Origin of the sequence: Collinsella intestinalis, assembly GCF_902501455.1 — a bacterium.
GTDB classification, from domain to species: domain Bacteria; phylum Actinomycetota; class Coriobacteriia; order Coriobacteriales; family Coriobacteriaceae; genus Collinsella; species Collinsella intestinalis.
Genome location: NZ_CABWIC010000011.1, coordinates 57,672 through 288,357 on the forward strand (window position 1 = coordinate 57,672; position 230,686 = coordinate 288,357).

Annotated in this window: 167 protein-coding genes, 5 tRNA genes and 1 riboswitch (1 of these 173 running past the window's edge); of the genes, 125 read left to right on the forward strand and 47 right to left on the reverse strand. The window is 63.1% G+C overall.

The window, feature by feature from the left end:
• Positions 1 to 502: 502 nt before the first annotated feature.
• The 6 genes from dnaB (at position 503) to AOBCEHNH_RS05395 (ending at position 8,333) form a co-directional block, all read left to right on the forward strand.
• Positions 503 to 1,900 (forward strand): replicative DNA helicase, encoded by a 1,398-nt coding sequence (gene dnaB / locus AOBCEHNH_RS05370; protein ID WP_006723455.1) that lies wholly within the window; start codon positions 503 to 505, stop codon positions 1,898 to 1,900.
• A gap of 129 nt (positions 1,901 to 2,029) precedes the next feature.
• Positions 2,030 to 3,322, forward strand: coding sequence for an adenylosuccinate synthase (locus tag AOBCEHNH_RS05375; protein WP_152063468.1), 1,293 nt, complete (start codon positions 2,030 to 2,032; stop codon positions 3,320 to 3,322).
• A gap of 57 nt (positions 3,323 to 3,379) precedes the next feature.
• Entirely contained in the window at positions 3,380 to 4,687 is a 1,308-nt protein-coding gene (gene purD / locus AOBCEHNH_RS05380) for a phosphoribosylamine--glycine ligase (protein ID WP_152063469.1), read from the forward strand.
• A 169-nt stretch (positions 4,688 to 4,856) separates the two neighbouring features.
• Complete coding sequence (locus tag AOBCEHNH_RS05385; protein ID WP_152063470.1) at positions 4,857 to 5,531, forward strand: NUDIX domain-containing protein; 675 nt, start codon at positions 4,857 to 4,859, stop codon at positions 5,529 to 5,531.
• A gap of 144 nt (positions 5,532 to 5,675) precedes the next feature.
• A complete protein-coding gene (locus tag AOBCEHNH_RS05390; RefSeq protein ID WP_152063471.1) occupies positions 5,676 to 7,448 on the forward strand; it encodes an ABC transporter ATP-binding protein in 1,773 nt (590 codons plus the stop codon).
• 21 nt (positions 7,449 to 7,469) lie between these two features.
• On the forward strand, positions 7,470 to 8,333 hold the full coding sequence (locus AOBCEHNH_RS05395; protein WP_226803305.1) for a hypothetical protein: 864 nt from the start codon (positions 7,470 to 7,472) through the stop codon (positions 8,331 to 8,333).
• 96 nt (positions 8,334 to 8,429) lie between these two features.
• Here AOBCEHNH_RS05395 and AOBCEHNH_RS05400 read toward each other — a convergent pair whose 3' ends face one another.
• Positions 8,430 to 9,296 (reverse strand): PfkB family carbohydrate kinase, encoded by an 867-nt coding sequence (locus AOBCEHNH_RS05400; RefSeq protein ID WP_152063473.1) that lies wholly within the window; start codon positions 9,294 to 9,296, stop codon positions 8,430 to 8,432.
• A gap of 335 nt (positions 9,297 to 9,631) precedes the next feature.
• On the opposite strand from AOBCEHNH_RS05400, the gene AOBCEHNH_RS05405 reads away from it, so the two are divergent.
• Positions 9,632 to 11,326: a phospho-sugar mutase gene (locus AOBCEHNH_RS05405; protein WP_152063474.1), complete on the forward strand. Its 1,695-nt coding sequence runs from the start codon at positions 9,632 to 9,634 to the stop codon at positions 11,324 to 11,326.
• Positions 11,327 to 11,778: 452 nt separating this feature from the next.
• On the opposite strand, the gene AOBCEHNH_RS05410 is transcribed toward AOBCEHNH_RS05405, so the two are convergent.
• On the reverse strand, positions 11,779 to 13,014 hold the full coding sequence (locus AOBCEHNH_RS05410; protein ID WP_152063475.1) for a cysteine desulfurase family protein: 1,236 nt from the start codon (positions 13,012 to 13,014) through the stop codon (positions 11,779 to 11,781).
• 18 nt (positions 13,015 to 13,032) lie between these two features.
• Complete coding sequence (locus AOBCEHNH_RS05415) at positions 13,033 to 13,458, reverse strand: hypothetical protein (protein WP_152063476.1); 426 nt, start codon at positions 13,456 to 13,458, stop codon at positions 13,033 to 13,035.
• A 336-nt stretch (positions 13,459 to 13,794) separates the two neighbouring features.
• Between AOBCEHNH_RS05415 and AOBCEHNH_RS05420 the strand changes: the two genes are divergently transcribed.
• The 10 genes from AOBCEHNH_RS05420 to AOBCEHNH_RS05465 all read left to right on the forward strand — a co-directional run bounded on the left by AOBCEHNH_RS05420 (position 13,795) and on the right by AOBCEHNH_RS05465 (position 27,957).
• Complete coding sequence (locus AOBCEHNH_RS05420; RefSeq protein WP_152063477.1) at positions 13,795 to 15,444, forward strand: amidophosphoribosyltransferase; 1,650 nt, start codon at positions 13,795 to 13,797, stop codon at positions 15,442 to 15,444.
• A gap of 176 nt (positions 15,445 to 15,620) precedes the next feature.
• Complete coding sequence (purM, locus tag AOBCEHNH_RS05425) at positions 15,621 to 16,727, forward strand: phosphoribosylformylglycinamidine cyclo-ligase (protein WP_152063478.1); 1,107 nt, start codon at positions 15,621 to 15,623, stop codon at positions 16,725 to 16,727.
• Entirely contained in the window at positions 16,717 to 17,463 is a 747-nt protein-coding gene (purN, locus tag AOBCEHNH_RS05430; protein WP_152063479.1) for a phosphoribosylglycinamide formyltransferase, read from the forward strand. The genes purM and purN overlap by 11 nt, the downstream gene beginning before the upstream one ends.
• Before the next feature lie 461 nt (positions 17,464 to 17,924).
• Positions 17,925 to 22,616: a discoidin domain-containing protein gene (locus AOBCEHNH_RS05435; protein WP_226803307.1), complete on the forward strand. Its 4,692-nt coding sequence runs from the start codon at positions 17,925 to 17,927 to the stop codon at positions 22,614 to 22,616.
• Between the two features lie 261 nt (positions 22,617 to 22,877).
• Positions 22,878 to 24,083: a peptidylprolyl isomerase gene (locus tag AOBCEHNH_RS05440; protein ID WP_152063481.1), complete on the forward strand. Its 1,206-nt coding sequence runs from the start codon at positions 22,878 to 22,880 to the stop codon at positions 24,081 to 24,083.
• A gap of 21 nt (positions 24,084 to 24,104) precedes the next feature.
• Complete coding sequence (locus AOBCEHNH_RS05445; protein WP_152063482.1) at positions 24,105 to 24,551, forward strand: GatB/YqeY domain-containing protein; 447 nt, start codon at positions 24,105 to 24,107, stop codon at positions 24,549 to 24,551.
• A gap of 274 nt (positions 24,552 to 24,825) precedes the next feature.
• Positions 24,826 to 25,203 carry a GntR family transcriptional regulator gene (locus AOBCEHNH_RS05450; protein WP_118272173.1) on the forward strand — a complete coding sequence of 126 codons (378 nt, stop codon included), beginning with the start codon at positions 24,826 to 24,828 and terminating at the stop codon, positions 25,201 to 25,203.
• Positions 25,204 to 25,205: 2 nt separating this feature from the next.
• Positions 25,206 to 26,162, forward strand: coding sequence for an ABC transporter ATP-binding protein (locus tag AOBCEHNH_RS05455; RefSeq protein ID WP_152063483.1), 957 nt, complete (start codon positions 25,206 to 25,208; stop codon positions 26,160 to 26,162).
• A 5-nt stretch (positions 26,163 to 26,167) separates the two neighbouring features.
• Positions 26,168 to 26,869: an ABC-2 transporter permease gene (locus AOBCEHNH_RS05460; protein WP_193221194.1), complete on the forward strand. Its 702-nt coding sequence runs from the start codon at positions 26,168 to 26,170 to the stop codon at positions 26,867 to 26,869.
• Positions 26,870 to 27,156: 287 nt separating this feature from the next.
• Positions 27,157 to 27,957: a tyrosine-protein phosphatase gene (locus AOBCEHNH_RS05465; protein ID WP_152063485.1), complete on the forward strand. Its 801-nt coding sequence runs from the start codon at positions 27,157 to 27,159 to the stop codon at positions 27,955 to 27,957.
• A 294-nt stretch (positions 27,958 to 28,251) separates the two neighbouring features.
• Here the strand turns inward: AOBCEHNH_RS05465 and AOBCEHNH_RS05470 are convergent, their stop codons facing one another.
• The 3 genes from AOBCEHNH_RS05470 to AOBCEHNH_RS05480 form a co-directional block, all read right to left on the reverse strand.
• On the reverse strand, positions 28,252 to 30,609 hold the full coding sequence (locus AOBCEHNH_RS05470; protein ID WP_152063486.1) for an LTA synthase family protein: 2,358 nt from the start codon (positions 30,607 to 30,609) through the stop codon (positions 28,252 to 28,254).
• Positions 30,610 to 30,912: 303 nt separating this feature from the next.
• Entirely contained in the window at positions 30,913 to 32,949 is a 2,037-nt protein-coding gene (locus AOBCEHNH_RS05475) for a KUP/HAK/KT family potassium transporter (protein WP_226803308.1), read from the reverse strand.
• A gap of 125 nt (positions 32,950 to 33,074) precedes the next feature.
• Positions 33,075 to 35,765: a THUMP domain-containing protein gene (locus tag AOBCEHNH_RS05480; RefSeq protein WP_226803309.1), complete on the reverse strand. Its 2,691-nt coding sequence runs from the start codon at positions 35,763 to 35,765 to the stop codon at positions 33,075 to 33,077.
• 235 nt (positions 35,766 to 36,000) lie between these two features.
• Between AOBCEHNH_RS05480 and AOBCEHNH_RS05485 the strand changes: the two genes are divergently transcribed.
• A tRNA-Met gene (locus tag AOBCEHNH_RS05485) sits at positions 36,001 to 36,077 on the forward strand.
• 294 nt (positions 36,078 to 36,371) lie between these two features.
• Here the strand turns inward: AOBCEHNH_RS05485 and AOBCEHNH_RS05490 are convergent.
• Entirely contained in the window at positions 36,372 to 38,039 is a 1,668-nt protein-coding gene (locus tag AOBCEHNH_RS05490; RefSeq protein WP_152063487.1) for an RNA-binding domain-containing protein, read from the reverse strand.
• A gap of 1,099 nt (positions 38,040 to 39,138) precedes the next feature.
• Here AOBCEHNH_RS05490 and AOBCEHNH_RS05495 point away from each other — a divergent pair.
• The 3 genes from AOBCEHNH_RS05495 (at position 39,139) to AOBCEHNH_RS05505 (ending at position 55,316) form a co-directional block, all read left to right on the forward strand.
• Positions 39,139 to 39,750 (forward strand): ATP-binding protein, encoded by a 612-nt coding sequence (locus AOBCEHNH_RS05495; RefSeq protein WP_226803310.1) that lies wholly within the window; start codon positions 39,139 to 39,141, stop codon positions 39,748 to 39,750.
• A 235-nt stretch (positions 39,751 to 39,985) separates the two neighbouring features.
• Entirely contained in the window at positions 39,986 to 41,935 is a 1,950-nt protein-coding gene (locus AOBCEHNH_RS05500) for an NAD(P)/FAD-dependent oxidoreductase (RefSeq protein ID WP_152063489.1), read from the forward strand.
• 412 nt (positions 41,936 to 42,347) lie between these two features.
• Positions 42,348 to 55,316 carry a Spy0128 family protein gene (locus AOBCEHNH_RS05505; protein ID WP_152063490.1) on the forward strand — a complete coding sequence of 4,323 codons (12,969 nt, stop codon included), beginning with the start codon at positions 42,348 to 42,350 and terminating at the stop codon, positions 55,314 to 55,316.
• Between the two features lie 196 nt (positions 55,317 to 55,512).
• On the opposite strand, the gene larE is transcribed toward AOBCEHNH_RS05505, so the two are convergent.
• Positions 55,513 to 56,388 (reverse strand): ATP-dependent sacrificial sulfur transferase LarE, encoded by an 876-nt coding sequence (gene larE, locus AOBCEHNH_RS05510; protein ID WP_226803311.1) that lies wholly within the window; start codon positions 56,386 to 56,388, stop codon positions 55,513 to 55,515.
• A gap of 144 nt (positions 56,389 to 56,532) precedes the next feature.
• Here larE and AOBCEHNH_RS05515 point away from each other — a divergent pair, with 144 nt between their 5' ends.
• The gene (locus AOBCEHNH_RS05515) at positions 56,533 to 57,216 is read left to right on the forward strand and encodes an HAD family hydrolase (protein ID WP_152063492.1); all 684 of its coding nucleotides are present in this window, start codon (positions 56,533 to 56,535) and stop codon (positions 57,214 to 57,216) included.
• A gap of 304 nt (positions 57,217 to 57,520) precedes the next feature.
• Positions 57,521 to 58,633: an ATP-binding protein gene (locus AOBCEHNH_RS05520; protein WP_118102376.1), complete on the forward strand. Its 1,113-nt coding sequence runs from the start codon at positions 57,521 to 57,523 to the stop codon at positions 58,631 to 58,633.
• A gap of 216 nt (positions 58,634 to 58,849) precedes the next feature.
• Here the strand turns inward: AOBCEHNH_RS05520 and AOBCEHNH_RS05525 are convergent, their stop codons facing one another.
• Positions 58,850 to 59,917 carry a LacI family DNA-binding transcriptional regulator gene (locus AOBCEHNH_RS05525; protein WP_226803312.1) on the reverse strand — a complete coding sequence of 356 codons (1,068 nt, stop codon included), beginning with the start codon at positions 59,915 to 59,917 and terminating at the stop codon, positions 58,850 to 58,852.
• Positions 59,918 to 60,070: 153 nt separating this feature from the next.
• Between AOBCEHNH_RS05525 and glmS the strand changes: the two genes are divergently transcribed.
• The gene (glmS, locus tag AOBCEHNH_RS05530; RefSeq protein WP_152063494.1) at positions 60,071 to 62,011 is read left to right on the forward strand and encodes a glutamine--fructose-6-phosphate transaminase (isomerizing); all 1,941 of its coding nucleotides are present in this window, start codon (positions 60,071 to 60,073) and stop codon (positions 62,009 to 62,011) included.
• A gap of 81 nt (positions 62,012 to 62,092) precedes the next feature.
• On the opposite strand, the gene AOBCEHNH_RS05535 is transcribed toward glmS, so the two are convergent.
• Positions 62,093 to 63,031, reverse strand: coding sequence for a LysR family transcriptional regulator (locus AOBCEHNH_RS05535; protein WP_152063495.1), 939 nt, complete (start codon positions 63,029 to 63,031; stop codon positions 62,093 to 62,095).
• 261 nt (positions 63,032 to 63,292) lie between these two features.
• Between AOBCEHNH_RS05535 and AOBCEHNH_RS05540 the strand changes: the two genes are divergently transcribed.
• The 9 genes from AOBCEHNH_RS05540 to AOBCEHNH_RS05580 all read left to right on the forward strand — a co-directional run bounded on the left by AOBCEHNH_RS05540 (position 63,293) and on the right by AOBCEHNH_RS05580 (position 73,242).
• Positions 63,293 to 64,351, forward strand: coding sequence for a YeiH family protein (locus AOBCEHNH_RS05540; protein WP_152063496.1), 1,059 nt, complete (start codon positions 63,293 to 63,295; stop codon positions 64,349 to 64,351).
• A 465-nt stretch (positions 64,352 to 64,816) separates the two neighbouring features.
• Positions 64,817 to 65,191, forward strand: coding sequence for a CDP-alcohol phosphatidyltransferase (locus tag AOBCEHNH_RS05545; RefSeq protein ID WP_152063497.1), 375 nt, complete (start codon positions 64,817 to 64,819; stop codon positions 65,189 to 65,191).
• A gap of 439 nt (positions 65,192 to 65,630) precedes the next feature.
• Positions 65,631 to 67,412 carry an ABC transporter ATP-binding protein gene (locus AOBCEHNH_RS05550; RefSeq protein WP_193221195.1) on the forward strand — a complete coding sequence of 594 codons (1,782 nt, stop codon included), beginning with the start codon at positions 65,631 to 65,633 and terminating at the stop codon, positions 67,410 to 67,412.
• A 1-nt stretch (position 67,413) separates the two neighbouring features.
• A complete protein-coding gene (locus tag AOBCEHNH_RS05555) occupies positions 67,414 to 69,339 on the forward strand; it encodes an ABC transporter ATP-binding protein (RefSeq protein ID WP_152063499.1) in 1,926 nt (641 codons plus the stop codon).
• A gap of 407 nt (positions 69,340 to 69,746) precedes the next feature.
• Positions 69,747 to 70,739, forward strand: a complete 993-nt coding sequence (locus tag AOBCEHNH_RS05560; RefSeq protein ID WP_152063500.1) for a PTS sugar transporter subunit IIB — start codon at positions 69,747 to 69,749, stop codon at positions 70,737 to 70,739.
• 10 nt (positions 70,740 to 70,749) lie between these two features.
• Complete coding sequence (locus AOBCEHNH_RS05565) at positions 70,750 to 71,565, forward strand: PTS mannose/fructose/sorbose transporter subunit IIC (RefSeq protein WP_118272399.1); 816 nt, start codon at positions 70,750 to 70,752, stop codon at positions 71,563 to 71,565.
• A gap of 19 nt (positions 71,566 to 71,584) precedes the next feature.
• Positions 71,585 to 72,505, forward strand: a complete 921-nt coding sequence (locus AOBCEHNH_RS05570; RefSeq protein WP_118272398.1) for a PTS system mannose/fructose/sorbose family transporter subunit IID — start codon at positions 71,585 to 71,587, stop codon at positions 72,503 to 72,505.
• Between the two features lie 204 nt (positions 72,506 to 72,709).
• Entirely contained in the window at positions 72,710 to 73,090 is a 381-nt protein-coding gene (locus tag AOBCEHNH_RS05575) for a DUF956 family protein (RefSeq protein ID WP_152063501.1), read from the forward strand.
• 76 nt (positions 73,091 to 73,166) lie between these two features.
• Positions 73,167 to 73,242, forward strand: a tRNA-Arg gene (locus tag AOBCEHNH_RS05580).
• 58 nt (positions 73,243 to 73,300) lie between these two features.
• On the opposite strand, the gene pknB is transcribed toward AOBCEHNH_RS05580, so the two are convergent.
• The 6 genes from pknB to AOBCEHNH_RS05610 all read right to left on the reverse strand — a co-directional run bounded on the left by pknB (position 73,301) and on the right by AOBCEHNH_RS05610 (position 83,198).
• A complete protein-coding gene (gene pknB, locus AOBCEHNH_RS05585) occupies positions 73,301 to 75,232 on the reverse strand; it encodes a Stk1 family PASTA domain-containing Ser/Thr kinase (protein ID WP_152063502.1) in 1,932 nt (643 codons plus the stop codon).
• Positions 75,233 to 75,295: 63 nt separating this feature from the next.
• Complete coding sequence (locus AOBCEHNH_RS05590; protein WP_152063503.1) at positions 75,296 to 78,112, reverse strand: FtsW/RodA/SpoVE family cell cycle protein; 2,817 nt, start codon at positions 78,110 to 78,112, stop codon at positions 75,296 to 75,298.
• Positions 78,113 to 79,783: a Stp1/IreP family PP2C-type Ser/Thr phosphatase gene (locus tag AOBCEHNH_RS05595; protein WP_152063504.1), complete on the reverse strand. Its 1,671-nt coding sequence runs from the start codon at positions 79,781 to 79,783 to the stop codon at positions 78,113 to 78,115. It lies immediately after the preceding gene.
• A complete protein-coding gene (locus AOBCEHNH_RS05600; RefSeq protein ID WP_006723393.1) occupies positions 79,780 to 80,193 on the reverse strand; it encodes an FHA domain-containing protein in 414 nt (137 codons plus the stop codon). Before AOBCEHNH_RS05600 ends, AOBCEHNH_RS05595 begins: the two co-directional genes overlap by 4 nt.
• A gap of 3 nt (positions 80,194 to 80,196) precedes the next feature.
• A complete protein-coding gene (locus AOBCEHNH_RS05605) occupies positions 80,197 to 81,186 on the reverse strand; it encodes an FHA domain-containing protein (protein WP_152063505.1) in 990 nt (329 codons plus the stop codon).
• Positions 81,183 to 83,198, reverse strand: a complete 2,016-nt coding sequence (locus AOBCEHNH_RS05610) for a serine/threonine-protein kinase (protein ID WP_193221196.1) — start codon at positions 83,196 to 83,198, stop codon at positions 81,183 to 81,185. Before AOBCEHNH_RS05610 ends, AOBCEHNH_RS05605 begins: the two co-directional genes overlap by 4 nt.
• A 239-nt stretch (positions 83,199 to 83,437) precedes the next feature.
• Between AOBCEHNH_RS05610 and AOBCEHNH_RS05615 the strand changes: the two genes are divergently transcribed.
• The 7 genes from AOBCEHNH_RS05615 (at position 83,438) to AOBCEHNH_RS05645 (ending at position 91,172) form a co-directional block, all read left to right on the forward strand.
• Entirely contained in the window at positions 83,438 to 83,632 is a 195-nt protein-coding gene (locus AOBCEHNH_RS05615) for a hypothetical protein (RefSeq protein ID WP_152063507.1), read from the forward strand.
• 12 nt (positions 83,633 to 83,644) lie between these two features.
• On the forward strand, positions 83,645 to 86,119 hold the full coding sequence (gene dnaX, locus AOBCEHNH_RS08050) for a DNA polymerase III subunit gamma/tau (RefSeq protein WP_226803313.1): 2,475 nt from the start codon (positions 83,645 to 83,647) through the stop codon (positions 86,117 to 86,119).
• Positions 86,120 to 86,314: 195 nt separating this feature from the next.
• The gene (locus tag AOBCEHNH_RS05625) at positions 86,315 to 86,641 is read left to right on the forward strand and encodes a YbaB/EbfC family nucleoid-associated protein (RefSeq protein WP_006723383.1); all 327 of its coding nucleotides are present in this window, start codon (positions 86,315 to 86,317) and stop codon (positions 86,639 to 86,641) included.
• 111 nt (positions 86,642 to 86,752) lie between these two features.
• Positions 86,753 to 87,349, forward strand: a complete 597-nt coding sequence (gene recR / locus AOBCEHNH_RS05630) for a recombination mediator RecR (protein WP_152063508.1) — start codon at positions 86,753 to 86,755, stop codon at positions 87,347 to 87,349.
• Positions 87,350 to 87,377: 28 nt separating this feature from the next.
• Positions 87,378 to 88,322, forward strand: a complete 945-nt coding sequence (locus tag AOBCEHNH_RS05635; protein WP_152063509.1) for a hypothetical protein — start codon at positions 87,378 to 87,380, stop codon at positions 88,320 to 88,322.
• The gene (locus tag AOBCEHNH_RS05640; RefSeq protein WP_193221197.1) at positions 88,319 to 90,220 is read left to right on the forward strand and encodes a serine/threonine protein kinase; all 1,902 of its coding nucleotides are present in this window, start codon (positions 88,319 to 88,321) and stop codon (positions 90,218 to 90,220) included. Before AOBCEHNH_RS05635 ends, AOBCEHNH_RS05640 begins: the two co-directional genes overlap by 4 nt.
• Positions 90,198 to 91,172, forward strand: a complete 975-nt coding sequence (locus tag AOBCEHNH_RS05645) for an FHA domain-containing protein (RefSeq protein WP_226803314.1) — start codon at positions 90,198 to 90,200, stop codon at positions 91,170 to 91,172. The genes AOBCEHNH_RS05640 and AOBCEHNH_RS05645 overlap by 23 nt, the downstream gene beginning before the upstream one ends.
• 37 nt (positions 91,173 to 91,209) lie before the next feature.
• Here the strand turns inward: AOBCEHNH_RS05645 and AOBCEHNH_RS05650 are convergent, their stop codons facing one another.
• Entirely contained in the window at positions 91,210 to 92,145 is a 936-nt protein-coding gene (locus AOBCEHNH_RS05650) for a hypothetical protein (RefSeq protein ID WP_152063511.1), read from the reverse strand.
• Between the two features lie 389 nt (positions 92,146 to 92,534).
• Between AOBCEHNH_RS05650 and nifJ the strand changes: the two genes are divergently transcribed.
• Together nifJ and arcC are read left to right on the forward strand one after the other, a co-directional pair.
• Positions 92,535 to 96,080 carry a pyruvate:ferredoxin (flavodoxin) oxidoreductase gene (gene nifJ, locus AOBCEHNH_RS05655; RefSeq protein WP_152063512.1) on the forward strand — a complete coding sequence of 1,182 codons (3,546 nt, stop codon included), beginning with the start codon at positions 92,535 to 92,537 and terminating at the stop codon, positions 96,078 to 96,080.
• A 618-nt stretch (positions 96,081 to 96,698) separates the two neighbouring features.
• On the forward strand, positions 96,699 to 97,661 hold the full coding sequence (gene arcC / locus AOBCEHNH_RS05660) for a carbamate kinase (protein WP_006723372.1): 963 nt from the start codon (positions 96,699 to 96,701) through the stop codon (positions 97,659 to 97,661).
• Positions 97,662 to 97,822: 161 nt separating this feature from the next.
• Here the strand turns inward: arcC and AOBCEHNH_RS05665 are convergent, their stop codons facing one another.
• Positions 97,823 to 98,584, reverse strand: a complete 762-nt coding sequence (locus AOBCEHNH_RS05665) for a C39 family peptidase (RefSeq protein ID WP_226803315.1) — start codon at positions 98,582 to 98,584, stop codon at positions 97,823 to 97,825.
• Positions 98,585 to 99,528: 944 nt separating this feature from the next.
• Between AOBCEHNH_RS05665 and AOBCEHNH_RS05670 the strand changes: the two genes are divergently transcribed.
• From AOBCEHNH_RS05670 to AOBCEHNH_RS05735, 14 genes are all read left to right on the forward strand, one after another.
• Entirely contained in the window at positions 99,529 to 100,977 is a 1,449-nt protein-coding gene (locus AOBCEHNH_RS05670; RefSeq protein WP_152063514.1) for an APC family permease, read from the forward strand.
• A 244-nt stretch (positions 100,978 to 101,221) separates the two neighbouring features.
• Entirely contained in the window at positions 101,222 to 102,499 is a 1,278-nt protein-coding gene (locus AOBCEHNH_RS05675; RefSeq protein WP_152063515.1) for a metal-dependent hydrolase family protein, read from the forward strand.
• A 209-nt stretch (positions 102,500 to 102,708) separates the two neighbouring features.
• Complete coding sequence (locus AOBCEHNH_RS05680) at positions 102,709 to 104,196, forward strand: sensor histidine kinase (RefSeq protein WP_152063516.1); 1,488 nt, start codon at positions 102,709 to 102,711, stop codon at positions 104,194 to 104,196.
• Positions 104,197 to 104,366: 170 nt separating this feature from the next.
• Positions 104,367 to 105,104 (forward strand): LytR/AlgR family response regulator transcription factor, encoded by a 738-nt coding sequence (locus tag AOBCEHNH_RS05685; protein WP_152063517.1) that lies wholly within the window; start codon positions 104,367 to 104,369, stop codon positions 105,102 to 105,104.
• Positions 105,105 to 105,245: 141 nt separating this feature from the next.
• The gene (trhA, locus tag AOBCEHNH_RS05690) at positions 105,246 to 106,070 is read left to right on the forward strand and encodes a PAQR family membrane homeostasis protein TrhA (protein ID WP_226803316.1); all 825 of its coding nucleotides are present in this window, start codon (positions 105,246 to 105,248) and stop codon (positions 106,068 to 106,070) included.
• 151 nt (positions 106,071 to 106,221) lie between these two features.
• Positions 106,222 to 107,679 carry a hemolysin family protein gene (locus tag AOBCEHNH_RS05695; RefSeq protein WP_152063518.1) on the forward strand — a complete coding sequence of 486 codons (1,458 nt, stop codon included), beginning with the start codon at positions 106,222 to 106,224 and terminating at the stop codon, positions 107,677 to 107,679.
• Positions 107,680 to 107,832: 153 nt separating this feature from the next.
• Positions 107,833 to 108,471: a hypothetical protein gene (locus tag AOBCEHNH_RS05700; RefSeq protein WP_152063519.1), complete on the forward strand. Its 639-nt coding sequence runs from the start codon at positions 107,833 to 107,835 to the stop codon at positions 108,469 to 108,471.
• Positions 108,472 to 109,090: 619 nt separating this feature from the next.
• Positions 109,091 to 109,645 (forward strand): PTS sugar transporter subunit IIA, encoded by a 555-nt coding sequence (locus AOBCEHNH_RS05705; protein ID WP_193221198.1) that lies wholly within the window; start codon positions 109,091 to 109,093, stop codon positions 109,643 to 109,645.
• Positions 109,646 to 109,672: 27 nt separating this feature from the next.
• On the forward strand, positions 109,673 to 110,560 hold the full coding sequence (locus AOBCEHNH_RS05710; protein ID WP_152063521.1) for a PRD domain-containing protein: 888 nt from the start codon (positions 109,673 to 109,675) through the stop codon (positions 110,558 to 110,560).
• A gap of 4 nt (positions 110,561 to 110,564) precedes the next feature.
• Positions 110,565 to 112,166, forward strand: coding sequence for a PTS transporter subunit EIIC (locus AOBCEHNH_RS05715; protein WP_152063522.1), 1,602 nt, complete (start codon positions 110,565 to 110,567; stop codon positions 112,164 to 112,166).
• Positions 112,167 to 112,383: 217 nt separating this feature from the next.
• Positions 112,384 to 113,760: a 6-phospho-alpha-glucosidase gene (locus AOBCEHNH_RS05720; RefSeq protein ID WP_039910625.1), complete on the forward strand. Its 1,377-nt coding sequence runs from the start codon at positions 112,384 to 112,386 to the stop codon at positions 113,758 to 113,760.
• Between the two features lie 413 nt (positions 113,761 to 114,173).
• Positions 114,174 to 114,935 (forward strand): response regulator transcription factor, encoded by a 762-nt coding sequence (locus AOBCEHNH_RS05725; RefSeq protein WP_226803317.1) that lies wholly within the window; start codon positions 114,174 to 114,176, stop codon positions 114,933 to 114,935.
• 47 nt (positions 114,936 to 114,982) lie between these two features.
• Entirely contained in the window at positions 114,983 to 116,860 is a 1,878-nt protein-coding gene (locus AOBCEHNH_RS05730; RefSeq protein WP_226803318.1) for a sensor histidine kinase, read from the forward strand.
• 296 nt (positions 116,861 to 117,156) lie between these two features.
• Positions 117,157 to 118,056, forward strand: coding sequence for a TVP38/TMEM64 family protein (locus tag AOBCEHNH_RS05735; protein WP_226803319.1), 900 nt, complete (start codon positions 117,157 to 117,159; stop codon positions 118,054 to 118,056).
• Between the two features lie 131 nt (positions 118,057 to 118,187).
• Here AOBCEHNH_RS05735 and AOBCEHNH_RS05740 read toward each other — a convergent pair whose 3' ends face one another.
• From AOBCEHNH_RS05740 to AOBCEHNH_RS05765, 6 genes are all read right to left on the reverse strand, one after another.
• The gene (locus AOBCEHNH_RS05740) at positions 118,188 to 119,255 is read right to left on the reverse strand and encodes a polyprenyl synthetase family protein (protein ID WP_152063524.1); all 1,068 of its coding nucleotides are present in this window, start codon (positions 119,253 to 119,255) and stop codon (positions 118,188 to 118,190) included.
• A 153-nt stretch (positions 119,256 to 119,408) separates the two neighbouring features.
• Positions 119,409 to 120,464: a UDP-glucose 4-epimerase GalE gene (gene galE, locus AOBCEHNH_RS05745; protein ID WP_152063525.1), complete on the reverse strand. Its 1,056-nt coding sequence runs from the start codon at positions 120,462 to 120,464 to the stop codon at positions 119,409 to 119,411.
• Between the two features lie 59 nt (positions 120,465 to 120,523).
• Positions 120,524 to 121,717, reverse strand: coding sequence for a coiled-coil domain-containing protein (locus AOBCEHNH_RS05750; protein ID WP_226803320.1), 1,194 nt, complete (start codon positions 121,715 to 121,717; stop codon positions 120,524 to 120,526).
• A 140-nt stretch (positions 121,718 to 121,857) separates the two neighbouring features.
• Positions 121,858 to 122,658, reverse strand: a complete 801-nt coding sequence (locus AOBCEHNH_RS05755; RefSeq protein ID WP_152063527.1) for an energy-coupling factor transporter transmembrane component T family protein — start codon at positions 122,656 to 122,658, stop codon at positions 121,858 to 121,860.
• Positions 122,642 to 124,327: an ABC transporter ATP-binding protein gene (locus AOBCEHNH_RS05760; RefSeq protein ID WP_152063528.1), complete on the reverse strand. Its 1,686-nt coding sequence runs from the start codon at positions 124,325 to 124,327 to the stop codon at positions 122,642 to 122,644. The genes AOBCEHNH_RS05755 and AOBCEHNH_RS05760 overlap by 17 nt, the downstream gene beginning before the upstream one ends.
• Positions 124,328 to 124,329: 2 nt before the next feature.
• Positions 124,330 to 124,869 carry an ECF transporter S component gene (locus AOBCEHNH_RS05765; protein ID WP_118102418.1) on the reverse strand — a complete coding sequence of 180 codons (540 nt, stop codon included), beginning with the start codon at positions 124,867 to 124,869 and terminating at the stop codon, positions 124,330 to 124,332.
• Between the two features lie 8 nt (positions 124,870 to 124,877).
• Positions 124,878 to 125,027, reverse strand: a riboswitch (FMN riboswitch).
• A gap of 86 nt (positions 125,028 to 125,113) precedes the next feature.
• On the opposite strand from AOBCEHNH_RS05765, the gene murB reads away from it, so the two are divergent.
• A complete protein-coding gene (gene murB, locus AOBCEHNH_RS05770; protein WP_152063529.1) occupies positions 125,114 to 126,064 on the forward strand; it encodes a UDP-N-acetylmuramate dehydrogenase in 951 nt (316 codons plus the stop codon).
• Here murB and AOBCEHNH_RS05775 read toward each other — a convergent pair.
• Both AOBCEHNH_RS05775 and AOBCEHNH_RS05780 read right to left on the reverse strand, forming a co-directional pair.
• Positions 126,061 to 127,113 carry an FAD:protein FMN transferase gene (locus AOBCEHNH_RS05775; protein WP_152063530.1) on the reverse strand — a complete coding sequence of 351 codons (1,053 nt, stop codon included), beginning with the start codon at positions 127,111 to 127,113 and terminating at the stop codon, positions 126,061 to 126,063. The genes murB and AOBCEHNH_RS05775 overlap by 4 nt on opposite strands.
• A complete protein-coding gene (locus AOBCEHNH_RS05780) occupies positions 127,106 to 127,666 on the reverse strand; it encodes a Gx transporter family protein (protein WP_226803321.1) in 561 nt (186 codons plus the stop codon). The genes AOBCEHNH_RS05775 and AOBCEHNH_RS05780 overlap by 8 nt, the downstream gene beginning before the upstream one ends.
• Before the next feature lie 66 nt (positions 127,667 to 127,732).
• Here AOBCEHNH_RS05780 and AOBCEHNH_RS05785 point away from each other — a divergent pair, with 66 nt between their 5' ends.
• From AOBCEHNH_RS05785 to mazG, 5 genes are all read left to right on the forward strand, one after another.
• Positions 127,733 to 128,092, forward strand: a complete 360-nt coding sequence (locus AOBCEHNH_RS05785; protein ID WP_118272059.1) for an arsenate reductase family protein — start codon at positions 127,733 to 127,735, stop codon at positions 128,090 to 128,092.
• Between the two features lie 171 nt (positions 128,093 to 128,263).
• Positions 128,264 to 129,028, forward strand: coding sequence for a nickel pincer cofactor biosynthesis protein LarB (gene larB, locus AOBCEHNH_RS05790; protein ID WP_152063531.1), 765 nt, complete (start codon positions 128,264 to 128,266; stop codon positions 129,026 to 129,028).
• Between the two features lie 5 nt (positions 129,029 to 129,033).
• Positions 129,034 to 130,575: a nickel pincer cofactor biosynthesis protein LarC gene (gene larC, locus AOBCEHNH_RS05795; RefSeq protein ID WP_193221199.1), complete on the forward strand. Its 1,542-nt coding sequence runs from the start codon at positions 129,034 to 129,036 to the stop codon at positions 130,573 to 130,575.
• Between the two features lie 98 nt (positions 130,576 to 130,673).
• Positions 130,674 to 131,237, forward strand: a complete 564-nt coding sequence (gene yfcE, locus AOBCEHNH_RS05800) for a phosphodiesterase (RefSeq protein ID WP_152063532.1) — start codon at positions 130,674 to 130,676, stop codon at positions 131,235 to 131,237.
• Positions 131,238 to 131,332: 95 nt separating this feature from the next.
• Complete coding sequence (mazG, locus tag AOBCEHNH_RS05805) at positions 131,333 to 132,199, forward strand: nucleoside triphosphate pyrophosphohydrolase (RefSeq protein WP_152063533.1); 867 nt, start codon at positions 131,333 to 131,335, stop codon at positions 132,197 to 132,199.
• On the opposite strand, the gene AOBCEHNH_RS05810 is transcribed toward mazG, so the two are convergent.
• Positions 132,186 to 132,620 carry a hypothetical protein gene (locus AOBCEHNH_RS05810; protein WP_152063534.1) on the reverse strand — a complete coding sequence of 145 codons (435 nt, stop codon included), beginning with the start codon at positions 132,618 to 132,620 and terminating at the stop codon, positions 132,186 to 132,188. The two genes, mazG and AOBCEHNH_RS05810, sit on opposite strands and share 14 nt — an antisense overlap.
• Positions 132,621 to 132,671: 51 nt before the next feature.
• Positions 132,672 to 133,163, reverse strand: coding sequence for an HsmA family protein (locus AOBCEHNH_RS05815; protein ID WP_152063535.1), 492 nt, complete (start codon positions 133,161 to 133,163; stop codon positions 132,672 to 132,674).
• A 226-nt stretch (positions 133,164 to 133,389) separates the two neighbouring features.
• On the opposite strand from AOBCEHNH_RS05815, the gene AOBCEHNH_RS05820 reads away from it, so the two are divergent.
• From AOBCEHNH_RS05820 to AOBCEHNH_RS05830, 3 genes are all read left to right on the forward strand, one after another.
• The gene (locus AOBCEHNH_RS05820; protein ID WP_152063536.1) at positions 133,390 to 133,956 is read left to right on the forward strand and encodes a TetR family transcriptional regulator; all 567 of its coding nucleotides are present in this window, start codon (positions 133,390 to 133,392) and stop codon (positions 133,954 to 133,956) included.
• Positions 133,957 to 134,204: 248 nt separating this feature from the next.
• The gene (locus AOBCEHNH_RS05825) at positions 134,205 to 135,140 is read left to right on the forward strand and encodes an FtsB family cell division protein (protein ID WP_226803322.1); all 936 of its coding nucleotides are present in this window, start codon (positions 134,205 to 134,207) and stop codon (positions 135,138 to 135,140) included.
• On the forward strand, positions 135,137 to 136,114 hold the full coding sequence (locus AOBCEHNH_RS05830) for a Ppx/GppA phosphatase family protein (RefSeq protein ID WP_152063537.1): 978 nt from the start codon (positions 135,137 to 135,139) through the stop codon (positions 136,112 to 136,114). The genes AOBCEHNH_RS05825 and AOBCEHNH_RS05830 overlap by 4 nt, the downstream gene beginning before the upstream one ends.
• 58 nt (positions 136,115 to 136,172) lie before the next feature.
• On the opposite strand, the gene AOBCEHNH_RS05835 is transcribed toward AOBCEHNH_RS05830, so the two are convergent.
• Positions 136,173 to 136,257: transfer RNA gene (locus AOBCEHNH_RS05835), tRNA-Leu, on the reverse strand.
• A gap of 208 nt (positions 136,258 to 136,465) precedes the next feature.
• Here AOBCEHNH_RS05835 and AOBCEHNH_RS05840 point away from each other — a divergent pair.
• Positions 136,466 to 136,552: transfer RNA gene (locus AOBCEHNH_RS05840), tRNA-Leu, on the forward strand.
• 452 nt (positions 136,553 to 137,004) lie between these two features.
• Here AOBCEHNH_RS05840 and AOBCEHNH_RS05845 read toward each other — a convergent pair.
• The gene (locus tag AOBCEHNH_RS05845; RefSeq protein ID WP_193221200.1) at positions 137,005 to 137,154 is read right to left on the reverse strand and encodes a hypothetical protein; all 150 of its coding nucleotides are present in this window, start codon (positions 137,152 to 137,154) and stop codon (positions 137,005 to 137,007) included.
• A 166-nt stretch (positions 137,155 to 137,320) separates the two neighbouring features.
• Between AOBCEHNH_RS05845 and AOBCEHNH_RS05850 the strand changes: the two genes are divergently transcribed.
• The 17 genes from AOBCEHNH_RS05850 to mfd all read left to right on the forward strand — a co-directional run bounded on the left by AOBCEHNH_RS05850 (position 137,321) and on the right by mfd (position 159,902).
• On the forward strand, positions 137,321 to 139,090 hold the full coding sequence (locus AOBCEHNH_RS05850) for an ABC transporter ATP-binding protein (RefSeq protein ID WP_193221201.1): 1,770 nt from the start codon (positions 137,321 to 137,323) through the stop codon (positions 139,088 to 139,090).
• On the forward strand, positions 139,083 to 140,975 hold the full coding sequence (locus AOBCEHNH_RS05855) for an ABC transporter ATP-binding protein (RefSeq protein ID WP_152063539.1): 1,893 nt from the start codon (positions 139,083 to 139,085) through the stop codon (positions 140,973 to 140,975). Before AOBCEHNH_RS05850 ends, AOBCEHNH_RS05855 begins: the two co-directional genes overlap by 8 nt.
• Before the next feature lie 172 nt (positions 140,976 to 141,147).
• Complete coding sequence (locus AOBCEHNH_RS05860; protein ID WP_152063540.1) at positions 141,148 to 142,410, forward strand: MFS transporter; 1,263 nt, start codon at positions 141,148 to 141,150, stop codon at positions 142,408 to 142,410.
• Between the two features lie 145 nt (positions 142,411 to 142,555).
• Positions 142,556 to 143,161: a QueT transporter family protein gene (locus AOBCEHNH_RS05865; protein ID WP_152063710.1), complete on the forward strand. Its 606-nt coding sequence runs from the start codon at positions 142,556 to 142,558 to the stop codon at positions 143,159 to 143,161.
• 90 nt (positions 143,162 to 143,251) lie between these two features.
• Entirely contained in the window at positions 143,252 to 144,436 is a 1,185-nt protein-coding gene (locus AOBCEHNH_RS05870) for a glycosyltransferase (RefSeq protein WP_152063541.1), read from the forward strand.
• Positions 144,436 to 145,815, forward strand: coding sequence for a histidine kinase (locus tag AOBCEHNH_RS05875; protein WP_152063542.1), 1,380 nt, complete (start codon positions 144,436 to 144,438; stop codon positions 145,813 to 145,815). Before AOBCEHNH_RS05870 ends, AOBCEHNH_RS05875 begins: the two co-directional genes overlap by 1 nt.
• Before the next feature lie 72 nt (positions 145,816 to 145,887).
• Positions 145,888 to 146,616, forward strand: coding sequence for a LytR/AlgR family response regulator transcription factor (locus AOBCEHNH_RS05880; RefSeq protein WP_006723319.1), 729 nt, complete (start codon positions 145,888 to 145,890; stop codon positions 146,614 to 146,616).
• Positions 146,616 to 147,071: a metallophosphoesterase gene (locus AOBCEHNH_RS05885; RefSeq protein WP_152063543.1), complete on the forward strand. Its 456-nt coding sequence runs from the start codon at positions 146,616 to 146,618 to the stop codon at positions 147,069 to 147,071. Before AOBCEHNH_RS05880 ends, AOBCEHNH_RS05885 begins: the two co-directional genes overlap by 1 nt.
• A 237-nt stretch (positions 147,072 to 147,308) precedes the next feature.
• A tRNA-Asp gene (locus tag AOBCEHNH_RS05890) sits at positions 147,309 to 147,386 on the forward strand.
• A 219-nt stretch (positions 147,387 to 147,605) separates the two neighbouring features.
• On the forward strand, positions 147,606 to 148,088 hold the full coding sequence (locus AOBCEHNH_RS05895) for an RrF2 family transcriptional regulator (RefSeq protein ID WP_152063544.1): 483 nt from the start codon (positions 147,606 to 147,608) through the stop codon (positions 148,086 to 148,088).
• Between the two features lie 24 nt (positions 148,089 to 148,112).
• A complete protein-coding gene (locus AOBCEHNH_RS05900) occupies positions 148,113 to 149,036 on the forward strand; it encodes an HhH-GPD family protein (RefSeq protein WP_152063545.1) in 924 nt (307 codons plus the stop codon).
• Positions 149,037 to 149,169: 133 nt separating this feature from the next.
• Positions 149,170 to 149,709 (forward strand): rubrerythrin, encoded by a 540-nt coding sequence (rbr, locus tag AOBCEHNH_RS05905; protein WP_006723314.1) that lies wholly within the window; start codon positions 149,170 to 149,172, stop codon positions 149,707 to 149,709.
• A 165-nt stretch (positions 149,710 to 149,874) separates the two neighbouring features.
• Positions 149,875 to 153,762, forward strand: coding sequence for a discoidin domain-containing protein (locus AOBCEHNH_RS05910; protein WP_152063546.1), 3,888 nt, complete (start codon positions 149,875 to 149,877; stop codon positions 153,760 to 153,762).
• Positions 153,763 to 153,902: 140 nt separating this feature from the next.
• Positions 153,903 to 154,250, forward strand: coding sequence for a hypothetical protein (locus AOBCEHNH_RS05915; RefSeq protein WP_152063547.1), 348 nt, complete (start codon positions 153,903 to 153,905; stop codon positions 154,248 to 154,250).
• Between the two features lie 10 nt (positions 154,251 to 154,260).
• Positions 154,261 to 155,610 carry a DNA recombination protein RmuC gene (locus AOBCEHNH_RS05920; RefSeq protein WP_152063548.1) on the forward strand — a complete coding sequence of 450 codons (1,350 nt, stop codon included), beginning with the start codon at positions 154,261 to 154,263 and terminating at the stop codon, positions 155,608 to 155,610.
• A gap of 20 nt (positions 155,611 to 155,630) precedes the next feature.
• Positions 155,631 to 156,293: an endonuclease III gene (gene nth, locus AOBCEHNH_RS05925; RefSeq protein WP_006723310.1), complete on the forward strand. Its 663-nt coding sequence runs from the start codon at positions 155,631 to 155,633 to the stop codon at positions 156,291 to 156,293.
• A 30-nt stretch (positions 156,294 to 156,323) separates the two neighbouring features.
• On the forward strand, positions 156,324 to 159,902 hold the full coding sequence (mfd, locus tag AOBCEHNH_RS05930) for a transcription-repair coupling factor (RefSeq protein WP_152063549.1): 3,579 nt from the start codon (positions 156,324 to 156,326) through the stop codon (positions 159,900 to 159,902).
• A 207-nt stretch (positions 159,903 to 160,109) separates the two neighbouring features.
• Here mfd and AOBCEHNH_RS05935 read toward each other — a convergent pair whose 3' ends face one another.
• A complete protein-coding gene (locus tag AOBCEHNH_RS05935; protein ID WP_006723308.1) occupies positions 160,110 to 161,117 on the reverse strand; it encodes a YitT family protein in 1,008 nt (335 codons plus the stop codon).
• 130 nt (positions 161,118 to 161,247) lie between these two features.
• A complete protein-coding gene (locus tag AOBCEHNH_RS05940; RefSeq protein ID WP_193221202.1) occupies positions 161,248 to 162,357 on the reverse strand; it encodes a DUF8612 domain-containing protein in 1,110 nt (369 codons plus the stop codon).
• Between the two features lie 498 nt (positions 162,358 to 162,855).
• Between AOBCEHNH_RS05940 and AOBCEHNH_RS05945 the strand changes: the two genes are divergently transcribed.
• From AOBCEHNH_RS05945 to AOBCEHNH_RS05995, 10 genes are all read left to right on the forward strand, one after another.
• Positions 162,856 to 163,257 (forward strand): PTS sugar transporter subunit IIA, encoded by a 402-nt coding sequence (locus AOBCEHNH_RS05945; protein WP_118272036.1) that lies wholly within the window; start codon positions 162,856 to 162,858, stop codon positions 163,255 to 163,257.
• Between the two features lie 84 nt (positions 163,258 to 163,341).
• Complete coding sequence (locus AOBCEHNH_RS05950; protein ID WP_118272035.1) at positions 163,342 to 163,833, forward strand: PTS sugar transporter subunit IIB; 492 nt, start codon at positions 163,342 to 163,344, stop codon at positions 163,831 to 163,833.
• A gap of 45 nt (positions 163,834 to 163,878) precedes the next feature.
• Positions 163,879 to 165,477 carry a PTS system mannose/fructose/sorbose family transporter subunit IID gene (locus tag AOBCEHNH_RS08055; protein ID WP_226803323.1) on the forward strand — a complete coding sequence of 533 codons (1,599 nt, stop codon included), beginning with the start codon at positions 163,879 to 163,881 and terminating at the stop codon, positions 165,475 to 165,477.
• A gap of 179 nt (positions 165,478 to 165,656) precedes the next feature.
• Positions 165,657 to 166,145, forward strand: coding sequence for an L-2-amino-thiazoline-4-carboxylic acid hydrolase (locus AOBCEHNH_RS05965; RefSeq protein ID WP_118272034.1), 489 nt, complete (start codon positions 165,657 to 165,659; stop codon positions 166,143 to 166,145).
• 2 nt (positions 166,146 to 166,147) lie between these two features.
• The gene (locus tag AOBCEHNH_RS05970; protein ID WP_152063551.1) at positions 166,148 to 167,545 is read left to right on the forward strand and encodes a Sapep family Mn(2+)-dependent dipeptidase; all 1,398 of its coding nucleotides are present in this window, start codon (positions 166,148 to 166,150) and stop codon (positions 167,543 to 167,545) included.
• A gap of 5 nt (positions 167,546 to 167,550) precedes the next feature.
• Positions 167,551 to 168,831: an L-cysteine desulfidase family protein gene (locus AOBCEHNH_RS05975; protein WP_152063552.1), complete on the forward strand. Its 1,281-nt coding sequence runs from the start codon at positions 167,551 to 167,553 to the stop codon at positions 168,829 to 168,831.
• Positions 168,832 to 168,927: 96 nt separating this feature from the next.
• Positions 168,928 to 169,260, forward strand: a complete 333-nt coding sequence (locus tag AOBCEHNH_RS05980) for a RidA family protein (protein WP_152063553.1) — start codon at positions 168,928 to 168,930, stop codon at positions 169,258 to 169,260.
• A gap of 149 nt (positions 169,261 to 169,409) precedes the next feature.
• Positions 169,410 to 170,042, forward strand: a complete 633-nt coding sequence (locus tag AOBCEHNH_RS05985) for an HAD family hydrolase (protein WP_152063554.1) — start codon at positions 169,410 to 169,412, stop codon at positions 170,040 to 170,042.
• Between the two features lie 60 nt (positions 170,043 to 170,102).
• A complete protein-coding gene (locus AOBCEHNH_RS05990) occupies positions 170,103 to 172,052 on the forward strand; it encodes a RecQ family ATP-dependent DNA helicase (RefSeq protein ID WP_152063555.1) in 1,950 nt (649 codons plus the stop codon).
• Positions 172,053 to 172,121: 69 nt separating this feature from the next.
• Positions 172,122 to 173,033 carry a DMT family transporter gene (locus AOBCEHNH_RS05995; RefSeq protein ID WP_152063556.1) on the forward strand — a complete coding sequence of 304 codons (912 nt, stop codon included), beginning with the start codon at positions 172,122 to 172,124 and terminating at the stop codon, positions 173,031 to 173,033.
• A 14-nt stretch (positions 173,034 to 173,047) separates the two neighbouring features.
• Here AOBCEHNH_RS05995 and AOBCEHNH_RS06000 read toward each other — a convergent pair whose 3' ends face one another.
• Positions 173,048 to 174,121: an L-lactate dehydrogenase gene (locus AOBCEHNH_RS06000; RefSeq protein WP_152063557.1), complete on the reverse strand. Its 1,074-nt coding sequence runs from the start codon at positions 174,119 to 174,121 to the stop codon at positions 173,048 to 173,050.
• 204 nt (positions 174,122 to 174,325) lie between these two features.
• Here AOBCEHNH_RS06000 and metA point away from each other — a divergent pair, with 204 nt between their 5' ends.
• From metA to AOBCEHNH_RS06020, 4 genes are all read left to right on the forward strand, one after another.
• Entirely contained in the window at positions 174,326 to 175,246 is a 921-nt protein-coding gene (gene metA, locus AOBCEHNH_RS06005; protein ID WP_152063558.1) for a homoserine O-acetyltransferase MetA, read from the forward strand.
• A gap of 407 nt (positions 175,247 to 175,653) precedes the next feature.
• Complete coding sequence (locus AOBCEHNH_RS06010) at positions 175,654 to 178,530, forward strand: ATP-dependent helicase (protein WP_152063559.1); 2,877 nt, start codon at positions 175,654 to 175,656, stop codon at positions 178,528 to 178,530.
• A gap of 67 nt (positions 178,531 to 178,597) precedes the next feature.
• A complete protein-coding gene (brnQ, locus tag AOBCEHNH_RS06015; RefSeq protein WP_152063560.1) occupies positions 178,598 to 179,911 on the forward strand; it encodes a branched-chain amino acid transport system II carrier protein in 1,314 nt (437 codons plus the stop codon).
• A 115-nt stretch (positions 179,912 to 180,026) separates the two neighbouring features.
• Entirely contained in the window at positions 180,027 to 180,989 is a 963-nt protein-coding gene (locus AOBCEHNH_RS06020; RefSeq protein ID WP_152063561.1) for an ROK family protein, read from the forward strand.
• A gap of 422 nt (positions 180,990 to 181,411) precedes the next feature.
• On the opposite strand, the gene AOBCEHNH_RS06025 is transcribed toward AOBCEHNH_RS06020, so the two are convergent.
• Positions 181,412 to 182,260, reverse strand: a complete 849-nt coding sequence (locus AOBCEHNH_RS06025; RefSeq protein WP_152063562.1) for a histidinol-phosphatase HisJ family protein — start codon at positions 182,258 to 182,260, stop codon at positions 181,412 to 181,414.
• A 257-nt stretch (positions 182,261 to 182,517) separates the two neighbouring features.
• On the opposite strand from AOBCEHNH_RS06025, the gene AOBCEHNH_RS06030 reads away from it, so the two are divergent.
• The 12 genes from AOBCEHNH_RS06030 (at position 182,518) to nhaA (ending at position 197,146) form a co-directional block, all read left to right on the forward strand.
• Positions 182,518 to 183,459 (forward strand): DHH family phosphoesterase, encoded by a 942-nt coding sequence (locus tag AOBCEHNH_RS06030; RefSeq protein WP_152063563.1) that lies wholly within the window; start codon positions 182,518 to 182,520, stop codon positions 183,457 to 183,459.
• A gap of 244 nt (positions 183,460 to 183,703) precedes the next feature.
• The gene (locus tag AOBCEHNH_RS06035) at positions 183,704 to 185,191 is read left to right on the forward strand and encodes a rhamnulokinase (protein WP_152063564.1); all 1,488 of its coding nucleotides are present in this window, start codon (positions 183,704 to 183,706) and stop codon (positions 185,189 to 185,191) included.
• Positions 185,185 to 185,619, forward strand: coding sequence for an L-fucose mutarotase (gene fucU / locus AOBCEHNH_RS06040; RefSeq protein WP_152063565.1), 435 nt, complete (start codon positions 185,185 to 185,187; stop codon positions 185,617 to 185,619). Before AOBCEHNH_RS06035 ends, fucU begins: the two co-directional genes overlap by 7 nt.
• 19 nt (positions 185,620 to 185,638) lie before the next feature.
• Entirely contained in the window at positions 185,639 to 187,423 is a 1,785-nt protein-coding gene (locus AOBCEHNH_RS06045) for an L-fucose isomerase (RefSeq protein WP_152063566.1), read from the forward strand.
• A 13-nt stretch (positions 187,424 to 187,436) separates the two neighbouring features.
• The gene (locus tag AOBCEHNH_RS06050; RefSeq protein ID WP_152063567.1) at positions 187,437 to 188,102 is read left to right on the forward strand and encodes an L-fuculose-phosphate aldolase; all 666 of its coding nucleotides are present in this window, start codon (positions 187,437 to 187,439) and stop codon (positions 188,100 to 188,102) included.
• A complete protein-coding gene (locus AOBCEHNH_RS06055; protein ID WP_152063568.1) occupies positions 188,093 to 188,575 on the forward strand; it encodes a PTS sugar transporter subunit IIB in 483 nt (160 codons plus the stop codon). The genes AOBCEHNH_RS06050 and AOBCEHNH_RS06055 overlap by 10 nt, the downstream gene beginning before the upstream one ends.
• The gene (locus tag AOBCEHNH_RS06060; protein ID WP_152063569.1) at positions 188,575 to 189,366 is read left to right on the forward strand and encodes a PTS mannose/fructose/sorbose/N-acetylgalactosamine transporter subunit IIC; all 792 of its coding nucleotides are present in this window, start codon (positions 188,575 to 188,577) and stop codon (positions 189,364 to 189,366) included. Before AOBCEHNH_RS06055 ends, AOBCEHNH_RS06060 begins: the two co-directional genes overlap by 1 nt.
• On the forward strand, positions 189,363 to 190,193 hold the full coding sequence (locus AOBCEHNH_RS06065; protein WP_226803324.1) for a PTS system mannose/fructose/sorbose family transporter subunit IID: 831 nt from the start codon (positions 189,363 to 189,365) through the stop codon (positions 190,191 to 190,193). The genes AOBCEHNH_RS06060 and AOBCEHNH_RS06065 overlap by 4 nt, the downstream gene beginning before the upstream one ends.
• Before the next feature lie 92 nt (positions 190,194 to 190,285).
• Complete coding sequence (locus tag AOBCEHNH_RS06070) at positions 190,286 to 192,607, forward strand: glycoside hydrolase family 95 protein (RefSeq protein ID WP_152063570.1); 2,322 nt, start codon at positions 190,286 to 190,288, stop codon at positions 192,605 to 192,607.
• A gap of 36 nt (positions 192,608 to 192,643) precedes the next feature.
• On the forward strand, positions 192,644 to 194,455 hold the full coding sequence (locus tag AOBCEHNH_RS06075; RefSeq protein WP_152063571.1) for a glycoside hydrolase family 98 domain-containing protein: 1,812 nt from the start codon (positions 192,644 to 192,646) through the stop codon (positions 194,453 to 194,455).
• Between the two features lie 61 nt (positions 194,456 to 194,516).
• Entirely contained in the window at positions 194,517 to 195,542 is a 1,026-nt protein-coding gene (locus AOBCEHNH_RS06080; protein ID WP_152063572.1) for a LacI family DNA-binding transcriptional regulator, read from the forward strand.
• A gap of 239 nt (positions 195,543 to 195,781) precedes the next feature.
• Complete coding sequence (nhaA, locus tag AOBCEHNH_RS06085) at positions 195,782 to 197,146, forward strand: Na+/H+ antiporter NhaA (protein WP_152063573.1); 1,365 nt, start codon at positions 195,782 to 195,784, stop codon at positions 197,144 to 197,146.
• 55 nt (positions 197,147 to 197,201) lie between these two features.
• Here nhaA and AOBCEHNH_RS06090 read toward each other — a convergent pair whose 3' ends face one another.
• Both AOBCEHNH_RS06090 and vsr read right to left on the reverse strand, forming a co-directional pair.
• Entirely contained in the window at positions 197,202 to 197,456 is a 255-nt protein-coding gene (locus tag AOBCEHNH_RS06090; RefSeq protein WP_006723288.1) for a hypothetical protein, read from the reverse strand.
• A gap of 70 nt (positions 197,457 to 197,526) precedes the next feature.
• On the reverse strand, positions 197,527 to 198,357 hold the full coding sequence (gene vsr / locus AOBCEHNH_RS06095) for a DNA mismatch endonuclease Vsr (RefSeq protein WP_152063574.1): 831 nt from the start codon (positions 198,355 to 198,357) through the stop codon (positions 197,527 to 197,529).
• A 161-nt stretch (positions 198,358 to 198,518) separates the two neighbouring features.
• On the opposite strand from vsr, the gene AOBCEHNH_RS06100 reads away from it, so the two are divergent.
• The 3 genes from AOBCEHNH_RS06100 to AOBCEHNH_RS06110 are packed head-to-tail and all read left to right on the forward strand — an operon-like array spanning position 198,519 to position 201,745.
• Positions 198,519 to 198,677, forward strand: coding sequence for a hypothetical protein (locus tag AOBCEHNH_RS06100; RefSeq protein ID WP_169302870.1), 159 nt, complete (start codon positions 198,519 to 198,521; stop codon positions 198,675 to 198,677).
• Positions 198,678 to 198,708: 31 nt separating this feature from the next.
• Entirely contained in the window at positions 198,709 to 199,569 is an 861-nt protein-coding gene (locus tag AOBCEHNH_RS06105; RefSeq protein WP_006723285.1) for an ABC transporter ATP-binding protein, read from the forward strand.
• Positions 199,559 to 201,745, forward strand: a complete 2,187-nt coding sequence (locus AOBCEHNH_RS06110) for an FtsX-like permease family protein (protein ID WP_152063575.1) — start codon at positions 199,559 to 199,561, stop codon at positions 201,743 to 201,745. The genes AOBCEHNH_RS06105 and AOBCEHNH_RS06110 overlap by 11 nt, the downstream gene beginning before the upstream one ends.
• 573 nt (positions 201,746 to 202,318) lie before the next feature.
• Here the strand turns inward: AOBCEHNH_RS06110 and AOBCEHNH_RS06115 are convergent.
• From AOBCEHNH_RS06115 to AOBCEHNH_RS06130, 4 genes are all read right to left on the reverse strand, one after another.
• On the reverse strand, positions 202,319 to 203,500 hold the full coding sequence (locus AOBCEHNH_RS06115; protein ID WP_152063576.1) for a PDDEXK family nuclease: 1,182 nt from the start codon (positions 203,498 to 203,500) through the stop codon (positions 202,319 to 202,321).
• Between the two features lie 127 nt (positions 203,501 to 203,627).
• Positions 203,628 to 204,401 carry a 5-formyltetrahydrofolate cyclo-ligase gene (locus AOBCEHNH_RS06120; RefSeq protein WP_152063577.1) on the reverse strand — a complete coding sequence of 258 codons (774 nt, stop codon included), beginning with the start codon at positions 204,399 to 204,401 and terminating at the stop codon, positions 203,628 to 203,630.
• 93 nt (positions 204,402 to 204,494) lie between these two features.
• Positions 204,495 to 205,052, reverse strand: coding sequence for a DNA-deoxyinosine glycosylase (locus AOBCEHNH_RS06125; RefSeq protein ID WP_152063578.1), 558 nt, complete (start codon positions 205,050 to 205,052; stop codon positions 204,495 to 204,497).
• Complete coding sequence (locus AOBCEHNH_RS06130) at positions 205,045 to 208,119, reverse strand: insulinase family protein (protein WP_152063579.1); 3,075 nt, start codon at positions 208,117 to 208,119, stop codon at positions 205,045 to 205,047. The genes AOBCEHNH_RS06125 and AOBCEHNH_RS06130 overlap by 8 nt, the downstream gene beginning before the upstream one ends.
• A 117-nt stretch (positions 208,120 to 208,236) precedes the next feature.
• On the opposite strand from AOBCEHNH_RS06130, the gene AOBCEHNH_RS06135 reads away from it, so the two are divergent.
• Positions 208,237 to 209,253: a DMT family transporter gene (locus tag AOBCEHNH_RS06135; protein WP_306437545.1), complete on the forward strand. Its 1,017-nt coding sequence runs from the start codon at positions 208,237 to 208,239 to the stop codon at positions 209,251 to 209,253.
• Between the two features lie 154 nt (positions 209,254 to 209,407).
• Here the strand turns inward: AOBCEHNH_RS06135 and AOBCEHNH_RS06140 are convergent, their stop codons facing one another.
• Positions 209,408 to 210,931: a carboxypeptidase M32 gene (locus AOBCEHNH_RS06140; RefSeq protein WP_152063580.1), complete on the reverse strand. Its 1,524-nt coding sequence runs from the start codon at positions 210,929 to 210,931 to the stop codon at positions 209,408 to 209,410.
• A 270-nt stretch (positions 210,932 to 211,201) separates the two neighbouring features.
• Here AOBCEHNH_RS06140 and AOBCEHNH_RS06145 point away from each other — a divergent pair, with 270 nt between their 5' ends.
• From AOBCEHNH_RS06145 to AOBCEHNH_RS06160, 4 genes are all read left to right on the forward strand, one after another.
• The gene (locus tag AOBCEHNH_RS06145) at positions 211,202 to 212,341 is read left to right on the forward strand and encodes a C45 family autoproteolytic acyltransferase/hydrolase (protein ID WP_152063581.1); all 1,140 of its coding nucleotides are present in this window, start codon (positions 211,202 to 211,204) and stop codon (positions 212,339 to 212,341) included.
• Between the two features lie 396 nt (positions 212,342 to 212,737).
• The gene (pheS, locus tag AOBCEHNH_RS06150) at positions 212,738 to 213,814 is read left to right on the forward strand and encodes a phenylalanine--tRNA ligase subunit alpha (RefSeq protein ID WP_006723270.1); all 1,077 of its coding nucleotides are present in this window, start codon (positions 212,738 to 212,740) and stop codon (positions 213,812 to 213,814) included.
• Positions 213,815 to 213,878: 64 nt separating this feature from the next.
• Positions 213,879 to 216,353, forward strand: a complete 2,475-nt coding sequence (gene pheT / locus AOBCEHNH_RS06155) for a phenylalanine--tRNA ligase subunit beta (protein ID WP_152063582.1) — start codon at positions 213,879 to 213,881, stop codon at positions 216,351 to 216,353.
• Entirely contained in the window at positions 216,353 to 217,333 is a 981-nt protein-coding gene (locus AOBCEHNH_RS06160) for a hypothetical protein (RefSeq protein ID WP_152063583.1), read from the forward strand. The genes pheT and AOBCEHNH_RS06160 overlap by 1 nt, the downstream gene beginning before the upstream one ends.
• A gap of 4 nt (positions 217,334 to 217,337) precedes the next feature.
• On the opposite strand, the gene AOBCEHNH_RS06165 is transcribed toward AOBCEHNH_RS06160, so the two are convergent.
• On the reverse strand, positions 217,338 to 218,399 hold the full coding sequence (locus tag AOBCEHNH_RS06165; RefSeq protein WP_152063584.1) for a hypothetical protein: 1,062 nt from the start codon (positions 218,397 to 218,399) through the stop codon (positions 217,338 to 217,340).
• Between the two features lie 532 nt (positions 218,400 to 218,931).
• Entirely contained in the window at positions 218,932 to 220,335 is a 1,404-nt protein-coding gene (locus tag AOBCEHNH_RS06170) for an FAD-dependent oxidoreductase (RefSeq protein WP_152063585.1), read from the reverse strand.
• Between the two features lie 179 nt (positions 220,336 to 220,514).
• Here AOBCEHNH_RS06170 and AOBCEHNH_RS06175 point away from each other — a divergent pair, with 179 nt between their 5' ends.
• Positions 220,515 to 221,948 carry a M18 family aminopeptidase gene (locus AOBCEHNH_RS06175; RefSeq protein ID WP_152063586.1) on the forward strand — a complete coding sequence of 478 codons (1,434 nt, stop codon included), beginning with the start codon at positions 220,515 to 220,517 and terminating at the stop codon, positions 221,946 to 221,948.
• Between the two features lie 81 nt (positions 221,949 to 222,029).
• Here AOBCEHNH_RS06175 and AOBCEHNH_RS06180 read toward each other — a convergent pair whose 3' ends face one another.
• Positions 222,030 to 222,665 carry a flavodoxin family protein gene (locus tag AOBCEHNH_RS06180; protein WP_152063587.1) on the reverse strand — a complete coding sequence of 212 codons (636 nt, stop codon included), beginning with the start codon at positions 222,663 to 222,665 and terminating at the stop codon, positions 222,030 to 222,032.
• A gap of 175 nt (positions 222,666 to 222,840) precedes the next feature.
• Between AOBCEHNH_RS06180 and AOBCEHNH_RS06185 the strand changes: the two genes are divergently transcribed.
• Positions 222,841 to 223,260, forward strand: a complete 420-nt coding sequence (locus AOBCEHNH_RS06185; protein WP_118102479.1) for a peptide deformylase — start codon at positions 222,841 to 222,843, stop codon at positions 223,258 to 223,260.
• A 229-nt stretch (positions 223,261 to 223,489) separates the two neighbouring features.
• On the opposite strand, the gene AOBCEHNH_RS06190 is transcribed toward AOBCEHNH_RS06185, so the two are convergent.
• Positions 223,490 to 223,813, reverse strand: a complete 324-nt coding sequence (locus tag AOBCEHNH_RS06190; RefSeq protein WP_152063588.1) for a YbjQ family protein — start codon at positions 223,811 to 223,813, stop codon at positions 223,490 to 223,492.
• Positions 223,814 to 224,120: 307 nt separating this feature from the next.
• Here AOBCEHNH_RS06190 and AOBCEHNH_RS06195 point away from each other — a divergent pair, with 307 nt between their 5' ends.
• Positions 224,121 to 224,936, forward strand: coding sequence for a ZIP family metal transporter (locus AOBCEHNH_RS06195; RefSeq protein WP_152063589.1), 816 nt, complete (start codon positions 224,121 to 224,123; stop codon positions 224,934 to 224,936).
• A gap of 109 nt (positions 224,937 to 225,045) precedes the next feature.
• Here AOBCEHNH_RS06195 and AOBCEHNH_RS06200 read toward each other — a convergent pair whose 3' ends face one another.
• The gene (locus AOBCEHNH_RS06200; RefSeq protein WP_152063590.1) at positions 225,046 to 226,503 is read right to left on the reverse strand and encodes a M20 family metallopeptidase; all 1,458 of its coding nucleotides are present in this window, start codon (positions 226,501 to 226,503) and stop codon (positions 225,046 to 225,048) included.
• A 201-nt stretch (positions 226,504 to 226,704) separates the two neighbouring features.
• The gene (locus tag AOBCEHNH_RS06205; protein ID WP_152063591.1) at positions 226,705 to 227,394 is read right to left on the reverse strand and encodes a flavodoxin domain-containing protein; all 690 of its coding nucleotides are present in this window, start codon (positions 227,392 to 227,394) and stop codon (positions 226,705 to 226,707) included.
• A 464-nt stretch (positions 227,395 to 227,858) separates the two neighbouring features.
• On the opposite strand from AOBCEHNH_RS06205, the gene AOBCEHNH_RS06210 reads away from it, so the two are divergent.
• From AOBCEHNH_RS06210 to AOBCEHNH_RS06230, 5 genes are all read left to right on the forward strand, one after another.
• Positions 227,859 to 228,302 carry a PTS sugar transporter subunit IIA gene (locus AOBCEHNH_RS06210; protein ID WP_006723255.1) on the forward strand — a complete coding sequence of 148 codons (444 nt, stop codon included), beginning with the start codon at positions 227,859 to 227,861 and terminating at the stop codon, positions 228,300 to 228,302.
• On the forward strand, positions 228,302 to 228,586 hold the full coding sequence (yajC, locus tag AOBCEHNH_RS06215) for a preprotein translocase subunit YajC (protein WP_006723254.1): 285 nt from the start codon (positions 228,302 to 228,304) through the stop codon (positions 228,584 to 228,586). The genes AOBCEHNH_RS06210 and yajC overlap by 1 nt, the downstream gene beginning before the upstream one ends.
• Before the next feature lie 85 nt (positions 228,587 to 228,671).
• Positions 228,672 to 229,154, forward strand: a complete 483-nt coding sequence (gene agaB / locus AOBCEHNH_RS06220) for a PTS galactosamine transporter subunit IIB (protein WP_006723253.1) — start codon at positions 228,672 to 228,674, stop codon at positions 229,152 to 229,154.
• 98 nt (positions 229,155 to 229,252) lie between these two features.
• Positions 229,253 to 230,050 (forward strand): PTS mannose/fructose/sorbose/N-acetylgalactosamine transporter subunit IIC, encoded by a 798-nt coding sequence (locus tag AOBCEHNH_RS06225; protein WP_006723252.1) that lies wholly within the window; start codon positions 229,253 to 229,255, stop codon positions 230,048 to 230,050.
• Positions 230,040 to 230,686, forward strand: partial view of a PTS system mannose/fructose/sorbose family transporter subunit IID gene (locus AOBCEHNH_RS06230; RefSeq protein ID WP_152063592.1) — the 5' portion only. The gene runs 448 nt beyond the window's last position; the window shows 647 of its 1,095 coding nt (coding positions 1-647); it begins with the start codon at positions 230,040 to 230,042; its stop codon lies beyond the right edge, outside the window. The genes AOBCEHNH_RS06225 and AOBCEHNH_RS06230 overlap by 11 nt, the downstream gene beginning before the upstream one ends.

The window sequence follows — 230,686 nt, forward strand, 5'->3', positions numbered from 1 at the left end:
GATGGTGCTGGGTGCATGTTGGTAAATTCCGAGAAATCCACAGGTTGCGGCCGTGGTGGTGACTGAAGTGCCAGGTAAACGGGCTTTCCCAGACTGAGAAACGGGTTCCTTTTGCCCTGGGGCATGTTCACCAAAGGCATGACATTCGATCTATATATAGGCATCTACCTGCGAAAATGCTAAACATGCAGGTAAACACTGTATTAAGGGAAAGTAAGCGCTGGACGTTCACTGCAAACCCGCAGGTCATGCCCATTTCTGTGGATAACTTCGGCCTCACGAGTCATCCACATTGTTGAAAACGTTGATAACCGTATTGTCCCCAGCTCAAGACGGTGAGTTATCAACAGCTGGAACGGGTTGGGCCTCTCGTCGATAAAACGGTCTACCTGGGGTCGTGACGCTGGGAACTCGGTCTCAGATGCCCTACCATTGTGTGTCCCAGGACCCGGTGAACGCGCCATGCAGCGCGCGTGTGCCATGAGGCTAGGAAAGGAGTGCGATGAGCGGAGCTGACGATTTTGGGTGGGAGCCCTCTGCCTCGATTGACCGCGGTGCCCTGAAGGGGCTGCCCAACAACATCGATGCCGAGGCAAAGGTTCTGTCTGCCATGCTGCTCTCGGGCGAGGTTGTCGAGGAGGCCCTCGTCGAGCTCATGCCCGATGACTTCTATCGCCCGTCACACAAGACGATTTTCGTCGCCATGAGCGCGATGTACGAAAGCTCGATTCCGATCGACTCCATCTCCCTCATCGACTATCTGAACTCCATCGACAAGCTCGAGGCCGTGGGCGGGGAGGCGTATGTCCTCGAGCTCATGGGGAATACGCTCGCGCTCGCCAACTGGCAGCATCATGCCGGCATCGTCCGTCGTGACGCCATGCTGCGTGAGATCATCGGGGCGACCAATCAGATCAGCGCTTTGGCCTACGACGCCCCGATCGACACGAAAGAGGTCATTGAGCGCGCCGAGTCCATGTTGCTTTCCGTCACGGCGCGAGAGGTGAAGAGCTCGTATCGCGAGCTCGGTGACTTTATGGCCGAGGCGTATCAGGAGGCTGAGGAGGTTGCGCGGGCTGGCGGCGACGTCCATGGTGCGCCCACGGGCTATCCGACGCTCGACCGCATGCTCATGGGTCTGCGCGAGGGCCAGCTTGTCGTTATTGGCGCTCGTCCTGCCGTCGGTAAGACCTCGTTCGCTTTGAACCTGGCCCTCAACGCCGCCGCGGACGGGTACACGGTGGGCTTCTTCTCCCTGGAGATGTCCGGCAAGGAAATCGCGCAGCGCTTCATCTGCGCCCAGGCCATGGTGAACATGTCCAACTTCCGCACGGGCCGCATCTCGCCCGAGGAGTGGGCCAACATCAACGAGGCCATCAACGAGCTGGGGCGTCTGGATATCTTGATCGACGACACCCCGGGCACGACGGTCACCGAGATCCGCGCCAAGGCGCGCCGCATGCTCCACAACAAGGAGAAGGCCGTCATCATTCTCGACTACCTGCAGCTCGTGAACCCGCCTGCGGGCAAGAACTACAACGGCAACCGCGCCGTCGAGGTTTCTGAGATGAGCCGTGGCCTCAAGATCATGGCCAAGGAGCTCGGCGTGCCGGTCATCATGCTCTCCCAGTTGAACCGTTCGCTCGAGGGCCGTACCGGCAAGCGCCCGCAGATGAGCGACCTGCGTGAATCGGGCTCCATCGAGCAGGACGCCGACATCATCATGCTGCTCGACCGTTCGAGCACCGAGTCGGAGGCCGAGCGCGATGACCGACCGGACTTTGGCATCACGCGCGTGATCCTCGCCAAGAACCGTTCGGGCCCGGTTGGTGACGTGGACCTGATGTTCCTGCCCGCCTCGACCAAGTTCTATGAGATTGACGAACACGCGGTTGAGTAATGCGAGGTAGGCGCTTCGCGCCTATAATGTGAGGGCTGGGCCGTTTGACCCCGCGGTCGGACGCTCGTCCGATATGTTCGAAGACCTGTCCGGGTCGATGTACCCGGGCGATTGAATTGAGGAGTGGCCATGCCGTCAACAGTGTTGGTGGGTACCCAGTGGGGCGACGAGGGCAAGGGCAAGATCTGCGACCTGATCGCACCCGAGTTTGACTGCGTCGTCCGCTACCAGGGCGGTAACAACGCCGGGCATACCATCGTGGTGGGCGATAAGAAGTACGGCCTGCACCAGGTTCCCTCGGGCATCATGTACCCCGACTGCGTGTCGGTGATCGGCAACGGCTGCGTGGTCAATCCCGCCGTCCTGCTTGAGGAGATCGACATGTTCGAGGGCGACGGCATCTCCACCGCCAACCTCAAGGTCTCCGGCAACGCTCATGTGATCATGCCCTACCACGTCGATCTCGACGGCGCGTACGAGGAGCTGCTCGGCAAGAACAACATCGGCACCACTAAGCGCGGCATCGGCCCTTGCTACCAGGACAAGATGGCCCGTATCGGCATCCGCATGCAGGACCTCATGGATGAGGCGACCTTCCGCGAGAAGCTCGAGATCGCCCTCGCCCGTGTGAACCCGCAGCTCGAGCGCATCTTCGATATGCCCGCTTACACCGTGGACCAGATCTGCGAGACCTATCTGCCCATGGCCGAGCGTCTGCGCCCCTATATCTGCGAGACGGGCCTTTTGCTCAACAACCTTGTGGAGGAGGGCAAGGAGATCCTGTTCGAGGGCGCCCAGGCGACGCTGCTCGACATCGACCATGGCACCTATCCGTTCGTGACCTCTTCCAACTGCACCGCCGGCGGCGCCGTGACCGGTTCTGGTGTGGGCATGAAGAACATCGACCGCGTTCTGGGCATCATGAAGGCCTACATCACGCGCGTGGGCTCCGGCCCTATGCCGACCGAGCTCGACTATGAGACGAGCGATGAGGGCCGCACCCTCACCGAGGCCGGCCACGAGTACGGCGTGACCACCGGTCGCCGTCGCCGTTGCGGTTGGTTCGACGGCGTGATCGCCCGCTACGCCACCCGCGTGAACGGCCTGACCGACATCGCGCTCACCAAGCTCGACGTGCTTTCCGAGTTCGACACCATCAAGGTGTGCGTTGCCTACGACTGCGACGGCGTGCGCTATACCAGCGTGCCCGAGCACACCGCGGCGTTCGCCCGTGCGGTTCCCGTGTACGAGGAGCTGCCCGGCTGGAAGTGCGACATCACTGGGTGCCGCACGTTCGAGGAGCTGCCCCAGGCCGCCCAGGACTACGTGACCTACGTGGAAAACCTGGCGGGCTGCAAGGTGAGCTTCGTGGCCGTGGGCCCCGACCGCGAGCAGACGATCGTTCGCGACTGGAATAAGTAATTCAGCCAAGTCAGCGCGCCGTCCGGTTGGGCGGCGCCTTGCTCTAGAGGAGGACGCATGAGCGCACCCGAGAACACCATCGACATCCTGCTGCTGGGCAGCGGCGGTCGCGAGCACGCCCTGGCTGCCAAGCTCGCCGAGTCCCCGCGCTGCGGCACGCTCTACATCGCCCCGGGCAACGGCGGCACGCTTGGGTTGGGCGAGAACGTCGCCCTCGACGCCGAGGATCCGTCTGCGGTTGCGGATTTCGCCCGTGAGACCGGCTGCGGCCTGGTTGTAATCGGCCCCGAGGCCCCGCTCGTGAAGGGCGTGGCCGACGCCGTGCGCGAGGCCGGTATCCCGTGCTTTGGCCCGGGTGCCGCGGGTGCGCAGCTCGAGGGTTCCAAGCGTTTCTCCAAGGAGCTCATGGCTCGTGCCGGTATTCCCACCGCAGCCTACGGTTCCTTCACCGACGAGGAGTCCGCCCTCGCTTACGTTCGCGAGCAGGGCGCCCCCGTGGTTGTGAAGGCCGATGGCCTGGCCGCCGGCAAGGGCGTTGTGGTGGCCCTTACTCTCGACGAGGCCCTGCAGGCCGTGCACGAGTGCTTTGACGGTGCGTTTGGCGCTGCGGGCAGCACCGTGGTGATCGAGGAGATGCTGACCGGTCCTGAGTGCACGCTGCTCGCCTTCACGGACGGCAAGACCGTCCGCCCCATGGCGACCTCACAGGACCACAAGCGCGCCCTTGAGGGCGACCTCGGTCCCAACACGGGTGGCATGGGCGTGTACAGCCCCGTGCCGATCGTCACGGACGAGGAGCACGCAGAGATGTGCCGCATCCTGGACGAGACCATCGCCGCCGCCAATCGCGAGGGCATCGATTTCCGCGGCTGCCTGTATGGCGGCTTCATGCTCACGCCTGAGGGTCCCAAAGTCATCGAGTACAACGCCCGCTTTGGCGACCCCGAGACCGAGGTGCTGATGCCTCGCCTGAAGAGCGACCTGGTCGAGGTTATGCTCGCCTGCGCCGAGCAACGCCTGGACGAGGTCGAGCTCGAGTGGTGCGACGAGTGGGCCGTGTCCGTGGTCCTCACGAGCGCCGGCTACCCGGGTTCGTATGAGAAGGGCAAAGTCATCACCGGTATCGAGGATGCTGAGGCCATGGAGAACGTGACCGTGTACCACGCCGGCACCGCCGTGAACGAGGAGGGCGAGCTCGTCACCTCCGGCGGCCGCGTGCTCGACGTGACCGCGCTCGGCGAGACCTTCGAGGCCGCCCGCGACCTGGCATACGCCGCGTGCGAGAAGATCGCCTTTGAGGGCAAGACCCTTCGCCGCGATATCGGCCTGCGCGCCCTTCGCGGCCGCGACGCTTGGGACGCGTAAAACGCGGTTGCTCCGCGCCCGCGCAAAGGTTTCATGCGCCGACGCCGGGGACTGTGCGAATGCTGGTTTAGAGGGTAGGAATGTCGAAAAACGCTTGGATTTTCCGGCGGGTTTTGACATTCCTACCCCATATTTCAACGCGCATGTATGCGCGGGCAGGGAGAGAGCCATGGATAACGAGGAATTCGAGGCCGAGGTCATCGAGAACGAGCGACCCGCAGGGGAGGCCAAGGTCATTGAGGGGGAGCAGCCGGTCGAGGAGGCCGAGCAGGCGCTCGTTTTAGGTGACGACGATCCGCGCGACGCCGGGCTTCACGAGCGCATCATCTCTGAAGAGCAGGCATGGCACGGCAAGTTCCTCGACGTGCGCAGTGCGCAGGTCGAGCTGCCGAATGGCCGCGTGACCAGCCGCGACCTGGTGCGCCACCCCGGCGCAGCCGCCGTGGTCGCACTGACGGAGACGGGCAAGATCGTCCTCGTGCGTCAGTACCGCACCGCGATCGACCGCGTGACCGTGGAGATTCCCGCGGGCAAGCTCGATCCGGGCGAGGATCCGCTCGATTGCGCCAAGCGTGAACTGCTCGAAGAGACCGGGTTCTCCGCCGGCCGCATCCAGTACCTCACCACCATCGCCACGACTCCCGGTTTTTGCGACGAGGTCATCCATATCTACATGGCGACGGGTCTCACCTTCAGCGGCGCGAATCCCGACGACGATGAGTTCGTGAATGTTGATCTGGTGCCGCTGGCCGAGCTGATCGACGCGGTACTCGACGGCAAGATCGAGGACGCCAAGACCGTTGTGGGCGCGCTTGCCTGCGATGCGATCTCGCATAGGCTCTAATTCGTCCCGCCGGCCCCGAGAGGGGTCAAGGGTTTGGGCTGGTCCTCGTTCCTGCGGAATCGCCCGAACCCTTGACCCCTCTCGGGGCCTACCTCACATGAGCCGATATGCTCGCAAATGAATTCTGTTGCAGGAAAGATGCCTATGTTTAAACGCTTCATTTCGTATTACGGGCCCGAGAAGGGGCTGTTTATCGCCGACACGGTCTGCGCATTGACGTATGCGGGGATCGACCTGGCGTTTCCGATTATCCTGCGCGCGCTGACGGGTGGGTTGTTCACCGAGGGCGCGGCGGCCATCATGGACGGGCTTCTGTTCCTGGGGCTCGGGCTCGTGGGGCTTTATATCGTTCGTACGGCATGCATTTATTTCGTCTCCGCACAGGGGCACATCATGGGTGCTCGCATGGAGTCGCGCATGCGCGAGGACCTGTTCGACCAGTACGAGCGTTTCAGTTTCGCCTACTTCGACGCCCATAACTCGGGCGACATGATGAGCCGCGTGGTTAACGACCTCTTCGACATCTGTGAGGGCGCGCATCACCTGCCCGAATGGATCATCATCTGCGGTATCAAGATCATCGGCGCCCTGGCCATCCTCTTCACCATCTCGCCTGAGCTCGCTGGTGCTCTCACGCTGGTCACGGTTGTGTTCGTGGCGCTTATGGTTCGCCAGAACCTGCACATGCGCAGCGTGTTTGCCGATAACCGCACCAAGATCTCCGAGGTGAATTCGCAACTTCAGGACTCCCTGGCGGGTATGCGCGTGGTGAAGTCCTTTGCGAACGAGGAGACCGAGCGTGCGAAGTTCCGCGTGGCGAACGGTCGATATCTCGATTCGAAGGTCGCGCAGTACAAGGTGATGGGCAGTTATCAGGCGACCAGCGCCGTCATGACGGCGATGCACTACATCACTATCGTGCTCTTCGGCGGTTACCTGGTGGCGCAAGGTCAGATGACGGCCGTCGATATGGCCACGTTCGCCCTGTACATCAGCCTGTTCACCGGACCCATCGAGACGCTCGTGAACTCAACGGAGATGTTCCAAAAGGCCATTGCGGGATTCCGCCGCATGGACGAGGTGCTTGCCACCGCGCCCGACATTCAAGACAAGCCCGGCGCACGCGCGCTCGAGGTGACGGAGGGCGCGATCGAGTACCGCGACGTGTGCTTCTCCTACGAGCAGGGCGAGGCAGCCGAGGCGGGTGCCGAGGTGCATCCGGTGATCGACCACATGAACCTCTCCATCAAACCCGGCGAGACGATCGCGCTGGTGGGTCCCTCCGGTGGCGGCAAGTCGACGACCTGCGCGCTGCTCCCGCGCTTCTACGATGTCGCGAGCGGTTCGATTACCATCGACGGCCAGGATGTGCGCGATGTCACGCAGCACAGCCTGCGCAGCGCGATCGGTCTGGTGCAGCAGGATGTTTACCTGTTCGACGGCACCCTGCGCGACAACATCGCCTACGGCCGTCCAGGGGCCACGAACGCCGAGATCGAAGACGCCGCCCGCAAGGCGAACATCCACGACTTCATTGCGAGCTTGCCCGAAGGCTACGACACCGTGGTGGGCGAGCGCGGCAGCCGCCTGTCCGGTGGACAGAAGCAGCGCGTGGCGATCGCCCGCGTCTTCCTCAAGGATCCGGCGATCTTGATCCTGGATGAGGCCACCTCGGCGCTGGACAACGAGAGCGAGGAGGCGGTGCAGGAATCGCTCGAACGCCTCGCCGCCGACCGCACCACGATTATCATCGCCCACAGGCTCTCGACCATCAAAAACGCCGATGAGATCGCGACGGTGGAGCGTGGTCGCGTTGTGGAGCGCGGCACCCATGAGGAGCTTCTCGCTCGTGGCGGCACGTATGCTCGGTACTATCGAATGCAGTTCGAGGGCGCACGAGCGCGTGACGTGAGGTAGGCGATGGGCAAAAAGCACAAAATGACACCGGAAGAGGCGCGCGACCTGTTCGCCGAGCTCGACGCATCGGGCGTGCTCGACCCCGACGATGCCCCCGGGTGCGAACAGTTCTCTCGCGGCATCTTTGGCAGCCGAAGGGCGAAGAAGAGGGCGGCGAAGAAAGAGGCACAGCGCGCCGCGATCGACCCGCTTTCCGATGATGACCCCTCGGGCTCGCAGGTGAGCAAGACCATCTCTCGCACGGCCGTGCTGGTGATCATGGGCGTGTTCGTGTTCGTTCTCGGCATGCAGATCGTCTACGGTGTGAGTCGCCGCCTCAACACCGCCAACCTGTCCGACCGCGCGAACGCCGAGACGGTGTCGCACGCGATGGACTCCGGTGTGGAGTGGGGCAACGGTTTCACGCAGTTCCCGCGTGAGTTCACGGTGAACGAGGCGAGCGAGAAGACGGGGACGATCGAGGTTTCCGTGGTCGACAGCGATTCGCGCAACGAGCTCGAGCTTCTGTCCAACTCGCAGATCCAGGCCTCGGCTTTGGCGACGAACGCCCTGCTCAACGAGAAGATCAATCGAGTGGTCTACAACGTGTACGCCCTTGTGGACGATAGCGGCACGTTCCAGCATGACAGCCTGTTCGGCTTCTTGCCGGCGCGCGGCGCCCGTCGAGCGATGCTCACCTTCGTATGGACCAAGACGCAGTCCGCCACGCCGTCCAACATCGATTGGGAGCTCAAGATCATCGGCATGGATGACGATCTTGCCGAGGCGATTCAAAAGCAGGTGAACTCGGTGAGCTCGCTGGCCGAGGACCCGGGCGCCACACAGGCCGAGATCGACGAGGATCTGCGCATGCGTGAAGAGGAGGCCGCGCTGTTCTCTGAATAGCCGGGCTGCCGCACAGAATATGAGAAAGGGCATCGACTCGAGGTCGATGCCCTTTTTGCGTTCGGGGAAATGGGAAGGCCGCGCACCCCGCGTGGCTTAAGCCAGCAGTGCGGCAACCTTGCCGAGCGTGGGCTCGAAGGATACGCCGCGCATCTCGAAATCAGGCTGCTCGCGGGTGATGCGCATGGCATCGCGCACGAGCTCGCCGGCAAAATCAACCGCTTCGCGCGCGGTGCGGCCGGTGTAGATCGCGGCGGTGAGGGCGCTGGCGAACAGGTCGCCCGTGCCGTGCAGCATGTAGGGGAGCAGCTCGCTGGAGACCTCCTCGACCTGGCCACCTTCGGTGGCGCCGGCGAGGTAGTTGCGGATGATGGGCTCATCGCCGTGGACGATGCCCTTGATGACGACCGTCTTTGCGCCCATGTCGAGGAGGGCGCTGGCATTCTTCTGGACGAATTCGACGGAGACGTCCTGGCCCTCGTAGGGGATGCCGGTGAGGATGGAGGCCTCGGTGAGGTTGGGGGTGAGCACGTCGGCGCCGTCGACGAGGGCCGCCATGGCCTCGCACAGCTCGTCGGTGTAGGTAGGATACTTCACGCCGCCGTCGCCCATGACGGGGTCGACGATGCGAAGGGCGTTGGGGTATTCGCGATAGAGGCGCTGGATGACGGCGACCTGTTCGGCCGAACCGAGGAAGCCGGAATATACGCCGTCGAGATCGACGTTCTCCTCACGCCAAGCGTCGAGGTAAGCCTCGAGCATGCAAGTGGTGTCGTGCATGTGGAAGACGGGGAATTTGGTGTGGGCGCTGAAGAGGGCCGTGGGAACGGGGCAGACATCCACGCCGGCGGCGCTGAGGACGGGTATCGCCACGCCGAGGGAGCATTTGCCGTAGCCGCACATGTCGTGGACGGCCGCGACGCGCGGGATGTACGCGCCTTCGCGCTGATAAAGCTTGGTCATGATTCGGTTTCCTTTCCGCGGACTTATGGACCAGCGTACGGGTACAGGGTAGCACCGGTTGCGGCGGGTGCGATTGCGCAATTGGGACAGGCACAAATTGCGCCCATGTGTGGGCGTGGGGCCGCTGGCGGTGCTTGGCGCTGGCGAATCGGTAGGCAAAATGTTGCAATTGGCACCTGTCCCCAATTGAGACTTTCTAATCCCTCGCCGAATAATCCTGAGATGAGACGGGAATTTGTTCGCGAAGGCCGTTCGAGGGCGTATTATGCAGGTGCGGCGCGCTCGTACGCTGACGGCGCTCCCGCACCGTAACCAACATCGGGAAGGGTTTCACCATGGCAGATGTGCACGAGCTTCTCTCCGTTTGGATCGAGAATGTGAAAGATGAGGAGCTCCTTGCGGAGCTCAAGGCCATGAAGGAGGCGGGCGACGAGGAGGCGATCACCGACGCGTTCTTCCAGGAGCTCGCGTTCGGCACCGCTGGCCTGCGCGGCACGCTCGGCGCCGGCACCAACCGCATGAACATTTACACCGTCGGTCGCGCTACGCAGGGCTTCGCCGATTACCTGGTAAAGCACTTCGAGAAGCCCACCGTGGCCATCGCACGCGACAGTCGCAACAACGGCGAGCTGTTCGTCAAGACCACTGCGGCGATCCTGGCTGCCAACGGCGTGACCTCGTACGTGTATCCCAAGATCTCCCCCGTGCCTACGCTCTCGTGGGCCACGCGCTACCTCGAGTGCTCCGGCGGTATCTGCATGACCGCGAGCCACAATCCGGCCGCCTATAACGGCTACAAGGCATACGGCCCGGATGGCTGCCAGATCACGAGAGAGGCGGCCGACGCCATTTCCGCGGCCATGAACGCCTGCGACCCGTTCCGCGACGTCAAGACCATGGATTTCGATGAAGCTGTGGAGCAGGGCCTGGTCAAGTGGATCGGTGACGAGGTCCTCGACGCCTATTACGACGCCGTGGCCGATAAGTCGGTGAACAACCTCACCGACGAGCAGATCGCCAACGCTCCGCTCAAGCTCGTCTACACGCCGCTCAACGGTACCGGTCTGATCCCGGTCACTACCGTCCTCAACAAGGTGGGCGTGACCGACATCACCGTGGTTCCCGAGCAGCGCGACCCGGACGGCGACTTCCCGACCTGCCCGTATCCCAACCCCGAGATCCGCGAGGCCATGCAGAAGGGCATCGACCTGTGCCAGGAGGTCAAGCCCGACCTGCTGCTCGCGACCGACCCGGATGCCGACCGCGTGGGCGTTGCCTGCGCCGACGGCGACGATTACACGCTGCTGACCGGTAACGAGATGGGCGTTTTGCTGCTCGACTACATCTGCAAGATGCGCGCCGAGCGCGGGGAGGACCTGTCTAACAAGGTTGCCGTCACCACCATCGTGTCCTCCGCCATGGTGGATGCCCTGGCCGAGGAATACGGCTTCGAACTGCGTCGCTGCCTCACGGGCTTCAAGTACATCGGCGATATCATCACCGGTCTGTCCGACGCCGGCGAGGTCGACCGTTTCATCTTTGGCTTTGAGGAGAGCTACGGCTATCTCTCCGGCGATCACGTGCGCGACAAGGACGCCGTCAACGCCTCCATGCTCATCTGCCAGATGGCTCAGTACTACAAGCTGCAGGGCAAGAACCTGGTCCAGGCCATGCGCGCCCTGTACGAGAAGCACGGCTTCTATCACAACAAGACCGTCTCGCTGAGCTACCCCGGCGCCGATGGTGCCGCCAAGATGGCCGGCATCATGGCCGGTCTGCGCGCCGAGGCCCCTGCCGAGATCGCCGGCGCCAAGGTCGAGGCCGTGGTGGATTACGCCACGTGCGTGAACGGTCTGCCCAAGGCCGACGTCATCGAGTTCGATCTTGAGGGCGGGAACAAGGCCATCGTGCGTCCTTCCGGTACCGAGCCCAAGATCAAGCTTTACATCTTTGCCAAGGGCGATGACGCGGCTGCCGCTGATGCGCTCATCGGCGCCATCGAGGAGGATGGCCGCAAACTGCTGTCCTAGCGTTCCAGCCTCAATCTAGGGACAGTCCCTGAATTGAGGTCCACGGAGCAAGGCAGCCGTGTGTAATTAGGGGCGGGTGCGTTTTGCATGTCCCCCGAGGCCGAAGGCGGGCCGCTCGCAGATGCGGGCGGCCCGTTTTTTGAAGCTCTGTCGCGATCGAGGGCAAGATGAGGGCTCGAGGTGCGTGGGGCGTGAGCTCGATGAGGTTTTTCGTATTGATTTTGCGATTCGGTGAGTAGCCGGGGCGAATTGCAATAAAAAGCGCAAGTCGAGTTTGGTCGAAATGCCCCCGTACTCATGAAAACTCAAAATGGATACGAAAAACCTCATCGAGCTTGTCTTGCGACGCGGTCATTCGCCTTGCGACGCGGTTGGGTCGGCTGGGAGGAGCTTTGGCGCCTGATGATATGAGTGGGTCGACGGGTGGAGGACCGTTATTCAGGGACGGTCCGTTACCGCGTGGAGCTGATGAGGCGCGCCTTGCGGATGCAAGTGTGAATGCGTTCGCTGAGCAGGGCGATGTCTTCGGCGGTGACGTTGCTTGCAAGGGAAAGGCGCAAGGCACCGTGTGCCGTTGTGGCATCGATGCCCATTGCGGTGAGGACGTGCGACGGTTCGGTGGAGCCGGTTGAGCAGGCCGAGCCCGTGGCGGCCGCAACGCCTGCTCGGTCAAGCAAGACCACGAGCAGTTCACCGTCGACGTCGTTGCATGTGAAAGATGCAATTGAAGGAAGGCGGCCGTCGAGACCTGCGGCGATGGGCGCGCCGGTGAGGCGGATGCCGTCGACGTGCTCCAAGAGATGGTCGATGAGCGCGTCGCGCAAGGTGGAAATGCGTGTCATGTCGGCCGCGAGGTGCTCGCACGCCTCCTCAAGCGCCGTTGCCATGCCGACGATGCCGGCGAGGTTCTCGGTGCCCGCCCGCTCGCCGCGCTCCTGGGCGCCGCCGGCGATGAGCGGCGGGATGGAAAAGCCCTCGCGCAGGTACAGGGTGCCAATGCCGCGCGGCCCATGAAACTTGTGGCCGGAGAGCGAGAGCGCGTCGACGTCGAGGTCCTGCACGTCGACGGGGATGTGGCCCACGGCCTGCACCGCGTCGGTGTGGAAGGGCGCACCGTGCGCGTGGGCGATGGCGGCGAGTTCGCGAACGGGCTCGATGGTGCCGACCTCGTTGTTGGCGAGCATAATCGAAACGAGTGCCGCAGGGGCGTTCGTGCCGGCTGCTACTTCGCGCGCGTCATGTTCTTCAAGTGCGCGTCCAAGCTCGGAGGGGTGAACGCGGCCTTGCGCGTCGACCGGCAGATATGTGACGCGAACGCCTTCGGCCTCAAGGGCCTGACAACAGTGCAGGATGGCGTGGTGCTCGATTGCGCTGGTCACGATGTGGGGGACGGCACGTTCGCCATATGCGTCGCGGAAGCGGCGCACGGCTCCGCGCAGGATCCAGTTGTCGGATTCCGAGCCGCCACTGGTGAAGTAAATCTCGCCGGCATGCTCGGCGCCAAGTAGGCGGGCCATGGTGCCGCGTGCCTCTCCGAGCGCGACGGCGGCTTCGCGCGCCATGCGGTGGATTCCGCTCGGGTTGCCGAACGAGCGGGTGAGATGGGGCGTCATGGCTTCGAGCGCGCGAGGCGAGAGCGGCGTGGTGGCCGCGTTGTCGGCATAGATGTAGGGCATGATGTCGGTCATGGGCGATGGTCGAATCTCTTAGCGCAGAACGAAGAACCAGAACAGGGCGAGGGCGATCGCGGCGACGATCATGATCCCGAGGGCGATCTTGATTCGCCTGCGCTGACGGTCCTGGCGGGAGGTGAAGATAGCGCGTCCTTTTTTGGGCGTTGAGATGTAGTTGCGTCTCGGGGAGATATTGCCGCCGCCTTCGTGCGTGCGAACCTGCAGCGTTGGGCTGGCGACCGGGATGCGCGAGGGCGATTGGCCCGAGGGGATGCCGTTTTGGGCGGAGCCCCCGCTGCCGTACGAAACCTTGCGCACGGGGACGCGCGCTTTGCGGTCCGATGCGGGTGCGTTGGGGTTGTCCACGGGCGGCAGGTAGGTCGGGTCGCTCGTGGCGACCCCCATGTGCTTGCGCGTCCCTCCGATGACGGGGCGCGGCTGGGATGTCTGCTCGTCCATGAACACCTCGTTGAATAGCGGGTTCGATAACGCAATTGTATGGTCAACGTTTGCCTTGCGCGCATAGCTTTGGGCCGAAAGCGCGCTCTCTTCACCACTCCACCATGCGCAGCCAAGCCTCACTTTAGGGAGAGGCCTCATTTGAAGTCGCTCGCGGCGGCACGGTGCATCGGTGAACTCAATTTGGGGACTGTCCCTGAATTGAGTTCCCCGGGCTGAGACCGGGGTGCGTTTTTTGCAAAGCCGTGTCGATTCAGCGTGTACATTTGGTACGCACGATGCGCGCGTATAATTTCCAACGTATGGCCGTGTATGGCAACCAAGAGGGGAACTCGCATGTCTTTTGACGCCGATCTGTCCGAATTCACCGCGTTCGATTCCGACACCGACCATCCGCATGACGAGTGCGGCGTGTTCGGCGTTTGGGCGCCCGACCGCGACGTCGCTCGATTGACCTACTTCGGCCTGCGCGCGCTGCAGCACCGTGGCCAGGAGTCCGCCGGCATCGCCGTGGGCGACGGCGGCACCGTCATGGTCCGCAAGGACCTCGGCCTGGTGAGCCGTGTGTTCTCCAACGCCGATATCAACGCCCTCAAGGGCCAGCTGGCCATCGGCCACGTGCGTTACGGTACCGCCGGCGCCAAGAGCTGGGAGGAGTCCCAGCCCCACCTTTCCACCATCGGCGAGGTCATCGTGGCCCTCGCCCACAACGGCACCCTGGTGAACACCGATGAGCTGCGTCGCCAGCTGATCGAGCTCGGCGTACCCTTTAACTCGAGCTCCGATTCCGAGGTCGCCCTCAAGCTCATCAGCTACTTCACCCAGGAGACGCATCATCTGCGCGAGGGCATTCGCAAGACGATGGAGCTCATCCGCGGTGGTTACGCCATGGCGCTCATCAACGAGGAGGCGCTGTACGCCTTCCGCGATCCGCACGGCGTTCGTCCGCTCGTGCTCGGCCGCTTGACCAACGACGAGGGCGTGGCCGCCGCCGATGCCGCCGCGGCTGCCTCCGCCATGCCCAGCGATGCCGCCTCCGCCGAGGATCTCGTGGGCGACGCAGTCGTGGCCTCCACCGCCGGCTGGGTCGTTGCCTCCGAGACCTGCGCGCTCGATATTGTCGGCGCCGAGTATGTGCGCGATATCCGCCCCGGCGAGATCCTGCGCATCAGCGCCGAGGGCCTCGTGTCCGAGCAGGGCGTGCCCGCCGCTGAGAAGAGCGCGCACTGCATTTTCGAGCAGGTCTACTTTGCTCGCCCCGACTCCATCGTGGACGGCAAGTCCATCTACGCCTGCCGTTACGACATGGGCCGCAAGCTGGCGCTCGAGTGCCCGGTCGAGGCCGACATGGTCATCGGTACGCCCGACTCCGGCCTGCCTTCGGCCGAGGGCTACGCTTTTGAGAGCGGCATTCCCTACGGTACCGGCCTCATCAAGAACCGCTACGTGGCCCGTACCTTCATCGAGCCCACGCAGGAGCTGCGCGCCATGGGCGTGCGTCTCAAGCTCAACCCGCTCAAGGATGTGATCGAGGGCAAGCGCATCGTGGTCGTGGACGACTCCATCGTTCGCGGCACCACCATGGTCCAGCTCGTGCGCATGCTGCGTCAGGCCGGCGCCAAGGAGATCCACATCCGCATCAACTGCCCGGAGGATGTCTGGCCGTGCTTCTACGGCGTGGACACCGGCGAGCAGAGCCAGCTCATCTCCGCGACCAAATCCGTCGAGGAGGTTTGCGAGTTCATCGGCGCCGACACGCTCGCGTTCCTGTCCGTGGATGCGCTGCTCGAGTGCGTGCCTGAGGGCGGCTACTGCACCGCGTGCTTCACCGGCGAGTATCCGGTTGCGATTCCGGAGAGCTTCGGCCGTGACAAGTTCATCGAGGGCTATACCCCGCGCAACCTCAGCAAGCTCGAGCCCATCACCGGTCGCTGCGTTGTCGACAAGGCCGAGGACCGTAGCTGGGAAGAGGCTCACGGCGAGTAACCGCGTTCCAACGTGCGATTTATCCGCCCTCGGCGCTTCGGCGCCGGGGGCGTTTTTCGTGCCGGGGTGCCGGGGTGGCGCTGCATCGGCGTCTCAATTGGTACCTGTCCCCAAATGAGACGTTGGCCCTGCTATCATGCTGTACTAGGAATTCCCTGGGTCGAAAGGAACCTCACATGGCCGAGAGCAAGCACGTAACGTACGAGGACGCCGGCGTCGATACCGCCGAGGGCGGTCGCGCGGTCGACGCGATCAAGCAGATGGTCAGGGAGACCAACCGCCCCGAGGTCATCGGCGGCATCGGTGGCTTCGGTGGCCTGTTCTCCGCCGCCGCGCTCAAGGACATGGAGGACCCGATCCTCATCTCCGGAACTGACGGCGTGGGCACCAAGCTCGTGCTCGCCCAGATCCTCGACCGCCACGAGACGGTCGGCCAGGATCTCGTTGCCATGTGCGTGAACGACATCCTCGCCTCCGGCGCCGAGCCGCTGTTCTTCCTCGATTACGTTGCCATCGGCCATATCGAGGCCGAGCACATGGCCAAGATCGTCAAGGGCGTGGCCGACGGCTGCAAGCTCGCGGGCTGCGCACTCGTGGGCGGCGAGATGGCCGAGCATCCCGGCGTCATGCGTCCGGATGACTACGATCTGGCCGGCTTCACCGTGGGCGTTGTCGATCGCCCCAAGATGATCGACCCCGCCAACGTGCGTGAGGGCGACGTCATCATCGGCCTGCCCTCCACCGGCGTGCACTCCAACGGCTACTCGCTGGTCCGCAAGGTCATCGGTGTCGATGGCATCGTTCCCGGTACCCCCGAGGCCGAGGCTAAGAAGGCCGAGCTCGAGTCCATCGAGCTCGGCCCCGGTCTGTCCCTGGCCGACGGCCTGCTTGCCCCGACCCGCATCTATGTGAAGCCCATCCTCGAGCTGCTCCGCGGCGAGGCCGGCAAGCACGTTCACGCCATTGCCCACATCACCGGTGGCGGCATCACCGAGAACCTCAACCGCGCCCTGCCCGCCAACGTCGACGCGCTGGTGGAGCGCGACGGCTCCAAGATGGGTTGGGATATTCCCGCCGTCATTACCTATGTGTCCGAGAACGCCGAGCTCACGCCCAACGAGGCCTGCAAGACCTTCAACATGGGCGTCGGCCTGATGCTGATCGTTTCCGCCGAGGACGAGTCCGCCGTGACCGAGGCTCTTGTCGCCATGGGTGAGAGGCCGTTCCGCGTGGGTACCTGCATTGCGGGCTCCGGCGAGGTGAAGTACACCGATGAGCAGTAAGGACGAACAGTCCCTGGCCGCCGCCGTGGCAGAGGTCACGGCGGCTGCCCGCGTTTCCGGCATGCCCGATATCAACGAGCTGCAGGACGCCCGCGCAGCCCTTGCTCGCGAGGATCGCGCGCCGCTGCCCATCGGCGTGTTGCTTTCTGGTTCCGGCACCAATCTGCAGGCGCTCATCGACGCCATCGACGCCGGTGCGCTCAACGCCGATATCAAACTCGTTGTGGGCAGCCGCCCCTCTGCCTTTGGTCTTAAGCGCGCCGAGGCAGCGGGCATCCAGACGCTCACGCTGTCCAAGGAGATCTACGCCGATCCGATCCAGGCAGACGAGGTCATTGCCCATGAGCTGCTCGTGGCAGGCTGCGAGTACGTGGTTATGGCCGGTTACATGCGCATGGTTCACGCCCCACTGCTCGCCACGTTCCCCAACCGCGTGATCAACATCCACCCTGCGCTCCTGCCCAGTTTCCAGGGTGCGCACGGCATCCAGGATGCGTTCGACCGCGGCGTGAAGGTGACCGGCGTGACCGTGCACATCGCAAATGCCGTGTACGACATGGGTCCGATCATCGCCCAGCGCTCCCTCGTGGTTGAGGAGGATTGGGATGTGGACACGCTCGAGGAACACATCCACGCCATCGAGCACGTGCTGTATCCGGAGGTCGTGCAGATGCTGGCCGACGGGCGTGTGCACGTGAGGGAGAACCTCACGGTCGAGGTCCGGTCACTCGCGTAGCGGGCCGAGCGCGATGCGTTTCGCATTGCGCCTTGCAGCTCGTTTCGCTGCGCTTCATACATATCGCGCCATGGGGTGCGGCGGCTTTTGAGGCTCGCCGCACCCCTTTCCCCCATTCCGTTCGCCGACGAACCTGCGCCGTTCGGCGGGGAGTTAAGCCAAGGGAAAAGGTGGGAAAATGAAAAAATGCGAGCCTAACATACTGAAATAATAGGTATTAAATATAGAGCAATTGTCTTGTCTGATGCATAAACGTACAGGTGTACCACTTGTTAACAAAACTGGTCTTTTCGGTAAAATACCAGATATACATGCATAAAAATATTGAAATATAGAATATAGCTGCATGAAATGAGCTCAGCATCCCAACCAGCACACGTTTACAGTAGGCAAATCCATGCTCGGGGGCTCCAGCTTCCAAGGGGCCGAGCGGGGGTTTTGTCGAATGGAAGGGGATGTATATGAAGATGCAGCGCTGGAAGAGGGTGACCGCTCGGTGCCTATTGCTGCTGTGCGCCGCGGCGATCGCCCTGCCTGCTCAGGCAGCGCACGCCGATGAGGTCAATTTGGCCCTCAAGAAATCGGTTGAGGTGACAAGAGAGCACGAAGGGAGCGCTAAAAGGCTGGTCGATGGTGACAAGACGAAGGCCGGTCGTTGGATGACCGAGGCCCCCGCGACCGACGCCCATTCCGCAATCGTGGACCTACAGAAGGTCGAGAAGGTCAATTTTTTCGAGATCACTTGGGAAGATGAGACCAACTGCGGCGCCGATTTCAAGCTGTATGCGAGCAAGGACAAGAAGAGCTGGGGCGCACCGATCAAGGAGTGGAAGGGCAGCAAAGGGGCCGTCACTCGCCTCAAGCTCGATGCTCCCGTCGATGCCCAGTTCATCAAGCTCGAGATTACGCGTATGAACGGCGCGTATGGCGTGTCTGTGGCCGAGCTCGAGGTTTGGAATATCGCGGGAGAGGCTCCGAACCCTGCGCCTGAGCAGCAGACTCCCGAGACCAACATCGCGCGCAAGGCCAAAGTCGCCACTTCTAGCAACGAGGACGGAAACCTTACGGGCGAGAAGGCGATCGATGGGGATACTTCTGCCCGCGAATCTCGGTGGGCGACCAAGACTGGAGCCCGCCCGGCTTGGATCCAGCTCGATTTCGGTTCTACGCGTGATGTGAAGACCTTCCGTGTGTATTGGGAGACTCGCAAGCCCAAGAGCGTGAAGTTCCAATATGCGGACGGAGAATCCGCTCCAGCCAAGGACAGCGAGTGGACCACGGCCAAGGAGACGGGGCGCCCTTCGAAGAAGACGCAGACCGTTTCTCTGGAAAAGGCCGTGAAGGCACGTTATGTCCGCGTGCTCGTTGAGGATTGGGACGCGCTCGATCCGGACGGGGGAGTCGAGTGGGATAACATCTCGATGCACGAGCTCGAGGTGTATGGAGGCGACCTGGAGAAGACGCTTGATGACTGGCTTTCCGAGGTCACTGTCGATCCCGTGACGCCCGAGACCAAGATGCTCTCCTACGATCTGCCCGCGGTTCCCGAAGGCTATGAGATCAAGTACAACGGTACGGACTACGAGCAGGTCATCGATGTCGACGGCACGATTTACCGCCCGATCTGCGATGTCACGGTCAAGGCGTCCTTCAAGATTTCCAGCAAGACGGATCCTTCCGACTATGCTTTCAAGGAGTTTGACGTCAAGGTCCCGGGCAGCATGACGGCCGCCGGTGCCAACGCGGCCCCCGTTGTCCTACCCGGGCTCCGCGAGTGGGTCGGCGGCAGCGGCAGCTTTGCCGCCTCCGCGGCGATGCGTGTTGTGTACGGAGACGCCTCGCTCAAGGCCATGGCGGAGGACTTTGCCAACGACTACCAGGCCCTGACCGGCGTGAGGCTTCAGGTTGCCACGGGCACCTCTGCCCAGGAGGGCGACATCTTCTTCACCCTCGGCGCCGATAAGGCCAAGGGGCTCAAGGATGAGGGGTACCTGCTCGACGTAACCGCGGATCGGATGACCGTGACGGCCGAGGCAGTTGCCGGCGCCAACTGGGGCGGCAAGACGATCCTGCAGGGTATGAAGTCCGGTTCCGGCTCCTTCCCGCTCGGTACGGCCCGCGACTACCCGCTCTACAAGGTGCGCGGCATCATCCTGGACGTGGGACGCAAGACCTTCACCCTCGACTGGCTGAAGCAGATGACCAAGCAGATGTCGTTCTACAAGATGAACGACTTCCAGATTCACCTGAACGACAACCTCATTCCGCTTGAGCACTACAAGAACGAGGATGTTTTCCAGGCCTACTCGGCGTTCCGTCTCGAGTCCGACGTCAAGAAGGGTGGCAATAACGGCAAGAACCAGGCCGACCTGACCGCGAAGGACGTTTGGTACAGCAAGAAGGACTTCAAGGCCTATATCGAGGAGTCCAAGGTTCTCGGCGTGAACATCATCCCCGAGATCGATACTCCTGCCCACTCCCTGGCTCTCACCAAGGTCCGTCCGGACCTGCGCCATGGCACGAGCGGTCGTCAGAACGATCACCTGGATATCGCCAAGCAGTACGACGAGTGCTTCAAGTTCGTGCGCGGCATCTTTGATGAGTACGTCAAGGGCGGCGATGCGGCCGTGTTCGCGGGTGCGGACACGATTCACGTGGGCGCCGACGAGTACACCGCGGATGGAAACGCGTACCGTAAATTCGTGAACGACATGTTCAAGTACAGCGAGGACAACGGCAAGAAGGCCCGCGTGTGGGGTTCGTTGAGCACCATCAAGGGCGATGTCGAGGTCAAGGGCGTGTCCGAGGACGGCAAGCATCATCGCGAGATGAACCTGTGGAACCCCGGTTGGGCCGACCTCAAGAAGATGTACGAGCTCGGCTTCGACCTGATCGACTGCCAGGACGGCGTTTTCTACATCGTGCCGAACGCCGGCTACTACTACGACTACCTGGGCGATGCGGCCTATACCGATCAGCTGAACTCCATCAGCGGCGTGGCTATTCCGGCGGGCGACCCGCAGATGGTCGGCGGCGCCTATGCCGTGTGGAACGACATGTGCGACTATCTGGAGAACGGCGTTTCCGAGTACGACATCTACGACCGCATCGACCATTCGCTCGGCCTCTTTGCCGCCAACTCCTGGGGCAAGGGCAAGCTTGATACGGCTGGTGCCAAGGCTGTCGTCTCCAAGCTGGGCGACTCCCCGAATGTCGACTTTGGGTACGAGGTTTCCGCCGATAAGAACGGTGTTGTCGCCCATTGGGCGATGGACTCTCTGAAGGATGCCTCCGAGCTCGGCCGCGACCTCGTGGCGGGCAAGAACGCCGCTATCGAGGACGTCGATGGCAAAAAGGCCCTCAAGCTCAACGGCGGCGAGTCCTTCGCGTCTGTCAAGGACGACGCTCTCACGACCGTTGGCCTGGGCAACGATCTTCGCGTGAAGGTGAAGCGCACCAGTGCCTCCGTTGATCCGCAGGTCCTGTTCGAATCCGATTACGGTTCGATCATGGCCGTTCAGGAGGGCACCGGTAAGGTTGGCTTTACCCGCGAGAACCGCGCCTATTCCTTCAACTACACCCTGCCCGTGAACGAGTGGGTCGAGCTCGAGATCAAGAATAAGTTCGAGCAGGCTTCGCTGTACGTGAACGGCACGCTCGTCGACACGCTTGGCGATGACGAAACCGTCGAGGGCAAGCCGCTCAAGGCCACCCTCATGCTCCCCGTTCAGCGCATCGGATCGACCGCCCGCGCGTTCGAGGGCTACGTGGACGATGTCCGTCTGGGCGGCCAGCTGCCCGAGGGAACGGAATTCAGCAAGACTATGGATCTCGAGTACGCGATCCTCAACGCTGAGGCCATCCTCGCCGAGCAGGGAAATGGCACTCGCTCCATGGACGCAGCTAACCTGCGCGCGCTGATTTCCCAGGCCCGCGAGCTTCTTAAGCAGTACAACCCGGCGCAGGCCGAGGTCGATGCCCTGCTGGCCAAGATCAACGGGGAGATCGAGCAGGTCGATTATGCGAAGGCCGACTACTGCCGCATCGACGCATATGCGCAGCTTCTCGACTCCAAGGAGCTCGAGGACATGTTCACCGAGCAGTCCGTCGCTGAGCTGAAGGCCGCTTGGACGTGGGTCCGCCGCGACCTGCCGGCTTCGATGCAGGGGGTTGTCGATGGACACGAGCAGGCTATTGTAAACGCGCTGAACGGCCTTGAGCTCAAGGCCGCCGGCGACCTGAGCCTGATCGACCGCACGACCCTCAAGGCCGAGGCCAACAGCGAGCAGGGCGGCGAGGAGGCCGCGAAGGCCATCGACGGTGATGTGAACACGAAGTGGCATTCGAAGTGGGGCAACGAGAACGCCAAGCTCCCCTATACGTTTGATCTGAAGGCCAAGAACGGTGAGCCTATGGCCGTCAATGGCCTGGTGTACACGCCGCGTCCCGATGGCGGCAACGGCGTTGTGACCGGCTACAAGGTTGAGGTGTCTAAGGACGGCACGTCTTTCGAGAAGGTCGCCGAGGGCAAGCTCGCCGATAACGCCGAGGTGAAGACGATTTCCTTCGACCGTGTTGAGGCGAAGATCGTGCGCCTGGTGATCACCGCGGCCAAGGGCAACTTTGGCAGCGCTGCCGAGATCGGGCTTTCCGATGCGGACGCCAAGGGCGATTTCGAGGGTCTGCAGGCCATGGTCGCCTCTGCGAAGCAGATCAAGAAGGATGGCCCCTGCAAGCACGATACCTTCTCCGATTCAACGTGGAAGGACCTGACGAAGGCGATTGCAGCCGCCGAGGATGCCATCACCGCGGCAGACGGGGATGTGAACACCGTCCACGGCCTCAAGGCAGAGGTTGCTCGTAGCGTGGCCGCGCTTCGCCTTGACGAGGAGGCCGCTCCCAACCCGGGTCCCAATCCCGGCGAGGACAACAAGCCCGGGCAGCCCGAGCAGCCCGGGAACCCCGAGCAGCCCGGGAACCCCGAGCAGCCTGGAAAGCCCGGTGAGTCCGAGCGCCCCGGTGCGACGGTTAAGCCCAACGGCGGTCTGCCCCAGACGGGAGACAACACCATGGTGGCCGTCGTCGGCGTCGGCCTGGTTGCCGCAATCGCGGTTATCGCGGGCATCGTGCTGCGCCGCCGCTCCGGCAAGTAGCATCGTCTAGTGAGAGGTCGCCCGCGTGCCCTTGGGGTGCGCGGGCGCTTCTTGTCGAGGCAATCGATGACGGGCGCCGGGGCCATGGTTCGTTCGTGGCTCGGCGTCCTCGCGCGAAACATACGTGTGCGAACGGCACTCATATGCCAAAAACCGACTCGGCGAAGAGACGCCTGGCGATGCGGTGTGAGACAATACAACGATATGCGTGTACAAGAGCCGCACTGCGCGGCCCGTCACAAGTGAAGGAAGGCCCTCGTTATGGCAGTGAATAAGAAGAGCGCCAAGATCAAGCGCGCGCCCGAGCCCGAGGCGGCTCCCACAAAGCGCCAGGTGAAGGAGGCGCGCAAGGAGAAGCTCTCCAAAACCGCCAAGATCGTGCTCGTGGCCATCGGCATCCTCGCCATGCTCCTGTCTGTGACCGCCATGGCGTGCTCCGGCGTGCTCAACGAGGTCAACAAGGAAGAGCCCTACGAGCTCACCGGCGGTGTGGCCGCCACGGTGAACGGCGTCAACATCAAGGAGGACACTGTCACCAACCAGATCATGAGCCTGCGCACGGGTTCCTACGACAAGGATGCCGATTGGGCCGCCTATCTCGCGAGCCAGGGCCTTACGCCCGAGTCCTACCGCGAGAACGTCATCGACGGCATTGCCCGCCAGTACCTGCTGGTCGAGGCCGAGAAGGAGTACGGGATCACCGTCTCCCAGGAGGACCTCGACAAAGCCTGGAAGGACGCCGTGAAGAACTACGGTGGCGACGAGAAGGCATTCGTCGAGATGATCGAGCAGGTTGGTTTTACCAAGGATACGTACCTGGAGAACATCAAGAGCTCCTTGGCCCAGCAGAAGCTCAAGGACGAGGTCGCGCCCGCCGAGAAGCCCTCGGATGAGGAGATCATTACCTACCTCAACGAGAACCTTTCCACCTACAACGGCGCCCGCCGCTCCTCGCACATCCTGTTCAAGGTCGCCGAGGACGCCACCGATGAGCAGCGCGCAAAGGTCGAGGCTGAGGCCCAGAAGGTGCTCGACCAGATCAACGCGGGCGAGATCGAGTTCGCCAAGGCCGCAAAGAAGTACTCCGAGGATTCCTCCGCCGACAAGGGCGGCGATGTGGGCTGGGACAAGCTCACCACGTTTGTGCCCGAGTACCAGGACGCTCTTTCCAAGCTCGGCGTCGACCAGGTCAGCGGGCTGGTGAAGACCACCTACGGCTACCACATCATCAAGTGCACGGAGCTGTTCGAGGTTCAGGCCGTGACCTCTCTCGACGAGGTGCCTGAGGGCATTCGCACATATGTTTCCGATATGCTCGAGTCCCAGGCGGTGGCCACGACTTATGGCGAGTGGCTGACCGACTACACTGAGAAGGCCGAGATCAAGATCAATCCCATGCCCGAGAACGTGCCCTACAACGTGGACATGAAGAAGGCATCTGAGAAGAAGGACGACTCCGCCAAGTAGGCGGATGCGAGGAGGCATCCCATGACGTACGAAGAGCTGCATGCCGAGATGGTCGCCGCCATGAAGGCAAAGGACAAGGTCCGCCTGGGCGTTGCACGCCTGGTGCTGGGTGAGCTGAAGAACGCCGCCTCTCGCGGCGGCGCGCACGAGATCACCGAGGAAGAGGTGACCGCCCAGATCAAGCGCACACTCAAGCAGACCAACGAGACACTCGAGATGTCCGAGAAGGCCGGCAACAATGCCGAGCGCACCGAGAACCTGCGCGAGCAGGTGGCGGTGCTCGAGAGCCTGCTTCCGCAGCAGGTTTCCGGCGATGAGCTCGTGGCACTGGTCGAGAAGACGATCGCCGAGCTGGGCGCCACGTCCAAGAAGGACATGGGCCGCGTGATGGGCGCTCTCACTGCCGCGACGAACGGCAACTTCGACAAGCCCGCCGCCGCCAAGGAGGTTGGCTCGCGCCTGTCTTAACCCGATTGGACCCAATTGGGATGTGCAATTGGGGACGGGTGCAAATTACACATGGCAGTGCGGGTTGCGCACGGCGTTGTCCGGAGGGCGGCAAGACGAGTATCTTGCCGCCCTCTCTCATTGAGGCAAAATTATCTTGCACTGTGTATAAGTGTGTATATACTGTACTTATCAAGTATACACAGTATGCTCGGTCTGGTCGCACCATGACGTCTGGGGCGACCTTGGCGCCGCGGGGACGCCCAAGGCGCAGACGGGAAAGGGACAGTGATTCGTGGAAATCATTATTTCGAATTCGAGCAACCAGCCCATTTACGAGCAGATTGTCCGACAGGTCAAGGGTCAGATCATGGCTGGTGACCTGACGGCGGGTGAGCAGCTTCCCTCGATTCGCGCGCTTGCCAACAGCCTGCGTGTGAGCGCCATCACCACCAAGCGCGCCTACGCGGACTTGGAGGCGCAGGGCTTCATCGAGACGGTGCAGGGCAAGGGAAGTTTTGTCGCCGGCGGCAACGCCGAGATGCTACGCGAGGAACGCCTGCGCGAGATCGAGGAGCGCCTGCTCCAGGCCATCGAAGCTGGCAGGGCGCTCGATTTGGGCGATGAGGAGCTCATCGAGATGATGAGGACCCTTTTGGAGAGTGACGACTAGCTATGACTTCATCACGAGTGGGCGCGCCTCTTATCGAGGCTCGCAATATCACCAAGCATTACGACGGCTTCACACTACAGGGTGTATCCCTCACGGTGGAACCGGGGCAAATCGTGGGCTTTATCGGGCAGAACGGCGCGGGTAAATCAACGACCATCAAGGCCCTGCTTGGCATCATCGGTATCGATGCGGGCGATGCCCGAATCTTGGGTGTCGATGCGCGCGGGCTGTCCGGTGCCGACGCCGCGGTGAAGGAGCGCGTCGGCGTGGTGTTCGACACCGTTTCGATGCCGCCGCATATCAAGATCGCCGAGGTCGGCAAGCTTATGGACCGCGCGTATCAGACCTGGGACGCGCGCGTGTTCGAAGAGTATCTTCATCGGTTCAAGCTCGATTCGAAGAAGGCGATTAAAGAGCTTTCTCGCGGTATGGGCATGAAGTTGAGCCTGGCCTGCGCCCTGGCGCACAACCCGCAGGTGCTCATCTTGGACGAGGCGACCGCCGGGCTCGACCCCATGGCACGCGATGAGGTGCTCGACATGCTGCGCGAGTTTGTGGCGGTGGAGGATGCCGCGGGAAACCCGCAGCATGCGATTCTGATGAGCAGCCATATCACGAGCGACCTCGACAAGATAGCCGACACGGTGGTGTGTATCGATGACGGGCGCATCGTGTTTGCCTGCGACAAGGACGAAATCTGCAACCTCATGGGAGTGGCGCGGTGCCGTGCGGCGGAGGTCGAGCAGGTGCTGACGAGCGCGCAGGCACCTATGGAGGTGCGCGTTTTGCATCACGACTATGGCGTGGACCTGCTCGTTCCCGATCGTTTTGAGTTCATGCGCGCGTTCCCGCAGATCCCATGTGACCGCGTGTCGATTGACGACTACATGGCGCTCGTCCTCAAGGGCACGGTCCTGCATCCGCGTGACGGCGTCCAGAAAGGCGGTGATGCGCGATGATGCGCATGTTCAAGATGGAGCTCGCGGTGTTTGGGCAATACCTCAGGCAGCTGGCGTTCAGCATCCTGTTCATGGCGGTGTGTTTCACGGTGGGCATGGGCAGCACTTCCATGTTGCCGGGCACCATTTTCATGATGGGGATGTTCAGCCTGTCAAATAGCGCGAGTCATTACGACGAGCAAAACGATTGGGCTGCGTTTAGGTTGACCATGCCTGTGTCGCGCAGAGATGTGGTGTTGGGTCGCTATCTGTTCGTGCTGGCGGGCACGCTGATCGCGTCGCTGTTCGTTTCCGTAGCGGCGTGCCTGCTGTCCTGGATGGGCGGGGCTTCGCTGCTTCCCGAGGTGGTCGCCAGCGTGGTGCGCCTTGATGCGGATATGGTCCAGGCGGGGGTGTTCACCCTTGCGTTCTGCAGTGCCATGGGGTTTGTGATCGCATCGGTATCCATGCCGGTGTTCTTCAAATTCGGCCAGACCAAGGCGACGCAGTGGCTGCCCTTCATCATGATGTTCTTGGGAGTTGCGCCGTTCATGGTGGTCGGCTTTATGGGCGAGGAGGCCATTTTGGCCATGCAGAAGGCGCTTTCATTCGCGGAAACGCCTGAGGGCCTAACGTCGTTCGCCACGGGCGCTTTGATTTTTGGCGTGGCGTGCTATGTCGTGAGCGCGCTGGTCTCTTTGCGGGTGTACAAAGCGCGCGACCTGTAAGGGTGCGCAAATGCCAAACAGCCTCAACTCGGGGATTGTCCCCAACGCCAAACGGCTTCAATTTGGGGACCATCTTCATTCAGGGACCATATTCAACTTGAGAGAGCGGGGCGGGTGCAATGGTATCCGCCCCTTTGTTTTGGCGATTCGGGCATTTCGAGGCAGAGCGGGATGCCGTAAGCGTTGCGTAAGCAAGTGGCGAACACCGAGCGATACGATGTAGTGTACAAACCGCATGGAAAAATCCAGTGTATGAGAGCTTCGATTCGCAAGGTGGATTGGCGCATATGGTAATTGCAACTGAGCGGCGCGATGCCGCAGTTCATTCCGCCGGCCCCAAGCAGCTTCCGCTTGCCCGCGTGAGAAACGTGCGCGATTTGGGCGGGTATGCGTATAGGGCGGAGGACGGCTCGCAAGGGGAAACAGCATATGGCATCTTTCTTCGCGGTCCGTCTCTTCGCAAATTGACGCCTGGAGACTATGAATATCTGCAGGAGTACGGAGAGGGTCTGAAGTGCGTTGTCGATTTGCGCAGCGATTTTGAGGTTGGTCATTGGCCCGATCCTTATGCCTGCGGCCGAGACGGTGTGACGTACGTGCGTGTTCAGATGCTCGACCAGCTCAATTCGGGAAAGTTTCGTGACGCACTGCCGGATCGCATGTCGACGGTGTACAAGGGGCTGCTCGACAATCACGCTTCGAGCATCCGACGCGTGATGGAGTCGATTGACGCCTTTGGGCAGGATGGCTGCACGCTGTTTCATTGTCGGGCGGGCAAAGACCGGACGGGCGTTGTGGCGATGTTGCTGCTGGGGCTCGCTGGGGTTTCGGATGAGGACATCGTTGCGGACTATGCGGCTACGCAGCGGTATCTCGGACGGGGGCTGCGCGCTCAGCGCGTGGCTGTTTCTGCGCTTTTGTGTCGTCGCGCTCCTCGTTGCCTGTTCGAGGCGATTCCCGCCGAGATGGAATTGACGCTTGAGCATCTGCACGAGCGCTACGGAACGGTCCGGGAGTATCTGGAGGGTCACGCCGGGGTTCCCGTCGCCGTGCTCGACCGGATTGCGCATCGACTGAGGTTTGGGTGATCGCTTGGTGGGGGTGCGGCGTGTCGGATAGTTCATGAATGGGACTTTTGGTAATTAGAATTCGAAACCGTGAAGTAGCGGATGAGAAGTTGGGCGCCCGACCTGCGGGTTTATTTTGGCGTTGGGGTTGTCTACCGGGCAAGGTCGGAAAGTAATTACCAAAAGTCCCTCAAGTGAAAAACGGAGACGGCAATCATATGCAAAACCCCTGCATGTTTTGATCGCATGCAGGGGTTTTGACGTCATGATATGCAGAAGCGGGCCGAGCGCTTGCCTCTCGACCTTTCGCTCGGGTTACTTGATCTGCGTCGTACCGGGCGCGAGGTTCGGGTCGGTCTCGTTCGCGGCGCTCTGGCGAAGCTTGGTGTACACATCCTTGCCGTCGCCGAAGAGCTCGTAGTACTGAATCGTGGCGTACTCGGAGCGCGCCTGCAGTGCCTTTTGCAGCGAAGTCTGGGCATCTCCGCCGCTCTCATCCTCCTTGACGCTGGACAGGTAGATGGTGCCGGCGGCGTCAAGGTAACCGGTGGTGTTGATGGCGGGCAGCGCGCTGCGCAGGGTGAGCTGGGCCTTCTGGTAGTCGTTGAGCGGCGCGCCGATGATGCTCATCATCTCGGTGCCCAGGTAGTTGGTGGAGAGGTTGTCCACATGGCTGTCCTGGTCGTTGCCGGCGACATCGTAGTTCGCCCAGATGAGGTAGTCGGTGGTCCACAGGCGCATGTTGTGCTCGGCCTTATCCTCATTGGTGAACCAGCGGTTGTTGTACTTGTCGGGGAAGAACGGCTGGTGGTCGCCAAAGAACACGAGCACGACGGGGCGGTCGAGCTTGCGCAGCTTGCCAACGAAGTCCTTGAGCGCGCGGTCGGATTCCTCAATGAGGGACAGATACTCGTTGACCTCGTTGTTCACCGCGCCGTCGATCAGGTAGTTGTTCAGCTTGTCGGGCGGGAGCAGGCCGGTGTCATAGCCGGAGTGGTTCTGCATGGTCACGTCGAAGATGAACTGAGGCGCAGCGTCGGACTCGAGCATCTCGAGGATTTTGTCGTAGGTGGCGGCGTCGGACACCATGCCGCGGAGCTTCTCGGCATCCTGGAAGTCGTTGATCGTCATGAAGCGATCGAAGCCGAAGCCGGAGTAGACGTTCTCGCGGTTCCAGTTGGTGCCGTGGTTGGGGTGCATGGCCGTGGTGGTGTAGCCCAGATCCTTGAACTGCTCGGCGAGATTCTTGGTGTCGAGCAGGTCGTAGATCGTGTAGGGATACACGCCCGACCCCAGATAGGACATTGAGTTGCCAGTGAGGAACTCGAACTCGGTGTTGCAGGTGCCGCCGCCGTACGCGCTCACGTAGAGGGTGCCGCGTGAGAGGGCGTCGGGGAGGTTCTTGAAGAACTGCGGGCCGTTGTAGCCGGCGTGCATGTTCTGGTAGATGGAGAGGTCCGAGAACGTCTCGTTCATGATGGCGATAACCGTGGGCTTTTCCTCGGCGAATTGGGCCTCGGCATCGGTGCGCTGCTGGGTCTTGCCGGCGGTCTCGTCGTACTCGCCAGCGAGCTTCTTCTCGAGCTTTTCGGCCTTGGCCATGTCGTAGTCCTCGGGCACGGGCGGCTTGATGGTCTGCGCGGAGGAGATGAACGTGGGGATGAAACCCTGGCGGTAGTAGCTCTCGAGCGGGCGCCAGGTGTACACGGTGATGTTGAGGGTGTTGTAGTAGTCGATGAGCGTGACGTGGGCGCCAACGCCAACGAGGCACAGGGCGCCGATCAACAGGTTGGTGAGGAGGAGGCGGCGGTTGCGCTTGGCGGGCTCGGGGCGGAAGACGCCGGCGAGCGAACACAGCAGCATGGAGATAGCCAGGAGGGTCATGCCGTACAGGCCGAACGCGCTGAAGATGTAGGTGAAGCCGCCACTTACCGCAGCGGCAGTGCCCAGGGCGGAAAGGTCGGCGGGCTGGATGGGCATGGACTTGAACGTGATGACGAAGAACTGCGCCATGCCGATACCCCAGCACAGGAAGGCGATGAACGCTGGGGCGCCACCGCGACGCTGGAACAGGTAGAACAGGCCGACCATGACGGCGGTGATGAGTGCCCACTCAAGCAGGATGCACAGCGGGTAGCACCAGGTGAGGTCATGGTTGGAGGGGGTTTCGAGCCCGAGCATGGCGAACAGGCCGGCGAGCAAGAGCAGCATCACACAGACCGCGGTGGGGCGGTGCAGCGCAATGCGGAGCTCGTGGGCGCGGCCGCGCAGCTTGCGGCCCAGGCGACCGATGCGGGAGAGGTCCTCGTCGCGGGTGATGCGACGTGCGCACGCATCGTACTTGTCACATGCACCGCAGTCGGGTTGGAAGGTGCGGGCGGCAAGTTCGTCACCGAAGCGCATGTAGGATTCGATGCGCGCCCAGGTGATGTCACGCGCGAAAGAGGCCCAAGCGCAGGCGGTGAGCACGGCGTTCAGGATGATGGGGGAGAGGATGTCGTCGGGCGCCATGCCGAGAAAGCCCAGCGCGACGGCAATGGCCTGCATGATGCAGAACGTGATGCCCCAGCCCATGCCGGAGCGCTCACCCGATTCCTTGCGACGGGTGAGCTCCCGACGGCCTAAGTAGGCGGAGGCGATAAGCCCCGCGATGGATACGATGGCAGTGAACATACGACAACCTCTTCTTCGCTCAACGGATGTTGAAGCAGGCGGCGTGCCCAAATCCTGGACAGCGCTTACCCGGCCTTGATAAACATGTGCTACGCGCGGAAGGCGACAAGGGAACATACTACCCACGGATTGTCGAGATTTAGTCGATAAGCTGCAGGTATCCGTTGTTTCCATAGAATGGGCCAAGAAGCGTAACCGATGCTTAAGGACGGCTGTGTGCGTGACATCTGCATGCGCAAACAAAAAGGGCCCATCCGATTGGATGGGCCCTTTTGGCATTCAGCGAGATCGCGGAGGCGCTCGTTAGCAGCGCTCCTCCACGGCCACGCGCGCGATGCGGTCGACCGGTTTGAACTTGGTGAACAGCGGCACGTACTCGTAGAACACGCTGGAGTTCTCCAGGCCGAACCACTGCACCGGCGAACCGGCGAAGCGGCGGATCGCGTACTTCATCGCGATGGCGTGGCGCTCACGCTGCTCGACGTCGGACTCGGGCGCAAGCGTCTTTCGGATCAGGCAGAAGCGGAAGGAGCCGATCACGCCGGGCTTGTCGTACACGGAGTAATCGTGCACCTGCGGCGGCAGCTCACCGGACGCGGACAGGTCGGAAACGATCTGGCGCAGGTAGGCGTTCACGCGCTGGTTGACCTTGTAGCCCAGGTAGAGGTGCACGCGGTACACAAAGTCGGTGCCGTAGTTCTCGACGGAGTACTCGAAGGTGTGCGGCTCATCGGTGACCTCGACGTTCAGGAACCAGTAGGCGCGGGCGCGCTTGGGGTGCTTATCGAAGATCGAGTACAGGATGTCGCGGTCGAGCATATCGGTCGACTTGCTGTTGGTGAGGTAGACCAGGTTGTCGCAGAGCGTCTCGTAGTGCGAGTCGTTGCGCAGGCGGTCGAGCTGGTCGATGTACTTGCGCACGGGGAGCATCGTGTACTGGCGGCGCTCGACGCGGCTGCCGTTGTACCAGCTGACCATGACGCCCATGATGAGCGCGGCCATCAGGATGGTGAAGTAGCCGCCATGGAAGAACTTGGTGAGGGAGGACACGAAGAAGAAGCCCTCAAGCGCGACGAAGAAGATGACGAAGGCCCAGGGGAAGACCTTCATCTCGCGCACGCCGTGCAGGTAGAAGAAGAGCAGCACGGAGGTGCAGATCATCGTGATGGTGATGGCCAGGCCGTAGGCGGCCTCCATGTGAGCGGAGCTCTGGAACAGCAGCACGACGATAACGCAGCCGACCCACATGACGTTGTTGACCATGGGGATGTAGAGCTGGCCCTTGGTCTCGGCGGGGTAGAAGATCTGCATGTGGGGCATGAGGTCGAGGCGGCTGGCCTCGGACACGAGCGAGAACGCGCCGGTCACGAGTGCCTGGCTCGCGATGATCGCGGCGCAGGTGGAGAGGATGACGCCGAACGGACGGACCATTTCGGGCAGCATCTGGAAGAACGGGTTGAGGTCCTCGATGAGGGCGAGCTCGGGGTTGCCGGCGTTGGCGAGCAGCCAAGCGCCCTGGCCGAGGTAGGACAGGATGAGGCAGATCTTGACGAAGGGCCAAGTGGCGTAGATGTTGCCGCGGCCGACGTGGCCCATGTCGGAGTAGAGGGCCTCGGCACCGGTGGTGGCGAGGAAGCAGCTACCCAAGATCATGATGCCGGCATGGTTGTTGGGAGACAGCAGGAAGCTGATGCCGCGCAGCGGGTTGAACGCGAGTAGGACAACAGGGTTGCCGAGCACGTAGATGAGACCCGCGCCGCCGAGGAACAGGAACCAAAACGTCATGACCGGGCCGAAGGCATGGCCGATCTTGGAAGTGCCCACGCGCTGCACCGCGAACAGCAGGCACACGATGATGAGCGTGATGACCACGACGTTCATCTGGTTGTCGCCCATGATGTCGTGCACGGCGGGGATGGTGCGCAGGCCCTCGATGGCCGTGGTGATGGTCACCGCAGGGGTGAGGATGCCGTCGGCCAGAAGCGCAGCGCCGCCGAGCATGGCGGGCACGATCAGCCATTTGCCGTATTTGCGCACGATGCTGTAGAGCGCGAAGATGCCGCCCTCGCCGTGGTTGTCGGCCTTGAGGGAGACGAGCACGTACTTGACGGTGGTCAGCAGCGTGACCGTCCAGATGACGAGCGAGAGCGCGCCGAGGATGAACTCCTCGGTCACGGTCATGATGCCGCCCTGGCCCGCAAGCAGCGCCTTGGTGACGTACATGGGCGACGTGCCGATGTCGCCGTACACGACGCCCAGGGTGACGAGCATCGCGCCGATGCTTACCGGGATCGCGGCAGAACCGTGCCCGTGCTCGGATGATTCAGTTGAGTGTGCCATTGCGGTATTGCTCCTTGGCGAAGATGACCCGGCGCCGGCCTTCCCCCAGCGCGCCGAGAGGCATATGCATGCCATCTAACGTTCCAGCCATTATAGGCTGTACGCAGGGCGTATGCTATATGCCTCTACCTGCGAAAACGCTTTGTGTCGGCAGGTTTTCGCGCAGAAGCCTCGCGCAGCTCGCGCGTGCGCTCGCGAATCGCATCCTCGCTCATGCCGATTCGGCGCATGGCCTCCTCGGACGTGTAGCGCTTGACCAGGTAGCAATGGTGGATCTTCTTATTGCGGGCAAAGTCCTCGGGGATGGTCTCGTCCGTGATGTCGGTGAGGACCACGCCGGCGCGCGCCAGTTCCTCGATATCGGGGCGGAACGTGCGCAGGTTGCACGAGAAGATCACCTCGCCCTCACGGGAGAGCAGGCGCGACAAGCCGACGAGCAGCTCGACGTGGTCGCGCTGGACGTCCCAGGTGCGGCGGCCCATCTTGCTGGAGTTGGAGAAGGTGGGCGGGTCGCAGAAAATCAGGTCCCAGCGGTTGCGGGTCTGCCTCATATCGCGGATCCAGCTCATGACGTCGGCGCGCACGTAGTGATGGTCGGGGCCGACAAAGCCGTTTTGCTCCATGTTGCGCTCGGCCCAGTCCAGGTAGGTGTTGGAGAGGTCGACGGTGACGGTCTCCTCCACGCCGGCATCGGCGGCATAGCAGGTCGCGGTGCCGGTGTAGGCGAACAGGTTGAGGAAGAAGCGCTTGCCGCGGGCATGCTCGCGCACAAGACCGCGGGTGATGCGGTGGTCGAGGAAGATGCCGGTGTCCAGATAATCGTTGAAGTTGACGGCGAAGGTGAGGCCGCCCTCCTCGATGAGGGGGAGCCTGCGGGTGCGGATGTCGCTCGGGGTGCCCGAGCCCGCGCCCTGGCCGGGGCGGTTGGCGGGCGCCGAACCGCCGTGTCCGCCGCGGGGTTTGCTCCCCTTGCCGGGGTTGGAGCCGCCGGCCTGCTTGCCGTACTGAGAGCCGCCGCGCGAGCGGATGCGTGCCTTGGCAAAGACGTTGTCGGGGTCGACCTGCAGGATGCGCGGGGCGAGTGTGAGAATGTCGAGCAGGCGCGCTTCGGCCAGGGCGGGATCGACCTCGCGAGGTGCGGCGTATTCGGCGATGACGAGCCAGCGGCCCGGGGTGGTGGCGCTGCCCTCGTACAGGTCGATGGCCGCGGAGTAGTCGGGCAGGTCCGCGTCGTAGACGCGGTAGCAGGTCACGCCTTCGCGCTGCGCCCACTTGCGGCGCAGCTTGGCCACCTTGCGCAGGCGACGGGCAAACTGCTCGGACTCGGGGATGAGGACGGGGCAGGGCTTGCCGTCGCCCAGGTCGATGAGGGTGGTGGCGGGGGAGGGGGCGACGTCGGATTCGACGGCGTCTTCCGCGGGCATGGAGTCCTCGGCGGCCACGTTGCCCTCTCCGGCGCTGATTGCGCCGTTTGCCGCCGAAAAGACGGCGAGCTCGGCTTCTTCGTTGTTCGGCATGACGCGCAGGGAACGCGCGGGCTCGCCGAGGGTGCGGATGAGCAGGTCATCGCGGGTGAGGGCCACGGTGGGCATGGTGCTCAGCATGGCGCGGACGGGGTCGGCCCCGCATGCGCCAGCGTGCAGGCTCGTGGCGAGGTCGAGCACGCGGGACATTTTGGAGATCGCCGTTTCGGTGGTGTCGAGGAAGACGAACCCGCGCGGTTCTCCGCCGCAGCATGCGGGCATCATGAGTTTGCGCGAGATCTTATCGAGGTCGGGTTGGGCAAAGATCACGCGGTCGGCGAGGCCGGCGGCCTTGAGGACGCGGCGCGCGCAGGCGACGGCGTCTCCGGACGGGTCGGTGGCGACGATGCGGGCGACTCGTCCCTGGGCGAGCTCCGCGCGGCGATCGGCCTCGTCGAGCAGCTCGCGCCATGCGGCAGCGTCGTGCTCAGACCAGCTCTGGAAGCCCCAGTTCCGGCGCTCGAGACCGGGTGCGCGGTCGGCCAGGATCGAGGCGGCCTCGAGCACCACGCCGCCGCCCGCGCAACAGGCGTCGATCATGACGGGGAGCGTGGGGGTGGGGCGCTCGGCGGTGGAGCCGGCCAGAGCGCTGCCGTTGGCCGACGCGCTGCCGTCGGCCGGTGCGGCGGTATCCTCATCGCCCATCGCGTCTTTAGTATTAGTGAGTGCGGCCGAGCAGATCTCTTGCCAATTGCCCTGGGCGCAGGCGAGCGCTGCGTAGTCGGGGCGCAGGACGTGCGCGGCGTGCGTTCGCGTGGCCTCACGCGGAAGGCGCTTGAACAGCGGGTCGCCTGAGAGGTCGAACTGGATGCTCGCGCGGTTGCCACGCAGGGTGAGGGAGATGCGCGCGTCGGGGTCGTCCGTGTCGACGTTGGGGCGACGGCCCTCGACCTCGAGCATGCGGTCGCACAGCGCGTCCTTCACGCGGAGCGCGGCAAAGTGGGAATTGCGCAGCTCGTCATTGGTGCCGCGCGCGGTCACGGCGATGGTGGCGCCTGCGCGCAGGATGCGTTCCCAGGCAATGGAGCGAGTTGCTTCATACAGATCTTCGGCGTTGGCGCAGGCGAAGCGGCCGAGCACCACAAAGATGCGGCTGGCAAGGCGAGACCACAGGCATGCGCGCTCGGCGTCGGCGGGGGAGCCGGCAAACGCCACGCGGCCCTTGAGCGGGCGGACTTGGCGCAGCCCCATACCACGGAGCTCGTCGGCGAGTGCAGTTTCGAAGCCCTCGGGGCAGCTCGCGTAAAACTCGTGCAAGGGCGTGTCGTGCGTGGTGAGAGACGTATTCGCCATGGGTCTCCTAGCGTCGGCGCAATGTGAACGTATTGACCTTAGTATTATGGCAGCTTCGGGCGTGCCTGGTGGCTTTGGGTGAGCTGAACCTACGACCTCCAGGTTATGAGCCCGGCGATGCAGGCTGTGCGTCGAGTAGTTTGCGTGATGGAATTGTGGAGAGGTGCCGCCGGCCTTGCAGATGCATGGGCGCCTGCGTAATATAACTCCTTGCGCACACGGTGCGTCCAGACATTGCGGGGTGGAGCAGTCTGGTAGCTCGCCGGGCTCATAACCCGGAGGTCGTAGGTTCAAATCCTGCCCCCGCGACCAAGAACTTGCAGCTCGTCGGCTATGCCGGCGAGCTTTTTTGTTGCTTTCCGACTATGAGCCGACTATTTTCCGACTGCAAATTACGGGGACGCCATCAGGAAGGACGCTCACGGCATCCAGATTTGGGTGTGAAAGGGCCTCGGGCGCGGGTCGGAAAGTGTGTTATTACGGCGGTGCGCAAACACGCCCTTACGCTTTTACACAAGCACACCCTTACGCATTTGTGTAAAAGCGTAAGGGCGTGTTTGCGCATGGTTAAAAGGGGCTCACCCGACAGCAAGATCAATCATGTTGTTACAGGGCATGCCATCTTGCGGTCTTTCCCGTCCCGTCACTATCGATGGTCTTGTCCACCTTTTTCATCTTCGCTAGTAGGTTCGATACCCTCTTGGCCTTTTGAGCATCGGTAAGGCCCGAGGGGAGAAGGTCGCTGAGGAGAGCGGTGATTTTCGCGCGTGGCGCGGGTCCCGTTTCTGAGAGCATCTGAATGACAAGCGCCTTGCAGGCCTCTTCATTGAGACCTTTGCTGCGCGTGTATGATACCTCCTGCCCCGTCTTTGAAGCCAAGGTGTTCGTAATGGAGATGTGGGGGTACCTGCCCTCGATAAGCTTGAGCCGATGCAGCTCTGCTGCCTCTTCGTTCGTGATCTCTGCGCCTTTCTGAACCTTGTCCAAAAGGTAGACGATATCCATCGGGAGGTCCGGCTTGGCGTAGAGGAGCCTGCTGTAGCTCTCGTTGATGGTCTTGCCGTAGACGCTTACGCGCACACGGGTTGGATCCGAAAGGTCGTAGGTGGGTAGGGGGAAATACCGCTTCCGCTGCATCTGAAATACCTTGGGGATTCCCATGGCAATCGTGTCGATCATGTCCATCTGCACCATCGCCTCCGAAAGGAAGGGGTTGCGGTAGTAGCTTGGTTTAAAACCCGGTTGCATCGCGTTTTCGATTGTCCCCGGAATGAAGGACCCTTCGTTTAGGAACACGAGGTGGTCCTCGAATTCCTCGACGTTGATCCGCCCCTGCATGGAATAGTCCTGATGGGCGATGCAGTTGTTCAGGAGTTCCCTGATAATCTCGGGCTCGTATTGGTCCGCCTCAAAGGGAAACAGGCTTGCGCCATTTGCGTTGAACCGGTACTTCTCGTTACGGATTTTCCCGAGGACCTGGTCGATCGCGAGAAGGAAGGGCGGCTTGAAGTGCTCGTAAGAGGTCACCGATCCGTTTGAGGCGTAGAGCGTCCAGGTGATGCGCGGGCTCATCCCATTGAGCAGCTGGGTGGATTCCGGCTTACCGAGCAGGATGAGCGTCGTCGGGGTGATTTTGCCGTTTTTGGTCAGGTTTGCCATATCAAGGATCGTGCGGTCGTCCATGTCCGCGAACGCCCCGGAGTGGCGCCGGTGCTTGGAGAGGAAAAGCTCTATCGCCTTCTTCACGGCCGCGGGGTCGAGGTCCTCGAAGGTGGCATTTTCGATTTCCAGGGCGCTCCAGTCAGGCCTCTGCATTTGGCGTATCTGCTCGTACTTATCTATGGGCAGCGGCCCGAGCGATTCGCCCTCGCGCGCCCATGCCGCATTGTTGAACGCCGTCGGCATCCCTGGCGTCGCAGCGGGGATTTGAAATGCGAGGACGCGTTTGCCGTCAATCCTGAGCTCATGGATCTCTCTCAGGGTAAGGCGGTTGTTCGCGCGGTCCGCGATCTCCTTTTTAAGGGACCGAAGGTTGGCTGGATTTCCTTCTCGGTAGGAAGTTCCGCACGCGACCTTGTCGTCGTCCATTCCGAAGATAAGCCAGGCGTCTTGTTTCCCGCGCAGGATCGCCTCGTTGCTCAGCGCGGAGAAATACTTCCCGAGATCCTTGAAGCTGAAGTCGCTCTTCGCTTCCTTGAGCTCGATGACCTCGCTCTCGTAGGGCTTCTCGATACGGGCGATGAGTTCAAGGACATCGTGATCGCTGTAGTACAAGATCGCTCCTAACGGGCTTGCGGCTGATATTTAGTCGTAAGATACGACTAAATATCGAAAACAAGGTCATTTTAGTCCAATCTAACGACTAGAAATGGAGATATTGGACCGTTTATAGGACTAAACAATGTGATGGGCTCGGCCGTAGTCCAAGCTCTGTCTGAGGGCCTGATACCCTCACAAGTCGGAGGTCTTTAGTTCATACCCGCCTCCCCGCGACCAAAGCTACAGTGAGGGCGAGGGTTTTTATCCTCTTCCTCTTCTTGTTTTGTGGCGACGTAATCGAATGCGCTATCGGCGGGCGCTCAAAAGCGGCTGTTTCGACGCTTGAGCGTCGGGAAGGACAAAGTGGCCTTGTTGCGATATGGCCAAATGGGGCAGGCGCAAAAACTGAAAGCTGGGATAATCAAGTCCGTGCGAGTGTGACTGTGATGGTGATTGCGTCGCTTCGGCTGCGTTTACTTCGACTGCGTTCAGTGCGGTGATCGATTGCTCTATGGTTGCCGTGACTTGCGCTGCAGAGATGGGAGATGTCTGTACGGCGTTTAGGCTCTTTGCATTTTGCTGTACGCCGATCGACACGACGGACCGCAGAAGGATGCCTCCCCTCCCTTGTCGGGGGAGAAGAAAGAACGATTGCAAAATTTGCAAGTTGTAAGCGAGTGCATCGGATGATTCGACACGATTTGCCAGACTGCTTCGGGGAGAGACCCCGGATCGGACATTGATGAGATTTCGTCGCCGGATACGCCCGTGAATGACAGCTCGTGTTCGTTGAACAGGCGGTCAAGGCTTCGCAGCAACGCGTTTGCGGTTTCGATTTGAGACCCGCCTTCTTCCGATTCGAGCGCCAAGAAGATCCAGGTTGCCGGTTCGCCCTGAGTGTGTTTGGCTTTGAAGCGGAGTGATTTGGGTTCCTGGTCGGCTTCAACAGAAGTGAGGATTCTTACGCTGGGGGACCCGATGAGGCGCCTTGTTCCAATGAGGCCCAGGGCGCTGTCGAGGGTCGAGCGCTCCGAGTATCATGACGATTGAAAACAGATTGCGCATCAGAAGCCAATCGTGCAGGGGTTCGATTGATAGAACTGAGTTCAAGACCGTGCCAGAATACCCTGAGTTCGCTTGGTTTGAGGGGCTCGTCAACGCGGTGACCCATCGCGACTACTCTTTCCGGGGCGACTACATTCGGGTTTCGATGTTCGATGACCGCCTGGAGATCGTCAGCCCGGGGGCGCTCCCGAACATCGTGACGCTCGACAACATGAGGACCACCCGCTACTCGCGCAACCCGCGCATCGCGCGCACGTTGGTCGAATTCGGATGGGTTCGAGAGTTGAACGAGGGCGTCAAGCGCATCTATACCGAGATGCAGGACTCCCTGCTCAACGACCCGGTATACACGGAGCCCGGCGGGACGAGGGTTCAGCTGACGCTTGAGAACAACATCGTGGCGCGGACCGTCAGGAGAAGTGGGGCGCTCGAGGACAGGCTTTCAGCTGAGCGGCTGGCCTCCCTCGACGAATACGAGTTAGCCGCGGTTCGGCTTGCGTTCACGAACGGCAAAGTGACCGCCAGGGAGCTCGCCTACCACATCGGGCGCACTCGCCGCACGGCCGGGAACGTTCTCAAAGGAATTTCGGGTCCTTCCGGTCCGCTCGAGTGGCACGGCTCGGCTGTCAACGATCCGGGGCAGTACTATTCTATGCGATAGGCTTCGCACCTATTTCGCACCTATTTCGCACCTATTTCGCAGTAATGTCGCACCCTTGTCGCAGTAATGCCGCACTTCTTTAGTTGCGCCAGAACCGCAAATCAGGCCGCCTCGGCCGTGCAAGCCCACCCATCCAGGAGGGAGGACCGTCTACGTCCTCCCTCTTTTGCGCTACAGTAATTGCGGTAGTAAACGCACATTTGTTGTTTTCGCTTTGCGAAAGAGGGGGAGATTCATGGAATCCCAGGCTTACCCAATGCTGTTCAGCCCCATCAAGGTCGGCACGCAGGAGGTCAAGAACCGCGTGTTCATGCCGCCCGTGTCCACCAACCTGGCCGATCACGGCTATGTGACCGACGCGCTCGTCGACCATTACACCGCGCGTGCCAAGGGCGGCGTGGGCCTCATTATCACCGAGGTTGTGACCGTAGAGCCCACGTATACCTACCTGCCCGGCGACATGTGCTGCTACGACGACACCTTCATCCCGGGCTGGGAGAAGCTCGCCGCTGCCGTGCACCAGTACGGTGCCAAGATCATGCCGCAGCTGTTCCATCCCGCGTACATGGCGTTCAACGTGCCCGGCACGCCGCGCCTGATCGCCCCGTCCTTCGTGGGCCCGTCCTACGCCCGCGAGGCGCCGCGTCCCATCACCATCGACGAGATCCACGAACTCACCCGCCAGTTCGGCGATGCGGCCGTGCGCATGCAGAAGGCCGGTGTCGATGGCGTCGAGGTCCATGCGGCGCACGCCCATGGCATGCTCGGCGGCTTCCTCTCGCCTCAGTACAACAAGCGCACCGACGAGTACGGCGGCAGCCTGGACGCGCGCATGCGCTTCCTGCTTGAGGTCATCGCCGAGATCCGCGAGCGCTGCGGCAAGGACTTCATCATCGACGTGCGCATCTCCGGTGACGAGTACACCGATGGCGGTCTCACCCTCAACGACATGATCTACGTGTCCCGCCGCCTCGAGAAGGCCGGCGTCGACATGATCCACGTCTCCGGCGGCACCACCATCAAGCGCGGTTCGGCCATCCCCGCCGCGGGCACCAAGCAGGCCAGCCACGCCGCCCTCTCGCGCGAGATCAAGAAGCATGTGAAAATCCCCGTGGCCACCGTGGGCCGCATCAACGAGGCTTGGATCGCCGAGGAGCTCATCGAGGACGGCGCCGCCGACATCTGCATGATGGGCCGCGCCAATCTGTGCGACGCCGAGTTCTGCAACAAGGCCGCCGCGGGCCGCGCCGAGGAGGTCCGCCCCTGCATCGGCTGCCTGCGCTGCCTGAACGGCATCATGTTCGGCAAGCCCATTTCCTGCACGGTCAACCCGGATGTCGAGCACGACGAGGCGGGCTTTGAGCCGGCTGCCGAGAAGAAGAACGTGCTTGTTGTGGGTGCGGGCCCCGCAGGCATGGAGGCTGCGTACATCGCTGCGCGCCGCGGCCACAACGTGGTGCTCGTGGATAAGCAGGAGGAGCCCGGCGGCCAGCTGCGCATCGCGTCGGTCCCGCCGGCAAAGCAGGAGCTCACCCGCGTGATCAAGTACCAGTTCAGCCGTCTGGCCGAGGCCGGCGTGGACGTCCGCATGGGCGTCGAGCTTACCGCTGAGGACATCCAGCGCGACTTCGCGGGCTACGAGGTTGTCCTGGCCTATGGAGCCGAGCCCATCGTCCCCGGATTTATGACGGGCTTCAAGCAGGTCATGACCGCCGACGACCTGCTGGCAGGCCGCGCGTTCCCGGGCAAGAAGATCGTCATCGTGGGCGGCGGCTCCGTGGGCTGCGAGACGGCCGACTACCTGGCCCCGCTGGTCAACGACCTCGCGCCGTCCAACCGCGACGTCACGCTCATCGAGATGACCAAGACGCTCGCCGCCAACGAGGGCGGTGCCGGTCGCGCGGTGCTCGTGACCCGCATCCTGGACAAGGGCGTCCACGTGCTCACCGAGGCCAAGCTCACGGGCGTGACCGAGGACACCATCTCCTACGAGAAGGACGGCGAGGAGCACGTGATTGAGGGTGCCGACACTTTGGTGCTCGCGTTGGGCTACCGTCCCAACACTGCGCTCGCCGACGCACTGGCCGAGGCGGGCTTTGCCTGCCACGTGCTGGGTGATTCAAAGCAGTGCGGCAACCTACGCGACGCCATCGAGGCCGGTTACAAAGCGGCTTGCGAGCTGTAAGGGCGGCGACATATCTGCAACGTGACGGACCCGGGGGGCATTAAGCCTCCGGGTCTTTTCGGTGAGCGGTGTTATTACAGATCCCTTACATTGTGTCCGTATGTTTACAATCCCCTCGGATAAGCCAATGGGACTGAAATCTCCGCAGGTAGATCTGAATGCGATGCGATTAAATCGGTTTTTATTTTCACCCCATTGCGGTTGCCGGCGAAAGCGTTCGTCGATTTGGCGACCAAATTTGTGGCATAAAAATATATATAGAGTATTATCACATTTATAAGCCACCCTTCTGTCGGATGGCTATGCGAAGCGAATCAATTATCGGTTGCTGTTGATTTGGGGGATCGAATGTTGTGTGAGCGGAATCGCATGACGTTGGAGCGCTGCTCTCGTGTAACGGGGGGGGGGTACCATGCGTTCAGCGGTAAGGCGTCTGGCCAAGGTGCTGCCCTCGGTTGTGCTGGGCGCAGCGCTTGCACTGACAGCGGTGGTGCCAGCCGCGAAGGCAGCTCCGGCTGACGGGGCTCCGTCGTGGCCCGAGGGACAAAAGACCACGGTCGTGGATCCATCGACGATCACGACGTGGAAGGGCGTCGCCCATGAGGACACGGAGAACATCGGCCGCATCTGGACGGACAAGACCGTCTCTAATGATGATGTGCGGCTTCCCGGTGGCATCCAGCCCGTCATCGAGAAGGGACAATCCGACTTCCTGGTCGGCCTGTCTGCCCTCTCGTCGACTTCCAACACCACTACGACCTCGAGCCGCCCGCTCGACATCGTCCTCGTCCTCGACGTTTCGGGATCGATGGACGACGGGCTCGGTGGAGGCGTCGTCTACTCGCCGACATATGCCGTCAGCGAGAGCTTCCTCGCTCCGGCATACTATGCCAAGACCGAAGATGGGCAGTACCAAAAGATCGACCGGATCGGTGCGGGCATCGCGGGAATTAGTTTCGGGCATTGGGAGCTGAACGGCAAAGAGGTGTTCCCCAAGCGCTCGGAAGGGGATAGTGCGGACGGGCGGATCCAGTTCTATCAGCGCACCTATGAAACCATGAGCAAGATCGAAGGATTGAAGGGCGCTGCGAACCAATTCATCACCGCGACCGCAGAGAAGAATGGGGAAATCACCGACAAGGCTCGCCAGCACCGCATCTCGATCGTCAAGTTTGCCGGCGAGATGAGGAACACGATCGGCAACAACATCAGCAGGGGTAGAAACTACACGCAGGTCGTGTCCGACCTCAAGGCATATACGCCGAGTACGGTCTCGGAGGCGACGGACACCATCGATTCGCTGCGGACTGGAGGAGCGACGTCGGCAGACTACGGACTGCTGCAGGCGCAAGACGTTCTCAACGGGCGAAAGGCGGGAAATCGGGTCGACGAGCTCGTCGGCGCGCGCGAGGGGGCGCAGAAGGTCGTCATCTTCTTCACCGACGGCCAGCCGACGTATAATAACGGATTCCAGGATACAGTCGCCAACAATGCGATTAAGACCGCTCAGGCGATGAAGGCCGGCGGCGCCCGCGTCTACTCCGTCGGTGTCTTCGCCGACGCGAACCCCGGTGATACGAGGGGAACCTTCAACGCGTACATGCACGGCGTGTCGAGCAACTATCCAAATGCGGAGGCATATAGCGATCTCGGCAGTCGCGCGGAGAATTCCAACTACTATAAGGCCGCGACCGATGCGGACGAGCTGAACGGCATCTTCCAGGAGATCTCGGACGAGATCAACAAGGGAACGGGCCTTCCGACGCATACGACCGAGGGCATGGCCAACAAATCCGGCTACATCACCTTTACCGACGAGCTCGGTGCCTACATGCGGGTCGACGGATTCAGGTCACTCATCTTCGCGGACAAGGTGTTCGATCCGCAGTCGAAGACGAGCAACGGCCTCATCGACACCTATACCTATGAGGGTACGGGCGGCAATGCTCTCTATCCCAACGGCAACGTGAAGGATATCGTCGTTCAAGTCCAGCGCAGCGAAGAGCTCGCCAAGGGCGACATCGTGACGGTCAAGATCCCGGCCTCGCTCATCCCCCTGCGCAACTTCAAGGTCACGACAACCGAAGCGGGGTCGACCATGGAGATCGGCGAGGCCTACCCGCTACGAATCTTCTACGGCGTCAGCATCAAGCCCGAGGTGCATGCTGCCGTGATGAGCGGCGCGGCAGACCAGGCCCTGCGCGATTACATCGCTGGGAATACCGCAGATGGTAAGACCAATTTCTATTCCAACTTCTACGATGGCAGGGTGATCGTGGAGGATGGCAAGCGGCTGGGCAACACCACCGCTTCCTTTGAGCCTTCCGATGCCAACAGCTTCTACTATTTCACAGAGGATACGCCGCTCTACACCGATAGGGAGTGCAAGATCCCCCTTACCAAAGAGCCGACTGCCGGTGAAGAGTATTACTACAAGCGCTCCTACTACAAGAAGGGAAGCGCCGGCCAGGCCGAGAAGGCTGAGAGCATCATCAAATTTAGGGGAGTCAACTTCAACAGGCCGGAGCCCTATTGGAGCCAGGCGGCGGACGGTAGCTACTTCATCAAGAAGGGGGCTCCGCGCTTGACGCGTGTCGACTCCCTGACGCTTACCAAGGAGTCGAACGTCACGGGTACTGCGACCGAGGTTATCAACCCGCGCTGGGACAACGTCGATAATCCCCACATGGTGAACGTGAGCCTCGGCAACAACGGAAAACTTTCTGTCGATATGCCGGGCTCCTTGGCGATCAACAAAGATGCCCGTATCGCGCCGAACAAGAATATCGACCCCAAGGTATTGGATGGAAAGAGCTTCGAGTTCGAGATCACCATTCCATCTGCTGCCGATAAGACCCTGACGACCGAGGTGAGGAACGCCCAGAACGAGCGCGTCGGCGAGCCCTTCGACATGGAGTTTGACGCGTCCGGCAAGCGCCGCCAGAGTCTGAAGGACGAGGAGACCCTCTACATCCACGGTCTCGACGCGGGTGCTGATTACACCGTGACCGAGGTCAAGGATAAGATGCCCGCCGGTTTCAAGCAGACGAGCGCCGAGGGCGATACGGGCAAGATCGCCGCGGGCAAGATTCAGGCCGCGAAATTCGTCAACACCTACGACGTCGAGCCGGTTGCGATGGAGGGAAAGGACCTCGCCGGATACAAGAAGATCTTTGACCGCTGGGACCTCGCGGGCAGCTTCGATATCGAGCTGAGAGCCGTTCAGGCGGGCAATCCCATGCCCGAGGGTTCCACGCCCGGGACGGATGGGCGTGGCGGCAAGGTCGTACAGGCGACCGAGGCGAAGCCCGCGGGCGATTTCGGCTCCATCTCCTTCGATAAGCCCGGCGTCTTCGAGTACACCGTGAGGGAGGTCGCCCCGTCCGCCGAGGGTGTCATCCCCGGCATGACGTACAGCAACGCGTCGTACACGATCCGCGTCGATGTCGCCGACGACGGAAAGGGCGGCCTGACGGCAACCTCCTCCATGACGAGGACCAATAGCGATGCGGGCGTCGACGTGAGCGAGCCGGCCGAGGGTAAGAACGCCGTCTTCACGAACTCCTTCAACGCGCGGGAGACCTCTGCCGGTCCCGAGGCCGTGAAGGTCTACACCAATAATGGCGGTCCGGAAACCGCTATGAAGGACGGTAAATTCACGTTCAAGGTGAAGCCGCTGACCGATGGCGCTCCCATTCCCGACGGCGTCGAGTTCCAGCCCGACGGCTATATCCATGTCAAGAATAGCGGCTCGAGCGTCGTCTTCGGCCAGGCCGCGTACGGCGAGGACCATGTCGGCCATACCTACGAGTACGAGATCAGAGAGCTGATTCCTGCGGGGGCGGATGCCGATAACGGTTACACCTTGAACGGCATGACGTACGACCCGTCGGTCTACATAGCTGCGATCACCGTCTCCGTCGACGAGTCCGCGACGGTCAAGGTCTCCGTTTCTTACTACAAGATGGTCGATGGCGCGCGCGAGCAGCTGCCCGAGGGGCGGGTTCCCGAGTTCGCCAACGTCTACGATCCCAAGGACGTGACGCTTCCGGGCGACACCGCCTCCCCGCTCAAGGCGCGCAAGACCCTCAAGGGCCGTGACGCCGTGGATGGCGAGACCTTCGAGTTCACGCTGTCGGCTGCCAACAACGCGGCGGTCGCCGCGCTGGAGCACGATGAGATCGTCTTCGGCGGTGATAGCGCCGCTACCGAGCTCGAGGCATCCGTGGCGGGGCTGAAGAACGGCGTGCCTGCGGATGCGCCCTTCGGTCCTGTAACGTTCACCAAGCCCGGGACCTACGAATTCAATGTCACCGAGAACGCCCCGGAGGACGGCGCGGGCATGACGTATGACCGCGGCCACCAGAAGGTCACGGTCGTCGTGACCGATAAGAACGGCGTGCTCGAGGCGAAGGTGAGCTACACCGGCGCCGCGACCGACGCCGCCGCGTTCACCAACACCTATAGGTCGAGCCTCTCCTACGGCGACGCCTTCTCGCTCGACGTCACCAAGACCCTGACCGGCCGCGCCCAGAAGGCCGGCGAGTTCGGCTTCGCCATCGTCGGTGCCGACAAGGACGCCACCGACCGCTTGGCCGAGAGCGACAAGTCGTTCACGACGATCGCCCCCGCGAAGCAGGACGTCGCTACCAAGATGCCGGGCAAGCTCGCGGACCTTCGCTTCACGCAGGCCGATGCCGGCAAGACCTTCACCTACACGCTGAGCGAGGTCGTGCCCGACAAGAAGCTGGGCGGCGTGACCTATGACCAGACCACCTACAAGATCGCTATCCAGGTCGTCGACAACGCCGACGGCACCATGAAGACGATCACGACCGTGAGCAAGAATGGCGGCGACCCCGTCGGAACCTATGACAGCTCCGACGGCCGTGACGTCGTCACCCTCGGCTTCAAGAACGCGTACAAGGCCGCGCCTGTTGAGGTGAGTCCCGATACGGCCGACCTCGGTCTGTACAAGGTCCTCAAGGGACGCGATTGGCTCGACACCGACACCTTCCACTTCACCATGAAGAGCGCCGTCCCAGGCCAGCCCGAGTCGGCCGTCGCCGAGAAGGACGTTGCGGCCCCTGGCAAGAAGGATGGGGACAAGATCGCCTTCGACTTCGGTAGCTACACCTTCGATAAGGCGGGGACGTACCTCTACTCCGTCACCGAGACCCCCGGTAACATCGCCGGTATCACTTACAGCAAGAACGCTGCCGACATCGTGGTGAGCGTGTTCGACAACCTCAAGGGTCAGCTTGAGGCGAAGGTGGAGGTAAAAAACGGGACTTTTACCAATACGTATAAGGCCGAGCTCGACCACAATGCGGCCGGCGGTCTGATTATCGCCAAGACCACCAACGGTCACGACATGGCCCAGGGCCAGTTCAAGTTCCAGGTCGAAACACTGAACGGCACGGGCACGACCGCGGCTGAGACCGCGAAACGCCTCGGCATGGAGGACGGCAAGACGACCGGCGAGTTTGGTAACGTGGCTGGCAAGGACGGCGAGCGCGTTGCGATGACGTCCCAGACTCCGCTCAAGTTCACCCAGGCGGACGCTGGTAAGTCGTTCAGATTCACGGTCTCCGAGCTCGGTGCCAATGGCGATCCCGGCACCGGTGGGACCAAGGACGGCTATACCTATAGCAACGCCGTCTACACCATCAACCTCGCTGTTGCAGATGAATTCAACGGAACCCTGAAGCTCACTACCACGGTGACCGACAAGGGCGGTACGGAGACTGTTACCGAGAGTAGCGCTACGAACAAGGTTCCCACGACGATCGACTTCGTGAACAGCTATGCCGCCGCGACCACCGATGCGACCGACATCGACCTCGCGAACGCCGCAACCAAGACGCTCGACGGCCGAAACATGAAGGCCGACGAGTTCAAGTTCGAAATCGTAAGCAATCCGATTGCCGAGCAGGGTGCTGAGAAGGAGATCGCCACGGGCGAGAACGCCGCTGCCGACAGCGGCAAGCCTGCTGCCGTGACCTTCGACAAGGGCTCATTGAGCTACACGCTTGAGCAGCTCAAGAAACTCGCCGCCGATAAGACCGCCGACCGCTACGTCGAGGCTGGCACCACCAAGGACGGCAAGCCGCAGTACACGGTCCGCTACACCGCGCGCGAGCTGACGGACAAGCTCCCCACCGGAGTCACCGCGGTCAAGGCCAGCTTCGACTTCACTGTGACCGTCGTCGACAACGGTAACGGCACACTCGCCGCCACCGCCAACTACCCCAAGGGTGGCCTGGCGTTCACCAACACCTATAACTGGCAGCCCGTCGTCGTCGATCCCGACGCGATCAAGGACGCTGCCGTGACCAAGGTCCTCAAGGGCAACCGCGGCACCGGCCTTGGGGACGGCGAGTTTACCTTCCAGATGACTACCAAGGCGACCTCTGGCTCGCTCGACACCGTGAAGGATGCCGACGGCAAGGCATGGCCAGCAACCAAGACGGCTACCAACAAGGCCGATGGCTCCGTCGACTTCGGCGAGATGAGCTTCTCCGCCGCTGGCACCTATGAGGTGACCATCAAGGAGGTCAAGGGCGACGCTGCCCATATGACCTACGACGGCCATGAGTTCACCTACACCATCAAGGTGACGTACGATCCTTCGACTGGCAAGCTCTCTGCCGAGGTCGAGGGCCTCGACCCCGCGAAGGCGACCTTCACCAACGTCTACTTCAACGAGAGGGACGCCAAGGACGTTACCGTCAATGGCGTCGATAAGCCGCAGGCTTCCGTCGACGGAAAGCTCGTCGGCGTGGGCGACGAGCTCGTCTACACCATCGACTGGGTCAACAACGCCGTGGATAAGAGCGGCACTCCCGTCGCCGCGAACGTAACCGTTACGGATAAGATCCCGCACGGCACCGAGTTCGTCAGCGCCTCCGAGGGCGGTAAGCATGAGAACGGCGCCGTCACCTGGAAGCTCGACAATCAGCCCGCGGGTGCGTCCGGCATGGTGACCCTCACGGTGCGCGTGACCGATGACGCCGTGGTGACCGGTTCCGTCGAGAACCAGGCCTCCATCCAGATCGGCGACAACAAGGTGACCACCAACGCCACCGAGACGTTCGTTCCCGGCAAGTCCGAGACGACGCATCCCGACGAGGTCAAGCCCGGCGAGACGGTTCTGACCTATCAGATCAAGTTCCACAACACCGACGGCGCCAACGCGAAGGCGACGGTCGTCGACAAGCTCGGTAAGGGCCTGGAGTACCAGGTAGGAAGCGCCCTGGTGAACGGCAAACCCGCTGAACCTGCGGTTGAGGGCTCCTCGGCAGCCGGTACCACCCTCACCTGGAATCTGAGCGATCTCGCCGCCAGCCAGGACGTCGTCATCACCTTCGATGTCAAGGTCGCCGCGCAGGGTCCGACTACTGTCGAGAATCAGGCGACGGTGAACGGTCATGTGTCCAACGTCGAGACCACGCCGTTCCCCACTAAGGACGCCAAGCACGTCTACAAGGGCGACGTCCTCGTCGACGGCAAGCTCGTCGGCGTCGGCGAGGTCCTGACGTTCGAGATTCAGTGGTCGCATGACAAGACGCTCGATGGTGAAAACCAGAAGGTGACCGTCGTCGACCAGCTGCCCACGGGCATGGAGCCCATCGATGGCACCATCAAGCCCAGCGGCACGTATGACCCCAAGGCGGGAACCATCACCTGGACCTTCGATAACGCAAGGGGCCAGCAGGGCATCGTCGAGTTCCAGGCCAAGGTGACGGACGAGGTCATCGAGGCTGCCAAGCGCGGCGAGGTCACCAACATCGCCAAGGTGAACAACCACGCCAGCCAGAGCGTCTCCGTCAACGTCCCGACCAAGACCGTCGCCAAGCCCGAGGGCCAGAGCGGCTCCATCAAGGTCGGCGACGAGGTCGTCTACACCATCAACTACAAGAACACCGAGGCTGCGGCCGCCGTGGTGACCATCACCGACAAGCTGCCCTCCGGCATCACCTACAAGGCTGACTCCGCCGCGCCCGCCGCAAGCTATGACGAGGCGAATCGCACGCTTACCTGGACGCTTGCCGACGTCGCGCCCGGCGAGTCCGGCTCCGTCTCCTTCACCGGCGTGGTCAACGAGTCCGCCATCGAGGGCGGCGTCGATAACAAGGCCGGCATCCAGCTGGGCGAGAACGGCCCCGTAATTAGCACCAATACCGAGTCCACCAAGATGGGCACAGGCGACCTGACCATTTCTAAGAAGGTCAAGTCCGCCATCGCCGGCGTGACCGCACCGGACGCCGAGTTCACTTTCGACGTCACCCTGACGGATGCCGCGGGGAACCAACTTGCGGGCACCTACAGTTATGAAGGCGCCAAGCAGGGAGCTATCGCGAACGGCAATGGCAAGATCACGCTGAAGCACGGACAGTCAGTCACCATCAAGGGCCTGCCCGAGGGTGCTAAGTACAAGGTCGTGGAGCGGAAGCTCAAGGGCTTCACCGCCATCGCCGACACCGTGAACGGTGCCATCCACAAGGGCCAGGCCGAGAAGGTGGAGTTCATCAACACCTATACCCCGGCTGCTGTCGTAATCCCGGGCGGTGACAAGGGTGCACTGCAGGTCAAGAAGGTCCTCAAGGGACGCGATTGGCTCCCGAACGAGTCCTACTCCTTCGAGCTCCAGGCTATGACCGAGGGCGCACCCATGCCCGAGGGCGCGGGCAACATCGCCACGGCGATCGCCAAGAAACAGGTCGTGAGCTTCGGCGGCATCAGCTTCGCCAAACCCGGCGCGTACGAGTATCGAATCGTCGAGACCGGTGTCTCCGCCGATACCAACCTGACCTTCTCCCAGGCCGAGTACAAGCTTGTCGTCACCGTCAAGCCGAACGGCGCTGCGCTCACGGCGGCCTCCGTCCTGACCCAGGTCAAGGACGACGCCGGCGAGCCTGCGAACAAGGTTCTGAAGGTCCCGGGCGAGGTCATGACCTTCACCAACACGTATAAGAAGCCCGCACAGGGCAAGGACGTCGCCGCTGAGGGCAAGCCCGGCACATCGATCGACGGCCAGCTCGTCCAGGTCGGTAGCAGGCTCGTCTACACCATCGACTGGGTGAACGACGCCGTCGACGAGACCGGTAAGGCTGTCGCCGCCAACGTGACCATCACCGATAAGATTCCTACCGGCACTGCCTACGATGAGGGTTCCGCGACTAACGGCGGCGTCTACAACGCCGACACCAACACCCTGACCTGGAGTCTCGGCAAGCAGGAGGCCAATGCCTCCGGCACCGTGATCTTCACGGTCGAGGTGACCGAGGCCGCCCTCAACAACAAGGTTGAGAACCAGGCCAACATTCAGATCGGCGAGAACAAGACCGAGATGACTTCCAAGCCCGAGGTCTTCGTTCCCGGGAAGAAAGTCGAGGATGCCAACAAGGGCGATATCCAGGTCGGTGACGTCCTCACTTACACCGTGAGCTATGCGAACCCGGGCAAGGATTTCGCTACGGTGACCATCACTGACAAGCTGCCCAAGGGCCTCACCTACGTCGACGGCTCCGCGAGCGGTGGCGGCTCCTTCGACAAGGCCGAGAACAAGCTGACGTGGAAGATCAACGACGTTAAGGCCGGCGCCACCGGTACCGTGACCTTTGAGGCAAGGGTGAACGAGTCCGCGCTCACCAACGGCATCGCGAACACCGCCAACGTCCAGCTTGGCGACCATACTCCCGTGGTCGATACCAACACGACCCCGGAGAACCTTCCCAAGACCAGCACCCTGAAGATCGGGAAGACCATCAAGCTCGCCGAGAACCAGGGCACTGAGATCGACGAGAAAAAGGAGTTCTCGTTCAAGATCACCCTGACGGACGCAGCGGGCAACCCGCTGAACGAGGACTATCGCTATAGCGGTGAGGGCCTCGACGGTGGCGTCATCGCCGCCGGCAAGGACGGCGACATGTTCAAGCTGAAACACGGCCAGGCCATTACCATCCAGGGCCTGCCCGTGGGCGCGAAGTACACCATCACCGAGGATGACGCTGCCGGCTACACGCCTGATAAGAAGACGATCGAGGGCGTCGTCTCCGTCGACGGCACGAGCCAGGCCGCATTCGTAAACACCTACAGCATTGGCGATGGCGTTACGCTCGCCGCCAAGGACGGTTTCAAGGCTTCGAAGGAGCTGGTTGGCCGCGACTGGAACGGCACCGACAAATTCAGCGCCAAGCTCATGTCCGTCAATGGTGCACCCATGCCTGACGGCGCCAAGGACGGCGTGCTCGTCAAGCAGATGACGAAGGATTCCAAAGAGGTCTCGTTCGGCGATATCAAGTACACCGCCGCCGGCGAATACTCCTACACGATCAGCGAAGAAGTCGGATCGATCGGTGGCATCAAGTACTCCGACACGATTTATAACGTGAAGGTCAAGGTCACCGATAAGGGCGACGGCACGCTCGCTGCCTCCTTTGATGGCAAGTACGTTGCGAACGGTGCCGTCGAGGATGCGAAGCCCGTCGATATCGCAAAGTTCGTCAACGTGTACTCCGCGGCTGTTCCACAGGGTTCCCCGGTGACGACCGCCAACCTGTTCAGCAAGGTGCTGACGGGTCGCGATTGGAAGAAGGAGGATTTCTTCAGTTTCACCATTACACCGCTGAACGGCGCCCCTGCACCGGAGTGCCCGGAGGCAACGCTGTCCGGTCTCACGACAGCGGCTGGCACGCCGGTTGAGTTCGACTTTGGCGCGATTAACTTCACCTTCGACCACATCAAGGACGCACCGGTTGTGAACGGTGAGCGTACCAAGATCTTTGTGTACGAGGTGCGCGAGATTCAGGGTGACATCGCCGGTGTGGAATATGACGACAACGTGGCGACGTTGACCATCAGGCTGACCGACGCCGGCGACGGCAACCTCACCGCGACGTACGACGTCACGGGCAAGAGTCAGTTCACCAACGAGTACTCGACCGAGCCGGTTAACCCCGACGGCGACGGCGCCACGAGCAAGGCTGGCATCCAGATCGTCAAGACCCTAACCGGTCGTCCAATCGCCGCCAGTGACTTCAAGTTCACCATGGCCCCGGCCGACGACGCCACCAAGGCGAAGTTCGGCGATGCCAAGGTCATTGCGACCAACGCCGCGGAGCTCGGTACGGATAAGGCGACCAGCAACACTGCCATTGCCATCACGCCGGTCAAGACCGGCCTCGAGTTCACCCTCGCGGATGTTGGCAAGACCTATACCTTCGATCTGACTGAGACTAAGGGCGGCGGCGCCGGCTATGTGAACGACGAGACGAAGCACACCCTCACGTTCACGACTGCCGATAACGACAACGGAACGCTTTCCGTTACGGCGACCCTCGACCGCAAGGAAGCCGCCGTGTGGACGAGCGGCGCCGAGCTCACCCCGGTGAGCGTTGGGTTTGCCAACAGCTATAGCGCCGGCTCCATCACGGTCGGCGGCCAGGGCGGGGTGGCGCTCGCGGGCACCAAGCAGCTCACGGGCCGTCCGATGGTCGCGGGCGAGTTCCACTTCAACGTGACCAACGCGAAGAACGCCGGCAGGGTCGTTGCCACTGGCACCAACGCCGCGGACGGCACGATCACCTTCACTGGTATCAAGTACACCACCGAGAAGCTCAACAACGATGTGGCCGCAGGCCTCGCCACGGTCGATCGCGCGGGCAAAGACGGCGACGTGTACACCTACACCTACAAGGTGAGCGAGGACGCGGGTCGGAAGGACAAGGGCGTCAGCATCGTCCAGGGCGAGCAGACTATCACTGTCAAGGTGACCGACAACCGCGCGGGCAAGCTCTCCGCCAAGGTCGTCTACCCCGAGGGTGGCATGGTCTTCAAGAACGCCTATGGCACCGGCGAGGGCGGCTCTAAGCAGATCGCCCTCAACGGCACCAAGGTCCTGGACGTCAAGTCTGGCAACAAGGTGCCCGATATCGCGGGTAAGTACACCTTTACGCTGGCCGGCTCTGAGGGCGCCCCGATGCCCGCAAAGACCACGGCGACCAACGACGCCTCCGGCAACATCTCCTTCGGCGAGATCATCTACACCATGGAGAACGTCTTTGGCGCACCTGCGGCACAGCCAGAGCAGCTCGTGATTGCCGAGGATGGGGCGGATACCGCCGACGCCAAGACTGCTGGCGCGACCGACGCCCAGGCCGCTGAGGCCGATGCCAAGGCGGACGACGCCGTGGCGGCTGAGGCTGAGGCCAAGCCTGCCGAGGGCGAGAGCGCCGTGAAGGCTGCTTTTGAGGACGAGCCCATGGTGGCTTCCGCTCCTCGCAGCAAGACCTTCACCTACACGGTGACCGAGTCCGGCAGCGTTGCCGGCGTGAGCAACGACCCTGTTGCGACCAAGACCATCAAGGTCAAGGTGACTGACAACGGCGACGGCACGCTTACCGTCGACAAGCAGGCGGAGTCCAACAAGACCGACTTCACCTTCACCAACACCTACAGCGTGAAGCCTTTCGACAGCACGCCGACAGGCAAGGGCGGTTTCGCCATCACCAAGACACTCGACGGCCGTGACCTGCGTGAGGGCGAGTTCGAGTTCGCGCTCGTCTCGCAGGGCGAGGGCGAGCCCACGGTTGTCACCGCCAAGAACGACGCCAGCGGCAAGGTTGCCTTCCCGGCAATCAGCTTTAACGCGCCCGGCGAGTATAACTACCGCCTGGCCGAGGTCGATGGCGGCCTAAGCGGCGTGACGTACGACACCACGGTGTACGACGTGACCGCCAAGGTCGTGGACAACGGTGACGGCACCTTGGGTGTCACGTGGTCTGTGAGCAAGGACGGCAAGGCGCTGGAGGGCAAGGAAATCGTCTTTGCCAACAGCTACAAGGCCGCCGGTACGAGTATCACGTTCAACGCCGCTAAGGTCCTGACCGGTCGCGAGCTTAAGAAGGGTGAGTTCACATTCGAGCTGCGCGACGCTAACGGCAAGGTCCTTCAGACGGTTAAGAACGGTGCCCTGACCGAGGGCGGGTACGCTCCCATCGCGTTCGACCCGATCACCTATGACGAGCCCGGCACGTATGATTACCGCATCGTCGAGGTCAAGGGCGACGCCGAGGGCATCACCTACGACGAAACGGTGTTCACCTACCACGTGGTGGTGACCGACGACGGCAACGGCCAGCTCCAGGTCGAATGGACCGTGGGCGAGAACGGGGCACCGGTCTTCCAGAACGGCTTCGTCAAGCCGGAGGATCCCAAGCCCGCCGACCCGGCCAAGCCGGCCGATCCCGGCAACGGCGGCTCCGGCGACAAGCTGATCAAGACCGGTGACAACGCGCTCGTGGGCATGTTCACGGCTGCGTTTGCGGGCATAGCCGCAATCGGCGCGGGCTTTACCGCGCGCCGCAAGAAGAAGTAGCGGCGGTGGGCCGGCACGGTGACGGGGGTGGCCCGGAGCCGTGACGGCCCCAAGCCGAGGCTGCGACGGCTTTATGCCAGAGCGGTGGTGGCTCCTAGCCAAAAGACACGCTGGCACCCCATCTCAAGCGAGGTGGGGTGCTTTTTTGGCGTTGGGGTTGTGTTGATTGCCCGGGGATCGACGTTGCTCCTGTGCCTTACGCGGCCCCGTTGCCCTCGCCGTGGCGATAGGGGTGCACCACGGGGTCCACGGCTGAGCAGCCGCGCGCTTGGAGCCCCCGTATGACCGTGGGGGCGAGGCGGCCGGGTTTGCTGTCCGCATGGGGATGTGCGTCCGCGCGACCGTCCGCTTCGACGATGGCGTCCGCATTCTCGCCCGCTCCCACGCTCACGCGCGCCATGCCGCCATCAATGCGGACGCGAACTTGGCGCAGGCCGAGGCCGTGCAGGTAGTCCTCGCACATACGGACCGTGTGCAGCTTCTCGGCGGTGAGCGCCTCGCCGCAGGGGATGCGCGTTGCCAGGCAGGCGCCGGCAGGGAGGTCCCACACGTCGAATCCCCAGGCGTGCAGGACTTCGCGCTCCTCGTCTTTGCACCAGCCGGTTTCCATAAGGGGCGACCTCACGTCGAGCTCGCGCACGGCACGGGTGCCGGGGCGATAGTCTCCGGCGTCATCGGCGTTGCTTCCCTCGAGCACGACGCGCACCCCGAGCTCGCACGCGGCGTCCACGATGCACCGGAATCCGAGGCGCTTGCAGTGGTAGCAACGGTCTGCCGGGTTGGCGGCAACATCAGGGTCCGCAAGCGGGTCTGTCTCGATGGCGACCACATGAGCCCCCGCGCGCTCGAACCTCCCCCGTTCGCGTTCGAAAGACTCGCGCTCCGGAGTGCCTACGAAGGGCGTGTCCAGGTGAATAAGGTGTACATCGGCCGGCGGCAACGCGCGGATGCTGACTGCCGCGAGGAAGGTGCTGTCCACACCGCCCGAGAACCCTATGGCGACACTTCCGAATGACCGGAGCAGCTCGATGAGCCCTTGCATTTTCGCGTTATTGGAAATTGGTATCGTCATGTCAAACCTTGTGTTCATAGGAGTGGCCGCACCCATCGACCCAGTACAATAATTTCAAAGGGTTGCGTTGGCGTTCCGGCAGCTCGATGAGCACAGCATCGACACGTTTGCGGTGTCCTCGGTGAATGAATCAAGGAGAGAAGGATGAAAACCATTCAGGCGATACTTTTCGATATGGACGGCACACTTGTCGATTCCGAGCGCGTGGGCCAGAAGGCGTGGGCCGCGACGGCGGATGAGATGGGCATCGAGATCCCGGACGACCTGGTGCGGGCGTTCATCGGCCGCCCGTCCCAGTCATGCCGCGCGATGTTGGCCGAGTATCTGGGTGGCGACGCCGATTTGGCGAATCGCGTGTTCGATTTGCACATTGAGCTGTTCCTGAAGTTTGTTGAGACCGATCTCGAGCTCAAGCCGGGTGCCATCGAGGTTCTCGAGGCCCTTAAGGCCGCAGGGTTCCCGCTCGCCATTGCCACCTCTACCGCCCGCGTGCGCGCGTTGCCGCGCCTGGAGCGCTTTGACATGTTGAAGTACTTCGATTCCATAACGTGCGGCGACGAAATCGAGAACGGAAAGCCGGCTCCGGACATCTTCGTCGAGTCTGCCAGGCGTCTCGGTTGCGATCCCGCGCTTTGCGCCGTTATCGAGGATTCGCACAACGGAGTGCGTTCGGGTCACGCCTCGGGCGCCCGCGTGTTCATGATTCCCGATATCGTGGCGCCCACGCCCGAAATCGAGGAGATGTGCACTGCGGTCCTGCCGACCCTGCACGAATTGCCCGCCGCGATCGCCGCTGTGAACGATTCACCGGCGCCTCGCCGCGCATAGCCCCCGTTTGGAGTCTGGTTTTAAGTTCTGCCGCAGTTTTGGGTGCCTTGGGGAGCAGGGTGCTTCCGATCGCCGGAAAACCCGCGGGTAATGAGGTTGGCGATTTCTCGCCTACTTCGGGATCGCGCAAAAACTGCGGCAGAACTTGATTGCGGCGCCAGCAGAACTGCATCACGCGATGGCGATCGGGATGTTCATCCCCTCGGTACGCCCCGGCGTTTCAAGGCCGAGCGGTGACCGACATCCCTGGTAATTGACAAAAAGGAAAAAAAGGAAAAAATAGGAAAAAAAGGAAAGGAGAATTATGGGGCGTGAAATCTTTTCTCCGGCATTCGGCAACCGTCCGTCATATCTTGTTGGCCGTGATCAGCTTCTCGATAGGCTCCTTACGGGTTTGTCTTCGACTCCCGGATCGCGTGATCGTTCGGTTGTCATGTTGGGTCAACGTGGAAGCGGCAAAACTGTTTTACTGTGGGAATTGGCCGAGCTTGCGACGAAGCATGGTTATGTGGTCGCTGCCCCCACGGTGGCGTCTGAGGGTATGACCGAGCGCATCGTGGAGAAGGTGCAAGAGGCGGGCGAACGGCTGATCGCCCCCCGTCCGGGCGCCCGCGTGTCGAGCGGTAGCTTTGGAGCACTGGGATTCACTGTAGGGCTTGAATTCAGCCGTGAGGTGCAGGAAACCAAGAGCTTCCAGTTCAAACTCACGCAGCTTGTTCGGAGGCTCAACGCACATGGACATGGAATCCTCATTCTCATCGATGAGCTTCAGGCGAATTCACCGGAAGTTCGCCAGCTCGTTACGGTGTATCAGGAGATGATCGGCGAGGGTTTGGACGTGGCGCTCGTCCTCGCGGGGTTGCCTGGGGCGGTTTCGGCAACGTTGAACGATCGCGTGCTGACGTTTCTCAACCGTGCGAGCAAGGTCGAGCTCGGGCCTCTGGCAACCTCAGACGTACAGTCGTTTTATGAGCGGGCGTTTGCGGAGCTGGGTGTCAGAATCGGCGGCGATCGGGTAAGGGGGCTCGCCCGCGCCACCCAGGGCTCTCCGTATCTGCTGCAACTTTTGGGGTACAACATCTCGCTTCGCCTTCCTGATGGGGGCGATCTGACGGACGAGATCATGCGCAACGCGATTTGCGCGGCAGAGGATGACTTTGAGAACGACGTGTGCGGCACCACCCTTGCCGCACTTTCTGGGCAAGACATTGCGTTTTTGCAGGCAATGGCCCGCGACAACGGGTCCTCGCGCATGAGCGATATTGCGGGGCGTATGAAGCAGTCGCCGGACTATGCGCAAAAATATCGAAAGCGCTTGATCGATGCCGGCGTTATATCTGCTGCAGGGCATGGTTACGTCACGTTTGCCATCCCGTACATGCGCGAACACTTGCGAAAGATGGCATTTGATCTGTAGCCGTTGCGAGTTGATCGAAGAAGGGTGACCAGGGGTGCTCTGTGAAGTGGGGCCCGAGTGCGTGCGCGCTCGGGCCCCAGTGCTCTCCCAGCCTATGCGGGGCTGCACGTGCCCCCCGTTCCGTCCGCGGGATGTGCCCGCGTGACGCGTATCACCACAGCGATACGCCTTTTGAACGGCTCGAGGCAGCATTTATGATGGGTCAAACTGAGTGTGTTACAGGTACCCGCTGATGTCGATGTCGGGGTCGGCGAAGTCGTCAGAGCGGTTCATGCCGGTGCTCGCCCGCGCGAGGAGGAAGGGCCGCACGAGCTCCTGATGGTTCTCGGGCTCGTCCTCGGGTCCCTCCTCGATCTGAGCGATGAGCTGGCGCACGCCGCGGCGACCGAGCTCATAGCCGATGGGGGCGATTGTGGTGAGCGGCACGGGGCCTGTCCACGCCAAGGGGTTGCCGTCGCACCCGGCGACGCGGATGTCGCCCGGGACGCGCAGGCCCGCCGCCCGGACGCCGGAGATGGCGCCCGTCGCAAGGGTGTCCGTGAGGGCGATGATGAAGTCCGGGCGGGTGTCCTCGGGACGCTCGGCCAGCTGTCGCCCGAGGTCGAGGCCGTCGTGGGCGGAGTTCCAGGCGCCCTCTTCCACCACCTCGAACGCGCAGTCGGACTCGGTCGTGAATGCGTGCTTCATGCCCTTGACGCGCAGGACGAGGCGGTTCAGCGAGGGTTTGCCGATGATTGCGACGCGTCGGGCGCCGCTCTTGAAGGCGTGGCGCGCGAGGAGTTCGCCGAGGGCGAAGTTATCCGCAGCGACGAAGTGACCTGGGACGTCACACTGGATATCGAGGAATGCGAGGGGGATGCGAGGCGGGTGCACGGGGGGCTGCCAGTCCGTGCTGGCGGGCGGCTGCATGAGGATGCCCGCCGTCTGCGTGCCAATAAAGTAGTCGCGGTAGCGATGCGCGACATCCTCGTCCGTCTGCGCGGTGGCGATGAGCAGGCCGTATCCGTGCTTGCGCGCCTCGGCGTTCACACCGTTGGCGATCTGCAGGGAGACGCCGTGATCGAGATTGGGAAGGATGAGCCCAAACAGACGGTTTCTGCCGCCAGCGAGCATGCGCGCGCTCTGGTTGGGTGCGTAGCCGAGCCGATCGGCCGCCTCGCGGATGCGTTTGAGCGTCTCGGGGCGCATCTTGTCGGGATGGTTGAACGCGTTGGAGACGCTGCCCAGCGCGACGCCCGCCTCACGGGCGACGTCGGTGATGGTGACGGTGGTTCGGCGAGACATGGCCTGCTCCTGAAAGACGTGCGGCATCACCCTAAATTGTATCGCTTCAATCCCGATATGTGTGGTTTCAAAAAATCAATACCACTGTCACGGAATCGCAACATCGCGGCTTTAAAATGTGGCGCCGTTGTTCATCGACCGAAGGGATTCCTTATGTGCGGAATCGTTGGATACACCGGAGTCGACGCTGCGGCGGGGCTTCTCGTGGGAGAGCTCAAACGTCTCGAGTACCGCGGATATGATTCCGCGGGCCTTGCCCTCGTGAAAGCGCCGTGCGCCGTCGACGCCGCGGATACCGCACGCGCCGCCGACGCGCGGGACGGCCGTGCGACGCTCGACATCATCCGCTGCGCGGGCAAGGTCGCCGGTCTTGAGGACGAGCTCGCAACGCCGGGCCACGGTGCGGTCGCTCGACTCGCGACGTGCGGGATCGGCCATACGCGCTGGGCGACCCACGGGCGCCCCACGGTGGAGAACGCCCATCCCCACGTGAGCTGCGACGGGCGCATCGCGGTGGTCCACAACGGCATCATCGAGAATTTCGCCGAGCTCCGCGCATCGTTGGAGGAGCGCGGGCACGTGTTCAAGAGCGAGACGGATACCGAGGTGTTCGCGCATCTCATCGAGGAGGCCTATCAGGGGGCGCCGAATAGCGCCGGCGGCCCTGCGAAGACCGCGGGCGATCTCATGGCCGCAGTTCGCGAGGCCTGCACGCACGTGGTGGGCGCGTACGGGCTGGCGGCGGTGTGCGCCGATGAGCCGGGTGTGATCGCCGTCGCGCGCAAGGACAGCCCGATCGTCGTTGGCCGCGGGGAGCGGGGAAGCTACGTCGCATCGGATGTCATTGCGCTCATCGACGCCACGCGCGACGTTGTGGTGCTGGAGGACGGCCAGTTCGCCCGTCTTTCGCCGGAGGGCATCACCTACACCGATGCGCAAGGCCGCGCCATCGAGCCCGCGGTCACGCACGTCGATTGGGATGTCGATACGGCCGAGAAGGGCGGCTACCCGGATTTCATGATGAAGGAGATCTGCGAGCAGCCCCGCGTGGTCCGCGACACGCTGGTGGGGCGTCTGGCTTCCTCGGGCGAGCTCGACATCGATGAGCTCGGCCTCACGCCTGAGGAGCTCAGCCTGGTCGACCGCGTGTACGTGATCGCATGTGGAACGAGCTACCATGCCGGCCTCATCGCGAAGAACCTCATCGAGGGTTGGGCCCGCATCCCGTGCGCGGTCGAGGCGGCGAGCGAGTTCAGATATCGCAACCCCATCATCACGCCGAGCACGCTGGTGGTTGCCGTATCGCAGTCCGGGGAGACAGCGGACACCCTGGCGGCGATTCGCGACGCTCGCATCAAGGGAGCCAAGGTCTTCGGCATCACCAACGTGGTCGGTTCCCCCGTGGCGCGCGAGAGCGATGGCGTCATTTACACCAAGGCGAACAAAGAGATCGCGGTCGCCTCGACCAAGAGCTTCACGGGGCAGGTGGTGAGTTTGACGCTGCTCGCCCTGCTGCTTGCCCAGACGAAGGGAAAGCTCACAACGGGGCAGATCCGCATGCTCTTTCGCGAGCTCGGCGATACGGCCGAGCAGATCCAGCACATCCTGGATACGCAGCGGGCAGCGGTTCACGAGGCCGCCCTGGCGTGCAGAGAGGCGCGCTCGGCACTCTTCGTGGGACGCGGTATGGGTTCGGCCATTTCCTGCGAGGGGGCGCTCAAGCTCAAGGAGGTCAGCTACCTGCATGCGGAGGCGTATGCGGCGGGCGAGATGAAACACGGGCCGATCGCCCTCATCGAACGGGGCTTCCCGGTCATCGCCGTGGCGACCAAGAGCCCCACGTACGATAAGACCGTGAGCAATCTCAAGGAATGCGAGGCGCGCGGGGCTTGCATCATCGCGGTGGCGACAGAGGGAGACGAGGAGATCACGCGCGTGGCCGATCACGTCATATATGTGCCGCCGGTGCGCGACGCCCTGAGCCCCATCACCGCGACGGTGCCGTTGCAGTTGCTCGCGCGCGAGGTCGCCGTTCTGCGCGGTTGCGATGTCGATCAGCCGCGCAACCTCGCCAAGAGCGTGACCGTCGAGTAGCTGCGATTCGGCCTCAACCCGATGCGGGCATCAAGCCGATGCCCGCATCGGGCTGAGGCCGCCCACCTTCGAATCGAGGTACTACATCAGGGTCCGCCATGCGTCGCAGAGGGAGCGATAACGCGGCGCATACTGGCTTCCCCGTTGCCAGATGAGGCAGAAGTCATGCTCGATCGCAAAATCGTCGGGCGTGATGTCCGCGAGTTCCCCCCGAGCGAGCTCCTCCTCCACGGCGACTCGATATAGGAACGTGATGCCCGCATCGCCGCGCACGCACGCCTTGATGGCGGGGATGCTCTCAATCTCGACGATCCCCGCGAAGTCCGTGACGGCGAGGTCGCGCGCGGCCAGGTGCCTCTCGAGAATCTCGCGCGTGCCGGACCCCGCTTCGCGCAGGATGAGGCGCTCGCCGAGGAGGTCGCGCACGGACGCCGCCGTACGTCCGGCCTCGTCTGCCCGCGGCCGCCGGTCAAAGGCGCGCCGCTTCGCCTCCTTTGGCGATGCCACGGCGATATAGCGCTCGCGCGAAAGCGTCTCGAAGTCGAATCGCTGACGATCAAAAAACCCTTCTACCAGGGCGAAGTCAATCGTTCCCTCCTCGAGCGAGCGCACCAGTTCGCGCGTGTTGCCCGTCAGGAGCGCGACCTCCGCCTGCGGGTGCGTCGAGAGGTGCGCCGCCATGAGCCTGGGTGCGGTGTAGTCGGCGATGGTCCTGGTGCATCCGAGCCTGAGCGGTGCCTCGCGGGTGTCCGAGGGTTCGGTGGCGAGGGCGCCAGCCTCGAGGGCAAGCCGCGCCTCATCGTTTTCCATGGTGAGGAGTCGCTGGTAGAGCAGGTCCGCGGCGGCGGTCGGTTCGATGCCGCGACCCGTTTTGACGAACAACGTGCAACCGTAATGGGTTTCTATCTGGCGAATGTGCTGAGATGCGGCGGGTTGCGTGATGAGCAGGTTCTCCGCGGCGCGCGTGAAGCTGCGCTGGCGGTAGACCTCTAAAAAGGTGTGCGTGCGATAGTCGAGCATCCGTGGTCCCAACGCGCGATACGGCAGTGATAGGAGATGCAGCAGTAATAAGAAATACTGATGCAAGCATAAACAATACGATGGAAATCATTATAGACAAAGGTCGTACCATGATTTTGGCAATCATCGCACGCGGATCAGGGACGGAGCGCGCCCCGATCAGAACGGGATGGGCCGTGCCTTGGGCGAGCGCGGTCGCGCCCCGGAGTGGGCGCGGCCAAGGCCCCGTCGCGAGCGTAGATAAGAAGAAAGGTTGGATGCATGGAGCTCTTCAAGAATTTCAAGGACCTGTGGCGTGGCGTCGCGCTCGCATTGGTCATCTCGGTGCCGGCATGGCTGCTCGGTAAGCAGTTCGAGGTCATCGGCGGGCCGGTCTTCGCCATCCTCATCGGCATGGCGCTCGGCCTGGTGCTTCGCCGCCGCGCCGACGTGACCGAGGCCGCTGCAGCGGGTATCAAGTACACGTCGAAGAAGATCCTGCAGTACGCGGTGATCCTGCTGGGCTTCGGCCTCAACTTGGGCGAAATCGCCAAGGTGGGCGCTATCTCCCTGCCCATCATCATCTCGACCATCACCACGTCGCTGGTCATCTCGTTCGTGCTGTGCCGCGCGCTGCACATCCCCAAGAAGATCTCGACGCTCGTGGGTGTGGGCTCCTCGATCTGCGGCGGCTCCGCAATTGCCGCCACTGCGCCGGTCATCGATGCGGACGACGAGGAGATCGCCCAGGCCATCAGCGTCATCTTCCTCTTCAACATCATCGCTGCACTGATTTTCCCCTCGCTCGGCGCCATGCTCGGCATGAGCAACGAGGGCTTTGGCCTGTTCGCCGGCACGGCTGTGAACGACACGTCGTCCGTCACCGCCGCCGCAGCTGCCTGGGACGGCATGCACCCGGGCTCCAATGCGCTGGATCATGCCACCATCGTCAAGCTCACCCGCACGCTTGCGATCATCCCCATCACGCTGTTCCTCGCGTTTTGGCAGGTCCGTCAGGCCAAGCGCGCCGCCGAGGCGGGCGAGGGCGCCGGTGCTGCCGCAGGCACGTTTGACATCAAGAAGATCTTCCCGTTCTTCATCCTGTTCTTTGTATTGGCGAGCGTCATCACCACCGTGTTCGCGCTTCCCGTGGCGGTGACTGCGCCCATCAAGACGCTGTCGAAGTTCTTCATCGTGATGGCGATGGCCGCGATTGGCTTCAACACCGACATCGTGAAGCTGGTGAAGACGGGCGGCAAGCCGATCTTCATGGGCTTGTGCTGCTGGATCGGCATTGCCTGTGTGAGCCTCGGCATGCAAAGCGTTCTCGGGATTTGGTAACAAGGACGCCGCTGACGACCCAATTGGGGGCTCAAGTGGGGCCGGCGCCAATCGCGCAGAGCGCTCTCGGTTCAATTGGGGACAGGCACTGATTGAGACAATTTGCGCCGGTCCAGCTGCGGGGCAGTTGCGAGTTGAGGCGCTTGACGCCGAACGTGTCGTCCTGTTTGGTTGAGAAATGGTCGGGATTTGCCGCGCTGCTACAGCCTGGCATTTCCCGACCATTTTTTCATGTTAAACGGGCTAAAACGGTCGTGATTTGCCGGTCTGCGACAGGGTGGCAAATCACGACCATAAAGGGGATTATTCAGGAAAGGCGCGCCGTCATGCATGCCGCTGCTCGAACAAACTAACCGTCTACCAACTTCTGCTCGAAAAATAGGTATAAGGCGGGAAAGATGGAACTATCGGTTATGCATGCGCCCGGACAAAGGGCTCCGGGTGCCCGACAGATAGGAGCCAATCATGGGAATGAAGGCTGATCAGGAGATCTCCCTGGATTTCGAAGGGCTTTTGTCCTACCTCCGCTCAAAGACGCGCGTGTTCATGGACGTCGATGGGCATGAGTACTACGTTACCCACACGGACGGGTACTGGCGCGTGCAGGACTGCGAGCAGCTGAACGAAAAGGGTCGTTTCGTCGATTGCTCCGAGCTCGTCACCACCCTTCCCGAGTTGGTCGAGCTGCCCTGGCTCGATGGCAAGAGCGTGCACGACCTCACCGATGAGGCCACCTTCTTCGAGTCCATCCAGGAAGGCTGGGTGTATCCCGGAACCGAGCCCATTGAGGCCGAGGAGTCCGTTGAGGAGCTCGTCGAGGAGGAGCCTGCGGAGGAGTAGCCGCACGTCACGCGAATAATTCATCGCACCTGCAGGGGTCGCCGCCGGCGGCCCCTTTTTTCTGTTGGGTTTCCTTCCGTTGGACTTCCCTCTGGTGGTTTCCTTTCTGGTGGTTTCCTCCCGTTGGGCCTCCCAGGATGGTCGGGATTTGCTGCTCTGCTACAGCCTGGCGTTTCGCGACCGTTTTTCGGCTAAATACCGTTTGAAAGTGGTCGGGATTTGCCATCCTACGACAGCCAGGCAAATCCCGACCATTTCTCTCGCCCCCCATGCCCCCCGCCGCCAGACGCCCCGTCCCCGTCGGACCCTCCCGATCGGCAAGTCGGCGCAAATTGAGACGTTGGTCGCCACTCGGGACGCCCAGTTGTTCAGGTAGGATTGGTATTGACTTGAGGTGCATATGTCTGGCCGTGGGGGCGGCTGGGAGGGGAACGTGCGTATGAGACTGTTGTTGCGAACCATCAAACCGTATAAGGCCCTCGTTGCGGCGACGCTTGCGGCGTTGTTGCTGGACGTAGCGGGCACGCTGTATGTCCCCACCATGCTCGCCGGCATGATCAACCAGGGCGTGACCAGCGGGAACACAGATTTCATCATCGGTCAGGGTCTTAAGATGCTCGTTGCGTGCTGCTGCGCGAGCGGCGGTGCCCTGCTGGGCAATTACCTGTGCGCCCGCCTCGCCTCCTATGTGGGTCGCGATATCCGCAATGCCGTGTACGATGCCTCGCTCACCTACTCGGGCGGCGACTTTGAGGAGTTCGGCACCGGCTCCATGATCACCCGCACCTTAAACGATGTGAACGTCATCCAGCAGACGGTCATGCTCGCCACCCAGGCCATGCTGCCGGTTCCCATCATCTGCGTCATGGGCACGGTGCTGTCCTTCCGCGTCGACGCGCAGATGGGAGCCATGATGCTCGCGGTGGTCTCCGTGGTCATGGTGTTCGCCGTGATCGCGGTGCGCCGCGCGGCCCCAATCTTCGAGAAGATGCAGGGTTTCATCGACCGCATGAACGTGGTCCTGCGCGAGAACATCATCGGCGTCCGCGTGATTCGCGCCTTTGGCAAAGAGCGCCACGAGGAGGGCCGCATGGGTCGCGTGTTCACCGATTACGCCGATGCGGCGATCAAGGTGAACTGGATCTTCGCGGGCGTGGACTGCTTCAGCTTCTGCCTTATGAACATCGCCGAGGTGCTGCTCATGTGGCTCGGAGGCAACCGCGTGGGCGCACATGCCATGGAGATCGGCAACATCTCCGCGGTGGTCGAGTATGCCATGCTCATCATGTTCTACATCATGATGGCGCAGTTCGTCGCGCTGATGGTGCCGCGTGCCATCGTGTGCCTGCAACGCTGTGCCGAGGTGATCGAGAAGAAGCCGAGCATCGTCGACGGCACGGGCACCGCGCCTCTGGCGCCGGGGCCGAATGGTGAGGTCGCCGCGGCGGACGAGGGCGGAACCTTCAATGCTTCCCTGTCCGATACCGCCCCGGTTGCCACGTTTGACCATGTCTCCTTCCGCTTCCCCGATGCGGACGAGGACACCTTGCACGATATCGATTTTTCCTGCCATCGGGGCCAGACCACCGCGATCATCGGCTCCACCGGTTCGGGCAAATCCACCATCGCCAAGATGCTGCTGCGCTTGCACGACGTCACGGACGGCTCGGTGCGCTTTTCCGGCGCTGACGTGCGCTCCATGACCCAGCACGACCTGCGCGAGCGCATCGCCTATGTGCCGCAGAAGGCCTGGTTGTTCTCGGGCACCATCGCCAGCAACTTGCGCGATGGCCGTGCCGGCGCGACCGAGACCGAGATGCGCCACGCCCTCGACGTGGCCCAATCCGACTTTGTGTGGGGCCTGCCCGAGCGCCTGGACGCCCCGGTTGCCCAGGGCGGCACGAATTTCTCCGGCGGCCAGCGCCAGCGCCTGGCCATCGCCCGCGCCCTCATGAAGCACGCGGACCTCTATATCTTCGACGACAGTTTCTCCGCCCTCGACTTCAAGACCGATGCGGCTCTGCGTCGCGCCCTCAAGCCCGAGACGCGCAACGCCGCCGTGCTCATCATCGCCCAGCGCATCAACACCATCTTGCATGCCGATCAGATCGTCGTACTCAAGGATGGTCGCATTGTGGGCAAGGGCACGCACGAGGAGCTCATGGAGGACTGCGAGGTGTATCGCGAGATCGCGGAGAGTCAGATGAAGGGAGGCGAGTAGCATGGCGTGGGATAAGAAGAAGCGCGACGACGGTTCCGACGAGCTGTTCTCCGAGAACGCCCGCCTCGAGCGCGAGCGTAAGCAGGGCGCTATCGACGATGCGCAGGCCATGGCCGATGCCTCCGGCACCCCCGAGGAGGAGCTCGAGGTCCCCAAAGACACCTGGGGGACGGTGCGCCGTCTGTGGCATGCCGCGGCAGGCGAGCGCTGGCGTTTCGGCGTGGTGATTGCCGCCATCCTCGTGTACACGGGCTTCCATGTTGCCGCACCGGCGTACAGCGCGCGCGTGATCGACGTGCTATGGACCAATATCCAGGCCGCTTTTGCCGAGGGCCGCGCCTTCACGGTGGATTGGGAGACCGGTGGTCGCGAGCTCGCTACCTATTTCGGCATTTGGACGGGCGCCTGCGCGCTGTACTCCGTGCAGTGTTTCGTCATGGCGGGCTTTGCCGAGAAGCTCAACCTTTCGCTGCGCCGGAGCATCGCCGAGAAGCTCAGCCGCCTGCCGCTGAAGTTCTACGACGGCCACAAGCCCGGTGAGGTGGTGAGCCGTGCCACGAACGACCTGGACAAGATGTCCGAGGTGCTGCAGACCGGTCTGCTCAAGCTCATGAGCGCGGTGGGCACGATCATCGGCGCGCTCTACATGATGCTGCGCTACAGCGTGCTGCTCACGGCGATCTTCTTGGTGTTCGCCTTTGTGTCGACCCTCATCACCAAGGGCGTGTCCAAGTGGACGCTCAAGCTCGCCGCCGAGCGTCAGCGTTATGTGGGCGAGCTCACCGCGACAGTGGAGGAGGCCTACTCCGGGCGCCTCATCATCAAGAGCTTCAACCGCGAGGGGTCGAGCTCGCAGAGGGTGCACGAGCTGTCTGACAAGCTCGCTCGTGCCAGCCGTCGCGCGGACTTTGCCACCAATGCCATCAGCCCGCTGATCCGTTTCATCATCCGCCTGGCCCAGGTGCTGATTGCCGTAGTGGCGGGCGGCATGCTCGTGGGCGGCCAGATCACCATCGGCGTGTTCCAGGCGTTCTTCCAGTACATCCACCAGGCATCCGAGCCGCTCACGCAGCTGTCCTTCACCATCAACACGCTGCAGAACGCGCTCGCCAGCGTCGAGCGCGTGTTCGACATTCTCGACGAAGAGGAGGTCGAGCCCGACCCGCTGCCCGAGGTCGCCGCGAAGCTTCCCGCTGCCGTGGAAGGGCGCGTGGACTTTAGCCGTGTGCGCTTTGGATACAATCCGGAAAAGCCGCTTATGCGCGATGTGACGTTCCATGTGAAACCCGGGCAGAAGGTCGCCATCGTGGGTGCCACCGGCGCCGGCAAGACCACGCTCATCAATCTGCTTATGCGTTTTTACGAAATCGGCGGGGGCTCGATCGAGCTCGACGGTGTGGACACCCATGCGATGGCCCGCCCGGACCTGCGCGCGAACTTTGGCATGGTGCTGCAGGATGCATGGCTGTTCGACGGGACGATCGCCGAGAACATCGCCTATGGCCGTCCCGATGCCACTCGCGAGGAGATCGTGCGTGCGGCCGAGATGGCACATGTGGACCACTTCGTCCGCACGATGCCGCAGGGCTACGACACGCATATCGAAAACGATGCCGAGACCATCAGTCAGGGCCAGCGTCAGCTGCTCACCATCGCACGCGTGATTCTGTGTAACCCTGCGATCCTCATTTTGGATGAGGCGACGTCGAGCGTGGATACGCGCACGGAGCGCGATATCGTGCAAGCGATGGAGACGCTCATGCACGGGCGCACCAGCTTTGTGATCGCGCATCGCCTGAGCACCATCGTGGACGCCGATCTGATCTTGCACATGCGCGCCGGCACCATCATCGAGCAGGGCACCCATGAGGAGCTGCTCGCGGAGAACGGTCCCTACGCCGATCTCTACCGGAGCCAGTTCGCCTAGGCCGCCCTGCCCATGTCTCAATTGGGGACAGGAACAAATTGAGACATTCGGCGCGTCGCGGGTCGCGCGGACACGCTTATAGAGACGTCTCAATATGTGCCTGTCCCCAATTGAGACGCGGCCAAGTGACAGGTGTCGTTCAAGGCCCCCGGGATGCCGTTCGCCGAGTGGTATCCCGGGGGTCTTTGTATGCGTTGCGTAATGAGACGGTTTGCGAATATATGCATGAACATGGATATCTAGCTGCGGAAATAAGGATTCTGTTAACAACGAAAATAAATAAAGACCCATCTAGCTGCGAATATGTACTATTCCCGCAGTTCGATGAAGGGTTGTTTAACGCAGGCGAGCGGCATACCATTACTTATGTTGTGTTCAAAACGTGTAGCAACAAAGGAGGTTGTGTGATGGTAAGTATCGTTTTGGCAAGCCATGGTGACTTGGCAGAGGGTCTGAAGATGACCGGTTCGATGGTCTTCGGCGATCAGCCCAACGTCGCCACGGTTTCCCTTATGCCGAGCATGGGTCCGGACGACTTCCGCCAGAAGGTGGAAGAGGCGGTCGCTTCCTTCGACGATCCCGAGGACGTCTTGTTCCTCGTCGATCTGTGGGGCGGCACCCCCTTCAACCAGATCAGCGGTCTGTTCGACGCCCACCCCAGTTGGGCGATCCTGACTGGTGTGAACCTGCCGATGCTTGTCGAGGTGTACACCGCTCGCTTCGACGCATCCAAGACGGCCCACGATATCGCCAAGCACGTCATTTCCGAGGCCCGCGCCGGCGTTCGCGTCAAGCCCGAGTCTCTCGAGCCTGTGGAGGCCAAGCCCGCGGCAGCCGCGGCGCCGGCCGCCCATCAGGGCGCCATCCCCGAGGGCACGGTCCTCGGGGATGGCCACATCAAGTTCGTGCTCGCCCGTGTCGATACCCGTCTGCTCCACGGTCAGGTGGCAACCACGTGGACCAAGATGACCAGCCCCGATCGCATCATCGTCGTGTCCGACGCCGTCTCTCACGATGACCTGCGCAAGTCCATGATCATGGAGGCCGCGCCTCCCGGAGTTAAGGCCCATGTCGTCCCGGTCCAGAAGATGATCGAGGTCGCCAAGGACCCGCGTTTCGGCGCCACCAAGGCCATGCTCCTGTTCGAGACCCCGCAGGACCTGCTCCGCGCGGTCGAGGGCGGCGTGGACATCAAGGAGGTCAACCTCGGCTCGATGGCCCACTCCGTGGGCAAGGTCGTCGTGACCAACGCCATCGCCATGGATAACGACGATGTCGAGACGCTCGAGAAGCTCGCCGCCCGCGGCATCACCTTCGATATCCGCAAGGTCCCGGCCGATTCCGCCGAGTCCTTCGACGCGATGATCAAGAAGGCCAAGTCCGAGCTGGCCGCCCAGTAAAGGAGGGAATATGTCAGCACTTTCGATCGTTTTGATCGCCATCATCGCGCTGCTGGCCGGTATGGAGGGTATTCTGGACGAGTTCCAGTTCCACCAGCCGCTCGTGGCCTGCACGCTCATCGGTCTCGTGTCCGGCCACCTGCAGGAGGGCGTCATGCTCGGCGGCTCCCTGCAGATGATCGCCCTCGGTTGGGCGAACGTCGGCGCCGCCGTCGCGCCCGATGCGGCCCTGGCCTCCGTTGCGTCCGCCATCATCATGGTGCTCGCGCTCGACGGTGGTACGGCCGACTCCCAGACCGCCATCACCACCTCCATCGCTCTCGCCGTGCCGCTGTCCGTGGCTGGCCTGTTCCTGACGATGATTTGCCGCACGCTCGCCATCCCCATAGTTCACGCCATGGATGCCGCCGCCGAGAAGGGCGACTTCAAGGGCATTGAGATGTGGCAGATCCTGGCCATCCTCATGCAGGGTGCCCGCATCGCCATCCCGGCTGTGGCCCTGTGCTTCGTCTCGCCCGAGATTGTGACTAACGCGCTCAACATGATGCCCGCATGGCTGTCCGGCGGCATGGCCGTCGGCGGTGGCATGGTCGCTGCCGTCGGTTACGCCATGGTCATCAACATGATGGCGACCAAGGAGGTTTGGCCGTTCTTCGCGCTCGGCTTCGTCTTCGCCGCTATCAATCAGCTCACGCTCATCGCCCTCGGCGTCATCGGCGTGTCCCTCGCCCTGCTGTACCTCGGCCTCAAGGACCTGGCCAAGAACAGCGGCGGCTCTGCCGGTACCGGCGATCCGCTCGGCGACATCCTGAACGATTACGAGTAAGGAAGGGAGGACGTACATCATGGCAGAGAACAAGGTTCAGCTTTCCAAGTCCGACCGCATGTCGGTGTGCATGCGTCATCAGTTCCTGCAGGGCTCGTGGAACTACGAGCGCATGCAGAACGGCGGCTGGTGCTTCGCTATGATCCCCGCGATCAAGAAGCTCTACTCCAACAAGGAGGACCAGATTGCGGCGCTCAAGCGTCACATGGAGTTCTACAACACGCATCCGTACGTGTCCGCTCCCGTCATCGGCGTCACCCTCGCTCTTGAGGAGGACCGCGCCAACGGCGCTCAGGTCGAGGACGCTGCGATCCAGGGCGTGAAGGTCGGTATGATGGGCCCGCTGGCCGGTGTCGGCGACCCCGTCTTCTGGTTCACCCTTCGCCCGATCCTCGGCGCGCTCGGCGCTTCCCTGGCCCTCGGTGGCTCCATCATGGGTCCGCTGCTGTTCTTCTTCGCGTGGAACATCATCCGCATCGCGTTCCTTTGGTACACCCAGGAGTTCGGCTACAAGGTTGGCACCTCCATCACCAAGGACCTCTCTGGCGGTCTGATGGGCAAGATCACCGAGGGTGCCTCCATTCTGGGCATGTTCATCATCGGCGCGCTCGTGCAGCGCTGGGTGAGCATCTCCTTCACCCCGGTCGTCTCCACGGTTCAGCAGTCCCCCGGCGCCTACATCGATTGGGCGAGCCTACCCGCGGGTGCTGAGGGCATCCATCAGGCCCTGAGCCAGTACGCAGCGCTCGGTCCCACCGGCCTCGAGGTCGCCAAGGTGACCACGCTCCAGGCCAATCTCGACCAGCTGATCCCCGGCCTTGCCGCCGTGGGCCTCACGCTCCTGTGCTGCAAGCTGCTCAAGAAGAAGGTCTCCCCGATCGTCATCATCATCGCCCTGTTCGCCGTGGGTATCGTTGCCCGCCTGCTCGGCATCATGTAAGACGCTTCGGTATCAAGCGCACTCAGGCGCTTGAGCCTCGAGCCGCGCCGCTGCCATGGTTCGCCATTCGCAGCGGCGCGGCTTTTCCGTACTTGCGGGCGTTCCCGCCGCAGTCGTATATTTCTTCAAGACCGCCTGGCGGGATTTCGACACACGTGCGTTTCCGGCTGAACATGCAGGGAAACGCTTGAGGAGGATGCAGGGATGGCGCAATCGCAGAACAGCTCGGTCTACTACACGGAGAAGGCCACGTCGTTTCATGGGATGTCGACCTATGGTTCGGTGATGCTTGGCAACAACGCCTTCGAGTTCTATAACGAGAAAAACCCTGAGGACTTCATCCAGATCCCCTGGTCCGAGATCGATCACGTGGCGGCGTCGGTGCTGTTCGGCGGCAAAAAGATCTCGCGCTTCGCGATCTTCGTGAAGGGGAGCGAAAGCGGGTTCTCGTTCTCCACGAGGGACAATAAGGCCACGTTGCGCGCTATGCGCGAGCATGTGCCCGAAGACAAACTTTTGCGCTCTCTGAGCTTCTTTGACGTGATCAAACGCGGCGTGCTGTCACTGTTCCGCAAAAACCGCTAGAATATCCCATACGCGCTTTCGGATGCGTCGATGGGCTTTTTCGTCGAGTATGTTCCGGTCGCGCAACCATGGCAATGCCTCCGTAGCTCAGGGGATAGAGCACCGCTCTCCTAAAGCGGGTGTCGTACGTTCGAATCGTATCGGGGGCACCATTGCAACTAAAAAGGCCGCCACGCGCTCGTTCGCGTGGCGGCCTTTTCTCGTTATCCGCTAGTCCTCGGTGTTGGCGTCGGTTCGCGCCTGCGTGGTGAGGGTGATCGTGGTGCCCTTGTCCAGCGATCCGGAGGCAGACTGGCTCACGATGATGCCGTCAGCCGGGCCGTTCACCACGACCTTGAAGCCGAGCGACTCGAGCTGCGGCTTGGCGTGGGAGGCGGAGTCGTTCACAAAGTTAGGTGCGTTGACCTTGGCGACCGGCTCGGGACCCTGGGACAGTACGATCTTGATGGTGGTGCCGGGCTTGACGCTGCCACCGGGCTCGTAGCTGATCACAGAGCCGGCTGGAACGGTGGCGCTGTAGTCGGAGCTGAAGGTGTAGCTGAGCTTATCGCCGAGCGCCTCGATGGCCTGCTCCTTGGTCTTGCCGGTGAGGTTGGGCACGTCAATGGTGTCGGGGCCGGTGGACACCCAGTACTCGATGACGGTGCCCTCCTCAACAGCCTCGCCGGTGTTTTTGCCCTGCTTGAAGACGGTGCCGGCCTCGGCCTCGTTGGACTCCTCGTGCGCCTGGCCCTTGAGGTTGGCGGCGGTGAGCAGAGCCTCGGCCTCATCGGCGGTCTTGCCGGTGATGTTAGGGACCTCGGTCTCCTTGACGGGGACGGGGCCCTTGGAGAGCGTCAGCGTGACCGTGGAGCCCTCAGGCGCCTCCTTGTTGCCATCGGGCGTCTGGTCGACGACGCGGCCCTCTTCGACCTCATCGTCATTCACAGCCTTGCCGTACTCGACGTTGAAGCCGGCGTTCTTGAGCGCGTCCTCGGCCTCTTCCTGCGTGTAGTCGATGACGTTGGGAACGATGACCATCTCGCCGGAACCGCCGAACAGGTTGCTGGCAAAGAAGACAGCGGCGGCGATTACCACGATGGCGCCGATCACGATGGCGGCGATTTTGGCGCTGTTGCCCTTCTTGGGCTCCTCGTAGTCGTTCTGGCCGCGCGAGGATGCGGGCGCTGCGACGCGCGGACCGGCGGTGGTGGAGCCGGGGCCGGCAGCGCCTACGGGGCGCACCATGGCCTGGGTGGCGTCACTCATCACGCGGGTCTCGGCACCGCCGACGCCCATGGGCGCGGCAATCACGCGTGTGGGCTCCGCCACGTCGACCGCGCGACCGGTGGCATAGGCGTTGAGCACCTGGCGCAGCTCGTCGGCGGTCTGGAAGCGGTTGGCGGGGTCCTTCTCCATGCACTTGAGGATGATGCGCTCGAGTGCCGGGTCAACGCCGGGGTTCACCTGGCTCGGCGGGATGGGCAGTTCATTGACCTGCTTGAGAGCCACGGAGATGGCATCGTCGCCATCGAAGGGCACGCGGCCGGTGGCGCACTCGTACATGACCACGCCGAGGGAGTAGATGTCGCTCGTGGCGCCCAGGTCCTGACCGCGGGTCTGCTCGGGGGAGACGTAGTGGGCGGTGCCCAGGACGTTGTTGTCCTGCGTGAGATGGCTGTTCTTGGCGCGCGCGATGCCGAAGTCCATCACCTTGATGTTACCGTCGGGCAGCACCATGATGTTTTGCGGCTTGATGTCGCGGTGGATGATCTCGTGCTTGTGTGCAACGGAGAGGGCGCCGCAGATCTGAGAGCCGATCTGGGCGACCTTCTTGGGATCGAGGGCGCCGTGGCTGCGCACGCCGCTCTTGAGGTCGGTGCCGCGCAGGTACTCCATGACGATATAGTACGTGTCGCCGTCCTTGCCCCAGTCGTACACGCCCACGATGTAGGGGCTCTGCAGACCGGCTGCGGCCTGCGCCTCCTGCTTGAAGCGAGCGGCGAAGGTGGCGTCCCCGGCGTACTGGGGCAGCATGATCTTCACGGCAACGGTGCGGTCGAGCACCTGGTCCTGCGCGCGATACACGCTGGCCATGCCGCCGTTTCCGACCTTATCCTTGAGCAGGTACCTTCCTCCAAGTACACGCTGTCCGTCTGGCATGTCTTTAACTCCTCATCAATCTATCCGCCGTAGGCGGAAGTGTTACCTCGTACCGGTGAATTGCTACAGCCCCTGTGTCGCGAGCGCCGCGCGCAGGACCTGTCCGCCTACGGCCGCCGCGCTTTCCTCGCCCTTCGCGTTCTGCTCGATGACGACGGCGATTGCCACGGTGGGGGTGTCGTAGGGGGCAAATCCAACGAACGTGGAGTTCGCGTTGGCGTTGTTGGTCTCGGCGGTGCCGGTCTTACCGGCCACCTTCACGCCCGCGATCGCCGCGGCCGAGCCGGTGCCGTTTTGGACGACGTCGAGCATGGCCTGCTTGACCTGCTCGGCGGTGCCGCTGCCCACGGCCTGGCCGAGGGAGTGGCCGCGCGTGGTCTTGAGGACCGTGCCGTCGGGGGCGAGGATCTGCGAGACCACGTAGGGGTTCATGGCGATGCCGTTGTTGGCGATCGTGGCGGCCATGAGCGCGTTTTGCATCACGGTGGCCTGCGGGCCGGGCGTGTGGCCCTGGCCGACGGGCTGGCCGGCGCCCGCCCAGGCGAGCTCCCACTCCGTCATCTCCTCAGGGTTGGGCATGACGGATGCGGCGGTGGTAAAGTCCAGGCCGAGCTGCTGTCCGTAGCCAAAGGCGCGCGCCGTGGCCACGAGCTTCTCGGCGCCCAGGCCGTCGGCCACCTGGCCAAAGACCGTGTTGGACGAGAGCGCGAAGGCCTTGGCGAGCGAAATCTTGCCGTGACCGCGCTCGCCGATGCTCACAACGTCCGCGCCGCCGATTTCCATGCGTCCCGGGCTGTCGTAGGTGGTGTCGAGCGTGGCCAGGCCATTCTCGAGCGCCGAGGCGAGCGTGAGCACCTTGAAGGTGGAGCCCGGCGTGTAGAGCGCGAGGGTTGCGCGGTCGTACATGGAGGTGTCCGTACCGCCGCTGGCGTTGGCGGCCTCGATCGCCGCTTGGATGTTCGTGTTGTCGAACGTGGGGGCGCTGGCCCAGGCGAGCACGGCGCCGCTGCGCGGGTCGAGGGCGACGATGGCGCCCACGCGGCCGGCGAGGGCCTGCTCGGCTGCACGCTGGATGCGCGAGTCGATGGTGAGCTGGACCGAGTTGCCCGGCTCGCTGATGCCGGCGAGCGAGTTGAGGGCGTTTTGCCAGCTCGAGTAATCCTTGGACCCCGTGAGCGTGTCGTTTTGCGTGTTCTCGATGCCCATGGTGCCGTATTGCTGGGAGTAGTAGCCCACCACGTGTGCGGCGAGGTTGCCGTTGGGGTAGGAGCGGGCGTACGTGCCGTCGGCCTGCTGGACGGACTCGGCGAGTGTCAGGCCATCTGCGGTGATGATCGAGCCGCGCTTGATGAAGCGCGCCTTGTTGATGGTGTGGTTGTTGCTCGGCATGTCCTGATACTCGGACGCCTTGATCACCTGGATATAGGTGATGTTGCCGATGAGCACGGCGAACAGCGCGGTGAACAGGAACACGGTGCGGGTCAGGCGGTTGGCGAGCGCCACGCGGCCGAGCAGGCCGCTCTCGGGCGTGTCGAGGGCGGGACGGCGCATGTGAGAGCCGCGCACGGTGGTGCGGTAGCCGGCGGTGGCCAAGTCGGTGCTCGTGTTGGCGATCTCGGTCGAGCGGCCGGTTGCCTCGTCGCCGGCGCGCAGCAGCAGGGCGACGATCACGAAGCTCGCGAGCAGGGAGGAGCCGCCCTGGCTCATGAAGGGCAGGGTCACGCCGGTGAGCGGGATGAGCTTGGTCACGCCGCCCACGATGGTGAAGGCCTGGAAGGAGATGGCCGCGGTGAGGCCGGCGGCGGAGAAGGCCGCCAGGTCGGACTTGGCACGCGCGGCGGTGGTGAGGCCGCGGACCGCGAACAGCATGAACAGCAGCAGCACGGCGGAGCCGCCGAGCAGGCCCATCTCCTCGCCGATCGCGGCGAAGATCATATCGGAGGCCACGACGGGGATGATGTCGGCCATGCCCTTGCCGATGCCGACGCCCGCGAGGCCGCCGTCTGCCAGGGAGAACAGCGACTGGACGATCTGGTAGCCGAGGTTCTGCGCGTCGGAGAACGGGTCGAGCCAGATGGCCACGCGGACCTGCACGTGGCTCATGATCTGGTACATGCCGAATGCGCCGACGGCGAGCAGCGCAAGGCCGATGATCACGTAGGACACGCGGCCCGTGGCCACGTAGAGCATGATCAAGAAGATGGTGTAGAACAAAAGCGCGCTGCCCAGGTCGCGTTCGAACGCGACGACGAGCAGGCAGACGCCCCACACGATGAACAGCGGGTAGAGCAGGCGCAGGCGTGGGAACTTGATGCCGAGCACGGTGCGGTTGGAGATGGACAGCAGCTCGCGGTTCTCGGCCAGGTAGCCGGCGAGGAACAAGACGATGAGGACCTTGGCGAACTCACCGGGTTGGAACTGGAAGCCGCCGATCTTGATCCACAGCTTGGAGCCATAGATCTCGGTGCCGATGAACATGGGCAGCACGAGCAAGATGATGCCGGCGATGCCCAGGACGTATTTGTAGCGTTTGATGACCTCGAGGTTCTTCACCACGGCGAGCGTTCCCACCATGAGGGCCACGCCCAGGAACAGGAAAATCACCTGGCCCAGCGAGGCGTCGGGCTGCAGACGCGTGACGAAGGTGATACCAATGCCCGAGAGCGTGAACACGACGGGCAGGATCGCCGGGTCGGCGCCGGGCGCGAAGATGCGCACGCCGATATGGGCCGCGGCGAATGCGGCGAACAGCCCCAGCGGGACGGCCAGCGTCTGGAAGGAGAGCGCGGCGCCCGTGGTGACCACGTACATGGCGTAGAGCAGCGTGACGGGGAACGCGGCGGCTATGAGCAGGAGCAGTTCGGTCGTGCGGCGACTCATTTACGCGGCACCTCCCTCGGTCGTGGTTGAAGGTGAAATGGCATCGGCGGGCGATTCGCTCGGGGACGTTCCGCCTGCCAGGGCGTCTGCGGGGCTTGTGCCCGGCGCCTCCGTGGACCCGGTGAGATCCTGTTGGATGGCGCGCGCGTCCTCGATGAGTTTGGTCTGCGTCTCGTCGATCTGCGCTCGGTAGTTCTCCACCGCGTCCTGCGCGTCCTTGAGGTTCTTCTGCGGGATGCCCTCGCGCAGGCGGTTTTGAGTGTCCTCGGGGAGGTACTTGAGCTGGATGGAGGTCTCATCCTCGAGCCAGTTGAGCTTGAGCCCGAGGAGCGAGTCGGGAATGCCGGTGTAGATGGCGACCGCATCGTCCTTCACGCCCAGGTAGACGGACTTGCGGATGGAGATGAACGAGGCCACGCCGGCCACGATGAGCGCGATGAGTAGGCCAACGATGGCGAAGAACAGCGTGCGCTTGTGCTTGCGGGCGACCTCCCGAACGCGGCCGTCGTCGGTGATGTCGACCACCACGACGGTGACGTTGTCTCCGCCGCCTGCGGCGAGCGCGGCGTCGACCAGGTTGTCCGTGCAGATCTGCGCGGTGGAGCTCTGCTGGGCGATGCGCTCGATCTCGCCGTCTGGGACCATGCCCGACATGCCATCGGAGCACAGAATGAGGCGATCGCCCTCCTCGACGTTCAAGGTGAAATGGTCGGCGTACATCGCCGGATCGGAGCCCAGGGCTCGCGTGATGACGGACCGGTTGGGATGCGTGCGCGCCTCGTCGGCGGTGATCTCGCCGGCATCGACGAGCTCCTCGACGTAGGAGTGATCGCGCGTGACACGGATGAGGGTGCCCTCGTGTAGCAGGTAGGCGCGCGAGTCGCCCACGTGCGCGATGGCGAGGGTGGTGCCCTCGATGTAGGCGGCGGTGGCGGTGCAGCCCATGCCGGGCCTGCCCACGCCGTTCACGGCCGCCTCGATGATGGCGGCGTTGGCCGCCTCGATGGAGGCGGCGAGCTGTGCGGCATCGGCCGACTTGGGGCCGGTCTTGGCGATGGTCTCGACGGCGATCGCGCTGGCAACCTCACCGGCGGCGTGGCCGCCCATGCCGTCGCACACGCAGAACAGCGGCGAGGCGGCGAGATAGGAGTCCTCGTTGTGGCTGCGCACACAGCCCACGTCGGAGCGGGCGCCCCACATGAGCATGGAGGACGTGCCGGCGTCGAAGGTGGCGTCGGTGTCGATCAGGTCGTCGGTGATGGGCTCGAAGTCCATGGTCGAGCCGGGATCGTTGAGCTTGGCCTCCACGGCCTGGAGGTCGATCTCGGCCGTGTCCTCAGGCGAGACGGGTGCGGTTGGATCGGGGATCGACTGGATGGGAATCTCGGGCTCGGGCTCGAAGGAGCCGGGGGCGGCATGCGCCGGAGCGGGCGCGGGCGCCGGGGTGGGCGCGGGCGCGGGCGTGGCTTCGACCGAGATGGGGGGCGCTGCATGCGCCGGGGCCGTATGGGCGGGCGGCATGGGGGCCGGCTTGTCGTAATCGGGCGCCCAGGGATCCGGGGCGCCCGATGCCGGAATAGCAGAGGCCGGGGCCACAGGGGCCGCCGGTCGAGCGTGCTGGGCTTGTGATTCGTACCCGGTGGTGCGCAGGTCGTCCTGCTCGGGTGTCATCGACGGTTCACCTTCATGACCACGTCGCCGATCTGGACCTCATCGCCTTCGCGAAGGGTCGCAGGCTCCTGCAGCGCGCGGCCGTTGACGAGGGTGCCGTTGAGCGAGTTGAGGTCCTCGATCACGAGCGCGGGGCCCTGGAGGGAGAAGCGCGCGTGGCTCGCGGAGACGAAGGGCTCGTTCACGCAGATATCGGAGGACGGGGAGCGGCCCACGATGACCGGCCCCAGGATGTCCATGTGGATGCCGCGAATGCCGCGCGGTCCCTTATCGACATCGATCGTCCAGATCGCGGAGTCGCGGCGCTGGCCGCGCACCAGCCCCACGCCCGTCTTCATGACGGCGAACAGGAAGATGTAGAGCAGTGCGACGAGGACGATGCGCCCGGCGAACAGGATGATGTCGATCACAGGCTAACCCCTAAACTCGAAGGTGCTCAGACCGAAGGTCAGCACGTCGCCGTTGCGCAGGGGGCAACGGGTGATGCGGCGGTTGTTGACCATGGTGCCATTGGTGGAATTGAGGTCCTCGATGGACCAGTCGCTGCCGGTGAAGGTCAGCTCGGCGTGGCGGCGGCTCACGTTGGGGTCGCGCAGGACGACGTCGGCCACGGAGCGCTCACGGCCAACGGTGGCGCGGGCGGAGGTGAGCTCATAGGTGTCGCCGGTCACGACGTCGACGAGTTGGGCGAGCGGACGGGCGGGGGCAGCGGGCTTTGCGGGCGCCATATGGGCCGCGCCCGCGGCGGCGATGCCCGCGCCGGTCGCGGCGGCGGCACCGCCCATGCCGGCGAGCTGCTCGCGCGTCATGGTCTGCGGGACGGGGATGGGCGTCGGCGCGGGCGCGAAGGGGTCGGCGACCTCGGCGGCGCCGGCGACCTGCGCGGATGCGGGGCTGAACGCGGCGTCGAGTGCGGGATTCGCCACCGGCACGGCGCCGGCGGCGGAAGAGGGCGCGGGGGCGGGGATAGGCGTCGGGGCGGGCGTGGCCTTGCCGGACGCGCCCTTGAGATAGGCGCGCTCCTCCTCGTATAGACGGGCGAGGGTGGGGGCGTCGACGTTCTCGGCGAACACGGAGAACTTGCCCGGCTTGAGCGACGGGTCGATCATGAAGCGGACGAGCGGGGTGCCCACGAAGCGGTAGCGCTTCTTCTCGGCCTGGGCGCGCACGAACTCGGTGACCTCGCTGGCGAGCTGGGAGTAATAGGGCGCCAGGAGCTGATCGTCATCGGCGGCGATGAGCACGGTGTAGAGGGCGGGGGCGGTGTTGACGCCGTTGATGACCAGGGTCTGGTCCTCCATCTCGCGGGCCGCCTGCTTGGCGAGCTTCTTGAAGGAGAAGGGCGCCTGCGCCGCGCCGAAGATCCCAGCGACGCGGTCTTCAAATATGTTCAGGAAGTTCACGAACGATCACCTTCCGAAAAATCTCGCTTATAACCGAGAGCAAATATGCATAGCCAAACAAGTATAGAGGATAGGCCGCCCAGGCCCAGGGCCACGGCCGCGTCGGCGGGGGGCACCGCGCTAATTTCCATAGGGTGCGCAAGATAGCGGCATGCGACCGCGCACAACGGGATGAGCAGGTAGAGGACGGTGAGCGGGTATGCGGAACGTCCCTCCTGGCGGTTTACCCATGTCCGCGTCAGCGCCCAGGAGGTCCCGGCGGCGATGAGGGCGGCGCCCGCTGCGGGGACGAGAAACGCCGGGGTTGCGAGCGCCATGAGGGCGTCGAGCGAACCCAGGGTCCCGGCCCGCAGGTGCGAGGCCACGAGGAGTTGCGCGAAGGCGGCGCCGGCGCCGGAGGCGGCGGCAGCCACGCTCGGGGTGAGGAAAAAGCCTCCGATCGCGGCGGATGCGGGTGCGAGGATCATGGCGTCACCGGCGGCCAGGCCGAGGGCGGCGCAGGTCACGAGGACGGTCGACGCGGCCGGATGCAGGCGGCCCCATACGAACCACCAGGCGGCCATGAGACAGAAGGCCAAAACGGCCAGCGGCAACACCTCGAACAGGGGCGTCGAGTTGACGATGAGCATGAGCCAACCGGCAAGGACGAGGGCGGACCCGATTTGCGGCGCGATGCCCGCTCCCACGCCGATGCCCGCCGCGGTGATGGCGCGGACCGCCGCTCCGCCTACCTGCAGGTCTCCCAAAAGCGCCCACGATACGGCTGCGACCGCGACGCTTGTGACGGCGCCGAGCGCATATTCGCGTGCACGGGGGAAGCGGCTGCCCAGATATCCCTCGTCTGGGTCGAGCTCCCATACGCGCTCGCCGCGGCCGTCGGCCGGGTCGAGCGCGTCTTCGGTATCGTCGGAGGTGAGGCGAGCGATGATCCGAGCGAGGCTCTTGCGGCCTTCGCGCGGATTTCCCAGGCGGGCCAGGAAGGCGTCTCCGAATTCCGCCACGCTCGGCATGCGGTCGTACGGGCTGGGGGAGAGCGCATCGAGCAGGGCCTGCTCGGCGGCATCCGGGATATCGGGCAGTAGGTCGCTTGGGTAGAGGACCCCGCGGATGATGCGGTCGAGGGAGTCGGCGGGGGTGCCGGCGCGGAAGGGCGCCGTGGCACAAAGGGACTCGTAGAGGACCGCGGCCAAGGCGAAGATGTCGCTGCGCTCGTCAACCTGCTCGCCGTTGAGCTGCTCGGGGGGCATATAGCCGATGGTGCCGCCTCGCGCACCGCCAAAGCCCGCGGCGCTGGCGAGCATGGCCATGCCGAAGTCGGCCAGCTTGACGTGGCCGTTGCGGTCGATCAGGACGTTGGCGGGCTTGATGTCAAGATGGAGCACGCCGTTCTCGTGTGCAAAGGACAGGGCCTGGACCAGGGCGTCGGCGATGCAGGCCGCCTCGTCGTAGGTGAGGGAGTGACCCTCGACCTGCTGGAGGAACTCCTCGAGCGTCATGCCGTCCACGTATTCCATGACCAGGTAGGCATGGGCGCTGTCGTAGGTGAAGTCGATGACCTGCACGATATTGGGGTGCTGCAGCATGCTGGCCGTGCGAGCCTCGGCGAGCGCGGCGGCGGTGGTTTCGAGCGGGGTTCGTGCATCGGGCGATGCGAGGGGCATACGCTTGATGGCCACGCGTCGCTGCAGGCGGGAGTCGAGGCAGATCTCGACGCTGCCAAAGCCGCCGGCGGCGCGCGTCTCGAGCGGCCGATAGCGCTTGAGCAGGGATGACGCTGCCGAGCCGGCGGCGGGCGGCGGGGCGATGGGGGATCGGCTCCCGTGCGGGGCCCGGGATGCAAACGGGGCGGCCCCGGCTGGGCGCGCGAGGTCGGGCGCGGCGGCGGGGTCGTTGGAGGATGCGGGCCGGCGCCACATGGAGCGCGATGCCAGGCGCGGGCCGCTCGCGCGATTGGATTGCGAGGGCATTTCCCGCTGTTGCGGGTCGGGTATGTTGAAGGGGAAGATCGGCATGGCCATCCTCGTGCGTTTAAAGTTCGTTTCCGGCCGAAGCCAAGTGCAGTTTGGGCCCATTTTACCACGGTGGCCGTGTGCGCCGTTTTCATCGACCGTCGTCGGTGCGCATCCGTGCGGGTTGGAGCCGCGGACGTGGGGCCGCGCGAGACGCTATGATGGTGGGCACGATTATTCACGCGCGCGATGAAGGGTGTGCGCGCGATAAGGGGTGTGCGACGAAGGCGGTGAAAGGGCATATGGACGATTCCGAGCGACTCGCGGCATACGATGCGTTCGCACGGGGTATTCGTGCGGAGCTCGCCGAGGTCGGCGCGCGCATGGACGTTCTGCGCACCGAGAACAAGGTCAAGACGGCGACGTATCGCCAGCTGTTCGCCGCGCGCATGAACCTGAAGGACATCGACCGCCGCCTGGTCGAGCGCGGATTGTAGGAGGAATTCCCCATGGAGTCGCTCTATAGGAAGTACCGCCCGCTCACGTTCGAGAGCGTCGTGGGCCAGCAGCATATCGTCTCAACGTTGGAGCACGCGGTGGCCGAGGGCCGCCTGAGCCATGCGTACCTGTTCTGCGGCCCGCGCGGTACGGGCAAGACCACTATGGCGCGCATCCTCGCCAAGGCGCTGCTGTGCGAGAAGGCCGAGGGCGCCCGCGCGACAGGCGCGACCGGCTGCAACCCCGACGGCACCTGCCCGGAGTGCACGGCTATCGCCGAGGGCACGCATCCGGACGTTTACGAGCTCGACGCCGCGTCGCGCACGGGCGTGGACAATGTGCGCGAGGAGATCATCAACTCGGTGAGCTTCGCCCCGGTGCGCGGCGCTTACAAGGTCTACATCATCGACGAGGTCCACATGCTCACGACGCAGGCGTTCAACGCGCTGCTCAAGACGCTCGAGGAGCCGCCGAGTCACGTCATCTTCGTCCTGTGCACCACCGATCCGCAAAAGATCCTGGAGACGATCCTGTCGCGCTGCCAGCGCTTCGACTTCCACCGCATTTCGAACGACGACATCATCGGTCGCCTGCGCTACATCTGCGAGCAGGAGGGTTTCGCCTTCGATGAGGAGGCGCTCGAGGTCGTGGCGCGCCACGCCCGCGGCGGCATGCGCGACGCCCTATCCACGTTGGAGCAGCTCTCGGTCTTCGGCGACGGTTCGGTGCGCATCGACGACGCGCGCGCCCTGCTGGGCGAGGTGGCATCCACGGTGCTGTCCGAGTTTGCCTGCAAGATGGCGGTGCGCGACACCGTGGGCCTGTTCGGCCTCATTCGGGCTCAGGTTGACGAGGGCAATGACCTACAGGAGCTCACGCGCGACCTGATCGCGCACATCCGCGACGTATACACGGCCGCGATCGCGGGCCCTTGCGCCGAGTTGTTCGATGGGACGCCCGAGGAGGTGGCCGCGCTCGTCGAGGAGGCTCGCCTGTTCGAGGGGGCCGACCGCCTTTCTCGCGCGCTGACTGTGCTGGATGACGCCGCGCTGGAGATGCGCAACGCAACCGATCCGCGCCTGGTGCTCGAGATTGCCTGCACGCGCCTGGCCCGCCCCGAATCCGACTTGACGCTCGAAGCGCTCGCCGAGCGTATCGCTCGCCTCGAGGCCCAGATCGCCTCTGGCGTGCCGAGTGCGCCGATGTCGGCCGAGCAACTCGCGTCGGCAACGCGGCCGAAGGCCGCGCCCGCGCTCCAGGAGGTTCGCAAGGCCGCACCCGCCCCGGCATCTGCACACGCGGCGGCCCCGACGAGCGCCCCTACTTCCGCATGCGCCTCGGCACCTGCACGCGTGGCGGCCCAGACAAGCGCCCCGGCCTCCGCGGGCGCTGCGATTCCGGCGCAGGTGCAGGAGCCGCCTGCGCATCCGGCTGCCTCTGCTGTCCCCGCGCAGACCCCGGAACCGGCTTCCACCCCCGTGCGCGCCTCGGCCCCCGCTCCGTCCGCGCGCGCCCCACAGCCCGCTGCCCCCGCAACGGTGCCGGCGAGTGCCACACCGGCGATGAGCTCGTGTGCGGTGACGCCCGCCTCCGCTGACGACGCCGAACTGCAGCGCCGTTGGGTCGAGACGGTGAAGAAAATCGCCGCGGTCCAGCCATCGCGCGGCGGCTTGCTGCAAAGCTCCCGCGCTGTGAGCGACGATGGCGAGACCCTCGTGGTCGCGTTCCCCAAGGGTTCCAACTTCGCTCTCAAGATGATTAGCCGCCCGGACAGCAACGCCCTGGTGATGCCCGTTATCTGCGAGGTCTTTGGCAAGCGCTCCGTTGAGTACGTGATGGACGGCGCTCCGGCCGGTGCCCCCGCCGCGCCGGCTCAGCCCGCCGCGACGGCTGCCCCCGCGCCCACGCGTCCCGCGACGCCGGCCCCCGCCGCCGCCCCCCAGGCCGCTCCAGTCTCGGCGGCCTCGGCTGTCCCGGCTGCCTCGATGGGCGCCGCGGCCCCCACGGCGTCCCGCGCTGCGACCTCTGCCCCCGCAGCTCCTTCCCCGGCGCCGGCGCAATCTCAGTCGGCCGTTTCCGCCCCCGCCCCCGCGACGCCCGCCACCGCGGCGCCCGTCGCCGATCACGCTAGCGGCCCCACGGTCCTCGCGGAGCGTGACATAGATGCCGATCGCAAGGCGTGGGAAGACGACATGCCGCCTTATGACGATGCGTTCATCGCTTCGTACGATGACGACGCCGAGGTTCCGCCGTTCGATGCCCCGGCGCCTGCGCCCGTAGCTGCCTCGGTGCCCGTTTCCGCGCCCACCGAGGCTTCCGGGGCATCGGCTCCCGCCACCGCCACCGCGTCGGCTCCGGCCCCTGCGCCCATCGAGGCCCCTGCCCCTGTTCCCGCTCCCGGTCTGGGCGAGGCTGCCGACGGCGATGCTCCGGTCGACCCCAAAGAGGTGCTTCAGAACATCTGGGGCAACGTGACCTTTAAATAGCATGGCGTCGGCATGGGACGACCCAACTGGCGCCCCCGCATCCGCCTCGCGCGGCACCAGCCGTTCGCGGGGCGGCGTGCTCATAAACCCTCTTCCGTACAGGGGAGATGTGCGCTTGTGTCCGCCCCACGTGGTACCATGCCCCTTGGAATGACCCGCCTGTTAAACCGCAGGCTTTACCAGTGAGGAGAACCCATGGCCGGAATCAACATGCAGCAGCTCATGAAGCAGGCCCAGCAGATGCAGAAGAAGCTCGCCGAGGCCCAGGAATCCATGAACGAGGTCACCGTCGACGCCAGCGCCGGCGGCGGCATGGTCAAGGTCACCGTGGATGGCAACATGCAGCTCCAGTCCGTGACCATCGACCCGGACGCGCTCGACCCCGAGGACGTCGATATGCTCCAGGACATGATCGTGGCCGCTGTGAACGAGGCCTACCGCGGTGTGGCAGAGATCGCCAACAAGCGCATGAGCGCCGCCACCGGTGGCATGGGCGCCGGCATGCCCGGTATGCCGTTCTAAATCCAAGAGATTCCACCTCGACCGCATCGTTTAGCCGGGCATGTGTAATTGGGGTACGTCCCCAATTACACATGCGTTGCCTGTCGCACCATTTTGGGAGGGCAAACGCGCATGAGCGCCGACCGCAGTCTACAAATCCTTCTCGACGAGCTGGGCCGCCTTCCGGGCATCGGTCCCAAGAGCGCCCAGCGCATCGCCTATCACCTTCTCGAGGCCGACGCCGAGGAGGCCCGCCGCTTGGCGGACGCCATCCTCATGGTGAAGAGCGAGGTCCATTTCTGCAGCCGCTGCTTCAACTACGCGACGGGCGATGAGTGCGCGATCTGCGAGGACTCTTCGCGCGACCGCGGTCGCATCTGCGTGGTGGGGGAGCCCCGCGATGTCTCGGCAATCGAGCGCACGGGCAGTTATCGCGGCCTGTATCACGTGCTCGGCGGCGTGATCAGCCCCATGGACAAGATCGGTCCCGAGCAGCTTCACGTGCGGGAGCTGCTCGCCCGTCTGGGCACGGAAGACATCGATGAGGTCATCATCGCCACGAATCCCAACATCGAGGGCGAGACCACCGCAAGCTATCTGGCGCGCACCATCAAGCCGCTCGGTATCACCGTCACGCGGCTGGCGAGCGGCCTGCCCGTGGGCGGCGACCTCGAATATGCAGACGAGCTGACCCTTGGGCGTGCCATCGAGGCGCGTCGCGCGCTCTAGCGCCCCGTCCGTCGCGAGAGGAGTTGCGATGCGCATCTTCGACACATCGCGCAGGCGCCTGCGTCGTACGGCGCTGCCCCCTCGCCTGGTGGGACTCGTCACCTTTTCATTCGCCCTGCTTGGCCTGGGCGTCGTCACCTATGCCGCCTCATTGCCGTCGCTGATCCAGGTCGCGCAGCGCACCGAGGAGCGCGGCTTTGCCGATGCGTTCGTCGAGGGGCTGTTCGGGTCCGGCGCTCTTGTCGGCGGCGCTTCGCAGGGTGCGGGTTCCGATGGCGGGGCGCAGGCCGGCGAGGCGGCCGCGGATGGTTCCACTTCGTCTGAGGATGGTCACGCCGGCGGTCTCACGCTGGGCGGCGTGGCCTTCGAGCAGGTTATCTCCGGCGTTGTGGGCGGCGGAGCTTCCGGTGCGTCCTCGGCGCCCAGCGCGTCGGGCTCGACCGGTGCGGGCGCTGGCCCCAATGCACCTGGCGGCTCGCACGGCAATGCGAGTGACACCACGGTGCCCGCGCCCGAGCCCGCCCCGCCGGTGGAGGTTCCCACGGAGCCCGCCGTTACGGAGGAGCAGGAGCGGCAGTTCTACAACGCCTTGAGCGCCTCGGCCGGCCGCATCAACGGATATGTTGGCGAGATCAATGGCATCACCGCCGCTTTCAACAACGATTGCATGGCGGACGCGAACACGCGCGGTGCCCGCGCGACACAGGCCGCAAGTTTGCGAGACCGCCTGGTCAACGAGTACATACATGTGCGCGACGAGATCCTGGTCGCAAACGATTCGCGGTACAAGGCGGCGCAGGGCGATCTCATCGGGATGTATCGCTTGCTGGCAACCTATGCCGGGGTCGTTCACAGTTCATGGCAATATGCGGGCAATCCCGATACCGTCAACACGGGCATCGATGCCATCCGTCGAGCCCAGGGCGCGGAGCTCGCCGAATTTCAGCAGGTGTACGGGAGGTTCAGCCTATGAGCGCATCCACCCAGGACATGACCCCGCGCACCACCGAGCCGCTTGGGCCCGCGGAGGTCGGCCCGTCCCATGAGGCGCCCGCTCGCTCGGGCACCGATCCGAACCGTTCCACACCGCCGTATCCCAGCGGTTATGTCCGCGGTGCGCGCATGGTGCGCCTCGAGGGCTTTGAGGAACCCTTCCGCATGGCGGAGCCCGAGCGCGAGACATATCACCGCCGTTTCGGCATTCTGTTCGTGGACGACTCCTCCGCCCGCCGCGGCGGATTGGGCACCGTCGTGCGCGCGACGAATGCCCTGGGCGAGACCTGCGCGCTCAAGACCCTGAATACGCCGGTTCGTGCCGAGCATGAGGACGATGTGTCCTTTGCGGCTCGCGTCGACCTTGCGCACACGGCGTTTCGCGCTGAATACGAAAGCCATCGATCGCTCTCCGGTTTCAAGGGCTTCCCGCGCCTGTTCGGTTTCGCGCACATCGGGGACACCCCCGCGATCGTCATGGAGTGGGTTGAGGGTGTGACGCTCAGCGTGGCGGCGCGCATGCTCTCGGTCGACGAGGCCGGTCGAGTCGCACCGCTCGTCGCCGCCCGTATCGGCCGCGACCTGGCCGACTTGCTCACGCGTCTCGACCTGGTGGGGGACGGTTTCGTCCACCGTGACATATCTCCGTCGAACATCCTTGTGCGAACGGCGCACCTGTCGGTCACCGAGCAGGCGGCCGACGGCGCCTTCGACCTCTGCCTGATCGACTTCGGCTCCTCTGTGCACCTCGATCCCATGGGGGCTCCGGGTTACACCATGCGCTATGCGACGCTGCGGCGCGCAACACCCGATTACGCCCCGCCCGAGATGCTCACGGGCGACCTGCCCAATCTTGTTGAGCTGCGCAAATCCGAGAAGATCGACGTCTACGCCGCAGCGAGCGTCATCTTCGAGCTGGCCTGCGGCTTGCCGCCCTTCGAGCTTGAGGGCCGAGCGGGCGAGTCGCTCTACCGCATCAAGATGGACGAGCCCCCGCGCCCGCTCGTGGCCGCGCATCACGCGGCGTTCCATTTGGGCGATGTGCTCATGTTCGAACCCGAGGTCGCAGCGGTTGCGACGGAGGCCTCGCTGGATGTGACCGATGCGCACGACGAGCTCGAGTTCAAACGCGCTCTCGATCGCGTTGATGGCCAGCTCGCTGAGGTGCTCACCCCCGCGTTCGCATCGGGTCAAGAGGCGCGCCCCTCGTCAGAGGCCCTGCGTGATGCTCTCTCGGCGTTTTGCGCGCGCTATGCCCAAAATGTTCGGCGCGCCCTGCGTGGCGAGCGCCTGATTCCGTGCCGGGGCGAGGTGCGTCGTCGCGATGGTCGGTCCCCGTACGCGGTGAACCGCCTGATTGGCGTGGTGGGCATGGCTTTGTCCGGCGCCGCACTCGTCACGGTGATCTGCGTGACCGCCTTGCTGCTTGACGGGGTCACGGTCTTGTTCCGCTTCGGATCCTTCGCGGCCCGCGGGGAGGTTCCCGCCGTGCTCGTGGGGCTCACGTTCGCCTTCCCGGCGGTCTGCGCCCTGGCGGGGCGCGCTCGGGCCGGCGGCACGCGCGCGGGCTTCGTGCGCGGGACGCTCGCTCTGGCGGCGGGCTCGGCACTCGTACTCGCGCTTGTCTCGCACGTCTCGTTCTTGGGCGTGATCGGAAGGTCCCCGCTGCTCGCCGCGCTGTTCCTGGCGGTTGCGGCGGCGTGGTGCCCGCTTGTGCTCGAGTACGCCATCACGGCTTTGCCACGGCCCTTCGGCGCACCCGTCGCCGGCTTGCCGCATATGGCGGCGCAACGTTCGATTATGGGGGAGGAGCCCGACGCCCACGCCTCCCTGCCCGAGGATACGGAGGTCCCAGATGCCGCTGAAGCGCGCGAATGAGCAGACGCCCTGCGGGGCCCTGTTCGACATACTCAAGCGATTTGGGGGGATCAGCCATAAGGAGCTGGCCTCGATGATCTTGTCCGAACGACCGCTTGCCGATGGGCGCAGCCCGCAGAGCCGTTCGTCCGATCGGAGCTGGGTGTCGCGCTTTGTGGTGCACGCCCCGGCCGATGCGTCTCAGGAGCGGCTGTTCCGCGATTACGGTGTTGCGGCGCAGCGCGTGATGAACCGCCTGCGCACCAGCCGTTCGGGCTCTCGCACCTGCGCGGAGATTCTCGACATGGTGTGCGGCGAGGCCGGCGAACCCATGGTGCGTGCGCTGGAGGCGAGCCATGATGACGTGCGCCTCTACCGCAACGCCCTGGCCCGCGTGCGCGATGGCGAGGGTTACACGGTGGGGGAGCGTGCCGAGGCGGCCTTGGTCCTGCTTGTGGCGGCGGGGTGCTCGGCCAACGTTGGCCGAGCGGTCGATTACACCACGGAGTACATCCGTTGCCTGATGGGCGGCAGGCTCGGCACGCCCACATCCTGCCCGGTCTCTCTCGACCCCAAGAAGACGCAGGTCGATCTTGTGCTACCGCGCGTGCTCGGGTTTGTGCGCATCGTGGATGGGGTCATCGCCAGCGAGCCGTATTGGGTCTCGTCCGGTTCGGCCGGGGCCGAGATCGGCGCATTGGCCACGGGTGCGGAGGATATCACCGATGTGGCCGGAGACGTTTCGGCCCATCATGCGCGCGTGTGGTACGAGGCCGCCGATGCCGGTGCGGGACGCTGGATGCTGAGTGATCTTGGCTCCAGTAACGGGACCGTGGTGGTTGACGGCGACGGCTCGGCCCCGTTGCGCATCGCAAAAAACGAGGCCGTGGAGATACATCCCGGCGATGAGGTCCGTTTGGGTTCGCGTACGACGTTCGTCCTGGTGGAGGGTGCGGCCGAGATGGCGCGCTAGCGGCGCGTCGCCGGCTGGCCCGCGAAGGGCCCCGACCCTACTCCTCCCTGCCGAGAAAGCGCTGCAGCTCCGCCTCGCATGCCTCCATGCGCTTGTCGAGCGCGCCGGCGGCGGAGGCGAGCTCATCGAGCTGCTCTTGGCATGCGGCGATGCGCGCTTTTTGCAGCACCGCTGCCTGGGCGATCTGCTCGAGCTCGTCTCCCTCGAAGAAATCGACGGTCGCGGCCTGCTGCTCGAGCACCTCGAGCTCGGTGCGATGGCGGGCCATCTCATGTTCGAGGTGGCCGGAATAGCCGAGCGCTCCCTGGGAGAGCTCGACGAGCCACCTACGGTAATTGAGCTGGTCGACTGGATCTGACTCGTCGGTGGAGCCCCCTTTGCGCATGTGGTTCTCGAAGGCGGCGATGCCCCAGGCGTTGGGCAGCTCGTCGAAATCTTCCTGCGTGGGCACCTGTTCGCCAATTTCTTGCACGATGCGTTCCGGCAGGTCCCTGAGCAGGCAGAACAGCTCTGCGCGGGCCTTGTCCATCTCGAGCTCCGCGGAGTACAGGTCGAAAAACGCCGCCTGCAGGTCCGTCTGGGTCACGGCGCTTTTGAGGTAGGCGATGCAGCGGCGCAGCTCGCGGCAGGTGGTGGACCTGGGGCAGCGGCATTGCTCGTCGTGGTGCTCGGTGCACGGGGGCTTGAGGGTGGTCTCCTCCTCGGCCATGCGATCGCATACGGCGCTGACCTCGCATCCGGGCTTGGCGCCCTCGGCGTCCAGCTGGAGGCTGGCGATTTGGCGCGCCCGGTCCTCCCGCTTGAGATCGCACAGGCGCTCGCGCAGGTTGGAGATGCGCTCCGTTTCATCCCAGCACTCCCGATGCCTGCGTTCGGCGCGGGCGAGAGCCTCCCTGCGGGCGCGCACCGCCGCGCGCGCTTCGGCGGTGGTCATGCCGGCCTGGGCCGCCGGCGTTTCATTCGAGTTTCCCACGGCTCCTCCTGTCCATAGAATCCGATGTCTCTACCGTATGCGCCCGTGCGGACAAAATGTTGAGCAACAATTTTGATAGGGGGTCCGGCTTGGGGAGGCCCCGTTCGCAAACGCCGTCGGGCGTTGCTCAAACTGCTCGATGACCTGCGAATTTAGCTGGGTAAAACGTTTGCCGATGAACCCCGATTGTCGGCATCCGCGTCGCCGAGCGGGGTACAATGGGGACGCGTGCGTAGTTTCGCGTCGATTCGTCATGTCGCGCGCACCACCTATGGGAAGGACCGTCTCCGGGCCGCGTTTGGCGCCCCGCGCGGGGCCGTTCTCATATATAACCCGGGGTCCGCCTGGCCCCGGCGCCTTATATACCTAGTTCGAGAGGAGAGGGGTATATGGCAGATCGCAAGTTCAAATCTATGGACGGCAACGAGGCCGCCGCGTACGTTTCGTACGCGTACACCGAGGTGGCGGGAATCTATCCCATCACGCCGTCCAGCCCCATGGCCGACCATGTCGACCAGTGGGCCGCTCAGGGCAAGAAGAACATCTTCGGCACGCCCGTGAACGTGGTCGAGATGGAGTCCGAGGCCGGCGCCGCCGGCGCCGTGCATGGCTCCCTGGGCGCTGGCGCCCTCACCACCACCTACACGGCATCGCAGGGTCTTCTGCTCATGATCCCGAACATGTACAAGATCGCGGGCGAGGGCCTGCCGAGCGTCTTCCACGTCTCGGCCCGCACCGTCGCCACCCACGCGCTCAACATCTTCGGCGATCACTCCGACGTCATGGCCTGCCGCCAGACCGGTTTTGCCATGCTCGCCGAGGGCAACGTCCAGGAGGTCATGGACCTCTCGCCCGTCGCCCACCTCGCCGCGCTCACCGGCAAGACGCCGTTCGTCAACTTCTTCGACGGCTTCCGCACCTCGCACGAGATCCAGAAGGTCGCCGTGTGGGATTACGAGGACCTCAAGGATATGTGCGACATGGACGCCGTCCAGGCGTTCCGCGACCACGCGCTCAACCCCGAGCATCCCGCGGCCCGCGGCAGCCATGAGAACGGCGACATCTTCTTCCAGCACCGCGAGGCCTGCAACGGCACGTACAACGCGCTGCCCGCCATCGTCCAGTCCTACATGGACAAGGTGAACGCCAAGCTCGGCACCAGCTATCATCTGTTCGACTACTACGGTGTCAGCGACGCCGACCGCGTGGTCGTGTGCATGGGCTCCTTCTGCGATACGCTCGAGGAGGTCATCGACTACCTGAACGCCCACGGTGAGAAGGTCGGCCTGGTCAAGGTCCGCCTGTACCGCCCATGGTCTGTCGAGGACTTTGTGGCCGCGCTGCCCGCGACCGTCAAGAAGGTCGCCGTGCTCGACCGCACCAAGGAGCCCGGCTCCATCGGCGAGCCGCTGTATCAGGATGTCGTCTCCGCCCTGTACGAGGCCGGCCGCTCCGACCTCGTGGTGACCGGTGGCCGTTACGGCCTCGGCTCCAAGGACGAGCCCCCGGCGGCTGCCTTCGCGGTCTTCGAGGAGCTCAAGAAGGACGCGCCCAAGCGCGAGTTCACCATCGGTATCGAGGACGACCTTACTGGCCTGTCCCTGCCCATGGATCCGGACGCCCCCAACACGGCGGCCGAGGGCACCATCGAGTGCAAGTTCTGGGGCCTCGGCGGCGACGGCACCGTTGGCGCCAACAAGAACTCGATCAAGATCATCGGCGACCACACGGACAAGTACGTTCAGGCCTACTTCCAGTACGACTCCAAGAAGACCGGCGGCGTGACCACCTCACACCTGCGCTTCGGTGACTCCCCGATCCGCTCGCCGTACTACGTGAACAAGGCCGACTTCGTGGCCTGTCACAACCCGAGCTACATCATCAAGGGCTTCAAGATGGTCCGCGACGTCAAGCCCGGCGGCACGTTCCTGGTCAACTGCCAGTGGACGCCCGAGGAGTTCGCCTCCCACATGCCGGCTAACGCCAAGCGCTACATCGCCCAGAACAACATCAACGTCTACCTGATCGACGCCATCGACCTGGCTGCCAAGGTGGGCATGGGTAAGCGCACCAACACGGTGCTGCAGTCCGCGTTCTTCGCCCTGGCTGGCGTGCTGCCGCAGGAGGACGCGATCCGCTACATGAAGGAAGCGGCCACCAAGTCCTATGCCAAGAAGGGCGAGGCCATCGTCGAGGCCAACCACAAGGCCATCGATGCCGGCGCCACTGCTTTTGTAAAGTTCGACGTCCCGGCCGACTGGGCCGACGCCACCGACGCCGCTCCCGCCTCCGTCCTCTCCGAGGACGAGAAGAGCGCCATCGCCAAGCAGGTCAAGGAGCTCATGGAGCCCATCGCCCGCATGGACGGCGACTCCCTGCCCGTCTCCGCGTTCAAGGATTACGCCGACGGCCAGTTCGAGCTGGGTGCCTCCCAGTTCGAGAAGCGCGGCGTGGCCGTCATGGTCCCGCACTGGGATGAGACCAAGTGCATCCAGTGCAACCAGTGCGCCTACGTCTGCCCGCATGCCACCATCCGTCCCTTCGCGCTCAACGAGGCCGAGGTCGCCGAGGCGCCCGAGACCATGCGCATGCTGGATGTGAAGATCCCCAAGGACACCGGCTACAAGTTCGCCATCGCCGTCAGCCCGCTCGACTGCATGGGCTGCACCAACTGCGCCAAGGTCTGCCCCAAGGATGCGCTCACCATGGTTCCCGCCGAGGGCGAGCTCGTGGAGCAGAAGACCTTCGATTACTGCGTGGCCAACGTCGCCGAGAAGCCCGAGCTCATCGGCAACAACGTCAAGTCCAGCCAGTTCAAGCAGCCCCTGCTTGAGTTCTCCGGCTCCTGCGCCGGCTGCGCCGAGACGGCCTACGCTCGCCTGGTGACCCAGGTTTGCGGCGACCGCATGTTCATCTCCAACGCCACCGGCTGCTCCTCCATTTGGGGCAACCCGGCCGCGACCTCCCCGTTCTGCACCGACAAGAACGGCCATGGCCCGGCATGGAACAACTCCCTGTTCGAGGACAACGCCGAGCACGGCCTCGGTCTCGAGCTCGGTTACAAGGCAGTCCAGGGCAAGCTCGTCGCCCAGAGCGAGGAGCTCATGGCTTCCGACTGCGCGACCGACGAGCTGAAGGCCGCCGCTCAGGCTTGGATCGACTCCCGCGACGATGTCGAGGCCTCCAAGACCGCGGCTGCCGCCTACATCGAGCAGCTCGAGGCCTGTGGTTGCGATAAGGCCAAGGCGATCCTGGCCGACAAGGCGTACCTCACCAAGAAGTCCTTCTGGATCTTCGGCGGCGACGGTTGGGCCTACGATATCGGCTTCGGCGGCCTTGACCACGTCCTGGCCTCTGGCAACAACGTCAACGTCTTCGTGTTCGACACCGAGGTGTACTCCAACACCGGCGGCCAGGCCTCCAAGGCCTCTAACCTGGGCCAGGTCGCTCAGTTCGCCGCCGCGGGCAAGAACATCAAGAAGAAGAGCCTCGCCGAGATCGCGATGAGCTACGGCTACGTGTACGTGGCGCAGGTCGCCATGGGCGCCAACCCAGCTCAGACCCTCAAGGCCATCCACGAGGCCGAGGCCTACGACGGCCCGTCCATCATCATCGGCTACAGCCCCTGCGAGATGCACTCCATCAAGAAGGGCGGCATGCAGAACTGCCAGGCCGAGATGAAGAAGGCCGTGGACTGCGGCTACTGGAACCTGTTCCGCTACAACCCGGCTGCCCCCGAGGGTAAGAAGTTCGCCCTCGACTCCAAGGAGCCGGCTGGCGGTTACCAGGAGTTCCTCATGAACGAGGCCCGCTACGCGAGCCTGACCGCCGCGTTCCCCGAGCGCGCCGAGGAGCTCTTCGCCGCCAACGAGGCTGCCGCCATGGATCGCTACAAGCACCTCGTCAAGCTCAAGACCCTCTATAACGAGGAGTAGTCTTCGGTAGCTGCGCTTTGTAGAACAGAGCGATTTGTGCGCCCCCGCCGAGATGTTCGGCGGGGGCGCTTTCGTTTTGAGCGGAGATGTGACCGTCGCCGCTGGATCGGACCCGAGATGCGACCGTCGCCGTTGCGCCTGGGCCCGAGATGCGGCCGCTGCCGTTGGGCTGGGGCCCGAGATATAACCGAAGTCACGTTTTTGATGCGCCAAACGTGACTTACGTTGCATCTCGAGAGGCCGAACGGCCTCGGCCCCGTGCTCGTCCCCGGCCCTGTGCCCGCCCACGGCCCCGCGACTGCTGCGGGGCCGGGCGGATCGGATGTCACTCCATTGCAGTAACAGGTACGCATATTCGCGCAGAATTTTGTATAGAGATGAATAGACAAGCCAAATTGGCAGGATAGGTATACAGATTTAAGGCGTGCAAAACCGTTTGAGCAATGTGGTCAGACTATGCCTATATCCTTGGGATATTACGTTTATCGCCAATTATCGTCCGTTCACCAAGACAGTCGAAATCACTGTTAATCGATTGTGCTTGGGAGGGTATATTGCATAAAGTACGTCAGCTGGTGAATATTTGTTACCAGCAAAACGAGAAGAAAAGAGGCAGTTATGTCCAAGCCCCTTGGCAAGCCCGATCGCATCGTCGTCGCCCTCGGCGGCAACGCCCTCGGCAACACCCCTGAAGAGCAGATCGAGAAGGTCGCCCACGCCGCCCACGCGCTGCTCGGCCTCATCGAGCAGGGCAACGAGATCATCATCACCCACGGCAACGGCCCGCAGGTCGGCATGATCCAGAACGCCTTCGCCGCTGCTCACGACGCCATCGGCACCCCCTCCATGGATCTGCCCGAGTGCGGCGCCATGTCCCAGGGCTACATCGGCTATCACCTGCAGCAGGGCATCGGTCGCGAGATGCACAAGCGCTATAAGCGTTGGCACGCCGCCTCCGTCGTCACCCAGATCGAGGTCGACCCGGACGATCCCGCCTTCGCCAACCCCACCAAGCCCATCGGCCCCTTCTACACCGAGGAGCAGGCCAAGGAGATCATGGCTGAGAACCCCGAGATGACTTTCGTCGAGGACTCCGGCCGTGGCTGGCGTCGCGTCGTGGCTTCCCCGGAGCCCAAGAAGATCGTCGAGGCCGACTCCATCCTCAACCTGCTCGACAACGAGTTTATCGTCATCGCCTGTGGTGGCGGCGGCATCCCCGTCGTCCGCGACTACGAGAACAAGGGCTGCTACAAGGGCGTCGCCGCCGTCATCGACAAGGACATGGGTGGCGAGCTCCTCGCTGAGGACTGCTCCGCCGACGTCCTGTTCCTCCTGACCGCCGTCGAGCACGTTGCCATCAACTTCGGCAAGCCCGATCAGCAGGAGCTCGAGGAGCTCACCGCCGACGAGGCCGAGAAGCTCGCTGACGAGGGCCAGTTCGGCAAGGGTTCCATGGAGCCCAAGGTCCGCGCCGCCATCAAGTTCGCTCGCTCCCGCAAGGGCCGCACCTGCATCATCGGCGCCCTGGACAAGGCCGCCGAGACCATGGCCGGCCTCTCCGGTACCCGCATCGTCGGTTAGTACCCCCTATGTCGTCAGGCGCCCGGCTGCCGCTTCGAGCTGGCCGGGCGTCCGATGATTTCCGTCGTCGCGTGTGGCTGCTGCATCGCGCGTGACGCTTACAGAGCCTCCCTCTCCCAGGCGCCCCGGCTTACTGCCCCGGGGCGTCTATTTGTATGGGGTTAGAGCGAGAGGGCCCAAAGCGCTTCGATTTGCGGGAGAATCTGGCTGATCGGCCAGCGTCTTGCGCTGTTGTAGGGGCTGTTGGGGTCATGGATTTCGACCATGCCGCGGCCATCCATGCCCTTGATGACAAGGAAATGCCCGACTGTGGTGAAGTCGCCGGGCGTGAGGCAGCAGATGATCGGCATGCCGGCATCCAGCGCGGATGCGATGCTCGCGCGCGAAGGGGCCACGGGGGTCGATCTCAATCCGATGGCGGCGGCGCCGTCGGTCATGAAGCGCCATTCGGTCGCACCGGTGGGGGCGAAGTTGTGCTCCTCGGCAAACGAGGCCATGGCGACCGGATCGAGATCGGTCTTACCCGTCAGGTATGTGTAGACCATGGAAAGGCTCGTGGGGCCGCAGCCGGCGATGCGGATGTTGCTTCCTGCGTAAGGCTTGTTTGCCCAGAGCGGGTCGGTTTGATAGAGATGCGGCATTGTGCCCGCCGTCCATTGCGAGCGCGGCGTGGAGACGGGGATGGCGGTGGGCCCGAGCTTGAACGGGTTGACCGTCTGCTTGGCGAGGCGCTCCTTTTCCTTCTTCGCCTCGATGCGCGCGGCATCCTCCGCTTTGTCTCGTTGGATTTTGGCGTTGATGCCAAGGCCTCCCGCACCAATCACCGCGATTACCAAGAGCACGGCGATCCCGCGCGGGCTGAACAGCACGGATCGCCAAGTGGGACGCGAGAAGATGCGACCGGTATTGCGGCCCCCACGCAAGGGCCCGCCTACGTATCCTGCACGCGAACCCCGGCCTTTGCTTGAGCGGTGACGTGAGGGCGTGTGGGCGTAGCTTCCGTTGAGGGTTCGGCGCTGACCGGCGCCGCGAGACGGTTGGTTTTGAGCGCGGCCTCTGGAAGAGGGCCTACCCGTTGGGCGCGTCTGTGGGTCGGGATATGCTCGTCCGACGCGGGAATCGCGTCCATAGGAGTCTCGGCGCATGGGGCGCGGGTCCCGAGCGCCTTGTGGCTGCGGGGCGTGGGCGCTCGGCGAGCGCGGCGTGCGGGGGCCGCGATACGCGGGGGCGTTGGCCGCTGCCCGCGCGGGAGGACGGAACTCGGGATGCGGGGCGACGCCGTTGCCCGGACGAACACCGTTGCCGTTCATCGGGTGCGATCCCACGCCGCGCGTCCGCTCGTTGACGCCGAGCGGCAGGGGAGCGCGGTCGCGCGTGGCCCCGTTGTTCGCGGAGGATGCAAGGCGCACGGAGCGACGGGGGTCGTCCCCGCGGTATCGGTCGTCCATCGGTGCCTCCCGGATCGAGACGGCTCAAACGCCATTGAAAACAAACGAAGTACATTCTACCAGCCAGAATATAAACAGCTGGGCGGCTGTCCGTCCGGGTGCGATCGGGTCGGGGCGCTGCGAAGGGCCGCTCGCCTTATAGCCTACTTTGGTGGCTGCGAGCCCCACTTCCGCGACTGGTCGATTTGGGCGGTGAACGGAAAAACGGGCGCGGCCGCGCGTTCGCGCAACGACCGTTAGTCGGAGAACGGCGCCCGCTCGTCTGCGATGACATTCCGAACGTCGACTGACCGCAAACCTTCACATCGGTTGGCAATATTCTTCAGGACATGGAAAAGGCGCCCGCCAAACCGGCGAGCGCGAGGGGGCGGGTCGACGAGTGGACACGTCGGCCCCAAACAAAAGAAAGGAGGCGTGCTATGGCGGAAACCAACGCTTCTGCTGCCGATCAGGGCGGCATGAAGAAGACGCTGTCGCTGTGGAACTTCTTTACCATCGGCTTCGGCGCCATCATCGGTACCGGTTGGGTCCTGCAGGTCGGCGACTGGATGGTCGTTGGCGGCGGTCCTGTCCCCGCTATGATCGCATTCCTCTTGGGCGCCATCGCCTTGGTGCCCATCGGAGCGGTGTTTGGCGAGCTTACGGCCGCCATCCCGGTTTCCGGCGGTATCGTGGAGTACGTCGACCGCACCTTCGGTCACACGGCGTCCTACATCACCGGCTGGTTCCTGGCTCTGGGCAACGGCATCCTGTGCCCGTGGGAGGCAATCGCCATCTCCACGCTGGTCTCGGACATGTTCGGCAGCCTGCCCGGTCTTGAGTGGCTCCGCGCCGTCAAGCTCTACACCATCCTCGGTGCAGACGTCTACCTGTTCCCGACGCTGATCGCGCTCGCCTTCGCCGGCTACGTGGTCTTCCTGAACTTCCGCGGCGCCAGCTCCGCTGCCAAGCTGCAGGCCTTCCTCACCAAGGCCCTGCTCTGCGGCATGCTGCTCGCCATGGGCGTCTCCATCGTGACCGGCTCCCCCGACAACGCCATGCCTGTGTTCTCCCAGGTCGCCGGCGCTGGCGGCGGTGTCGCCGAGACCGAGTCCACCAACCTGCTCGCAGGTATCGTCTCGGTCCTGGTGCTGACCCCGTTCTTCTACGCGGGCTTCGACACCATCCCGCAGCAGGCCGAGGAGGCCGCTGAGGGTCTGAACTGGAACAAGTTCGGCAAGATCATCACCTTGGCCCTCCTGGCCGCCGGTGGCTTCTACATGGTCTGCATCTACTCCTTCGGCACCATCCTCCCCTGGAACGAGTTCGTGGCTCAGCCCGTTCCCGCTCTGGCCTGCCTGAAGAACATCAACATGATCCTGTACGTGGCCATGCTCGTCATCGCCACCCTCGGGCCCATGGGTCCCATGAACTCCTTCTACGGCGCTACCTCCCGCATCATGCTCGCCATGGGCCGCAAGGGTCAGCTCCCCGAGAAGTTCGCCGAGGTCGATGAGAAGTCCGGCGCCCCCAAGCTCGCTTGCGTGGTCCTCGGTATCATCACCGTCATCGGTCCGTTCCTGGGCAAGAACATGCTCATCCCGCTGACCAACGTGTCCGCCCTGGCGTTCATCCTCTCCTGCACCATGGTCGCCCTTGCGTGCCTGAAGATGCGCTACACCGAGCCCGACCTGCCTCGTCCCTACAAGGTTCCTGGCGGCAAGTTCGGTATCCTCCTGGCCATCCTGGCCGGCGCCATCATCATCGGCCTGCTCGTCCTGCCCTTCAGCCCGGCCTCCCTCAACATGGTTGAGTGGTCCATCGTGCTCGGCTGGCTGGTCGTTGGCCTGATCCTCATGTTCGCCACCAAGGCTCGCGCCAAGAAGTAGCGAAACCCCTTCGTCGGCGGGCGCACGACACGACGCGCCCGCCGCACTCCGGGGGTCCACACCGACCCCCCAGGGGAGAGCGCCCCGGCGCCGACCCCACCATGGAACAAAGTGCACCGAGCTCCGCGTTCCATCGCGGCATATCCGCCGCGTCTCTCCTCTCTTGCGGCATACCCGGCCGTGCACGTACCCCGCGCGGTCGGGTGCCACTAGCCAATCCATCGTTCCAATAAGGAGGAACAACATGGGTAAGAAGTATGCAATCGTCGGCGGCAAGCTCATCGACGGCACCGGTGCCGATCCGGTTGAGAACTCCCTGGTTCTCGTCGACGAGAACGGCAAGATCGAGTACGCCGGCGCCCACCAGGACACCCCTGAGGGCTACGAGGTCATCGACGCTACCGGTAAGACCGTCATGCCCGGCCTCATCGACACCCACCTGCACTTCTCCGGCAACCTCACCGACGATGACACCGACTGGGTCATGCAGCCGCTCCTCGAGAAGCAGGCCGTCGCTGTCAAGCAGGCCTACGACTGCCTCACCCACGGTCTGACCACCGTGTGCGAGATCGGCCGCTTCGGCATTCAGATTCGCGACTGCATCGATAAGGGCGTCTTCAAGGGTCCTCGCGTCCTCGCCACCGGCCTCGGCTTCTGCCGCACCGCCGGCCACGGTGACTCCCACCACTGCAGCCAGCTCGAGAACAAAGAGTCCCATCCTTGGGGCGATCAGGTCGACGGTCCGTGGGATCTGCGCAAGGCCGTTCGTCGCCGCCTGCGTGAGAACCCCGATGCCATCAAGATCTGGGCTACCGGCGGTGGCATCTGGCGCTGGGACTCTGGTCGCGACCAGCACTACTGCTCCGAGGAGATCCAGGCCGTCATCGACGAGGCCAAGCTGGTCGGCATCCCGGTGTGGAGCCACTGCTACAACAACCACGCCGCTGCCTACGATTCCGTCCGCTTTGGCTGCGAGCAGCTGATCCACGGCTTCGACATCGACGAGCGCACCATGGACCTCATGGCCGAGCAGGGCACCTTCTTCACCCCGACGATCGCCTTCCTGCCCACCTGGTACTCCACCTATCCGCCGGTCTACGTGCCCGAGCTGCATGACAAGTACGAGGGCACCCTCGTCGAGAAGGAGCTTCAGCGCAACTACGACTGCCTGCGCGAGGCCAAGAAGCGCGGCGTCGTGATGACCATCGGTTCCGACTCCTTCTCCTTCGTCACTCCTTACGGCACTTGCTCCATCGAGGAGATGTACGAGTTCGTGGACAAGATCGGCTTCACCCCGGTCGAGACCATCACCTGCGCCACCTTGAACGGTGCCAAGATGTGCCACATCGAGGACGAGACCGGTTCCCTCGAGGTCGGTAAGTGCGCCGACCTGCTGGTCGTCAACGGCGATGTCGCCGCTGACATCCACACCCTCAACGTTGACAACATGGACGTCATCATGAAGGACGGCTGGATTGTCGACGCCGGTACCTTCGGTGAGGGCAACAAGTACTCCGAGTAACTGAGTTACTCCCATAGGGCTCCTCGGCTCTGCCTCCAGGCGTAGCGGCTTCGCAATAGATAGAGAAGCGGCGTCGTGGAGGGGCCGGGGAGTCCCCACGTTTACCCGGGGGCGGGGCAGGGCGCCGCTCCAGGGGGACGACACGAGCGCCCATCCCGCTATTCGGGGTGGGCGCTTTTTCGGCCGATTGGTATCATGGAGCACGTGTGATGAATGTCAAAAAGGTAGGTGTTTGCGTGCGGCGGCCGTTTGCCCGTTGGAATCAGACGAAATTCTTCCGCGTCGCCCAGAGTTGGGCGCTGCGCGGCCTCATCCTGTGCGTCCCGATGTTGCTCGGCCTGCTGGCCCTCGAATTCGTGACCAACCCCAACCCGGTCCCCGCGGTTATCACCATCGCCGGCCTCGTCTTGCTGTGTTTCTTCTTTGCATACGTGTTCGTCGCGCCCGATGATTTCTCGCTCTCCGCGACCGACCGAACACTCGGCATCGCGAGCAAGATTTTCGCTTACACCCGTCACGGTCTGGTGCCCGAGGCGACGTTGGGCGCGTGCAAACTGATCCTACCCGAGACCCTGGCCTCGGCGATCTGTATCACCGACGGCACGGCGGTCGTCGCGAGTTGGGGCGAGGATTCAGACCGCTGCCCCACGGGCACGCCGGTCGTTCTGGAGAGCACGCTGCGCGTCATCGAGAACGAGCGCATGGAGGTTTTCGCGCGCGAGACAACCGGTCCCGATGAGCCGTATTTCTTCCCGCGCCTGCAGGCTGGCATCACAGCCCCGCTCATCGTGCGCGACCGCTGCATGGGGACCTTCGAGCTGTACTATCCGCGCTACAGCGACATCGATGCGCGTCAAACCGCGCTCGCCACGGGCTTTGCCGAGCTGATCTCCACGCAGCTGGCGAGCTTCGAGCTCGAGCGTCAGGAGGATTTGAGCGCCCGCATGGAGCTGCGTGCGCTGCAGTCCCAGGTCGATCCGCACTTCCTGTTCAACACCATCGGAACCATCGTGTCGCTCGTGCGTACGGAGCCGGAGAAGGCGCGCTCGCTGCTCATCGACTTCTCGAACTACTATCGCCAGACGCTGTCGAACTCCGATGCGCTCACTTCACTCGAGAACGAGCTCGACCAGGGCATGCGCTACATCAACCTCATGCAGGCGCGTTACGGTGACGGCCGTCTCAAGCTCTCGGTCGACTTCGATCCGTTCACGCTCGATTGCCGCGTTCCGCCGTTCATCTTGCAGCCGCTGCTCGAGAACTGCATCAAGCATGCGATGCGTGAAGTCGAGCCGTTGTCCATCAAGCTTTCCTCCCTTGAGACGGATGACGGTATCCAGATTGTGGTCGAGGACGATGGCATCGGCATGAGCGAGGAGACGCTCGCCCACCTGCTCGACGTGAAGCGCGATGTGGACAATACATGCCCGTGCGGTTGCACCGAGGAGGATGGTGAGTGCGTCGAGGCCAAGCTCGAGTCCATGAGCAGGAGGAGCGCTCCCACTACGGCGGACGGCTCGCTCAGGCGCGGCGGCGGTTTGGCCCTCGTCAACGTGCTCATGCGCATACACTTCTTCTTCGGCGCGGAATCGGGCATCCATGTCGAATCGCAGGAGGGCGTGGGAACGCGCGTGACGGTCGACCTGATCGGCGAGCCTCACGAGCCGGAGGGGACGGCGCTTCCCTCTGCCAGGTGACGGCGATTCGGTCCGCGGCGCAGCGCGCCTTGCGGGTCGATGCGGGTGCGCCGTGCCCTGCGCCCGCGTTACACTAAGGCCCTGACTGTGCGTGACATGCGGTTGCGCGTCGCGGCCGATTTGATTGGATGGCGTGTTGGGCGCAGAGCCCATGGGACAAGGGAGATGGCATGGCCGACCAGGCATGGCGTGTTTTGATTGTCGATGACGAGCCGCCGATTCGCGCTGAGTTGAACTACCTGCTCAAGCAGGACGGCCGCGTCGGACGCATCGAGGAGGCCGGCGGGGCGACGGAGGCGGTCGAGAAGATTTTGGCCTTTGGCCCCGAGGTGTTGTTCCTCGACATTCAGATGCCCGGCACGAGCGGCGTTCAGCTCGCAGATACGCTGCAAAAGCTGAAGAAGCCCCCGGTGATCGTGTTTGTGACGGCGTTTTCCGAGTACGCGGCAGAGGCGTTCGAACTGGACGCGGCGGACTACGTGCTCAAGCCGGTTGAGCAGGACCGACTTGAGAAGGCACTCGACAAGGTCGAGAACGCCCTCAACGCCCGCCGGCCGGCGGTGGCTGAGCCCGTGCGCCGCATCCAGGGTGAGCGCAACGGCAAGCGCACCTACATCCCCGTGACCGACATCGCCTATATCGAGGCTCGTGCCGATTACGCCTCCGCTCATACGGAGACTGGCACCTACCTGGTCAATGATTCCATCTCGGTTTTGGAGCGCCGTCTGGCGAACGAGGGGTTCTTACGTGTGCATCGCAGCTTCCTGGTGAATATCGACGACGTCCGCGATGTCGAGGTACTCAAGCCGAGTGGTCTCATGCAGCTCAAGCTCGGCCGGACGGACGCGAGCATCCCGGTCAGCCGCAGGCGTGCGACCGGTGTTAAAAAGCAACTCGGCCTGGCGTGATGAGCCGCCGTCGCGCTCCTGCGCGCGGGTTGTGACGAGTCTTCATAGACATGGGTGACGTGGTGCGCTTCCTCGCGCGTACCACGTCATTTTGCTATAGTAACGAGCAATGTAGCTATTTTTGGAGGACGATCTGAGACCATGCCTGACGCGAGCGACAGTCCCTCGCCGCGACCCGATGTCGCGGCTGTCCCTGCTCCCATAGCGCGCGCTGACGCGACATCGCGGGCGCAGCGCTTGCTGCATGCCGCCGGTTCGACCGCAAAGGAGGCGGTCGCCACCGTCGGAGCGCCGGTCAAGGCAGCGGCTCGCACGGTCAAGCGTCACTTGGTGCCCCAGTATACGCTGGGCGAGGAGATCGCGAACTCCATCACGCACGGCATAGGCGCCGCCCTCGGAATCGCCGCGCTCGTCGTCATGGTCGTGAAGGCGGCCGTGGACGGGGCTCATCCGGCGTCGCTCGCCAGTGCGATCATCTTCGGCGTCGCGCTCATCCTCGAATATCTTGCATCGACGCTGTATCACGCCATTGCCGTCCCGGCTGCCAAGCGCGTCTTTCGCGTGATCGACCATAGCTGCATTTACCTGCTCATCGCGGGCACGTACACCCCGTTTTGCCTCATCACGCTGGCCGATGCCGGCGGTATCCCGCTGTGCATCGCCGTGTGGGCGATCGCAATCGCGGGCGTGCTGTTCGAGGCGTTCATGCGCGAGCGCCAGCCCCATTGGCTCACCGCCGCAATCTACGTTGCGATGGGTTGGCTCGTCGTCTTCCGCTTGCCGCAGCTCGTCGCCGCGCTGCATCCCACCGCGCTCGTGCTGCTTGCCGTGGGCGGCGTGTGCTACACCGTTGGAGCGGTGTTCTACGTTCTCAAGAAGATTCGCTATATGCACAGTATTTTCCACCTGTGGGTTCTTGCCGGCAGCGTGCTGCAATTCTTGGCGGTGGTCCTCTTCGTGATTTAGCTTCTGGTGCGTAAATCCTCGGATGTGTAATGAGGGACGGGTGCACATTACACATCGATTTGCGTGCATCGTGCGATGTGTAATTCGCACCCGTCCCCAATTACGCATTGCTCGCGCCATTCACTAACCCAGGAGGTTTGAACCCGTCCCCATGGACATCACCATCAGTATCATCACCACACTCGTCCTTACCGTCGTCAACGGCTACTTCTCCATGTCGGAGATGGCCCTCACCACGGCCAAGCGCGCCGTGCTCGACCACGAGGCGGAAGGAGGCGACCGTCGCGCCGCCCGCGCCGCCGAGCTCGCGGCCAATTCCGGCAGCTTCCTCGCCACCATCCAGGTCGCGATCACGCTCGTGGGCTTTGCGTCTTCTGCGGTCGCCTCGACGAGCCTGTCCGACCCGCTCGCGCAGTGGCTGTCGAGCTTCGGCATCGATGCGCTGACCATGGTCGCCCCCGGCCTCGCGCCCGTACTCATCACGCTCGCCGTGTCTTACCTCTCGATCGTCGTGGGCGAGCTTGTTCCCAAACGCATCGCCCTGGCCGATGCCGAGGGCATGGCCAAGCGCGTCGCCAAACCGCTCACGGTGTTCCAGAAGATCGCTCGTCCGCTCGTCTGGCTGACGCAGGTTTCCGCCGACGGTCTCGCTCGCATCTTGCGCATCAAGAACGCCGACGACCGTCAGAATGTCTCCGAGGAGGAGATCCGCTACATGATCAACGAGCAGGACACCCTGCTCGACGAGGAGAAGCGCATCATCCATGAGGTGTTCGACCTGGGTGACGCCTCCGCGCGCGAGGTCATGGTGCCGCGCGTGGACGTGACCATGGCCGAGGATGTCCAGACGGTTACCGAGGTCATGAACCTCATGCGCCAGACAGGCTTCTCCCGTATGCCGGTGTTTCACGAGGATCAGGACGGTGTGGTCGGCATCGCCCACATCAAGGACCTGATCGGCCCCGTCATGGGCGGCGAGGGCGATCGTCCCGTGTCCGAGTTCATGCGCGACGCCACCTTTATCCCCGACACCAAGGACATCCTGCCCCTGCTCTCCGAGATGCAGACGGCGCACGACCAGATCGTCGTGGTGGTCGATGAATACGGCGGCACTGCCGGAATCATCACCATCGAGGACATCGTCGAGGAGATCGTCGGCGAGATCGAGGACGAGTTCGACCCCGATAACAAGTACCTCACGCGTCTCTCCAAGCGCGAGTGGCTGGTCGATGGGCGTTTTCCGTGCGATGACGCGATCGAGCTCGGCTGGCCCATCGAGGAGAGTGACGAGTACGAGACCATTGCCGGCTGGATCCTCGATCTGTGCGACTCCCTGCCCGATATCGGCGAGGTTTTCGAGTCCGATGGGTACAAGTTCAAGGTGCAGTCCATGCGTGGGCAGCGCATCTCGCTCATCCGTGTGATCGCGCCTCTCGAGGAGCCCAAGCCCTCCGAGGAGGAGCGCGCCGCGGACGTTCGGTCCGGAGTCGAGCGCGCGATCCGCGAGCACGTGCAGGAGAACGCCACGCGTTCCCGTTCGGTGCGCGCGGGCGCGAACATCTCGCCGGATGATCTCACGCCCGATTACCAGCCCGAGCAGGGCGAGTAGGGGCGACGCGTCTCCGGCGGGGCGCGAGCCGCAAGGCGAGCGAGCCACGCTGGCGCCCGGATGCCGAGTGAGCGCGTCTGCGGGGTGCACATGTCGCCCCGTAGCGATGTAGTCGATCAGCGCCGTTCGGGCGCCGATGAGAAAGGTAAGGCCATGGCCGATTTGTTCAACATTCTCAAGGTCACGGTGGGACCCAAGAAGCTGACCGCCCGCGTGCTTGTGAACCCCGGCATGCCCCTCATGACGTCCGAGGACGTTGAGGCGACCGCCCGCGTGTATTATCTCGCCCCCGCCATCGCCGAGCACATGTGCCTGGGCGATGCGGGTTCCAAGTTCCAGGACTGCATGGGTCATACGGAGCTTGCCCACCTGCTCGAGCACCTGACTGTCGAGATCATGAACGAGACGGGGCTCGCCGGCGGTATTTCCAGTGGTCGCACGCGTGGTGTGATGGGCGACGATCGCCTGTTTGACGTTGAGATCTCCTGCCCCGACGACGCGCTCGCCGTTGGTGCGCTCTCCTCCGCTTCCTTCATGATGAATTGGGCGTATCTGCACGCCGATCAGACGCCGCCGGACTTCCCGGGTACGGTTGCCGCGCTCGCAAGCCTGGTTGGCAGCTTGCGCGGGGAGGCCGCTGCAGGCGATGAGGCCGGTGCTGGCGCGGGTGCCGCGGCGAACGGCGCCGAGTGCGGGGCCGAGGATTTCGGCCCGATCGATACCGAGGGCGCTTCCGTTGTCGCGCATGATGACGTCGAGGGCGCCGTCTTCGGTGGCGCTGCCGCCGAGTAGCAAGGCATCGCATCGCGTTTCCGCGCGGCATCGCCGTCGTGCTGCCATGTCCCTTGAGGATATGAACGATTCTGCCGGCAGAAATAGGAGCTTATGAACGATTCGTTCATAAGCTCCATTTTTGTACAGCTCTCTACCTGGGAAAACGTCATGGACTCATGAGTGCGATTTTTGCAATCGTTCATATCCTCCAATCGTTCATAAGCTCTCGTTTGCGCACGGGTTTCAACCGCACATGGTTCCTGATGGCTGCGCGTCGCGTCGCGCTGCTTCGTTGAGGGCTCGTCAGCCTGCGGTTCCCAAGGAGCCAAGAAGGGCCTCCGGTCCGATCTTTTGAATGCGGCTCTGCAAACGAATGACCGTTTACCATAAAATAGCTACCGTTCACGGTTGCACGAAGGCCCCATCTCGGTGCTGCGGCTTGACGCGGCTCACGGGGGATTCTTATACTCCAAACCGCAACAAGAAATGAGGAAGGTTACCTCGACGCGCTTCGTGGGCCTGACCAAACTCTTGCAGTGCCAAGCGCCGCCCAGTGGCGGTATTCTTGCGCAACCGCACAGTTTCGGTCCGGTCTTTTTTCATGCCGCGATGCGGCAACACGAGGAGTGATTACGAAATGGGTTTCCTTTCGAACTTGTTTGGCGGTAAGACATCTGAGGTCGAGCAGTCGGCGACTGAGGACGGTCGCACGGCCGAAGCCTCCCCTCAGGCCGCCCCCGTTGCGACGGTTCTCTGCCCAGTATCCGGCACCGTGATGGACATCTCTGAGGTGAACGATCCCGTCTTTGCGGGCAAGGCCATGGGCGACGGTATCGCCATTGTGCCGAGCGAGGGCGTCCTCGTCGCGCCTATTTCCGGAACGGTGGAGGCCTTGTTCCCGACGGGCCACGCGCTCGCTATCAAGGACGAAGCCGGCATGGGAGTCATGCTTCATATCGGCATCGATACGGTCGACATGAAGGGCGATGGCTTTATCGCTCGCATCGCTCAGGGCGATCGCGTCGAGGCGGGCCAGATTCTCGTTGAGTTTGATCGAGAGAAGATCGCGGCCGCCGGTTTTGAGGACACGACGATGATGGTCGTCACCGAGCTTGGTTCGGACCTCTCATTGGCCAAGTGCCCTGCTGGTGCCGTCTCGCGCGGCGACGTCGTCCTCTCCCTGGTTCGCTAGCCGGTTGCTCGAACCGAGGTCACAGCCGTGTATATCAAGCGTGTCTACAACAACAATGTCGTGATGGTCGACGATGCGGGAACCGAGCGCATCGCCGTGGGCAAAGGTATCGCCTTTGGTCGCAAGCGCGGAGATGTGCTTGATTCGGCGTCCTTCGAAAAGGTCTTCACCCTCGATGACCCCACGCAGCTTTCGCGCCTCGAGCGCCTCATCAAAGGCATTCCGAGCGAGTACCTGCTCATCGCCGAGGACATCGTTTCGATGCTTCGCCGCGAATCCGATTCCGTTATCGATGACAACGTTCTCATCGCTCTGACCGACCATATCTCCATGGCCCTTGAGCGCGAGCAGGCGGGCATCATATGCGACAACCCTCTTCTCTTCGAGATCAAGCGCTTCTATGGGCGCGAATTTGAGCTTGCTCTCAAAGCACGGGAGATCATTCGCGGTCATCTCGGCATCGAGATCTCCGAGGCGGAGGTGGGCTTCATCGCCTTGCACATAGTGAATGCGACGATGAAGCAACGTGCCGACCATTTGATGCTTTCAATCAAGATGATCAACGGCATCCTCAATACCGTGTCCGAAACTTTTGGGCTCACGTATGACGAGGGTAGCGTCCAATACGAGCGCTTTTTGCGCCACCTTCAGTTCTTCTCCCAGCGCGTGCTCGACAAGAGCATCGCGCAGTCCGAGGACACCTTCCTATTCCACTTGGGTAAAGACCAGTACCCTGATGCGCTTGAGTGCACCGAGCGCATCGGCGCGCATATCGAGCAGGAGTATGGCTGCGTTGTGAGCGATGCCGAGAAGGGATATCTGGTGTACCACATCGCGAATCTCGTACACGCCCCGCATGCGGACGCGTCGGGGGAGTCGTCTGTCGCGGCGGGCGACCAACAGAAAGGAGCGTAAGGCAATGGCAAATAAGCTGAAGAGTTCGCTGGAGGTGTTTTCCAAGTCAATCGTCCAGCCGCTGATGTACCTGTCCGTGGCGGGCACCGTGCTGATCTTGGGAATCCTCCTCACCAATCAGACCATCACCTCGGTGGTTCCCTTCCTGCAGCTGCCGTTCTTTGCCACCATGGGCAAGATCATCTACAACAGCTTGATGTTCATCGTGAACAACCTCGCGGTGATTTTCTGCGCTGGTATCGCCGGCGCGATGGCCAAGAAGGACAAGGGCCATGCGACGCTCATCGGTCTCATGTCCTTCTTCCTGTTCCTGAATGCCAACAACATCACCCTCGAGGCGCTCGGCATGCTCGCCGAGCCCACGCAGCTCGGGTTGGTCGGCACCGGTCAGAGCGAGGTCCTGGGCATCCAGGTGCTCGATATGGGCGTCTTCGGCGGCATCATTCTGGGCTGCATCGCCGGCTGGGTTTTCAACAAGTTCGGCAGTAAGCAGTTCCCGATCGCCCTTTCCATGTTCTCGGGCGTCCGCTTCCCGTTCCTGATCATGATCTGCATTTCCCTGCTTCTCGGTGTGGCCGCTTGCTATGCTTGGCCTCCCGTGCAGGGCGGTATCGCCTCGCTCGCCGGCATGATCCAGGAGAGTGGCAACATCGGCCTGTTCTTGTACGGCATGCTTAACAAGCTGCTCGTCCCGCTCGGCCTGCACCATCTCATTTACACGCCCTTCCAGTTCTCCGATGTGGGCGGCACGCTCGCCCTGGGCGATACGGTTATCGCCGGCGCCTATCCGATTCGCGTCGCCGAGATGGCCATGGTCGGTCAGCCGTTCTCCGCGAGCACCTACTTCAATAGCTACACCTTCAACAACCTGTGGCCCTATCTGGGTATCGGCACGGCGTTCATCGTGACCTCCTACAAGCGCAATCGCGACAAGACCCGCGCCATCATCCTCCCGCTCATCATCACCGCGATCCTCACCTGCATCACCGAGCCGATGGACTTCCTGTTCGTGTTCGCCGCTCCCGTGCTGTTCGTGGTCCACGCCGTGCTGTCCGGCATCAGCCTCGTCTTGCTCAAGGTTCTGAACATCCCTGCGGCGACCGCCGGCGGTATCATCAACATCGTCGTCTCCAATCTGGTGCTCGGCGTCGAGAAGACCAACTGGCCGCTCATGATCGTCCTCGGCGTCATCAACGCTGCCCTGTACTTCGTGGTCTTCACGCTGCTCATCAAGAAGCTGCACCTGCACACCCCTGGTCGCGAGGGCGAGGAGGACGACGTCGAGCCTTCCACTGTGACGGAGGCCGCCGCTCCCGCTGACGAGGCAGCTGCGTCCGCTGACAAGGTTGCCGCCGCTCCCGACGCCGGCGACCCTGTGCTCGATCTGATCGCAGGCCTGGGTGGCAAGGCGAACATCCAGTCCACCGAGAACTGCTTCACCCGCCTGCGCGTGAACGTCGCCGACGAGTCCCTCATCGATGAGGACCTCATCAATCACATGAAGAACAGCGGCATCGTTCGCAACGGCAACGACATCCAGATTATCTTCGGCATGGAGGTCGCAAAGGTCCGCGGCCAGGTCGAGGAGGCCCTCGAGAACATGTAGGCCCGCAAATGAGGGGCTCTTGGGATGGCGCGGCGAGCGCGATGCGTTCGACGGCGGTCCCGATCCCCTTCACGTCGGCCTCGTACCGGGGCCGGGCGCGCAAGCCCGTCCGGCCCCCCGTCAGCACGGTCCCACGCCGCGTATCGCGCGGCGATTCCGCGCCGTTTCAGACATGGGCAAGCGCATTTTTCGTTTCACGCATGAGAAAGGATGCACCATGATCATCACCCTCGCCGGCGGCGGCTCCACCTTCACTCCCGGTATCGTCAAGTCCATCGCACTGCGCAAAGAGGAGCTCGAGGTTGAGGAGATCCGCCTGTACGACATCAACGAGGAGCGCCAGCGCAAGGTTGGCGTGCTCGTCGACTGGATCTTGCACGAGGACCTCGGCCTGGACATCAAGTTGACGGTCACCACCGATAAGAAGACCGCCTTCTCCGACGCCGACTTCGTCTTCGCCCAGATGCGCGTGGGCGGTTACGCCATGCGCGAGCAGGACGAGAAGATCCCGCTGCGCCATGGCTGCGTCGGTCAGGAGACCTGCGGTTGCGGCGGTCTCGCTTACGGCATGCGCACCATCTTCCCCATGGTCGAGCTCATCGATGATGTGGAGAAGTACGCCAAGCCCACGTATTGGATCCTCAACTACTCCAACCCCGCTGCGATCGTGTCCGAGGCGTGCCGCGTGATGCGCCCGAACGCCCGAATCATCAACATCTGCGATATGCCCATCGCCATCATCGACCTCGTGTGCGCCGCGCTCGAGATCGACAAGAAGGACGTCGAGTACGATTACTTCGGCCTCAACCACTTCGGTTGGTTCACCAGCATCCGTCACAAGGGCGAGGAGGTGCTGCCGCAGCTGCGCGAGTACATCAAGGAGCATGAGATCCTGCTCCCCAGCAGCTATCTCAAGGGTATGAGCTCCCTCATGAAGTCCAACACCGACAACGAGGACGAGAGCAAGCAGAACCGCCACACGAAGGGCAGCTGGTATTACGTCTGGAAGGGCGTTTACGAGATCATGGAGCTCTTCCCGGAGTACCTGCCCAACACGTATCTCAATTACTACCTGCAGCAGAAGGAGTTCGTCGAGCATTCCAATCCCGAGCGCACACGCGCTAACGAGGTGGAGGAGACGCGCGAGCACAACCTGTTCGCCGGCATTGACCGCTATGAGGCCACGGGCGAGATCGACGAGAGCACGTTCTACGCCGGCAGCCACGGCGACTGGATCGCCGATCTGGCCGTCGCGCTCAAGAACGACACGAAGGCGCGCTTCCTGGTGATTTGCCAGAACCGCGGCGCGATCCCAAACATGCCTTACGACGCGATGGTCGAACTTCCCGCGTATATCGGCAAGAACGGCCCCGAGGTCATCTCCCGCGACAACATCCCGCTGTTCCAGCAGGGCCTTATGATGCAGCAGCTCAATTCCGAGAAGCTCGTGGTCCAGGCGTGCATCGAGGGGTCGTACGAGAAGGCGCTCCAGGCGTTCACGCTCAACAAGACGGTCCCGTCGATGACGGTCGCCAAGGAGGTCCTCGATGAGATGATCGAGGCCAACAAGGACTTTTGGCCGGAGCTGAAGTAGGGGAATTCCCGACGGCTTGCCTGAGGCGGCGCCAGTGTTTGATGGCGTTGCGGCCGCGGTGCCTGGCGAAGTGGCCGCGGTGCCTGGCGAAGTGGCGGGCTGCCCGCCGCGTTCTTTGAGGATGTGAACGATTTCGCCAGCAGAAAAAGGAGCTTATGAACGGTTCGTTCATAAGCTCCTTTTTTGTACAGCTCTCTACCTGGGAAAACGTTGCAAGTCCAATGAATGCAATCTTCGCAATCGTTCATAGCCTCCAATCGTTCATATCCTCCCAAGGGGAGGCATCCTATCTGTATCGACAAATCATAGACAGGTATGGTGGAAAATAGCGAAAGGGAAACGGCGGGATGATGCTTTGGGCTGACGAGACGATGCTTTGAGCTGAGATTTCGGCGAAGATGGGGGGCTGCACTATGCGCATGTTGGTTGTCGACGACGAGGTCGATATCGCGAATATGCTCGCGGAGTATTTCCGCATGGAGGGCTACGAGGTCGTGTGCGCGAATAGCGGGGCCGAGGCGCTCGCTGCCGCTTCGGCGGGCGTCGCCCCCGACATCATGCTGCTCGACGTGAACATGCCGGGCATGGACGGTTTCGAGGTGTGCCGCCGCGTGCGCGAGCACCTGAGCTGCCCGATCATCTTCCTCACCGCGCGCATCGAGGACGTCGACCAACTCGACGGCTTTGCCGCCGGCGCCGATGACTACGTGATGAAGCCGTTCTCGCTCGAAGTGCTCGGCCGGCGTGTTGCCGCGCATATGGCGCGCGAGGGTCGTGTGCGCGAGCGCGAGAACGCTGTCCGATTCTTCCAAGAACTCACCATCGATTACGGACGGCGCACGGTAGAGGTGCGACCCGGTGCCGGTGAGCCGGGGGGCGGGGCTGCGGAGCGCGCTGCCGGGCCGCTGGCAGCCGGGGACGACGCGCCCTCTCGCGTATACGTCGACCTCACCAAGCTCGAATTCGACATCGTCGCGTTACTCAGCAAGCGGCCGGACCAGGTGTTCGACCGCGATGCCATCTACGAGCGCGTGTGGGGTTGGGACGCCGCGGGCGATCCGTCGCAGGTGCGCGAGCATGTGCGCCGCATCCGAAACAAGCTCGCTGCCGCCGGTGTGGCCGAGGATCCCATCGAGACGGTGTGGGGCGTAGGCTACAAGTGGGTGGCCAAGTGAGGGGCGACGCGCAAAACGGCGCCACGCCCGACGCACAAAACGGAACCATGCCCGACGCGGAATACGACGCTCAGCCCGTTGCTGGCCCCGTTGTCGGCTGTGGCCCGCAATGCGACGCCGACAACACGAGCGGGCCCCGTTCTCGCGCGGCAGCTCGCCGGAAAAAACGCCGTGTTTGCCATGGCGTGCGTAAAGAGGGCCGTCGGTATCGTCGTTCCCTGCGTCGTGAGGCTCGCGCCCGCGAGCGCGAGGCCCTGAAACAGCTCCCCAAGCGCGAGCGCCTGCACGCGTGGTGGCGCACCCGACCACTCGGCGTGACGTTCACGGTGTATTTGGCCGTGTATCTTGCGGCTGCCACATTACTGGCGCTGGGCATGGTCGAGGTTCTCTCGACATGGAACAACGGGTACTACGAGCTCGAGGTGAGCCTCGAAAACGGCCTGACCCAGCGCGGAACAATCGATTCGGGCCCGTATGTCTACGACCCCAACGCGGGTGAGCTGCTCCCCGCCTCCGAGCTTGACTTGCCCGGTGACGGGCCGTATGCGGTTTTCATTGCGACCGGGGACTGGGGGACCGGAAGCGGGTATGTGCCGGACGGCGGTCGCACCATCGGCTCGCTGTACGCAACCGTCGATTTGGTTCGCAGCGGCCAGGTCCAGTTGTACGACTGGGGGCTCAACTACAACGAGGGGTACCCCCAAGAGGAAATCCTCGAGGCGAACAGCACGATCTCTGCAGACAATCTCGCTCGCTATGATGAGCTGAGCCGCAAGGGGCGTGCGCAGAGCGTCGAGCTGTTCGAGTCCATGACCGGCGCGGATCTGGAGGAGACGTTCGGCGAGGGGCTTGTCTCGAATACCGCATACTATGCCGCATCGCAGCCGCCTGCGAGCCTGGTGCCTTGGATCCTCACGCTCGCGACGGGGCTCGCGCCCGTCCTTGCCTATGGCGTTCTGGGCTGGCTGACGTTCCGCCATTTCTACCGCGTTCATATCGCCGGGCCGTTGGCCGAGCTCGCCGGTGCGGCCGACCGCATCGCCGAGCGGGACTTGGATTTTACCATCCGCGTCGTTCGCGGTCGCGAGCTGGGCCGCTTGTCGGAAACGCTCGAGCACATGCGCGCCTCGCTTCTCGAGGCCCAGCGCGAGCTATGGCGCACGGCCGAATCACGCCGTCGTCTGAACGCGGCGTTCGCGCACGACCTGCGCACGCCCATCACCGTGCTCAAGGGAACGGTCGAGATGGCCCAGATGCGGCTGCGCCGCGGCGACACGCTGGATGGGGATGCGCTCGACGCGCTTTCCGCCCAGGTCGCACGTCTCGAGCGATATGCGACTTCGATGGGCGGTCTCAGCAAGTTGGAGGACCGTCCCGTCGAGCGCGAGACTTTTGCGCTCGACGACCTCCGTGAGGAGTTGGATCGACATGTGTCCGAGGTGATGGCCGCGCGCGGCGGCGGCTTGGAGCTGAAGTTGCCGACCGTGTCCGAGGCAGACAGGGCGCCCGTGCCCAAAACGTGCTGCGCGTCGGAATCCACCCTCAAAGCCGCGACAGACAGTCGTCCCGCCGCGCTTCTCGCCATCGATCTTCCCCTGGTGGAGGAGGTGCTCGACAACCTGCTGAGCAATGCTTGCGTGCACGCATCGTCGATCGTGACGTTCGACATGATGGTCGATGCGGGGGTGCTCACCCTGGTTGTAACCGACGATGGGCCGGGGTTCACCCCCGAGGCGCTTCACCGCGGTTGCGACCCGTTCTTCAGTGAGAACAAGTCCGCTGAGCACTTCGGATTGGGGCTCAATGTGTCGAGCGTCTTGTGCGGACTCCATGGGGGCAAGATCGCCCTGACGAACGCCGAGACGGGCGGCGCGCGGGTCATCGCGACGCTCGATGTCCGACCCGACCGGGAGAGCGTTTTCTAGAGAGGTGGGGCGGCCTCCGCATCAGGGGCCCCGCCAAGGCCGAGGATGGCCTCCGCATCAGGGGCCCCGCCAAGGCCGAGGATGGCCTCCGCATCAGGGGCCCCGCCAAGGCCGAGGATGGCCCCCGCGGCGAGGCCCTTCCATAGATGGGGACGTTCGCATGGCGGGGCGGCTCATGCCGTCTGTAAAGAATTACTTAGGAATGCCTAAGGCTTACGTAATTGTCATCGCTGGTCGACAAAACGTAGACACCCTCTTGCGACACTTAACTCGCACGGAACGTAGGAGGTGCCGCGATGATGAGAATGCAGACCGAGGGCGAGGCTCCCATGGAGATGAACGCCCTGCTTCCGCAGCAGCCTGTGGCATGTGGCGGTGCAGCGCGCAAGCTGGACGTCAAGAAGCTGACTGAGGTCTGGAAGCGCGATCGCACCGGGGCTGCGGCGGATTCTGCCGAGGTGGCGTGTTCCACCGCACCCGCCGAGGTTCGTGAGTCTATTGACGAGGACTCGGAAATCGACGTTCGCCGCAGGGTTTTGCGCCGTCGCGTGCTCATCGGCTTGGTCGCGGCTGCCTCTATCACTGCGCTTCTGTGCTGGGAGTACCTCCCCGGCCTGCTTGCATGGCTTGCCGACGCGCGCGCCGTTCGCGCGTTCGTGTCCGACCAGGCCTTTGTCAGCCGCCTTGCCATGCTCGGCATCAACATCGTGCAGGTGCTGCTGGCGTTTTTGCCCGGCGAGCCCGTGGAGCTCGCCAGCGGGTATGCGTTCGGCTTCTGGGAGGGCACGGCTTTGTGCCTGGTCGCCTCGGGTCTGGCGACGTCGATGATTTACTGGGCGACGCGCCGCTGGGGCTGGAAACTCGTCGGATTGTTTTTCGATCGATCGCTGTTCGACCGCTTCTCCTGGCTGAAGAGCGCCAAACGCCTCGAGCTCATCATGCTCATCGTGTTCCTGATTCCCGGCACGCCCAAGGATTTCCTGACGTATTTCGCCGGGTTGACGAACATGCGCTTTCTGCCGGTCGTCCTGATCGCCACGTTTGGGCGTATCCCCTCTATCGTGACCTCGACAATCGCGGCGTCGGCGGTCGGCTCCGGCAATTGGCCGCTGGTCGCATGCACGCTGGTGGCGTCGGCGTTTCTCTTGGCGGTGGGCGGCCTGATGTACCGGCGCCTGCGCAGCCGTACGCGGTGAGAGGCGCCAGGCTCGCATCCAAGCGCAAAACCTTCCCCAAAACGTACACTTATTTTTCGAAATCCTGGGCAAACGCTAAATAAGTGTACGTTTTGGGGAAGGTTTTGATGCTTTTGGCCGAGTGCGGCCCCTTACGCGCGGCGATTGATGAAGAAATCCGCCATGGAAACGAGCAGCTCGGCCGCCTCGGTGGTAATGACGCCGCGCTCGGCGAGCTCGCGGGCGCGCTTTTGGGCTTCAGCGGTCTTTTCGGCGGCGAGTTCGCGACACTTATCAATGCCGCCGCCCAGCTCGATGAGCTCGACGGCCCGCGCGAGCCGAGAGGTATCGGCCGTGCCGGATTCGAGCAGCTCGACAAGCTCCGAGCGCTCTGCGCCGCCAAGATGCTCGAGCGCCCACACTACTGCGAGGGTGCGCTTACCCTCCGTGATGTCGCTGCGGAAGTCCTTGCCCTGTGCGTCGGCATCGCCCACCAGGTTCAGCAGGTCGTCTTGCAGCTGGAAGGCGAGTCCCGCGGGCAGGCCGACCTCGATGAGGCCGCGCACCGCGTCGGGCTCGGCGCCGGCGGCGAGCGCTCCTGCGTACAGGGGGCTGGCCACGGTGTACCAGGCTGTTTTGCCGTCGATCATGTAGAGGTAATCATCGCTCGTGACGTCCCAGCGGCCGTCGCGCGCCCATCCGAGGTCGAGCGCTTGGCCCTCGAGCGTGTGACGTTCCATGCGCACAAGCTCCTCGAGAACGCGCAGCCGGCGCTCCGCGGGGAGCGACCCATCGGCGAGCACGATCTCGAACACGCGGGTGAGGGCGAGGTCGCCGGCATTGATGGCGAGACCGAGCCCCTCGGTGCGATACAGGCAGGGCTCGCCACGGCGCAGTTCGCTCGCATCGGCGATGTCGTCGTGAATGAGGGCGGCGCTTTGGAACAGCTCGATGGCGACGCCGCACGAGAGCGCTTGATCGGCGCGGCCACCTACGGCCTCGGCTCCGAGCAGTGCCAGCACGGGGCGTACGCGCTTTCCGCCGCCCGCGGTGAAGTGCGCAAGCGGGGCGTACAGGTAGCGGTCGAGGTCCTCCGTGGGCGCGCCCTCATGGCTCATCGCCACGGCGTCGGCCTCATGCAGGGCGCGCTCGATCAGCGGGAGCCTGTCTTTCAGATACGCGACGAAGCTCTCGCCCGCGTGTCCGGTCATATCGCTCATGTGCAGCCCTTTCCATGGGAGTTCTCTCTCGGACAATGCTAGCAAAACGGGGCGGTCGAGACCGCCCCGCACGGGATTCCTATGGTTGCGTGTGACGTCACATCCGCTCGATCGACGCCGAGGTGGGATGGGTCGTCGCGCCTTGAATGGCCGCTATCCCTCGTAGCCGTTGGGGTTGTGGGACTGCCAGTTCCAGGCATCGCGGCACATGTCGTCGATGCCGTACTGGGCCTCCCAACCCATGAGGTCGCGGGCCTTGGAGCAATCGGCGTAGTTCTCGGCCACGTCGCCGGGGCGGCGCGGGTCGATGACGTAGGGGACCTCGTGCCCGCAAGCCTCGCCAAAGGCGCGGATGATCTCGAGCACGGAGGTGCCGCGGCCGGTGCCCAGGTTGAACACCTCGGCGCCCTCGCGGCCGTTCATCCAGGCAAGTGCAGCGGCGTGACCGGAGGCCAGGTCGCAGACGTGGATGTAGTCGCGCACGCCGGTGCCGTCGGGGGTGGGGTAGTCGTCGCCAAAGACGTGGACGGCCTCGCGCTTGCCGATGGCGGTCTGCGCGACGTAGGGCAGCAGGTTGTTCGGGATGCCCTTGGGGTCCTCGCCCATAAGACCGCTGGCGTGGGCGCCGATGGGGTTGAAGTAGCGCAGCAGCACGACGTTCCACTCGGGGTCTGCGGTGTGGAGGTCGGTAAGCATCTGCTCGATCATCCACTTGGTCCAACCGTAGGGGTTGGTGGCCGGCTTCTTGGGGCTCCTCTCGGTCAGCGGCAGGCTGTCCGGGTCGCCGTAGACGGTGGCGGAGCTGGAGAAAATGATCGACTTGCAGCCGTGCTCTCGCATGACGTCGACGAGCGTGAGTGTGTTGCCGATGTTGTTGCTGTAGTACTCGATGGGCTTGGTCACGGACTCGCCCACGGCCTTGTAGCCGGCGAAGTGGATCACGCGGTCGATGCGGTGCACATCGAAGATGCGGGTGAGGGCCTCGCGGTCGTTGACGTCGGCGACATAGAGGGTGAGGTTCGCGGCCGCCTCGGGGCCGACGATGGTCTTGATGCGATCCTCCACCTTGGCGGAGGCGTTGGAGAGATCATCGACGATGACGACCTGGTACCCGCGTTCAAGCAGCTCGACGACGGTGTGAGAGCCGATGAAGCCGGCACCGCCGGTGACGAGGACGCAGGTGTCCTGCGCAGCGAGGATCTGAGTCATGCGATTGCTCCTTTCATGGGGATGTTCGAAAAGTATACCGCAGCGGTTTGAGGGGTGATTTAACCGAGGACCCAGCCGCCGATCCAGCCCCAGCGCGGGGTGACCGTGACGCCGTAGTAGGCGATCCATTCGTCCACGCCGATGGAGCGGATGAAGCCGACGTTGTCCATGACCGTGCCGTTGCCCACGTAGATTCCCACATGGCCGTAGATGCGGCCGGCGGAGGTGTGGGGATGTGTGGGCGAGGCGATGATCATGCCGGGCTTCAGGGCGCCGCGGTCGGAGCTCGTGCAGTAGCGGTTATACATGTCGTTCGCGTTGCCGCCCACATAGCCAAAGCCGGCGGAAGCGAAAACACGGGAGACCCACATGGCGCACAGGCCGTTGCCGGGGCTCGGGACGGCGCGGCATGCGGAGAGGACGCGTTCCAGGGACTTGACCGGTCCCGAGACGTGACCCGTGCTGGGAACGTAGGAGCCGCCGGCACCCTGCTGGAACTTGTCCTGCTCGGCCTTCTGGCGCTCCTCTTCCGCAACGGCGGCGAGGTATTCGGCATCGCGCTTGGCGATGAGGTCCCTCACGTCGGACGAGAGGCCGTCCACGAGCTGCTGGACCTCTGCCTGCTTGGCCTGCATCACGGAGAGCTGCTGGGCCTGTTGCTCCTTGAGCGCCTCGAGGTCGGCCTTTTGGGATTCGAGCGTCGACTTGTGCTGCTCGAGCTCGGCGCGGATCGTCTGGATCTCGCCGATGACCTGCTTGTCGGCGTCGTTGACCTTTTCGATGTAGTGGCTGTTGGAGAGGAGGTCGTCGAAGGAGTCGGCGGCCATGAGCAGCGTCAGCATGCTGGTGCCGCCGTCTTTGTAGCTGTTGGACACGCGGCGGGACAGGACGTCCTGCTTGCCCTCGAGCTCGGCTTGCTTTTCGTCGATCTGCGCCTGCGTCTCGTCGAGCTGGGCTTGGACCTCTTCGATTTGGGAGACGGTGCGGTCCTGCTCATGGCTGAGGGCCTCGAAGTCGGCGGCGAGCTTATCGAGCTCGGCCTCGACGGCGGCGAGTTTTTCCTCGGCGGTGGCGAGGGCGTCGATGGTTGCCTGCGTTGCGCGGGCGGCGTGTGCGCGGGCGGGAAGCCCGAAAAGTACAGCCGAGCTTGCGGCCGCGAGTGCAGATGCGACCAGTGCTCGGCGGGAAAGCGAAGGGGAGACGTGAGCCGTGGCACCATGGGTGCGCTGCGTGCTCTTGGCGGTGTGTGACATAGATAGCTCCATTTTGCGTGTGTTGTGGTGTCACATATGCGGATTAAGGATACCGCACAGGCGGCGTCTCAAGATGGACGTTGCGCGTCTATTTGATGAAGACCCGTTCGGGTGTTGCCCAGAGCGACCGTGCGACGGGGCTATGCGAGGCGCAGCGCCACGAGGGCGGCCAGATACAGGGCGAGTACAAGGCAGGCGGCGCCGTCGCGTCGCGGATCGAGCTTCATCACGTGGTAGTGCGTGCGGGCACCTCCGGTGTAGCAGCGGGCGTCCATCGCGCGGCCGAGGTTGTCGGCATGGCGCAGGGCGCTGGCGAACAGCGGGACGATGAGCGGTACGCAGGCGCGCGCGTAGGCCAGGGCGCCCTTGTTCTCAAGATCGGCCCCGCGAGCGGTCTGGGCGGCGACGATGTTCTCCGCCTCTTGGGAGAGCGTGGGCACGAAGCGCAGTGCGATGGAGAGCACGAGCGTGCCCTGGCGCACGGGGACGCCCACGCGCTCGAGCGGGGCGAGCAGCTTCTCGGCGGCGTCGGCGAGGGCGACTGGGGTGGTTGTGAGCGTGAGCAGCGATCCGCCCAAAAGCAGCAGGAAGAAGCGCACGGTGTAGAGAACCGCGGCCGACACGCCGTCCGCGTGGATGACGACGGGTCCCAGCTGGAGCGCGATGGGCCCAGTTTGTACCAGGAACAAGTTGATCACCGAGGTGATGACGAGGAACAGCGCGATGGGCCTGATTTGGGCGAGCAGACGGCGGAGGGGCACGCGTGCCAGTGCGATGGCGGTGAACACCGCGGCGCCCGCCAGGAGCAGCGTTTCCACGGAATCGACGAAGAAGCAGCTCACCATAAAGGCGAGGGTACCCATGAGCTTGACGCGCGGATCCAGGTGGTGAATGGGGGAATCGGCCGAGTAATACTGGCCGATGCTAGCGCGAATCGCCACGGGGGCTCACCTCCTCGGGCTCGAACAGGGTGGGGAGGACCTCCGCGGGAGAGCCCGACAGGAGGGCGCGTCCTCGTTCGAGGACAATCATGTGGTCGGCGAGCTCGGCGACGTCTTCCATGCTGTGGGTGACCATGATGAGCGTGCTCCCCGCGCGCTTGAGGGCGCGCAGCAGGTCCCGCACGTGCCGGCGTCCATCGGGGTCGAGGCCGGCCATGGGCTCGTCGAGCACGAGGACATCCTGGCGCATGGCCAGCACGCCTGCGAGTGCGACGCTGCGCTGCTGGCCGCCGGACAGCGAGAACGGCGAGCGCGCGAGCAGCTCGTCGGTCGGGGTGAGGTTGACCGAGGCGAGCGCCTCGCACACGCGCGAGCGCACCTCGTCTTCGGGCATGTGCATGTTGCGCGGGCCAAAGGCGACGTCGTCGAAGACGGTCTCGGCGAACAGCTGGCGCTCGGGCAGCTGGGAGACGTACCCGACATGCCGGCGGATGTCCGAGCGGTGGTTCAGGTCCGCGGTGTCCACACCGCAGATGCGGACGGTTCCGGCAAGCGGGAGCTTGAGCGCGCACGCGAGTTCGGCGGTGGTCGATTTGCCCGAACCCGTCTGGCCGACGAGTGCGGTGAGCGTTCCAGGGAATGCCTGGAAGGAGAGGTCTTCGAGGGCGAGTGGTGTAGCGACGCTTCCCTCAGCGCGATTGCGCCCACCGAAGAGCCCCCGGCGCCTGCGCGGGTTGCGCGCGGCAGCGTAGGAGAACGATACGCGGTTGAACGTGACACTGGGGTCCCCGGATGTCGGTGCGACCGCGCGACCGGCGGCGACTCTCAAGATCTCCGCGGGTTTGCGAGGTACTTCGAGGTGCAGGGCCTGCACGCGCTCATCGCGTGCGAACGCCTCCGCGGCGGTCCCGTCGAACGCGATGCGCCCCTGTTCGAGGACGAGCACGCGGTCGGCATCCAAGGCGTCGTCCATGAAGTGCGTCACATGCACGATGGTGATGCCGCGCTTGCGAAGGGCGTTCACGATGGCGCGGATGTTGGAGCGGCCCTGGGTGTCGAGCATGGCGCAAGGTTCGTCGAGCAGCAGGATCTTTGGCTCCATGGCGAGCGCGCCGGCGATGGCGACGCGCTGGGTCTGGCCGCCGGACAGGTCGGCGGGGTCGCTTAGGGAGTGTTCGGACATGCAGACGGCCTTGAGCGAGGCGTCGACCCGGCTCGCGATCTCGGGCTGGGGGACGCAGAGGTTCTCGGGGCCGAACGCGACGTCGTCGGCGACGATGCTCGTGACCATCTGGTCTTCGGGATGCTGGAACACGCTCGCACATCGGCTCCTGATTGCGAGCGCCGCGCCCTCCTCGGAGGTGTTCACGCCGAACACGCGGACCTCGCCCACGCTCGGAAGTGTCAGCGCGTTCATGAGCTGCAGCAAGGTCGATTTGCCCGAGCCGTTGCCGCCCAGAATGCACACGTATTGCCCTGTGGGGATTTGAAGGTCGATGCCGGCGAGCGCCTCATTGGGGGCGCCGGGGTACGAAACATGGACGCCGTGCAGCTCGATGTGCGGTTCCGCGGGCCGTGGGCGGCTTGTGGGGCGCACGGACGGGGTTGTGGAGTCCGCGGACGGGGGCGCCGGCTCGGCTGCTGCGGCTGCTTCGGTCACCTCGGTCATCGCTATGCGCCCTTGCGCGCCTTGAGGACGTTCATGCACGGGGCGAGGAGCACCTGGCCGGCCGTGACGTTGATGACCATCTTCAGCGTGTTGAAGGGGAGTAGCACGGGGACGATCATGGCGGCGACATCCTCGACGGCGATGGCGGTGTACAGCGGCGTCACCACGAGGTTCATGGCGCACGAGACGGCGATGGAGAGCGCTGCACCCACGACCATACCGGCGACGGACGCCTTGCGGGAGCGCTCGCCCTTGAGGTAAATGATGGCTGCGGGAATGATGAACGCGCAGGTGGAGAGCATGCCCATCGGAGCGCCGAACGGGTCGAGGAAGACGCGGGGCAGCCAGGAGATGATGGCGACGGCCGCACCGAGCTTGGGCCCGAAGGCGAGCGCGGCGATGAGGCAGACGATGCCCGACGGGTCGTACATGAGCCACGGGGCGATGGGGAAGATGGGGATCTGCACCAAGCTCAGGATGAGCGAGGCGGCGGTGAAGAGTGCGGCGAGCGCGATCTTGCGGGTATCGATAGCGTTGTTCATGGAAAGACCTTCCGTTTCTTCCATCCGGACTATACCGTCGGCCCCGGAATCGCACCGGGTCGGCCGCGCTTCGCGGCTCGCGGGCTCATGCGCCTGGCAAGGGGTCTTGCCGCGCATTTACCGCCGGTGGGGAATTGCACCCCGCCCTGAAACAAAACGACTATAACGCGCCTTTTTGCGTGGCGCAACGGCTGCTCGGGTATAGTGGGGCCAGACTTGTTTTCTACACGGGGGAGGTATCCCGATGCACGAGCATGAGTATGTGAGCGAAGAGATGTTGTGCGTCCTGGCACAGGTTGCGGGTGAGGACAACGTCCTTATGACCGAGCCCATGCGCGAACACACCACGTTCAAGATCGGCGGACCGGCCGACGTGTTGGTCGCGCCGCGCACGGCGGATGCCCTCGTGCGTGTGCTGGACACCTGCTACGCGGGCGGCGTGCCCGTGACGATCGTGGGCAACGGCTCCGATCTGCTGGTGGGCGACCGCGGCATCCGCGGCGTCGTCGTATTGCTGCGCGACAACTTTGCGGGCATCGAAGTGGATGCATCGCATTGGCGCGTGACGGCCGAGGCGGGAGCTTTGCTGCGCGACGTGGCGCTCGCCGCCGCTGACCAGGGCCTCTCCGGCATGGAGCCGCTGTGGGGCATCCCCGCCACCGTGGGCGGCGCCTGCTTCATGAACGCCGGCGCTTACGATGGCACGACGGGCGAGGTGCTCGAGTCCGTGCGCGTGTACGTGCCGAGCAAGCACGGCAACCGCGGATCCGTGGTCACGCTCGAGGCGCGCGACCTCAACCTCGGCTACCGCAAGAGCCGCGTGCACGACGACGGTCTCATCGTAATCTCCGCCACGTTCAAGCTCTCGCCCGCATCCGAGGGCATGATCCGCGCCGCCATGGACGACTACCGGCGCCGTCGCGAGGAAAAGCAGCCGCTCGAGATGGCGAGCGCGGGCTCTACGTTCAAACGCCCCGAGGGGTATTTCGCCGGCAAGCTCATCATGGACGCGGGCCTGCGCGGCGCGCGCGTGGGCGATGCGCAGGTGAGCGAGAAGCACTGCGGGTTTGTGGTCAACACGGGCCATGCGAGCGCGAAGGACGTGCTCGGCCTCATCGAGCACGTGCAAGCCGAGGTGAAGTCCCAGTTCGGCGTCGACCTCGAGCCCGAGGTCCGCATGATCGGCGAGTTCTAGCGTCCCATTTGAGACGAGAAGTTCGTGAGCTCTTGCCAGCGGGTGGACTCGACGGTCCGGCCGTCTTGCAGGATGAAGTACGCCGCCGTGTCCTCGAGCGCGTCGGCGATCTCGGCGCCGCGGCGGCTGCCGGCCACGAACAGCGTGGTCGAGAGCGCGTCGGCGGCGGTTGAGGACGGGCTGAGCACGGTGACGCTCGCCACGTCGGTCTGGACGGGCTCGCCGGTGCGCGGGTCGAGGATGTGCCAGTACGTGACGCCGTCTTGTTCGAACACGCGCTCGTACAGGCCGCTCGTCACCAGCGACCCTCCCTGGACGCGTGCGGTGCCCACCACGGTGTCGCCGCCCGGGTCGTTGGGATCGCGGACGCCGGTTTCCCAGGGTTCGCCGTTCGGCTTCTCCCCAAACAGCGCAATATTGCCGCCGAGCGAGAGCACGGCGCCGGTGGCGCTCGTCTCGTCGCGTAGCAGATCGCAGAGGCGGTCGGCCACATACCCCTTGGCGATGCCGCCCAAGTCGAGCTTGGCCTGCGGGTCGGCGAGGCGCACGGTGAGCGCCTCCTCGTCTATCTCGATGCAGCGCCAATCCACATGGGGCAGGGCGCCGGCGATCGCCTCAGGTGCCGGGCGCACGCCTTCAGTGAAATCCCAGAGCGTGGAAACTGCGCCGATCGTGACGTCGAACAGGCCGTCCGCCTGCTCGCAATACGTTTTGGCGGCGAGCAGGAGGTCGACGGTGTCGGCGTGCACGCGAACGGGCTCGCCTGCCGCCGTGTTGATGCGGGCGATATCGGACTTCTCGTCGTAGAGGTCGAACAGCGCATCGAAGTGGGCGCATGCGTCGGCCAGACGTGCCGGCGCGGTGTCGTCGCCGTAGACGCCGAACGTGCAGTAGGTGTCGAAGGCGAAGGTCGATCCGGTGACCGGCTTTGCAGCGGAGGCGTCGGTTCTGAGCTGTGTGCATCCGGAGAGCATCAGTGTGAGGACCGAGCAGGTGCCGCCGCACATGAGATCGCGCCGGGAGATCGGCGTGCCCTTTTCCCTATCCATGGAATGCCTCCTGGGACAGTGCGCGCAGGACGAGCCGGGCGGCAACGCCCACGGCGGCCCCGCACAGGACGCCGGACACGGCGAGCACGGGCATGTTCACGAGTGCGACGCGGCCGGAGAGCAGTGCGGCGACGGCGGCGAGCTGCCCCGCGTTATGGGCGAGTCCGCCGAGTACCGATGTGGCGACGGTGGAAAAGGCCCCGCTGCGCACGGCGAGTGCCATGACGGCCCACGACAGCAGCCCGCCCGCCAGGGAAAAGACGAGCATCTGCAGGTTGGCGAACAGCAGCGTCGAGGCGATGACCTTGATGAACATGAGGAAGAGGCCTGCCTTCGCGCCCAGGCGCTTGAGCGCCATGAGGATCACGATGTTGCCCAGGCCCAGCTTAACGCCGGGTACGGTGACGGGCAGGGGGATGAGCAGTTCGAGGTAGCCGCATACGAGCGCGGCGGCGGTGAGCACGCCGTAGAGCGCGGCGCGACGTCCGGGCGAGGCCGGTGCTGCGGGCGCCGTGCGTCGCCCGTTATCGGATGTGTCAGCTGAGTTTCTCATGCTTGTCATTATACGGGTTGGGTACGCTGTTAGGAGTTTGGCATCCAACACGAGAGGAGAGCCCTCATGGCCGTCCTGTTTATCGAATATCCAAAGTGCACTACCTGCAAAAAGGCCAAGAAATGGCTGGATGAGCATGGCGTCGAGTACGTCGACCGCCATATCGTCGAGGATAATCCCACGGCGGCGGAGCTGGCGGAGTGGCACGAGCGCTCCGGCCTGCCGCTGCGCCGCTTCTTCAACACGAGCGGTATGAAGTACCGCGAGCTCGGCATCAAGGCCAAGCTCGACGCCGGCATGACGGACGAGGAGGCCTATGAGCTGCTCGCCACCGACGGTATGCTGGTCAAGCGCCCCCTGATCGTTGCGGACAACGCTGTTTTGACGGGGTTCAAGGAGGACGCCTGGGCGGAGGCACTCCTGTAGCCGTACACCGCGCGAGCATGTCCCGGTGCGGCGCGCGTGTGGCTTCTGCGGCGGTTGACATATGTTTCACGTCGGGCATCTCGCCCGGATACCTTTGAGTCCGGCCGCGGCACCGCGCTGCGGCCGATCACGTGGATGGAAGTGCCATCCGGGGAATCGAAAGAGAGGCCGATGGAGGTTCATGAACTAGAAGCTCTCGCCCGCGACGTCGCGGGCGGACGTGTGGCTCCTGACGAATTGGTGAGGCGCGTCCAAGCCGGTGCGACGACCGATCTCGGCTACGCGTGCGTAGACATGCAGCGCGGCCTTCGCACGGGCGTGTCCGAGGTCATCTACGGTGCGGGTAAGACTGCCGGTCAAATCGCGGGTATCGTCGGTGCCATGCGCGAGGGCGGCCAGGAGCGCGTCCTCATCACGCGGCTCGACGAGGCGAAGGCTCGGGGCCTCGCCGACCTGGGTTGCCCGTTCGAGTATGTTGAGGCCGCCCGCTGTGGCGTGGTGGGCGGACTGCCCGAGCCGGATGGAAATGGCGAGGTCTTGGTGCTCACCGCCGGCACGAGCGACCTGCCCGTCGCCGAGGAGGCTGCGCTCACCGCGCGTTTCCTGGGCAATCGCGTGAATGCGGTTCACGATGTCGGCGTCGCGGGCATCCATCGGCTGTTGTCCCATGCCGAGGAGATCTCCCGCGCGCAGGTGATCATCGCTGTCGCTGGCATGGAGGGGGCGCTGCCGAGCGTGGTTGGCGGTCTGGCGCGGTGCCCGGTGATCGCGGTGCCCACGAGTGTGGGCTACGGTGCGAACTTCGAGGGTGTGACCGCGCTGCTCGCCATGTTGAACAGCTGCGCGAGCGGCGTATCCGTCGTGAACATCGACAACGGGTTTGGAGCTGGGTTCCAAGCTTCGCTCATCAATCATCTGCCTGGTAGGGAGGCATAAGCTACATGCTGAATGAGAAGGGGATGTCCTCATCGGCGGATGGCACCGCTGGCAACGACGCTGGCCGCGGCCGCACGTTGTGGCTCGACTGCCAGGCCGGTGTCGCGGGCGATATGCTCGTGGCCGCCTTGATCGATGCGGCCGAGGACTCGGAGGCGGCCGAGCGAGCCGTGCGCACCACGCTGGCGGCTCTGCCGGTCGAGGGATTCTCCCTCGAGGTGGGCCGCGTGTCCAAGGCGGGCATTTCGTGCCTGGACTTCAATGTGGTGCTGGACGAGGCGCATGAGAACCACGACCACGACATGGCGTACCTGCATGGGCACGAGCATGCGTGCGAGGGTGATCACGGTCACATCCACGGCCGGGAGAGCGGGTGCGGCCACGACCATTGCAACGGCCATCACCATGAGGGCCATCACCACCATGCCGGCCACACTCACGACCATGCCCACCATCATGATCATGCGGGAGGCGGCGCCCACGACCATGCCCATCGCAACCTCGCCGACATCCTCGCCATCATCGAGGCCGCTCCGCTCGCTCCTGGGGCCGCCGCATTCGCCCGCCGCGCTTTTGGCATCCTCGCCGAGGCTGAGGCCGAGGCCCACGGTCTGCCGGTCGAGCAGGTGCACTTCCACGAGGTGGGGGCGGTCGATTCGATCGCGGATATCGTGGCGGCGGCGGTTCTCGTCGATCTGATTGGCATCGAGCGCGCGATCGTGCCCGTGCTCGTCGAGGGGCGCGGAACCGTGCGCTGCCAGCACGGCGTCATGCCCGTGCCGGTTCCGGCAACGGTGGGCGTGTGCCGTGCGCACGGTCTGCCGCTGGCTCCTTGCGAGGTCGAGGGTGAGTTGGTGACGCCCACAGGCGCCGCCCTGGTGGCGGCGCTCAACCCCGAGTTCGTGCTTCCGGAGCGTTACGTCGTGGCGAGCGTGGGCCTCGGTGCCGGCAAGCGTGCCTACGAGCGGCCGTCCATCCTTCGGGCGATGCTGATCGAGCCGCTGAGTGGCCCGGCGCCCACTTTCCATCGCGGGCGCCGCGGTGCCGCGGGCGAAGATGCCCTTGCCGATCCCCTGCCCTCGTCTCGGCCCGCGCCCCTCTCGAGCGAGACGCAGCCTCCGACCACGGTATGCAAGCTCGAGTGCGACCTGGATGACATGACGCCTGAGCAGATGGCTTACGCCGCCGTGCGGCTGTCCGAGGCCGGTGCGCGCGAGGTCCATTGGGTGCCGATCGTTGCCAAGAAGGGCCGCCCCGCCTACGAGCTGCAAGTTCTGTGTGAGGCGCAGGAGGCTGCGGCCATCGAGGCCGTGGTGTTTCGCGAGACGAGCACGCTTGGCATCCGCCGTTGCATCATGGACCGCACGGTGCTGCCGCGTCGCCTCGAGGTGCGCGACACCGCGTTCGGCCCTATCTCCGTAAAGATCGCCGTGCTGCCCGATGGGACCGAGCGCGCGACTCCCGAGTACGAGGATTGTGCCGCGGCGGCTCGGGCGGCCGGCGTGCCTTTGACCGCCGTGATGGATGCGGTGCGCGCGTCCCTTTGACCTGACGGGGGATGCAGTGCGTGCGTCCCCTTGATCGGCCGGGTTCTCCCGACACACCTCGATGCAGCGCGGCGCACGTCGCGCGGGAAGGGTTCACCATGAAATTCGTCATCGCATCCGACATCCACGGGTCGGCATACTGGACCGAGCGCCTGATGGAGGTCATCGATCGCGAGCGGCCCGACCGCGTGCTGCTCTTGGGGGACCTGCTCTATCACGGCCCGCGTAACGACCTCCCGCGCGATTACGCTCCCAAGCGCGTGATCGAGCTACTGAACGGTCTGGCAGCGACTGGGCGCCTCATCGCCGTGCGCGGCAATTGCGAGGCCGAGGTCGATCAGATGGTGCTCGCCTTCCCTTGCATGTCCGACAGTGCCGTGGTTTTGGACGACGACGGCCGCGAGCTGTTCTGCACCCATGGGCATGTCTTTGGCGCGGGCAAACATAACAGCACGGACCGCGTGCCGCAGCTCCCGGAGGGTTCGGCGTTGCTGTTCGGTCACACGCATATCAAGGTGAACGAGGAGAGTGCGGACCATCCCGGTCTGTGGCTGTTCAACCCCGGCAGCGTGTCGATTCCCAAGGACGGGTCGAACAGTTGCGGCATCTACGAGAGCGGGCTGCCCCTCTGTGAGGCCTTCCGCCACATCACCCTGGACTAATCGCAATTGGGGACAGGTACAAATTGTGACTTTGCAAGAAGTCACAATTTGTACCTGTCCCCAATTGGGGCGTCAGAGCAAAAGGAGCACGAGACATGGGTTCATGGACCGAGACCGGGTCGTCGAGTCTGGCGAGCATCACACGCGACACCTCGACGCTTTCCGACGCGCGCGAGGAGATGCAATCCCTCGTTGAGACGATCTGGCGCCTGCGCCAGCCCGATGGTTGCCCTTGGGATCGCAAGCAGACCCACGAGAGTATCGGCAAGAACATGATCGAGGAGGCCTACGAGGCCCTGGACTGCATCGAAGCCGGCGATGAGGCGCACTTGCGCGAGGAGCTCGGAGATGTGCTCATGCAGGTGGTGTTGCATGCCCAGATCGCGGCGGACGCCGGTGCCTTCACAATGGCCGACGTCGCGCGCGACATCAACGACAAGCTCATCCGTCGCCACCCGCATGTGTTTGGAGGGCGCAGCGCCGATTCCGCCGACGAGGTGCTCGCCATTTGGGACAGCGTCAAGCTTGCCGAGAAGGGCGCCAAGGACGCCGATGCGGCGGAGGCCGGCGAGCGCCCAGAGGGCCTGCTCGAGGGCGTTCCGCGGTCGTTGCCGGCGCTCATGGAGGCTCAGAAGGTCTCGCGTAAGGCGGCTTCTGCGGGTTTTGAATGGGAGACCGTCGCAGACGTATGGGACAAGGTGGCCGAGGAGCGCGCGGAGTTTGAGGCGGAGGCGCCCGGCACCGCCGAGCGCGAGCTCGAGTTTGGCGACCTGCTCTTCGCACTGGTGAACGTGGCCCGCAAGGAGGGCATCGACGCCGAGAGCGCATTGCGCGCGAGCACGGCGAAGTTCCGCGAGCGTTGGGCCGCGATGGAAAACGCCGCCTATGAGGGTGGGGTTGCCCTGGAGTCTCTTACGACCGAGCGGCTCAATTCGCTGTGGGACAAGGTCAAGCGCGGGTAACGCGGGCCTCGCGTTGCCACATGCAGGCGAAGCGCAGGCCGGCGAGCGTCAGAGCGCACCCGAGGCCGGTGTAGAACACCGCGATGAACCCCTCGGGGGCGAGGCCGAACGCGCGGATCGAAATGCCGCCCGTCATCATGACCGCCATGATGACAAAGGCCGGTACATCGAAGAACTTGAGGAAGAAATGACGCTCCTCCTCATAGCCGGTGATGCGTGCGGTGTGCTTCACCACGAGCTTGCCGAAAATGAAGGTCCAGAACACGATGCCCACAACCGCGCTCAGCACGATGTTGAGCAAGGTGAGGTGCCCGGCAGCGTAGGCCTCCAGGCCGATGCGGGCGATGTTCACGCCGGCCGCGAGCCAGACGATGCTGGCGATGAGCAGCAGCGTGTTCTTGTGAACGCTCAGGATTTTCATGATGCGCCTCCTGACGAATGGATGGGACGGGGCGTCCGGAACGTGTGCGCCTTAGGAACGCTTGGCCGGACGGAATACGAGCACGGCGGCGATGGCCGCGACCACGAGGCTCGCGATCACGGCGGGGACCGTGCCGAGTTTGATCATGGGGATGCCGACGAGCATGCCAATGACATAGGGGACGAGCCAGGCGACCCACACGGCGGCGCTCAGGCGATGGAAGGTGCGCTCGCGTTTGAGGGCGGCTGCGCCACCGCGCTTACCCTGAAAGTAGACGAGCGTCGCCCAGCCGGCATGGAAGAGCATGAGCAGGATCGCGGCGAGCCCGGTGATGCCGTGGATCGCGGGGGCGGCTTCGGCGCTGGTGCGGGCCATGATGGACATCAGGGTGGTGCCGGTGGTGTCACAGGCAAGGCCGAGCCAGAACAAGACGACGTGGGGCCCGCGCAGGCTTCCGTCGGCCCGCTCTTTGAAGACGCCGATGGTGTAGAGGACGAGTGCGCCTGTGATGGCGAGGCTGGCGAACATGAGCATGGGGGACATACGTCTTTCCTTTCCACGTGTAAAACGTGCGTTGTTCGCATATAATATGAACAACGTTCATCTGAACAATGTTCATATTAGGGTTCGAGGAAGGACCGGGCAAGAAACAACGGCCGATTTCCGGATTCACCCTGAACGTTTCACGAGCTTGTTCAGCTGGCGGAATTGCCTGTCATAAGGGGTGCGGTCGGGCGATGCCTGGGAAACGTGAGGAAAGGAACCCGTCATGGGGAGTAGGAAAGCCATCACCAAAGAGCAGATCATCGACGTCGCGTACGAGAAAGCCCAACGGGAGGGCCTTTCCTCCTTGAGCGTCCGCGCGGTCGCCGAAGCGTGTGGTGTGGCAACCGGAACCATGTACAACCACATCCCCGACATCGCCGAATTGCGCACCGAGGTGCTGAGGCGTTTTTGGCGAGAGGCGCTGAGCGGAGCGGACCTGGACCAGTGCGCCCGCGAGGCGGGTTCGGCGCTGGATTATTGCCGCAAGCTCACGGAGACGCTCGCGGAATCACTGCGTGGTTTTCGAAGCACATGGCTGCGGGACGCGGGTGCGGCCGATGGTCGCACGCGTCAGCGCACCGCCGAGGCCGAGCGTGCCTGCCTGCAGGACATCCAACTCACCGTGCGCCATGCATTTGAGCGCGATACGGCGATCTCGGAGCGCGCCCGCGCCGAGCTCGACATGGGTAAGGTGGCCGAATTCGTGTGGACGGCGATGCTCATGGGCATCAAGCGCGACGACTCCTCGTGCGAAACGCTTTTTGCGCTGGTCGAGCTTGCCCTATATTAGGTTTTTGTTCTATTGGCCCGTCTCTTGTAGGGGGGGCCGCTTGATTCGGGCGGCGGGTGGACCCTGCGCGGTTGCACCCGCAGGCGCTCTCTCGCCGCCCCGCTGGAGCGGTGGCTTTGTCGGGACGCGCCCCCCCGTCGAGCTCGTCCCGTCGCAGCAACCACAAAGCCTGCATCCCTGCCAGGGCCCGCCGTGCGATAATGGACAGCGCATAAGCGCACATACACCTTCAATCACACAAGGCGCCCATGGCTATTTCTTCTTCGAACAAAACATTCTCCGCCCGCATGGGCGATCCCGATAAGACCGGGGATCTGTCCGCTGCTGCTGCGGCAGCGGCCCCGTCCAAACCGCACAAGCGTTCAGCCCGCGGTAGCGATGTGGTCAAGCGCGAGAAGCAGGAGCGCCGCGCCGCTCGCAAACAGGCCGTGTCCGCTTCGCACTCCACGCGTAAGTCGGTTGGCGGCGCTTCGGTTGCGAGCGGCTCCCCGCGCGCGAGGGGCGGCAAGGCACCGCGCCCGGCCCAACAAGATTTCATGCGCTACGCTTCGGACAACGCAGTGGTGCGGTGGATCTACGCCCTGACCACCGGCCCGCGCCGCTATCTCTTTTATGGCGCTGTGGTCGCGCTGGTGTTGGTGGGGATTTACGGCCCGGTGAAGGATTTCTACATCGCGCGCCGCACGGTGATGATCCTCGAGGAGCAAACCGCGATTCGCAAGGAGTACAACGAGACTCTCGGTGACGAGGTGGGCAGCCTCATGTCCCAGGAGGGTATCGAGGACACGGCGCGCAAAGACTTGGGCATGGTGATGCCCGGCGAGCAGACCATCACCGTCGAGGGCTTGGACAGCGAGGGCAATCCGGTTGTGGTCGATCCGAGCAAGCCCGCCGAGGAGGGCGAGGGCGCTTCGGGCGAGGCATCTGCCGAGGACTCCGCCAAAGCCGACTCCGATAAGGATTCCCAGCCGCTGAAGGGTGCCGACGCCGCGAACAAGGACAAGACCGGGTCGAACGCCGTCGCGACCGACCCTTCGAAAAAGCCGATGACCTCTGCGGAAGTCGAGGCCGCCGAGCGTGCCGTGTTGGAGAACTCCCCTTGGTACTGGAAGGTGCTTGACGTGCTTTTCGGGTTTGACGGCGCGAAGGGCATGGCCGTGGTCTCGACGGGGGAGAAGGAATGAGTACGGTGAAGATCGCCGCTATCGACTTGGGAACGGTGTCCTCTCGTTTGCTGTGCGCCGAGATGAGCAACGGTCAAATCACGGCATCGACCAAGCGCACCGTCATTACCGACCTGGGCGAGCGTGTGGACGCTACCGGCGTTTTTGCCCCCGCCGCGATCGACCGCGTTACGCAGGCCTGCGCCGAATTCGTCCGCGAGGCGCGAGAATTCGGTGCTCAACACGTGTGCTGCACGCTGACGAGTGCTGCCCGCGATGTGTCCAATGGCAATGATCTGCTGGATCGCTTGCGAGATCTCGGGCTTGTTCCGCAGGTCATTCCTGGCGAGGTTGAGGCTCGCTTGACGTTTTACGGCGTCGCGCACGACTTTGCAAACGAGCGCATTGCCGTAGCCGATTCCGGCGGCGGGTCGACGGAGCTGGTGGTTGGGCGCGCATCCGATGGGGGTTTGGAGCTCGATTGCGCCGAGTCGCTCAACATCGGATGCCGTCGTGTGACTGAGCGCTTCTTCTCAAGTGTTCCGCCGAGTGCCGACGAGCTGGACAAGGCCGCGGCATGGGCGCGTGCGCAGTTCGAGCCCTATTGGGCGGGGCTTGCCAACCGCCCGGAGCGGCTCGTTGCCGTGGGCGGCACCGTGACCACGCTTGTTGCGATGGTCCACGAGCTCGCGGTGTACGACTCGCATTTCGTGCATCTGCGAGATTTGACGATCGAGCAGGTCGAGGATGGTATCGACCGGATGAGAAGCCTCACCGTTGAGCAAATTGCGCAGCTTCCGGGCATCCAGGCCAAGCGCGCGCCGGTGATCTTGGCGGGTGCGATTGTAGTGCGCGAGCTCATGCGCGCCGGCGGGTACGGTTGCCTGACGGTGAGTGAGAACAGCCTGCTTGCAGGTGCAGCGGCAACGATTTACGAGGCGACCATGAGCGGTCGCACCGTCATCGGTTGGATCCCCGAGCTATCCAGTTGGTAACCGAGCTATCAAGTTGGTAAACAAGTAAGCCCTCCGTAGCCGGAGGGCTTTTTCATCCTGGTAGAGGCGGTGGGACTCGAACCCACAATCCCGAAGGCCGAAGATTTTAAGTCTCCTGCGTATGCCAATTCCGCCACGCCTCCATAGGGGAGAAGTGTACCATGCGCGGGTGCCGCCTGCTGCCCTGTTCGTACTCGCTCAGAATGTGGCCACGTTCGTGGAGGCATTCCTGGCAATCGATGCGCTCGCGTGGCCCGCCGGTGCGGTTGGGGTCGTATCGAAGCGCCTGGTGAGAAAAAATGAAAAAAGTCCTTGCCCGTCCCCGTGTCTTTTACTATTATTGGAAATCACGCGGGCGTGGCGGAATTGGCAGACGCGTATGGTTCAGGTCCATATGGGGGCAACCCCGTGAAGGTTCAAGTCCTTTCGCCCGCACCACTGATTGAGAGAGCCCCAGCAATGGGGCTTTTTTCATGCCCTGATTCGGTGCTCGATGCGCGCGGTGCTCGGTACGCACGCAGCGCTCGATGCGCACGCCCATTCAGCGATGCTAGCTGTTGGGGGGGCGCTGGAGGGCATTGCGTCCCACCCCGTGCGTGTCCGAGTGTGTGTCCGATTTGGGCGTCACTGTTGCCCTGCGGTCCTCGTTTTCCGCAAATGAATAAAAATCAAAGTTTCGCCGTGCGCAATGAATAGATTTTTGCGAATGACGGAAATCGCTTCATGCGTTTTCGGCGTTGTGGTCAAAATATCCTGATTGTGCGCTGAATTTCGCTTCCAGAGTTGGTCGGAAGCCGGAAAGGGAGGGCAATGGTCTGCCGAGGGGGCCATATTGCCGAACGCTTGCGTTGACAATTGGGCAAAATGCCAGGATTCGGACGAATCCATTTTTATGCACGGCTTCGATGCCCTTCTTTTCGGCGCACAATCAGGGTATTTTGACCACTTCCGGGAAAACGAATAAAAACAAACCCCCTATTGGACGGCATTTGCTGCTCGAGGGCCCGCGCACCTACCATGTACGCCTTGGTGTCTGCCATGTGCGCCCTTGCGTCTGCCGTGTATGCCTTGTTGGGTGCGACGTATTTTCACGGGCAATTAATCGGGAGCTGGTAATCGGCAGAGTAGAATACGGGACGTTGGCCCGTGTTGGCGTTTGGCCGGGCCTCCTTGGATGTAAGCACCTTCGATTTGGGAATGTCCTGCATGATCGAGCTTCTTAAGCGATTCTATAGGCCCTTTCGCCTCGAGTGCATCCTCGGGCCCCTCAGCAAACTGATCGAGGTCGTGTTCGACCTGACCACCCCTCTCGTGGTGATGCGGATGATCGACCGTGGGGTGGGCGGCCGCAGCGTGGAAACCGTGCTTGCATACGGTGGTTTGCTTGTGCTCATGGCGTGTGCGGGCTTTGTTTTTACGCTTGTCTGCCAAAAAATGGCGTCTCGTGCTTCGCAGGGCATGGGAACCGACATGCGAAACGCCTTGTTCGAGCGCGTTAATGCCCTGTCCTATGCCGAGATCGACCGTTTCGGTACGCCATCGCTCATCACCCGTATCACCAACGATGTCAATCAGGTTCAGCTTGCCATCGCTTTGGGCGTGCGTCAGCTCACGCGCTGGCCGCTGCTTTCGGTGGGCTCGATGATCGCCGCGATGGCCATCGATGCGAAGCTGAGCATCATCTTCTTTATCTCAATGCCACTCATCGGCGGTATTTTCTGGTTCGTGATGGCCCGCTGCGTCCCGTATTTCAAGCGCATGCAGCAAAAGCTCGATCGCATCGGCTTGCTTACGCGCGAGGGCTTGTCGGGCGCTCGCGTGGTGCGCGCATTTGTACGGGAGGACCACGAGCGTGAGCGCTTCCGTCATGCGGCGGATGAGCAGGTAGACATTGCCATCGCCGTTGGAAAGCTCTCCTGCGTGCTCAACCCCGCGACGTTTCTCGTGATGAATCTCGCCGTCTGCGCGATTCTGTGGGTGGGAGGTCTGCAGGTGAATGCCGGCGCTCTTACGCAGGGCGAGGTGATGGCATTCGTCAACTACATGACGCAGACTTTGCTGTCGATCGTCTATGTCGCCAACCTGGTAGTGGTATTCACCAAGGCGGGCGCGAGCGCCGGGCGCATCCTGGAGGTGCTCGATTGCGAGCCGGGAATTCGTTCGGGGGCCGATGCGGCGACCGAGCCGGATGAGCATGCGGAATTCGCCATCGCCTTGCGTGATGCCTGCTTTGCGTATCCCGGGAGCACGGTGAATGCCGTCGACCATGTGACGCTCGAATTGCCTCGGGGCGGGACGCTCGGGATCATTGGAGGCACCGGCTCGGGCAAATCAACACTCGTGAGTCTCGTTCCGCGTCTTCACGAAGTGACGGGCGGCTCTGTCGAGGTGCTCGGACGTGATGTACGGGCCTGGGACCTTGATGCGCTTCGTCGCCAGGTGGGTTTTGTGCCGCAGAAAGCCGAGTTGGTGAGCGGGACGATACGTTCGAACCTGACGTGGCGCGATCCTTCCGCCACGGATGCCGACCTGTGGTCCGCACTTGAGACGGCGCAGGCACGCGAGTTTGTGGCCGCGCTTCCCTTGGGGCTCGATGCGCCGGTTGAGGCGGGTGGCAAGAATTTCTCGGGCGGGCAGCGGCAACGCCTGACCATCGCTCGCGCGCTGGTGGGCAGCCCTCGGATCATCGTCATGGATGATTCGGCTTCGGCGCTCGACTTCAAGACCGACGCCTCCCTACGCACGGCGACTAGGGGGCTCACGTGCGCGAAGGGCGCGCAGGGTGGAGACCCGACCACGGTGATTGTGAGTCAGCGCGTGTCCTCGGTGCGTGACGCCGACCTCATCTGCGTGATGCGGCATGGCTCGGCCGTGGGCGTGGGTACGCATGAAGAGCTGCTGAGCAGCTGCGATATCTACCGCGAAATCTGCGCATCCCAACTTGGGGCAGGGGAGGGGGCGACGTCTCATGCCTAATCCGTACGCATCCACGGCCGGCGCGGCTACCATCACCGCCGCAGTTGCCGGCAACGAGAGCCTGAATGAGCTAAAGGGACCGTCCAGCTCCGATCGCGACCCGGTCTCGGGCACAAGGATGTCGGCGGCTCAGGTCACGCGCCGCTTGCTGACCTATGTTCGTCCGCATCGAATGACGCTGGTCGCCGCGTTTGCAAGCTCGGCGGCGAGCGTGGTGCTGCAGCTCTACACCCCGATTCTCATCGGCCGCGGCATCGACATGATTCTGGGTGCGGGCCGAGTTGATTTTGTCGCGCTAGCCCCGCTGTTGATCGAGCTCGCGACGGTGGTTGTTGCGGGCGCCTTGCTGCAGTGGTTGCAGGGCGTGTGCGTGAATCGCGTGTCTTATGTCACCGTGCGCGACCTGCGCGTCGAGGCCAACGACAAGCTCACGCGTGTTCCGTTATCGCTCGTGGATTCGCATGCCCATGGCGACCTCATTTCACGCGTGGTCAATGATGTCGACCAGGTGGGCGACGGTCTGCTCCAGGGATTGAATCAGCTCTTCAACGGCGTGGTGACCGTGCTTGCGACTCTTGTCTTCATGGTCGCGACTTCGCTGCCCATGGCGCTCGTGGTGGTGCTCGCAACTCCGTTTTCCATGCTCGCGGCCAGTGCCATGGCGCGCTTGTCGGGCAAGAGCTTCACTGCGCAGATGCGCATCCAGGGCGGGCTTTCGGCGTATATCGAGGAGTATGTCGGAGCGCAGCGGCTGGTGAGCGCGTTTGCGTATGGCGACCGGGCATGTGAGGGGTTCTCGGCAATCAATAGCGAGCTCTATGCGGCGGGCGAGCGCGCGCAGTTTTTAAGCTCGCTCTCCAATCCGGGAACCCGCTTTGTAAACAACATCATCTACGCCGCAGTGGCCGTGGCGGGATTCGTCGGCGTGATTACCGGGTTCCCCGCCCCGCTTACTGTGGGCGAGGTTCAGATCTTCCTGTCTTATGCGAACCAGTACACCAAGCCGTTCAACGAGATCTCGGCGGTGGTGACGCAGATTCAGGGCGCATATGCCTCGGCGCGCCGTGTTTTCACGCTGCTCGATGCCGTTGAGGACGTGCCGGATGCGGAAGATGCGGTCGAGTTGGACGTGCATGCGGCAGGCCCGGCTGTTGCGGCGGGCGATGTCGTGTTTGACCATGTTGATTTTTCTTACGTCAAAGAGCATCCCGTGCTGCGAGACATCTGCCTGCACGCGCGCCCTGGCATGCGTATGGCGCTTGTGGGCCCCACTGGGTGCGGCAAGACGACTCTCATCAATTTGCTCCTGCGCTTTTACGACGTGGGCGCGGGCGAGATTCGCATCGATGGGGTGCCCATCGAGTCGTGCGCCCGCGAGAGTCTGCGTCGGTCGTTCGGCATGGTGCTGCAGGACAGCTGGCTGTTCGAGGGCACCGTGCACGACAACATAGCCTACGGCCGTCCGAGCGCCACGCGCGAAGAAGTTGAGCGGGCCGCCCGTCGTGCTCATGCCGACGCGTTCGTGCGCGCTCTGCCCCATGGCTACGACACGGTGCTTCCCGAGGATGGCGGCTCTCTGTCGCAAGGTCAGCGACAGCTGCTGTGCATCGCTCGCGTCATGCTTGCCGATCCGGCGATTCTGCTGCTCGATGAGGCTACGAGCTCCATCGATACGCGCACCGAGCTCCAGGTCCAAGCCGCGTTCGATGAGCTCATGAAGGGCCGTACGAGCTTTGTGGTCGCGCATCGCCTGAGCACGATCCGAAACGCCGATTGCATCTTGGTCATGCGCGATGGTCGCATCGTCGAGAGCGGCACGCATGACGAGCTTCTCGCTGCGGGAGGGTTCTACGCCACGCTTTACAGCAGCCAATTCGCTCAGTAGTTGCAATCTGTGCCTGTCCCCAAGTGGGCCCCCAAGTGGGCCCCCACGTGAGGCCCGTTGCACTGCCTTGCGACCGTTTGGCCGAATACTTACCGAGCCTTAACGTGGCGTGCCGTATCATTACGATACTTGCTTAAAGCAGCGTTAGGAACCGACGGGAAGGGCCGCTGGCATGGCACTCAAATACACCAAGATGGAGCGCAACTGGGTCATGTACGACGTGGGCAATTCCGCCCTCGTCCTGCTGAACACCGCCGTCGTGCCCATCTACTTCAACGCCATCAACACCGGCGCGCACCCGGCGGAGCTGGTGACCGCCTGGGCCAATGCCCAGACGGTCGCCTCGCTTGTGGTGGCCCTGCTCATGCCCATCCTGGGTTCGCTGGCCGATTATGCGGGCAATAAGATCAAGTTCTTCACGGGCTTTTTCTTCACCGGTGTCATCTTGTGCATGGTCGAGGCAATCCCCATGGGGGCGCTGCCGTTCTTGGTGGTGTATGTGCTGTGCACCATCGGCCTCAACTCGTCGATGACGTTCTACGACGCCATGCTCACCGACGTCACCACCGATGAACGCATGGACGCGGTGTCGAGCTCCGGTTTTGCCTGGGGCTACGTTGGCTCTACCATTCCGTTCATGGCATGCATCGCCCTGATCTTCGCCGGCCCGGGCATGCTCGGCCTGGATACCCTAACCTGCACGCGCATCTGCTTCATCATCACCGCCTTGTGGTGGCTCGCCTTCACCGTTCCGCTGCTGCGCACGTATCAGCAGCGCTTTGGCAAGGAGCGCGACGAGAGCGTGAGCGGCGTGGTCCACAACATCAAGAACACGTTCAAGGGCCTGGCCGACACCATGCGCAGCATCATGCACGACCGCGTGTTGCTCGTCTTCATGGTCGCGTTCTTCTTCTACATCGACGGCGTACACACGGTCATCTCCATGGCTACCAGCTACGGAGCCGCCCTTGGCATCGACTCCACCCAGCTCGTACTGGCGCTTCTCGTCACGCAGTTCGTGGCCTTCCCCTCGGCGATCATCTACGGAAAGCTCGCCGGCCGCGTGGGCACCTTGCGCATGATCATCGTCGCGGTGGCGGCCTATGTGGGCATCGTGCTGTTTGCCGCCTTCTTCCTCAAGTCCGCTGCGGAGTTTTGGATCTTGGCCGTCCTGGTGGGCATGTTCCAGGGTGGCGTCCAGGCGCTTTCTCGCAGCTACTTCGGTCGTCTCATCCCCAAGGAGCGCTCCAACGAGTATTACGGCTTCTTTGATATTTTCGGACGTTACGCATCTGTCATGGGTACTCTGCTAGTATCTGTTGTGACCTTGCTCACGCACGATCCTTCTTTAGGAGTGCTTTCCATCGGGATTTTGCTGGTAGTGGGTTTGGTCATGCTAGTAAAGCTCTCCCGCATGCAGGAGGCGCGCGTCTAAGCGCCTGCCTGTGCCCCGCGCCGTCCGGTGCGGGGGATGACATCGGTCACCTTTGCGGAGGGCTTTGCGAGCAACAGCAAAGCCCTCCGATTCTTTGAAGGTGATGAAGAACATGGAACAGAACAGCAAGAACACCCCTTCCGCCATGACGGGTGAGGCTCCCGTGCGCTCGTGTGACACGCATTACATCGCGCGCGTGGGCATGATTGCGGCCGTGTACGCCGCCGCCACGCTTGTCACGGTGATGTTTTTGGGCAGTCTCGCCTGGGGCCCGATCCAGTTCCGCGTGAGCGAAGCCCTGTGCGTCTTGGCCCTGTTCACGCCTGCGGCCGTTCCGGGGCTTACCCTGGGCTGCGCCATCGCCAATATCGCCAACATCGCCTTGTCCGGTACGGGCATGCTCGGCATGCTCGACGTGGTGTTCGGCTCTCTCGCCACATTCGTTGGCGCGTCCATCACCTGGAAGCTGCGCCGTCGTCCGGCGATCGCGCTCATGGGCCCGGTGCTGGCCAACGCCCTCATCGTTCCGGCGTATCTTCCCCTGTTGCTGCAGGGGATCGGCTTTTACACCATTCCCTTCACGTCCATCTCGCTAGATGGTGCCTATCCGCTTATGTATCTCTTCGGGTTGGTGACCACGGGGCTGGGTGAAGCGGTTATCATGTATCTGTTGGGGTATCCGCTTGCCCGTTCGCTGGCAAAAACGCCGCTCATCAAGCGTGAACTCGCGCAAACGGGTACAAGCAGGTAATAGCTGCGGGAGTTCGCTCGCACCGCGCGCCGCGAATCGGCGCGCGATTACAGGCGCTTCCGCTCGAGTTGTTAGCCGAGGGGAGGGCGCATGAATTCAACCATCGTGATACCGAGCTATTGGGCGGGCGATTCCGCCGATCTCGAATCGCCGGGGGCGTATGATCACGCTTCCGAGGTGGGCTCCGCGCGCCCCGAGCTCGATCGCTGCCTGGCTTCCCTCGAGCAGGTCAGGAACATCGGCCGCATCATCGTGCTGCTCGTCTGCCCCCAGCAGCTCACGGAGCGCATCGCCGAGCGCGTCCATGGAATCATCGAGGACCATCCCTCGCTCGAGGTGACGCTCGTCACCAACCGCGAGGCCTCGGTCATCATGGACCGTGTCGCCGCGATCGCGCCCAAGGTGCGTGGCGAGGGCGTGTCCCTGCGCGGCTACGGCGCCATCCGCAACATGGGTTTGGTCTGCGCCGCTATTCTCGGCCATGACGCCGTGGTGTTCTTGGACGACGACGAAGTGGTGCTCGCCCCCGATTTCTTGGAGAAGGCCCTGTACGGCTTGGGGCATGAGACGCGCCAGCGCCTGCCCATCCTCGCCAAGAGCGGCTACTTTTACAACGAGGCTGGCTCGCCCCTGGCCGACACCACGAAGAAGAACGGTCTCACCAATCGCTGGTGGACCAAGCGCATCGAGTTCAACCGTTGGATGGAGCGTGCTCTTTCGGGCACGCGCATCTCGCGTTCGAATTACGTGTGCGGCGGTTGCTTTGCCGTGCACGCGCGGGCGTTTCGCCGCGTGTCCTTCGATCCGTTCATCACCCGCGGTGAGGACCTGGACTTCCTGTTCAACATGCGCCTCGCCGGTATGGACGTGTGGTTCGACAACGCCTGGGTGGTCAAGCATCTGCCGCCCCACCAGGCCGAGTACGCGCCGCGTTTCATGCAAAACGTGTACCGCTGGTACTACGAGCGCGCCAAGCTCGCCAGCGCCGCTCGCCGGCCCGACATCACATCGGTCACGGCCGCCTCGCTCATGCCTTATCCGGGCCCGTGGATCTCGGATGGGCTGGACGACCGCGTGCGCAAGACCGCGCTGGTCCGCGCCCTGTTCACCCGCGAGCATCGTGGATATTGGCGCGTCTATCGCCATGGGATAGACGAGGCGCGCGGGCATGCGCGCGAGCATCAAGATGATTATCTGCGCTTTGTGAGCTTCTGGCCGAGTATCGTGGCCGGTCTCGCGGGCGACGAGGGGCTGCGTGCCCTGTTGGAGCGTTAATGAACAAGCAAGATATGCGGGCGAGTGCCCGAATCGCCGCCGGTGCGCGCGGCCTGGCCCCTGTCGATGCGCTTCCCGCCATACGCCTGTTGAGCGCGATGGCGATTTTCGCGCTGGTCTGCCTGTTCGGCCACGCCATCCTCACGGGCGTCGAATCGATCACGACCCTCGCGGCGCTCACGCTGCTCGTGATCTTGGTCCTCGCGTTCATCTACGCGTTCCTCACGCCTGACACGTTGCGCTCCCAGTACACCGAGCAGACGCTCGCCGTCGCGTCCGAGATGCTCGAGGACATCACCTGCGGCCTCACGCCCGAGAGCGCCGAGCAGATCTGTCGCCGCCTGCTGCCGCATACCCGTGCGATGACCATCGCCGTCACCGACCGCGAGGTCGTCCTCGCTTGCGTGGGCGAGCTCTCTGAGGATTTTCCGGCGGGGTCGTCCATTCACACCCCCGCTACGCGCTATGTCATCGATCACGGCATCGCCCAGTCCTTCACCAACGTGATGGACGTGCGCGGCGAGCGGGGACGCCGCCGCCACATTCCGGCGGGCATCATCGCGCCGCTCATGGTGCGCGGGCAGGCGGTGGGAACGCTTAAGTTCTATTTCCGCTCCCCGCGCCATGTCAACCGCACCCAGTATGCATTGGCATCGGGTTTTGCCGAGCTGCTCTCCACCCAGCTCACGGTGCACGAGCTCGAGCGCCAGTCCGAGCTCACCGCCCGCGCCGAGATCCGCGCGCTGCAAGCCCAGATCAACCCGCATTTCCTGTTCAACACGCTGAACACCATCGCGGCGCTCACCCGTACCGAGCCCCTGCGGGCTCGCGAGCTCCTGCGCGAGTTCTCCCAGTTCTACCGCGCTACGCTCGAGAACTCCGGCCAGCTCATTCCCGTCAAGCGAGAGATCGCCCAGACGTTGCGCTATCTGAAGTTCGAGAAGGCTCGCTTTGGTGAGGACCGTATCGTCGTGACCACCAATGTGGACGAGAACGCGGAGGACATGCAGATTCCCGCGTTCGTCATCCAGCCGCTGGTGGAGAACGCCGTGCGCCATGCCATGCCCGACGAGGGGCCGCTTGGCATCTCCATCACCGTTGCCATGGCGGGGAATCGCGCAGTGTCCATCGAGGTCGCCGACGACGGCGTGGGCATGGACGAGCAGACCGCCATGCGCCTGTTCGACCAATCGGTGACACCTCCCGACCCTAATGCACCCCAGGGCGGTGGCGCGGGCGTTGCCATGCACAACATATCTGAGCGCATCAAGCGCTTCTACGGGCCCAAGTCGCGCACGAGCGTCGAGTCCGAGCCCGGACATGGAACCGCCGTTCGCCTGCATCTCGATCTTGAGGGTAGTATGTACGACGAGGGGTAGAATGGGTACGAGACCGTACGGACGGCGCCTGTGTCGGGTCCCATTTGTAGGAATGAAAGGTAATCGATTTATATGCTACGTGCGATGATCGTCGATGACGAGGCCCCTGCGCGCTCTGAGCTGCGTTTCCTCTTGGAGCAGACGGGCAAGATCGGCTCCATCACCGAGGCGTCGAGCGTCCGCTCCGCCATCGAGATGCTCATGGGGACGAGGGTCGACGTCGTGTTCCTGGATATCTCGATGCCCGGAGCGTCGGGTCTGCAGCTTGCCGAGGCCCTCTATAAGCTCAAGAATCCGCCTGCGATTGTATTCGTGACCGCCTACAGCGACCATGCAGTCGAGGCGTTCGACGTGGATGCGGTCGACTATCTCATGAAGCCGGTCGAGGAGGCCCGTTTGGACCGCGCGATCGAGAAGGTCATCGCTCGCGCCAAGCCGGTGCCGGTCGAGCCTGTGGCCAAGCCCACCAACATCGAGCGTATCCCGGTGGAAAAGGGCGGTCGCAAGGTTCTCATCCCGGTCGATCAGATCCGCTTCATCATGGCCAAGGACGATTACTCCTGCATCTTCACGGAGGACGATCGCTATCTGTCCACCACCTCGCTCGCGCAGTTCGAGTCCAAGCTGGGCGAGTTCGGCTTCTTCCGCGTGCATCGCCGCTATATCGTGAACCTCGTCAACGTCGAAGATGTCGAGACCGTGCCTTCCGGCGCCATCCAGCTCGGCGTGAGCGGCGTGGATGAGCGTATCCCCGTGAGCCGCCGCCGTGTGGTTCCGCTCAAGAAGGCGTTGAATCTGTAATGGCGCGCCGCATCGACATCGTCTCGGATACGCACGGCTATCTCGCACCGGAGCTCAAGCGTGAGATTGACGGGTGCGACCTGTTGATCCATGCGGGGGATATCACTTCGGAGTCCAATTGGGCCGAGCTTGAGGTGAGCGTGCCTGCCATTCGCGGCGTGCTCGGCAATAATGACGGCTTTTACGCGTACGGCCCCGAGGTCGTTCGTTTGAACGAGTTCACGTACGAGGGCCTGCGTTTCGCGGTGTCGCACTTCCGCGAGCGGCTGCCTTTGGGCGACGTCGACGTGGCCGTGTGCGGTCACACGCACCGCGCCATGATCGAGCGTCTTGATGGGTGCTTGGTGATCAATCCGGGATCGGCTTCATTGCCGCGCGGCATGCGCGGGCCCACCATCGCGCGTTTGATGGTGGAGGCGGGCCGAGTTCTCTCGGTCGAGATCATCGATTTATAGGGAGGGGCTGCGCATGTGCGCGGCCCTTTTTTCTTAGATGGGCGATGGGTTTAGAGAAAAAGTTTTATGCTCATCGGCGCGAAGAAGCCTGTTTAAGGCGAGTTTTATCGCATCTGACCTGCGGTTTTATATCCATTGGGCAACGGGGAGATTTTTTTGAAAAAAGTTCTTGCGTCCATCGTTGTTCTCTGTGTATACTAATCCCCGCAGCGAGGAGCACAAGCGAATTGCCTGCCTGGGGAGTTAGCTCAGTTTGGTTAGAGCGCCGGCCTGTCACGTCGGAGGTCGCGGGTTCGAGCCCCGTACTTCCCGCCATCGCAATTAAAGCCTCGTCTTCTGACGGGGCTTTTTGCGTTAGATTTAAGTCTTAAAGTACATGAGTTCCCAAAAGGACGTCTTTCGTCAAACGTTGTATAGTTGATGAAAAAAACTGATATAAATTGATAGGGGGTCTTCTCGGGGCGCCCGTGTTCATGCTGATTGTGTTTTAACCTGCGGTCGAGTGGCGTGAAGCCCAGCAAGGAGTTTATTGAGATGGATATCTCCCGCAAAACCGATTACGCCCTCCGAATGCTGGCGATGCTTGCCGAAGGTAACAAGAGCCTTCTGTCGGTCCGTACCGCCGCCGAGGCGGTGGATGTCCCGTATTCTTTCGCTCGCTCGATTCAGCACGGTCTGGTTCAGGCCGGCATCGTGGAGAGCTTGCGTGGCGTGCGCGGCGGTATGCGCTTGCGCCTCAAGCCGTCCGAGATCACCATTCGCCAGATCGTCGAGGCCGTGCAGGGCCCGCTCGTCATGAACGACTGCACCGCCGATGAGGGCATGTGCCCGCGTATGGAGTGCTGCTGCTATCACCCCATCTGGGCCGGTGCTCAGGAGCTGCTGCGCGACTACCTTGATTCCGTGACGCTTGACGATGTCGTCAATCACCGTCAATATCCCGCTGTTGACGTTAAATTCACCGACCGCGACCGCTTTGTCGAATACGCGTCGTGTGGGAAGGTGTGCGGCAAGTAAGCTGCTCGCCCTTAAGGAGCACGCATGGACATGAACCCCTTCCGTACGCTTGTGAGGACGGAAGGGGTTCGTCTGTATCGCGACCTTCCGTGGCGCCGCACGCGCGATCCGTATGAGATATGGCTGTCTGAGGTCATGTTGCAACAAACGCAGGTGGCGCGCGTGGAGACCCGTTGGGTCGAATGGCTGGATCGGTTCCCGAGCGTGTTCGCCCTCGCCGAAGCCGGCACAGCCGAGGTGTTGGCGGCGTGGCAGGGCATGGGTTACAACCGCCGTGCGTTGGCGCTCAAGGCGGCGGCCGAGCAAATCGCGTTCGATTACGACGGCGTTTTCCCCACTGAAGTGAAGGAGCTCGTCGCCCTGCCCGGTATCGGACCTGCGACGGCGCAGGGGATTCGGGCGTTCGCCTTCGATCTGCCCGGGGTGTACCTCGAGACGAACGTGAGGACCGTGGTGCTGCACCACCTCTTCCCAGACGTGCCGTCTGTGCCCGACAAGGAGCTTGTTCCCATCGTCGAGGCAACCTGCCCGGCGGGGCTGGATTCGGTCGAAACATCGATCGACGTCGATGGTGGGCCTATGGGCGCTTATGCCGTTCCTCAGGACGAAGACGATACGCCCCGGTCTTGGTATTACGCGATGCTCGATTACGGTGCGTACCTCAAAAAGACCGTTCCCAACCCCTCTCGACGCGCTAAGGCGTATACGCGCCAGTCGAAGTTCGAGGGGTCCCGTCGTCAGAAACGCGCTGAGATCGTGCGCATGCTTCTCGCGGCGGGCGAACTCGGGGAGGGGATGGATGCCCCGTCCGTGCACGCGGCGCTTTGCGCCTCCGAGCACGATGCAGGCCGAGCTCCGGTGGAGCGTGAGCTGGTCGAGTCCATTCTCTCGGATCTGGGACGCGAGGGGTTCTGCTGTGAAAACGAAGGGGTTTGGCGCATCGCCTGATTGAGGCATCGTGGAATTGGGGTACAACTATCTCATTGGGACGGTTTCTCGATAGGGGCCGGCCCATCATCGGGTCGCGGATGTGGTGCAGCCGCGGCGCCGTGCCTGTGTTGCACCACCGAGGGAGGAACTCATGGATTTCGAGCAGTCGCAGACCAAGAAGAACCTCGAGGCCGCATTCGCCGGCGAGTCTCAGGCGCATACCAAGTATCGTTACTACTCCTCCAAGGCTAAGAAGGAGGGTTTCGTTCAGATTTCCAACATCTTCATGGAGACGGCCCTGAACGAGGCCGAGCACGCCAAGCTGTGGTTCAAGGAGCTGCACGGCGGCGATATTCCGAGCACGCTGGAGAACCTGCGCGACGCGGCGGCGGGCGAGAACTACGAGTGGACCACCATGTACGATGAGTTCGCCAAGACCGCCGAGGAAGAGGGCTTTACGGCCATCGCCGCCAAGTTCCGCGGCGTCGGCGCCGTCGAGAAGGCCCATGAGGAGCGCTACAACAAGCTTGCCGAGCGCGTTGAGAAGGGCGAGGTCTTTGCTCGCGAGGGCGTGAAGGTCTGGAAGTGCCTGAACTGCGGCCATCTGCATGTTGGTCCCACTGCGCCGGAGCTGTGCCCCGTATGCGCCCATCCGCAGGCCTATTTTGAGGAGCAGGTCGTCAACTACTAGGATCGAAGCACCTCACGTATCGCAAGGAAAGCGAGCCCCCGTGATCGAGCGATCGCGGGGGCTTATTCGTGATAGGCGATTTCGCGGTGCGAAAAACATATTTCCCATCAAGGTACTAGGGTAAAATGAGCGGGTACTATACACGCAGCATAAAAGGAGTGCGCCATGGCCATGATCGACCAGCGCCCCCGCGAGACCCATCTCGCAACTACCCGTTATGTGAATAGCTCCCGCACTGCGACGAGTGCGATCAGGGCGGCCGCCGTAGCCGCTGGTATCGTCACGGCATCGGTGGCGGTTCCCATGGCGATACCGCCCATCGCTGCCCACGCGGCGCCGGCGAGCGCGGTTCAGTCGCTTGCGAGCCTGGATGGACAGATCCGCAAGCTCGGTAGTGCGCGCGATCTTGCGGCCCGTGCCGCCGAGGGCGCGCTGGATGAGGCCGCGGAGCGTCTACTTTTACAGCGGGAGCTCGTCAACCGCGCGGGCGAGCAGCAGCTCCGCGAGTTTTGCGAGAAGGATGCGGCCAATGCCGAGCTCGTCGACTGGCTGATGGGCGATCTTTCCGCGTTGCGTCATTACATCCTGGGCGGCAAGGTTCATACAAATAGTCAGAACGCCGCGGCGCTTCCGGCTGACTACATCCAGTCCCTCGGAATTTTGCGCGATTTGCGTAAGGCCTATGGTGGGGATCTGACTGGTGCCGACGCCGACGTCTTCCTGCGCATGATGATCGCCGCCTCGCTCGACGTTTCGGGTCGCGCGCGCCTGTGGACGGGCGACCCGGGTTTCGTATCTGATCCGCTCGTGCGCTACAACATGATCAAGGTCTTTCGCGCGGACGGCCGATATCGCTTCCAGAAGGAGCTCTTCGACGGACTGCCGGTCGAAACCATGCGCTATGTGTTCGAGAACCAGATCCCAGACGAGGAGCTCGCCTGGCTGGCCAACTACTCGCTGTATCGCTATCCCAACGCCGAGCATGAGGACAGTCGTCTGAATGCGTATTCATATGTGTGGTACAAGGGCGATTTCACCAACAATGGCGGGTATAGCTACGCTGATTTTTACGACGATGCGAAGTTCACCGGCCCTGTGACCGAGATCAAGTCCTCCACCGGAACGGATGGCGGCGCTCTTACGACGTGGCAAGGCGGTTGGCAGGAGAAGTATCGCCTCGCTTACGATGATCCGAACTTCCCCAATCAGAAGCCGACCGATCCCTATCACATCGGCTGTGGCGAAACTTCAAAGGTCCCCGGCGCCACGCAGGAAAAGACGAGGTACCACCGCCTGTGGATGGCGTTTGAGAAGGGCGGCGTGTGCGGTGCCCTTGCAAAGACGTTCGCCAATCTCAACGGCATGGTGGGTGTCCCCTCATTCGTGGTGGGACAGCCCGGCCATGCGGCGACGCTCACGTACGAGCTGCGTCGGGACGCGTCGGGCAAGATGGTGCCCACGTATCGCGTCCAAAATGACGTGTCGGGTTTTGGGCGGAGCCGGAACGCCGACGTCGCGCACTGGATGGGCGACTGGGGCCGTACCTCCACCTATGATTTCCGCGGCGGTTACGCCCTGTACGCCCAGGAGGCGCTGGCGGATGCGGAGGCGTATCGTCACAGCTACGAGGCGCGCCTGGTGGCTGCGAGCTTTGACGGCGACGCCGCCGCCCAGGAAGAGGCGATGAATGCGGCGCGGGCTGCGCAGGCCATCAACTACGATGCCATTTGCGGGCAGATCGACCTTATGGTGAAGCGCGGCGCTGCGGCCGAGGAATGGGCGGCATTCGCCTCCGGGCTCGCGGAGGACTTGAAGTTCCATCCGCTGCCGATGCACGACCTCATCAAGGAGATCAACCGTCGCACCGAAAACAAGTACCTGGTGGCACTGGACGCGATCCGCATGGATGCGCTGCAAGAAGCCACGCAGGTGACAAAGGATGAGACCGTCAACCGCGATGCATGCGTGAGCATCGCCCATGCTCTCATGGGTCGCTCCGATGGCGCGGTGGCGCTGTTCTCCTATGATGGCGAGCATGGCGGAAAGATCCGCCTGGGCGAGCACCTGCGCGGCGGCGGCGTTGCTTGGAAGTACAGCTTGGACGGAGGCTCCTCCTGGACGCAGCTGACTGCCGGCGAAACCGAGGTACAGCTCACGGGCGATCAGCTCGAGTCGATCACGGCCGAGAACGACATCAAGATCCAGCTCATCGGCGCGAATGTAGTCAACTCAATCGATATTTCCAGGCGCGAGCTCGGCCGCATCATGATCGAGGGCAACGATCGCGCCAACCGCATCTACTTCCAGGACGGCAAGGTCGTCGAGGGGCTGCAGATGCGTGTCGACGGTGGAACGTGGGAGCCTTTTGATATCGGGCGCACGTACAAGGGAAATCGCACGGTCGAGGTGCGCCGTCCCGCAACGGGAATGTCGGCAGCTTCCGAGGCTGTGACGTTCTCCTTCACCGCGGGCGAGCGCGATGCGAGTTTCGTGCCGTATGAGGAGATGGCCGTGAACTCGTATTCGTCTTCGCGTGACGGCACGGCGATGGCGAACCGCGTCATCGACGGATATTACGGCCCGGGCAACGAGTTTTGGATCACGAAGGCGGAGAGCGGTCCCGACGCATGGATCGTGATCGATTTGGGTCATGAGCGCGAGATCAGTTCGCTCACCTACTGGAGGCCGGGCAACGCGGGCACGAACGGCGTGCCGCGTTGGGACAGGATGACGGTGACGGTATCGGCAGCCCCCGATACTGGGTTGCCGGCGGGCACTCCGGTTGACGGTGACCAGTTCACGGTCGTCGAAAGCTACGGAAAGAACGGCACGAGTAGCGCGGCGATGCCGAACTGGAATAAGGGTCCTCGAAGCTGCGATTTTACGTTTGCAAGCGGTCCGGTGCGCGGTCGCTACTTCAAGATTCACCTGACGGACATCTACTTCAGCGCGACGCTCTTTGATTTTTACGAGGTCCATGAGCCGGGTCTGGAGGCCGAGCCGCTGCGCTTCAAGCCGATGGAAGTCGGTCAGCCTGTGGAGGCCCTGCCCATCGAGCTGGTCAACACGAGCAAGGCCGAGGTGACCATCGAGTCCGTCACCGTTGATTCCGATGCGTTTGTCGTGACAAAGGGGAATTCCGCGGTGGCTCCCGAGGGGACCGATTCGAGCTGGAAGATTTCTCCGGCTGCGGGCATCGCGGCCGGCACGCATGAGGCCGTGGCGACGGTGACGTACCGTGCGGCGGGTTCGAGCGCTGAGGCGCGCCAGCTCAACGTCCCGCTTGCGGTGACGGTCTCGCCGGCGAACGTGCAGGTGGCGATTTCGGTCGAGAAGATCGGCGGGGATTCGCTGCGCTTGAGCGCGACGGTTTCGGGCGTTGAGGGGCTGGAGCATCGGATTGAGTACGCGCTGTGCGATTCGCCCAATCCGCCCATGGAGGCTCCGGTGCTTCTGGGGGACGAGCCTTCGGTTCAGGGCAACCCGCTCAACACGTGGACAGCCGACCCGGTGTTCACGAGCCTGATGCCGGGCGAGAAATACTATGCCTTTGCGCGCGTGAAGGGTCTGCCCGGCCTCGACGCGGTGACATCGGATGAGGTCCAGGTCGATTTGGGCCCCGCCGAGCCTGGCCCCGAGCTTCCTGGTCCCGATGGCGGCGATGGCAATGATGGCAATCAGGGCGGCAATGGCAACGGTGGCGATAGCGGCAACGGTGGCGACAACGGCGGCGGTGGCCATGGCAATGGCAACGGCGGTGACAGCGGCGACGGCAACGGCAACAGCAACGGTGGCGATGGGTCCGACGGCAGCGGCAGTGCTCCCGACGGCTCCGAGAAGCCTCAGCGACCCGAAGGCGAGCAGTCTCAGCCGGATGCCGAGCTCGATACATCGGAGGAAACGCCCGGCGCGAGCGGTAAGCCTGCCAACGGTAAGCCCGCCAGCGGTTTGCCCTCGACGGGCGATGCTTCAATGCCGATGGCCCTGGGGGCTTTGGTGCTTGGTCTGAGCACGGCGTTTGCCGGCTTGATGCAAAGGCTTCGCCGGTCCTAGGTGATGATCGGGCTGTTGCGGTGACACCGCACGGGTGATAGGTGAGCGCGGTCGGCGAACGGGTCTTGACTCCGGACGCCGGCCGCGCAATGCTAAGAGTTCCGATCCATGTGCGTCCTTCCCAAGGAGGAGGGCTTTGCATGGACCTTTTTATTGAGCAGCGGAAATCTATTGGATCCCAAGCGGCTTGTACCGTTTTGGACGATTCGCCTCACTCTGTCGCTTATGAAGAGTATCAGGCTGAGCTGGCCTTCGATCGCAAGCGAGTTCGCAGGCGCCGGGTGTTGGCCGTGCTTCGGACCCTTGTACTCATCTTGGCCGTGCCCGTCCTTCTGGTGGCGGTGTTCATCGCCTCCTACGCGCTGACGTTCGTGTTGAGTGGGGCCAGCCCCGAGGAAGTCGTGGAAGCGCTCGCCGACTGCTTTAAGATGGTTTGGGAGAATGTCAGGTCGGTCGGCGCCTCGTGGGGCATTTGGCCGTTTGAGTGAGGGCAATGGCATGGGCATGGAACTGGTTGCGGCGTTGGCTTCCGTTGCGGCTGCGGTGTGCGCGGCCACGGCGATCGCGATGCAAGTGCGCGCACATCGTGAGCTCGAGCGCAGCCGTGCGCGCATGGATGAGGCGAGCGAGCAGATGGCGCGCGCAAATGAAGCGCTCGTCTCCGTCCAATCTGTGCTCTCCCAGGTGCTCACGACGACGCAGGCGACACTCAACCAGGCGGCCAGCACCTCGATCGTCGAGCAGCAACATTTCGACTCGCAGGTGCGTGCGATCGACCAGGTGAGTTCCAAGGCCGACGAGGCGCGTCGTGAAATCGCCCAGAATCTCGAGCAGAATCGCGGGGCGGTGGAGCAGCGCCTAGACAAGGTCCGCGAGACCGTCGACGTGCAGCTCAGCGCTATTCGTCGGGATAACGAGCTCAAGCTCGAGGCAATCAGGGCCACGGTGGATGAGAAGCTCGCCGCCACCCTCAACGACCGCCTCGGGGCTTCGTTCAAACAAGTGAGCAGCCAGCTCGAGGCGGTGTATCGCGGTCTTGGCGACATGCAGAACATCGCCTCGGGGGTGGGCGATCTCAAGCGCGTGCTCTCGAATGTGAAAACGCGCGGCATCTTGGGCGAAGTCCAGCTTGGTGCGATCTTGCGGGACATACTGACGGCGGACCAATACGCTGAGAACGTGGCCACGAAGCCAGGGAGCGCGGAGCGCGTGGAGTTTGCGGTCAAGCTGCCCGTCGAGGGCGGCGATCCCATTTGGCTGCCCATCGACTCCAAGTTCCCCGGGGACACCTACGGGCATTTGCGCGACGCCATCGAGGCGGGCGATGCGGAAGGGGTGGCGGCGGCGCGCCGAGCCCTCGAGCAGGTGATCAAAGCCGAGGCCAAAGATATCTCCTCCAAGTATCTGAGCGTTCCGGAGACCACGAACTTCGCAATCATGTTCTTGCCGTTCGAGGGGCTATATGCCGAGGTGGTGGACCGTCCCGGCCTTATCGAATGCCTGCAGCGCGACTATCAGGTGAACATCGCGGGCCCTTCGACCATGGCGGTCATCTTGAACAGTCTGCAGATGAGTTATCAGACCTTTGCCTTCCAGCGCAGAGCGGATGAGATTCAAAGGGTCTTGAGTGCCGTGAAAGCCGAGTTTCCCAAATACCAGGCGGAGTTGCGCCGCGCACTTCGGCAGATCGAAACGGCGGGCAAGACCGTCGACGGCATCATCAACACCCGCACGAATGTGATTGAGCGCAAGCTCAAGAGCGTCACCGCGATGGAGGATGGCGCCCTGGCGGCCGAGTTGCTCGAGATCTCGGATGTATCCAGCGATGTAGCGGACGACGAAGAGTAAGCAAGGAGCGTGCACGAACCATGCCACGTGAGACGAATGCGGCCAAGCGCGAGCGCGCGATCGAGACATGTCGTAGGCTCAACGAGCGCTATGGCCCGGTTGAGTGCTTCCTGGACCATGAAACGCCGTTCAGATTGGTCATCGCCGTCCTGCTCTCTGCGCAGACGACGGATGCCCAGGTCAATAAGGTGACGCCCGAGTTGTTTCGCCGTTGGCCCACGCCAGAGCAGATGGCCGGGGCGACATACGAGGAGCTTTCCGACGTCATCAAGTCGCTCGGCTTTTACAAGACCAAGGCCAAGCACTGCATCGCGTGCGCGCAGATGATCGTGGCCGATTACGGCGGTGTGGTTCCCAACGAGATGAAGGAGCTCGTCAAGCTTCCGGGTGTGGGGCGCAAGACGGCCAACATCGTTTTGAACGTCGGTTACGGAATCGTCGATGGCATTGCGGTGGATACCCATGTGAACCGCATCGCCCATCGTCTCAAGCTCTCGCCCAAGACCCATGAGAAGGAGCCGCTCAAAACCGAGCAGGACTTGCTCAAGATCTTGCCGCGTGAGTACTGGAATGACGTGAATCACCAGTGGATCATGCTGGGACGCGAGATCTGCGATGCCCGCAAGCCCCTGTGCGGCGAGTGCCCGCTGGCCGACATCTGCCCAAGCGCCAAACTGGGATAGCCCATTGAGATTTGTTGAGAGGCACCCTTCATGCTTATTCACCGCATAGCCGCGCAGCTCTACACCGCAGAAGCGCTTCAGGACATCGAGGCGGCCCTCGCCGCTGGTGAAGATGCCACGCTTGCGATTTCCCAATCCGGCCGCACCCTTGCGGTCGCGGCGCAGTTTGCCCGCGCCCCGCGTCCCACGGTGTATATCGTTTCGGGCGAGGAGGCGGCGGACCGGGCGGCCCGTTCGCTCGCGGCGTATGTGGGCGCGGAGCACGTGGCCCGTTTTCCCGAGCGCAAGGATTATCCCTGGAAAAGTAACGAGCCGGACGATGCGGTGGTCGCCGCTCGTTGTGCCGCCATGTCGCGTGTTGCCCAGGGCGAATCGTGCATCATGGTCGCCTCCGCGCGTTCGCTGCTGCGCTGCGTCCCGCCGCTCGAGAGCCGTTATTGGCAATCGACCGTCTTTTCGGTGGGGGAGGAGATTCCGTTCGAGCAGGTTCCTGCACGCCTGGTCGGTATGGGGTACACGCGCGCCGACGCAGCCGATGCTCCCGGCCTCTTCCGCGTGCAGGGCGATACCGTCGAAATCTGGGCCGCCCAATCCACGGCCCCGGTGCGTATCGAGTTCTTCGGCGATGAGATCGACCGCATCCGCCTCATGGTGGCGTCGACCGGCCAGACGATCGGCGATGAGGAGTCGGTCGAGATAAGTCCCGTTCGCGAGCTCGCCCTCACCGATGACGCGGTGAAACGCATCTCGGAGGCGCTTTATCTGCCCGCGCAGAATGACACGGAGCTTGCGGCGCTGCTCGAACTCGTGCAGGCGCGCGTGGTTACACCTGAACTCGAGCGGTTCTTGCCGCTGATGTACGGGGGCGCGGTGAGCCCGCTCGCGCACGTGCACCGCGATGCGCTCGTGATCCTTTCCGAGCCGCGGTCGTTGTTCGATGATTGCGCACGTGCGTACGAGGATCTTGAGCGTCGTGCCGCCGATGCGAAGGTCACGCGTTTGGACGGCCTCTACGTTCGTCCCCAGGAACTTGATTTCGGGCGGCAGCAGCGCCTGAATTACGTGAGCCTCATCCGCGTCGGCGGCCAGGTCACGGCCGAGCTCAAGATCGAGCAGCCGGCGTTGTCAGGCTCCGACAACCGATTCGTCAGTCGTATCCAGGAGGTGGTGAACAACCGCTATGCCTGCGTGTTCGCCATCCCCGATCGCGGGGCGCGCGAGTCGATGGAGCTCTCGTTCACCGATATCTCCGTCCCGTTCGAGGAGTCGCTGCAGGCAGCGCCGGAAAACGCGGGCCATGTGGGATCGGACGTGACCGTCTCCCTGCTCAAGCGAGATGTCGATGCGCTCAACGCACGCGGCCTCGAGGAGGGCTCCGTGGCCGTGCCCACCATCACGCGCGGTCGCGTGACTTTTGTCGACATCCCCATTCCGTCCGGCGTGGTGGTACCCTCGGCTCATTTGGCTGTGTTCAGTCTGGCCGACCTCAATTCGCGCATGGATGGCAAGCGCGGTCGCCCACGTCGCCGCGTGGACATCACCGAGGTGACGTTCCCGTTCAAGCCTGGCGACTACGTGGTTCACGCCACGCACGGTATCGCATTGTTCTCCGAGATCGTTCGCCAGGAGGTGGGCGGCAAGGAGCGCGATTATTTCATGCTGGAGTATGCGGGCGGCGACAAGCTGTACGTGCCGCTCGAGCAGGTCGACCGCATCACGCGCTACGTCGGTCCCGACGGCGACAACCCGCGTCTCACGCGTCTCAACACCGCCGACTGGAGCCGCGCCACTACCAAGGCCCGTAAAAGCGCTAAAAAACTCGCGTTCGACCTGGTCGATCTGTATACGCGCCGCAGCTCCATCACGGGCTTCGCCTTTGGGCCGGACAGCGCGAGCCAGATCGAGATGGAGGAGAGCTTTCCGTACGACGAGACGCGCGACCAGCTCGATGCCATTGCCGACATCAAGTCCGATATGGAGTCGACCAAGCCCATGGATCGCCTGCTTTGCGGCGACGTGGGTTTTGGAAAGACCGAAGTCGCCCTGCGTGCCGCGTTCAAGTGTGTCGACGGTGGGCGTCAGGTCATGGTCCTGTGCCCCACGACGATTCTCGCCCAGCAGCATTACGAGACGTTCTTCGAGCGCTTTGCGCCCTTTGGCGTGGAAGTCGAGGTGCTTTCTCGCTTCCGCACGCCCGCGCAGCAGCGCCGCGCGCTGGCCGCGTTTGCCGAGGGTAAAGTCGACGTGCTCATCGGCACGCATCGCCTGCTCTCGGCCGATGTGAACCCGCACGAGCTCGGCCTGGTCATCATCGACGAGGAACAGCGTTTCGGCGTCCAACACAAGGAGCAGCTCAAAAACATGCGCGAGCAGATCGACGTGCTCACGCTTTCTGCGACGCCCATCCCACGCACCATGCAGATGGCCATGAGCGGCGTGCGCGACATGAGCCTCATCACCACGCCGCCTACGGGGCGTCGCCCGGTCGCTGTGCATGTGGGTGAGTACGACCCGGATGTGGTGAGCGCGGCCATTCGTCTGGAGATTGGGCGTGGCGGCCAGGTCTACTACGTGTCCAACCGCGTGAAGACCATCGACGACGCCGTCGAGCGCGTGCTCGAGGCGGCGCCGGAGGCGCGTATCGGCGTGGCGCACGGTAAGATGAGCCCGCGCGAGGTCGAGGATGTGATGGTGCAGTTCGCCACCAAGAAGATCGATGTGCTCATCGCCACCACCATCGTGGAGAGCGGAATCGACAACTCGAGCGCGAACACCCTCATCATCGAGGACTCGCAGCGCTTGGGCTTGGCGCAGCTCTATCAGCTCAAGGGCCGTGTCGGTCGTTCGGCAACCCAGGCGTACGCGTACTTCATGTTCCCGGGCGAGCTTCCGCTCACCGAGGAGGCCACGGCACGTCTCACCGCTCTCTCCGAGTTCCAGGACCTGGGCAGCGGTATGCGCATCGCCATGCGAGACTTGGAGATTCGCGGTGCGGGTTCGCTCGTCGGCGCCGAGCAGCACGGCAATCTTTCGAGTGTGGGCTTCGACCTGTTCACGCAGATGCTTGGGGCTGCCGTGGCCGAGGCGCGCGGCGAGGGCGGTGCGGACGTGGAGCAGTCGGGCGTTGCCATCAACCTGCCAGCCGACTTTTTCCTGGCAGAGGAGTACGTTCCGGCGGTCGACCGCCGCGTGCTGGTGTATCGAAAGCTCGCTGCGGCCGATATGCTCGAGCAGGTGGACGCGCTGCAACTGGAGTGCGAGGAGACGTTCGGGGCGCTGCCCGAGGCCGCGCAGAACCTGCTCGACCGTACCCGCATCCGCATCCGCGCCGACAGGCTCGGGCTTGAGAGCGTCTCGCTCATCGCGGGCAAGCTCACGTACCAGGGTGTCGACGTTCCCAAGGACGTTGCATTCGAGCTGCGCACCAAGTTGGGGGCCATCGCATTTCCCAAGACGCGTAAGTTCACGGTCCCGTACAAGGTCGGGGCGGGCAATGGCAGCGGTATTGGTCGCGGCATCAACGCAGATGTCTCCAACGGCGGCATCGGGCCCGTTCAGGCGGCGCTGGATATCCTCATCCAGCTCGGCCCCTCGGGAGACGACGACTAGCGCCTCGTTCTGGGATGCGTCTCACTTGGGGACAGGCACCAATTGAGACGTGATCGAGGTGTGCGTGCAATGTCGAAAAATGCAGCGTTGAGGCGTGCCAATTTCGACATTGCACGCGTTTTGCCGGACGCTTCAATTGAGGCCGTCTCCAATTGGGGCGGAGATCTATCGGGGGATGCAACCGATTCGGAGCGATTTGACGTTGGGTTAGCGGCCGTCGTCCTGCTGCAGGCCGGACTGCTCCTGGCGGCGGGCCTGCTTGGACAGCAGACGGGCGGGCTTGTCCGGGTCGGGCACCGCGGTGGGCAGCGGCTCGTCCACATGGCCGCCCCACCAGCCGCCCACGAAGTCGAGCGTGTGAAACACATTGATCACGGCGCCGGGGTCGACGTCGCATACGAGCTTGATGATGTCCTGGCTCTCATAGGTCGATACGACGGTGTGAAGCAGGTACATCCTGTCGCGGCTGTATCCACCGACGACCTCGGCGCAGCTGATGCCGTGCTGGAAGTGGTTGACGTAGGCGGTCATGACCTCGTCCGCCAGGCGCGTCGTGATTTGCAGCGTCACGCGGTCGTAGCGATGGTAGAAGCTGTCGATCGTCTTGGTCGAGATGAACTGGAACACGATGGAGTACGCGGCGTTGTCCCAGCCGAATATCTGGCCGAAGATTACCAGGATGAGGCAATTGAAGGCGAAGATGGCTCCCCAGATGGTCTTGCCCGTGTGATTGGAGACCCACAGGGCGATAAAGTCGGTGCCGCCCGTTGAGGCGCCGGCCTTGAGGGCGATGGCGATGGACAGGCCCGAGACCACGCCGCCGAAGATGATGAGCATGATCTTGTCGCCCAAAAACGGGCCGAAGTTGAAGATGTTGAGGAACAGCGAGGACAGGGCGACTTGGGTCATCGAGAAGATGACGAAGCGCCTGCTGATGCCGCTCCAGCACATGGCGGCTACGGGGATGTTGAGCGCGAGCATGCCGAGCGAGGTGTCGATGTGCACGCCGCCGAGCGCGGTGATGCGGTCGACGAGGACGGCAACGCCGGTGAAGCCGCTCGGCAGCAGGTCGGCGGGCTGGACGAACGCCTGGATCAGGAATGTCTGGATGAGCGCCGAGACCGTGACGGCAACCGCGGTGATGATGCGGCGGACGATCGTGAGGCGCGCAAGCTCGAGCGCGCGATCGGTGAGTGCGTCGACGGCGTTTGCCACGGCAGCTCCTTCGAGGTGGGGATTGGATAAAAGTGTGGGCCGATTGTATCACGCTGCGAAGTCGCGGCGAGTGCGTCCGGGACTTCCATGAACGACATGCGAATGGACGGCGCGCTGCGGCCGGTTTGCGCTAATACAAATCAGTGATGGGGAAGACGAACGAGTCCGATATCTTCTCGTGCGACCGCTTCGCTGCCGAGCCGAGGATGATGGCGGAAAATGCGGGTGGGCGAATTCCGCTTCCCTCGTTGGAGGCGAGCTTGTTGTAGAGCCGTGCGATGCGCTTTGCCGACGAGGTAACTTGGTGTTCGCCGAGCTCCACGTTGATGGGAGCCCATGAGCCATCATCGAATAAGAGTATGAAGTCGATTTCGAGGCCGTCTGCGTCCGAGTAGTAGCAAACGCGACCGGGTGTTTTGGAGGCGGGGGAATCTACACGACACAGGAGTTCGTGCAAGACCATAGATTTGAGGCACGCTTGGAAAAGCGGCGCATTGCCTAGGAGGTCGTTTGCTGCGAGTTGTCGCATCGATGTGCTCACCGAGCAGTCGACGGGGAAATACCGAGGTTTGGTCCGAACGCGCGACTTTGAACGAATGGGGGCGTCCCAGCCTTGAACTCTCTCGATGAGGCAGAGCCGTTCGAGAATCCCGAGATAGGTAGATAGGGTGGTGCGTGATGGCGGCTTTACTCCCAGCTGCTCGATTCGCTTGGTGAGAGCCGGGTGGTTGGTATCTTCTCCTGCTCCATCCGCGATGGCCGTGAGGACGGCAGAGGCGGTCGGCACCTTTTTCTTGAAGACGGTGGAGACCTGTAGGATGGCTTCCTCGACACTGCACTCGGCGGTTTGACGAGCGATCTCATCCTCTTGGCCGATGCCGGCGGGCCATCCTCCGGAGCAGATCATGCGTGCGGTTCTTTCGAGTTCAAGCGTCGTCGATCCCGGCGAAAACCGCCCCGCGACGATGTCTTCCCAGGCAACATCGCGGCGTGAGAACCCGAGCTCGTCAATGGTGCAGGTCCTCATACGGACTTTGACGCCACGGGCGGCGTGGCGTCGTACATATATATCTTCGGTTTGTGGGATATGGGATGAGACCGATATATATGAGCCGGGGCGCCCACTCTCGCGATACATGAGCTCTTGGAGTTCCGGAAGGTTCGTCCAGTCGTCGATGAGGTGCGGGGCGACGCCGGTGAGCGCGATGTGCGGGTTTGCCTGGATGATGGGGAGGACCATTTTGGTATCTCCGAGGGTTGTGGCGCTTTGCGCATGGGCTAGGGCCGTCCATGTCTTGCCGCACCCCAGGACCCCCTCGATTTCAACAATTGTGAAGGATTTGAGGAGAACGTCTAAATCGTCATCGAATTTGCGATTGACATAGCCGGATTGTTTGAGAGGTTGGCTCACAGATGGCATACGACTCTCCAAAAATCATACTCGAAAATGATTAATAACATATTATTAATAAGAATCGAGGAAAATAATATCTATATTTCGAGTATAAAAAATAAACAGAAAAACGAATAATGAACAGACAACGAATCTGAAAAATTTAAATTATGTTCGCGTCATACTTACAAAGCAAGAATGTTTCTGACAAACGGCAGAAAATGACCGTTCAGATGCAGGCGTTGACACATTTGGGGGTCCTGAAGAGTATCGAAATCACCTTGCAGTGCACAGCGAGCCAACTAACCACCTTTGAACTACAACGTTTGAGACGGGAGGGGTCCCATGATCGGGATTGTCGTCATGACCCACGGCGCTTTGGCCGATGGAATCGTCAACGCATGTGAGCTCGTTACGGGTCCTGCCAAGCAGGTAGAGACGCTGTCTCTCAAGCGCGAGGACAACATCGATGATCTGAGCACTGCGTTCGAGGCGGCCGTTAAGAAGGTCGATACGGGTGACGGCGTGCTGGTCTTCACCGACTTGCTGGGCGGCAGCCCGTGCAACGTCGCGAGCATGCACCTGCGCACCAGCCATGGATTCCAGCTGCTGACTGGCGTGAATCTTCCCATGATTTTGGAGGCCCTGATCACCCGCGAACAGGGCATGCCGGTTGAGGAGCTTGCGCAGAATTGTCGCAACGCCGGTACCGACGGCGTGAAGCTCATCAACGAGCTGTTGGGCTAACAGCTCGTCCAGCCGCCCTGTCCACAGGCGGGCGGCACCTTGAAACACCGAAGGCACGTCTATCGAACAACAAGGAGGCACCACATGCCTAAGATTACGTTCGCTCGCGTTGACCACCGTCTCATTCACGGTCAGGTCATCACCAAGTGGTCCAAGATCGCAGCCGCCCAGAAGATCATTATCGTCGATGATGTCCTGGGTCAGGACAGCTTTATGGTCGACATCTACAAGATGGCCGCACCCAGCGGCATCGAGGTCGACATCATGAGCGCCGAAAAGGCCGGCCAGGCCTATACCGAGGACGCCATGGGCGGTATGAACATCTTCCTGCTCTTCAAGAGCATCCAGATGGCCCGCAAGGCGTTCGACGCGGGTCTCAAGCTCGAGACCCTGCAGCTCGGCGGCGTTCCGGCTGAGGCCGGTCGCAAGATCGTCTTCCAGGCGGTCGCGCTCAACGACCAGGACGTCGAGGACATCACGCACATGCACGATGCCGGCGTCGACATCACCCTTCAGGTCGTCCCTGAGGAAGCTGGCATGTCCTTTGAGGATGCCATCAAGAAGTACAACGCCTAACTGTTCATTCCTACTTTGTACACCGCATAAAGAAAGACGGAAGACATGGAACTCAACCTTTTCTTTGCGATCGTCAGCGGTCTGTGGTTCTGGTTCGCGGCGAGTCTCGCGGGCTATAACTGGATTCAGACGCTCAAATCGCCTCTGGTCATCGGCACCGTTCTCGGTCTGCTGACCGGCAATCTCGAGACCGGCCTTGTTGCGGGCGGCAGCATCGAGATGGTTTACCTGGGTATGGTCGCCGCCGGCGGCAATATCCCCTCGGACCGCTGCTTCGCCGCGCTCATCGCTATCCCGATCGCGATCCAGACTGGTGTGACCCCCGAGGTCGCTGTGTCCATCGCAGTCCCGCTCGGCGTGCTCGGCGTGTTCGTCAACAACCTTCGTCGTACCATCAACGCCGTGTTCGTCCACTGGGCCGACAAGTACGCCGATCAGGGCAACGTGAAGGCGGTTTGGCGTTGCGCCACCACCTACCCGCTGATCATGGGCTTTATCATCCGTTTCCCGCTGATGTTCGCGATCAACTACTTCGGTGCCGACTTCGTTATGAAGATGCTCGAGGTTACGCCTGAGTGGCTGCTCAACGGCTTCAACGTCATGGGCGGCATGCTGCCTGCTCTCGGCTTCGCAACCACGATCTTCATGATCGGCAAGATGAAGTATCTGCCGCTATTCATCATTGGTTACTTCCTCGTTCAGTATCTGCAGATTCCGACCATGGCTGCAGCCATCTTCGGCATCTGTATCGCTCTCCTCATCACTTTCATGGGCAAGGACGGCAAAGCCCTCGACGGCTTCTCCTTCGCCAAGGCTGAAACGAAGGATGAGGATGAGAAGCGTCTGCTCGACAAGAAAGACGTTAACGGTGTGTTCATGCGCTGGATCTGGACGGCTGAGCTTTCCAACTCTTTCGAGCGCATGCAGGCCCTGGCCGTTGCTTCCAGCTTCGCCCCCGTTCTGCGCAAACTCTACACCTCCGACGAGGAGTTCCAGGAGGCCCTGAAGCGCCATCTGACTTTCTTCAACACCCAGGCGAACTGGGGCTGCCTGATTCATGGTACCGTCCTGGCCATGGAGGAGCAGCGTGCCATGGGTTCTGAGATCCCGGGTGAGATGATCACTGGTATCAAGACCGGCCTCATGGGACCGATCGCCGGCATCGGCGACACCTTGGACTTCGGTACCATCCAGACCATCCTGTTCGCTCTGGGCGCCTCCTTTGCGACCGCGGGCAATGCCGTTGGCATCGTGTTCCCGATCCTGTTTATGATCATCACGTTCCTCGAGGCTCGCTTCCTGTTCGGTCTCGGCTACAGCCTGGGTAAGGAGTCCATTCAGAAGATCCTGTCCAGTGGCGCGATCAACGTCATCATCGACTGCGCTTCCATCGTCGGCATGTTCATGATGGGCGCCCTGTCTGCCTCCATCGTCAAGGTTTCCACTCCTCTGGCTTGGACCTTTGGTGACAAGTCCATCGTCTTGCAGGACACCCTGAACGCCATTGCACCCGGCATCCTGCCGCTGACCGCCGTGTTCTTCGTCTTCTGGGGCATCAAGTACAAGAAGTGGACCATTACCAAGTGCCTGATCATCTTGGTGATCGCCTCCATCCTTGGCGCCTTCTTCGGCATCCTGGCCTAGCGACGGCGCACGCCACAGACAACTCTCCTCACTATGGGCTAGGCGACCCCCCCATTTGCTGAATTGCCCATCCCTTTCATGGCGGGCGCGCAGGCTGCGCGCTTGGGCGAAGCCTTGGCGCGATGCGCCCGCCACCCCCCTGAACTGACATTTCGAATATCGTTTGAAAGGAAGTACTCATGTCCGATCAGCAGACCTTCACTCGCGAGGAGTTCCTCGAGAACGTCCGCGGCGCCAACGGCACCCGCGCCCAGTGGTTCCACCTCATGCTCGAGGAGGCCGAGAAGCACGGCATCGACCCCGATGAGTTCTGCAAGGCTACCATCTACGCTTTTGGCGTTGAGCGCGGCCGCAAGTACGGCGTGTGCGAGGGCAACCCCGGCAAGATGGCCCGCATGCTCTTCGAGTCCAACGGCCAGGATGTCTTTGAGATGGAGCTCGTCGAAGAGACCGACGAGCGCGGTCTTCTGAGGTTCCACCACTGCCCGCTGGCCGCCACCTGGCGTTCCATGGGCCTGCCCGAGGAGCGCGTCGCGGAGCTCTGCCGTCTGGCCTGCTACAGCGATTTCGCTCGCGCCGACGCTGCCAACGTGGATCTCGAGTTCGGCGCCCAGATCGGCCGCGGTGACGACACCTGCGACCTGATCTTCACCCCCAAGGGGGAGTAGCCATGACGTGCACCCCTTGCCAGACCACGCACGGCGACGAGCGTGACGAGCGTATCCTCGACCTGCTTTGTCGTCTCGTGAGCATCAACACCGAGCATGCCGAAGCCGCCGAGGGCGCGCCGTTTGGCGAGGGGTGCGCCCGCGCCCTTGCCCTCGTGCTCGATGAGTGCGCTGCTCGCGGTTTTTCGGTCGAGCGCGTAAACGACATGATCGGCTGGGCGCAGGTCGGTACGGCCGGCCCCCTGGTTGGGTTTCCCGTCCACCTGGACGTCGTTCTCGCCGGGGACGGCTGGAGCCGCGATCCCTTTACGGCAACGATTGTCGATGGGGTCCTGTACGGTCGCGGCGTGATGGACAACAAGATCTCCGCCGCGATCCTGATTGAGCTGCTTGATGAGCTTAAGGCCCGCGAGGCTGAGCTGCCCTGCAGGTTCCGCATCATCTTTGGCACGGACGAGGAGTCCGGCATGGGGGATATGCGCAGCTACCTGGCGGCCGGTGGCGAGCAGCCCGAGATGGGGTTCGTGCCCGATGCGGCGTTCCCCGTCATTAACGGCGAGAAGGCTCAGGCGCATATCGTGCTCACGCACGCGGTGGGATTGCCCGAGGGCGTTGAGATCTCCGGTGGCACGATGTCCAACGTTGTGCCCTTCGATGCGAGCGCCCGAGTTTCACTCGAGTTCGTCGACGCCGACGCCGAGGCGCGTGCCGGCATGCTCCCCGTCGAGGCCTCTGCGTCCGATGGTGTGCTGGCGATCTCCGCATCCGGCCGCTCCGCTCATGCGAGCACTCCGCAGAAGGGAGAGAACGCGATTGCGAAGCTCGTGAACGCAGTGGTGTCCCTGCTGCCCGAAGAGGCCGCGGCGGGCTGTGAGGCCCTGTGCGACGTGGCGCGCTGCCTGTGTGCGGACACCGACGGGACCGCCCTTGGCATCGATTGCGATGACGATGTATTCGGTGGGACCACGGTCAATCTGGGCACCCTGTCTGCCGATGTCGACGGCGTGACGGTTGACCTGGATATTCGCTACGGCCGCGGCATCGATGAGGGTCAAATCGTGGATTCGATCTCGTCCGCGCTCGGCGACGCGTGGACCTGTGAGGTCGTGGGCGGAAAGCCCGTCCATCTGGTGGACGAGGGCGACGCTTGCGTTCGTGCCCTGCTGGGGGCGTATGAGCGCGTGACGGGACTTCCCGGCTCATGTTCGGTCATGGGGGGCGGTACGTATGCAAGCCTGCTGCCCGCGCTCGTTGCCTTTGGCCCCAAGTTCCCCGACACGCATTGCGGCGCCCACGGCGTCGACGAGCATGTGTCGCTGGAGAACATCGTCCGCGCCACGGACGTGTATCGAGAGGCGCTGCAGGCCATTATCGCGCTTGCGGCAAAAGAGGAGGAATAACGCACATGGTCGATTTCATCGGACTCCTGAAGAAGGAAGTCGTCCCGGCTGAAGGCTGCACCGAGCCCATCGCCGTGGCGTATGCCGTTGCCATCGCGGCCGAGCAACTGGGTGGCGAAGCTTCCCATATCGATCTCAAGCTGAGCGCGAACATCATCAAGAACGCCCTCGGCGTGGGCATTCCCGGCACCGGCATGGTCGGCATCGACATCGCCGCCGCTCTGGGAGCCGTGGTCAAGCAGTCCGAGAAGAAGCTCGAGGTGCTCTCCGGCTTCACGCCCGAGCAACTCGAAACCGCTCGAGGCCTGGTCGACGCCGGAGCGATTCACGTCGAGCAGAAGGCCACGTCCGAGGTCCTCTACATCGAGGCCGTCGTCGCCGACGGCACCGATTCTGCGCGTGTCATCATCTGTCGCGACCACACCAACGTCGTGCGCGTCGAGCGCAATCACGAGGTTCTGCTCGATCAGAAGATACCCGTGGGTGAGGGCGACGCTGACGAGGGCACCGGCCTCACGCTCGAGAACATTTTCGAATTCGCTACTACCGCGCCCTTCGAGGATATCGCGTTCATCCTGGACTGCGTCCCGATGAACACCCGTGTGAGTGAGGAGGGCCTCAAGGGCGGTTACGGCCTCGAAGTTGGCCGCCGCGTGGGTGCGGGCTCCAGCTGCCGCGGTGCATTGCTCAACAACGCGACCCTGCGCATCATGTCCGCCACTTCCGCTGCGAGCGATGCTCGCATGGGCGGCTGTCCGCTGTCGATCATGACGTGCGCGGGCAGCGGCAACCAGGGCATTGCGAGCTCCATGCCTATCATCGAGCTCGGCAAGCTTCTGGGCGCTAGCGAGGAGGAGATTGCCCGCGCGATTGTCATCTCCGACCTCACCGTTATTCACATCAAGGAGTACATGGGCCGTCTGTCGCCGCTGTGCGGTGCTGGTATCGCAGGTGGCACGGGCGCATGCTGTGGCATGACCTATCTGCAGGGCGGTGGCCTGCAGCAGATCAAGTTTGCGGTCAACAACATGCTGGCTACGCTTTCGGGCATGATTTGCGACGGCGCCAAGGCCACCTGCGCGCTCAAAATCTGTGCCGGTACCTCCGCCGCTATCCAGAGCTCCACGCTCGCCCTTGCCGATATCTCGCCCACCAGTAAGGACGGCATTATCTTTGACGACGCGGAGGAGACCATCAAGAACATCGGTCGTCTCATGCGCGAGGGCTTTGCCCAGACCGATGAGGCCATCCTCTCCATCATGCTCGCCAAGCAGCTCAAGGCCTAGCCGCGATATCTTCCGTTCCGCGGTTGCCCTCATGGAGGAGGGTCGAAGACCCCGGTTCCTCTGTGCTACTCAGCTTTGACTCAGAAAGGTTCTGTCATGTTATTTTCTCCCATCCGCATTGACGACGACGGTACGTTTTACGTTTCCGGTCAGCTGCCCAGCGATATGACCGTGGGCCTGAAGGAGCAGACCGCGTCTTCGCTCGCGAACATGGACGCCATCCTCTCCGAGGCCGGCATCACTCGCGACCAGATTCGCAAGATGAGCGTCTTCACCACCCAGATCGAAAACATCACCGAGGTCAACGAGGCGTATGCCGTGTACTTCGAGGGTGTCGAGCAGCTGCCGGTCCGTAGCGCCTTCGGTGTGACGGGCCTGGTCGGCGGTGCCCTAGTCGAGGTCGACTGCATGGGCAAGACCATCCGTTAGCCCCCTGTCAGGGCGGCCCGGCGCTTTGAGGGGCGCCGGGCTGTTTTTGTATGGGCTCGTATTATCGCCCCAACCTCGTGAGGCCGTGCCGCCGGATTCGCCTTGGGGCATGTCGCCTTTGAAACCACAAGCGACCTGATGGGAGAAACATGATCAAAGCAGTGCTATTCGATAAAGACGGCGTGCTGATGGACAGCGAGGCCGAGTATGAGCGTCGTCGCCAGATCTTCTTCAGCGAGCGGGGAATCGACGCGTCCGGGTTCCCGGATTTTTACGGCTCGAACAACGATGTGATTTGGCGCACGGTGGAGCCGAATGACGCAGAGCGCCGCGCGCGACTCGCGGTCGAATTTGTCGAGCGATTCAAAGATGAGCCCATGATTTACGCGGACTACGTCTATCCCGCAGTACGATCCACCCTCGAGGCGCTTCGGGCTCGGGGCATCCTCACCGCGCTGGCCTCCTCGTCGCCGCGCAAGTTCATCGACCGCTTCCTGGATGAGACGGGCCTCACGGAGCTGTTCGACTACACCGTGAGCGGTGAGGAGTGCGAGAACCATAAGCCCGCGCCCGATGTGTACTTGCGTGCCATGGAGGCGCTCGGGGTTCATCCTGACGAGGTGCTCGTGGTGGAGGACTCTCCTCTGGGCATTGCCGCCGGTCGGGCTGCGGGGGCGTTCGTCCTTGCCCCGTTTGTGCCGAGCGCCCCGGGCGTCGACCAATCCGAGGCCGATGCTCGCATCGTCGATATCAGCGGAGTTCTCAATTATCTGGACCGCTAGAGTTCGATCTGCACGAACGGCTATCATCGTGTGCGGTATCGAAAGCGAAAGGTGCGGCGCGTGATAGACGGGACAAAGCAGACACTCAAGCAGTACTTTGGCTACGACTTCTTCCGTCCGGGTCAGGAGCGGATGGTTTCTGCCATCCTCTCCGGTGAGGACGCGTTGGGCGTTATGCCCACGGGCGCGGGCAAATCCATTTGCTATCAGGTCCCGGCCCTCATGCTGCAGGGGCTCACCCTGGTCATCTCGCCCCTCGTCTCGCTCATGGGCGACCAGGTCCGCGCACTCAAGGAAGTCGGCGCCCGACCGAGTTATCTCAACTCCTCGCTCACGCCCGCCCAGCAGAATACGGTGCTCAAGCGCGCCTCGGAGGGTTGGTATCAGATCATGTACGTGGCGCCCGAGCGTCTGTCCGATCCTCGATTCGTCGAATTCGCCCAGTGCCTGGCCCAGCCCGGTGGATTGGGCCTGCCCCTGATCGCGGTCGATGAGGCGCACTGCGTATCCCAATGGGGCCAGGATTTCCGGCCCTCCTATCTCGCGATCGCCGACTTCATCGACGCGCTGCCCCAGCGCCCCGTGGTGGCGGCTTTTACGGCCACGGCGACGAACCGCGTACGCGACGACATCTCCGAGATGCTCGGGCTCCATTCGCCGCAGTCGGTGGTGACTGGCTTCGACCGTGCGAACCTCTCCTTCAACGTGGAGGAGATGGGAGACAAGGCCAAGGCGACCTGGATCCGCGATTACGCGCTCGCCCACAAGGACGAGAGCGGCATCGTGTACTGCGCGACGCGCAAGGCGGTGGACGAACTCTCCGACGAGCTCGGCCGTGTCCTGGGGCCGCACGGCATCCGGGTCGCGCGGTACCACGCGGGTATGGGGCAACAGGATCGCGCTTCCGAGCAGGCGGCCTTTATCGCCGACGCCGCGCCGCTCATGGTCGCTACGAACGCCTTTGGCATGGGCATCGACAAGCCGAACGTGCGCTACGTGATCCACCACAACGTGCCGGAGAGCATCGAGGCGTATTACCAGGAGGCGGGCCGCGCGGGGCGCGACGGTGATCCGGCGGCGTGCTATCTGCTTTGGAACGGGCATGATTTCAGCCTGCGTCGCTTTTTCATCGAGAAGGATGTGCCGGACGACACGTTGAGTCCGGAGGAGCGCGAGTTTGCGCGTCAGAACCGTTATCGCCTGCTCGCCCAGATGGAGGGCTATTGCCAAACGACCGGTTGCCTGCGCGCCTACATCCTGCGGTATTTCGGCGACGAGGGGGCTCTTGGCATCGAGACCGGCGGGGCCTCGTCATCTGATGGGTGCGGAAACTGCTCCAACTGTTTGACGCACTACGAGGTCGAGGATGTGACGGACGTCGCGCTCTCCGCCCTGCGGATGGTCGCCGCGACGGGTGGGCGCTTTGGCAAGGCGCTCGTTGCCGATGTGCTGCATGGTGCGAATACCGAGAAGATCCGGCAGTTCAACTTGTTTGACGCTCCCGGGTACGGCGCTGTGGGCGAGGTCCCTCTCAAGCGCATCAAGGAGGTCGTGGACCAGTTGGTGGGCTGCGGGTACCTGGTGCAGTCGCAGGGGCGCTTCCCGGTGGTGGGCCTCGGCCCTCGCGCCGATGAGGCCCTGGCGCCGCAGCATGCGGGCGAGTTTGCCTTCACCGTGAAGAAACGCGCCTCGAAGACCAAGTCGGCCAGCCGTGCGCGGCGCGCCGTCGATTTGGTGCGTGAGGAGGCGGCGCTGGATGCCCGCTCGCGCGTGGGCGATGATGCCGAGCTGTTCGAGGAGCTGCGCGATCTGCGCCGGGAGCTCGCCGACGAGCATCAGGTTCCCGCGTACATCATCTGCTCGGATGCCACGTTGCGCGGCATGTGTCGCAAGAGACCGGCCACGCGAGAGGAGCTGCTCGACGTTCCCGGCATCGGCGAGAAGAAGGCCGACGCATATGGGGCGGCCTTTCTTACCGCGATTGCCGATTACGAGGCGAGCGTGCGGTAGAGCGCGCCGCTCGAATGTGACATTATTGGTGTCAAACGAAGTGAGCCGAAGCGCAAGAAGGGGCGGTCAATGGAGGGTCGAACGGACAGGCATGGCGGGTCGTATCACATGAACCTGCACGGCATGGCGTGCGCCCTGGTGGGCGGAGCGCTGTGGGGCTTTTCCGGTACGGCCGTGAGCTATCTGTTCCGCTCGAGCGGCATCGACCCCATGTGGGTGATGAGCGTGCGTATGATCCTCGCGGGCATCCTGTTCCTGCTGTTTTCCGTTGCGCGCGGCGATCGCCGTCCCTTTGAGCTGCTGCGCGACAAGTCCGCCGTGCGCGATTTGCTGCTTTTCGCGGGCGCGGGGCTGTTTCTCAACCAGTTCTCCTACCTCATGGCCATTCAGGCGACGAACTCCGCCACGGCAACGGTCCTCCAGAGCCTGCAGCTTCTGCCCGTTGCGGCGGTTGCGTGCGTGATCGGCCGACGAGCGCCCAAGCGTCGCGAGGTCATCGGCATGATCCTCGCGCTTGCCGGCACCTTCCTCATCACCACCGGCGGGGACCCCTCGCAGATGGCGCTGCCGCCCGCGGGTCTCGCGTTCGGCCTGCTCGCCGCTTTGGGCGGCGCTGGCCTTGCGGTGTTTCCCGGCAAGATCCTCTCCACCTACGGTGTTTCGGCGGTGAATGGCTGGGCCATGCTGCTGGTCGGTCTCATCGCCGCTCCGTTCGTGCCCGATTGGGGGCAGGCCGTCGCCTCGTTCGACATCTCGTGCTGGGTGGTCTTCGGCGCGCTTGTGGCCTTGGGCACTTGGTGCTCGTACCTTTTCTATATGCAGGGTGTGCACGAGATCGGATCGCTCAAGACTGCGATGCTCTCCACGGTCGAACCCATTTCCGCCACGGTGTTGAGCGCACTGTGGATCGGCGTCGTGTTCTCACCGACCGACCTGTTGGGCTTCGCGATGATCATCATCATGATGCCGCTCGTCGCGTGAGGCGCGTCTCGCGGCTACTTGGCGTTCCAGGCTGCCTCGTCCCACCAATCAAGCTGGGCGATGTTGTCGCGGATGTGCTGACAGCTCTTGTGGAAGCCTTCGAGCTCGCGCTCGGAAAGATCGAGTGTGTAGACCTCCTCGACGCCTTCGGCTCCGATCACGCACGGCAGCGAGGTGAAGATGCCCTCCTCGCCATATTGACCGGTCATAAGGGTGGAGGCCGAAAGAACGGCGTGCTCATTGTGCAGAACGGCGGCGCAGACACGCGCGGCGGAGTTGGCGACGGCGTACTCGGTGCACTGCTTGCCGGCGTATGTCACATAGCCGCCCTTGCGTGCGAGTTCCTCGATCTGCATGTGATCGAACGCGTACTTCTCGGGGTTCTCGGCCTCGAGCTCGCTGAGCTTTTTGCCGGCGATGGTCGCCGCCTTGAACGCGCCGATCTGGCTGAAGCCGTGCTCGCCGATCATGTACGCGTCGATGGACTTGGGCGAGATGCCGATCTGCTTAGAGATCTCGGTGCGCAGGCGCGCTGAATCCAAACCGCAGCCCGAGCCGATGATTTTCTTGGGATCATAGCCGGTCAGGTGCCAGAGTTCGGTGCACACGACGTCGCAGGGGTTGGAGATGCTCACGAAGATGCCGTCGAACCCGGCGTCGACGACGCGATTGGCGAAGGTACGCGCGGCGTCGGTGGTGTAGAACAGCTCGCCGTCGCGGTTGGTCGCGGCGAGTGCGACCTTGCCTGCGGCGTTGACAACGATGTCGCAGCAGGAGAGTTCTTCGTAGCGGTCGCCGCAGTTCACGATCTTGGTGTTGTACGGCACGAAGCTGAGTGAGTCGCGCAGGTCCTGGACCTCGGAGGTCACCTTCGTCTCATTGATGTCGCACAGGTAGAGCTCGTCGGCGATACCCTGCATCAGCAGGCTGTTGGCGACATGCGCGCCCACGTGGCCCTGGCCGATCACGCCGATCTTTCGAGTCTGGTACATATCCGAGTCCTTTCGGCCGAAGTTCGCGTAAGGGAAATTGTAATTCGCGCATAGCGCTGCGCCGAGATAAAGTGACACGACTCCGTTCTGACACATTGTGGTGGCGGCATGGGGGCGGGCGTTCCGGGCGTGATGGGCTCTGCAGGTGCAGCGGGTGCGGCGGGGTTGCGGGCGCGGCGCGGGCGCGCACGTACGGCGTCCGTGGCGCGCGGCTCGCTCCGGCACCGGTTCGCATCGAGCCAATCTCCCAGCGCGCACGTTTGTGTCGTACCATAGGGGGACGTGAATCAAGGAGGCCCCATGCCCATTCGCATCCCCGACGCCCTGCCCGCTACTGCGGCGCTCGAGAGCGAGAACATCTTCGTCATGACCGAGTATCGTGCGCTGCACCAGGACATTCGTCCGCTGCGCGTGCTGATCTTGAACCTCATGCCCACCAAGATCGCCACCGAGACGCAGATCATGCGGAAGCTCTCCAACACCCCGCTGCAAATCGAGGTCGAGTTGCTGCGCACGCGCAGCCACGAGGCGAAGAACGTCTCGCCCGAGCATCTCGAGACGTTCTACCGCACGTTCGACGAGGTGCGCGACGAGCGCTTCGACGGGCTGATCATCACCGGCGCCCCGGTCGAGCAGCTCGATTTCGCGGACGTCGACTATTGGGACGAGCTCGTGGAGATCATGGATTGGTCCACCACCAATGTTCACTCCACGCTGCATATCTGCTGGGGCGCGCAGGCGGGCCTGTTCCATCATTACGGGATCGACAAGCACGAGCTGCCCGCCAAACTCTCGGGGGTGTACGGGCACCGTCTGGAAAAGCCGAGCTCGCCGCTCGTCCGCGGCCTGGACGATCGCTTCTTTGCCGTCCACTCGCGCTATACCGGCGTTGATGAGGACGCCGTGCGCGAGCATCCCGAGCTCGAGGTCATCGCGAGCTCCGATGAGGCGGGCCTGTACTTGGTGAAGAGCTTGGACAGCCGACGGTTCTTCGTGTTCGGACACCCCGAGTACGACGCCGACACGCTGCGCCTTGAGTACGAGCGCGACGTCCGCGCCGGAATCGACCCGGACGTGCCGGTGAACTATTTCCCCGACGACGATCCCGCGCGCGAGCCTCTGTGCTCGTGGCGCGCGCAGGCCCAGCTGCTCTACACCAACTGGCTCAACTACTACGTGTACCAGACTACGCCCTACGACGTGACCCGCGTCGGCGCGTAAGCGCGCTGCGGTGGCAGGGGGCTGCGGCCTGTGACGGGAGCGCGACCGCGACGGGGCGGGCGTGCGGCCTGCGGCGGACGCGCAGGGCCCTTGGAGCTTATGCACGATTTCGCTGGCAATTTTTGCAGCTTATGAACGATTCGTGCATAAGCTGCGATTTTGCACGCTTTCTACCTGGGCTTTTGATGAGCCGTACCGTGAGGCAAAATCAAAATCGCTCATAAGCTCCAATCGTTCATAAGCTGCATTTTTGCACGGGCTGCAAATCGCCCGCGTGTGGTCCCTCTTGCGGAGAAGGGGTTCATCCGCGCGCCCGGGGCGTTTCTATCCGCACGCCTCGGTATACTGAATGAGATCAAATTGAAGGCCGGCCTTGTGTCGGCCCTCGTGTGTTTTGGAGAGAGTGTATGTCGAATCAGCCTGGCCTCTGGGACGCCCCCGCTCCCGTTCCGACCCCCGAGCCCGACCTCGTGCCGCTCGACGCGTATGGCGCAACGCCCGACCATGTCGAGGTTCCCGCCGACTACATCCCCGTGGACTATGAGCCCGCGCCCCCCGTCGTTCCGGCCCCAGCCCCGTCGTACGCCCCCGCTGCCGCCCCGGCGTACGCTGCGGCCCCGAACGCTGCCGCCCCGGCCCCGAACGCTGCCGCCCCGGCGCGTCCCCTCGTCGACATCGACACGCTCAACCCCGCACAGCGCGAGGCGGTCCTCACCACCGAGGGCCCGCTGCTCGTACTCGCCGGCGCTGGATCGGGCAAGACGCGCGTGCTCACGTTCCGTATCGCCCGCATGATCGGCGACCTGGGTATTCGCCCCTGGCAGATTCTCGCCATCACGTTCACCAACAAGGCTGCTGCTGAGATGCGCGAGCGTCTCTCCGCCATGCTGCCCGACGGCGGTATGCGCGGCATGTGGGTGTGCACCTTCCATGCCATGTGCGTGCGTATGCTGCGCGAGGATGCCGATCTGCTCGGCTACACCGGCCAGTTCACCATTTACGACGATGACGATTCCCGCCGCATGGTGCGCGAGATCATGACCCACCTGGGCATCGAGCAAAAGCAGTACCCCATCAACATGATCCGCTCCAAGATCTCCACGGCCAAAAACGCCATGATCGGCCCGGAGGAGTTCATCGAGAAGGCGAGCTCGCCGCAGGAGCAGAAGGCTGCCCAGGTGTATCTGGAGCTGGAGCGCCGCCTGCGCGCCGCGAACGCCATGGATTTCGACGATCTGCTCGTGCGCACGCTCGAGCTGCTGCGCACCCGCCCCGAGGTGCTCGAGAAGTACCAGGAGCGCTTCCGCTACATCAGTGTCGACGAGTACCAGGACACCAACCATGTCCAGTACGAGATCGCCAACCTGCTCGCCGCCAAGTACCAGAACCTCATGGTCGTGGGCGACGACGATCAGTCGATTTACTCTTGGCGCGGCGCCGACATCTCGAACATCCTCGACTTCGAGAAGGATTTCAAGCAGGCCAAGGTGGTCAAGCTCGAGCAGAATTACCGTTCGACCGGCCATATTCTGGCCGCCGCCAACGCCGTGGTGCGCAACAACTCGCGGCGCAAGGAGAAGCGCCTGTTTACCGATTTGGGCGACGGCGAGAAGATTCAGGCCTATCAGGCGAGCGACGAGCGTGACGAGGGGCGCTGGATCGCCTCCGAGATCGAGAAGCTGCGCGCCGCCGGCACCAGCTATGACGACATGGCCGTCTTCTACCGTACGAACGCGCAGTCCCGTATCTTGGAAGATATGTTCCTACGCGCCGGTGTGCCCTACAAGATCGTGGGCGGCACGCGATTCTTCGACCGCGCCGAGATTCGCGATGTCATGGCGTATCTCAAGATGATCGTGAACCCCGCGGACGAGATGAGCGTCAAACGCGTCATCAACACCCCGCGTCGCGGCATTGGCTCAACCTCCATCGGCAAGATCGAGGACCTGGCCCGCATGAATGCCTGCTCGTTCTTCCAGGCGTGCGAGCTCGCCATCGCCGAGACGGGCATGTTCTCCGCCAAGGTGCGCCATGCCCTCGGCGACTTTGCGAACATCGTGCGCGAGGGACGTCGTATGGACGGCGAGCTCAAGGACGTCGTCGAGATGATCGTGGACAAGAGCGGCCTGGTGCAGGCGTTCCGCGCCGAGGGCACCATGGAGGCCGAGTCCCGAGCCGAGAACATCCAGGAGTTCCTGGGCGTCGCCGCCGAATTCGAGGAGACGCACGAGGACATCGAGGGCACGCTCGAGAGCCTCGAGGAGCTGCGCGCCGCCGGTGTGGCGGACGTGCCGGAGGTCGCCCCCATGCCTGCCGGTGCCGCGATGCCGATGGACACCGCGATGACCGCTGCCACGAGCGCGCTGTCCGATGCATTGGCGAGCCCTTCCATGGCGCCCGCTCCCGCTCCGAACGCCGCCGCTCTCGCCGCAGTCGAGGTTGAACGCATGTACGGCCCACTTGCCTGCAGGGCCCTGCCGGCCCTGCTCGAGTGGCTGGCCCTGCGCAGCGACCTGGACGCCCTGGCGGGGGAGAGCCACGCCATCACCATGATGACGGTTCACTCCGCCAAGGGCCTGGAGTTCCCCGCGGTGTTCGTGGCAGGCATGGAGGAGGGCATCTTCCCGCACGTCGCCGGCTGGTCCGACGACGACCCGGCAAAGCTGGAGGAGGAGCGCCGCCTGGCCTACGTTGCCATCACGCGCGCGCGTAAGCGCCTGTTCCTCACCTACGCAGCCACGCGCCGCACCTACGGCTCCACGCAGGCAAACCCGCGTTCGCGCTTTGTGAACGAGATTCCCGCCGAGAACATCGAGTTCTCCGGGATCGGTTCTTCCGGGTTCGAGGGTACCGGCTGGGAGAAGCGCGGCGATCGCCGTGGAACCTTTGGCTCGGGCCAGGGCTCGGACATGTACGGTGGCCGCGTGTTCGGTTCCTACACGCGGTCCACGCCGGGTACGCAGCGCCGTACGGCAATCAGCCCGGATGCCGGCCGTGTGGGCACGGCGGGTTCCGATAGGGGAGCGGCATCGCGCAAGCCGGCAACGTTTGGCTCCGGCGCCCCGCGCCCCAAGAAGAGCACCGTCTCGGCAACGGTCGAGCGCAAGGTGGATGTCGAGGCGGCGGCAACGACGTTCGTCGCCGGCGATCGCGTGAGTCACAAGACGTTCGGCCCCGGTACGGTCATCTCCGCCGCCGGAGATATGATCGAGGTCCAGTTCGAGCGTTCCGGCCAGACGAAGAAGCTCATGAAGGGATTTGCGCCCATCGTCAAACTCGTCTAGCGGATAGGCACTCCACTCTGATACAGTTTCTCCCATTACAGAAACGACGATCCGGAGGGAGGCGCACATGACGAGCGCAAAACTCACGTCCCGGCAGTCCCTGTTCGTGGGCGTCACCTTGTTCTCTATGTTCTTCGGGGCGGGCAACCTCATTATCCCGCCCCTTCTCGGCCTGCAGGCGGGCGGCGCCGTCGTACCCGCCATGATCGGTTTTCTCATCACCGGAATCGGCCTGCCCATGCTCGGCATCATCGCCGTCGGCCTTGCCGGTACGATTCGCGACCTCGCCTCGCGTGTGCACCCGGTGTTCTCGAGTGTGTTCGTCGCCGCCATCTACCTCGCGATCGGACCGTGCTTGGCCATTCCGCGCACCTCGTCGACCTCTTTTGAGATGTTGCAGCCGCTGCTTCCTGCCGGCATTTCGCTCGAAGTGGCGCGCCTTGTGTTCTCGGTGGCGTTCTTTGCCGTGGCCTACTTGCTGGCCATGCACCCCAGTGCGCTCACCAAGCTGCTGGGGCGCATCACCGGTCCCGCGCTTATCGTGCTGATCGTGGCCGTGGTGGGCGCTGCGCTGTTCAATCCCGTGGACGCCGTCCGTGCGACGCACGGCGCGTATGAGGGCAATGCGGTCATGGCGGGTTTCCAGACGGGCTACCAGACCATGGACCTGCTTGCGTCGCTCACCTTCGGCATCGTCATCGCGACGAATATCCGCGAGCTCGGCGTGACCGATGATGTGGGCCTCACGCGCGAGGTCTCGCGTGCGGGCGTGTTCGCCGGCTTGCTCATGGGTCTCATCTACTGCGGCCTGGCCGTGGTGGGTCTGAATGTGGCCCCCGCCATGCCGGATGCAACTAACGGCGCCGCGATCCTGACGGCTTCGGCCACCTTGCACTTCGGATCCATGGGAACGGTGGTTGTCGCTGCGATTTTCCTGCTCGCTTGTCTGAACGTGTGCATTGGACTCATCAGCTGCTGCGGCACGTATTTCGCCGAGGCGTTTCCGCGTGTTCCCTATCGCATGTGGGCCCTGGGTTTCGCCGTGTTCTCCTGTGCCGTTTCCAATGTGGGCCTCGATGCGATTCTGGCGTTCTCGGTCCCGTTGTTGAACGCGCTGTATCCGGTGGCGATCGTGATCGTGCTCATGGGGATGATGCACAAAGGGTGCGACCTCGTTCCTCGCGTGTGGCCGTGGGTTGTGGGCTTCACGGGCGTGGTGAGCGTTGCCACTGCTCTGCGCGATGCGTTCTTCGCGGGCGCGTGGTTGCCCTTCGATGCGATGCCCTTCGCCGACCTTGGCATGAATTGGGTCTTTCCGGCGCTGGTGGGTATGGTCATCGGCGTTGCGGTGTCGGGCATCCGCTCCTCTGCCGTCGAATAGGCGTTGGGACCGTCTGCCGGGTTGTGGCGCGCACGCCGCGCGATGCTGGGTATAGTCGAGAGCGGAAGCAATACAGTCGCCTCAGTTCGGTTTGGGTGGCGTGAAAGGAGACCTTATGGCGGAGAGCAAACAGTACTACATCGGTGTCGACGTCGGGGGCACCTCCGTCAAGCTCGGCTTGTTTGACGAGGAGGGCGACCTGCTCGGCAAGACGAGCGTTCCCACGCCCTCGCTGGCATGCGGTGAGGGCCACGCCGCCGTGATTGGCGGCATCGAACAGCTTATGGCTGGCGTGCAGCAGCCCATGCTGTTCGTGCGAGGTATCGGCTTGGCAGTGCCTTGTCCGGTGCCCGCAAGCGGTGTGATCACCATGGCGGCCAACATCGAGATCGACGCCCCGGCACTCAAAGAGGCGCTCGAGGTACGCTGCCCGCATGCGTTGGTTCGCTATGTGAACGACGCGAATGCGGCGACGATGGGTGAGGTCTGGCGCGGCAGTGCGCAGGGGCACCGCAGCATGGTTATGGTGACCATCGGAACGGGCCTCGGCGGTGGCGTGGTGGTGAACGGCGATGTCATCGACGGTGCGTTCGGTGCCGGCGGCGAGATCGGGCACATCTGCGTGAATCCGGCCGAGGAGCGCGCGTGCGGCTGCGGTCTGCACGGATGCCTAGAGCAGTACGCCTCGGCTTCCGGCGTGGTCAGCAACTACCTGCGCGTGTGCGAGGAGCGCGGTGTCGAGCCTGTCGAGCTGGTGGGTCCGAGCGATTCGCGTTCGGTGTTCGACGCGGCTCGTGCGGGCGATGAGACGGCGCTTGCCGCGATCGATGTCACCATGGACTATCTCTCGCTCGGTTTGCAAATTATCTCTGCCGTTGTGGATCCCGAGGTTTACGTGCTTGGCGGTGGTGCGTCCGCTTCGGCCGATATGTTCCTGGATTCCCTGCGCGCGAAGTACGAGGCCCGCGCGTTCCCCGCGAGTCGCGCCACGGCGATCGAAGTCGCCTCGCTCGGCAACGACGCCGGCATCTTCGGAGCGGCATACGTGGCGCTGCGCGCCGCCGCTCGCGAGGTGTAGGCTTTCGGCTGCAGTCGTGTTGCCATTACGGTTGCGAGCAGCTGGAGGTTATGAACGGTTTTCTTGTCACGCTTGGAGCTTATGAACGATCCGTTCATAAGCTCCATTTTTGTATATGCCCTGAGCTGCAGTTTTAGTTGCCCTCAATAATCGACGTGCAGCAAATCGTTCATAAGCTCCAATCGTGCACAGCTTCCAAGCACGCACGGTCCCCAGGCGCGTACGGTTCCCAATCGAGCGCGGCTTCCAATCGCATGCGGCCCTCAGCCTTTCGCAGCGCGTTCGGCCGAAAAGCGCTCGCCGCCAGGAGCGCGAGCGCCATGAGCGAGATGAATGTGAGGTAGATGACGGGAAGCAAAAGGGGTGCCATGAGAGCTTCGGAGCACGATCGGACGGGATCAGCGTGGCGACGCATCGACTGTCTACAGCTTGTGGAACATCGGCTCCATGTCCTGGAAGGTGCAGAACTCGGTGAATCCGATATCCTTCAGGCGCTCGCGCATCATGGGGATGTGCGCGCCGAGGTGCTCGGGCTTGTGCGAGTCGCTGCCAATCGTGAGGATGCGCCCGCCCAAGTCGCGGTACAGGCGCAGTAGTTCGGTGCTCGGGGTGAGGTCGGTGAGTCCGTAGCGGATGGACGACGTGTTGAGCTCGATGCCCTTGCCGCGGCGGATGGCCTCCTCCAAGATCTCGGCCACAATATCGCGGGCGTTTGCGTCCGGCCAGGGGCCGGCCTGGTCATAGCGCTTGATGAGGTCGAGGTGCCCGAGCACCGACCAATGGTCGAAGCGCTGCGCCACGCGCAGCATCTCCTCGTAATACCCCATGTTGTACTCGTCCTGCGTGCGGCCCTGCTGGAACGTGCCGTTCCAGAACTCCTGGTTGCCCACCTGGTGAATGGACAGGATGGTAAAGTCCCATTCGCCGGCAAAGCGCTCGAACAGCTCGTCGAAGCGCCCGATCGTGTGCGATTGCACGCCGAACTCCATGCCCGTCTTCACGGTGAGCTCGCCCGCAAAACGGTCGCGAGCCTCGGCGATCGTGGGGAAATAGCGTTCGTAATCCACGTTGATGGACGGCTGCCTCTCGATGATAGGTGCGCAGCTGGGGTCGGCGCGGTACTCGTCCCAGTCGGGACGGATCTCAAAGTCCACATGGTCGGTGAAGCAGATCTCGTCGATGCCGCGCTCAATGGCGAGGGCGCAGACGTCGTTCACGGGAAAGACGGAGTCGTCGGAGAATTCGGAGTGCACGTGGTAGTCGGCGAGCATGGGGGTCCAATCTTTAGGGTGAAGTCCGCATCACGAGCGGCGGGATTCGGGAGAATCGGCCGACAAGATGCCGCTCGTGATGCGGACTTGCGAGCGGGCATGCCCCCGATGGCGGTTTCACGTCCGCGGCAAGCTCTCGAGGCGGGGGCGGGGTGTTCGTATTCCGCACGTATGATACCGCGCTTGCAACGACATCACGGCGCCGTTCGCGCGCTACAATAGCTGTATCTATGTATTCGCAACAAGGGAGGAACCCCATGGCCAACGTCCTCGTGTTCGGTCACCAGAACCCCGACAACGACGCCATCATGTCCACCGTCGTCCTGTCTCAGCTGCTCAACCAGCTCGAGTACCAGGGCAACACCTATACCGCCTGCTGCTTGGGGCCGCTGCCCGCCGAGTCCGCCAAGCTCCTCGAGGATGCCGGCGTGCCCGCTCCGACGCTGATCGACGCCATCGAGCCCGCCGCCGAGGGCGCTGAGCCGCAGCTCGTCATCCTCACCGACCACAACGAGCCCGGCCAGTCCGTCGCCGGCCTCGAGAACGCCACCATCTTCGGTGTGGTCGACCACCATCGCTTCGGTGACTTCACCACCGCCGCCCCGCTGCACATCGTGGCGCTGCCCTGGGGCTCTTCCTGCTCCATCGTGGCCAAGCTCTTCGAGGTCATGGGTGTCGAGCCCACGGACACCCAGGCCAAGCTGCTGCTCTCCGCCATGATGACCGACACCCTCATGCTCAAGAGCCCCACCGCCACCGCTGTGGACGCTGCCATCGCCGCCAAGCTCGGCGAGCAGCTCGGCGTCGATCCGGTCAAGTTCGGCATGGAGGTCTTTCTCACCCGTCCGTCCGGTTCTTTCACCGCCGAGCAGATGGTCGGCAACGACATCAAGATGTTCGAGGTCGCCGGCACCAAGCTCCTCATCGGCCAGTACGAGACGGTCGATAAGTCCCGCGCGCTCGGCATGATTCCCGAGATTCGCGAGGCTATGCGCGCCTACCAGGCCGAGAAGGCCGCCGATGGCATCGTGCTGTGCATCACCGACATCATGGAGGAGGGCTCCCAGGTCCTGCTCGAGGGCGATACCGCCACTGCGCAGAAGGGCCTCGAGATCGAGGATGCGGCCGAGGGCGTGTGGATGCCCGGCGTGCTCTCCCGCAAGAAGCAGGTCGCTGCACCCATCCTGGCCGCCAATTAGCCAAACAGACAGTTCGACCGCAATCGGAAGGGCCCATCAATCGATGGGCCCTTTTTTCGTGCCAAAAATGTCCTGAACAACGCTTGTCCCCTAAATTACTACCGTTCAAGTGTTCAAAACTATACGCGTATCCCCGGCGATGGTATTAATGTAAACGGTTCAAGTTGAAACGGTTACACATACAGATGAACAAGATAGGAATACTTGATTATCTGCTAAAAGTCGTTATCAGAGGGGGGATGAAATGTCACAGTGCGCGCAGTTTTCTTGGGCGGCAGGTCGATGCGACGCCCCCGCCCGCGTTTGTGCGGCGGCGATTGATCTGGGTGCCTCCAGCGGTCGCGTGATGGTCGGCACATATGATGCGGGTGACGGCCTGAACGTCCGAGAGGTCCACCGATTCGCGAATGGTCTTGTCGATGACCAGGGAAAGCTCGTGTGGGATATCGAGTCGATCGTTCGAGAGGTGAAGGCCGGCCTTTCCCGTGCGGCGGAGCTCGGTGCAACGACGTGCGGAATCGATACCTGGGGCGTTGACTACGGCTTGATCGACGCTGACGGGCGACTCCATGGCGCCGTGGTGGGGTATCGCGACGCCCGGACGGCGGGTGTCGCCGACATGATCGAGCGGGAGAGGCTGTGTGAGGATTCGTACTCCCGCACGGGAATACCGATGCTCGACATCAACACGCTTTCGCAGCTCGTTGCCCAGGTGCGCGACGAGGGCCCTATTTCGGGCGATCTGCGTCTCCTCATGGTGCCGGACCTCATCACGCACATGCTCACGGGTTCATGCGCCACTGAGCCGAGCATCGCCTCGACGACGCAGCTGATGGACGCCGCGGTCAAGCAATGGGACCCCGCGATGCTCGAACTTGCCAAGATCGCCCGCAGCTCGATGCCCGTCATAGAGCCGTTGGGTTCGGATGCCGGCGCCATAGCCGACGACATTGCGGCGGGCATGCGCATGGTCCGTGTGTGCGAGCACGACACGGCGAGCGCGGTGGCGAGCGTTGAGTTGCTGCCGGGAGACGTGTTCATCTCCTGCGGCACGTGGTCGCTGGTGGGCGTCGAGCGGGATGCGCCCGTTCTCACCAAGGAGGCGGAGCGCGCGAACCTGTCGAACGAGACGGGCGCCGGTAATTCGACGCTGCTTCTGGCGAATTGCACGGGGCTTTGGATTGCGCAGCAGCTCAAGCCGGAGCTCGAACAAGAGCTCGGCGTCGATCTCTCCTGGGAGGACATCGCGTCCGCCGTCGCTTCGCGAGACGGGGCGTCGTTCGTCTTCGACACCGAGGAGCCCTCCCTGGCGCAGCCCGGAAACATGTTGGAGAAGCTGAGACTCTTGGCGCGAAAGTCGGGCTACGAGGGAAGCCTCGGCGTCGCGGATCTCTTTCGCGCCGTGTACGAGAGCCTCGCCCTTCGGTACCTGCATGTGATCGAGCTGATCGAAAACGTGACCGGCGATCCCTGCGAGCGAATCAGGCTCATTGGGGGAGGCTCACAGAATGCGGCGCTCTGTCAGCTGGTGGCAGACGTGTGCGGGAGAACCGTCGTCGCGGGTCCGCACGAGGCATCTGCGATTGGCAATCTTTTGGTGCAGATGACGGCCCAAGGTGCGTTCGAGACGTTGAAAGAGGCTCGCGTCGCCGTCGCTCCCTCATGGTGCCCGACGGTATATGTCCCCCGCGAAGAGAGAGCCCAAAGTGGCGGAAGGGGTGTCCCATGTTAAAGGGAGTTCCGGCGAATGTTAGTCCCGAGCTGTTGAAGGTGCTTTCCGAGATGGGGCACGGCGACGAGATAGTCATCGCGGACGGGAATTTCCCCGCGGCATCGTTGGCCAGGCGCCTGGTGCGCGCCGATGGCCTGGGCGTCCCGGAGCTGCTTGAAAGCGTTTTGGGGCTCCTCCCGCTCGACACCTATGTGGAGAGCCCTCTTGCGCTTATGGCGACGGTCGAGGGCGATGAGGAGCCTGGGATCTGGAAGACGTACGAGGACATCATCGGTCGCACGCAGCCAGATCCCCCAACGGTGAGCTATATGGAGCGCCAGGAATTCTACGATCGCGCCAGGCGAGCGTACGCCGTCGTGGCAACGGGCGAACAGGCCGTCTACGCGAACATCATCGTGAAAAAAGGCGTTGTTCGGCCAGGTGAATAGCAAAGGAAGGGAGAAAAAGATGAACTATCCCAAGATAGGAATCAGGCCGGCGATCGATGGGCGCCAGGGTGGGGTCCGCGAATCGCTCGAGGCGCAGACGATGGCCATGGCGGAGGCGGCGAAGCTTCTTATCGAGGGCGAGCTGCGCTACGCGGACGGAGAGCCGGTGCAGTGCGTGGTGGCGTCTCGCACAATCGGCGGTCGAGCCGATGCCGAGGCCGTTCGCCGCGAGTTTCTCGACAAGAACGTGGTCGCGACGCTCACGGTCACGCCGTGCTGGTGTTACGGCACCGAGACGCTCGACCTTGACCCGATGACCATCAAGGCGGTCTGGGGCTTCAACGGGACCGAGCGCCCCGGCGCCGTGTACCTGGCGGCCGCGATGGCGGCTCATGCCCAGTGCGGCCTCCCGGCGTTCAAGATCTACGGCCATGATGTGCAGGATGCGGATGATAAGAGCATCCCGTCCGATGTGGCGGAGAAGATCATCGCATTCGCCCGCGCGGCGATGGCCGTGGGCCAGATGCGCGGTCAAGCCTATGTGAACCTCGGCGCGAGCGCCATGGGTATCGCAGGGTCCCAGGTGAGCGTCGAATTCTTCCAGAAGTACCTGGGGATGTCCGTCGAGTTTGTCGATATGACCGAGATTTTGCGCCGCATGGCGCTGCGAATCTACGACGAGGATGAGGTGGGTCGCGCCCGCGCCTGGATCGAGGAGAAGTGCCCGGAGGGCGTTGACATCAATGCCGGCAAGGATCTGCCGGAGGTGATCACGGCCTCCAAGGTGGTGCCCGCCGATCAGGATTGGGATTTCATTGCCCGCCAGGTCGTGATCATCCGCGACATCTTGTTCGGCAACCCCAGGCTCGCCGATATGGGGTGGCTCGAGGAATCCCGCGGCCGCAATGCGATCGCCGGAGGCTTCCAGGGACAGCGCCAGTGGACCGACTGGCTTCCCAACGGAGATTTTGCCGAGGCGATCCTCACCTCGACCTTTGACTGGAACGGCGCGCGTCGCCCCACGGCATTCGCGACTGAGAACGACACACTCAACGGTGCGTCGATGCTCCTTGGGACCCTGCTCACCAACACGGCCCCCGTGTTCTCGGACGTTCGCACCTATTGGAGCCCCGAGGCCGTGGAGCGCGTGTGCGGCAAGCGCCTTGAGGGGCGCGCGGCGCACGGCGTCCTGCATCTCATCAATTCGGGTGCGACCGCGCTGGACGCATCCGGCGCCGTCCTCGATGGCGATGGGAGCTCGGTCATGAAGCCGTTCTGGGAGATGACCGAAGGCGACATCGATTCCTGTCTCAAGGCCACGGATTGGTGTCGCGCAAATTACGAGTATTTCCGCGGCGGCGGCTTCTCGTCCCATTTCAAGACTGCGGGTGAGATGCCCTTGACGATGATCCGCCTGAACATGGTCGCGGGGGTTGGCCCCACGCTGCAGATAGCCGAGGGCCACACCTGCGTCCTGCCCGACGATATCCATCGCACCCTCGACGACCGCACGGACAAGACGTGGCCCACGACATGGTTCGCTCCGCGCCTGGGAGCCCCGGGGTTCGAGTCCGTATGGGACGTCATGAACCATTGGGGCGCCAACCACGGCGCATCGGTCTACGGCCACGTCGGCGCCGACCTCATCACGCTCGCGAGCATGCTTCGCATCCCTGTGACGCTGCACAACGTTGAGAGCGACCGGCTGTTCAGGCCGTCGATGGTTGACGGGTTCGGCACGAAGGACCTCGAGGCGGCGGACCTGGCGTATTGCAATGCCATGGGACCGCTGTATCGCGGATAGAAAGGAGGTTGGTATGGCCGATTTCGATCGAGCCGCGCTCGTTGAGTACGGTAAGAAGCTGGTTAAGGCGGGCCTTACCAAGGGAACAGGCGGAAATCTGAGCCTGTTCGACCGTGAAAGCGGGTGCATGGCGATCACGCCCTCGGGTATCGACTTCTTCGATATTCGCGAGAGCGATATCGTCGTTCTCGATTCGCGGGGGAAGGTGATCGAGGGCTCCCGCACGCCTTCGAGTGAGTGGCAGATGCACCTCGAGACGTATCTCGCCCGTCCGGACATCAGCGCGGTGATTCACGCGCACACGATGTATGCCACGGTGATGGCCTGCCTGCGCGAGCCCCTGCCCGCGACGCACTACATGGTCGCCGTGGCCGGTGTGGATGTCCCGGTCGCCGAATACGCGACGTACGGCACTCCCGAGCTCGCTCACAACGCAGTGCGCGCGATGGAGGGCCGCCGTGCGGTGCTCTTGGCGAACCACGGCATTCTCGCAGGTGCAAACGACCTGCTCAATGCGTTCAACATCATCGAGGAGGTCGAGTACTGCGCGCAGGTGCACTGCATCGCGAAGAGCGTGGGGACGCCTGTCGAGCTGCCTCTGTCGGAGATGGAAGACATGCTCGTGCGCTTCAAGACGTACGGGCAGAAGACCGAATACAAGGAGGAATCATGTCGATAAAATTCGTTCGCATCGATGACCGTCTGCTACATGGGCAGGTTGTCACCACGTGGCTCAAGCGCCACGACATCGAGCAGGCGATCATCGTGAGCAAGGAGGTCGAGGAGGACAAGACGCGCCAGATGATCCTCAAGCTGGCGGCTCCCTCGGGTCTTCGCGTGGTGTTCTTCAGCCCCGAGAAGCTCATCCAGGTGCTCAAGAAGTCCCCGGTGACACGCTCGACCATGCTGCTGTTCACCAATCCCCGGGAAGTGTACGAGTGCATCGAGGGAGGTGTTGAGATCCCGTTCCTCAATGTCGGAAACATGAGCAAGACCGAATCCAACGAGAAGATCACCGCGGGCGTCGCGGTGACGGAAGAGGATCGCGCTTACTTCAAGAAGATCATTGACGCGGGAGTCGATGTCGAGATCCAGATGGTCCCCACGGACAAGATTTCCAAGATGCAAGACTACATTGGAGGTAATGAGTGATGTTGGTGCAAGCTCTCCTCGTCGCACTCGTCGGCATCATCGCCACGATCGACTACAACGGCCCCCTGTTCATGATTCATCGACCGCTGGTCACGGGCACGCTTACCGGCCTGGTTCTGGGAGACATCACCCAGGGCGTGATCATCGGCTCCTCGCTTGAGCTCATGTGGCTCGGCGTGACGGGCATCGGCGGCTACACCCCGCCGGATACCATCTCCGGAGCCATCGTCGGCACCGCGCTGGGTATTCTCTCGGGTCAGGGCGCGACGGCCGGCATCGCCATCGCCGTTCCGGTCGCCGTGGTGACCCAGCAGCTCGACGTCCTCGCCAAGACCGCCGACATCGCCTTCGTGAAGAAGGCCGATGCCGCTGCTGAGCGCGGCGACATCAGCAAGATCGGTCTGTACCAGTACGCGTCCCTCGGCATCATCGTCCTATTCAAGGTCGTGCCGATCTTCCTGGCGGTCCTCGTGGGCGGAGAGTACGTCCAGTCGCTGTTCGACATGATCCCCGAGGTCATCATGAAGGGCCTGAACGTCGCCGGCGGCCTGCTGCCCGCCATCGGTTTCGGCATGCTCCTGAACATGATGCTCAAGAAGAAGATGTGGGTCTTCCTGCTCGTCGGCTTCATCGCATCCGCGTACCTGGGCATGTCCACCATCGGCATCACGTTCGTCGGCATCGCGGTCGCCTATCTGACCGTCATGCTCGGCAACGGGTTCGGTCCCGAGAACCCCGCCCCCGCAACCGTCTCTCCCTCCAACGATGATGATGAGGTGTATGACCTGTGAGTACTCAAAACACCCAGATGAGCGAGAACGCCATCACCCCTTCCGTGCTTAACAAGATGTTCGGCCGCGCCCTCATGTACGGTGCGTCTTGGAACTACGAGCGCATGCAGAACCTCGGCTTCCTGTACATGATGGTCCCGGCGCTCAAGAAGATCTACAAGAACGATACGCCCGAGATGTCCGAGGCCATGAAGCGCCATCTCGAGTTCTTCAACACACACCAAACGGCGGCCCCGTTCATCGGCGGCGTCGCGGCGGCGATGGAGGAGAACGAGGGCAACGCGGGCGGCCGTGCCATCAGCGGCATCAAGGTCGGCCTCATGGGACCGCTCGCCGGCATCGGCGACTCCCTTATCTGGCTTACTCTCGTGCCGATCTGCTTTTCCATCGGCGCATCGTATTCCGCCGAGGGCGGCTTGCTCGGTGTGCTCATCGCCTTGGCGCTCATCAACATCATCAACGTGCCGCTCAAGTATTTCGGCCTTAAGTTCGGCTACTCCAGCGGCTCGAAGTTCATCCAGGAGAGCGCCGCGCGAGGCACGCTCGACACGATCACCAACATGGCGATCGCCTTGGGCCTGGTGCTCGTGGGTGGCCTGATCCCGCAGATGGTTGGTGTCACTTTCGGCCTTCAGTTCACGCAGGGCGAGCTCGTCGTGAGCGTGCAAGAGCTCATCAACGGCCTGATTCCCGGTGTCATCCCCATGCTCTTGACGCTGCTCATGTGCTACCTGGTGCGCAAGGGCAAGAGCCCGGTCTTCCTGATCGTGGTCACGCTAGTCGCTGCCGTGGCACTCACCGCGCTGGGTGTGCTGACCGTGGCGTAGCCCGCTTTTGCCGGTGGCGCAGAGGCGGCCGGCGATTCAACGGGGGCGTCCCGCCGTGTGGGCGGGGCGCCCCATGCCCGCAAGGAGGAAACATGCGACTGTGGTACACGTCTCCCGCGTCCACGTGGAACGAGGCGCTCCCGATCGGCAACGGCCATATCGCCGGCATGGTGTTCGGCGGCGTCGAATCCGAGAAGCTGTCATTGAATGACGAGACCATCTGGTACCGCGGGCCCGCGGACCGGAACAACCCCGATTCCGCCTCGCACCTTGACGAGATTCGCTCGCTGCTCGCGAAGGGGGACGTCGGGGCGGCTGAAGACCTTGTCGCCATGACCATGTTCGCCACGCCCCGCGATCAGAGTCATTACGAGGTACTTGGCGAGTTGTTCGTGGAGCAGCCCGGGGTCTCATTCGATGAGTGCTCCGCGTATGAACGCGAGCTGGACTTGGATGGCGCTGTGAGCCGTGTGAGGTTTGAGTGCGACGGCGTCGCCTACACGCGCGAGTACTTCACGAGTTTCTCCGAGAACGTGTTGTTCGCGCGGTTCACGTCTTCAAGGCCGGGATCCATGGCCCTACGGGCCACGCTCGGCCGCTGCAAGCGATTCAACGACCGCGTTCGCCAGTTCCAGGGTGACGGCATCGTCATGAGCGCCCATGCGGGCGGTGCCGCCGGCGTGGGTTTTGAAGTGGGGCTGCGAGCTATTTCCTGCGACGGCACCGTGCGCGTGCTCGGCGAGACCATCGTGGTGGACGATGCGTCCGAGGTCGTCTTCGCCCTGGTGTCCGAGACGGACTATTGGAGGGGGCCCGATGTGGAGCCCGATGCGGCGATCCGCCTGCAGGGGTTGTCCTCCCTTGATTACGAAGCGGAGCTGTCTTCGCATACGGCCGCATATCGCGAGCAGTTCGACCGCGTCTCCCTGGACGTGGCCTCTGGGAGCGAACGCGCCGACGCCGGGGAGATTGCGACGGATGAGCTGATCGCGTGCGTGGGGCGGGGGGAGCACGTTCCCTATCTGCTCAACCTGGCATTCGATTATGGTCGCTACCTGCTTATCTCCTCCAGCCAGCCGGGTGGCCTGCCCGCCAACCTGCAGGGCATATGGTGTGAGGACATCGATCCTATCTGGGGATCGAAATACACCATCAACATCAATACCGAGATGAACTACTGGATGTGCGGTCCCGCCGATCTGCCCGAGGCCCAACTTCCCCTGTTCGACCTGCTCGAGCGGATGCGCGAGCCCGGTCGCAGAACGGCTCGGGTCATGTACGGCGCCCGCGGGTTCACCTGCCATCACAACACGGATGGTTTTGCGGACACGGCTCCGCAGTCCCATGCCATCGGCGCGGCGGTCTGGCCGCTTACCGTGCCATGGTTGCTCACGCATGTTTGGGAGCACTATCGCTTCTTCGGCGACGAGTCGGTGTTGTCCGACCATCTCGATATGTTCAAGGAGGCGCTCCTGTTCTTCGAGGATTATCTCTTCGAGTACCGGGGTTATCTGGTGACCGGCCCCTCGGCGTCCCCTGAGAACAAATACCGCCTGCCCGATGGCACGGAGGCGAACGTCTGCCTCTCACCGTCCATCGACAACCAGATCCTACGGTTCTTCTTCGATTGCTGCGTGGACATAGCCCGCGTGCTCGGCGATGACTCCGATTTCGCCGAACGCGCCGCCGCGCTCTCGCGCCGCCTTCCGCCCACCAGGATCGGCTCCCATGGGCAGATTCAGGAATGGATGGAGGACTATGAGGAGGTGGAGGTCGGCCATCGTCACATCTCGCCGCTGTTCGGCTTGTATCCGGGCAACGAGTTCGACGTACGCCGAACTCCCGAGCTTGCCGAGGCGTGTCGGCGCACCATCGGGCGTCGGACGTCCCATGCGGGGTACCTCGATCCCGGTGCGCGCGACACGGCGATTGGCGATTGGAAAGGCGCGGGGTTGCATGCGAGCACCCGCACGGGATGGAGCTCGGCGTGGCTCGTTCACTTCAATGCGCGACTGGGGCTCGGAGACGCATGCATGGATGAGCTGACGGGCATGCTCGCCCACTGCTCGCTGCCCAATCTCTTCTCCGACCATCCGCCGTTCCAGATCGACGGCAACTTGGGGTTCACCAGCGGCGTGTGCGAGATGCTGCTTCAAAGCAACGGTGATGAAGTGCGCATCTTGCCCGCCCTCCCGGATGGGCTTCCGAGCGGCTCTTTCTCCGGATTGCGCGCGCGAGGCGGTTTCAAGGTCTCTGCCGTGTGGTCTGAGGGTGTGTTGCGCCGCCTCGAAGTTGCGGGCGACCCCGGTGCGTCTTTTTCCTATTGGGTTCCTTCCGGCCGTTCGGCATCTGGCGCAGAGCTCGCCGAGACGCTGGAAATCGGTTCCGATGGGCGCGCTTGTAGGGAGTTCTAGCGCGCGAGGCCCTTTGTCGACTAAGGAGAATCGACGATGGATGTCACAAGAAGGCAAGCGATCAAATCGGCGGCGGCGGCCCTGGGAGCCGTCACCGCAACGGCGCTGCCCGGCGTTGCCCGGGCGGATGATGCCCCGGCGGCCGCTCGAGCGTCGGCGATGAGGACGACGATCAACAACGCCTCTCCGCTACTGCTCTCGGCTGTTTATGGGAATACCCCCGATTCGCTGTGGTGGGGAAACACCCTCGAGGGCGCCTGGGCCGCCGTCCCGGACGATATCAAGCCATATGCCGCCATCGAGCTCCATCCCGCCAAGGTGTGCAAGCCCACCAGTTGCATTCCGAGGGACACACCGGAGCTCCGCGCATGGTACACGCATATGTTGGATGAGGCGCAGCGCATGGACATCCCGGTGTTCATCGTCATCATGAGCGCGGGCGAGCGGCAGACCGTCCCCGCTGAATGGCTTGCCGAGCAGTTTGATACCTATTCGGTGCTGCGAGGCGCGATGAACATCGAGAATTACTGGATCTACAACGATGATCTGCCGACAAACGCGGCAAAGTACCTCGAGGTGTGCGCGCGATACGGCGGCCATTTCATCTGGCATGATCATGAGAACTGGTTCTGGCAGCGCGTCATGTCGAACAAGGCGTTCGCAGAGGCTGCCGTCAAGTACTCCAAGAACCTCGTCATCGCAACGAAGAACACCCCCATTCGCGACAACGCATCGACGGACGGCATCGTCAACGGCATGTGGCTCACCGGAATCTGCGAGAATTGGGGTGCTTCCATGGATACCTGGAAATGGTGGGAGAAGCACTTCACGAAGCCGTTCGATCCCGTCGGCGCCCGCCCGCGCGACATGCGTTCGTATGCGAGCGAGCCCGAGGCTATGATCGCCTGCGAGATGCTTAACGTATATGCCAACGGCGGCACCGTTTACAACTTTGAATGCGCCGCCTACACCTTTTTGGACAATGACGCTCCCACACCGGCGTACCTCGATGCGATCGTCCCGTTCTTCCGCTTCGCCGTGGCGAACCCCGCGCCTTCTCGCGATGCCGTCCTTTCCCGAACCAAGGCGGTGTTTTGGGAGAGGGATGGCGGCATCGAGGCCGTTCCCGATTTCTATAGCGGATTGAACATGGACGACGAGTCCCTGCCGCTCTACGATTCCGGTCGGTATCATGTCCTGCCGGTGATTATGAGTCGCGTGGATGAGACGGCCATCAAGCGGCTCTTCCCCGGTGCGGCGATTCTCACCAAGAAGTCCGCGGAGTTGGCGCGCAAAAAGGAGTACCTGGATTCTCTCTACACCATTGCCTCCGAGGGCGATGCCTTCGCCCAGCGCGTCGGAGACTCTTGGTGCGCGTACAACAGCAACGCAAATGAGAACAAGGCGCAGAAGGCGGTTCTCCCGCTGTTGGTCAACGGCTGCTCATCTGTGGAGGCGACGCTACAACCGCATTCGTATGCCATTGTGCAGGAGACGCCGTATGTCGTTATGGTCACCGTGCAAAACTATGTGACGGACAAGACCGCGATGTGGGAGCTCGAGGGTAATTTCGATGCATCCGAGAGTTGGAAGCAGGGGGAGCTCGACCTCACGGACTGGCTGAGCGCGAATTACTGCGTTCGTCCCGCCGACTCGGAGCGACGTGTCACCGAGTTCGTGCTGCGGGGCGTGGGCAGGGAGCGCCCCATGGTCGATTTCACGGGGGACGGCCATGCGTTCACGCACGAGGAGTCTTGGAACGAGGCGGAGGGGACGTTCACGGTCACCCTCAGACACAATGGAGAGGTCCGTATTCTGATGCGTGCGAAGAGCGCATCGGGCGAGTGAGGGACCCGTTCATCTTTGAAGTAGGATAATCCGCAGTTGGAACAGGAACGAGGAGTGGGGCATGGCGAACATACGAGAGGTTGCGGAGCGTGCGGGCGTTTCGGTCGGCACCGTCTCCCGATATCTCAACGGTGTCAAGATCAGGGAGGATAACGCCGAAGCCATCGCCCGTGCGGTTGCGGAGTTGGACTATCATCCCAATCTGATCGGCCGTGCCCTGACCACGCGAAGGACCTATGCGATCGGCGTTTTGGTTGCCAGCGCGGCGAATGTCTTTGTGAGCTCGAGCATCGGCAATCTCGAGACGGCGTTCGAACGCCAGGGATACTCGTCGCTGTTCATCGATTTCCACGGCGATGTGGAGGTTTTGAAAGAGAAGGTGCGGTTTCTCAAGCGCCGTCTGGTCGACGGTCTCGTGATTTTTCTCTCCGAAGTCGATGCGGAGCACCTCGAGTTCCTCGAGACCGTTGGGATCCCCGTCATCGTCGTGGACAATCCCGTGGAAAGCGGTGTGGTCGATTCGATTGTGGTCGATAACGCCACGAGCGCCGCTTCCATGGTGGGCGCCATGCTCGATGCCGGGCATCGACGCGTGGGCGTGATCGCACCGTCGCAGGAGACTTACGTAGGCCGCCGCCGCCTCAAGGGATGGGCGGATGCCTTTGAGGCCCGCGGCATGTCGGCGTGCACCCAGGACGTCCGGCTGTGCTCCCCTTCTAAGGAGGAGGGATATGCCGCGGCGTGCTCCCTGCTCGATGACGGGGAGGTAAGCGCGCTGTTTGCCTGTAATTACTACCTGGCGCTCGGAGCGCTCAAGGCGATCAATTCCCGAGGCTTGCGGCCGGGTGTCGATGTCGGTTTTGCAAGCTTCGATGATTTCGATTTCAGCGACGTGATGCATCCGGCGCTGGCCGTGGTGCGCCAGCCCATGGGGGAGATCATTGATATGGTCGCCTCCCTTATGTGCTCGAGGTTGGATGGGGCTCACACCGACGTGGGCATTCGCACGCTGTCGTGTTCGGTGAACGTCACCGATTCGATCATGGGCGGATTGCAAGAGGAGCAGGGTTCCTGCGCTACTGACTAAGGGCGCAGTGGGCAAAACGCTTACATTTGTCGCCGAGTTTTGGATTCGGTCTGTAGCCGACCCTCTGCTCTTTTTAGGCGCATGTAACCGTTGGGTACCATAGGACCATACGTGTTTGATAGAAAAGCGGTTCGTATCACGCATGTGGTGCGGCCGCTTTTTTCGTACCCATGCGCGCGTGGGGTCGTCTCGCGAGGGGCGCGCCTTGGCATGCGCGCAGTGAAGAGACAAGGAGCGCCATGGACGCACGCGAGCAGCTGTTTACCGAGAAGCAGAGGAAGCGCATCGAGCGCCGCGACACGTGGCAGCGCATTTTTGAGAACGGCACCGTTGCCGCCGCCGTGATGGTGCTTGCCGCCATTGCAGCAGTGATCTGTGCCAACACAGATGCTTATGAGGTGATCCACCATTTCTTGATGGAGCCGATCCATGTGGGCATCGGTGAGCTCACCGTGGCGATCTCGGTCGAGGTCTTCGTCAACGACTTCCTCATGGCGATCTTCTTCCTGCTCGTGGGCATTGAGCTCAAGTACGAGATGACCGTCGGCGAGTTGCGTCGTCCGCGTCAGGCCCTGCTCCCCATGCTTGCCGCGGTGGGCGGCGTGGTTATGCCCGCCATCATCTACGCGCTGTTCAACAAGGGCGGCGCGATGCATGGCTGGGCCATCCCCATGGCGACCGACATCGCCTTCGCCCTGGGCGTGCTCTCGCTGCTTGGCGATCGCGTTCCGACCGGTGTCCGTGTCTTTTTCTCCACGCTCGCCATTGCCGACGACTTGATTTCCATTGCGGCAATCGCGATCTTCTACGGTCACGCGCCCAATCTGTTCTGGCTCGGGTGCGCCGTCGTGGTGACGGCCGTGCTGTTCTGGCTCAACAAGACGCAGCATTTCCGCCTCGCTCCGTATATGGTCGGAGGCCTGGTTCTGTGGTTTAGCCTGTTCCAGTCCGGCGTGCATGCCACGCTGGCCGGCGTGATCCTTGCCTTTACCATCCCCGCGCGTTCTGGGATGCGCCTGAACAACCTGACCGATTGGCTGCGCGGCTACATGCCCGACATGGTCGACAGCTACGATGACGATGCACACATCCTCGACCAGCACGACTTCACCAGCGCCACCTTTGGTGCCGAGCGCGTGATGCACCGCGTGTCCCCGCCGCTGGTCCGCCTGGAGCGCATGATCCACACGCCCGTGAACTTCATCATCCTGCCGATCTTTGCCTTTGTGAACGCGCAGGTGCGTCTCGTCGGCGTTGACTTGGTCCAGCTCGCGCTTGACCCCGTTGCCATGGGTACGTACTTTGGCATGCTGTTGGGCAAGCCGTTGGGTATTGTGGGTGTGACGTTCCTGCTGGTGCGCAGCGGTATCGCCGACATGCCCAAGAACGTGACGGGCGCTCATATCCTGGGTGTGGGCATTCTGGGAGGTATCGGATTCACGATGTCCATCCTCATCGCCGGCCTGGCCTTCCCGACTGAGCCGTACGAGGTCCTGGCTGCGAAAGCCGCCATTCTGGCTGGGTCGGTGAGCGCGGCCGTCCTTGGCATGATGTTCATGAGCGCGGTGTGCAAAAAGAAAGCGGACCCCGAAACCTCAATTTAGGGACAGTCCCTAAATTGAGGTCCCGCATTGAGGCCTCATGCTTTGTTCGGGGCGCCTATTCCACCGTGCCGTATGTGGCGCCCCAGCCGTGGGCGGCGAGCGCGGAGTTGATCTGGTCGCACAGGCGAGTGCGATTGTAGGTCCCCGGGGGGACGAGATTCACGATCTCGAGCAGGTCGGGTGCAAGGTCCAAGATCTCGGCCTGGACAATGAGATCGAGGCGATCGATCGTCTCGCGCCCCGTGAACAGGCCGTCCACCAGGCGCTGCAGGTCGCCGAATTCCTCGGCTTGAAACATTCCAATATGCATGGGGCTCCTTACTCGATGGGGGCTCGGATTGCGTCGTCGGGCGCGTTAAGCCTCAAATTAGGGACTGTCCCTAATTTGAGGCTTTGTGTATCGCTTCGATCACGCGCTCCATGGTCTCGTCGATGCGGTCGCGCTTGAGCTCGCATTCCCATATGGTGATGGCGCACCACCCCAGCTCTTCGAGCTCGGCGAGGGCGCGCTTGTCCCGCTCGACGTTGCGACGGAACTTCGCCTCCCAAAACTCGACGTTTTTGCTCGGCATGCTGGGGTTGCAGTGCGGGCAACGGTGCCAGTAGCACCCGTTGACGAAGATGGCGATCTTGCGCCCGGGGAAGGCGATGTCGGGCCGGCCGGGTGCCTTGGCCCAGTCGAGCCGGTAGCCGGTGAGGCCGGCCGCCCTCAGACGCTGCCGTACGAGGAGCTCCGGTTTGGTGTCGCGGCGCTTGTTGCCCTGCATGGACTTGCGCACGGCTGCACGGCGCTTCACCAGCGCCTGCTCCTCTTCCTCGCCCATGCGCACGAGCATGTTGACGAGCTCGATGTCGGCGGGCATCCATTCGAGGGTCGCCAGCGAGCTTTTGTGCACCCAGCGCATATCGCGCTGGTGATCGTTGCGCGCGGGTTCGCCGCTCTCCTCGTCCAAGTGGCACAGGAAGCAGTTCATGGAGAGATGGAAGTCGGGGTAATCGTATTCGAGCGTGTAGAAGTCCTGCAGGCTCGTGATGCGTACGTCTAGCTCTTCTCGCAGCTCGCGCAGGCAGGCCTCCTCGGGGGTCTCGCTTGCGTCGATCTTGCCTCCGGGGAATTCCCACAGCCCGTCCATCTCGCCGTAGCCGCGCTGCACGGCCAGGACCTCGTTGTCGCGCTGGATGATTCCGGCTGCCACACGGACGGTCTTCATGCTGCCACCTCGCCTTCTCATAATCGTCGCGCCGTACGGGCAACCTTACAACAATGCAACCGGCTCGTAAGCCAAATCGATGGTTGCCAATAGGGCGCCCTGCCAGTATAGGGGTCGAAGAAGCGAGGCGCCGCGTGGCGCAGCGAGAAAAGGAGATTACGATGAAATCCATGAACACGCAGTTCGCTCCCGAGCTCGTTCAGGGTGACGCGGCGATGGTCAACGCGAGTATGTCCCAGGTCGAGATGACCGTATGGCTGTGCGTGATGGCGGTGCTCGCGGGCGTTATGCTCGCACTGCTCGCCATGGTTGGCCAATAAGTTCGCCTCGCATCGAGAGCTTGTGAAAGGAATGATTGAGATGGCATTTGGTAAGAACGGCGCCCATATGGCGGAACCCCAGGTCCCGGGCGTGAGCGTCGCCGGCGGTGCCGCCGTGCGAGCGGGCGTGCCCGTGCTCGAGGTCAATCACGTCGAGAAGGTGTACGGCAGCCGCAACAACGTGACGCGAGCGTTGGCCGATGTGTCCTTCGCGGTGGACAAGGGCGAGTTCGTGGGCATCATGGGCGCCTCGGGATCCGGCAAGTCCACCCTGCTCAACTGCGTGTCCACCATCGATACCGTGACGAGCGGCAACGTGGTCATCAACGGTGCCGACGTCACGCGCATGAAGCACGCCAAGCTCACGCGTTTCCGTCGCGAGCAGCTGGGCTTCATTTTCCAGGACTCCAACTTGCTCGATACGCTGACGGCCCGCGAGAACATCGCCCTGCCGCTCACCATCGCCCGCGTCCCCGCTAAGGAGACGCTTGCCCGGGTGGAGCAGGTCGCGCAGCGTTTGGATATCGCCGGGGTGCTCGACAAGTATCCGTATCAGATGTCCGGCGGCCAGCAGCAGCGCGTGGCCGCGGCCCGCGCCCTGGTGACCGACCCGGCTATCATCTTGGCCGATGAGCCCACCGGCGCGCTCGATTCCAAGAACGCCCGCCTGCTGCTCGAGAGCATCGAGACCATGAACCGCCAGTATCAGGCAACCGTTCTCATGGTCACGCACGACAGCTTCGCCGCGAGCTATACCAACCGCGTCCTGTTCATCCGCGACGGCCGCATTTTCACCGAGCTTCGCCGCGGAGACAGCCCGAGGCGCGAGTTCTTCGACCGCATCATGGAGGTCGTCGCCATGATGGGAGGGGAGGGCTCCGATGCTCTGTAAGCTCGCTTGGGGCAATGTGCGCCGTGCGGGCAAGGACTACCTGGTCTATCTCCTCACGCTCACACTTGCCGTATCGGTGTTCTATGCGTTCAATACCATATCCATTCAGGTCGATTTTGTTTCCATGGAAGAGGCGCTGTCGCAGCTGCTCGGCGGCATCTTCTCGGGGCTGACGCTCTTCCTCGCCGCCGTCATGGGCTTTTTGATGGTGTATGCGAACGGCTTCATCATGAAGCGCCGCAAGAAGGAGTTCGGTCTTTACCAGGTGCTCGGCATGAGCCGTGGACAGGTGGCCCGCGTCATGGCCCTCGAGACGGCCATCGTTTCCGGCGCAGCGCTCGTGCTGGGCATTTTGTTCGGCGTCGGGGTCTCCCAGCTCATGACGTTCTTCACGGCGTCAATCTTCAAGACGCAAATCGCGAACTTCCATTTCTTCTTCTCCATGCAGGCGTTCACGCTCACAGTGGGGTGCCTGCTCGTCATCTTCCTGGTGACGCTTGCCTTCAACCTACTCGTGGTGGGTCGGACGAGCATCATCGACCTCATGAGCGCCGGCCGTAAGAACGAGGCCATCAAGACCCGCAACCCGATGCTGTCTGCCGTGATATTCGTGCTGGGCGCGGTCTTGATCGGTGTTGCGTACTACCGCCTGCTGCGCGACGGTCTTCCGGTTGACGCGCCGGCCAATGAGATGGACGCGGCTATGGCCCAGTTCTCCCTTACCACGGGTATTGTGGTGGCGGGAACAATCCTGTTCTTCTTTGGCCTCTCGGGTTTTCTGCTCAGGGTGCTGCAGGGTGCGAAGGGCCTGTATTGGCGCGGACTCAACATGTTCACGCTGCGTCAGCTCTCTGCCAAGGTGAACACGGTCAGCTTCTCTATGGCCATGATCTCGATGATTCTGTTCCTCGCGATCACGAGCGTCACGGGCGGCATGTCTATCGCGAACGTGATGAACACGAGCGTGGAACGCAACAACCCCGCGGATTACTCGCGCATCGTGATTTACTACGGCGAGAGGACGCTGGAGAACAGTTACGACTCCGATCGCCCCATGGGGATCGCGGAGGAGCCGTTCGACATCGTGGAACTGAGCAAGGGCGACCGCGTGAACTCCGGCCTTGCCAACGAGGAGGCGTTCGACCTCGATAGCATCCTCGGTAAGCGAGTGCAGGTGGAAGGCTACGATTCCACGCCTCGCGGGGGAAGCGAGCCCATTGTCACGCTCAACCAGCTGTGCGATGCGGTCGACATGCCGCTGCCGGTCGGTACCGGGAGCGCGAATTCAAACGTCATGGGTCTGCAGGTCATGAAAGAGAGCGACTACAACCGTTATCGTGCGTTCCGCGGGCTGGGCGAGGTCGATTTGGGCTCGGATGGGTACCTGCTCACGTCCGACATGGGCGAGACGGTGAACAAGGTGTACGACGCGGCCATGCGCGAGGACGTTGCCATTCCGTTTGGCGATGTGACGCTGCACCCGAAGGCCAAAGAGGTCGATGAGGATGCCAGCACGTTTGCCGATTCGAGCATGGGCAGCAATTCCGGAACGATCATTGTTCCCGATGCGGTTGCTGAGCGCGCGAACCTGCCGCTGTATTCGAGCTACCTACTGGGCGACTATCGCGAGGGCCTCACATACGAGGAGACCGAGGGTTACGTGCGCACCGATCGCGGGTGGGCGCCGGACCTGTGCGACGCGAACGGCCGCGAGGTCGGTTTGTGGGGCATGGAGACGACGCGCATCCAGAATTACGAGGGCACGAACACGATGAACGGCTTGATCAGCTATCTGGCGATCTATATCGGATTTGTCCTGGTCATTGCTTGCGCCGCCATCCTCACCATCCAGCAGCTTTCGAGCGTCGCCGATTCCGGCAAGAACTGCCGCATCCTCTCCGAGCTGGGTACTTCTCGTCATGAAATCGTGCGTTCGATGTTGGCGCAGCAGACGGTGTTCTTCGTGTTCCCGTTGATTATGGGCGTCGCACATTCGATGGTGGCGCTGCACGTTGTCATCGAGATTGTGGCGCTGTTCGGCGGTATTTCGATTGGCATGACGGTAGCTGCGACCTGTGCGATCTTCCTGTTGTGTTATGGCGGCTACTTTATGGTCACGTATTTCATGAGCAAGGGGATCGTGTCCGACGCGATACGCGTGAGGCATGCTCATTAACGGCATCGCACAAGCTGGCCGAGCGATGCGTGCTTGTGCAAAGTGCAGGTGTTGACCGTTCGCCGTGCGTATTCGCCGTGAGACGGCAACGGCGACATTCACGTTGACTGTGCCATCGAGACGGGAAAGGACGTGACAGCGTCCTTTCCCGTCGTTTTTGCCGATCGGGGGGTGCCGTAAGGGCAAATGAAAACGGTCGTTGGAATATCGACAGCAGGTGTTTACGCAGTTGAATAGGGAGGTGCAAGCTGTGATTGTGGATTCTCTGGAAGTGTTTGGGGGGATATTGGATATCGCCATGTTGACCACGGGGGCTGTGGCGGCGATCAGCATGTGGGCCGCCGGCCCCCGCGCCCCTCGATTCGATGCAAAATAGGGCGTCAAAAAATATAAGTGTACGTTTTGGGGAAGGTTTTTGTTCTCTGAGGCTCTTTGCTTCGAGACTGGCTTTTCGCGACCTGCGGTTTTGTTGGCTCTTGCGCGTCAGCTTGATGAAAAGAGCGCAAAACGTTCCCCAAAACGTACACTTATGATTTTCGCGACTTCCGGATTCGCCCAGGGGCTTCCTGCGCGCTACCTCGATGCGGGGAACAGCTTTCCGTGGAGCGTATTTCGTCGATCGAGGAAGCTCGCGGTTCGATTTGCGAGTTTTAACCCGAGCGTCTCCGCGCGCTGCGCGATAAGCGAGTCGTACTTTTCCAAATCCGAGACTTGATCATAGGTGAAAGAGACAACGCTATAGCCCATGCTCTCGAGCGCCGCGGTGCGGCCCGTCTCCTTTTTGAACGTCAGGTCGTCCGAATGAAAGCCCTCGCCGTTTACCTCGACAACGCCCATGGTGCTTGGATACAGCTGGTCAACAACGCAATGGCCTTGATAGGCCAGCTTGAGCGCCGCGGTATCGAAGTTGATACGTTGGTTGAGCTGCGGTTTGGGCCAGCCTTCACCGCCAAAACGCATATCAGCGGTAAGAAACAGGGCGATTTTTGATTCGAGTGGCGAGGCAGATCCATCCAAGGCGAGGCTCAATGCCCGTGATACCGTGCGATTGCTTGTTTTTCCCTGAAGGCTGGCTGAAAACTCGGTAAGTTGTTCGATCGTTGTGAGCGGCGGGCGCTTCCAAAGGGTTGACGTCATTTTGCCTGAAGGGAGGCAGATGCTCCAGGGGAGCTGCTCGCCTTCGCTATCGAGGAAAGAGGTTCGCTTGCCGTCGGCGTCGTAGTATTCGCAGATTTTGACATCGGGGTTGAGCGGCCCATTCTCTTTAAGTCCGCCCTCCCGTCTGAGCAGGTCAAAAGCAAAGGCCATGCGCTCGTTCGTCGGAGAGACGGCGTATATGCCGCAAGCTTCGAACATGGCGAGCGCGAGGGCGATCGGGTCGGTTTTGCGCGGGGCTTTGACGAGCAGGTAGGAGGGAGAGAGAACGCCTAGATTGTTGCCAAGATCAACGACGCATGACGAGGGCAGGTCCCGAGGAACGCGGTGTGCGACTATGAAATCGGAGGAGTACCGCGTGGATTCGGGAAGCATGATGTGCACGGGCTTCGTCACGCCCTTGAGGTCGGTGAGAAGTCTTTCGCGAATGCTAGCGTCAAAAGGGCGAATGTTCAGGCGCGGTATCTCTGAGAGCCATTCCAGCCCGAGGCCGTCGGGCTTTTTTGCACGGGCGATGTCGACTGGAATTTCGACATTGCGCAGGGCTGGCGGCGTGCGCCAGTACTCCCAGGCCGATATGTCGCAAATGATCGCATCCATGGATCAACGATAACAGGGCTGAGATAATAATCAACTCGTGATATGGTACTCTACCTGCAGTTATATGGTCAGATATGGGTCAGGAAAACCCGGATGGGGAAGCACTGGGCGCGTCACATGCAAGCGTCTATGCGGTGATGAACCGCGCGATTGAGCAATCGTGTTCGTCGCGGGGGACCTGCTCGACTTCCTGCTCGGCAAACGCGACGCCGAGTACCTGGCAGTCCTCGCGCAGCTGAGGCAGGTAACGGTCATAGGTGCCACGGCCGTAGCCCAGGCGATTGCCCTGCGCGTCGAAGGCGACGGCGGGGACGATCGCGAAGTCGATCTCCGACGGCGGCACGACGGGGAAGCGCGTGTCATCCTTGGGCGGAACGCTGCCCTTTACGCGTGAGGGAATGAAGCGTCTCGTGGCGCCGGCTCGCGTGCTGGTGAGGACCTGATGCTCCTCGGTGACGGCCGGGCCCCAGGGCTTGCGCGGGTCGACGATGAACGGCACGTTGCCGCCAAGGTAGTTATTGCAGGAGACGGAGCGCATGCACATGGCGCCGGACGCTGCGTTGGGGATCATGCACGGAAATACGATGCGGTATCCGTAGGCATAGGCGCCGCGGATGAAGCGGTCGAGGTCGACCTCGTAACGCAAGGCGGCGTAGACGGCCAGGGTTGGCGGCTGCCCGTTCTTTCCCTTGATGCCGCTGGAACGAAGCTCTTCGATGAGGCTGTTGCAGATCTCGCGCGATTTGTTGGAGCGGGCGGCGGGGCGCAATTCCTGGCGCGTCGTGAGTGCGGCGCGGCGCACGTCGGCCTTGCGGTCGAGAATCTCCCGCGCGGTGTCATCCTGCGATTTTGCCGTCGTGGGCGCAACGGTGGTTTTTTTCGTTTGCTTTGCAGTCGCCATGGTGCGGCTCCTCTCGACGTCTCATTGCTTCATTCTACCGCGTGGGCGGCCGACGTTGGGTGCCGCCGCGTCATGCGATTCGGGTGGACGGAATCACGCCGTCTCGCCGAAAGCCCCGCTCGCGCGATACGCGGCGACGAGGTCGTCCAGGCGCATGCGGGCGTTGGCGGGGCTGGTGGAGGGAAGCTCGACAAGTTCGATCCCGCGTTGGGTGAGCACAGGTCCGTCAAATCGGCGGCAGAGTTGGGCGGCTTTGCTGCCGGTGGTGCAAACCGTCTCGATGGGGGCGGCATCGAGGATTCGCGAGAGGTCGTTGGGTTCTGGGTTGGCGATGCTTGCGTCGCTCGCCCCAGCGATGTTGCATGCCGCCAAGACGTCCCACAGCGCGATGCGGTGCGCCAACAGGAACGCGCGCCGCGCGTCGTTATCGATGAGCTCGTGATCGCGAAGGCCGTGCAGGCGCTCCATCACGCGCCAGAAGCGGTTTTGAGGGTGGCCGTAGTAGAAACCGACCTCGCGCGAGCGGGGCGAGGGCATGGTCCCGAGCACGAGCACGCGCGACCGCTCATCGAATATCGGGCCGAGCGTATGGGCGACGCGCGCGGCCGCCGCCCCGTCCTGGAGGCCCCCTTCTTTTGCGGCCTCACTCATCGGCTTCGTCAGTCCCCATGAGCTCGACGACGTTCCAGTCCACCTCACTCGCCTCAATCGCCTCGCGTCCGGCAAACACGCAAGCGGGCGCTTCGCGTGCGATACGCGAGATGTCCGCTGCCAGCGCGCGCAGGGCGTCGGGTGTGGATTCGAGCATCTGCTGGCGGCGCTCGGCGCGCTTGCCGCTCGGCGTCTTGCAGAAGTATTCGGCGTTGCGGCGCTTGGTGAGCGTGTACGGCTTGAGCGGCGCGTCCATCCCTGAGACGCAGCTCACGATGAAGCCCTCGAAGGTGTCGACGTCTGGGTCGAACGAGGCGAGCCAATCGCCCGCGGCCTCGATGCGGGCGAGGGACGGGTCGATGGCGGGGTCGCGATAGGTGTAGAAGCTCGCATGGCGCGGGCTGGGGGAGCGGAAGCCGCAGCCGTAGGCCCCGCCCTTTACGCGGATCTCGTTCCACAGGTAGTCGTACGAAAGCGCGTTGGATGCGACGCTCCAGGTGCCGTCGGTCTCGATTTCGAGCGTGCGCGGGTCGCAGGCGCGTGCGAGGTAGGTGACGTCGCTCGGGATGATGAAGGCCTCGCGCTTGTCCTCGGGCCAGGGTACATAGAGCTCCTTGGTGGCCGCGGTGCGGGGGCTGAGGCCCAGATCGCCGGCGGCGCTCCAGTAGCGTAGATAATCCTCGTCGCTGCCGGTAAAGCTCGCAACGGTGCCGGTCGAGGTGAAGATGCGGGCCTGCAGCTCGCGCAGGGTCTCGCACAGACCCTCCTTGCGATCGTCGAAGTTGTCGAGCAAATCGCGCAGGAACAGGTAGAAGTCGACGCCGGAGAGCTGCTGGGTGAGCACGGCGGCCGGCGAACCGTAAGACATGGCGCGGGCGAGGGCGGCGCTGTGGCCGTTCATGAGGAAGCTCTGCTCCATGCCGATGCGCGTCTGCGTGAGGACATCGCGCATCCGCTCGGTGTCCTCAAAGACCGTTTCGGACCAGACCTCGCGCGGGATGCGCGCGAGCGCGTCCATCTTCTCGGATAGCGCGCCGGCCGACACGAGCAGGCGTGGATTCGCGAGCTTCCAGTTGGGCTGCGTGGCGACTTCGGTTGTGAAGGAGAGGAAGCCGAGGTTGGCGCACACGTAGCTGTCGAGTTCGCCGGCGGTCATGCGCTCGGTGGCGAGTTGGTTCATGAGGCGCGTGAGTACGGTCACATACGGCAGCTCGGCAAAGGAGAGGCGGGAGAGGTCGAAGTAGGTGAGCGCGTAGGCGAGCTGGTGGGTGGGCAAGTCGTGGCGCAGGCAGGGGATGGGCGTCTGCTTGTCGATGGCGAGCTGCGGCTCCGGACGGGCGGGGCCGATGTCGCTCACGTGCAGGCGCGGCAAGGTGGCGCGGGCCTCGGGTGCGTCCTCGGCCTCCTGGCGCTCGCGCAGGGCGGCGACGTCTTCGACGATGCGCTGGAGGTCGGCATCGTCCATGGCCGCCTTGGCCGCGGCGAGCTCGGCCTCCTCCTCGCGCGAGGCCGCGGCGTCGTCGGCCACGGGGACGAGCTCGACGAGCGCGCGATGCTTGCTCTCGAGGACGAGCTCACGCAGCAGGTCCTCGAAGTAGGTCCCGTCGAGCTCGCGATTGAGCTCCTCGTAGATGGGGCCGTACTCGATGCCACGCGTGGCGGCCTCGTCGGCGTCGTCGTAGAGCCAGGTGCCGAGCGCGTCGCAGGCGAGCGCGACGCCATCGGCGTAGCCGTAGTCGCGCTGGCGCAGGTCGAACTCCTCGTTGGCGAGGATGGCCGCGAGGCGCTCGCGCGGGATGCCCTCCTTCACCAGGCGGAGGCATTCGTCCTCGATGACGCGGCGGAACTCGCGCGCGACTTCGGGTTTTGCATTCTGCAGGATGATGAGCGTGTGCGGCTGCAAAAGATCGCCGGAGGTGTAGCTCACCACGTTGCCGCCCAGGCCGGCTGCGAGGATGGCCTTCTTCACGGGGGCCTCGTTGGTGCCCATGAGCGCGTCGATGAGAACGTCGGCTGCCACAAGGCGCTTGCGATCGGCCGCATCGCCGATCACGTAGGCCATGCCCACCAGCGCGTTGTCCGGCGTGGTGGCCATCTCGACGCGTTCGTAATCGCAGACGAGGGGGTTTTGGCGCACGAGCGGGTTGGGCTCGCCCGTCGTTGCGGCACCATCGGTCGAATGGGAACCGGACGTCGCATCGGCCTCGTTATCGCGGGCGGTCTGCAGCGCACGGGCACGCTCGGCCTCGTCGCGCAGACGGGCCCCGTCACCCAGATAGCGCTCATCCAGGAATGCGAGTTCGCGTTCGACCTCCATGTCACCGTAGAGCACGATATAGCTGTTCGCGAGGTTGTAGTGGCGTGCATGCGTGTCGAGGAACTGCTCGTAGGTGAGCTGCGGGATGGCGCGCGGATCGCCGCCCGATTCGCAGGCGTAGGCCGTGTCGGGGAACAGCGCGCGGTTGACCGCGTCGTCGAGGACGCTCATCGGATCGGAGAGCGCGCCTTTCATCTCGTTGAAAACCACGCCGTTGTAGCGCAGGGTGCCCGCCGCGAGAGGCGCGCCCTCGGGGACGTCGAGCTCGTAGTGCCAGCCCTCCTGCTCGAAAATCGCCCGCTTGGTATAGATGGCGGGGTTGAGCACCGCGTCCATGTAGACGTCCATGAGGTTGAGCAGGTCCTGCTCGTTGGTGGACGCGACGGGATAGACGGTTTTGTCGGGATAAGTCATGGCGTTCAGGAACGTTTGCATGGAGCTCTTGATGAGGTCCACGAACGGCTCCTTCACCGGGAATTTTGTAGAGCCGCACAGCACCGAGTGCTCGAGGATGTGAAAGACGCCCGTGTCGTCGGTGGGCGGCGTTTTGAATGCGATGGAGAACGCCTTGTTCTCGTCCTCGCATGCGAGATAGAGCAGTCGGGCGCCGGAGGCGCGGTGATGCAGCACGTAGGCGTCGGCATCGAGCTCGGGAAGCACCTTGCAGGACGTGACGTCGAAACCGGAGATGGTCGATCCCGCGGGCAGGGTGGCGCGGGCGTGCTCGCGGGCGGGGGAGGGTTGGTTCATATGGGCTCCTTTATGGAGGTTGATTGCTGCGCCCAGTATACCCACTCGGCGCACGCTCACGTTTTCCGGTCGCTTACGGTATCGTTGTCGGGGAATCAGATTCGATGGGGGATGTGCATGACAGAGGAGCAGTTGGAATCTTGCGAGAACGAGCGTGAGCGCATGGGCCTCGCTTCGTCCATCAGGCCTGGCGCCGATGCCGACGCCGCTTCGCGCGCTCGTCGCCGCACGGTTCGCGAACGCTTGAACGATCGCGAGGCGCGTCGTCTGATCGTCGGTGTGGTGGCCACACTTTTGGGCGGTATTTTCTGGGGCTTCTCGGGAACGTCGGCGAGCTACCTGTTCGCCCATTACCAAATCGACACCATCTGGTTGCTGAGCGTCCGCCAGCTGCTTGCCGGCGCGATGTTCATGGTGGTGATCGTCCTGTTCGACCGTGCCCGCTTCATACAGCTGCTCAAGAACCCTCGCCACCTGGCGATCATGGCGGTGTTCACGGCGTTCGGCGTGTTTGGAAATTCGTTTTCCTACCTGCTCGCCATCCGCCTGACCAATGCGGGAACGGCGACGGTCATGCAGTGTCTGCAGCTCGTTATCATCATGGTATACACCTGCATCGTCACGCATCGCCTTCCGCGTCGACGCGAGCTCGCCGGCGTGGTGCTGGCCTTTGCGGGTGCGTTCCTCATCGCCACGGGCGGTGATCCGAGCACCCTCGTGATCCCTCCCGAGGGCCTCGCCGTCGGCCTCATCTCTGCGGTTGGCGCCGCCTGCATGTCGATCGTGCCCACTAAGATTCTGCCGATTTACGGCTCATCCATCGTGACCGGATCCGCGATGTTCGCATCCGGCCTGGTGATCTCGGCGTTCGTGCGCCCGTGGGAAAACGTGCCGGCGATCGATGCTCCCGGCTGGCTCGCGTTGGCGATACTCATCGTGGTCGGTTCGTTCTTGGCGTACAACCTGTATATGCAGGGCGTCAAGGACATCGGCAGCGTGCGCGCGAGCCTGATCGGCACGGTCGAGCCCGTTTCCGCCACCGTCACGAGCGCGCTTGTGCTGGGCACCGTGTTCGCCCCGACGGACTTGATCGGCTTCGCCCTGATCATCGCCATGGTGTTCCTCACGGTATAGGTTGACCGACCGCTGCATATCGCTTGATCGAAAAAGAGGCGCCCGGCTCGAATCGATATCGAGCCGGGCGCCTTTGCCTTGGCAGGCTTGTCGCCGCGGGCGGGCCTGTCGCCGCGGGTGGGACGGCATGTTCTACCCGCGGCTTACATGCGGGTTACAGCTGGTACAGGTCGCCGAACTTCTTGGCGAGGTAGTCGCAGAAGAACGTGGCGTCGAAGGGTGCCCCGCAGGCGGCCTCGATGATTTCGGGGGCGTCCTTGCCGCGGCCCCAGCGCCAGACCTTGTCACCCAGCCAGGCGCGCACCGGGGCGAGATCGCCGCTTGCGCACGCCGCCTCGAGGTCGATGCCGTCGCGCTCCATGGCCGGCACGTACTGTGCATCGTAGGCGGAGCCGAGTGCGTATGTGGGGAAGTAACCAAAGCTGCCGCCGCTCCAGTGCGTGTCCTGCAGTGCGCCCATGGCGTTGTTGGGAACTTCGAGGCCGAGGTACTTGCGGGTGAGGTCGGCCCACAGGCCGGGCACGTCCTTGGCAGTCGCCTCGCCGGAGAACAGCAGGCGCTCGATCTCGTAGCGGATCATGATGTGCAGCGGGTAGGTGAGCTCGTCGGCCTCGGTGCGGATGAGGGACGGGGTCGCGATGTTGACCGCGCGGTACAGCTCGTCTTCGGTCACGCCGTTGTAGACCTCGGGGACATGGCGGCGGAGCAGCCCGAGCAGCGGGGTCATGAACGCGCGGCTGCGGCCGACGGTGTTCTCGAAGAAGCGGCTCTGGCTTTCGTGGATGCCCATGGAGGTGCCACCCTCGAGGCACGTGCGCGCGTAGGCGGGGTCGACGCCCAGCTCGTATGCGGCGTGACCCGCCTCGTGGATGATCGAGTAAACGTTGGACATCAGGTTGTCCTCGTAGATGTGGGTCGCCACGCGGGCGTCGCCCACCGAGAAGCCCTCGGAGAAGGGATGCTCCGTAAAGGCGAGGCAGATGTCGGCGTCGTTCAGGCCGACGAGGCGCATCAGGTCGAAGGACAGCGCGCGCTGGGTGGCGTCGTTCACGTGCGCGGTGAGGAAGGGCGCCTCGGGCTGCTCGCCGCGCTCGCCGATTGCCTGGACGAGCGGCACGACCGTCTCGCGCACTTGGCCGAAGAAGCGGTCGAATGCGGCGGAGTCCATGCCGCGCTCGTATTGGTCGAGCCAGACGTCATAAGGGTCGCGCGTGTCGTCGAGATAAGCGGCCTGGCGCTTGAGCGAGGCGACGATGCGGTCGATATAGGGCTCGAAGCTCGCCCAGTCGTCGGCGACCTTCGCTTTGTGCCACACGGCGTCGGCCTCGCAGGTGAGGCGGCTCCACGCTTCGACTTCCTCGGTGGGGAAGGCGAGGGCCTCGCGCTGATCGCGCGCGAGCGTGCGGATCTGGGCGACGAGCTTGGGGTCGCCGATCTCGCCCGCGGCGACGCCCTGCTCGAGCTCACTCACAAGGGCAACGGCGTCATCGCTGGTGAGGAGTTCGTGATGCTCGCCGGCGAGGGCCGCCATGGCCTCGCCGCGTGCGGCTGCGCCGTTCTCGGGGGCGATGGTGGCGCCGTCGAACTCGGCGATCTTCATGAGGTAGGAGCGGGTCCAGAGCTTGTTCTCGAGCGCATCGAGGCGCGCGGTGAGTTCGGCGGAGTTGGTCTCGAGCATGAGGCCTCCTTTTCGTGCTTCGCGGTCATTGCCCATGAGTGTACCCACCCGTCCCCGATTGCACACGCTCCCGGGCGGTCAATGATGCGCAAACGGCCTGGCCCCCATTGCCTGTAGCACTGTCGGCCGCAAAACGCGCCGCCCCTCGCCGATTAGCTCAAAACGTACAGCATTATGAAGTGAGTAAGATAAGAGACAAAAAGATAAACAATGTAAGATATATGAGTTAGAATCCCTTGCTCGTTGGAACAACCTGTCTGAGGGGGACCTATGAGCAATTCTAACGAAGGCACGGGGCGCGCGCTGAATATTGTGAAGCGCATCGCCCTTGGTGTGGCGGGCTTCATTGCCGTTGCGTGCCTGGTGGGTGGAGTCGTCGTTTTCACGCTGTTCGGAAACGAGCTCAAGACGCTCGACAGCATCAAGAAGATCGATGAGTACCCGCTGTATACCATGGACTACGCTGGCGATTACGGCATCGACGAGTTTTTGGAGCAAGGGGGCGCCTCCAATGACGCTGAGCTCATTGACTTTGTGGTGGGCCGTCTGCTCAAGGGCCTGCCGATTGAGATCGAGCTGCCCAATCTCGCCTGTTCGACGTTCAACGCTGAAACACCCTCGGGCGATGCGATCTTCGGCCGCAATTTTGACCTGGAGTTCTCGCCCGGCATGATGGTCCGTACGAATCCCGAGGACGGCTATGCGTCGCTGTCAATGGTGAATCTCGCGTTCATCGGATACGGTGAGGACAGGTTGCCCGATGATCTCGCGTCGAGCATCGTGTCGTTGGCGGCGCCCTTCGCGCCGCTCGACGGTGTGAACGAGAAGGGACTGGCCGTGGGCGTTTTGCTCATCGACACCGAGGCGACCGACCAGCGGACCGACCGCGTGGACATTACCACTACGACGGCCATTCGCATGATGCTTGATCGCTGTGCCACGGTGGACGAGGCGGTTGCGCTGTTGGGTAAGTACGACATGCACGCGAGTGGCGGGCGCAGCTATCACTTCCAGATCGCGGATGCGAGCGGCAAGACCGTTGTGGTCGAGTACATCGGCGACGAGATGAACGTGCTGGAGCCCGGCGACCCCACGACGGCCGGCGTGCCCTCCGAGGGCAAGACGTACATGGCGGCAACGAACTTCCTGCTCACGCCCGGTGAATATGACTTCGGAGGCGGCGAAGACCGTTACACCACCGTGATGGGCGCGCTCGAGGCGGCAGATGGCGTCATGGATGCACAGCAGGCCATGGACACGCTTCAGAGCGTGAGCCGCGAGGTGAAGATCAAGGACAACGGCGAGGTCTTCCAGACGCAGTGGTCTGTGGTGTACAACCTCGATCGCGGCACGGCGAAGATCTGCATGGGTGGCAAGTACGACGAGGTTCATGAGCTGTCGATCGCGTAAGGAAGCGCAGGTATGCTATCATCTTGACCACTGCGTTGACGGAGAGGTCGGGCCTCACCGCATCGCCGCAAAGAGAGGGAGGGCCACCGGCTGCGAGCCCGCCCGCGGCGAGGAGCCCCGAGTTCACTCCCGAGCTGCGACCTGAACGGCTGGCGCCGGGGCGCGATGTGCGATTTGCACCCGTCCCCGATTGCACATGCTGAGTAGGGAAGCCGCGCGCCCGCGCGACATCGGGCAAAAGAGGGTTCGCCGGGCAGACAGCCGGCGGCCAATCAAGGTGGTACCGCGGAATCTCATCCGTCCTTGGGAGTGCGAGCGATCGCACGATCCCAAGGGCGGATTTTTCTATGGAACAACGTGGCGCCTATATGGCGCCGATGGACGAGAGGGGAACAGATGAGCCTGATCGACGAGCTTGAGGAGCTCGAGCAGCGAGCCCGCGAGATGATCGAGGGCGCCGAGACGACCGAGAAGCTCGAGGCCGCCCGCGTGGCGCTCATGGGCCGCAAGGGCGAGATCACAGGTCTCATGCGCATGATGGGCAAGATCGAGCCCGAGGAGCGCCCGGTGCTCGGCAAGCGCGCAAACGAGATGCGCCGTATGGCCGAGACGCTGCTCGACGGCCGCATGAAGGACCTCAAGCGCGCCGCCGTGCGCGAGCTCATGGCGACGGAGGCCGTGGACATCACGCTGCCCGGCGCCCGTCCGCAGATCGGCCATGCGCACCTCATCAACCAGATCATCGAGGAGATCGAGGATGTCTTCTGCGGCATCGGTTACACGGTCGAGGCTGGCCCGCAGGTCGAATCCAGCTGGTATAACTTCACCGCGCTGAACGCCCCGCTCGATCACCCGAGCCGTTCCGCACGCGACACCTTCTACGTGAAGGACAACGCCCCCGGTACCGCGGCGCACCCCGAGGAGCATGCCCACGGCGAGTCCGACGTGCTGCTGCGCACCCAGACTTCCGGCGTGCAGGTGCACACCATGGAGACCCAGGAGCCGCCCATTTACATGATCGCCCCGGGCCGCGTGTATCGCCCCGATACGGCCGATGCCTGCCACCTGCCCCAGTTCCATCAGATCGAGGGCCTCGTCGTGGATAAGGGCATCACCTTCGGCGACCTCAAGGGCACGCTCGATTACTTCGTGAAGTGCATGTTCGGCGAGGACCGCGCCACGCGCTACCGCCCACACTTCTTCCCGTTCACCGAGCCCTCCTGCGAGGTCGACGTGAGCTGCGGCGTGTGCGGAGGCGAGGGCTGCCCCTTCTGCAAGCACTCCGGTTGGATCGAGATCTTGGGCTGCGGCATGGTCGACCCCAACGTCCTGCGCAACTGCGGCATCGATCCCGAGGTCTACTCCGGCTTCGCCTTCGGCGCCGGCGTCGAGCGCATCGCGGCGCTCCGCTATGACCTGCCCGACCTGCGCACGCTGGTCACCGGCGACATGCGTTTCCTGAATCAGTTCTAAGAAGAGTTTTCACCTCAATTTGGGGACAGTCCCCAAATTGAGGTGCATATAGAAGAGGTTTGAGATGAAAGTTTCTTACGACTGGCTGAAGAGCATGGTCGAGCTGCCGGAGGACCCCTCCGAGCTTTCCTGTGAGTTCATCCGCACCGGCACCGAGGTCGAGGCCATCGAGACGGTGGGCGAGTCCTTCGACCACATCGTGACGGCCAAGGTCCTTTCCAAGGAGGCCCATCCCGATTCCGATCACCTGTGGGTCACCATGGTCGACGTGGGCGCCAACAACGTGGACGCCGAGGGCAACCCGGAGCCCCTGCAGATCGTGTGCGGCGCACAGAACTTCAACGAGGGCGACCACATCGTGACCGCGATGATCGGCGCGGAGCTGCCCGGCGACATCAAGATCAAGAAGGGCAAGCTTCGTGGCGTCGTGTCCTGTGGCATGAATTGCTCCGCGCGCGAACTCGGCCTCTCCGCCGATCACGGGGGCATCATGATCCTTCCCGAGGATGCTCCCATCGGCATGCCGTTTGCCCAGTACCTGGGCACGTCCGATACGGTGCTCGACTGTGAGATCACCCCGAACCGTGCCGACTGCCTCTCCATGATCGGCATCGCGCGCGAGGTCGGCGCCATCTACGACCGCGATTTCCACGTCGACCTGCCCGCCATCGCCGCTGAGTCCGGCGCCCCGACCGCCGAGACCGTCTCGGTCGAGCTCATCGACGAGGGCCTGTGCGATCGCTATGTCGCCCGCGTGGTGCGCGATGTGAAGGTCGGCCCCTCGCCCGAGTGGCTCGTTCAGCGCCTCAATTCCTGCGGCATCCGCACGCACAACAACGTCGTGGACATCACCAACTACGTGATGATGCTCACCGGCCAGCCGCTGCACGCCTTCGACCTCAACGCGTTCGAGGAGAAGAGCGGCAAGCGCTCCGTGGCCGTGCGCGCGGCGCGTGAGGGCGAGGTCTTCCGCACCCTCGACGACGTGGAGCGCACGCTCTCCGCGGGCATGGGCCTCATCGCCACCGGCGAGGCCGGCGCCACCCCGGTCGCGCTCGCGGGTGTCATGGGCGGCATGGAGTCCGAGGTTACCGACGCCACCGTCGACGTGCTGGTGGAGAGCGCCTGCTTCAACGCTGGCCGCACCTCCCACACCAGCCGCGACCTCGCGCTGATCTCCGACGCCTCAATCCGCTTCGAGCGCCAGGTCGACGAGACCGGATGCGTGGATGTTGCCAACATCGCCTGCGCCCTCATCGAGCAGCTTGCCGGCGGCAAGGTTGCCCCGGGTTGCGTGGACGTCTATCCCGCGCCCAAGCAGCTCGCTCCCATCAGCCTGCGCCTTTCCCGCGTGCACGAGCTGTGCGGCGCCGCGATCGAGCCCTCTTTCATCGAGACGGCGCTTACGCGTCTCGGCTGTTCCGTCGAGGCCGAGGGGGAGGGGGATGCGCGCGTGTTCGCGGTCATGCCCGCCACGTTCCGCCCCGACCTCACCCGTGAGATCGACCTGATCGAGGAGGTCCTGCGTCTGTGGGGCATGGATCGCGTCGAGGCCACCATCCCCGCCGCCAAAAACCACATCGGCGGCCTCACCCGCGAGCAGCAGCTCACCCGCAAGGTCGGTCAGATCCTGCGCGCCTGCGGCCTCAACGAGACCATGAACTTCTCCTTCGCCGCCCCCGGTGACCTCGAGCGCATCGGCATGACGGACGAGGGCCGTGGATGCCCGGTCGAGATCATGAACCCGCTCGTGGCCGAGCAGACCGAGATGCGCCGCTCGCTCATCCCGGGCTTGCTGCAGTCCGTCGAGTACAACATCAAGCACAGCACCGCAAACGTGCAGCTGTATGAGATCGGCACGCTGTTCTTCGGCCGCGAGAACGCCAGCGCGCCGAAGGAGCGCGAGTCCGTGGCGGGCGTGCTTTCCGGCTCCATGGGCGATGTGACCTGGAATCACAAGCCCATGCCGCTTCGTTTCTTCGACGGCAAGGGCGTTGTTGAGGAGCTGCTCTCCCAGCTGCGCACGCCTAAGGTCCGCTTCCGTCCCGCCGACGGCGACGACTACGCCTTCCTGCAGCCCGGCCGCGGCGCCGAGGTGCTCTCCGGCGGTACGGTTCTCGGCTGGGTCGGCGAGATCCATCCCGACGCGCGCGACGTCTACGGCATCGATATCCCTGTGGTGGCCTTTGAGCTGAATCTCGAGGCGCTGATCAAGGGCGCTGGCGCCCAGGAGGCCTATCGCGAGTTCTCCCAGTTCCCGAGCGTCGAGCACGATCTTGCCATCGTTGTTGACGACGACGTGACCTGCGAGGACCTGGAGCGCCGTCTGCGCTCCGCCGGCGGCAAGCTGCTCGTGGGCGTGCGCCTGTTCGACGTGTACCGCGACCCGGTGCGCGTTGGCGTGGGCAAGAAATCCATGGCCTTCGCGCTCACCTATCGCGCCGACGACCACACCCTCACGAGCGAGGAGGTCGAGCGCGCTCACTCCAAGCTGGTGACGAAGGTGTGTAAGGCCACCGGCGGCGAGGTCCGCAGCTAGTGCCTAGCTGGAACATACATATCGCGCATGCGGAGCGGCTGCTCAAGGGCGGCGGCTCCGTTGCGCGCGCCGTGCGCGACGGCAATGCGTTTCTCTTTGGAAACTTGATTCCCGATATCTACGTGGGTTACATGGTGCCCGGCGTGGTGCGCCCCGTTCCGTATCGCGTGACGCATTTCGCCAAGCCTGAGCACATCCCAAAGCCGCGCGCGGGCGAGTTCTTCGATGCGTACGTGCGGCCGCTTGCGCGTGAGTGCGGGCTGTTGGATGCGCTCGGTGACGATTGCGCAACGGGGGGAGGTGTCGGGGCGCCCGGTTTTGCCTCCGGTGCCTCCGGTTTCGTGGGTGCCGATTCTGATCGTGCGCCCGTTGGTCCTACCGGCTCTGCGGCGGCCGGGGACCCTGCCCTGGAGCGGTCCTGGCGGGCGCCCGCCTCCCTCGCAGCCGAGGTTGCCCACGTGTCTCCCGCGCACACGCCGACGTTCGAGTGGGATTTCGATGTGGCCGAAACCGCCGCGTGCCAGCGCGATGCGTTTGCGACCTCCCGACGCGCGCTGAGCCGCGATGAGCTGCGACGCTCCCTGTTCGACATGGTGCTCGGCACATGGGTTCACCTGCTTGCCGACTGCACGTGGAACCAGGCCGTGAGCGATTTGATTGATGCGCGTGGCGAGCAGCCCAGTCGGGATTTCCGTATCAAGAAGCAGGGCGATTTCGACCTGTTCGGCAAGTCTCTCGAACTCGATCTCATGCCGCGTCTTACGCCACAGCTCATCGAGGTCGCGGCGGCGTTTCCTCAGTACGAGATCGATGCGGCGTCGGTATCTGCGACCTGCGCCATCGCCCATGAGACCGTGCGCACCAATCACCCGGTCACCGGCGCTGCGTACCGCCTGCTCGACGAGGAATTTTTCAGCCGTGTCTTCGCCGAGGTCAACGCACGAGCAGAGCGCGAGATGGAGTACGCGGGGACCCGTTGAGAACTCAGCGAACCAGCTGTTCCCAGTTCGAAAGGACCTCGCACCTTAGGTCGCGCTCGGCGGCTTCCATGCCCGCCGATTTCGTTTTTCGCCGTTTTCCGAGCAACGACGACAAGTGGGCCGACAGACGATGGAACCTCCCGGGGTTATAGAGTTGCTCGGCTGTCACCATGATGACCTCGATACCCATGCGCTTGAGGCCGAGCATGCGGTTGGAGTCTATTCCGCCCGCTCGGCCCCCATCGTGAACCATATGGCCCTGAAGCTCGATATCGATTGCCGGATGGATGTCGTTTTCGGGAAAAAGGATGTCGGCGTAGCAGGTTGATTGGCCGGCGAGGATGCGGGCGTCGCGGTTCAGCGCGATGGGGTGGTTGTTGAGAATTGGCCCCAACCCTTCGCCGCCGCGTCGTCGCGTAAGGTTCAGCAGCATGGATGCTTGCACTTCGAGGGGAGACGCCGTAACGCCCGTGACCGCGTGTGCGGCCTGGCAAAACTGGTGATGGCCGTGCATACCCTTGCTTTCCTTGCAGAACCCGCGAAGCTCATGAAGCGTCACGAGCGGGTCGCGGTGCCAAAGAGACGTCGGTTTGCCCGCGTGGTCATACACTTGTCGCCATCCTCCCGGCCATGCGAGGCGCTGATTGCGCAAATGGTCGAGCTCGCGCTGCATTTCTTTGGCGGGCATGTAGACGGCGAATGTCCCGCAGAGTTCGTAAGCGGCCATGGTGAGACGGTGCACCGAGACGAGCGGCGCCAGGGTGAGCAATGTCATGAGCGGCGAGGTGTACTGAACACCGACTTCGTTGTTTTCCCAGATAGCTGAACTTGGGAGGTCCCCGCTCCAGACGTGGTCCTTGATTGCCGAAGACCGTGTTCGGGCTGACGGGCTGTCGCACAGGGTGTGTATTGGAAGATTTAGCCAAGGACCCAGGTCGTTCGACCGGGAGATGGCGCTGCGTTGCCGGCGCGTCGAAAAACGGGGAAACTCTGGGAGCAGCAGTGTGACCTGGGGTGGGATTCGATAAAGCTCAAAGGCGCTGGCGCCGCAAATCACCTGTTCCATTAAATGCCCCCTCTCTCGGTGAATGAGCTTGTACCCAAATGAGGGATCAGGCCGCGCGAAGGCATTTGAAGTCAATTCATCGACTTTTGGTAATTAGTTTTCCAGACTGGCCGGTAGCAACGCATTCTGGCGCGTAAAACACCTGGTCGTGTGCATCCAAATGGGCCTTATATCTCGAGGAAGCGATAAGTAATTACCAAAAGTCGACGAATTGAAAACGGCGTGCTGAAGAAGTGCATCAATTGGGCTATTTTTGCCTAGCGGATGCATAGCGGCCAGAAGATGTGGCCCGAGGGGTTTTGCGTCATTTCTTTTCAGGCGGACGACCATGCCGTTTTGGATCTTTCGAAAGCGCGGGATTTCGTTTGGAGGGATTGAGACGGTGGTTTTACCTGCAAGAGGTTTTGCTTTCAGAAGGGCTATTGGGGTCGGGCAACGGGCGCGCTGTCGAGATGGCCGATGTTGCAAAAGGAAGGGGCGCCGAAGGTGATCGGCGCCCCTTAAGCGGATATATGTTGTTCCGAGCAACGGGTTAGCAGGCGTCCTGTTCGGCCACAGCTTGCATGGCCACGGCACCGATGAAGTTCACCGGCTGGCAGAAGTTAGGCTGGAAGAACAGGTCGACGTTGGCGAGCTGATCGATGGTGAAACGCGCCTGGATGGCGATGGAGATAGCATTTGCGGCCTCGGCCACGTCGTGGCGGCACAGGAATTGGGCGCCCAGCACGCGACGGGTCTCGGGATCCCAGGTGAGGGTCGCGGTGACCGGCGTGGTGGTGAGCATGAAATCGGGACGGTAGTCCTGGACGATGGTAGTGGAGCGAGCATTCACGCCGCGGGCCTCGGCGCCTGCCTGGGTGAGGCCGCTCGCCGCAAGGGACAGGTCGTAGAGCTGTACGGCGCTGGTTGCCTGCGTGCCCATGTACTTCTGCACGGGCTCCTCGATATTGGCAGCCACGAGCAGGGCCTGGCGCACGGCGTTGGTGGCCAGCGGGATGTAGTCATAGGTGCCGGTGGGGTTGTAGAGCACGGTGCAGGAGTCGCCGGCGGCGAGGATGTCGGAGCTGGCCTCGGTGCTGCCGGCCGGGAATGCGCGCATGTACTCGTCGGTCTTGATGGCGCCGTTGGGAAGGGTTTCGAGCTGGCCCTCGAACAGATCGGTGCGGGGAAGGAAACCGGCGCCCATGATGGCGTAGTCGACATCGTATTCACCGGCGGTGGTCACGACGGTGACACCGGCACCGCTCTCGTTCAGGCGGAACTCGGTGACCATCTGGCCCAGTGCGAGCTCCACGCCGTGCTCGGCGTACACGGCTTCGACCTGCTCGGTGATGGGCGCATCGAAGTTTTTGGCGAGCGCGCGATCGAGGCCGTCGATGAGGGTGGCGCGCACCCCGGCCTCACTGAACTGCTCGACAAGCTCAGCGCCGATGTATCCTGCGCCGATCACGGCGACAGAATCCGCCTGCATGGCGTTCTCCTTGATGGCCTTGCCGTGGTCCCAGTTCTTGCACAGCATCACACGGCCATCTTCAAGTCCCTCGGCCAGACCGGGGATGGGCGGGGTGACGGGCTTGGAGCCGGTCGTGACGACGAGCTTGTCAAAAACGTAGGTCGACTCCTCGCCGCTGGTGAGGTCGCGCGCCACGAGAGACTTGCCGGCGACATCAACGGAAAGCACGTCGTGCTGCATGTGCATCTGCGCGCCGAGCTCGGCGAGAGCTGCGGGGGAGGAGTAGAACATGCGGTTGGGGTCGCTCACATGACCGCCGACCCACAGCGCGATGCCGCAGGAGAGGAACGACAGGGTGTCGTTGCGCTCGAAGACGTGCACGGTCCAATCCGGGTGCGCGGTGAGGATTGACTGAGCGGCGAACGTGCCGGCGTGCGTGCAGCCAACAACGGCGACGGTTTTAGGGGTGGAGGCGGTGGTCATGGTGACTCCTTCGAGGAAAAACGTGTCAGCACTATAAATGATACAAAAAAGCAAACAGTTAGCAAGGGCAAACTGGTAAACGGGTCGGAGCGGCCGGGCAGTGTGCGGCGCCACGACCGTATGCGGTAAGATTTTGCCGAATAAGCCAAGCGAACCATGCGACACGAACAGGAGTGCATATGTCTTTTGTCACAAAAGCCACGGCCCCGGCCATGACGGCAGCCGAGGACCTGCTCGACTTCATCGCCGAGAGCCCCACGATGTTTCACAGCGCCGCGGCTATCCGCGCGCGTTTGGATGCGGCTGGTTTCACATACCTGAGCGAGGGCGCCGCATGGGAGGTGCGCCCGGGAGGCGCGTACTACACGCAGCGCAACGGATCGAGCGTTGTGGCCTGGCGTGTGGGCGAGCGTGTGGCCGCTCCGGGTTTTGCCTCCGATGCTGCCAAAGCCGCCGACCGTGTCGCCGGATCCGTCGATGTCGCTGCTGGATCGGCCGGTGACAGCGCCCCGTACCACTTCCAGCTCACAGCCTCGCATTCCGACTCCCCTTGCTTCAAGGTAAAGACGAATGGCGAGCTCGAAGGTCCCGCCGGTTATGTGCGTCTGGACACCGAGGCTTACGGCGGCATGATGGACTACACCTGGTTCGACCGCCCGCTTTCGCTCGCCGGACGCGTGTTGGTGCGAGAGGGCGCGCGCATCGAGAGCCGTCTTGTGGCCCTCAACCGAGATGTCGCGCTTATCCCGAGCCTTGCAATCCACATGGACGGCGGCGTGAACAAGGGCTTCGCCCCCAATCGCGCATGCGATTTGTTCCCGCTGCTCTCCGCGGGCGACTTGGCGAACGGCTCGCTCGACATGATCGTGGCCGATGCCCTCGAGATCGATCCCGCCCAAATCATGTCGCGCGACCTGTTCCTGGTCAACCGTGAGCGCGGCTGCGTGTGGGGTGTCACCGGCGAGTTCATTTCCTCGCCCCGTCTCGACGACCTCATGTGCGCCTACACTTCGCTCGTCGCCTTTATGAACGGCGGGAACGAGCATACCGTCTCGGTCTATGCGTGTTTCGACAACGAGGAGGTCGGCTCCGAAACCAAGCAGGGTGCTGCCTCGACGCTTTTGGCCGACACCCTTTCCCGCGTGAACGCCGCTTTGGGCTTCGGCCCCGAGGAGTACGTCCGCGCGCTCTCCGCTTCCATGCTCGTGAGCTGCGACAACGCGCATGCGCAGCATCCCGCGCACCCCGAGCTCGCCGATAGCCTCCATGCCCCGCAGATGAACGGCGGCATCGTGGTGAAGGAGGCGGCCAACCAGCACTATTGCACCGACGCTTTCAGCCGTGCCGCGTTCACCGCCGTGCTCGACGACGCCGAGATCCCGCATCAGGCGTTTGCGAACCGCAGCGACAAGGCGGGTGGCTCCACGCTCGGCAATATTTCGAACATGCAGGTGAGCGTGCACGGAGTCGATGTCGGGTGTGCCCAGCTCTCGATGCATTCGTGCATGGAGACGGCCGGGGCCCGCGATGTTGACCTTGCCATCGAGGCGCTCACGGCGTTTTACGATACGAACGTCCGCATCGACGGTGCCGATTCGATTGAGCTCGGCTAGACGAGTATCAACCCAACAGACACGAACCTCGATAAAGGGGCGGCGCACCACATTGGATGCGCCGCCCTTTTCCGTGTCGGTTTATCGGATGAAGCTCGTGAAGGGCCCGACTTCCCGATCGGGTAGGCCGATTCCGGCCTCGCGCCCCGCCTCGAGGGATTTGAGCAGCCAGGCCATGTTGCGCCCGAGTTGCCTCATCGTCCACAGTCCTTCCTGGTCCTGTTCGACCTCTTCGGGCGTGCATCCATGGACCATGTTCCAGTAGCGAGAGCTCACAATGGGCATGTTCGAGATGGTGAAGAACTTCTGCATGTCGTCGAGGGCGGCTGTGGTGCCGGCGCGGCGGGCGGACGCGATGGCCGCGGCGGGCTTGAAGCTCAGTACGTCGGGCGCGCCCGCTTTGCCGTTGGAGTAGAACAGGCGGTCCATAAAGCCCATGAGGGAGCTGGCGGCATGGGCATAGTGGACGGGCGCGCCGAAGACGAATCCGTCCGCCTCCTCGGCAAGCGTGCGAAACTCGTTGACGGCATCGTCGAAGATGCAAGCGCCGGTCTCGCGGCAACGCCCGCACGCCATGCAGCCGGCGGCGGGCTTGGCGCCGATCCAGAAGATCTCGCTTTCGATTCCATGCGCATCAAGCGTCGTGGCGACTTCGGCAAGCGCGCGGTGGGTGCAGCCGTTCTTGTGCGGGCTTCCGTTGACGAGTATGACTTTCATGGCGCTTCCTCCCTCGTTGCTCCGCATGTATATGCGGCCATTGTCTGCGTTCTCATCAGTTTAGTTCGTTCTGCGGCGATACGGCGCGGGCCTTGATGGGCATCTGGTATAGTTCCGCAGGTGAAAGAAATGAATGGGCGAGGATTTGCTGCGCCCATATGAGAAAGGAGCGCCCATGATCAAGGAGCTCGTGAAGGATGAGGCCATCCTCTCCACCCCGTGTGAGCCCGCCACCGCCGCCGACGCGGAGATCGCGCAGGACCTGGTGGATACCCTGCTGTCCATCGAGGACGCCGCCTGCCTGGCTGCCAACCAGATCGGTGTGACCAAGGCCATCTGTGCCCTGGCCGACGACGAGGGCAACACGCTCGTGATGTACAACCCCAAGGTCCTGTTCGGCATGGGTGCCTTCAAGGCCGAGGAGAGCTGTCTCACCCGCGAGGGTTCCGTCAGGGTGACTCGTTTCGTCAAGATCAAGGTCGCATACGACGAGCTGGTCGACGGCGAGCTCAAGCCGCGCAAGCGCGACTTTGTCGAGTGGCCCGCCGAGCTCATCCAGCACATGTGCGACCACTGCCAGGGCAAGCTGGTTTAAGTTGCCCAACAGGCAAATCGTTCCACATGGACATACCCGGACTTGGATGTTGCCCTGCTCTGCGTTTTGCCCGTGCTCTGATTTGCTCTGCATCTCTAACCTTAAAACCCGGAGCATCCGACCGATAGCGGTTCTGGATGGTCCGGGTTTTTACGTGTGATGGAGATCGCGGCAGCTCTGAGTGCCCGTTTCGACGAGAACGGACAGAGTGCGAGAGTGGGCGGGGCGATTATGACGTTCGACGCACACGCACTGCGGTGCCGCAAGCGGTGGTCATGATCATCTCGGCAAAGGTCTCGTATCCCACGTTCGCGCCAATGACTGCGTTGGCCCCGAGCGCCTCGGCGCGCTGCGACATCTCACGCAGGACCTCCTCGCGCGCCTGGGCCATTTCGTCTTCATGTCCTGCAGATCGCCCGCCGAACACGTTGCGCAGCCCGGCGCCGATATCGCGGAACATGTTGATGCCGCTCACGGCCTCGCCAGTGACGATTCCGAGGTATTCGACCACCTCGTAGCCGTCGAGGTTGTTGGTGGTAGTGATGGTTAGCATGGTTCCTCCTTTTGACGGTACTTTCTTATATCCAGCCGTGCGTTTTGGAAGAAGTGGTCAAAAAGGGTTGATAGTGCGCCGAACGGCGACGTGATCGAAAACATGTATAGTCGTTGGTTTGATGAATCCGCAGGTCGCGCAAGGGTGTGCTTCGGGCGCGTGGCCCGCGTGGGGGCAACCATCGAGTACGTCCCGCAATCGTTCAAACGAATCCAGGGGTTTTGTTGGGGGCAGACTGCATGGTCGGCGCACAATTAGGGTATTTTGACCAGAAATTGGAAAACGTACGAAAAGGAGGCGAAATCGTATGCAAATCGATGCCAATCTTATGCAATCTCTCATATGGGCCGCGATGGGCTGCGGCTTCACCTGGTTCATGACCACAGCCGGCTCGGCCGTGGTGTTCTTCTTCCGCAAGGACCGCGCCGTCACCCATCGCATCTTCCTCGGGTTCGCCGCGGGTGTCATGATCGCTGCGAGCGTCTGGTCATTGCTCAATCCTGCCATCGAGCAGGCCGAAGAGCTCGGCCAGGTCGGCTGGATCCCGGCGGCGGGTGGTTTCTTGCTCGGGGTGGCGTTCCTCATGGCGCTCGACACCTTCCTGCCCCATCTTCATATGGAGGGCGATGAGCCCGAGGGCGTCAAGACGAGTTGGAAACGCACCACGTTGCTCGTTTCTGCTGTGACTTTGCACAACATTCCGGAGGGAATGAGCGTTGGCCTGTTGTTCGCGATGGCGGGCCAGAGTTCGGGCCCTGAGCGGACGGCGTATCTCGGCATGGCCGTGGCGCTTGCTATCGGCATGGGCTTGCAGAACTTTCCCGAGGGCGCGGCGATTTCCCTGCCGTTGCGACGCGAGGGGATGAGTCGAGGCAAGGCGTTTGTGATGGGCAGCCTGTCCGGTATCGTCGAACCGATCTTCGGCATTCTCGTGGTTCTGGTGAGCACGCAGATCGCGCCGTTCATGCCTTGGATGCTCGCCTTTGCCGCTGGCGCGATGATCTACGTCGTCGTTGAAGAGCTGATTCCTGAGGCGCATCTTGGGGAGCATTCGAACATCGGCACGTTGGGGGTCATCGCGGGCTTCGTGGTCATGATGGTGCTCGACGTCGCATTGGGTTAGTCAGTCGGCAAGCGGCGGTGTATCGATCATCGAAAAAGGCCCTCGGGAGTCCCGAGGGCCTTTCCTTGATATGTGCGATGCCGCTACTTGTCGCTGCTGCCACCTGCCGCTACTTGCCGTTGCGCGTGTCAGACCCGTGGCGCGCCTCGCGGATCTCGCGTGCGGCGGCGACTCGGGCTTCGCGTGCGTCCCGCAAGGCGTTGTGCGCGCCGACCGTCTTGCTGCGCGCGCCGCGCAGCGTCTCGGCGAGCTGCGGGTTCGTTTCGGCCACACGCGTCACGAGCGGTCCGTCCAGCTCCTCTTGCGTGGGCTCGGACAGGAAGTCGATGGCGTATTGGGCAGCGACCATGGAGCCCTTGACGAGAACCGACTCGTCTACCTTGAAGAAGCACGAATGTTGGGCGAACGTCGCCCCGATCTGCGGATTGCGGCAGCCCACGAACGCCAGCACGCCCGGAACTCGGCTCAGGTATTCGGAGAAGTCCTCTCCCGACATGGTGCCGCGGTAGCTGCCAACGCCCTCGGACCCGAGCGTTTTGAGGACCGCCTGGCGGCAACGCTCGCTTGCGACGGGTTCGTTTTCGACCTTGTAGTTGGCGATGGTGTAGTCGGAGAGCTCGGCTTCGGCGCCATGAGCCTGCGCGATATGCACCGCGATGCGTTCGATGAGCGCGGGCATGAGCTCATGGGTCGCCGTGGAATAGGTACGCACAGTGCCCTCCATGTGGGCCTCGCCCGCGATGACGTTGCGCGCGCTACCGGCGTGAAGCTTGCCCACGGTGACCACGGCGGGCTCGTAGGGGGAGAGCTCGCGGCTCACGATGGTCTGCAGCGCATTCACGATTTCGGCGGCGACCATCACGGCGTCGCTGCCACGCTGCGGCATGGCGCCGTGGCAGGACGTGCCGTGCACGTCCACACGGAACCAATCGGTGTTGGCCATGCGCGGACCGGGCTCGCAGCTGATGGTACCTGCATCGACCTCGCTCCAGATGTGCATGGCAAACGCGCCGTCGACACCCTCGCATACGCCGGCCTCGCACATCATGCGTCCGCCGGAGCCGTTCTCCTCGGAAGGCTGGAACACAACGCGGATTTCGCCGTGGATGTCGTCGGTCATGTGGCGCAGAACCTGTAGGGCGCCGAGCATCATGGCGATATGGCAATCGTGGCCGCAGGCGTGCATGCAACCTTCGTTGACGCTCGCGAATTCGTCGTCGGTACGCTCGGTGACGGGCAGCGCGTCGATGTCGGCGCGCATGAGCAGGCGCCGGCGCGGCGTGCCGTCCTCGCGATAAGCGTCCGGCGCGGTTCCGCGCAACGTCGCAACGAGGCCGGTCTCGAGCGGCTGCTCGTAGGGGATATTCATGGCGTCGAGTTGGCCGGCGATATCGGAGGTGGTCCGCACCTCTTGAAGGCTCAGCTCGGGGTGTTTATGGAAGTGGCGGCGCTGCTTGATGATGTAGGGCTCGAACTCGGCGGCGATGTCTTGAATCGCCGCGGTGACCTGGTCGGCATCGCGGTGCTCTTTGTGGGCCATGATTTGCTGTGCTCTGGTCTTGGGCATGGTATCCACCTTGCTTTTCGAGGGGCGCTTCGGCGCCCACGCCTATCTGCTGCCTTCTACCATACTCCTTGAAATACGAAAACGGGCTGCCGATATCGCTGGGGCCCAGAAGACGAACCGCCTCCCATCTCGTGAGCATGAGAGACGGGAGGCGGTTCAAGTTCGTGACCCTGACGAGGTGCCGGTTATTTTTTTAAGCGCTTACTGGTTTTCGGAAGTAGTGGGCTCGTCCGTTGCGCTCGGCGCATCCGCCGCGACGGGCGCCGTGGTTTTCTCATCGGTGGCCTTATCGTTGTCGCCCTTAACGCGTTTGGCGATCTTCTTGGCGCTGCGCTTGAGATTGGTGAAGAGGCCGCCGGCGGGATGTGCGGCGTTGAAGGCGTCACGCTTGTCGCGCTTCAGGCGCTCCTCGACCAAGATCTCACCGTAATCGGCGAGGAACTTGTCGTAGAACTCGACGGCCCCATCGATGTCCTCCTGGTTGGGGCGCCCCTTGTTCATGCCGCCCACGAACTTGTACGGACCGAAGGTGTCAAAGCCGGGGCAGCCGTAGGTGCACATGAGGGTCGCCATCTTCATGCGGCACACGCCGTCGAGGTCGCCGCCATTGAACTTGGCGGCGCCGCCGTAGGTCATGAGGCCGATCACGTTGTCGCCGTCGCGCAGGCAGTGGTCGCATACGCGCAGGACATCCTTGTCGAACTTGGTGTAATAAATACCAGAGCCGACGATGATGATGTGATAGGGGGAGAGGTCGGGATACTCCTCCTTGCCGAGCGTCGCAACATCGATGGTGTCGATCTCGGGGTGGGCGGCGACCAGGGCGTCGACGAGCTTCTTGGTGTTGCCGTGGTGCTTGGACCTGTAGAGGATGACCGTTCTTGGATCCATGGTCGGGCCTTTCGTGATGAGCGGGTTGGCGTGGTCGGGCGTGCGGGCCCGTGCCCACGGCGGTTACGAGTGCATGGGCGCGCGAACCGCAAGTGGATGAATCAATTGAGGCAGCTGGCAGTAAAACGAGTCAAACCAACTACTTGGAAAAAAGATACCAATCAATTCAAATCTTCATAATTGTATAACCAGTGGCACATTTAGCCAGCAGGTTTACGGGCGAACATGCTGGAAGCAGAGAACCTGCGCAAACGCTTACAGGGCGTTAAACGGTAGCGAATATGCAGTTGAGCACAACCAGAAGGGGTGAACGGTCGATTTTAACCGATGAACGGTTCGAGACCGGAAAAGCCCGAAATGTCGGAAACAGAACATTCACAACTGGTATAGTGAATAGCGACTTGTTACGTGGTTACTACCAGTGCCGCACCAAATAACGCGGCGGGAACAGGAAAGAGGGATTAATGGTCGGTTTTATTTTGACTGGTCATGGCAACTTCGCCAATGGCATCAAGAGCGCGCTCGATATGGTCGCTGGTGATCAGGAGGCGTTCGAGATCGTTCCCTTCGAGGGTTCCCAGGCTGCCACCTATGGTGACGACCTACGTGCCGCCATCACCAAGATGCGCGGTGAGTGCGAGGAGGGCGTTATCGTCTTCGTCGACCTGCTCGGCGGCACTCCCTTCAACCAGTCCATGATGATCGCCAACGATGTCGACAAGCTCGAGATCGTGACCGGCTCCAATCTTCCCATGATCATCGAGCTGCTCTTCGCCCGCAACGGCGCCACCGACGTGACCGCTCTCGCCGAGCAGGCCGTCACCGTGGGCCAGCAGGCCGTCACCCGTCAGTCCCTGGCTTCCGTCATGGGCGCCGCTGACGAGGACACCGCCGAGGACGGCATCTAATGGAGAACTTCGGGCAGAACGTTCTCGCCTCCTCCGTCGCCCTGCTGCTCATCATGGCGGTCATGGGCGTCGTCTACTTCATCTGGTCCAAGGCCAACATGAAGAAGAAGGTCAAGTACTTCGAGCACATCCACACCGACCTGGCACCTGGCCAGCGTGTGATGTTCGGCGGCGGCATCTTCGGCGACGTGAAGAGCGTGCAAGGTGACGTTGTCGAGGTCAAGGTCCGCTCCGGCGCGACGCTCGACGTCTCCCGCTACGCGATCCAAGAGATCGTCAAGTAGCTTAAAGAGATCAAGCCTCGCCGATAAGAGGCTCAATCCCTTAGGTAGTAAAGGCCAGTACGCGAATACGAAAGGACGGATCGCAATGGCAGAGCCCAATATCCTTCTCACCCGTATCGACAATCGACTGATCCACGGTCAGGTTGCCACCCAGTGGAACTCCACCCTGGGTTCCAACCTCATCCTCGTTGCCAATGACGAGGTCTCCACGAACACCATGCGCCAGAACCTCATGAAGATGGCTGCTCCCACCGGTGTTCAGACCCGCTTCTTCTCCATCCAGAAGACCATCGACGTGATCCACAAGGCCTCCCCGGCCCAGAAGATCTTCATCGTGCTCGACTCTCCTCAGGACGCGCTCAAGCTCGTCGAGGGCGGCGTGCCGATCAAGAAGCTCAACATCGGCAACATGCACATGGCCGAGGGCAAGCGTCAGGTCGCTACCACCGTCGCCGTCAACGACGACGACGTGGAGTGCTTCCGCAAGCTCCAGGAGCATGGCGTCGAGCTTTCCATCCAGCGCGTGCCCAGCACGCCCGTTGAGGATACCAACAAGCTGTTCGCGTAATTTGGGGGTTTAGCGAACCAGTTTGTTTGTATACGGGATGAAATCATCCCGGTCGTTAATCTCGTACGAGAAAGTACATTTGAAAGGAGGAGCAAAAGATGGACGTGAATTTCCTTCAGATCGCCCTGGTCTTCCTGGTGACCTTCGTTGCCGCTATCGACCAGTTCGACTTTACGGAGTCCCTGTACCAGCCTATCGTCACCGGCCCGATCATCGGCGCTATCCTCGGCGATGTGCAGACCGGCCTCGTGGTTGGTGGTACCTACCAGCTCATGACCATTGGTAACATGCCTATTGGTGGTGCTCAGCCGCCGAACGCTGTTATTGGTGGCATTATGGCAGCCGTCTTTGCCTGCACCCTCGACATGGATCCCAACGTCGCCGTTGCGACCGCGATTCCGTTCGCCCTGCTCGGCCAGTACGGTGTGACCTTGTTCTTCACCCTTCGTGCCCCGATGATGGAGTCCTTCCGCGCCGCGGCTGTGAAGGCTGACACCAAGGCCATCACCAAGCTGACCGTCGTGTCCGAGATCATCCTCGGCCTCATCTTCGCCGCGATCGTCACCTTGTTCTTCGTCGGTGGCCTCACCGCCGGCCAGGCTGTCGTCTCCGCCATCCCCGCATGGCTCAACGCTGGTCTGTCCGCCGCTGGTGGCATGATGAAGTTCGTCGGCTTCGCGATCCTGCTGAAGATCATGATGTCCCGCGACATGTGGGCCTTCTTCCTGCTCGGCTTTGGTCTCACCACCATCGTGCACGGCATCCCCGCGCTCGCCAAGCCTGAGCTCCTGATCATGGCCATCATTGGCTTCGGTATCGCTTTCTGGGACTTCCAGCAGCAGACCGAGCTCAAGGGCGCTTCTTTTGACGGAGGTGATATGAGCGATGGCATCTAATGAGTTTGTCGTCCCCGCGCAGTACGAGGATCTCACTCCTGCGCCGAACGTCGATAAGAAGACGCTCAACCGCATGGTCTGGCGCTCCTACTGGCTCCAGTCCTCGTTCAACTACGAGACCATGCAGTCCGGTGGCTGGCTGTTCGCCATGGTCCCCGGTCTCGAGAAGGTTCACACCAACAAGAACGACCTTTCTGCGTCGATGTACCACAACCTGGACTTCATCAACACGCACCCGTTCCTGGTCACCTTCGTTATGGGTATCGTTCTCTCCCTCGAGCAGAACAAGGTCGATACCCAGACCATCCGCTCCGTGCGTATTTCCGCTGCCTCCCCGCTGGGCGGCATCGGTGACGCCCTGTTCTGGCTGACGCTCGTGCCGATCACGGCCGGCATCACCTCGAACATGGCCATCGAGGGCAACATCATTGCCCCGCTCATCTTCCTCGTGGTCTTCCACGCCGCTCTGTTCGCTTGCCGCTTCGGCCTCATGAACTGGGCTTACAAGATGGGCACCTCTGCCATCGACTCCCTGACCTCCAACATGCAGGCCTTCACCCGCGCTGCCGCCATCATGGGCTGCTTCGTGGTTGGCGCCCTGACGGTCAACATGGGTGGCACCCAGATCAACCTCAA

Bases quoted from the DNA above. Each gene is read 5' to 3' on its own strand.
- AOBCEHNH_RS06070 (WP_152063570.1), top strand. From the start codon at position 190,286: ATGCGACTGTGGTACACGTCTCCCGCGTCCACGTGGAACGAGGCGCTC.
- AOBCEHNH_RS06030 (WP_152063563.1), top strand. From the start codon at position 182,518: ATGGCCAACGTCCTCGTGTTCGGTCACCAGAACCCCGACAACGACGCC.
- dnaX (WP_226803313.1), top strand. From the start codon at position 83,645: ATGGAGTCGCTCTATAGGAAGTACCGCCCGCTCACGTTCGAGAGCGTC.
- AOBCEHNH_RS06100 (WP_169302870.1), top strand. From the start codon at position 198,519: ATGAAATCCATGAACACGCAGTTCGCTCCCGAGCTCGTTCAGGGTGAC.
- AOBCEHNH_RS05910 (WP_152063546.1), top strand. From the start codon at position 149,875: ATGGCCATGATCGACCAGCGCCCCCGCGAGACCCATCTCGCAACTACC.
- AOBCEHNH_RS05545 (WP_152063497.1), top strand. From the start codon at position 64,817: ATGGGAATGAAGGCTGATCAGGAGATCTCCCTGGATTTCGAAGGGCTT.
- larC (WP_193221199.1), top strand. From the start codon at position 129,034: ATGCTGAATGAGAAGGGGATGTCCTCATCGGCGGATGGCACCGCTGGC.
- AOBCEHNH_RS05695 (WP_152063518.1), top strand. From the start codon at position 106,222: ATGGACATCACCATCAGTATCATCACCACACTCGTCCTTACCGTCGTC.
- AOBCEHNH_RS06140 (WP_152063580.1), bottom strand. From the start codon at position 210,931: ATGCTCGAGACCAACTCCGCCGAACTCACCGCGCGCCTCGATGCGCTC.
- AOBCEHNH_RS05760 (WP_152063528.1), bottom strand. From the start codon at position 124,327: ATGACCGAGGTGACCGAAGCAGCCGCAGCAGCCGAGCCGGCGCCCCCG.
- arcC (WP_006723372.1), top strand. From the start codon at position 96,699: ATGTCCAAGCCCCTTGGCAAGCCCGATCGCATCGTCGTCGCCCTCGGC.
- AOBCEHNH_RS06190 (WP_152063588.1), bottom strand. From the start codon at position 223,813: ATGCTAACCATCACTACCACCAACAACCTCGACGGCTACGAGGTGGTC.
- AOBCEHNH_RS05480 (WP_226803309.1), bottom strand. From the start codon at position 35,765: ATGGCGAATACGTCTCTCACCACGCACGACACGCCCTTGCACGAGTTT.
- AOBCEHNH_RS06135 (WP_306437545.1), top strand. From the start codon at position 208,237: ATGACAGAGGAGCAGTTGGAATCTTGCGAGAACGAGCGTGAGCGCATG.
- AOBCEHNH_RS06130 (WP_152063579.1), bottom strand. From the start codon at position 208,119: ATGAACCAACCCTCCCCCGCCCGCGAGCACGCCCGCGCCACCCTGCCC.
- AOBCEHNH_RS05915 (WP_152063547.1), top strand. From the start codon at position 153,903: ATGGACCTTTTTATTGAGCAGCGGAAATCTATTGGATCCCAAGCGGCT.
- AOBCEHNH_RS05945 (WP_118272036.1), top strand. From the start codon at position 162,856: ATGATCGGGATTGTCGTCATGACCCACGGCGCTTTGGCCGATGGAATC.
- purN (WP_152063479.1), top strand. From the start codon at position 16,717: ATGAGCAGTAAGGACGAACAGTCCCTGGCCGCCGCCGTGGCAGAGGTC.
- AOBCEHNH_RS05995 (WP_152063556.1), top strand. From the start codon at position 172,122: ATGGAGGGTCGAACGGACAGGCATGGCGGGTCGTATCACATGAACCTG.
- AOBCEHNH_RS05385 (WP_152063470.1), top strand. From the start codon at position 4,857: ATGGATAACGAGGAATTCGAGGCCGAGGTCATCGAGAACGAGCGACCC.
- AOBCEHNH_RS06185 (WP_118102479.1), top strand. From the start codon at position 222,841: ATGATCAAGGAGCTCGTGAAGGATGAGGCCATCCTCTCCACCCCGTGT.
- AOBCEHNH_RS05435 (WP_226803307.1), top strand. From the start codon at position 17,925: ATGAAGATGCAGCGCTGGAAGAGGGTGACCGCTCGGTGCCTATTGCTG.
- AOBCEHNH_RS05985 (WP_152063554.1), top strand. From the start codon at position 169,410: ATGATCAAAGCAGTGCTATTCGATAAAGACGGCGTGCTGATGGACAGC.
- AOBCEHNH_RS05525 (WP_226803312.1), bottom strand. From the start codon at position 59,917: ATGTCTCGCCGAACCACCGTCACCATCACCGACGTCGCCCGTGAGGCG.
- AOBCEHNH_RS05970 (WP_152063551.1), top strand. From the start codon at position 166,148: ATGACGTGCACCCCTTGCCAGACCACGCACGGCGACGAGCGTGACGAG.
- nhaA (WP_152063573.1), top strand. From the start codon at position 195,782: ATGGACGCACGCGAGCAGCTGTTTACCGAGAAGCAGAGGAAGCGCATC.
- glmS (WP_152063494.1), top strand. From the start codon at position 60,071: ATGTGCGGAATCGTTGGATACACCGGAGTCGACGCTGCGGCGGGGCTT.
- AOBCEHNH_RS05685 (WP_152063517.1), top strand. From the start codon at position 104,367: ATGGCCGACCAGGCATGGCGTGTTTTGATTGTCGATGACGAGCCGCCG.
- AOBCEHNH_RS06195 (WP_152063589.1), top strand. From the start codon at position 224,121: ATGCAAATCGATGCCAATCTTATGCAATCTCTCATATGGGCCGCGATG.
- AOBCEHNH_RS06115 (WP_152063576.1), bottom strand. From the start codon at position 203,500: ATGGATGCGATCATTTGCGACATATCGGCCTGGGAGTACTGGCGCACG.
- AOBCEHNH_RS06035 (WP_152063564.1), top strand. From the start codon at position 183,704: ATGTCACAGTGCGCGCAGTTTTCTTGGGCGGCAGGTCGATGCGACGCC.
- AOBCEHNH_RS05645 (WP_226803314.1), top strand. From the start codon at position 90,198: ATGCCGCTGAAGCGCGCGAATGAGCAGACGCCCTGCGGGGCCCTGTTC.
- yajC (WP_006723254.1), top strand. From the start codon at position 228,302: ATGGAGAACTTCGGGCAGAACGTTCTCGCCTCCTCCGTCGCCCTGCTG.
- AOBCEHNH_RS08055 (WP_226803323.1), top strand. From the start codon at position 163,879: ATGGAACTCAACCTTTTCTTTGCGATCGTCAGCGGTCTGTGGTTCTGG.
- AOBCEHNH_RS05780 (WP_226803321.1), bottom strand. From the start codon at position 127,666: ATGAGAAACTCAGCTGACACATCCGATAACGGGCGACGCACGGCGCCC.
- AOBCEHNH_RS06000 (WP_152063557.1), bottom strand. From the start codon at position 174,121: ATGTGTCAGAACGGAGTCGTGTCACTTTATCTCGGCGCAGCGCTATGC.
- AOBCEHNH_RS06165 (WP_152063584.1), bottom strand. From the start codon at position 218,399: ATGGAACAGGTGATTTGCGGCGCCAGCGCCTTTGAGCTTTATCGAATC.
- AOBCEHNH_RS05720 (WP_039910625.1), top strand. From the start codon at position 112,384: ATGATCATCACCCTCGCCGGCGGCGGCTCCACCTTCACTCCCGGTATC.
- AOBCEHNH_RS06020 (WP_152063561.1), top strand. From the start codon at position 180,027: ATGGCGGAGAGCAAACAGTACTACATCGGTGTCGACGTCGGGGGCACC.
- AOBCEHNH_RS05575 (WP_152063501.1), top strand. From the start codon at position 72,710: ATGGCGCAATCGCAGAACAGCTCGGTCTACTACACGGAGAAGGCCACG.
- AOBCEHNH_RS05940 (WP_193221202.1), bottom strand. From the start codon at position 162,357: ATGGTCCTCCCCATCATCCAGGCAAACCCGCACATCGCGCTCACCGGC.
- AOBCEHNH_RS05765 (WP_118102418.1), bottom strand. From the start codon at position 124,869: ATGAACAACGCTATCGATACCCGCAAGATCGCGCTCGCCGCACTCTTC.
- AOBCEHNH_RS06145 (WP_152063581.1), top strand. From the start codon at position 211,202: ATGAGCAATTCTAACGAAGGCACGGGGCGCGCGCTGAATATTGTGAAG.
- AOBCEHNH_RS05950 (WP_118272035.1), top strand. From the start codon at position 163,342: ATGCCTAAGATTACGTTCGCTCGCGTTGACCACCGTCTCATTCACGGT.
- AOBCEHNH_RS06080 (WP_152063572.1), top strand. From the start codon at position 194,517: ATGGCGAACATACGAGAGGTTGCGGAGCGTGCGGGCGTTTCGGTCGGC.
- yfcE (WP_152063532.1), top strand. From the start codon at position 130,674: ATGAAATTCGTCATCGCATCCGACATCCACGGGTCGGCATACTGGACC.
- AOBCEHNH_RS05975 (WP_152063552.1), top strand. From the start codon at position 167,551: ATGGTCGATTTCATCGGACTCCTGAAGAAGGAAGTCGTCCCGGCTGAA.
- AOBCEHNH_RS06010 (WP_152063559.1), top strand. From the start codon at position 175,654: ATGTCGAATCAGCCTGGCCTCTGGGACGCCCCCGCTCCCGTTCCGACC.
- AOBCEHNH_RS05475 (WP_226803308.1), bottom strand. From the start codon at position 32,949: ATGGCACACTCAACTGAATCATCCGAGCACGGGCACGGTTCTGCCGCG.
- AOBCEHNH_RS05785 (WP_118272059.1), top strand. From the start codon at position 127,733: ATGGCCGTCCTGTTTATCGAATATCCAAAGTGCACTACCTGCAAAAAG.
- AOBCEHNH_RS06170 (WP_152063585.1), bottom strand. From the start codon at position 220,335: ATGACCACCGCCTCCACCCCTAAAACCGTCGCCGTTGTTGGCTGCACG.
- AOBCEHNH_RS05880 (WP_006723319.1), top strand. From the start codon at position 145,888: ATGCTACGTGCGATGATCGTCGATGACGAGGCCCCTGCGCGCTCTGAG.
- nth (WP_006723310.1), top strand. From the start codon at position 155,631: ATGCCACGTGAGACGAATGCGGCCAAGCGCGAGCGCGCGATCGAGACA.
- AOBCEHNH_RS05865 (WP_152063710.1), top strand. From the start codon at position 142,556: ATGACGGGTGAGGCTCCCGTGCGCTCGTGTGACACGCATTACATCGCG.
- fucU (WP_152063565.1), top strand. From the start codon at position 185,185: ATGTTAAAGGGAGTTCCGGCGAATGTTAGTCCCGAGCTGTTGAAGGTG.
- AOBCEHNH_RS06050 (WP_152063567.1), top strand. From the start codon at position 187,437: ATGGCCGATTTCGATCGAGCCGCGCTCGTTGAGTACGGTAAGAAGCTG.
- pknB (WP_152063502.1), bottom strand. From the start codon at position 75,232: ATGCCAGACGGACAGCGTGTACTTGGAGGAAGGTACCTGCTCAAGGAT.
- AOBCEHNH_RS06200 (WP_152063590.1), bottom strand. From the start codon at position 226,503: ATGCCCAAGACCAGAGCACAGCAAATCATGGCCCACAAAGAGCACCGC.
- mfd (WP_152063549.1), top strand. From the start codon at position 156,324: ATGCTTATTCACCGCATAGCCGCGCAGCTCTACACCGCAGAAGCGCTT.
- AOBCEHNH_RS05410 (WP_152063475.1), bottom strand. From the start codon at position 13,014: ATGACCGACATCATGCCCTACATCTATGCCGACAACGCGGCCACCACG.
- AOBCEHNH_RS05700 (WP_152063519.1), top strand. From the start codon at position 107,833: ATGGCCGATTTGTTCAACATTCTCAAGGTCACGGTGGGACCCAAGAAG.
- AOBCEHNH_RS05415 (WP_152063476.1), bottom strand. From the start codon at position 13,458: ATGGACGAGCAGACATCCCAGCCGCGCCCCGTCATCGGAGGGACGCGC.
- AOBCEHNH_RS05870 (WP_152063541.1), top strand. From the start codon at position 143,252: ATGAATTCAACCATCGTGATACCGAGCTATTGGGCGGGCGATTCCGCC.
- galE (WP_152063525.1), bottom strand. From the start codon at position 120,464: ATGACTCAGATCCTCGCTGCGCAGGACACCTGCGTCCTCGTCACCGGC.
- AOBCEHNH_RS05470 (WP_152063486.1), bottom strand. From the start codon at position 30,609: ATGTTCACTGCCATCGTATCCATCGCGGGGCTTATCGCCTCCGCCTAC.
- mazG (WP_152063533.1), top strand. From the start codon at position 131,333: ATGGGTTCATGGACCGAGACCGGGTCGTCGAGTCTGGCGAGCATCACA.
- AOBCEHNH_RS05610 (WP_193221196.1), bottom strand. From the start codon at position 83,198: ATGCCGATCTTCCCCTTCAACATACCCGACCCGCAACAGCGGGAAATG.
- AOBCEHNH_RS05980 (WP_152063553.1), top strand. From the start codon at position 168,928: ATGTTATTTTCTCCCATCCGCATTGACGACGACGGTACGTTTTACGTT.
- AOBCEHNH_RS05395 (WP_226803305.1), top strand. From the start codon at position 7,470: ATGACACCGGAAGAGGCGCGCGACCTGTTCGCCGAGCTCGACGCATCG.
- AOBCEHNH_RS05830 (WP_152063537.1), top strand. From the start codon at position 135,137: ATGAGTACGGTGAAGATCGCCGCTATCGACTTGGGAACGGTGTCCTCT.
- AOBCEHNH_RS06125 (WP_152063578.1), bottom strand. From the start codon at position 205,052: ATGAGTGAGGCCGCAAAAGAAGGGGGCCTCCAGGACGGGGCGGCGGCC.
- AOBCEHNH_RS05725 (WP_226803317.1), top strand. From the start codon at position 114,174: ATGCGCATGTTGGTTGTCGACGACGAGGTCGATATCGCGAATATGCTC.
- larE (WP_226803311.1), bottom strand. From the start codon at position 56,388: ATGACGATACCAATTTCCAATAACGCGAAAATGCAAGGGCTCATCGAG.
- AOBCEHNH_RS06120 (WP_152063577.1), bottom strand. From the start codon at position 204,401: ATGGCGACTGCAAAGCAAACGAAAAAAACCACCGTTGCGCCCACGACG.
- AOBCEHNH_RS06045 (WP_152063566.1), top strand. From the start codon at position 185,639: ATGAACTATCCCAAGATAGGAATCAGGCCGGCGATCGATGGGCGCCAG.
- AOBCEHNH_RS05400 (WP_152063473.1), bottom strand. From the start codon at position 9,296: ATGACCAAGCTTTATCAGCGCGAAGGCGCGTACATCCCGCGCGTCGCG.
- AOBCEHNH_RS05535 (WP_152063495.1), bottom strand. From the start codon at position 63,031: ATGCTCGACTATCGCACGCACACCTTTTTAGAGGTCTACCGCCAGCGC.
- AOBCEHNH_RS05440 (WP_152063481.1), top strand. From the start codon at position 22,878: ATGGCAGTGAATAAGAAGAGCGCCAAGATCAAGCGCGCGCCCGAGCCC.
- AOBCEHNH_RS05810 (WP_152063534.1), bottom strand. From the start codon at position 132,620: ATGAAAATCCTGAGCGTTCACAAGAACACGCTGCTGCTCATCGCCAGC.
- AOBCEHNH_RS05775 (WP_152063530.1), bottom strand. From the start codon at position 127,113: ATGGATAGGGAAAAGGGCACGCCGATCTCCCGGCGCGATCTCATGTGC.
- AOBCEHNH_RS05635 (WP_152063509.1), top strand. From the start codon at position 87,378: ATGCGCATCTTCGACACATCGCGCAGGCGCCTGCGTCGTACGGCGCTG.
- metA (WP_152063558.1), top strand. From the start codon at position 174,326: ATGCCCATTCGCATCCCCGACGCCCTGCCCGCTACTGCGGCGCTCGAG.
- AOBCEHNH_RS05460 (WP_193221194.1), top strand. From the start codon at position 26,168: ATGTTCAAGATGGAGCTCGCGGTGTTTGGGCAATACCTCAGGCAGCTG.
- AOBCEHNH_RS05455 (WP_152063483.1), top strand. From the start codon at position 25,206: ATGACTTCATCACGAGTGGGCGCGCCTCTTATCGAGGCTCGCAATATC.
- AOBCEHNH_RS05420 (WP_152063477.1), top strand. From the start codon at position 13,795: ATGTCTTTTGACGCCGATCTGTCCGAATTCACCGCGTTCGATTCCGAC.
- agaB (WP_006723253.1), top strand. From the start codon at position 228,672: ATGGCAGAGCCCAATATCCTTCTCACCCGTATCGACAATCGACTGATC.
- AOBCEHNH_RS05965 (WP_118272034.1), top strand. From the start codon at position 165,657: ATGTCCGATCAGCAGACCTTCACTCGCGAGGAGTTCCTCGAGAACGTC.
- pheT (WP_152063582.1), top strand. From the start codon at position 213,879: ATGAAAGTTTCTTACGACTGGCTGAAGAGCATGGTCGAGCTGCCGGAG.
- purM (WP_152063478.1), top strand. From the start codon at position 15,621: ATGGCCGAGAGCAAGCACGTAACGTACGAGGACGCCGGCGTCGATACC.
- AOBCEHNH_RS05670 (WP_152063514.1), top strand. From the start codon at position 99,529: ATGGCGGAAACCAACGCTTCTGCTGCCGATCAGGGCGGCATGAAGAAG.
- AOBCEHNH_RS05615 (WP_152063507.1), top strand. From the start codon at position 83,438: ATGGACGATTCCGAGCGACTCGCGGCATACGATGCGTTCGCACGGGGT.
- AOBCEHNH_RS05540 (WP_152063496.1), top strand. From the start codon at position 63,293: ATGGAGCTCTTCAAGAATTTCAAGGACCTGTGGCGTGGCGTCGCGCTC.
- AOBCEHNH_RS05675 (WP_152063515.1), top strand. From the start codon at position 101,222: ATGGGTAAGAAGTATGCAATCGTCGGCGGCAAGCTCATCGACGGCACC.
- brnQ (WP_152063560.1), top strand. From the start codon at position 178,598: ATGACGAGCGCAAAACTCACGTCCCGGCAGTCCCTGTTCGTGGGCGTC.
- AOBCEHNH_RS05505 (WP_152063490.1), top strand. From the start codon at position 42,348: ATGCGTTCAGCGGTAAGGCGTCTGGCCAAGGTGCTGCCCTCGGTTGTG.
- AOBCEHNH_RS06105 (WP_006723285.1), top strand. From the start codon at position 198,709: ATGATTGAGATGGCATTTGGTAAGAACGGCGCCCATATGGCGGAACCC.
- AOBCEHNH_RS05895 (WP_152063544.1), top strand. From the start codon at position 147,606: ATGGATATCTCCCGCAAAACCGATTACGCCCTCCGAATGCTGGCGATG.
- AOBCEHNH_RS05565 (WP_118272399.1), top strand. From the start codon at position 70,750: ATGTCAGCACTTTCGATCGTTTTGATCGCCATCATCGCGCTGCTGGCC.
- AOBCEHNH_RS06090 (WP_006723288.1), bottom strand. From the start codon at position 197,456: ATGCATATTGGAATGTTTCAAGCCGAGGAATTCGGCGACCTGCAGCGC.
- rbr (WP_006723314.1), top strand. From the start codon at position 149,170: ATGGATTTCGAGCAGTCGCAGACCAAGAAGAACCTCGAGGCCGCATTC.
- AOBCEHNH_RS05500 (WP_152063489.1), top strand. From the start codon at position 39,986: ATGGAATCCCAGGCTTACCCAATGCTGTTCAGCCCCATCAAGGTCGGC.
- AOBCEHNH_RS06175 (WP_152063586.1), top strand. From the start codon at position 220,515: ATGTCTTTTGTCACAAAAGCCACGGCCCCGGCCATGACGGCAGCCGAG.
- AOBCEHNH_RS05735 (WP_226803319.1), top strand. From the start codon at position 117,157: ATGATGAGAATGCAGACCGAGGGCGAGGCTCCCATGGAGATGAACGCC.
- AOBCEHNH_RS06075 (WP_152063571.1), top strand. From the start codon at position 192,644: ATGGATGTCACAAGAAGGCAAGCGATCAAATCGGCGGCGGCGGCCCTG.
- AOBCEHNH_RS05465 (WP_152063485.1), top strand. From the start codon at position 27,157: ATGGTAATTGCAACTGAGCGGCGCGATGCCGCAGTTCATTCCGCCGGC.
- AOBCEHNH_RS05875 (WP_152063542.1), top strand. From the start codon at position 144,436: ATGAACAAGCAAGATATGCGGGCGAGTGCCCGAATCGCCGCCGGTGCG.
- vsr (WP_152063574.1), bottom strand. From the start codon at position 198,357: ATGAAGACCGTCCGTGTGGCAGCCGGAATCATCCAGCGCGACAACGAG.
- nifJ (WP_152063512.1), top strand. From the start codon at position 92,535: ATGGCAGATCGCAAGTTCAAATCTATGGACGGCAACGAGGCCGCCGCG.
- AOBCEHNH_RS05555 (WP_152063499.1), top strand. From the start codon at position 67,414: ATGGCGTGGGATAAGAAGAAGCGCGACGACGGTTCCGACGAGCTGTTC.
- AOBCEHNH_RS05445 (WP_152063482.1), top strand. From the start codon at position 24,105: ATGACGTACGAAGAGCTGCATGCCGAGATGGTCGCCGCCATGAAGGCA.
- AOBCEHNH_RS06055 (WP_152063568.1), top strand. From the start codon at position 188,093: ATGTCGATAAAATTCGTTCGCATCGATGACCGTCTGCTACATGGGCAG.
- AOBCEHNH_RS05715 (WP_152063522.1), top strand. From the start codon at position 110,565: ATGGCAAATAAGCTGAAGAGTTCGCTGGAGGTGTTTTCCAAGTCAATC.
- recR (WP_152063508.1), top strand. From the start codon at position 86,753: ATGAGCGCCGACCGCAGTCTACAAATCCTTCTCGACGAGCTGGGCCGC.
- AOBCEHNH_RS05900 (WP_152063545.1), top strand. From the start codon at position 148,113: ATGGACATGAACCCCTTCCGTACGCTTGTGAGGACGGAAGGGGTTCGT.
- AOBCEHNH_RS05885 (WP_152063543.1), top strand. From the start codon at position 146,616: ATGGCGCGCCGCATCGACATCGTCTCGGATACGCACGGCTATCTCGCA.
- AOBCEHNH_RS06110 (WP_152063575.1), top strand. From the start codon at position 199,559: ATGCTCTGTAAGCTCGCTTGGGGCAATGTGCGCCGTGCGGGCAAGGAC.
- purD (WP_152063469.1), top strand. From the start codon at position 3,380: ATGAGCGCACCCGAGAACACCATCGACATCCTGCTGCTGGGCAGCGGC.
- larB (WP_152063531.1), top strand. From the start codon at position 128,264: ATGGAGGTTCATGAACTAGAAGCTCTCGCCCGCGACGTCGCGGGCGGA.
- AOBCEHNH_RS05595 (WP_152063504.1), bottom strand. From the start codon at position 79,783: ATGACACCCGAGCAGGACGACCTGCGCACCACCGGGTACGAATCACAA.
- AOBCEHNH_RS05375 (WP_152063468.1), top strand. From the start codon at position 2,030: ATGCCGTCAACAGTGTTGGTGGGTACCCAGTGGGGCGACGAGGGCAAG.
- AOBCEHNH_RS05520 (WP_118102376.1), top strand. From the start codon at position 57,521: ATGGGGCGTGAAATCTTTTCTCCGGCATTCGGCAACCGTCCGTCATAT.
- AOBCEHNH_RS05820 (WP_152063536.1), top strand. From the start codon at position 133,390: ATGGGGAGTAGGAAAGCCATCACCAAAGAGCAGATCATCGACGTCGCG.
- AOBCEHNH_RS06060 (WP_152063569.1), top strand. From the start codon at position 188,575: ATGTTGGTGCAAGCTCTCCTCGTCGCACTCGTCGGCATCATCGCCACG.
- AOBCEHNH_RS05850 (WP_193221201.1), top strand. From the start codon at position 137,321: ATGATCGAGCTTCTTAAGCGATTCTATAGGCCCTTTCGCCTCGAGTGC.
- AOBCEHNH_RS05740 (WP_152063524.1), bottom strand. From the start codon at position 119,255: ATGAGCGATATGACCGGACACGCGGGCGAGAGCTTCGTCGCGTATCTG.
- AOBCEHNH_RS06180 (WP_152063587.1), bottom strand. From the start codon at position 222,665: ATGAAAGTCATACTCGTCAACGGAAGCCCGCACAAGAACGGCTGCACC.
- AOBCEHNH_RS06210 (WP_006723255.1), top strand. From the start codon at position 227,859: ATGGTCGGTTTTATTTTGACTGGTCATGGCAACTTCGCCAATGGCATC.
- AOBCEHNH_RS05855 (WP_152063539.1), top strand. From the start codon at position 139,083: ATGCCTAATCCGTACGCATCCACGGCCGGCGCGGCTACCATCACCGCC.
- AOBCEHNH_RS05570 (WP_118272398.1), top strand. From the start codon at position 71,585: ATGGCAGAGAACAAGGTTCAGCTTTCCAAGTCCGACCGCATGTCGGTG.
- AOBCEHNH_RS05680 (WP_152063516.1), top strand. From the start codon at position 102,709: ATGAATGTCAAAAAGGTAGGTGTTTGCGTGCGGCGGCCGTTTGCCCGT.
- AOBCEHNH_RS05640 (WP_193221197.1), top strand. From the start codon at position 88,319: ATGAGCGCATCCACCCAGGACATGACCCCGCGCACCACCGAGCCGCTT.
- AOBCEHNH_RS05815 (WP_152063535.1), bottom strand. From the start codon at position 133,163: ATGTCCCCCATGCTCATGTTCGCCAGCCTCGCCATCACAGGCGCACTC.
- AOBCEHNH_RS06225 (WP_006723252.1), top strand. From the start codon at position 229,253: ATGGACGTGAATTTCCTTCAGATCGCCCTGGTCTTCCTGGTGACCTTC.
- AOBCEHNH_RS05730 (WP_226803318.1), top strand. From the start codon at position 114,983: ATGCCCGACGCGGAATACGACGCTCAGCCCGTTGCTGGCCCCGTTGTC.
- AOBCEHNH_RS05390 (WP_152063471.1), top strand. From the start codon at position 5,676: ATGTTTAAACGCTTCATTTCGTATTACGGGCCCGAGAAGGGGCTGTTT.
- AOBCEHNH_RS06025 (WP_152063562.1), bottom strand. From the start codon at position 182,260: ATGCTCGCCGACTACCACGTGCACTCCGAATTCTCCGACGACTCCGTC.
- AOBCEHNH_RS05550 (WP_193221195.1), top strand. From the start codon at position 65,631: ATGAGACTGTTGTTGCGAACCATCAAACCGTATAAGGCCCTCGTTGCG.
- AOBCEHNH_RS05560 (WP_152063500.1), top strand. From the start codon at position 69,747: ATGGTAAGTATCGTTTTGGCAAGCCATGGTGACTTGGCAGAGGGTCTG.
- murB (WP_152063529.1), top strand. From the start codon at position 125,114: ATGCACGAGCATGAGTATGTGAGCGAAGAGATGTTGTGCGTCCTGGCA.
- AOBCEHNH_RS05750 (WP_226803320.1), bottom strand. From the start codon at position 121,717: ATGTCACACACCGCCAAGAGCACGCAGCGCACCCATGGTGCCACGGCT.
- AOBCEHNH_RS05825 (WP_226803322.1), top strand. From the start codon at position 134,205: ATGGCTATTTCTTCTTCGAACAAAACATTCTCCGCCCGCATGGGCGAT.
- AOBCEHNH_RS05405 (WP_152063474.1), top strand. From the start codon at position 9,632: ATGGCAGATGTGCACGAGCTTCTCTCCGTTTGGATCGAGAATGTGAAA.
- AOBCEHNH_RS05590 (WP_152063503.1), bottom strand. From the start codon at position 78,112: ATGAGTCGCCGCACGACCGAACTGCTCCTGCTCATAGCCGCCGCGTTC.
- AOBCEHNH_RS05920 (WP_152063548.1), top strand. From the start codon at position 154,261: ATGGGCATGGAACTGGTTGCGGCGTTGGCTTCCGTTGCGGCTGCGGTG.
- AOBCEHNH_RS05515 (WP_152063492.1), top strand. From the start codon at position 56,533: ATGAAAACCATTCAGGCGATACTTTTCGATATGGACGGCACACTTGTC.
- AOBCEHNH_RS05705 (WP_193221198.1), top strand. From the start codon at position 109,091: ATGGGTTTCCTTTCGAACTTGTTTGGCGGTAAGACATCTGAGGTCGAG.
- AOBCEHNH_RS06205 (WP_152063591.1), bottom strand. From the start codon at position 227,394: ATGGATCCAAGAACGGTCATCCTCTACAGGTCCAAGCACCACGGCAAC.
- dnaB (WP_006723455.1), top strand. From the start codon at position 503: ATGAGCGGAGCTGACGATTTTGGGTGGGAGCCCTCTGCCTCGATTGAC.
- AOBCEHNH_RS05860 (WP_152063540.1), top strand. From the start codon at position 141,148: ATGGCACTCAAATACACCAAGATGGAGCGCAACTGGGTCATGTACGAC.
- AOBCEHNH_RS05625 (WP_006723383.1), top strand. From the start codon at position 86,315: ATGGCCGGAATCAACATGCAGCAGCTCATGAAGCAGGCCCAGCAGATG.
- AOBCEHNH_RS05845 (WP_193221200.1), bottom strand. From the start codon at position 137,154: ATGGCAGACACCAAGGCGTACATGGTAGGTGCGCGGGCCCTCGAGCAG.
- trhA (WP_226803316.1), top strand. From the start codon at position 105,246: ATGCCTGACGCGAGCGACAGTCCCTCGCCGCGACCCGATGTCGCGGCT.
- pheS (WP_006723270.1), top strand. From the start codon at position 212,738: ATGAGCCTGATCGACGAGCTTGAGGAGCTCGAGCAGCGAGCCCGCGAG.